A 201,145-nucleotide genomic window follows, 5' to 3' on the forward strand; every position below is an offset into this window, starting at 1 on the left:
GCGGCGCCGGGCAGGTCGAGCCAGGGAGTCAGGAAGCCGGGCGTCTGGGCGCCCTGGCCGGGAGCGACGAGTACGAGCACTCTCACACTCTCTCTTGGGGACGGCCGGAGCCGCCCGTGAGGACAGGGACGAAGAACACAGGGGGCTTTTGTAAGCCTCCGACAAAACCTTATGCCTGGGCTTCACCGTCGGCCAGACGCCCCAGGATGAGCGCGATCCGCAGTGTGAACGCGGATCGTACATCCGACGGCGACCATCCAGTGACATCAGTCACACGTCGGAGCCGGTAGCGCACGGTGTTCGGGTGAACGAAGAGCATGCGGGCCGCGCCTTCCAGGCTGCTCGCCTGCTCCAGGTAGACACTCAGTGTTTCCAGCAGCGCCGAGCCCGCTTCCTCCAGCGGTCTGTAGATCTCCTCCACCAACTGCTCGCGGGCGCCGGGATCTCCCGCGATGGCGCGCTCCGGGAGCAGATCGTCCGCCAGCACCGGGCGCGGTGCGTCCTGCCAGGCGGAACAGGCCTTCAGCCCCGCGGCCGCGGCCTGCGCGGACCGCGTGGCCGCCAGCAGGTCGGACACCACGGGCCCGGCGACGACCGGTCCCGCCGCGAACGGCCCGATCAGCGACTTGGCGACGGCCAGCGGATTGGCGCTGCCCCCCGCGATGACGACGAGCCGGGCCCCGAGGACCCCGGTGAGCACCTGGAGCTTCGCGTGCCGGGCCGCCCGCCGGATCGCCTCCACGGTCAGCTCGCTGTCCCCGTCCGGCGCCGTCCCGAGCACCACGCACACGTGTTCGGGAGAGTTCCAGCCGAGGGCGGCGGCCCGGCTGACGGCGCCCTCGTCCGCCTCCCCGCTGAGCACGGCGTTCACCACCAGCGACTCCAGCCGCGCGTCCCAGGCACCGCGTGCCTCGGCGGCCTGGGCGTACACCTGGGCGGTGGCGAAGGCGATCTCGCGGGCGTACACGAGCAGCGCCTCGCGCAGCACGCTCTCGTCGCCGGGCGCGGCCACCTCGTCGATGGCGCTCTCCATGACCTCGATGGTGGTCCGCACCATCTCCACGGTCTGCCGCAGCGTGATGGCCCGCGTCAGCTCGCGCGGCGCGGTCCCGAAGACGTCCGTGGAGATCGCCTGGGGGGCGTCCGGGTGCCGGAACCACTCGGTGAACGCCGCGATGCCCGCCTGGGCCACGAGCCCGATCCAGGAACGGTTCTCCGGGGGCATGGCCCGGTACCACGGCAGGGTCTCGTCCATGCGCGCGATGGCCTGCGCGGCGAGGCTCCCGGAGAACTTCTCCAGCCGCTTCAGGGTCGCGGAGTGCGCGTGGGCGTCGTGTGCTGCGGGATCGCTGGTGTGGGTCTCGGGTTCGGGCACGGGACAAGACTGCCTTATCGGGACGGGGCAGTGCGCCGCCGGGTCTCACTCGGTGGACGGCCGGGGCGTGCGGGGCGTGCGGCGAGCGCGGCCCTGCGGGCGGGGGAGTCCCGTGACCGGCGGTGCGGTACCCCGCGGCGGCGCGGAATCCTGGCCGGTCGGTCTCGGGGGTGCGGGGGCGTGCACGGCGGTTTCGCGCGGTGTGCGGCCGAGGTGCGCGGCGAGCGCGGCCCTGCGGGCGGGGAGTCCCGTGACCGGGCGTGCGGTACCCCGCGGCGGCGCAGTGTCCTGGCCGGTCCGTCGGGGGTGCGGGGGCTTGGGTCGCCGGGTCTCGCTCGGTGTGCGGGGCGTGCGGCGATCGTGGTCCCAGGGGCGCGGGGAGCCGCGCGACCGGGCACGGCGGACCCGCACCGGCGCAGTGCCCCGGCCGGCCCGGCGGCTACCGTGGTGCCCGTGATCGACGTACGGCGCGCCGGTGAGCGCTACCGCGGCGGGGACCCGCAGGCCGGGATCGACTCCCGCCACGCCTTCTCCTTCGGCCCGCACTACGACCCGGACAACCTGCGCTTCGGCGCGGTGATCGCCTGCAACGAGGAGCGGCTCGCCCCCGGCGCCGGCTTCGACGAACACCCGCACAGCCACACGGAGATCGTGACCTGGGTGGTCGAGGGTGAGCTGACCCACCGCGACTCCACGGGCCGCGCGACGACGGTCCGGGCCGGCGACGTGCAGCACCTCAGCGCGGCGGCGGGCGTCCGGCACACGGAGCGCAACGACGGCGACACCCCGCTGACCTTCGTGCAGACCTGGCTGGCCCCGCTCACCCAGGGCGGCACCCCGTCCTACGAGCTGGTCACCGGCGCCGCCGGCACCACGCCGTACGCCGTCACCGGCGCCGGCGCCCTGCTGCACGTGCGCCGCCTGGCACCGGGGGAGCGCGCCGCCGTGCCGGACGCCCCCTTCGTGTACGCGCACGTGGTGCGCGGGGACGTACGGCTGGCCGGTGAGGAACTGCGGCCCGGCGACTCCGCGAGGATCACCGGGGCGAAGGGCCTGGAGGCGGAGGGGGTCACGCCGGCGGAACTGCTGCTGTGGGAGCTGACGCGCTGAGCGGGGGAGGCCGCCGGACGGCGGTCACCGCCCGCCGCGCGCCTCCCGCAGCACCGCGTCGGTGAGGACCGGCCACGCCTCGACCGCCCAGGGCCCGAACGCCCGGTCCGTCAGCGCGACCGCGGCCAGCCCGGCGGCGGGGTCGATCCACAGGAACGTACCGGACTGCCCGAAGTGGCCGAAGGTGCGCGGGGAGGACGAACCCCCGGTCCAGTGCGGCGACTTGCCGTCGCGGATCTCGAAACCGAGGCCCCAGTCGTTCGGGTTCTGGTGCCCGTACCCCGGAAGCACCCCCTTGGTGCCCGGGTACTGCACGGTCATGGCCTGCGCGACCGTGCGCGGGTCCAGCAGCCGCGGCGCCTGCACCTCGGCCGCGAACCGCAGCAGGTCCGTCACGGTCGAGACGCCGTCCTTGGCCGGCGACCCGTCCAGCGACGTCGCGGTCATCCCCAGCGGGTCCAGCACGGCCTGCCGCAGGTACTCGGCGAACGGGATCTCCGTCGCCTTCGCGATGTGGTCCCCGAGCTGCTCGAACCCGGCGTTGGAGTACAGCCGCCGGTCCCCGGGCGGGGCAGTCGCCCGGTGCTCGTCGAAGGCCAGGCCGGAGGTGTGCGCGAGCAGGTGGCGCACCGTGGACCCGGGAGGTCCGGCCGGCTCGTCCAGCTCGATCGCGCCCTCCTCGTACGCGACGAGCGCCGCGTATGCCGCCAGCGGCTTGGTGACCGAGGCGAGCGGGAAGCGGTGTCCGGCGGGCCCGTGCGTCCCGAGGACGGTCCCGTCGGCTCGCACGACGCCCGCCGCGGCGGTGGTCACGGGCCAGTTCTCGATCAGCGCCAGGCTCTGCAACGACATGCCGGTGAGCCTATGCCGCTCACAGCTCCAGCCGCATCGAGGGGTCGGGCTTGCGCACGAACCCCAGCGAGGCGTACAGCGGCTCGGCCGCGGCGGACGCGTTGAGGTCGACCTGCCGGGCCCCGCGGGTCCGGAACCACTCCAGCAGCTCCTCCATGCACACCCGCGCGTACCCGCAGCGCCGGGCGTCCGGGTCGGTCGCCACGCTGAAGACGTGCCCGACCCGCCCGTGCGGGTTGCCGGCCCGTCCCACCCGGTACTCGAGCGTTCCGACGGCCAGGGCGGCCAGCGCGCCGGGCCGGCCGGGGTGGTCGACGACGAAGGCCGCGAAGTCCCCGTCCTCCTCGGCGAGCCGCCCCCGGAGCGTCGGCAGGGACTCCGCGTGCCAGTCGGTGGGGCCGCCCCCGTGCTCGAACATGGAATCGATCATGACCTGTCGCAGCCGCAGTACCTCGGTTGCGTCCTCGGGCCGGGCCCGCCGTACGAGACTCATGGGCCGCACGCTAGTCACCCGCACCGGACTGCGTCGTGTCGTTTTCCCGGCCGGCCCCGCTTGCCTGGAGTGCACTCGAAGGCCATAGCGTGGGGGCATGACGGTGATGCAGTCCGCGCCGGCGGACACCGCACGGACCACTCCCGCCGACATCTGCGCCGCTCCGCCCCGGCACCCGCGCCCCGACGGCCAGGACAGTTACACGATCAGCGAGGTCGTCGCGTTCACCGGCCTGACCGCGCACACCCTGCGCTGGTACGAGCGGATCGGCCTGATGCCGCACGTCGACCGCTCGCACACCGGCCAGCGCCGCTACACCAACCGCGACCTGGACTGGCTGAACTTCGTGACCAAGCTGCGCCTGACCGGCATGCCGGTGGCGGACATGGTCCGGTACGCGGAGCTGGTGCGGCAGGGCGAGACCACGTACGCGGAGCGGCGGGAGCTGCTGGAGTCGACCCGACGGGACGTCCTGGCGAGGATCGCGGAACTGCACGACACCCTCGGCGTCCTCGACCGGAAGATCGGCTTCTACTCGGCGGAGGCGACGGCACCCTGACCCCCGCCGGCGTCAGAGCTCCGCGAGCAGCTCCGCCTTCTTGGAGGAGAACTCCTCGTCGGTGACCAGCCCCGCCTGGTGCAGCTCCCCGAGGTGCCGGATCCGCTCGGCGATGTCGGCGGGGTCACGGCGCGCCGGCACCGGCACCGCGGGCGCGGGCCGTGTCCGTACCGCCGCGAGCACGGCCGCCGCGAAGGGCAGCGACTCGTGCACCGGTCCGTACCCGAGCCCGAAGATCACCGAGGCCGGGTCCTGGTCGGGCTGCGCCGGCCGGTCCGGACGGGGCGCGCGCGGAAGCAGCCGCAGATGCCCCTCGAAGACCTCCGGCGAGCGCCACTCCACACCGGCGAGTTCGGTGACCGGGAAGCTCTGGTCGCCGGCCTTCCACTTCGCCGAGGACGCCCCGGTCCAGGACCAGCGGAACTGCACGGCCCTGCCGTCGAAGGAGGCCTTGCCGTCGGCGGCCTTGAACTGCAGGGGTGCCTCGGGCGCAGCGATCAGGTGCCGGTCGGCCGGACCGGTCTCGGTCAGCAGCCCCTTCAGCTCGTCGGCGTAGTACTCGGCGAGCGTCTCCCGCTCGGCGGGCAGCACGAGCCGGTACGGGTCGGAGCCCTCCTTGAGCTGACCCGCCGCCGCCTCCAGCAGCGGGTCCGCGCCGGCCCGGGGCACGAGGCGCAGCACGACGGTGCCGCGCCGGCCCCGCGTGAGCGTCACGTCCTCGACCGCGGACAGCGGAACCCGTCGTTCCCCAAGTGCCTGGAAAAGCCTGGGTGTTCGAATCCCCCGTTCGTAACGGATGAGCACGGAGCCGGACTCGAACCCCCAGACGGCATGAAACCCCGCCAGTACGTCACCCATGCGGCTCATCGTATGCGGCACGTGCTCCTGCGTCGCCACCCGCGCGGACCGCACTTCCTGCTGTTTCTACGCGCGTTGGGCCGGTGTGGTGCCTGGCAGGCCCACCTGGCACGCGTCGTTCTCCCGTGCGCAGGTCACCGTCTCGTAGGCGCCGGACCCGACCGCGGCGAGGTTGCGCAGGCTGTCCGTGTCCGGCTGGAAGTAGCCCGCGTGCCCCCGCGCGTCCCGTGCGGAGAGCACCCGCGCGCCGAAGGCGGAGGACACCGGGTCGGCACCGTGCCCGAGGCCGCCCAGCTCCAGGTACGGCACGTCCTGGATCCAGTCGGTGGCGTCCCGCATGGCCCACACCCGGGCCGAGGTGCCCAGGCCGCCGGCCCGGGTGACGCGCATGCCGGGGCTCGCGGCCACGGCTATGTCGGTCACCCGGCGCGGCATGTCGTGCGCGGCGACGCCGCACACCACGGATCCGTAGCTGTGGCAGACCATCGCCACGCGCGAGCTGCCGGGCAGGGCCCGCAGCAGGCCGTTCAGCCGGACGGCGCCCTCCGCGGCGCGCAGGCCGGTGGCCGCGTCCACGCCGAGCCCGTCGGGTGAGGTGTAGTCGGCCCAGGCGATCACGGCGGTGCGGGTCGCGGGGCTCGTCATGCGCTCCTGCGCGTACAGGGCCTTGGCCATGCCGACCGGGGCGGTGTACTTGCGGTCCGTGCGCTGGAAGGTGAGCAGGTCGGTGTCGACGCCGGGGACGACGACCGACACCCGCTGGGCGCGGTCGAGGTCGCCGAAGACCTCGGCGACGCGGCCCGAGCCCTCCGGGTCGAAGGCCAGGATCTGCCGCTTGCCGCTCAGCAGAGCCTCGTAGCGGTGCATGCGGCGGCCGGCGTCCTGCTGTCCGGCCGCGCTGAGCCGGCTGTCGTGCGTGCGCTTCTTCTCCGCCTTGCGCGCGTGGTCCAGCGCGAGGCGGTTGGCCCGGTAGCGCAGGGCGACGGGGGCGCCGTTCATGTTGCCGACCGCGAGCGGGTAGCGGTGGGCGAGCCGGTCGCGGTCGTCGGCGGTGAGCGAGGCGAAGAAGCGGCCGAGCCGCGCCGGGTCGGCCGCGGGGTCCGGCAGGTGGTGGCCGTGGATGCGGCCGTGCTCCCACTTGGTGAGCGAGGCCTGCAGCGCCGTCGCTCCCCGGTGGGTGCGCAGGGCGGTCCAGCCGGTGGTGGCGAGCATCACGAACACCACGGCCAGCGCCAGCAGTGCGCGCCAGACGTTGAGTTGCGGGGAGGAGTCGAAGGAAGTCACTGGGAGGACACACTAGGAGAACGGGAGGGTCTCGCGGTAACCGAGTGACCGGTATCACGTTTCGGCCGGCGCCGGCCTCCGTGCCGGCGGTCCGCCGGACGTCCCGCCGGCCCTGCCCGGGGGCGACTTGTCAACACCCCCGGGCGTCGCCCCAGTTACCGGTCAGTGCGGAGCCCACCTGATCGAGGTAGGACGCGGTGAGCGCGCGGATCGCCTCCAGACTGAAGTCCTCGCCCGTGCTCCACTGCCGCTCGGTGACCCTTATCACCCCGCCGAACACCGCCACGGCCAGCCGCGGCCGCGGATCGGCGTCGACGTCCACGCCCTCCCGCTCGGCCAGCAGCCGCGCGATCGTCTCCTCGGTGGCGGCCGAGCGGCGCAGATGCGCGGCGAGCAGCGAGGGCGTCGACCCGATCGTCCGGTACATACGCAGGTACAGCTCGACGGGTACCGCCGACTCGACCGTCTCGCGGATGGCGTCCCAGCCCTCCAGCACCGCCTGGCGCAGGGCCTCCATCGGCGCCTCGTGCGGCGGGCGCGCCCGGACGGCGGCCACGAAGCGCGCCTCCGTCATCTCCTGGACCGCGAAGGCCGCCTCCTCCTTGCCCGCGAAATAGCGGAAGAAGGTGCGCTGCGAGACGTCGACGGCCTCGGCGATCTCGTCGACGGTCGTGTGCTCGTACCCCTGGGTGGTGAACAGTTCGAGAGCGGCCCGCAGCAGCGCCTGCCGGGTACGCCGCTTCTTGCGCTCGCGCAGCGTCTCCATGACCTCTCCCGTGCGGTGTTCCGGCGTTCCAGCCTATGCGCCGGTGTCGTGTCAGTTACCGACGAGTGAATCCGTTTGTCAACTGTCAGTGGCTGTCATTAGCCTCGAACGTATGACTAGTCAGACCACCATCGACACCACGGGGCCGGGAGACCAGGCGCCGGACGCCACGCCGGGCCCGGTCCCGGCGGGCCTGCGCGGCCATCCGTGGCTCACGCTGCTCACCGTCGCCGTAGGGGTCATGATGGTGGCCCTCGACGGCACCATCGTGGCCATCGCCAACCCCGCGATCGGCAAGGACCTGCACGCCAGCTGGGCCCAGCTGCAGTGGATCACCAACGCCTACTTCCTGGCCCTGGCGGTCTCCCTGATCACCGCCGGCAAGCTCGGCGACCGGTTCGGGCACCGGCAGACCTTCCTCATCGGCGTCACCGGCTTCGCCGCCGCCTCGGGAGCCATCGGCCTGTCCCACAGCATCGGCGCGGTCGTCACGTTCCGCGTCTTCCAGGGCCTGTTCGGCGCACTGCTGATGCCGGCCGCGCTCGGCCTGCTGCGGGCCACGTTCCCGGCCGAGAAGCTCAACATGGCGATCGGCATCTGGGGCATGGTGATCGGCGCCTCCACCGCGGGCGGCCCGATCCTCGGCGGAGTCCTCGTCGAGCACGTCAACTGGCAGTCGGTGTTCTTCGTCAACGTGCCCGTCGGCGCGCTCGCCCTGCTGCTGGGCGCGCTGATCCTGCTCGACCACCGTGCCGAGAACGCCCCCCGCTCCTTCGACCTGCTCGGCATCGCGCTGCTCTCCGGCGCGATGTTCTGCCTGGTCTGGGCGCTGATCAAGGCCCCCACGTGGGGCTGGGGCGACGGCCGGACCTGGCTGTTCATCGGCGTCTCGGTCGTCGGCTTCGCCCTGTTCTCCTACTGGGAGACGCGGGTGAAGGAGCCGCTGATCCCGCTGGCGCTGTTCCGCTCGGTCCCCCTGTCGGCGGGCGTCGTGCTGATGGTCCTCATGGCCATCGCGTTCATGGGCGGCCTGTTCTTCGTCACCTTCTACCTGCAGAACGTGCACGGCATGAGCCCGATCGACGCGGGTCTGCACCTGCTGCCGCTGACCGGCATGATGATCGTGGGTTCCCCGCTGGCGGGCGCCATGATCACCAGGTTCGGCCCGCGGATCCCGCTGGCGGGCGGCATGGCGGCCACCGCGATCGCCATGTACGGGATGTCCACGTTGAAGGAGGGCACCGGCAGCGGGGTGATGTCCGTCTGGTTCGCCCTGCTCGGCCTCGGTCTCGCTCCCGTCATGGTCGGCGCCACCGAGGTCATCGTCGGCAACGCGCCGATGGAGCTGTCCGGTGTGGCCGGCGGCCTCCAGCAGGCGGCGATGCAGATCGGCGGCAGCCTCGGTACGGCCGTCCTCGGCGCGGTCATGGCCTCCAAGGTCGACAGCACCCTCGCGGACAACTGGGCCGGCGCGGGTCTGCCGAAGCTGCCCCCGCAGCAGTTGCACCAGGCTGCCGAGGCCGTCCAGCAGGGCGTCGCACCGGTGACCGACGACACCCCGGCACCGATCGCCGCGAAGATCACCGAGGTGGCCCACCACACCTTCGTCACCGGCATGAGCCTCGCCTCCCTGGTCGCGGCGGGCGTGGCGGCGGTCGCCGTCCTCGTCGCGCTGCTCACCAAGCGGGGTGCGAACGCGGAAGCGGGCGCGGGCGTGGGACACGTCTGACCGGTGGTCCGCCACTCCTCGCGGGCGGATCCCGCGGATTTCGCCCATCAGGGTGACTCCGCCGAAGATCACTCGCTCCGGCGCGCGCCGCAGGTCACAGTGGGTCAAGTCCTCCGCAGGGCATGGGGGGACGGCCGGGCCGCGGTGCGCGCCGCTGGAGGGGGGCGGCGCGCGCAGGTCTGTCCCGGCGGAACGGGGGTACCAGCACACCGAAGCCGAACTGTCCAGGAGAACTCAGGGAGTTGATGATGGCAGGCTTCGGGCACGGAACGCGTGGGTACCCTCGGTCACGTGGCCGGACGTGGCAACGGACCGGGCCGGACCGCGCGACGCTCGGGATCATCGGGACGATCTGCGCGGTGGCGGGCTTCTTCGCACTGGGCATCGTCCTCGGTCCGGTGGCGATGTTCTGCGGCTGGCAGTCCATGGGCCGCAAGTGGTCCAACGACCACAACGTCCCGGCGCTGATCGCCCTGATCCTGGGCGCCATAGACACCCTGCTGGCCATCATCGCCCTGGCGACGGCAGCCACTTGGGGCAACGGCATCCTCTGACCCCGCGTGACTGCGGGCAGTCGTGCCGGGGCGGCACGGGTGGGCGCGGCGGCACCCCGCGAACGCGGGCAGGCGAAGCCCACCCCCGCCCAGCAGCACAGGGCACCGCTCAGGCACCGCTCAGGGCCGCCGCTCACGCTCCGTCAGCCGGGCCACCTCCGCCCGCAGCAACCGCACCTCCTCCGCCAGGGAGGCGATCGCCTCCGTCTGCCGCCGCTCCTCCGCGTCGTCCTTCTCGAACCGGCCGATGAACCACGCGGCGATGTTCGCGGTCACCACACCCAGCAGAGCGATGCCGGACAGCATCAGCCCCACCGCGATCATCCGCCCCAGTCCGGTCGTCGGCGCGTGATCGCCGTACCCCACGGTCGTCATCGTCGTGAACGACCACCACACCGCGTCACCCAGCGTCCGGATGTTCCCGTTCGGCGAGTCCCGTTCCACGGACAGCACCGCCAGCGACCCGAACATCAGCAGCCCGACCACCGACCCCACGACGTACGTCGTCAGCCGGATCTGCGGTGCCATCCGCGCCCGTCGCCCCACCAGCAGCAGCGTCGACACCAGCCGCAGCAGCCGCAACGGCTGCAGGACCGGCAGCACCACGGCGCACAGGTCGGGCCAGTGCCGTCGGACGAACTCCGCACGCCGGGGCGCGAGGGTCAGGCGTACCAGGTAGTCCACCGCGAACGCCCCCCACACGGTCCACTCCACGCCCGTGCACAGAGCCGTCAGCGAGTACCCCGCGGAACCGTCCACGATCGGCACCGCGTACGCGACGGCGAACGCCACCGCGAGCACCAGCAGGGGCCGGTCGGTACGGCGTTCCCACGCGGCCTGCGCCGATTGTCGTTCCATGGCGGCATCGTAAAGAAAGCGTAAGGGCGGCGGAGAATCGCACTCCGCCGCCCCGGCACGTCCCGGACCGCCTCAGCCCGCCTCAGCCGTCAAGGCCGGACGAAGCGGCGCGGCCTCACGCGTCGCCGCCCGCCGCCCCCGGGTCCGCCGCGGACACGTCCAGCAGCTGGTACCGGTCGATGGCCTGCTTCAGCAGGGACCGGTCGACCTTGCCCTCGCGCGCCAGCTCGGTCAGCACGGCGACCACGATCGACTGGGCGTCGATGTGGAAGAAGCGGCGCGCCGCGCCCCGCGTGTCCGCGAAGCCGAAGCCGTCCGCGCCCAGCGACTGGTAGGTGCCCGGCACCCACCGCGCGATCTGGTCCGGGACCGACCGCATCCAGTCGGACACGGCGACGAACGGGCCCTCGGCCCCGCTGAGCTTGCGCGTCACGAACGGGACCCGCTGCTCCTCCTCCGGGTGCAGCAGGTTGTGCCGCTCGCACTCCACGGCCTCGCGGCGCAGCTCGTTCCAGGAGGTCGCGGACCACACGTCCGCCCTGACGTCCCACTCCTCGGCCAGCATCCGCTGCGCCTCGAGCGCCCACGGGACCGCCACGCCCGACGCCATGATCTGCGCCGGGATCGAACCCGCCGTGCCCTCGCCGATCCGGTGCACGCCCTTGACGATGCCCTCCACGTCCACGTCCGCCGGCTCGGCCGGGTGCTGGATGGGCTCGTTGTAGACGGTCAGGTAGTAGAAGACGTCCTCGCCGTGCGGGTGCTCGGCCGAGCTGCCGTACATGCGGCGCAGGCCGTCCTGGACGATGTGCGCGATCTCGTAGGCGTACGCCGGGTCGTAGGCCACGCACGCCGGGTTGGTCGAGGCGAGCAGCTGGGAGTGGCCGTCCGCGTGCTGCAGACCCTCACCGGTCAGGGTCGTGCGGCCGGCGGTCGCACCCAGTACGAAGCCGCGCGCCAGCTGGTCGGCCATCTGCCAGAACTGGTCGCCGGTGCGCTGGAAACCGAACATCGAGTAGAAGACGTAGACCGGGATCAGCGGCTCGCCGTGCGTGGCGTACGCCGATCCGGCCGCGATCAGCGAGGCCGTGCAGCCCGCCTCGGAGATGCCGTCGTGCAGCATCTGGCCGGTCGGCGACTCCTTGTAGGCGAGCAGCAGGTCGCGGTCGACCGCCTCGTACTGCTGGCCGAGCGGGTTGTAGATCTTCGCGCTCGGGAAGAAGGAGTCCATGCCGAACGTGCGGTACTCGTCCGGCGCGATCAGCACGAACCGCTTGCCCAGCTCCTTGTCCCGCATGAGGTCCTTGAGCAGTCGCACGAACGCCATCGTCGTCGCGATGGACTGCTGCCCGGAACCCTTCTTCACACTCGCGTACACCTTGTCGTCCGGCAGTGCCAGCGGCTCGGAGCGCACGACGCGGGTGGGGACGTAACCGCCCAGCCCCTTGCGCCGGTCGTGCATGTACTGGATCTCCTCGGTGTTCCGGCCCGGGTGGTAGTACGGCGGCAGGCCGGACTCCAGCTCCTTGTCGGAGATCGGCAGGTGCAGGCGGTCCCGGAAGCGCTTGAGGTCGTCGACCGTCAGCTTCTTCATCTGGTGGGTGGCGTTGCGGCCCTCGAAGTTCGGACCCAGCGTCCAGCCCTTGATCGTCTTCGCCAGGATGACCGTCGGCTGGCCCTTGTGCTCCTTGGCCGCCTGGAACGCCGCGTAGATCTTGCGGTGGTCGTGGCCGCCGCGGCCGAGGTGCAGGATCTGGTCGTCGGTCATGTTCTCGACCATCGCGCGCAGCCGGTGGTCGTCGCCGAAGAAGTGCTCGCGGATGTACGCGCCGGACTCGGTGGCGTAGGTCTGGAACTGCCCGTCCGGGGTCGTGTTCATCTTGTTGACGAGGACGCCGTCCCGGTCCTGCGCGAGCAGCGGGTCCCAGGAGCGGTCCCAGATCAGCTTGATCACGTTCCAGCCGGCGCCCCGGAAGACCGACTCCAGCTCCTGGATGATCTTGCCGTTGCCGCGCACAGGGCCGTCGAGCCGCTGGAGGTTGCAGTTGACCACGAAGGTCAGGTTGTCCAGGCCCTCGCGGGCGGCGATGGTCAGCTGGCCGAGCGACTCCACCTCGTCCATCTCGCCGTCGCCGAGGAACGCCCACACGTGCGACCTGGAGGTGTCGGCGATGCCGCGCGCCTCCATGTAGCGGTTCATCCGCGCCTGGTAGATCGCGCCGAGGGGGCCGAGGCCCATGGAAACGGTCGGGAACTCCCAGAAGTCCGGCATGGAGCGCGGGTGCGGGTAGCTGGACAGGGCGTTCGGGTACTTCGACTTCTCCTGCCGGAAGCCGTCCAGCTGGTCCTCGGTGAGCCGGTCGAGCAGGTACGCGCGCGCGTAGATGCCGGGGGAGGCGTGGCCCTGGAAGAAGACCTGGTCGCCGCCGTCGCCCTCGTCCTTGCCGCGGAAGAAGTGGTTGAAGCCGACGTCGTACAGCGAGGCGGAGGAGGCGAACGTGGCGATGTGGCCGCCGACGCCGATGCCGGGGCGCTGGGCGCGCGAGACCATCACGGCCGCGTTCCAGCGGGTCGCGTTCAGGATCCGGCGCTCGATCTCCTCGTTGCCCGGGAAGAACGGCTCGCTCTTGGTCGGGATCGTGTTGACGTAGTCCGTGCTGCGCATCTCGGGCACGGCCACGCGCCTCTCGCGGGCCCGCTCGATCAGACGCAGCATGAGATAGCGGGCCCGCTCGCGGCCGCGCTCGTCGACGGCGGCGTCGAGGGAGTCGAGCCACTCCTGGGTCTCTTCTGGATCGAAGTCAGGAACCTGACTCGGAAGGCCGCCAATGATGATCGGATTGCGATCGGATCCGGAAGCCACGCTGTTCCTTACCTGTCGGAGGGCGCTGTTTCTCGTACCTACTACTCGTGCCTACACCGTTCCCCATCGTGTACCTCGGGAAGACGTCCGTCATCTCTACCGTGGGGTAACCGGGGAACACGACCGGTCGGAACGCAACGATACGCCCGGGATGTGACGAGCTTGGCAAAGTTGTTCGAGAGGCGCCGCTACGGATGATTCCGAACGGAGCAAACCGGGCACATCGGTGTGATGTGGGGTGCGGGGATTCGGGATACGGTGCCAGAGGTTGCGGCGACACGGCCGGGAACGTCACCGTTTCGGCGGTCCCGGCGGCCGGGTACTTGCGCGATCCGCCCCGCACGTGTGGACTACGGCCAATGCTTCGCGCACGCGCGTGGCTCAGATATTCACCAAGACATGATCAGGAGGCAACCCGTGAGCGCGACCGCGGACCACGCGGAGGAGCGGACGAACCCTGCCGCCAGGCTGGGGTTCCAGCCCGGGCAGGTGGTCCAGGAGATCGGCTACGACGACGACGTCGATCAGGAGCTCCGCGAGGCCATTGAGGAAGCCGTCGAAGGCGACCTGATGGATGAGGACTTCGACGACGTGGCCGACGCCGTTGTGCTGTGGTTCCGTGACGACGACGGCGACCTGACGGATGCGCTGGTGGATGCCACCACGTACATCGAGGAGGGCGGGGCGATCCTGCTCCTCACGCCGAAGACAGGCCGTTCGGGGTACGTGGAGCCGAGCGACATCCAGGACGCCGCCACCACGGCCGGCCTGACGGCCTCGAAGAGCGTCAGCGTCGGCAAGGACTGGAGCGGCTCGCGGCTCGCGACGCCGAAGGCGGCCAAGTCCAAGAAGTGACCTTCGTCGTCACCTGCCGGACGGGCCGGTTTTCGCCCGGCCCGTCCGCCGTCCGCCGGTGATCGCTGCGTAGGGTGGAACCGAGCGCCTGCCGCGCTCTGACCCGAACAGCCCACCGAAGGGATGTACGACGATGGCGATCCAGGTCGGCGACAAGGCGCCCGACTTCGAGCTCAAGGACAACCACGGCCGGACCGTGAAGCTCTCGGACTTCCACGGCGAGAAGAACGTCGTCCTGCTCTTCTACCCCTTCGCCTTCACCGGCGTGTGCACCGGCGAGCTGTGCGAGCTGCGCGACAACCTGCCGAAGTTCGCCGACCGCGACACCCAGCTGCTCGCCGTCTCCAACGACTCCGTCCACACCCTGCGCGTCTTCGCCGAGCAGGAGGGCCTCGAGTACCCGCTGCTGAGCGACTTCTGGCCGCACGGCGAGGTCTCGCGCGCGTACGGCGTCCTCGACGAGGACAAGGGCTGCGCCGTCCGGGGCACCTTCGTCATCGACAAGGAGGGTGTCGTGCGGTGGACCGTGGTCAACGGCCTGCCGGACGCCCGCGACCTGAACGAATACGTCAAGGCGCTCGACACCCTGTGATCCGGTCCGCGGACCGACACCCGCGATGCGCCGGGTCCACGGTCTGCGGAGGGCGGGAACCCGTCACTAGGATCGGCACGTTGATCCCATATCCGAAGCACGACGGGGCTCCCCGCCCCTGGACACCACATGGAGGACCCGTGGGAGTCAGCCTCAGCAAGGGCGGCAACGTATCGCTGACGAAGGAGGCCCCGGGCCTGACCGCCGTCATCGTCGGTCTGGGCTGGGACGTGCGCACCACGACCGGCACCGACTTCGACCTCGACGCCAGCGCGCTGCTGCTCAACGACACCGGCAAGGTCGCGAGCGACCAGCACTTCGTCTTCTTCAACAACCTCAAGAGCCCCGACGGCTCGGTCGAGCACACCGGTGACAACATCACCGGTGAGGGCGAGGGCGACGACGAGCAGATCAAGGTCGACCTGGCCGGCGTACCGGCCGACATCGGGAAGATCGTGTTCCCGGTGTCGATCTACGACGCCGAGAACCGCCAGCAGTCCTTCGGCCAGGTCCGCAACGCCTTCATCCGCGTCGTGAACCAGGCCAACCAGCAGGAGATCGCCCGCTACGACCTCAGCGAGGACGCCTCCACCGAGACGGCCATGGTCTTCGGCGAGCTGTACCGGCACGGGGCGGAGTGGAAGTTCCGCGCCATCGGCCAGGGCTACGCCTCCGGCCTGCGCGGCATCGCGCAGGACTTCGGCGTCAACGTCTGATCCCGGCAGGGTTCCGACGCCCTCACTGTCCGGCGCCGCACCGTTTACGGGCGGCGCCGGACGCGCAGGACAACCAAAGAGGCACCACAAGGGGAGGACCACCATCATGGGCGTCACGCTCGCCAAGGGAGGCAACGTCTCCCTCTCCAAGGCCGCACCGAACCTCACCAACGTCATGATCGGGCTCGGCTGGGACGCGAGGTCGACCACCGGCGCCCCCTTCGACCTGGACGCCAGCGCGCTGCTGTGCGGCGGCACCAACAGGGTGCTGGGCGACGAGTACTTCGTGTTCTACAACCAGCTCACCAGCCCCGAAGGCTCGGTCGAGCACACGGGCGACAACCTCACCGGTGAGGGCGAGGGCGACGACGAGTCCATCCTGGTGGATCTCGCCAAGGTGCCGCAGCACTGCGAGAAGATCACCTTCCCGGTCTCGATCCACATGGCGGACGAGCGCGGACAGACCTTCGGCCAGGTCTCCAACGCCTTCATCCGCGTGGTCAACCAGGCCGACGGCCAGGAGCTGGCCCGCTACGACCTGAGCGAGGACGCCTCCACCGAGACCGCGATGATCTTCGGCGAGCTGTACCGGTATCAGGGCGAATGGAAGTTCCGGGCCGTCGGACAGGGGTACGCGTCGGGTCTGCGGGGCATCGCCCTCGACTTCGGGGTGAACGTCTCCTAGCCGGCCCCCACAGGGGCCCGCGCACTGTGGCTTTTCCTCGGGGGGTTGCCCTGACCGGTACCGCCGGTAGGGTGCCCGTCTAGACTCGTGGTCAATATTTAGCAAAGCCGAGTACGGCGCGGGGGAGACCCTCCCCCAGACTTCGTCTGGGAGGTGCCCCCAACACACGATTGGGTAGCCAGTGCTTCTGAAAACGTTCGGCTGGTCGTTCGCGGTCACCGCGCTCGGTCTGGTCGCGGCGGCGTTCTACGGGGGGTGGACCGCCTTCGGCATCGTGGCGATCCTCGCCGTCCTGGAGATCTCGCTGTCCTTCGACAACGCGGTCGTGAACGCCGGGATCCTGAAGAAGATGAACGCCTTCTGGCAGAAGATCTTCCTCACGGTCGGCGTCCTGATCGCGGTCTTCGGCATGCGGCTGGTCTTCCCCGTCGTCATCGTCGCCATCAGCGCCAAGATGGGTCCGATCGAGGCCGTCGACCTCGCGCTGAACAACAAGGACCGCTACCAGCAGCTGGTCACCGACGCCCACCCGGCCATCGCCGCCTTCGGTGGCATGTTCCTGCTGATGATCTTCCTCGACTTCATCTTCGAGGACCGGGACATCCAGTGGCTGCGCTGGATCGAGCGGCCCCTGGCCAAGCTCGGCAAGGTCGACATGCTGTCGGTCTGCATCGCCCTGATCGTCCTGCTGATCACCTCCTTCACCTTCGCCACCCACGCCCACCAGCACGGCGGCGCCCACGTCGACAAGGCGCAGACGGTACTGATCGCCGGCATCGCCGGCCTGATCACCTACATGGTCGTCGGCGGTCTGTCCGGCTACTTCGAGGACAAGCTGGAGGAAGAGGAGGAGCGCGAGCACGAGGAGGAGGAAGAGGCCGCCCGCACCGGCAAGAAGCGTTCGCCGGTCGTCCTGGCCGGCCAGGCCGCGTTCTTCATGTTCCTCTACCTGGAGGTCCTGGACGCGTCCTTCTCCTTCGACGGTGTGATCGGCGCCTTCGCCATCACCAACGACATCGTCCTGATGGCCCTCGGCCTCGGCATCGGCGCCATGTACGTCCGGTCGCTCACCGTCTACCTGGTCCGCCAGGGCACCCTCGACGACTACGTCTACCTGGAGCACGGCGCCCACTACGCCATCGGCGCCCTGGCCGTGATCCTCATGGTCACCATCCAGTACGAGATCAACGAGGTCGTCACCGGTCTCGTCGGCGTCGTCCTGATCGCCTGGTCCTTCTGGTCCTCCGTACGGCGCAACCGCGCCCTCGCGGCCGAGGGAGAGGGCACCGGCGAGAAGGCCGAGGTCTCCTCGGGGGTCTGACCCGGTCCGTACCCGGATCCCCCTACGGGACAGATCCGGGGCGTGACGGGGTGTGACACCCTCTCGCTCGAGGAACGCTTCGATCGGGGCGGCCGGCGCGGGCCGGCCGCCCCGACTCGTGAACGATCACCTGGGGGCGGGACATGGGATTCCTCGACGGGCTGCTGGGCGGGCGCGCCGCCGACTTCGACTCGGGCAACGCCTCGACCAACGCCATCGAACTCACCAGGCGGCACCAGGCGGTGTCGCTGACCAAACAGGACGCGGCCACCGGCCATCTGCGCGTCAACCTCACCTGGCGAATGCGGACCTCCGACTTCGGGGCCCGGCGCACCAGCCTGCTGCGGGACCCCTTCAAGGCCCTGAGGCCGCCGGAGGTGCTCGGCCACGGGCAGAGCATGGTCAACGTCGACCTGGACCTGGGTTGTCTGTACGAGCTGACCGACGGCACGAAGGGAGTCGTCCAGCCGCTCGGCGGCTACCTGGGCGACGTCAACGCACCGCCGTACATCAAGCTCAGCGGCGACGACCGCTTCGGCTCCGGTTCGGGCGAGACCATGTACGTCAACCTCGACCACCGGGAGGCCATCAAACGGCTGCTGGTGTTCGTCTACATCTACGACCAGACCCCCGCCTTCGACCGCACCCACGCCATCGTCACGCTCTACCCGAGCAACGGCCCGCGCATCGAGATAGGCCTCGACGAACGCCACCCCCAGGCCCGCTCCTGCGCGGTGGTGATGATCGAGAACGTCAAGGACGAACTGATCGTCCGCCGCGAGGTCAAGTTCGTCTACGGCTTCCAGGGCGAACTGGACCGCCTGTACGGCTGGGGCCTGCAGTGGGGGAGGGGCTACAAGACCAAGGTCGACAGATAGACGCGTCGGAGGCCGGCGCCACGGGGGGAGGGGCGGTCCCGACGCGCCGCCCCGGCTCTCGGGCGAAGGCTCCTACCGTCCGACGAACTGGGGCCCCTGCGGAGGCAGCCTGAAATCCGGGTCGAGCGCCGCGGGCACAGGCACGGGCTGCGGGTACCCGTAGGACGGCTGACCGCCCCCCTGGGGGTACCCGTACGTCGGCTGCTCCGCAGGCAGCGGCTGGGACGCGGCCTCCGGCACCGCCCGCTCCTCCGGCTCCGACTCGTCCACCGAGATGCCGAAGTCCGTGGCGAGGCCCTTCAGGCCGTTGGAGTAGCCCTCGCCCAGCGCCCGGAACTTCCAGGCCTCACCGCGCCGGTACAGCTCACCGCAGATCATCGCCGTCTCTGCCCCGGTCTCCGGCTTGATGTCGAACCGGGCCAGCGGCTCCCCGTCGGCCACGGCGGCGTCGTACAGCACGATGCCCAGCCCCGGCACCCGGTCGAAGGGGAGGCCGTCCGCCGAGGCCACCAGCAGGACGCGGCCGACGCCCTGCTCCAGGCCGGCGAGGTCTGTCTGGATCGTGTCCGTCAGCCCGTCGGCGACGCGCTTCTTGCCCAGCCGCCACACCTTCCCGGTGGGGTGCCGGGGCTGGTTGTAGAAGACGAAGTCCTCGTCGGAGCGCACACGGCCGTCGGAGCCCAGCAACAGCGCCGAGGCGTCCACGTCAGGCACCCCCTGGCCGGGAGTCCAGCGCAGCACGGCCCGCACCGTGGCGGCGTCCAGCGGGACGTTCGACCCCTTCAGCATCGCGTGCGTCATGCGGTCATCCTGCCTTCTCCGTCCTGGTCACGACAATGCGGGGTACGCGTAGCGACAGGGACGGGTCACCGGAAATTCACACCCGCGGGGAACCCCCGACATGCGTCCCTACGTACTATTACCGGCCACCCTTTACCGAATCCACAGGATCGGCCCGCGCACCGAGGGAGTCCTATGCGTCATTTCGGGCACATCGCCCCAGAGGTGCGCCGGCGCCTCTTCCACCAGGAGCCGTGCGCGTTCACCGCCGACTCCCCGCCCCGGCTGCTCGCCGCGGCCCTGGGCGCCACGCTCTACAGCCCGGCCACCCGGCCGCGGCTCGCCGACGACATCGTCAAGCAGGCCGCGAACGGCGTGGTCTCGATGGTGCTGTGCCTGGAGGACTCGATCGACGACGCGGACGTCGCGGCGGGCGAGGAGAACCTCGTCCGCCAGTTCGCCGACCTCGCCGCCCGCCCCGGCCTGGAGCCGCCCCTGCTGTTCGTCCGGGTGCGCGCCCCCGGCCAGATCCCCGACCTCGTACGACGGCTCGGCCCGGCCGTGCGGCTGCTGTCCGGCTTCGTGCTGCCCAAGTTCACCGAGGAACGCGGCATCCCCTTCCTGGAGGCCCTGACCGCCGCCGAGACGGCGAGCGGACGCCGGCTCTTCGCCATGCCGGTGCTCGAGTCCCCGGAGCTGCTCTACCGCGAGAGCCGGGTGGACACCCTGGAGGGCATCTCCCGCGCCGTCGGCAAGTACCGCGACCGGGTCCTCGCCCTGCGCCTGGGCGTCACCGACTTCTGCTCCTCCTACGGCCTGCGCCGCGCCCCCGACATGACCGCCTACGACGTCCAGGTCGTCGCCTCCGTCATCGCCGACGTCGTGAACATGCTCGGCCGGGCCGACGGCACCGGGTTCACCGTCACCGGACCCGTGTGGGAGTACTTCCGCGCCTCCGAGCGCATGTTCAAGCCACAGCTCAGGCAGAGCCCCTTCCTGGAGGTGCAGGCCGCCGAGCTGCGCACACGGCTCATCGAGCACGCCATGGACGGACTGCTGCGGGAGATCTCCCTCGACCAGGCCAACGGCCTGCTCGGCAAGACCTGCATCCACCCGTCCCACGTCCTGCCCGTCCACGCGCTGTCCGTGGTCAGCCACGAGGAGTACAGCGACGCGGCGGACATCCTGAGGCCGGAACGCGGCGGCGGGGGTGTACTCCGGTCGGCCTACACGAACAAGATGAACGAGGTGAAGCCGCACCGCGCCTGGGCCGAGCGGACCCTGCTGCGCGCCGAGCTCTTCGGCGTCGCCAAGGAGGACGTCGGCTTCGTGGAGCTGCTCGCCGCCGGGATACCCGGCTGACGCCGCCGGAACATCCGGCCGACAATCAAGGAACGCATGAAGAACGCAGTGAACGACGGGGTCTGGTCCGGCAGCTGGGTCGCCGAGCGACTCGGTGTCGAACTCGTGGGCGACGACGGGCTGCCGGCCCTGCTCGGGCTCGCGCTGCGCCGCAACCCCAAGCGGGCCCACCTGCTGGTCTCCCACGTGCTCGGCAAGCACGTCCCGCAGTCGCCGTCCGTCGTCTACGGCCACGGATTCCGCCTGGGCCGCCGGGTCGCCGCGCTGCTCGGCGAGGCGGAGACCGGCTCCGCCGTCGTCCTCGGCTACGCCGAGACCGCGACGGGACTGGGCCACGCGGTCGCCGACGGCCTCGGCCGGGCCCCGTACCTGCACTCCACGCGCCGCCCGGTCCCCGGCGTCGCCCCCGCGGGCGGCTTCGAGGAGTCCCACTCCCACGCCACGTCGCACCTGCTGCTGCCGGAAGACCCCGCCCTGCTGGCCGGCGACGGCCCGCTGGTCCTGGTCGACGACGAGTTCTCCACCGGCAACACGGTCCTGAACACCATCCGTGACCTGCACGAACGCCACCCACGCCGACGGTATGCGGTGGTCGCCCTGGTCGACATGCGCTCGCCCGAGGACACTGCCCGCCTGCGACGGTTCGCGGACGGCATCGGCGCACGGGTGGACGTGATCGCCACGGCCTCCGGGACGGTGCGGCTGCCGGACGGCGTCCTGGACAGGGGACAGGAACTGGTCGCGCGGCACACGACCGCCGACCGCGAGCCCGGGCCGGCCGACGAGCGCCCCGAGTCCCCGGCCGCGCTCGCCCCGGGCTCCCGGCCCGGGCACGTCACCCGGGTCGACCTGCACTGGCCCCACGGCCTCCCCGACGGCGGCCGGCACGGCTTCACACCCGCCCACCGGGCCCGCCTGGAGGCCGCCTTGCCGGCCATGGCCGACCGCGTCGCCGACGCCCTGCCCGCCGGCGCCCGCCGCGTCCTCGTCCTCGGCTCCGAGGAGCTGATGTACGCCCCGCTGCGCCTCGCCCACCGGCTGGAGCAGACCACGGACGCCGAGGTGCGCTTCTCCACCACCACCCGCTCACCCGTCCTCGCCGTCGACGATCCCGGCTACGCGATACGCACCCGCCTGGTCTTCCCCGCCCACGACGACCCGGCCGACGGTCCCGGCGAGCGCTACGCCTACAACGTCGCGGGCGCCGGCTTCGACACCGTCGTCGCCGTCGTCGACTCCGCCGGCGACACCCCCGCCCTGCACGCCCCCGACGGCCTGCTGGCCCGCCTCGCGGGCCACGCCCCGCACGTCCTGCTCGCGGTCGTGCCCTCCTACGTCCCCGAGTACCGGCACGCTCCAGAAAGGCAGGCCATGCCGCCCGAGCCCCTCCGCGGTCCCGCATTCTCCTCGTACGCGCCCGAGGAGGTCGGCTGGCTGCTGCAGGACCTCTCCGACGTCACCCTGGAGGCGCCGACCGAGGAACGCGAGGAGGCCATCCAGAGCGGCGGCGCGCACTACGCCGAGTCGCTGCCCGTGGAGTACCAGCCCAGCGAGCAGTACCAGCGGCTGTTCCACTCGGCCCTCGAGACCTCCGCCGCCCGCATCGCCCGGGCCGTCGGCGTCGTCACCGAGACCGTCGTCACCGAGCGGTCACCCCGCCCGGTGCTCGTCTCCCTCGCCCGCGCCGGCACCCCGGTCGGCGTCCTCATGCGCCGCTGGGCCCAGTACCGGCACGGCCTCGAGCTCCCGCACTACGCCGTCTCCATCGTGCGCGGCCGGGGCATCGACGCGACCGCGCTGCGCTGGCTGGCCGCCCACCACGATCCCCGGGACGTCGTCTTCGTCGACGGCTGGACCGGCAAGGGCGCCATCACCCGCGAACTCGCCCAGGCCATCGAGGAGTTCGAGGCAAGGGAGGGCATCACCGGCTTCGACCCGGAGATCGCCGTGCTGGCCGACCCGGGCTCCTGCGTGCGCACCTACGGCACCCGCGAGGACTTCCTCATCCCCTCCGCCTGCCTCAACTCGACCGTCTCCGGGCTGATCTCCCGCACGGTCCTGCGCGCCGACCTGGTCGGCCCGGACGACTTCCACGGCGCCAAGTTCTACCGCGAACTCGCCGGGGCCGACGTCTCCGCGGCCTTCCTCGACGCCGTCTCCGCCCGCTTCCCCGAGGTCGCCGACTCCGTCGACACGGCGGTCAAGGAGCTGATGGCCGGGGACCGCACCCCGACCTGGGCCGGCTGGCGCGCCGTCGAGCGGATCAGCGAGGAGTACGGCATCCACGACGTGAACCTCGTCAAGCCCGGTGTCGGTGAGACCACCCGGGTCCTGCTGCGCCGGGTGCCGTGGAAGATCCTGGCCCGCGCGGGTGCCGGCGCCGACCTGGACCACGTACGCCTGCTCGCCGGGCAGCGGGGCGTGCCGGTCGAGGAGGTCGCGGACCTCCCCTACACCTGTGTCGGGCTGATCCACCCCCGGTACACGCGGGGCGCCACGGGCGCCGACGGCCGGGCGGTGAACGTCTGATGCCGGTGCTGGTGGCGAGCGACCTCGACCGTACGCTGATCTACTCCTCGGCGGCCCTCGCGCTGACCATGCCCGACGCGCGGGCACCCCGGCTGCTGTGCGTGGAGGTGCACGAGGCCAGGCCGCTGTCCTTCCTGACGGAGACCGCGGCCGGGCTGCTGACCGACCTCGGCGACGCGGCCGTGTTCGTACCGACCACGACCCGGACCCGCAAGCAGTACCAGCGCATCAGCCTGCCCGGTCCGCCGCCCAAGTACGCGATCTGCGCCAACGGCGGCCACCTGCTGGTCGACGGGGTCACCGACGCCGGCTGGCACGCGGGCGTGCAGGCGCGGCTCGCCGACGAGTGCGCCCCGCTGGACGAGGTCCGCGAGCACCTGCTCAGATCCGCCGACCCGGTCTGGGTGCGCAAGCACCGGGTCGCCGAGGACCTGTTCGCCTACCTCGTCGTGGAGCGCGAGCTGCTGCCCGAGGAGTGGGTCAAGGAACTGGCGGTGTGGGCGGAGAACCGCGGCTGGACGGTCTCCCTGCAGGGCCGCAAGATCTACGCCGTCCCCAAGCCGCTCACCAAGAGCGCCGCCGTCCGCGAGGTCGCCCGCCGCACCGGCGCGGAGCTGACGCTGGCCGCCGGGGACTCCCTCCTCGACGCCGACCTGCTCCTCGCCGCCGACCGGGGCTGGCGCCCCGGCCACGGCGAACTGGCCGACACCGGCTGGACGGCCCCGGCGATCACCGCGCTCCCGGAACGGGGAGTGCTCGCCGGGGAGCGCATCCTGCGCGAGTTCCTCCGGGCCGCCCGGACACGGGACGCGGGGGCGGACTAGGGTCTTTCTTCCGGATCAGGCCGGCTCCGGTCGACGGCAACTTCCGACCGACCCCGCGACGCCGGCAAGATCCGAAAGAGAGGCCCTAGCCGCAGCAGCCCCCGCCGCAGCACCCGCCGCCTCCGCCGCCGCCCGCGGCGCCGGGGGCCGCGGCCGGGGCGGCGCCGGCACGGCCGCCGACGGCCACCGTCGACAGCAGCTTCACCGTGTCGTCGTGGCCCGCCGGGCAGGCGGCGGGGGCTGCGGACTCCGCCATGGGGCGGCTCAGTTCGAAGGTGTCGCCGCAGGTCCGGCAGCGATACTCATAGCGAGGCATGGGGGTCAGATTAGCCGCCGGGAGCCCGGGACCGGTGGCTCAATGTTTCATGAGTGTTGCAATTCATCCGACGCCTGTGCGGAGGATTCGAAAATATCGCTGATAACTTGTGAACGCCGTTGCGAGGATGCTCAGCTCACCCGCGCGAGCAAGATCGAGTGGGGAGGGAGACGCGTTGACCGATGCGTCGAAGGGGGAGGACGGTCCCGAGAACAGGGACGGTCGTGACGAGGGGGCGTTCGACGCCGACGAGACCCTCTTCCTCAGAGTGGGCGTTCCGAGAGCGGACGAGACCATGCAACTGCGCGTGCCTCCGCCGCCGGCGAAGCCGCAGTCGCCGGAGCCGGGGGAGTCGCAGGCCGGCGTCGGACGGGCCGAGCGGCGGCGCAGCGCGCGCCCCACGGCCAAGGAGCGTGCCGCGGCCCTCCCGGCCGCCCTGCGCGCCCTGTCGGCCCGCCTGCGCCCACTGCTCGCACCCCTGGAGCCGTATGCCCGCAGGGTGGCGCCCTACGCGCGCCGCCTCAAGCCGGTCTACCCGCGCCCGGGCCGCACCGGCTGGCGGCGCTGGATACCGTCCTGGCGGCAGTGGCTCGGCGGCGTCCTGACCTCCTTCGGGCTGCTCTGCGCCTTCCTCTACACCGCCTACGCGCTCACCGACATACCGAGCAACCTGAACACGTACGCCACGCAGCAGGACAACGTCTACTTCTGGTCCGACGGCACACCCATGGCCCGCACCGGCTGGGTCCAGCGGCAGGCGATGCCGCTGGACGAGATACCCGAGGACGTCCGATGGGCGGTGCTCGCCGCGGAGAACGAGAACTTCTACTCGGATCCGGGCATTTCCGTCAAGGGCATCACCCGGGCGCTGTTCCGCACGGTGGGCGAGGGGGACACCGAGGGTGGCTCCACGATCACGCAGCAGTACGTGAAGAACGTTTATCTCACGCAGAACAGAACCATCACCCGCAAATTCACCGAGGCGATGATCTCCCTCAAGCTCGACAACAAGATGAGCAAGGACAAGATCCTCGAGGGTTATCTCAACACCAGCTGGTTCGGCCGCGGCACCTACGGAATCCAGCGCGCCGCCCAGGCCTACTACGGCAAGGACGTCAGCAGGCTCAACGCCTCCGAGGCCGCCATGCTCGCCTCGCTGCTCAAGGGCGCCGGGCTCTACGACCCCACCCTCAACGCCGCCAACCACAAGCGGGCCGTGGAGCGCTGGTCCTGGATCCTCGACCGCATGGTCAAGATCGGCAAGCTGTCGCCCCAGGAACGGGCCCGGTACAAGACCTTCCCGGAGCCGCTGAAGAGCAACCCGCTCTACGACACCGGTGAGCAGAGCGACTACCTGGTCGAACTCGCCTCGCAGTACGCCAAGAAGTCCGCCCACCTGACCGACCAGCAGTTCGACCTGGGCGGCTACCAGATCTACACGACCTTCGACCGCAAGCGGGAGAAGGCCCTCACCCGCGCCGTCGCCGAGGCCCGCAAGCAGGCGAAGCGGGACAACCCGAAGGCCGCGAAGAACGGGCACTACGGAGCCGCGTCCGTCGCCACCGACGGCCGGATCCTCGCCGTCTACGGCGGCCCCGACCACCGCAGACAGGGCTACAACGAATCCAACGCCACCACCGTCCCGGCCGGCAGCGCCTTCCTGCCGTTCGTCTACGCGGCAGGGCTCGAACACGGCGTCCACAAGACGCGCGGCGGCCCCGCCACCCCGGTCACCCCGGACAGCGTCTACAACGGCGACGACGGCGTGCCCGTCACCACCCCGGAAGGCCCCTACTGGGACCGCAGCGGCAAGAAGGTCGCCGCACACAACGACGACGGCAGGTCCTACGGGCAGATCTCCCTGCGCCAGGCGCTCGCCCAGTCGGTGAACACACCGTTCATGCAGCTCGGCATGGACACCGGCCTGGAGAAGGTCCGCCGGACAGCCGAGGCGTCCGGGCTGCTGCCCTCCAGCATCGGCCCCCAGGTGCCCACGCTGTCCCTGGGCAACTCCACGCCCAGCGCCATCCGGATGGCCAGCGGCTACGCCACCTTCGCCGCCGGCGGCACCCACACCGAGCCCTACTCCGTGCGCCGCATCACACGCAACGGCTCCCCGGTCCCGCTGACCACCCCGCACGCCAAGCGCGCCGTCGGCGCCCCGGTCGCCCAGCAGGTCAGCGACGCCCTCGGCGACTCCTTCCGCGCCGGGCACCCGGACACGGCCGCCGCCGAGCCCGGGGCGACCGGGAAGGCGGGCACCAACGAGAAGGACACCGCCGCCTGGTACGCGGGCACGGCCGACTCCGTCTCCACGGCGGTCGTCGTCTACCGGATCGACCTGGCCAAGTCCCTGGAGCCGCTGCCGCTCGACGGACTGGCCGGAACCGCCGCCAACAATGTGCCGTACAACCTCTGGTCGGCCGCGACGGGTCTTGGCTGACAGCCGACCCGAACCCCCCTCACCCCCCGGAGAATGAGCCGCGCATGTCCAGCAAGAAGCCGTCGGGCCGCCGCCGGGCCACCACTCGCCGCCGTGTCCCCACCGCCACCCGCCCACAGGCCCTGACCCTCGCCGCCTTCCTCGTCGTGGCCTCCCTGCTGGCCGGATACCTGGCGCTCAGCCGCCCCGACGACACCACACCGGCGGGCTCCGCCGGCAAGAAGCCCGCCGCCGCCCCGAAACCCGCCCGGACACCCGAGTGGGACGGCAGGACCCGTGTCATCGGCGACGGCTCCACCTCCTACACCGGCCCCCAGAAGGGGCAGTTGAAGCCCGAGCCGCTCAAACCGGGTGAGAAGCCGCCCCAGTTCGTCGTCTTCTCCTGGGACGGCGCGCTGGAGGGCAGCGACCACCTCTTCTCGCACTACCGGGAACTGGCCAAGCAGTACGACGCCCACATGACCTTCTTCCTCACCGGCATCTACCTGCTGCCCAAGACCAAGAAGAGCATGTACCACGGACCGATGCACTCGGCCGGCGACGCCGCCATCGACTACGCCACCGACGACCACATCCGCACCACGCTCCAGCAGCTCACCAAGGCCTACGACGACGGCAACGAGATCGGCACCCACTTCAACGGCCACTTCTGCGACGCCAAGGGTGGCGGCGACTGGAGCGTCGAGCAGTGGAAGAGCGAGATCGACCAGTTCTTCTCCTTCGTGCAGCACTGGAAGACCAACACCGGCTTCAAGGACCTCCCGCCGCTGCCCTTCGACGTCAAGAAGGAGGTCGTCGGCGGCCGCGCGCCCTGCCTGGAGGGCCAGCCCAACCTGCTCAAGGCCATCAAGAGCTACGGATGGCGCTACGACGCCAGTTCCCCGGGCGACTTCCAGATATGGCCCAAGAAGAAGAACGGCATATGGGACTTCCCGCTCCAGATGCTGCCGTACGAGAACGGCAAGTACCAGGGCCTGTCCATGGACTTCAACTTCCTCTACAACCAGTCCGAGGGCGAGACCCAGGGAGACCCGGCCAAGTTCCCCGAATGGGAACAGCAGACCGTCGACTCCTACATGGCCGGCTTCAACCGCGTCTACTACGGCAGCCGCGCACCGCTGTTCGTCGGCAACCACTTCGAGGACTGGAACGGCGGCATCTACATGAAGTCCATCGACCAGGTCGTCAAGAACGTCTGCACCAAGAAGGGCGTGAAGTGCGTGTCCTTCAAGGAACTCACCGACTGGCTCGACGTACAGAAGCCGCAGACCCTGACAGCACTGCGCACCCTCGACCCCGCCCAGTCCCCCGACTGGTCCACCGTCGTCAAGTGACGTTCGCATTCTGAAGGTTCCACTTGTGCAACCCCCTTCACATCCGGTGCACACCGCATGCGAAGATGCGCCCTACCCCCGGTAGGAGTACCGGAGTGAAGGGGAACATCATTGAAATCGAGAAGACTGAGCCGTAAGCGGCGCCGCGCCTCCATAGTCACCGTCGCCGCCGCCTCGGTGGTCGCCGGTGTGGCACTGGTGCCCAACTGGAGTGCGGGCGCCGCGGTGACCGACGACCCGACGGTGGACGCCAAGACCAAGGCGACCTTCCAGCGACTGGCCGACGCCGTGTTCACCGACCGCACCCAGGCCCTGGTGGACGGCGCCGGCAAGACCAGGACCCGCCACACCGCCCGGTTCTCCGGGTCCGTGCGGATGTCCGGCGGGCAGACCGACCAGCAGGACTCCGCCCTCGGGCAGCTGCGCGACCGGCGTGCCGTCCTCGCCAAGCTCGGCGAGAAGTACAGCCAGGGCAGCACCAAGGTCAGCCTGGACGCCACCCAGGTCAACGGCCGGAAGGCCAAGGTCGCGGTCACCGAGACGACCACGCTCACCTACCAGCGCCCGGTGTCCAAGGACCAGAAGACCACCGGCTTCCAGGCGCACCACGAGCTGACCTTCAAGGCGGACCGTACGGGCGACTGGCAGCTGACCGGCATCCGCGACACCGACGACGGCTACCTCGCCGTCAACCAGGTCGCCAAGCCGTCCGTGGCCACCGTCAAGACCGCCGACGACGGCCCGCCCGCCGCCGCCCGCGCGGCCACCAGCTGGCCCGCGCCGGCCAAGCCGAAGAACTTCTCCGGCACCGGCTACGACTACCAGGCCATGGCCACCTACGCGGCCAAGTACTGGAAGAACTACAACCCGGCCTACCCCGACTTCAACGGTCAGGGCGCCGGCGGCGACTGCACCAACTTCGTCAGCCAGGCTCTCAAGGCCGGCGGCTGGAAGCACGTGCCCGGCTACACGTACGACTGGCACAAGTGGTTCGGCACCGCCGACATCCAGTCGGACTCCTTCGTCGGCGTGAACGAGTTCTCCTGGTTCGCCCTGTCCTCCAAGCGGGTCACCAGCCTCGCCAACGTCTACCAGCTCGACGTCGGTGACGTCCTGCAGATGGACTTCAACCGGGACGGGTCCAAGGACCACTCGATGATCGTCACCTACCGCGACCGCTCGGGCGTGCCGTACGTGACGTACCACTCCACCAACACCTACAACAGGTCGGTGGCCAGCCTAGTCGCGTCGTACCCGACCGCGGCGTTCTACGCCTACCGCACCTGACCCGGCCGCCGGTGCGCCCCACGCGCCGGCGACCGACCGCACGACCGGCTCGCCCGGGACGCCGACAACGGTGTCCCGGGCGAGCCGCCCTGCGAGGAGGACCGGGATCACTCCCGTCCGCGCGTGTCCTTCGCGCCCGGCAGCGGCATGGTCACCGGCGGCACACCCGTCCGGTGCTCGTCCCCCGGGGGCTCGGTGCCCGCATCGGGATGACGGGCCCGCCAGTACGGGTTGTCGTGCGGCAGGGTGGAACCGACCCGGCCGTACATGCCGAAGGTCATCAGCAGCAGCCCCACGACGAAGCTGAACAGCACGTTCTGCATCTTGAACGCCAGGAAGTTGTTCGGGGTGTCCAGCAGGGCCAGGAACAGGAAGCCGTTCAGCAGGAACAGCACCCCGAGAACCATGTTCAGCGTCGACGCGATGTTGCCGCCGATCACCATGCCGACCAGCAGCAGCAGACCGATGCAGATCGACAGCACGCTGAGCGTGCCGTTGGTGTTCAGCCCGGTGACGGTGTCACCACCGGTGTCGAAGAAGCCGATGTGGTCGATCAGGCCCAGGATGCCGAAAACGACGAGGAACGCGCCGATCAGGCCCGCACCGATCCGGTAGATCCTGTTCAGCCGGTGGTCGACGGGCAGGTGCTCGTCGAAGTCGATCCGCCGCCGCGGACGCGTGTGCACTGAGTGTGTGGCCATATCCGCCTCCCTCGGGCGCTGGGGGCCCGCCTGCCGGATCCCGACCCTGGAGGCAGACCCGAGCGGAGGCCATCCGTCCACTTCAATATCCGCCCGCCCGCCCACACCCGGCAACACGCGCGGCTCAGTGCCCGGTGCCGCGCTCCTCACGGATCTGCGCCACCACCCGCGCCACCGCCTGACGCACCGCGTCCGTCTCGGTCAGGAAATGCCAGTAGTCGGGGTGACGGCCCTCCAACGTGCCGATCGCCCGCTCCAGCCGGCCCACCGCGTCGTCCAGCGGCCGCGCGTGCCGCGGATCGGGGGTCGTGCGCCCCGTCATGGCCAGCCGCTGGGCGTCCCGGATCGCGAACCGGGTGCGCTCGACCTCCGCCTGTGGATCCTTCTGCACGGCGTTCAGCCGCCGCAGCCGCTCCCCTGCGGCCGACACGGACTCGTCGGTGGCGTTCAGCAGGGCCCGCACGGTCGACAGCAGCGAGGTCGCGTCCGGCCAGTGCTGGGCGTCCCGGGCCGACTGCGCCTCGCGCAGCTTCAGCTCGGCCTGCCGCACGTTCTCCGCGGCCAGCTCCGGCACCTGCTGCAGGTCCTGCCAGCACGCGGCCGCGAACCGGCGCCGCAGCTCGCTGAGCACCGGGTCGACCTGACCGGCCCGGGTGGTCAGCGCCTGCGCCCTGGTCCGCAGGGACACCAACCGGTGGTCGATCTCCGCGGCCTTCTCCGGCAGCCGCTCGGCCTCGGCCCGGATCGCCCCGGCCTCCCGCTGCACCCGCTCGGCCCGCTCCAGCGTCGGCGCGACACCGTGCTGCCCGGCACCCTGGTTCAGCCGGGTCAGCTCCGGCGACAGGGCCGCCAGCCGCGCGGCCAGAGCGTCGGCCCGCAACCCCTTCTCCCGTACGGCGTCCAGGGCGTTGCTCGCGGCCAGCAGCGACTGCCGGGCCCGCTCCACCGCGGGCGCCAGCCGGGCCAGCCGGGTCTCGGCGTCGCCGAGCAGCGGCCCGAGGGAGCCGCCGAAGCGGTCCAGCTCCCGCTTGACCCGCTCCAGCTCGTCCCTGGCCGAGGTCAGCTCCGAACGCGCCCGGGCGGCGGCCGACGCCTCCAGGCCGTCCCGGTCGAGGTCGTGGGCGTCGACGGCCTGGATGTAGCGCCGGCTGGCCTCGTCGATCCGGAGCCCGAGCGCCTCGAAGTCGGCCACGGCGCGCCGGGCGGCGGGGGAGTCGTCGACGGCCGTGATGGTCTCGATGGAGATCCGCAGGTCCCGCTGGGCGGTGTCCAGTTCGTAGAACGCGGCCGCCGCGGCGTCCTTCGCGGCCTGCGCCTCGGCCCGCTGCCCCTCCGACCGCCCCCCGAACCAGCGCCGGGTACCCCCACCGGCGAACGCGGCGGACACCCCGATCGCGGCCAGCACCGGCAGGCTCACGAGGGTGAGGACGTCCCGCAGGCCCGAGGGCCCCCGTGCGGGCGACGACGGCGGGTACGGCTGCTTCACTGGCGTGCCCGGTGTCGCCGTCACATCCCTCTCCCGTGCTGTGCTTCCCCCTGGTGGTGTCATTCTCCCACCGTTCCCTGCACTGTTGGCCAGAGCCGGCCACCTCGGGCGTGATCGCCCCGCCGGTCGCGATTGCGGCACCGCCCCCCGGGCCATGTAGGCTGTCGGCCAGTCGCGGGTGCGTAGCTCAGGGGTAGAGCGCCTGCCTTACAAGCAGGATGTCGGCGGTTCGAAACCGTCCGCGCCCACCGGTCGGCCCCTCGGAGAAGTCTCCGGGGGGCCGTTTTCCGTTCGTGGGGCCGGGGGAGCCGGTCACTGCGGGGTCTGTGTCCGTGCCGGCTCCTCGCGGGCGTGCTTCAGGTCCGAGCGGGCCGCCACGCGGTCCGGTGCCGTGACCTCCGCCCAGAAGCGGTGCGTGCTGACGAACACCGCGAGTTCGTGCTCGCGGCGGCGCAGTTTCTCCACCTCCGCCTGCTCGTCCTCCGTCCAGCCGGGCGACGCGGGGCGCTCCACCTTGCGCCAGCCGGTGTCGTCGCAGAAGCCGTCCATCGGCTCGACCGACCAGGGCAGCCGCTTGAGCAGGGCCGACAGTTCGGCCCGGACCTGATGCAGCTCCTCCTGACCGGCGAGGAGGTCACTGGGGAATTCATAGGTCGTCGCCACGCGGCAATGGTACGCCTGTTCGATTTTGTGTGGCGAGTTCGGCCGGGGGTTGGGCCGGGGGTTCAGCCGAACGGGTGAACGACGGGTGGGGTGGCGGTCCGGTCAGTGGCCGGCGTCCCGCAGCTCCCGTACGAGCCGCGCCGTCACCGGCGCGGGCACCCCGTGCCGTTCGGCCGCGCGCAGCAACGCCCCGCCGATGGCGTCGAGTTCGAGTGGGCGGCCCGCCTCGGCGTCGCGCTGCATGGAGGACTTGGTGGTGGGTGGGAAGGTGTCGTAGCGGGCGAGCGCCCCGGCGGGGTCGACGGGTGCGCCGCAGGCGCGGCTGACGGCGGCGGTCTCGGCGACCAGTGCCCGCAGTTCGTCCCGGTGGCGGGTGCGGGCCTCGCCGAGCGGGAGGCCGTAGCGGGTGGTGAGCAGGGCGAACGGGGCGAGGAACGCCATCTTGGCCCACAGGGCGGCCGTCTCGTCCCCGACCGTGCGGGCGGACGTGCCGGCGGCGGTGAGGGTGGCCGCGAGTGCGTCGAGACGATCGCGCGGGACGGCGTCGCCGGCGAGGTCGACCTCGGTGAAGGGGCTGCCGTGTTCGATCAGGCCCGGCGCGAGGCGGGTGGACTCCACGCGGATCACGGCCGGGGCGACGCGGTCGGGGCGGTAGCGGGCGCGGAGTGCGGCGGGGTGTTCGACGCCGTTGAGGAGCGGTACGACGAGGGCGTCGCCCAGGGCGGCGGGCGGTATCCGGGTGAGCGCGGCGCCGAGCGCGGTGTGCTTGACGGTGATCAGGCAGGCGTCCACCGGTTCGCGCAGCTCGGTGTCCGCCTCGACGGGTGCGGTGAACTCGCCGAACTGCTTGCTGCGGACGGTGATGCCGGTGCGGCGCAGGGTGTCCGCCGTGCGGTCCTGGGCCAGGCAGACGACGCGGTGGCCGGAGCGGGACAGGAGGGCGGCGAGGAGGCCGCCCGTGCCGCCGGGGCCGAGTACGGCAACGGTGTGCTGGATCGCCATGGAGTTGTTCCTTTCGACGGTCGGCCCCGGGAGTCGGTGGCCGCCTTCGCCGTGATCATCGCAGGGACGGGTGGCGAGCGCGAGACTGTTCGCATGTGCCGGAGTATCAAGACGCTGCGACCGCCCGTGCTGCCCGACGAGGCCACGGAAGAGGACATTCACGCCGCCGCACTGCAGTACGTGCGCAAGGTCTCGGGCTTCCGGGCCCCCGCCGCCCACAACCGCGAGGTGTTCGACCGCGCGGTGGCCGCGGTGGCCGAGGCCACGGCTGAGTTGCTGGACGGGCTGGAGGTGCGCGGGCGGGCCGTGCGACCGACGGGGTAGAACGGCCGGATGTCGAACGGCTGGATGTTGAACTTGCAAGCACAGATTAGGTTCGCCTAACCTCTCCTCACTCGGTACCGCCGCCCCCACGGCCGGCCCCCCACCTCCCCGGCCGGTCCGACCGACACCGAAGAGGAGCCCCTCCATGTCCCCCCTCACATCCGTCATGTCAGCCGTGTCCGCACGCCTCGATGCCGCTCGGCCCTACGCCCTCGGCCTGTTCCGGGTCGTCGTGGGCCTGCTCTTCGCGGTGCACGGCGCCGCCTCGCTCTTCGGCGTCCTCGGCGGCGCCGCGGGCACCGACGGCGGCACGATCGACGCCGGCACCTGGCCGGGCTGGTACGCGGCCGTGATCCAGTTCGTCGCCGGCGGTCTGGTGCTGGTCGGCCTCGGCACCCGTGGGGCCGCGCTGATCGCCTCGGGCTCCATGGCGTACGCGTACTTCGACGTCCACCAGCGGGCCGCCCTGTGGCCCATCCAGAACGGCGGCGAGCTGTCCGTCCTGTTCTGCTGGGCGTTCTTCCTGCTGGTCTTCACCGGCTCCGGCGCCTTCGGCCTGGACCGGCTCGTCGCGCGGCGCACGGCGGTGGCCGATGAGCCGGCGGAGGACCGGACACCGACGGCGGCCTGATCACCGCATGATCACCGGCTGATCACACCAGCCCCCAGAGGAACCCGCTGTCACTCCCCCGGCGTACGCTGTATGGCTGTCAACGGGGGAGTAGTGGGGAGCAGTCGTGTTCGAGAGCGTGGGGTCGCTTGCGGCCGGACCGTGGATCTATGCCGTGGTGGCGGTGTCCGTGCTGCTCGACGTGTTCGTGCCGGTGCTGCCGAGCGGTGTGCTCGTCATCACGGCCGCCACGGCCGCGGCTGCGGGTTCGGGTGCGGCGGCGGGCCGGGTCCCGCACGACGTGCCGGACATCGCGGTCCTGATCCTGTCCGCGGCGACCGCCTCGCTCCTCGGCGATCTGGTGGCCTACCGCCTCGCCTGGCGCGGCGGGGAGCGGCTGGACCGGGCGATAGCCCGGTCCCGGCGTCTGACGACCGCGCAGCAGCGCCTGGGCGATGCCCTCGCCCGGGGAGGTGGCGCGCTGGTCGTCCTCGCCCGGTTCGCGCCGGCCGGCCGCTCGGTCGTCTCCTTCTGCGCGGGCGCCGCGCATCGCCGTGCCCGTGACTTCCTGCCCTGGTCCGCGCTGGCCGGGCTGTCCTGGGCCGCCTACAGCGTCGCCCTCGGCTATTACGGCGCGCAGTGGCTGGGTGCGACGTGGCTGGCCACGGGTGTCTCGGTGGCCGCGCTGTTCGCGGCGGGCGGGGCCGCGGGCTACCTCGTGCGCCGCGGCCCGGCCGCCTGAGGCGGCCCGGTCGGCGAACGGGGCCCGGCCGGCGGACGTAGGGCGGCCGGCAGAGGTCAGCCCGGCCGCCTGACTCAGCCCGGCCGCCTGACGCGGCGGGGCCGCGGACGGCCCCGCCCGCCGGTGCTGTCCGGTGCGGAGGGTCAGCAGCCGGCCAGGTAGTTCGTCAGCGCGCTCTTCTCGGCCGAGTCGACGGAGAGGTTGTAGTAGTACTTCACCTGCACCCAGGCGCGGACGTAGGTGCACCGGTAGGCGGTGCGCGACGGCATCCAGGTGGCCGGGTCCTGGTCGCCCTTGGCCTGGTTGACGTTGTCCGTCACGGCGATGAGCTGGGGCCGGGTCAGGTCGTTGGCGAAGGCCTGGCGCTGGGCGGTGGTCCACTTGCTCGCGCCGGAGTCCCAGGCCTCGGCCAGCGGCACGAGGTGGTCGATGTCGAGGTCGGAGGCGGCGGTCCACGTCGCGCCGTCGTACTGGGAGTACCAGCTGCCGCTGGTGGCCGCGCAGGAGGAGTCGGTGACGACGCCCGAGCCGTCGCGCTTGAGGACCGTCTCGCGGGTGTTGCAGGCGCCGCTGACGGTGATCCAGTGCGGGAAGAGGTCGCGGCTGTAGCCGGTGCGGTTCTCGGTGGCCACGGTCAGCTGGGAGAGGTAGCCGCGGGCGGTGGCGGCGCTGACCGGCGTGGGCAGGGCGGCGGAGGCGGTCGGGGAGTTGAACAGGGCGGCGGAGGCTGTCAGGCCGGTGAGGGTCGCGAGTATGCTCAGCCGTCGACGCGCGTAGAACCTGGACATGCGAACTCCCTGGTGGGGTGGGGGGGTTGGGCACGAGCGAGGGAATGCTCGCGAGGCTGCGTTGCCGGCAGGTGAGCGCTCGGTAAGAAGCTAGTGACGTGCTCATGACATGACAAGGTTCACGACGGAACCTTCACATCCCGTACGATGGGGCGCGCAGAAGGGGAGTAGCTCTTCGCCGGACCGTCGACATACTGCTCAGCCAGGCTGAGCCGGCGCCCGGAGGCGGATCCTGTGGTCCGCCAGCGAGACCTTCGGCAAGCAGTGCACGCCCGTGCTTTCCCGGCACGGGCACCCAGTGCGCTGCCGTGCCGAGGTGTCATCGCATGACGTACCGCACTCTCGGTGGGCAGCCCCGACCGATTGAGGAACCTTGATCAGCATCTCCGTGACGGCACTGGTCTTCGGCGTCGTCTTCCTCGCCGAACTGCCGGACAAGACGGCGCTCGCGGGCCTCGTCCTCGGCACCCGATACCGCGCCTCCTACGTCTTCGCGGGCGTGGCCGCCGCCTTCCTGCTGCACGTCGTGCTCGCCGTCGCCGCGGGCAGTGTTCTGACCCTGCTGCCGCAGCAGATCGTGCACGCCGTCACCGGCGTGCTCTTCCTCGGCGGGGCCGCGATGCTGCTGTGGCACAAGGACGAGCACGAGGAGGAGATCAAGAAGCCCGCCGACCAGTCCTTCTGGAAGGTCGCGGGCGCGGGCTTCACGCTCATCCTCGTCGCCGAGTTCGGCGATCTCACCCAGATCATGACCGCCAACCTGGCCGCCCGCTACGACGACCCGCTGTCCGTCGGCCTGGGTGCCGTGCTGGGACTGTGGGCCGTGGCCGGACTCGGCATCGTGGGCGGAAAGGCCCTGATGAAGCGGGTGCCGCTGCGGCTGATCACGCGGATCGCCGCACTGCTGATGCTGGCCCTCGGCGTCTGGAGCCTCTACGAGGCCGTGGCGGGCTGAGCCGCGCACGCGCCGGGCGTGGTGGCGTGACCGCGCCAGGTTTTGTACCGTAGAGAAACAAAGTGGCTCCCGCCCGTTCACCCTGACCGGCGGGCGGGGCCGTTTTGTCCCCCTGTCTCTTTTCTCCGCTTCCCTTTTCCGCCACGGGGAGTCCCTGGGAGCTGCCGATGCCGGCCACCGCCACACCCGCCGTCCTCACCGCCCGCGCCCTCCTGCTCGACATGGACGGCACCCTCGTCGACTCGGACGCCGTCGTGGAACGCATCTGGCGGCGCTGGGCCGGACAGCACGGACTGGACGGCGACGAGGTGATGAAGGTCGTGCACGGGCGGCAGGGGCACGCCTCGATGGCGGTGCTGCTGCCTGGCCGGCCGATGGCGCAGAACCTTGCCGACAACGCGCGCATGCTCGCCGCGGAGACCGCCGACATGGACGGCGTGGTCGAGGTGCCCGGCGCCGCCGCCTTCCTCGCCTCCCTGCGCGGTGTGCCGCACGCCCTCGTGACATCGGCCGACGTCGCCCTGTCCGGCGCCCGCATGGCCGCCGCGGGGCTGACGCCGCCCGAGGTGCGCGTCACCGCCGAGTCGGTGGGCGCGAGCAAGCCCGACCCCGAGGGGTTCCTGAAGGGGGCGGCGGAGCTGGGCGTGGATCCTGAGGACTGCGTCGTCTTCGAGGACTCGCAGGCGGGCATCGCGGCCGGGCGAGCGGCCGGTATGCGGGTCGTGGGAGTGGGGGAGCGGGCCCGCGCGTACGGTCCGGATGTCGTGGTGCGGGACCTGACGCAGGTGCGGGTGGAGCCCGCCGGGGACGGAACGGTACGACTGCACCTGGGCTGAGGCGGCCACCCCGCACTCATGCGCCTCGAAGCCTCGCACGCCTGCCCTTCGCAGTGGCCACCCCGCACGCCCGCCCCCTCGGGAACGCACGGCTACCAGGTCTCCCCTTCCAGGCTCGCCCGTGTCCGGGGGCCGTAGACGCCGAGTGCGTCGCCCTGGATGCCGCGGGCCTGCTGGTAGGTGCGCACCGCGTCCTCCACGGGGCGGGTGTAGGCGCCGTCGATGCGGCCGGTGTAGAGGTTCAGCGCGCTCAGCCGGGCCTGCAGGTCGATGACCTCGAGACCTTCGTCGCCGCGGCGGAGGGTGAGGGCGCTCGCCGACGGACCGGGGGTCCCGGACGCCGTGCGCGAAGGCGCCGGGGCCGACGCACTGGCGGACGTGCTGCCGGGTGCGCTGCGGGACACCGAGGGCGTCGGGTCCGCGGCGGGGGCCCGGGGTGGCGCGGCCGGCGGGGGCACGGGCCGGGACGCCGGCCCGGAGGGGGCGGCAGAGCGGTGCGACGACGCTCGCGTCCCGTCCGGCACGCTCTCCCGTACCTGGGGAGCGGCCCGGCCACGGGCCGGCGGGTGGTAGGAGAACAGCCCGCTCGCGGCGGCGGCAGCCAGCAGGAGGGCCACCCCGGCGCCCGCGACCGCGAGCAGGACGGCACGACGGGCCCCGCGTGAACGACCGCCGGGACCGGCCGGCACCGGTGACGGTCCCGGTGCCGGCTCCGATGACGGTTCGGCGGAGGAGCCGTCCGCCGGCGCTCGTGCCGTGCCGGCGGCGCTCTCCTCACCGACCCCGAACCCGGACCTGGCCCCCGACGCCGACCCGAATCCGATGGGCGGCGAATCCTCCCGCACCGGCGTCCGCGCCTCGCCGTCCCCCGGGGTGGGGCCCGCCGCGGGGTCTCCCTCCGCGCTCCCCACCTCCACATACGGCCGTATGCGCAGCGGGTCGAAGTCCTCCGCCGCTGCCGCCTCCGCCGTACGCGCCTCGGTGTGCGCCTCGGCGGCCCGCCGGGCACAGTCGCATGACGGGGTGCCGTCCGGTCCGCGGGGAGTCCCGCACTCCGGGCACGTGTGGCCCCTCGGTTCCGCCATGTGTTCGTCCCCTCCCCGCACGGGCTCCAGAGATTATGCAGACTCCCTTCACATCGGCGGGACTCAACAGGCCATAAACGGTGACTCCCCCCACGATGGAAGATGCGCACCGAGCCCCGGGAGGTCTCCATGGCCCTGGACACGCACGGCACGGCCGAGGACGTGAACCGCGGCGAACACGTCCCGGGCAGCGTGTTCGTCCCGATCGGCGCCCTGCTGCTCGGGCTGCTGCTCGCCGCGCTCGACCAGACCATAGTGGCGACCGCGCTGCCCACCATCGTCAGCGATCTCGGGGGACTGGAGCACCTGTCCTGGGTCGTCACCGCCTATCTCCTCGCGTCGACCGCCGCGACCCCGCTGTGGGGCAAGCTCGGCGACCAGTACGGACGCAAACGCCTGTTCCAGACCGCGATCGTCATCTTCCTCATCGGCTCCGCGCTGTGCGGCATGGCCCAGGACATGTCGCAGCTCATCGGCTTCCGGGCGCTGCAGGGCCTGGGCGGCGGCGGGCTCATGGTGCTGTCGATGGCGATCGTCGGGGACCTCGTGCCGCCCCGTGAACGCGGCCGCTACCAGGGCCTGTTCGGCGCCGTGTTCGGCGCGACCAGCGTGCTCGGGCCGCTCCTCGGCGGGCTGTTCACCGAGCACCTGAGCTGGCGCTGGGTGTTCTACGTCAACCTGCCCGTCGGCGTCGTCGCGCTCGCCGTCATCGCCGCCGCCCTGCACATCCCGCGCCGCACCGCCCGGCACGTCATCGACTACCTCGGCACCTTCCTGATCGCCTCGGTCGCCACCTGCCTGGTCCTCGTCGCCTCCCTCGGCGGTACGACCTGGGCGTGGGGCTCCCCACAGATCATCGGGCTCGCCGTGCTGGGCGTCGTGCTCGCCGTGGCGTTCGTCGCCGTGGAACGCCTGGCCGCCGAACCGGTGCTGCCGCTGGGGCTCTTCCGCATCCGCACCTTCACGCTCGCCGCCGTCATCAGTTTCATCATCGGTTTCGCCATGTTCGGCGCCATGACCTACCTGCCGACGTTCCTCCAGGTCGTGCACGGCGTCACCCCGACCATGTCCGGCGTGCACATGCTGCCCATGGTGTTCGGTCTGCTGCTGTCCTCCACGGCGTCCGGGCAGATCGTCAGCCGCACCGGCCGCTGGAAGGTCTTCCCGCTGGCCGGCACGGCCGTCACGACCCTCGGCCTGCTCCTGCTGCACCGGCTCGACGAGCACAGCTCCACCACCCAGATGAGCGTCTGCTTCTTCGTCTTCGGCCTCGGTCTGGGCCTGGTCATGCAGGTCCTGATCCTGATCGTGCAGAACGCGGTCTCCTACGAGGACCTCGGCGTCGCCACCTCCGGCGCGACCTTCTTCCGGTCCATCGGCGCCTCCTTCGGCGTCGCCATCTTCGGCACCGTCTTCGCGAGCCGGCTCGGCGACAAGCTCGTCGACGCCTTCCGGGGCGTGCGCCTGCCGCCCGGGGCCGGCGCCGACGCGCTCAAGGCGGACCCGCGGGGCATCGCCGCGCTGCCGCCCGCGCTGCGCCCGGCGGCCCTGCACGCCTACGCCTCCGCCATCACCGACGTCTTCCTCTACGCCGCCCCCGTCGCCGCCCTCGGCTTCGTGCTGGCCTGGTTCCTCAAGGAGGACCGGCTGCGCGGCTCGGTCACCGCGCCCGACGCCTCCGAGACCATCCCGCCCAACCCGGTCGAGCGCTCCTCCTACGAGGAGGTGTGCCGCGCCCTGTCCCTGCTCGGCACCCGGGAGGGCCGCCGGGAGATCTACCGGGAGATCACCGAACGGGCCGGCTACGACCTGCTGCCGGCCGCCAGCTGGCTGCTGCTGCGCATGCGCAGGTACGGCTCCGTCGAGCCGGCCGTGCTCGCCGAGCGCACCTCCGTGCCGCTCCAGGCGGTGATGGCGGCCGCCCGCCAGGTCGAGGAGCGGCGCCTCGCCCAGCGCCGGGGCCTGGACCTGGCGTTGACCGACTCCGGCCGCGAGGTCGCCGAACGGCTCGCCACGGCCCGGGAGGAGTCCCTTGCCGACCTGCTGGGCGACTGGTGGCAGCCGGGCCGCTCGACCGACCTGAGCCGGCTGGTCCGGGAACTCACCGGCGAACTGTGCGGCGCGGAACGGGAACGGCCGCACAACGGGACGGTCCTCAAGGCCGGTTGACGGCCCGCGCCGCCACCGGCTCCAGCTCCTTGCGGAACCAGTGCTCGGCGTACGGGTCGTCGTTGTGCGGACCGGTCTCGGTGTAGCCCAGGCGGGCGTACAGGGCGCGGGCCTCGACGAGGTCGGAGCGGGTGTCCAGGACGATCCGGCGGGCGCCGAGCGCGTGGGCGGCCTCCTCCGCGGCCGCCACGAGGAGCGCGGCCCCGCCCCGGCCGCGCACGCCCTCCACCACGAAGACCCGGGTCAGTTCGGCCGTGTCCGCGTCCAGCAGCCGCACACCCGCCGACCCGGCCGGCTCCCCGTCGTACCGGCCCACGAGCAACCGGCCGCCCGGTGGGGTGAGTTCGGCTCCCGCCTGGGCCGCTATCCCCCGTTCCAGCTCGCCGGGGTCGGTCCGGTGCCCCTCGTGCAGCAGGTACCAGCGGTCGCTGACCTCCGTGTAGTACGCCCGCCACAGTGCGGCGGCGTCCGGGGAGTCGTACGGCTCGGGGGCGATGGTCCACGTCATGCCGGTCATTGTCGGGAGACGCCGCGCGCCCCGCGCAACCGGATATCGCGGGTCCGGGAGACGCCCCGCGCCCCGAGCGAGCGGGCGAGCGGGCCCGGGCGGACGTGCCCCGGCGCACGGACGGCGACAGCGCCGGGAATCCGGCCCCCGGTCCCGGCGTGCGCCCGCCGTTTGTGGGCCGACTTCCGGGTCACCCGAAGGGTGAGCCGGCCAGTGGGGCCGGTCCGATCGGAAGGCAACCATGTCCACAGGACTGATCATCTTGCTGATCGTGATTGCGGCGGTCGTGGTCCTCGGCGCGGGGGCCCTGGCCATCGGCCGCGCACGGCGCGGCGGCGGAGCCGGCCTCAAGCGACGCTTCGGACCCGAGTACGAGCGGACCGTGGCCCTGCACGACGGGGACGCCAAGGCCGCCGAACGGGAACTGGCCGAGCGCGTCGAACGCCACGGCGACCTGCGGGAACGGCCGCTGGACCATGAAGACCGGGAGCGGTACGCGGCCCGCTGGACGGCGGTCCAGGAGCGCTTCGTCGAGTCGCCACGGGAGGCGGTGGCAGAGGCCGACCGGCTGCTCGCCGAGCTGGCGGCCGTCCGCGGCTACCCGGACGACGGGCGCTACGAGGAGCAGCTCGCCGCGCTGTCCGTCCACCACGCCGATCACGTGGAGGGCTACCGGCAGGTGCACCGGGTGGCCAACGACGGGGCGGGCGCCGGGACCGAGGAGATGCGGACCGCCCTGGTGCGAGCCCGTGAGCTCTTCGACGACCTGACCAGCCCCGGCACGCACAACGGCCGGCACCGTCCGGCCGCCGGCACGGCCCGGAAACCGGCCGCCGCGGGCTTCCACCGGAGCCGGCCGAAGGAGAGTCGAGCGTCATGACGGACAGGACGACCGGCTCCGGCGACGAGCGGTATCCCACAGGCCGCTTCACCCGGCCGCCGGAGGACGAGTGGGCGCCGGGCGACCCGGAATCCGGCCACCGGGCGCCGAGAGAGGCCCGGCCCGGGGAACGACTGCCCGGCGAACCGTCGCCGGACGAGGGCGCGGACCGCATGCCGGACGAAGGCGCGGGCCGCGGGCAGGCAGGGCCGGGCCGCATGCCGGACGAGGGTATGGGACGGATGACGGAGGGAACCGGCCGCATGCCGGACGAGGGCGCCGGCCGTGCGCCGGACGAAGGGACGGGTCGCATGCCGGACGAGGGCATGGGCCGGATGCGGGGAGGTGCCGGGCGGATGCCGGACGAGGGAGCGGGCCGGATGCCGGGTGAGGGCGCGGGCCGCATGCACGACGACCCGGGCGAGGGCTCCTCGGGCCTGTTCGGGAAGTCGGACCCGGCCACGGTCCCCGGCTCCGGGGAGGCCCGGGCACGGGGCGCCGAGGCGTACGACCGGCCGCACGGCTCCGAGGGCCTGCGGCCCGGCACGGAGGACCTGGGCGCCGACACGACCCGCGCGCCCGGCGGGGACGCGGCGCCGGCGCCCGGCCAGCGACGGATGCCGGACGACGGGCTCGGCGCCCCGTCCGCCGGCGCAGCGACGGCCCACGGCGGCGCGGCCGGAGACGGCGGCCACGGCAGCGCGCGCGGGACGGCCGCCCCCGCGGCCTCCGGCCAGGCGGCCGGCGCCGGCACCCCGCTGATGTCGTACGACGAGACGGACCGCTGGGAGCAGCGGATGCGGCAGGTGGCCGCCGGGTTCGTCGACGAACCCCGCGGCGCCGTCGTGGAGGCCGACCGGGCGCTGGAGGAGATCGCCGAGCGGTTCACCGATGCCGTGACCCGGCGCCGCCGCACCCTGCGGGCGTCCTGGGAGGGCGGCGAGGAACACGGCCCCGGTGCCGAGACCGACACCGAGCAGCTGAGGCTGGCCCTGCGCGACTACCGGGAACTGGCCGGACGCCTGCTACACGGCTGAGCCTGGCGCGTTCCCCTTGGCGGCAGCCCTGCGCTGCCGCCATTCGCGTGCGACCTCCTCGACGTCGTACGGCTTCTTCCCCAGCGGGGGGCCGGGCGGCGGCTTGAACATCATGTCGCGGATCCGGACGTTGACGTCCTCGATGATCTTCCGCGCGATCCGCTCCGAGGGCGCCGCGTACGCCGCCACGAGCGCGTCCTCGGCCTCCTTGCGCAGGGCCAGGGAGGGAGGCAGCACGGCCAGCCCCTCACGGGCCATCTTCCGTCTGACCCACCACAGTTCGTCGTAGCCGGACTCGAGTTCGGCGGGCAGCGGCTCACCCGCCCCCGGCAGCCGCTCGAACTCGCCGCGCGCGAGCGCGTCGCGGATCTGTTTGTCGGCCCAGGACTCGAACGGCACGCCCGGTGGCTTTCGCTCGGTCATGAACCCATTGTGCCGGACGCGGCCCGGCCGGGCGTTTTATCATGCGGCGGCACCGCATCAGAACTGCTGCAGGGGGATCAGGCGTGCTCGAACTCACCATGGCCACCGTCTCGGACGCCGACGCGGGCGCCACGGCCGGCATGACGATGGCCGACGCGCCCAGCGAGCCCGGCGCCGTGCTGCGGGTCGGCCGCGACGCGTCCGTGTGCCGGCTGGTCACCCCGGAGGACTGGCTGTTCGTCTCCCGCGTCCACCTGGAGTTCCAGTGCGGTCCCGCGGGCGGCTGGCAGGTGTCCTGGCTGCGCGGCTCCCAGGCCGACCCGGCCTCCGAGGTGCGCCTGGTCGTCGGGGAGTACGCGCAGACCGTCGCCTACGGCGGGACCGTGGCGCTGCCGCGCGGCGGGTCCGGCGAGATCATCGTCCGGGACCGCACCGCACCGCGCAGCGTCAACGTGGGTTTCTACCACGAAGGGTGAATCCGGCCCGGGAAGGAACGGACCGGCCGGCACCGGCGCTCAGGCCAGTACCCGGGCCACGGCGAAACCGTCGTAGCCCTTCTGGCCGACCGTCTGGATCGCCGTACCGCTCAGCCTCGGGTGGTTCGCGATCAGGTCGATCGCGTTTCGGGTGCCGACCACGTCCGGCTCCGTGCTGCCCGCGTCGGCGACCCGGCCGCCGCGGACCACGTTGTCCACGACGATCACGCTGCCCGCACGGGTGAGCCGCAGCGCCCACTCCACGTAGTGCGCGTTGTTGGCCTTGTCGGCGTCGATGAAGACCAGGTCGAAGGGGGCCGGGTTCTCGTCGGCGAGCTTGGGCAGCGACTCCAGGGCCGGGCCCACCCGCACCTCCGCGACCCGTTCCAGGCCCGCCCGGGCTAGGTTGCGGACGGCGACCTCGGCGTGCTTGGCGCTGTACTCCAGCGAGATCAGCCTGCCGTCCTCGGGCAGGGCGCGGGCCAGCCAGATCGTGCTGTAACCGGCGAGCGTGCCGATCTCCAGGACGGTGCGCGCGCCCTGCACCTGGGCGAGCAGCTGCAGGAACTTTCCCTGGGCGGCCGTGACGCCGATGGGCGGCAGCCCGGCGGCCTCACTGTCCCGCAGCGCCGCCCGCAGCGCATCGTCGTCGGGGGAGAGCCGGCTGATGAAGTAGTCGTCCACGTCGTCCCAGAGCTGCGACCCGCTCATGCGCTTGCTGCCTTTCCCGAGTGTCTTCCCGAGGCTTCTTCGCCCGTGCCCACTTCGATGATCTCAGCCGACGGGCACGGACGGGGAGAGCGGCGGCGGTGGCTCGACGGGGGGAGGGGGCGGAACCGGCCGCCGCGAGCGCCGTACGACGGCGACGGCGACGGCCGCGACCACCACGAGCAGCCCGCCCGCGGTGGTCAGCAGCCAGGCGGGGATCCCGGCGATCCTGCGCAGCTCGTCGTCGTAGATCACCTGCTGGACCGGGGTGTCGGCGGCGGCCCGGCGCAGTTCGTGGTCGCCGGAGATGCGGCGTGGGTCGGGGAACCGCTGGGTGAACGCCGTCAGGTACGGGGTGCCGGACGCCAGCTCGCCCAGGGCGCCGTCGTGCGTGGTGAGACGGCCGGCGAAGACCACCTCGGGAGGCAGGCCGCCGATCGCCGTGCGGGTCTCCATGCGGTGCGCGGCGAGCACGTACAGGCCGAGCGACTGCGGCAGGCCGGCGAGGCGGGACAGCCGCATCGGGTAGACCGGCCGGTCGGCGGCGAAGGTGAGGTGGAGCGGGTCCAGGGCGCCGTGCAGCATGGCCCCGGACGTGTCCGGGGCGAGGCGTACGGCGACGTACTCCCAGTGCCGGTCGACGTACGGCTGGAGAGCGGTTTTCAGCCGGGCCGGCAGGGCGAAGCCGTGTGCGTGCAGCCAGTCGCCGAGGGCGGCGGGGTCGGTTGCGGTCAGCCGGGCCACGTCGAACGGGCCGAGCCGCTGGCGGCCGACCACCGAGACGGCGCCCGCCGCGGGGGGCGGGGCGGCGTCGCCGACCTCGTCGTGGCCGTCGAAGGGCCACTCGCCGTCGTGCGGCCAGAAGTGGTACCGGGTGCGGTGGACGGGGGCCATGGCGTGGGCGAGCTGGCCGAAGACGGCCGGGTCGCCGAGGCGGACGGTCGCCCGGTGCGGGACCGGCATGATCCAGGCGGCGTGGTGCGCGTCGCCGTCGACGGTGAGCCGCATGACGATGTCCTCGCGCCGGCCGTCCCAGCGGAGTACCGACCGTTCGTCGGAGACGGCGATCCGGGCCGCGGGGTCCGGGACCATCGCGCCGCAGCCGCAGGCGTAAGCGGGGGCGATGAACCAGGTCAGCTGGATGCCGAGCAGTGCGAGGAGCAGGGAGACTATCCGGGCGCGGGTCACAGGCCTACAGACGACCCCACCCCACCCACGGTTCCGTCAACCCCCCAGGGACGCGGGGAACCGCGCGACCAGCCCCACGAGCCCGCACCCGTCGACGCCCCGGAATCCCCGGCTCCGGCGCCTGAACAACGCCGCCGACGTCACCCCCCTGGGGGCGCGGGGAACCGCGCGACCAGCCCCCACGCACCCGCACCGGCGGCGAACCCGCATCCCCGCGGCGCTTACGCCTGCTCGCCCCCGGGACGGAACACGCGGGGAACCGCGCGACCAGCCCCCACGCACCCGCACCGGCGGCGAACCCGCACCCCCGCGGCGCTTACGCCTGCTCCACTGCCGGGGCGGAACCCGGCAGCGGCCGCCCCGCCGACTCCGTCATCCGCCACACCGCGAACCCGCCCACGACGGCCGCGGCCATCATGTAGTACGCGGGCATCATCATGTTTCCCGTCGCCCCGATCAGCGCGGTCACGACCAGCGGGGTCGTCCCGCCGAACAGGGACACGGACACGTTGAAGCCGATGGACAGGGAGCCGTAGCGGACCCGGGTCGGGAACAGCGCGGGCAGCGCGGCCGGCATGGCCGCCGTGAAGCAGACCAGCAGCAGGCCCAGCGCGCCCATGCCCAGGGCCACGGCGAGCAGACTGCCGTCACGGATCAGCAGCAGCGCCGGGACGGACAGGAGCAGGAACCCGGCGCAGCCCGCCGCGATCACGGGACGGCGGCCGATCCGGTCGGTCAGCGCGCCGGCGAACGGCTGGACGATCATCATCAGCGCCATCACACCGAGCACGACCAGCAGTCCGTGCGTCTCGTCGTACTTCAGCTCACTGGTGAGGTAGCTCGGCATGTACGACAGCAGCATGTAGTCGGTGACGTTGAAGACCAGCACCAGACCCATGCACAGCAGCAGCGCCTTCCACTGGCCCGCGACCATCTCGCGCAGCGGCACCTTCGGCCGGGCGGCCTCCGCCTTCTCGACCTCCGCCGCGAACGCCGGGGTCTCCTCCAGGCGCATCCGCAGGTAGAGGCCGATGATGCCCATCGGGCCCGCGATCAGGAACGGGATCCGCCAGCCCCAGGAGAGCAGGTCGTCCGAGGAGAGCAGGGCCGTCATCAGGGTGACCAGACCCGCGCCGCCGATGTAACCGGCGAGCGTGCCGAACTCCAGCCAGCTGCCGAAGAAGCCGCGCTTCTTGTCCGGCGCGTACTCGGCGATGAACGTCGACGCGCCCGCGTACTCACCACCCGTGGAGAAGCCCTGCACCAGCCGGGCGGCCAGCAGGAGCAGCGGCGCGCCCACGCCGATCGTGGCGTACGACGGGATCAGGCCGATCGCGAACGTACCCGCCGCCATCATGATCATCGTGACGGCGAGGACCTTCTGCCGGCCCACACGGTCGCCCAGCGGACCGAAGACCATGCCGCCGAGCGGGCGGACCAGGAAGGCCGCCGCGAAGGCGCCGAACGTGGAGAGCAGCTGTGCGGTCGGGTTGCCGGAGGGGAAGAAGACCTTGCCCAGGGTGACCGCGATGTAGCTGTAGACGCCGAAGTCGAACCACTCCATCGCGTTGCCCAGCGCGGCCGCCTTCACGGCGCGCTTGACGAGTGCGGGGTCGGTGACGGTGACGTCGCGGGCCTTGGAGGCCCGGCGGGTCTTCAGGTGCGGGGTGATGGCTGTAGCGGTCGCCAAAACGAGGCTCGCCTGCCTTTCGACGGGGACAGGGACGCGGCCCGGACGGCGGCGCTGCCGAGAAGGACCGAAAATCGACCATAGGCGGATTCCGGCCGCTTACGACCCGTGTGCGAATCGATGCATAGGGCAGCCAAATGGTGCGTACGCAGGTACGTCTGCCCGCTCACACAGTGCCATTCCGCCTGGTCACTGTGATGCTTCTCGCGTCCGTGGCGTGGAACCGGGGCGCCTGCGGCCTGGGTCATTCAGGACAAAAGGAGGTCAACCTCAGGTGACGCGGGGGCTGCCTCGCGGCCTTCTCCCGCGGCCCGTGAGCCTCGTAGGGTTTCGCGCGAAACCCGGCGCACGGGGCGGCCGGTACGAAAACGGTGCGGAGGCCTACGAGGCGTGGCGAATGCGGATCACGGCGCGCGACCGGCGGACGCGTTAGGACCGGCCGGACCCGGAGCGCGGCTGCTCGCGGTCCGGCTCGCCCTGTGGGCGGTGGCGGCGGTCCTCGCGGCACGGCAGGTGGCCGTCGTCCTCACCACCCCGGACGGGGAGCGGCTCACCGACCTGGAGACCTGGGTCGGCCCCGAGGGCGTCCTGCACGTCAACGGCTCGCTCTACGACTCGACGGAGTTCACCGGCACCCCCTTCGGCGGCTTGGTCCTCAAGCCCCTCACCCGTTCGGCGCAGGCGGCCCTCGGCTGGGGCTGGACCTTCGGCTCCCTGCTGCTGGTGGTCGCCCTCGGCATGATCGCCGCCCGCGCGCTGCCCCAGCCGGTCGGCCGCCGGACGTCCCTGCTGGCCGCGCCGGTCGCGATCAGCCTGCTCATGCTGTCGCTGCCGGTCCGCAACGCCCTGTGGCTCGGCCAGACCAGCATCATCCCGGTGCTCCTCGTCCTGGTCGGTTGCTTCGCCGTCCGCGGCGAGCGCGCCGGCGGGCTGTGCGTGGGCCTCGCGGCCGCCCTCCAGCCGACGGTGCTGCTGTTCGTCCCCCTGCTGTGGTTCACCGGGCGCCGCACGCCCGCCGTCACCGCGGCCGGCACCTTCGCCGCCTGCACCGTGCTCGCCCGGGCGGCGATGCCGCACGACTCGTACACCTACTGGGTGCACCACATGGCGGGCGCGGGCCTCGGCGGGGAGGCGGACGCCAGCGCCAACCAGTCCCTGCACGGCGCCCTGCTCCGGCTCGGCCTCCACGGCCCGCTGGAGATCTGCCTCTTCCTGCTGCTGGGCGCCGTCACGGCCGTCCTCGCCCTGCGCCGGGCCGTCCGCTACGCCCGCGACGGCCAGTTGCTGCTCGCCGTCGCCGTCACCGGCTGCGCCGCGGTCGCCGTCTCACCCACCACCTGGCAGCACCAGCTGCTGTGGGTGCTGCTCGCGGTGGCCGGCCGGGTCGGCAGGCGGGCCTCCGACCGCTGCGTCTGGCCGACGGCCGTCATCCTGGTCACCACGCTCCCGGCCGGGATGATGCTGCCGAACATGTCGCCGCTGTATCCGCTGCGGGACAACCTCGTCCTGCTCGCGGCCCTGGCCGCCGCCACGGCCGTGCCCTTCCTGCCCCGCGCCTCGCCGTACCACCGGACACCGATCGCCACGGAGTACGCCCCGCAGGGCCCCGCACGCCTGCGCAGGACACCGTGGGCGCCGTTCCTGCGGCGGGTCCTCACCCGCCCGAACCTGCTCCTGGAGCTGCTCCTTCTGCGCGTCACCTACGCGGCCTACCAGCAGGTCCGCCTCGCCGCGACCGGCGGCACCAACTCCGGCGGCCGGGCGCGCGCCGAGCGCCACGGACAGAACGTGCTCGACGTGGAGCGCTTCCTGCGCGTCGACATCGAGCGCTGGGCCAACCACGCCGTCGTGCGGACCGGCTGGCTGCGGAACTTCTTCGACTTCTACTACGAGTCCTTCCACTTCCTGGTGCCGCTGACCGTCCTGGGCGTCCTGTACTGGCGCCGGCCGGCCGACTACCGCTGGGCGCGCGCCTCCCTCGGCTTCGCCACCCTGCTCGCCCTGGCCGGCTTCTGGCTCTTCCCGCTGGCTCCGCCGCGCCTGATGCCGGCGCTCGGCGTCATCGACACCGTCCACGGCGTGCAGGACTTCTCCAAGCCGGACTACGGCACCCTGACCGCGCTCACCAACCAGTACGCGGCGATGCCGTCCCTGCACTTCGGATGGTCCCTGTGGTGCGGAATCGTCATCGCCGTCATCGCCGTGCGGTGCTGGATGAAGGCCCTCGGCCTGCTCCATCCCTTCTTCACCGTCTCGGCCATCGTCGCGACCGGCAACCACTGGGTGCTGGACGCGGTCGGCGGAGCGGTGGTCGTCGGCGCGGGCTTCGGACTGTCGTACCTGTTCCAGGGGCCGCGGGCCGTCGCCACCGCCCGCCCCGCGCCCGCACCGGAGCGCCTGCCCGCCGCCGGCTCCCGCTGACGCCGCCGCGGACCCGGCGACTCCCGGCGGTGCGCCGCGCCGCCGGGGGGGAGCCGGACATGCGCGCGCACCCTCGCCGACAGGGCGAGGGTGCGGATGCGGGTGTGCGGCGCGGTGCCGCGGCGCCGCGGGAGGCGGCGCCGGGGAGGCGGCTCAGCGGCGGGCGGCTCAGTACCAGCCGTTGGCCTGCCAGAAGTTCCAGGCCTTGACCGGGCTGCCGTAGCGGTCGTTCATGTAGTCCAGACCCCACTTGATCTGGGTGGCCGGGTTGGTCTTCCAGTCGGAGCCGGCCGAGGACATCTTCGAGGCCGGCAGGGCCTGGACCAGGCCGTAGGCGCCGGAGGAGCTGTTGGTGGCGGAGGGGTTCCAGCCGCTCTCGTGCTCCACGATCTTGCTGAACGCGTTGTACTGCGCGGCGTCCGGGATCATCTTGTGCGCGATCGCCTGGGCGGAGGAGGCCGAGGTGGGGGCCGCGTGGGCGGACACCGACGTCATTGCCATACCCGCGGTGGCGACGGCCACGGCGGCGGTGGTGAGGGCCTTCTTCGGGGAAGCGATGCGGCGGATGAAGGAGACGGACACGGAGAACCTCTTGCGTTGGGGACAGTGGATCGCCCGCACGGGGAGGGCCACGCGCCGTGGCCGCATGCGTCGGCGCCGTGGCCCGTGTGGGCTCGTGGCGCCTGGCGACGTCGTCCAGAGAAGCAGGCCGGAAACACGTCCGCAATGACCCCTTTTACTAGTTGTGGCCGGATCGGCCGGGACCGGGCGCCCTGTGGCGTGGGTCTCGAACCCCAGGTCAGCGGGGGTGCCGGAAGGGGTATAACGGACAAATGGCACTACGGCCCGGCGTCGTAGGTGACGTGGGTCATGTGGGGTGCTTCACCGTCCCGCTCACCCCTCGCGAGCGGCCCCTCACCCAGCGGCGCGGACGGCTGTGCGGCCCGTCACGCGCCGGGCCCCTCGAAGGTGACCGGCGTCTCGAACGCGGCCCGCCTGGTGGCCCGGCGCAGCGCACGCAGCACCGCCGGGCCGAGAGCCAGGGTGAGGAGCGTCGTGCAGACGGCCCGGCCCAGGTCCCAGCCGAGCGAGGTGGCCAGACAGTAGGCGACGAAGCGGGCCAGGTTCGCGGGGACCGGGGCGTGCGGGTCGAAGGAGATGTTCGCGGCCGCCGCGCCGAGGAAGGGCCAGCCGGCCAAATTCATGAGCGTGCCGTAGGCGAAGGCCGCCAGGAAGCCGTACGCGGCGAGCAGCAGCAGCTCCCCCCGGCCGCGCAGCCGGACCGGGCCGGGCAGCAGGCCGGCGCCCATGGTGAACCAGCCCATCGACAGCATCTGGAACGGCAGCCAGGGCCCGACCCCGCCCGTCAGCAGGGCGGACGCGAACATGGTCACGGACCCCAGCGCGAAACCGAACCCGGGCCCGAGCACCCGTCCGCTGAGCACCATCAGGAAGAACATCGGCTCGATCCCGGCCGTGCCCGCGCCGATCGGCCGCAGCGCCGCCCCGGTCGCGGCCAGCACGCCCAGCATGGCCACCGCCTTCGGCCCGAGGTCCGACTCGGAGATCGTCGCCGCCACGACCGCGACCAGCAGCACCAGCACGCCCGCGAAGAGCCAGGGCGCGTCCTGCGCGTGGGCGCTCAGCTGCGCGGTGGGCGGGGCGAGGAAGGGCCAGCAGAAGGCGGCCACGCCGACCGCGCTGGTCAGCACCAGCGCGGCCAGGGCACGTGGGCCGAGACGGACGGCCCGGACGCGGGCGGTGGCAGGCGTACCGGGGCCGGTCATGCCAGCGCCTCCCGCACCTGGGCCACGGTCAGCCACTGCTGCGGGGCCAGGATCTTCGTCACCTGCGGTGCGAAGGACGGGGAGGACACCACTGTCTCGGCCGTCGGGCCGTCGGCGATCACCTCGCCCTCCGCGAGCAGCACCACCCGGTGGGCGATCTCGGCGGCCAGCTCCACGTCGTGCGTGGCCAGCACGATCGCGTGCCCCTGCGCGGCCAGCGCGCTCAGGTGGGCCGCCAGGCGGGCCTTGGCCGCGTAGTCCAGGCCGCGGGTCGGCTCGTCCAGCAGGAGCAGCGGGGGGCGGGCGGTGAGCACGACGGCCAGGGCGAGCGCCAGGCACTGGCCCTCGGACAGGTCGCGGGGATGCGTGTCGTCCGCGACGCCCGGCAGCAGTTCGGACACCAGCGCCCGGCAGGTGCCGGGCTCGGCGCCCGCGTCCCGGTCGGCCGCCGCGCACTCCGCGGCCACCGTGTCGGAACAGAGCAGGTCGCGCGGGTCCTGCGGCACGAGACCGACGCGGCGTACGAGGTCGCGGGGCGTGGTGCGGTGCGGGGTGACTCCGCCCACGTGGACCGTGCCGGAAGTGGGCGGTACCAGCCCGACGAGGGAGGCGAGGAGAGTGGACTTGCCGGCGCCGTTGCGGCCCATGAGGGCGACGGTCTCGCCGGGCGCGACGGCGAGGTCGACGCGGTGCAGGGCGGTGACGCGGTCCCGGCGGACGGTGAGGGCGTGGACCTCGGCGACGTCCTGGTGCGGGGGGCGAGCGGCGGGGGCGGGTCCGGTGATGCGGCGGCGGAAGAGGGAACGGCGGGGGGCCGGGGGCGCGGGGGGGCCCGGTGGTGGCGCCGGCCGGGAGCGGGGTCGCCCGTCGCCCTCGCTCGCGGGCCGCCGCCGCGCCCACCCGTGCCGCCCCGGCGGCACGACTGCCCGCGGCCGGGGCGGCAGGGCTGTCCGCGGATGCGGCTGCGGATGCGGATGCGGCGGTCAGGCGGTCCCGTAGCGGGGCTGCCCGGCGACGGGCGTCTCTCACGGTGAGCGGCAGGGGGGACCAGCCGGCCAGGCGGCCCAGGTCCACCACCGGCGGGTACACCGGGGACACGGCCATCACCTCGGCCGGGGAACCGGTGACCGGCGCCTCGCCGGGGCCGGGCAGCAGGACCACCCGGTCCGCGTACTGGACGACCCGCTCCAGCCGGTGCTCCGCCATCAGGACGGTCGTCCCCAGGTCGTGCACCAGCCGCTGGAGCACGGCCAGTACCTCCTCCGCCGCCGCCGGGTCCAGCGCCGAGGTCGGCTCGTCCAGCACGAGCACCCGGGGGTGCGGGGTGAGCACCGAGCCGATCGCCACCCGCTGGCGCTGGCCGCCGGACAGCGTGGCGATCGGACGGTTCCGCAGCCCGGCCAGGCCCAGCAGGTCCAGGGTCTCCTCCACCCGGCGCCGCATCACCTCCGGGGCGAGCCCCAACGACTCCATGCCGTAGGCGAGTTCCTCCTCCACGGTGTCCGTCACGAAGTGCGCGAGCGGGTCCTGTCCCACCGTGCCGACCACGTCGGCCAGCTCCCGGGGCTTGTGCGTCCGGGTGTCCCGGCCGGCGACCGTGACCCGTCCGCTCAGCGTGCCGCCCGTGAAGTGCGGGACGAGTCCGCTGACCGCGCCGAGCACGGTCGACTTGCCGACCCCGGACGGGCCCACGAGGAGCACCAGTTCGCCCTCCGGCACCTCGAAGCCGACGCCCCGGAGTGTGGGTGCGGCCGCGCCGTCGTACGTCACGCCGACGTTCTCGAAGCGGATCACGACGGCTCCTCGGTGGTGTGGTGCGGCTGGGGGACGACGAAGGCGGGCAGCAGGGCGAGCAGGACGGCGGCGGCGGGCCACAACGGCAGCGTGGGCGCGACCAACGGCACCACTCCCGGGTGCAGCGCGTCCGGATCGCGGGCTGAGGCGAGCGCCAGGAGCGCGGCGACCGCCGTCCCCGAGCCCGCGACCAGCCAGGCCCGCGCACCCCACGGGTCGGGGCGGTACCGGGTACGGAGCAGCCGGCGGCCGCCCAGCCGGAGGCCCGCGAGCGCGGCGGCCACGCCGGCGAGCAGCACCGGCAGCCCGTACGTGCCGCCCTCCGCGGTGAGCAGCCCGTACGTTCCGGCGCACACGCCGAGCAGGCCGCCGAGGGTGAGCGCGGCGGTCGTACGGCGGATGCGGGCGGGGACGTGCGCGGTACGGCCGTAGCCGCGGGACTCCATGGCGGCGGCGAGCGCGACCGAGCGTTCCAGCGCGCCTTCCAGGACCGGCAGCCCGACCTGGAGCAGGCCGCGCAGGCCCCGGTCGGGACGGCCGCGCAGCCGGCGGGCGGCACGCAGGCGCCGGACGTCGGCGATGAGGTGCGGCGCGAAGGTGAGGGCGACGACCACGGCCACGCCGGTCTCGTACAGCGCGCCGGGCAGGGACTTCAGCAGGCGGGACGGACTGGCCAGGGCGTTCGCGGCGCCGACGCAGATGAGCAGGGTGGCCAGCTTCAGGCCGTCGTAGGCGGCGAAGACGAGCGCCTCGGCGTTGACCCTGCCGCCCAGCCGGATGCCCTGCGCCCAGTGGGGGAGCGGGATCTCCGGGAGCGTGAACAGGGTGTGCGTGCCGGGGATGGGGGAGCCGAGGGCCACCGCGAAGAGGAGGCGGATGAGGAGGACGGCGAAGGCGAGTCTGGCGAAGGCGGCGTACGAGCGGGACCAGGGGGCGGGGGTGCGGTGCGTCGCCACGACGTAGGCGGAGGCGGCGATGAGGAGGGCGAGGAGGAGGGGGTTGGTGGTGCGGGTGGCCGCGGTCCCGAGGGAAAGGGCCCAGAGCCACCAGGCACCGGGGTGGAGCGAGGGCCGGGCACGGGTCCCCACGGCCGTCCGCTCCCCAGGGGCGCGGGGAACTGCGCGACCGGCCACGACGGCGCCGCAGTGGCACGCTTTGCCGCACTTGGGGCAGGCACGCGCCGACGCAGGCTGCAACTCCCCAGGGGCGCGGGGAACTGCGCGGCCGGCCACGATGGCGCCGCAGTGGCACGCTTTGCCGCACTCAGGGCAGGCACGCGCCGACGCAGACTCCAACTCCCCAGGGGCGCGGGGAACTGCGCGACCGGCCACGACGGCGCCGCAGTGGCACGCTTTGCCGCACTTGGGGCAGGCACGCGCCGACGCAGACTCCAACTCCCCAGGGGCGCGGGGAACTGCGCGACCGGCCACGATGGCGCCGCAGTCGCACGACACCCCGCACCTACACGGAGTCATCGCGTCGCCGTCGCGCCTGCCAGACCGCCGCTCCCGCCAGCACGGCCACCACCGCCGCGCCGATCGGCAGGCCCAGCGAAGGCCCGCTGTCCGAGCCGCCCTTGCCGTCCGCGTCGCCGTGCGTATCGTCCTGCGCGTCGCGTTCCTTCCCCGAGGTGCTCGACCCCGACCCCGTGGACACCTGCTCCCCGCAGCCCTTCCCCGGATACCCGGCGATGGCGCACAGCAGGGCGTTGGTGTCGTAGCGCAGGGGCTTGGCGACGGCGGCGAGGGCGTCGGCCGTCGTCGCGTCGTCGGACACGCGGGCGCACGCTGTGCGGCGGGCGGGCGGCGTCTCACCGGACGGGGCGTCCGAGGGCGTGCCGAAGTCGAGGACCAGCGCCACCCGCTTCGTACCCGGCTCGGCGGCCGTGTCCCCGCAGATGGCCGTGAAGTCCGCCGCGCCGCGCGGCCGGCTGGCGTCCGCGGAGTCCGCGCTCACCGCGAACCGGAAACCCTGCACCGCGCCGTCGTCCGGGCGGACCGTCGACGGGCCCTGGGTGGCGTACGTCCAGTGGCCGCCGGTGCGCTCCCAGAACGACCAGTAGCGGTAACCGGCGGCGTGCGCCCCGGTGGCCGGGAGCAGCAGGACGAGCGCGGCGAGCAGCAGGGCCACGGCACGGCGGACAGCGGTCACGGCTGCCGCTTCCTGCGGCCGCTGAAGAGGAAACCGATGCCGATGCCCGCGACGAGGCCGACACCGACGATCCACCACACACCGCTGCCGGAGTCGTCGTCGGACGCCTCGGCCTTCTCCTGCCCGGCGGCCTTCTCCGGCTGCGGGGCAGGGCCCTGGGCGTTGAGGGAGCGGACCAGATCGGTGCCGCCGAAGTCGGCGGGCCGCGCGCCGACCGCGTGCGCGGCGAAGACCAGCTGGGCGTACGCGGCCGGGCCGCTCTGCGCCGCCCACTGGGTGGCGTTCTTCTCCAGCCAGGCGTACGCCTTCTTCGCCTGCGCGGTCCGGCCGTCCGCCGCGAGCGCGACGACCGTGTCCGCGGTGTTGCCGAAGTCGGGCTGGTCCTTGGCGCCGGGCAGGGTGGACTTGAGGTGGCCGGTCCCGGCCACGGCCGACGCCAGGTACGCGCCGGCGTTGTCCGCCACCCGGGCCGGGGCCGGGTGCGCGGCCTTGGCGCAGGCGTCCTCGGCGGGCGCCTTGCCGGCCTCCGCCACGAAGCCCTTGCCGAGCGCCCCCAGTACACCGGCCGCCGTCGCGTCCGCGTTGGCGAGCAGCTTGCCCTTCTTGTCCGGCTGGAAGGCGAGCGCGCCGCCGCCGTCCTGGCCGCAGGGTATGGACCAGGCGGGCAGGGCGTCGTAAGGGGACTTGCCCGACTTGCGGACGTCCGCCGGGTCCGTGCCGGCCGCGGCCAGCGCACCGATGACGACGGAGGTGGAGTTGGTGTCGCTGGGGCCGCCCGGGTAGTAGCCCCAGCCGCCGTCCTTGTTCTGCACGGACTTGAGCCAGCCGACCGCCTTGGCGACGGCGCCGCCGCGCCCGCCGACCGCCTTCAGGGCCTGCACGGCCGCGGCCGTGCTGTTGCTGTCCGGCTTGACCGCGCTGTCGCAGGCCTTGCCGGGAGCGGCGCGGAAGGCGGCGAACGCCCCGTTCGCGCACTGCTGCCCGGTGAGCCAGTCCACGGCCCCGGCGGCCGGCCGGTAGCCGAGGGTGCGCTGGGCGAGCAGCGCCAGCGACTGCCGCCAGACACCGTCGTAGGTCGGGTCCGCCTTGCCGTACAGGCCGGACGGGATCGACACCTTGGGGGAGGCGGAGGGCGACGGACCGGCCGCCGTGGCGGGCGCTGCGGCGGCCAGCACGCCTATGACGGCGAGAGCCGCGGCGCTGCGGCGTACGTTCATGATCGGCGATGCCTCTCCTGCGGGGAGCCGGCTGCGCACGGGAGACACCCCGGGCGGCTCGGCCCCGTAAACCTCGACGGTGCCGTGCGCGGCGGGCCGCCGACGCACGCGAGCCGGTCAACGTCCCGTCCGGGGTGGTCCGGCTCACTGCCTCTCGGCGGTTCACGGTTGCGGGTCAGCGCCGGAATTGCACCGGCTTTCCCCCGTACGGGTGTGATGACGACGCCGCCACTTTACCGGCAGCCGCGCGCGGCCCGAGGGGTGGCTGTCGGCACACGCGACGGGTGACTAGGGTCACGCCATGAACACGACGGGGAAACTGCTGGGTTCGGGCCGCTCGGCCGACGTGTACGAGATCGACGACGCGTGGGTGCTGCGCCGGGACCGCGAGGCCTGGGGGGACGCGGCCGCCGAGGGGGCCGTGATGGAGTACGTGCGGGGGCACGGGTATCCGGTGCCCCGGGTGCGGCCCACCGGCTCGCGCACCGACCTGGTACTGGAACGGCTGTCCGGGCCGACGCTGCTGGACGCGCTCACGGACGGCCGGGTCGGCGCCGCGGAGGGCGGTGCGCTCCTCGCCGGGCTGCTGCGCCGACTGCACGCCGTGCCCGGGCGGGACGCGGCCGACCCGGACGCGCGCGTGCTGCACCTCGATCTGCATCCGGACAACGTGATGCTGACCCCGGACGGCCCCCGGGTCATCGACTGGTCCAACGCCGAGGACGGCCGGCCGGGACTGGACTGGGGCATGTCGGCGGTCATCCTCGCCCAGGTCGCCGTCGGCGGCGAGGCGCTCGCCGAGCCGGCCGGCGCGCTGCTCGCGGCACTGCTCGCCGACCCCTCCGGGCTCACCGGGGACGGCCTGGCCGAAGCCCGCCGGCGCCGCGCGGCCAACCCGACGATGACGCGCCGCGAGGTGGAGCTGCTGGGAGCCGCCGAGGAACTGGTCCGGCGGACGGCCGCCGGTGCGGGCGGCTGAGGGGCCCACCGGCAGCCCCGGCGGGGGAGAGGGGGAACACCCCGGATGCCGCTCCCCCATAGACGGCACCCGGGGCGGTCGGATCTTGCTCTCTGTGCCATGATCCTCACCCAACGCGTCGTCAACTGTCAACGATGGCTGCCGACTTGCGAAGGATCAGTTGTCACCCCCTGGTCGGGGGAACGGCCGACCCGGTAGCCTCGCGTCGATCCGAACACCGAACGGAACGACATGCCCAGGGGGGAAGCTCGGTGAGTGACGCGTACGCCTCGCTGGCCGATGTGCTGGGCCGGCTCGGCGAGTTGACCGGCTGCCCGGGCCGGCTGCCGGAGGCCCTCGACGTCGCCGACCTCTCCCACCGCACCGGCGTCCCCGTCCCCGTCGTCGTCGACCTGCTCGCCGGCGGCCGGGCCGCCGAGACCTGCCTCCCCCAACGCGTCCGCCAGCGACTGGACTTCATCCGGCAGACCAGGCGGCGGCCCGACGGGAAGCGGTACTCGCTGGGCGAACTGGCCGAGATCGCCGGAACCAGCCGGCAGTGGTTCAGCGAGTGGCGCAAGAGCGGACTGCCGAGTCTGGCCCACACCGACCGGCTGCGCCGGTTCTTCGGACTGCCCGCGGGCTTCTTCACCGCGGACGAACCGGAAGCCCTGCACCAGGCCCTGCAGCCGGTGCTGCGGGGACTGGAGGCGGAGGCCGACCCGCTGCTGCGGCTGCGCGAGACCGGACTGGTCCGGCTCGCCGCCCGCGCCCCGCAGATGAACGCACGCCAGCTCGCCACCCTCGCCGATCTCGTCGAGCTGATCACCTCCTCGGAGCGGACCGGGAGCTGACGGCACGACACGTCATCCGGACATGCGGTGGACCGCACGGCATCCCCTTTCCGCCGTACATCCCTTTCCTCCCGCCCCGGCCCACGCAGAAGGTGGCCGAAGCCGCCAGGAGTTGGCATATTGGCGATCAGGCGCGACCGTCCGGTCGCACCGGACAGCGGCACGCCGACCTGATCGCCGCTCCCAGCCAGTGTCAGCCGAAGGTCCTCGGGGGAATGGTGCGCACAACCCGGAAGATGCGCCGGTTCGCCAACGCGCTCATCGACCCCCTCAGAGTGCCGATCCCCGCCGACCCCGGCGATCTCCTGGACGCCCTGGTGGAGTCCGCGTCCCGGTGGCGCGGCCGTCCCATCGCCGTCCACCTGACGAACTTCCCGCCGCACACCTGCGCCACCGGACTGTGGATCGAACGCGCCACGCGCGACGACATCGTCATCGAGGCGGACGCCCCGCCCTGGATGAAGCTGGTGATCCTCGGCCACGAGCTGTGGCACATGGCCGAGGACGACCCGGCGCACCAGGCCGCGCACTCCGCGGGCCTACTGGCGCCGGCCGGCGCGGACGGCGCCCAGCCGTCCGCCGCGCGCACCCGCTTCCTGGACGCCGCGGAACAGCGGGCCGACCTGTTCGGCATGCTGATCGGCGACCGGCTGCGCCCCTGGCTGAACGCCGCCCCCGACTCCGTGTACGCGGCGCAGACCTCCCACAACGACGACCTCGCGGGCCGCATCGGGGCGGCCCTCAACTACCGCGGGGCCCAAAGGTGAGCGACCTGATCAACTACGTGAGTTGCGGGCTGCTGTGGCTGGGGATCCTGGCCAAGGCGCCCGACCTCGTCCGCCAGTGGCGCGACCCCTTCCTGCTGGCCATCACCAGCGTCCTGGGGTTCGCCTCCCTGTGCTTCCTCTTCGGCGCCCCGCGGACGGTGGGCTTCGTCAACCACGTCAGCGGCGTACCGAACCTCGCCGCGCCCCTGACTTACGCGGCCATCACGGCCTACGGCGCCGCGTCCCTGGTACTCGTCGTCAGCTGGCGCGGCGGCCCGGGCACCGCCCGCGCCATCCGCCGCTGGGTGCTGGGGTACACGGGCGTGCTCGGCGGCATCGCGTTCACGTTCGCCCTGGGCGACGCCCCGGTGGAACGCCGCACGGACTTCGACACCTACTACGCCACCACGCCGTACATCAGCGAGATGATCGTCCTGTACCTCGTCGCGCACCTCGCGGCCGTCGTCGTGACCGCGTACCGGTCGCTGACCTGGGCCCGGCACCTGCGCGGCTGCCTGCGGGCGGGACTGGTCACCATGGGCACGGGGACCGTCGTCGGCGCCGGTTACAGCGCGTCGAAACTCGTGGCCGTCGCCGCCCGCTGGTGCGGACGCGACTGGTCCGCCCTCGGTACGACGCTCTCGCCGGCCTGCGCCGGACTGGGCGCCGCGCTGACCGTCACGGGCACCGTGATCCCCCTGGTCGGCCCCTTCGTGGCGACCCGGGCCCGGTGCTGGCGGGAGTACGCGCGGCTCGGCCCCCTGGAGCGGGAACTGACGGAGCTGCTCCGCCGCGAGTACCTGAGCGTGCCCCGGCCCTTCTGGCCCTCGCCCACCCGCTGGCTGACCTGGCGCCAGAGCACCATCTACAACGGACTGCACTTCCTCGAGCGGTACTTCGACGCAGGGCTGTACCAGCGGACGTACACCGACCGGATGCGCGTGACGGGCGACCGGCACCAGGCGGAGGCCGCCGCCTGGGCCACGGCCATCACCGCCGCGGCACGGACCGTGAGCGAGAGCGGGCACGGGCTCGTCGTGGCCGGCGAGCCGGAACCGCGGCCGGACCGCCCGGACCTCCCCGCCCTCCTCCGTATCGCCGACGCCCTCGCCGAGAACAGTGGTGAGCATGCCCTGGCCATGTGCTGAACGGAGTTCTCGACCATGAGCCTCGTCGTGTACGCGGCAGCCTCGCTCTTCGCCGTGACCGCCCTGCTCCTCTTCCGCAGACCGCGCGTCGCGCTGCGAGACCCCCTGACGGCCTCCACCTGGGTCTCCATCTTCCTCGGCGGCCTCTGCTTCTTCTGCTCGGCCCCCGTCACCCTGGCCGCGGTCAACGACCTCACCGGCACACCCAACTTCGGCGCGCCGATGACCTACAGCGTCATCTCCGCCTACAGCGCCTCCCTGCTGATCCTGCTGATCAACTGGCGCGGCGGGCCGGCCGAACAGGTCAGGCGCTGGGTCGTACGGGTCGCCACGGTCTACAGCCTGCTGATCGCCGCCATCATCACGCTGTTCACCCTGGCGAGCGCCCCGGTCGAGCGGCTGCGCGACCTCGACACCTACTACGCCAACACGCCGTACATGCGCGAGATGATCGTCCTCTATCTCGTCGGCCACGGCGCCTGCGCGCTGATCACCTGCTACGTGTGCCTGCGCTGGTCCCGCGAGGTGACCGGCACCCTCCGTGTGGGCCTGCGTCTGATCATGGCGGGCCTCTCCGTCGACCTGCTCGGCTTCGCGCTGACGAAGATCACCGCGGTCGTCGCCCGCTGGACGCTGCACGACCTGGACGGTCTGTCCACCGACCTGGCCCCGCCGGCGTCCGCCGTGGGCGCCCTGCTGTGCAGTGCGGGCTTCGCGCTGCCCCGCCTGCTGCCCGCGGTCCTCGACCAGTGGCACAGCATCTGGGACTACCGCGCGCTCGCCCCGCTGTGGGCCGAGCTGGAGACGGTGCCGACCGCGCCCAAGCCCGCGCCGCCGCGCTGGCAACTGCCCCGAGGCCGCCTGTACTACCGCGAGATCCGCATCCTCGACGCGCTGCTCGCCCTGCAGTCCCGCTGCGACGGCAGGGTGCGGGAGACGGCGTACCGGCAGGCCAGGACCCAGGGAAGCGCCCCCGGCGAGGCCCATTTCATCGCCGCCGCGGCCATGGTCGTCGATGCCGCGCACCAGGCCCGGCAACCGCAGTCACCCGCCGGCCAGGAGCCGGCCGGAACGTCCCGTCTGCACACCGCCGTCTTCTCGGACACGGGCGAACTGGTGCAGCTGTCGCGGGCGTTGGCCAAGTCACCCGTCGTCGAAGCAGCTCGCGCGGGCGCGGCGAGAGCCGCCCGGAGCTGAGGGAAGAGAACCGTGAAGTCGACCAGAGCTGTTGTCATAGGCGCCGGTCCGGCCGGCCTGCTCGCCGCCGCGGCGTTGGCGCCGGTCGTGGACCACGTCGTCGTGCTCGACCGCGACGAACTGCCCGACGCCCCCGAGCACCGCCGCGGCGTGCCCCAGGACCGTCACGCCCACCTGCTCATGCCCGGTGGCCTGGAGGCGATCGAGCGGCTGCTGCCGCGGGCCGACGTGCGCAAGGACCTGCTGGCCGCGGGCGCCAGGGAACTGGCGCTGAGTTCCGGCATGCTGGCCCTCACTCCCGACGGATGGTTCCGCCGCTGGCGGCACCACAGCCACGTCACGATCACCTGCAGCAGGCCGCTGCTGGAGTGGGTGGTGCGCAGGGCGGTCCTCGGTACCAACGCCAACGTCGAGGTCCACCGCGCCCGGGTCACCGGGCTGCGGGGCAGCGCACGCCGGGTGCTCGGCGTGACCGTCGAGCCCTGCGCCGACGCCGGCTCCGACGCCCCCTTCCCGGCCGGCCACTGCGGCCACCGCCCGGCCGACGGGCGGCCGGCCGCACTCGACGCCGACTGGGTGGTGGACGCCAGCGGCCGGGGGACACGTGTCGTGCCGTGGCTCGAGGCGCTCGGCATCCACGGCATCGCCGCGAAGGACGTCGACTCCGGTCTGGCCAACGCCACCCGCGTCTACCGCACGCCCTCCGGGGCCCAGGAGTGGCCGCTGACCCTGATCCAGCCCGACCCCTACAGTGGCCGGCCCGGCCGCAGCGGCATGATCGTGCCCATCGAGAACGACCGGTGGATGGTCAGCCTCGGCGGGATGCGCGGCAGCGAACCCCCGAGCGACCCGGACGCCTTCCTCGAGTACGCCCTCGCCCTGCCCAGCCCCCTGGTGGGCCGGCTCATCGCCGCCGCCGAGCCGCTCACGGAGGTCTTCACCAGCCACAGCACCAGCAACTCACGCCGTTACCTGGACAAGGTCCGGCACTGGCCCGACCGCTTCGTCGCGCTCGGCGACGCCGCGGCCACCTTCAACCCGCTCTACGGCCAGGGCATGTCGGTCGCGGCACTCGGGGCCCTGGCGCTGGCGGAGGCCCTCGCGGACGGCGGCCTCGACACACCGGGCCTGGCCCGTGGCGTCCAGCGGGCGGCGGCCCGCTCCGTCGAGGCGGCCTGGACCACGGCGGTCAGCACGGACGTGCTGTACCCCGGCGTGGAAGGCGGCACGCCGACCGCGGCGGACCGCCTCACCGCGGCGTACTCGCGGCGGCTGACGCGGACGGCCACCGGCTCCTACGTGGCGGCGTCCGCCCTGTGGGACGTCACCACCCTGCGCACGGGCCCGGCGCGGCTGATGCGACCGGGCGCGATCCTTGCCGCACTCGCCGGCCCACCGCTGCCCCCGCTCTCGGGACCACCGCTGACGGACCGCGAGCGGGCGATCCTGTCGGCCATCGGCTGACGGACGGTGAGCGGGCGATCCTGTCGCCATCGGCTGACGGGGGCCGCCGCACGACGGCCGTGCACCGCCCGGCGGAGGGGACCGGGACCACTCAGGCCGGCGGCGAACCGGGCGCCCCACCCGGGAGGGGGACCGGCGGAGCCGCGGGGTACGCTCCTGCGGTTCCGGCAGGCCGAGCAGGGTGGAAAGCGTGCACAAGTCCGAGGCGAAGAAACTGGTCAAGCAGGCGTACGAGGCCTGGGACGCCGAGGACTGGACCACCGCCGCCGGACTCCTGGAGCGGGTGCTCGCCCACTTCCCCGACGAGGAGCCGAGCCCGGTGTGGTGGTACGACGCCGCGCTCGGCCACAAGTTCCTGCGCAACTGGGCGAAGGCCTACGAGCTGGGCCGCGAGGCCGCCGCCCGCGCCCCGCGCGGCGAGGGCGACCCGGCCCACTGGAACCTGGGCATCGCGGCCACCATCCAGCGCGACTGGGCGACCGCCAGACAGGCGTGGGCCGGCTTCGGCATCGAACTCCCGCCGGGTGACGGCGTGATCGACGCCCGCCTCGGCGCGGCATGCGTCCGCCTGGACACCGGCGGCGAACGGGAGGTCGTCTGGATCGACCGGCTCTGCCCGACCCGCGGCCGGGTCATGAACGTACCGGTGACGGCGGGCCGCCGCTTCGGCGAGATCGTCGTGCACGACGGCGAACCGAAGGGCCGCCGCGTCGTCGACGGCCGCGAGTACCCGGTCTTCGACGAACTCCTCCTCTTCGAGTCCTCCGACCTGCCCACGTTCACGGTGACCGTGGACGCGGGGGAGGCGGCCGACGTCGACGCCCTGATCGACCTCTTCGGGCAGAACGACTACGGCGCCGAGCCGGCGAGCGGCTTCGAGGTCCTGTGCGCCTGCTGCAGCGAGGGCACGCACGAACAGGAGCGGAAGGTCCACCCGGGCACCCAGCAGGTGTCCCTGGCCGCCCCGGAGGACGAGGCCCGGCGCCTGCTCGACCGGTGGGCGGCCCACACGCCGTCCGCCCGCGGCTGGACCGGCCTGCTGCCCGTCGCCTGACCGCCGGCCCCCCAAGGCGGCGCCGCTCAGGGCCTGTTGCCAATGTGGATCAAGAGCGTGGATGATCGGTGCATCCGACATCGAGGGGGAACACGTGCGGTATTCCGATGGTCCGACAGTGCACTGCGACGTCCGTGTCGAGGCGCCCCCGGCGCGGGTCTGGGCGCTGGTGAGCGACATCGCGCTGCCCGCGCGGCTCAGCCCGGAGCTGCAGCGCGCGGCATGGCTCGACGGCGCGGACCGGCCCGTGGCGGGGGCGCGCTTCGAGGGCCACAACCGGCATCCGCAGGTCGGCGAGTGGCGGACCGTGTCCTACGTGGTCGAGGTGGACGAGGAGCGGGTGTTCGCCTGGGCCGTCACGGACGCCGACGGCCGTTACGGACAGCCGGCCGTCGACCCGGCGAAGCCCCTGGCGACCTGGCGCTACGAGCTCCAGGCCGAGGGCGAGGGCACGCGGCTGCGGCAGTCGGCCTTCCTCGGTCCGGGCCCCAGCGGGGTCACCCAGGCCATCGAGCGGTGGCCGGACCGGGAGGAGGCCATCATCGACTTCCGGCTCGGGGAGCTGCGCGCCGGCATGGAGACCACCCTCCAGGGCATCAAGGCACTCGCGGAACAGACCGGCTGAGGGGCGACACCACGGCTCCGCCCGCCGTGCCTAGCGCGCGGCGGGCGGTGCCGTCAGGTCCATCAGGCGGCACGCCGTCTCTATGTCCGTCCTCACCTGGGCGATGGAGGCGCGGCCGGAGAGCCACGTGATGAGGGCCGAGTGCCAGGTGTGCTCGATGACCCGGACCGCGGAGAGCTGCTCGGGTGTGGGGTGCTCCAGGCCCGTCGCTTCCAGGATGATCGCCGTCGTCTGGCGGGAGACCTGGTCGACCTCCGGGCTCACGCTCCGGTCGGCGAAGGTGAGGGCGCGCACCATCGCGTCGGCCAGCTGCGGCTCGCGCTGCAGCCCGCGGAAGGCCCGCATCAGGGTCTCGGCGACACGCTCGGCAGCCGAGTCACCCGCGGGGGGCCTCCTGCGGAGCGTGCCGTGCATGTGCTCCAGCTGGTCCTGCATGGTCGCCACCAGCAGGTGGACCTTGGACGGGAAGTAGCGGTACAGCGTGCCGAGGGCCACCTGGGAGGACTCGGCGACCTCGCGCATCTGCACGGCGTCGAAACCGCCCCGGCTCGCCAGCTGGGCGCACGCTCGCAGGATCCTGCGGCGGCGGGCCTCCTGCCGCTCGGTGAGCGGGGCCGGGGAGGGCCGGGCCGTACTGGCCGTCACCTTCGATTCCGCAGGCATGGGTCCCACTCCGTGACAGTCGGTGAGGGTGTCTGTAGGGCTCGTGATCAAACAGCATGACAGGGTTGCGCGTCGTGGCGCGAATCACCTGATCCACTGCTCACAGTCCCCCTACCTGCCGGTAGATTCAGTTCCTCTTGAACGATCAAGTCTGAAACTTGTTCTAGATTAGCGTCCCGTCGTAGTGTCGCGGGGCAGTGCAGGCAGAAGGGGGCACGGAGTGACCGCTGAGGCCCGGGAAGCGGGTGCCCAGGAGGATCCCGCGTCTGACGGCGAGCGACCGCTCGACATCGCGCTCCTCACCTACAAAGGGAACCCGTTCTGCGGCGGCCAGGGCGTCTACGTACGGCACCTGTCCCGCGAACTGGCCCGCCTCGGCCACCGCGTGGAGGTCATCGGCTCCCAGCCGTACCCGGTCCTCGACGAGCACGAGGACCATGCCGGCCGGCTGACCCTGACCGAGCTGCCCAGCCTCGACCTCTACCGCCAGCCCGACCCCTTCCGCACCCCCGGGCGGGACGAGTACCGGGACTGGGTCGACGCCCTCGAAGTGGCGACCATGTGGACCGGCGGCTTCCCCGAGCCGCTCACCTTCTCGCTGCGCGCCCGCCGCCACCTGCGCGCCCGCCGCGGCGAGTTCGACGTCGTGCACGACAACCAGACCCTCGGCTACGGCCTGCTCGGCGACATCGGCGCCCCCCTGGTCACCACGATCCACCACCCCATCACCGTCGACCGGCAGCTGGAGCTGGACGCGGCCGGCACCTGGCAGCGCCGCTACTCGGTGCGCCGCTGGTACGCCTTCACCCGGATGCAGAAGCGCGTCGCCCGCCGCCTGCCCTCGGTCCTCACCGTGTCCGGCAGCTCCCGGCAGGAGATCGTGGACCACCTCGGCGTCCGCGACGACCGCGTCCACGTGGTCCACATCGGCGCCGACACCGACCTGTTCGCGCCGAATCCCGCCGTCCCCGAGGTCCCCGGCCGGATCGTCACCACCTCCAGCGCCGATGTGCCCCTCAAGGGCCTGGTGTTCCTCGTGGAGGCGCTGGCGAAGGTGCGCACCGAGCACCCGGCCGCCCACCTCGTCGTCGTCGGCAAGCGCCCGGCGGAGGGCCCCGTCGCCCAGGCCGTCGAGCGCTACGGCCTCGAAGGCGCCGTCGAGTTCGTCAAGGGCATCTCCGACGCCGAGCTGGTCGACCTGATCCGTTCGGCCGAGGTCGCCTGCGTGCCCTCCCTCTACGAGGGGTTCTCGCTGCCCGCCGCCGAGGCCATGGCCACCGGCACCCCGCTGCTCGCCACCACCGGCGGCGCGATCCCCGAGGTCGCCGGACGCGACGGCGAGACCTGCCTGGCCGTACCGCCGGGCGACGCGGGCGCGCTGGCCGCCGGGCTGACCCGGCTGCTGGGCGACCGCGAGCTGCGAGTACGGCTCGGCGCGGCCGGCCGGAACCGGGTGCTGCGGCACTTCACCTGGGCCCGCGCCGCCCAGGGCACGGTGGCCCGCTACCGGGAGGCCATCGCCCGCCACGGCGGCCGCCGGCACACGCCGGCCCGGCCCGCCCCCGCACCCACCGCCGTACGCGAAGAAACACTCGCCTCCGACCGCGAAAGCAGGGCCACGTGCTGACCGTCGACTTCTCCCGGTTCCCGCTCGCCCCCGGCGACCGTGTCCTGGACCTCGGCTGCGGAGCCGGCCGGCACGCCTTCGAGTGCTACCGGCGCGGCGCCCAGGTCGTGGCCCTCGACCAGAACGCCGAGGAGATCCGCGAGGTCGCCAAGTGGTTCGCGGCGATGAAGGAGGCCGGTGAGGCCCCCGAGGGCGCCACCGCGACGGCCATGGAGGGCGACGCGCTGGCCCTGCCCTTCCCCGACGAGTCCTTCGACGTCGTCATCATCTCCGAGGTGATGGAGCACATCCCCGACGACAAGGGCGTGCTCGCCGAGATGGTCCGCGTGCTCAGGCCGGGCGGCCGCATCGCCGTCACCGTGCCCCGGTACGGCCCCGAGAAGGTCTGCTGGGCGCTGTCCGACGCCTACCACGAGGTGGAGGGCGGCCACATCCGCATCTACAAGGCGGACGAGCTGCTCGGCAAGATCCGCGAGGCCGGCCTCAAGCCGTACGGCACCCACCACGCGCACGCCCTGCACTCGCCCTACTGGTGGCTCAAGTGCGCCTTCGGCGTGGACAACGACAAGGCGCTGCCGGTGCGGGCGTACCACAAGCTGCTGGTCTGGGACATCATGAAGAAGCCCCTCGCCACCCGGATCGCCGAGCAGGCGCTGAACCCGGTCATCGGCAAGAGCTTCGTCGTCTACGCGACCAAGCCGCACCTGCCGCGGGTGGACGACAAGTGACCACTCCCCGGACGGAACACCTCGTCCTGCCCGGGGTCCTCACCGCCGAGCAGGCCGCCGCGACCGTCCGCGGCATCCTCGCCGTGCAGCGGGAGGACGGCGCGATCCCGTGGTTCCGCGGGCACCACCTCGACCCGTGGGACCACACCGAGGCCGCCATGGCGCTGGACGCGGCCGGCGAACACGAGGCCGCGGAGCGGGCGTACACCTGGCTCGCCCGGCACCAGAACGCGGACGGCTCCTGGTACGCCGCCTACGCCGACGGCGCCCACGACGACGTCACCGACCGCGCCCGCGAGTCGAACTTCGTCGCCTACATAGCCGTGGGCGTCTGGCACCACTACCTCTCCACCGGCGACGACACGTTCCTGGACCGCATGTGGCCGTGCGTCCGGGCGGCCGTCGAATGGGTGCTGCGGCTGCAGCAGCCCGGCGGGCAGATCGGCTGGCGCCGCGACGACGACGGCACGCCGACGAACGACGCCCTGCTGACCGGCAGTTCCTCCATCCACCACGCCCTGCGCTGCGCCCTGGCGATCGCCGAGCAGCGTGAGGAGCCGCAGCCGGACTGGGAACTGGCGGCCGGGGCCCTCCGGCACGCGATCCGCCGGCACCCCGAGCGCTTCCTCGACAAGAACCGCTACTCGATGGACTGGTACTACCCGGTCCTCGGCGGCGCGCTGACCGGCGCGGAGGCCAAGGCCCGCATCGAGGAGTCCTGGGACAGTTTCGTCGTCCCGGGCCTCGGCGTGCGCTGCGTGGTCCCCAACCCGTGGGTCACGGGCGGGGAGTCCAGCGAACTCGCCCTGGCCCTGTGGGCGGTGGGCGAGTCCGACCGTGCCCTGGAGATACTGCAGTCCATCCAGCACCTGCGCGACCCCGAGTCGGGCCTGTACTGGACGGGCTACGTCTTCGAGGACGCCGCCGTCTGGCCCCGCGAGCTGACCACCTGGACGGCGGGCTCCCTGCTCCTCGCCGTGGCCGCACTGGGCGGCCACGACGCCACCTGCGCGGTCTTCGGGGGCGAACACCTCCCGACCGGCCTCGCCCCCGACTGCTGCGCCTAGCCGACGCGGCGCCGCGCCGCAGGCGGTCAGTGGCGGTGCGGGCGGTTGGCGATGGCGTGGCCGACGAAGAGGTAGACGACGGCGGCGAGTCCGTACCCGGCGACCACCCGGGCCCAGGCCTCGTCGAACGTGCTGTGTTCTCTGGGGGTGCCCCCCAGACCCCCGGGCCGTGCGACCGGTGTGCGGTGGCGGGTTGTCCCGGGGAGTGGGGGGCGTGGCGCGCCGCAGGCGGTCAGTGGCGGTGCAGGCGGTTGGCGATGGCGTGGCCGACGAAGAGGTAGACGACGGCGGCGAGTCCGTACCCGGCGACCACCCGGGCCCAGGTCTCGTCGAACGTGAACAGGTCGTGAGACCAGCCCGCCAGCCAGGAGGCGGTGTCGTGCACGAACTGCACCAGGCTGTTCGCCCGGTTCGCGTCCAGCAGGTACATCAGGATCCACAGGCCGAGGATCAGCGCCATGACGTCGGCGACGACCGCTATGACCGTCCCGGCCTGATTCGCTCCGTTGCGATATCTAGGGGACATGCCTTGCGGATTGCCGGGCGCCGGGCGGTGAAACCCGATCGGCGTCCCCCAAGTGGCGCACACCTCCCCCGCGGGTGAACCTGCCGGAGGAAGAAGACCGCTCGGGGAGACACCGGGAGGACCCGTGCCCGTACCGATACGTCGCCTCTGCGTCGCGCTCACGCTGTGCTGCGCGCTGCTCGCCACTTCGACCGCCTGCGGAAACAGCCAGAAGACCAGCAGCACGAAGGCAACGGCAACGGCAACGTCGGAGGCGGCCGCCCTGGACGCGGCCACACCCAGCCCGAGCACGTCGGCGGAGAAACAGAAGTTCGCCAAGACCCGCTTCGTGGCGAACGCGGCCCTCGCGGCCGGCGCGACCTACCAGTGGATCGTGAAGCCCTGGAAGGCGGGCAAGTTCAAGAAGGGCGCCCACGGCCGCACGCTCGCTCTGGTGAAGGCCGGTCTCGCCGGCGCCTTCACCTACAACCGGCTCAAGGCGGCCCAGAAGAACGCCAAGGGCGACCCCCTGCTGTCCAAGGCCCTCGCGCCGCTCACCGCCGGCATCGAGGCCCTGAAGAAGCTGCCCGCCAAGCTGCGCAAGGGCGACGAGGGCGCGGCCGGGGCCTTCGACGACATCATCAACAAGGTGAAGGACGCGGGCAAGAGCGCCGGCGCCGAGGTCGAGAACAAGGTGCCGTCCACCTCCCAGCTGACCCAGGGCAGTTAGGCGCGACCGGCACTTCCTCCGACGGCCCGCCGACCGCACGTGCGGGTAGCCCGCCGTACGGCAACGGCCCCCCGCCCGGAAGGGCGAGGGGCCGCAGGCGGCAGGGCGCGGGCTCAGCCGCGCTGGATGCCGGAGGTGTCCTGGAGGACGCCGCGGCGGCCGTCCTGGGTCTGGGCGACGAGCGCGGTACCGCGCTGCTCGACGGCCAGGTACCAGGTGCCGGGGGCCAGTTCGGCGATCTGGTTCTGCGAGCCGTCCTCCGCGAACAGCTGGCGGGCCACCGGCACGGCGAACCAGAACGGGGAGAAGTCGCCGGGGGCCGCCGCCTGAGGCGCCGCCGGAGCACCCTGCGGCGCCGGAGCACCCTGCGCGGCCGGCGGCTGCTGCCCGAACGGCTGACCCGGCTGGGGCTGGGCGCCGTAGGGCTGCTGCGGCTGGGCGCCGGGGTAGCCGTAACCACCGGGCGGCTGCGCGCCGTAGGGCTGCGGGGCGACCGGCTTGGGGGCCGGGACCAGGGCGGCCTGGAGGGCGGGGACGAGGGGGGTGGCGATGGCCGCGGCGGACAGAACCAGCAGGGAGATGAACCCGAGGATCAGGCCGGCGCCGGCGTCGAGCCCGTCGTCGAGGTCGATCATGGTCCACAGCAGGGACCACAGGGCCAGGATCGCGAACGCGGTACCGGTCGCACCGAGGTCGAGCCCGGCCACCTTGCGCGGCTGCGGCAGGCACCGGTTGACGACGATGAGAACGGCGCCGATCACCGCGCCCATGTAGATGCCCAGGCCCATGCCCAGGTTGTCCCACGAGTTCCGGCTGATCGAGCCGCCGAATCCGGAGTAGGTGTAGAAGTCGAGGAACGACGCGATGAACAGCACCACCGCTGCTCCGATCACCACGCCGTCGCCTCTAGTGAGGGAGCGGATATTCACTTCAGGTCCTTCGTAGTCGTCTCGTCGTCGGTAGACACTATCGTCCGCAAGATCCGGTTGTCCGTCCGGTTCCGCCCGTCGGTCACGACCGGCGCAGGAAACTCACGATTCCCTCAGAAATCCCCTGCGCGGCCTTCTGCCGCCAGGCGCCGCTGGTCAGCAGTGCCGCGTCCTTGGTATCGCGCATGTTGCCGCACTCGATGAAGACCTTGGGAACCGTTGACAGATTGAGACCGCCCAGGTCCGTACGCGTGACGTAACCGGTACCTCCGCCGAGGTAGTTGGACGGCGGCTCACCGGTCTCGCGCAGGAACTTGCCCGCGACGCGCACCCCGAGGTCGTGCGAGGGGCCGACGATTCCCCGGGTGTCGGCGGCGCCGGCGTGCACGGACCCCGGCAGGATCACGTGGAAGCCGCGGTTGCCGGGCGCCGAGCCGTCGGCGTGCAGGGAGATGGCGGCGTCGGCGTGCGCCTCGTTGCCGATCCGGGCCCGCTCGTCCACGCACGGCCCCCACGCCGGGCCGTCCCCGTCGTGCGTCAACTTCACCGTGGCGCCCTGCTGCTGGAGCAGCGTGCGCAGCCGGTGGGCCAGGTCGAGGGTGAACCGGGCTTCCGTGTAACCGTCGTTGGTGGACGTCCCGGTGGTGTCGCACTCCTTGCGGTTCGTCCCGATGTCCACTGTGCGGTTGATCTCGGCCGCGTGCTGGAAGTTGCCCGGGTTGTGGCCGGGGTCGATGACGACGACCTTGCCCTTGAGCGGCCCGGAACCGGCGGCCGTCGGCGTCCCGGTGGGCCGCTTGCCGTCGGCACCGGTGTCGCCGCCGGAGTGGTCACCGGAGGCGCTGGGCGACGCCGACAGGGCCGACGGGGAGGAGGACGCCCGGGCCGTGCGCGAGGCCGGGGCGGCGGAGCCCGCACGGTCCGGGCCGCCGCCGTCCAGTGCCTCGTACACCACCCAGCCGAGCAGGGCGCCGGGCACCAGCGCGGCCAGGGCCACGGTCAGCGGGCCCCGCCGGGGCCGGCGCGGCTGCGGGGGATCGAAGTCGGGGCCTACGTACGACACGCTGCGACTCTAACCGGGTGCTCAGATCCCCGCGCCCGTTCGCCGCAGGACGCGCAGCGAGCCGGTCACCGAGACCTCCGTGAACGCCCCCGACTCCAGGGCCCGCAGGTACACCCGGTAGGGCGCCTGGCCGGTGAACTCGTCCTCGGGGTGCGGGAAGACGTCGTGGATGACCAGCAGGCCGCCCTCGGCCACGTGCGGTGCCCAGCCCTCGTAGTCGGCGGTGGCGTGCTCGTCGGTGTGGCCGCCGTCGACGAAGACGAGACCGAGCGGGGAGTTCCACACCGCCGCGATCTGCGGGGAACGGCCGACGAGGGCGACCACGTGGTCCTCCAGGCCGGCCCGGAACAGCGTGCGGCGGAACGTCGGCAGCGTGTCCATCAAACCGATCTGGGGATCCACCGTCTCCGGGTCGTGGTAGTCCCAGCCGGGCTGCTGCTCCTCGCTGCCCCGGTGGTGGTCGACGGTCAGCGCCGTGACGCCGGTCTCGCGGGCGGCGTCGGCGAGCAGCACGGTGGAGCGGCCGCAGTAGGTGCCGACCTCCAGCAGCGGCAGTCCCAGCCGGCCGGCCTCCACCGCCGCCGTGTACAGTGCCAGCCCCTCGTCCACGGGCATGAATCCCTTCGCCGCCTCGAACGCGGCCAGGATCTCGGGCTTGGGGGCGGGGGCGGGCATGGGGCGCCTTTCGGTCGTACGACTGTCCGGACGCCCATGCTGCCGTACCCCCGGGTCACTCATCGACCGGGGGTACGCGCAACAGGAGGGGTGCGGGCGCCCGCGTGCGTACCGCGGCGTCGCGGCGCGGGCGCGCCTCACGGACACCGGCAACGTGGCGAGGCGCGGTGCCAGGGCCCGCGAGCCCGGCGTGATCCGAAAGAGAGGCCCTGGCTAGGCGTCGACGGCGGCACCCGGCAGCGACAGGTCCAGGTCGACGGACCGCTCGTCCCCGGAGTGCGTGGCCGAGGACGCGTGCGGTCCGTGCCCCGAGGCCTTCGCCGCCACCACGTACGCCCCCTGCGCCGGCACGGCGAGGGCGTACGTGCCGTCCTCGGCGGAGACCGTCGCGCCCGCCTGCCGGCCGCGCCGGTCGATCAGCGTGACCTTGGCCCGGGCGACCGGCACGCCGTCGGCGTCCAGGACCCGGCCGCTGAAGCCCCGCAGCGCCTGCTCGGCGCGCTGGAGGTTCGCGTCCTCCTCGCTGCTGGCCCGCAGCCGGGTGTGCTGCTCGGCCGGGCGGGGGGCCTTCGGCAGGAAGGCGGCCAGCAGCAGGCCCACCGCCACGGCGGCCGTGGCGATCAGGAAGGAGACGCGGAAGCCGTGCATGGTCGGGACCGCGACGCCGCCCACGTCGTTCGCCGTGTTGGCCAGCACCATGCCGATGACGGCGCTCGACACGGACGTGCCGATCGACCGCATCAGCGTGTTGAGGCCGTTGGCCGCGCCGGTCTCCGAGGCCGGGACCGCGCCGACGATCAGCGCGGGCAGCGAGGAGTAGGCGAGGCCGATGCCGGCGCCGAGGACGACCGAGGTGACGACGGTCTGCCAGGCCGCGTCCATCAGGCCGAGGCCGCCGCCGTATCCGACGGCGATGATCAGCAGACCGGTGATCAGGGTGACCTTGGGGCCGTAGCGGGCCGACAGGCGGGCGTACACCGGGGCCGTGAACATCATCGTCAGGCCCAGCGGGGCCACGCACAGGCCCGCGACGACCATCGAGCGGCCGAGGCCGTACCCGGTGGCGGTGGGCAGCTGGAGCAGCTGGGGCAGGACCAGCGAGACGACGTAGAAGCTGACGCCGACCATGATCGAGGCGAGGTTGGTGAGCAGCACCTCGCGGCGCGCGGTGGTGCGCAGGTCGACCAGGGGCGCGGGGACGCGCAGCTCGAACAGGCCCCACAGGACGAGCACGACGGCGGACGCGCCGAACAGTCCCAGCGTCGTGCCGGAGGACCAGCCCCAGTCGCTGCCCTTGGTGATGGGGAGCAGGAGCAGCACCAGCCCGGTGGACAGGCCGAGGGCGCCCAGGAGGTCGAAGGAGCCCTTGGCGCGCATCGGGGACTCGGGCACGACGAGGCAGGTGAGGGCGATCGCGAGCGCGCCGAGGCCGGCGGCTCCGTAGAACAGGACGTGCCAGTCGCTGTGCTGTGCCACCAGGGCGGCGGCGGGCAGCGCGAGACCGCCGCCGACACCGATCGAGGAGCTCATCAGCGCCATGGCCGAGCCGAGCCGCTCGCGCGGCAGCATGTCCCGCATCAGGCCGATGCCGAGCGGGATCGCGCCCATGGCGAAGCCCTGGAGGGTGCGGCCCACGATCATGGTGAGCAGCTCGCTGGTGACCGCGCTGACCAGGGCGCCGGCCACCATCACGGCCAGGCTCAGGACCAGCATCCGCCGCTTGCCGTACAGGTCGCCGAGGCGCCCCATGATGGGGGTCGCGACGGCGCCGGACAGCAGGGTCGAGGTCAGGACCCAGGTGGCGTTGCTCGGCGCGGTGTCCAGCAGCTGCGGCAGGTCCTTGATGACCGGCACGAGCAGCGTCTGCATCACCGCGACCACGATGCCCGCGAAGGCGAGCACCGGGACCACGGCCGCGCCGGCCCTCGGGCTGGGTTGATCGGTCGTCTGGGTCATTGAGTGGAGGCCTCCCCGTTGAACACAAGTGCTGGGTGAACCTCGTATGCGCAGGCAACTATTCCGTTGCTTCGAGCCTCTAACGATTTCTTGACCGTCCCATGGGTTTCTGATCTGCCGTCAGCGGCCGGCCCGCCGCTGGGAACGTGCCGGTCCGGTGCGCCGCGCGCCGGTCCGGCCCGGGCCGCCGGACCGGCGGCCCCTCGGGCGAAAAGCCGATGCGGGCGCCGTCGGCGCGCTGGGAGGATGACGCCCATGCTGGAAGCCGCCGAAGTCTCCCGACGCACGCCCCGTCCCGCCGCGCCGCCGACCTGGCTGGTGGTCGCGCTGGCCTGCGCCGGGCAGTTCCTGGTGGTGCTCGACGTGTCCGTGGTCAACGTGGCACTGCCGTCGATGCGGACGGACCTCGGGCTGAGCGCCTCCGGCCTGCAGTGGGTGGTGAACGCCTACGCCATCGCCTTCGCCGGCTTCATGCTGCTCGGCGGGCGAGCGGGTGACCTCTACGGCCGCAAGCGGATGTTCCTCGTCGGACTCACCCTGTTCACGCTGGCTTCGCTGGGCGGCGGGCTGGCCCAGGAGGGCTGGCAACTGCTGCTGGCGCGGACCGTGCAGGGGCTGGGCGCGGCGGTACTGGCCCCCTCGACGCTGACGCTGCTGACGGCGGCGGTACCCGAGGGCCCGGCCCGCGCGCGGGCGATAGCGACCTGGACGGCGGTCGGAGCCGGCGGCGGGGCCGCGGGCGGTCTCGTCGGCGGCGCCCTGGTGGACCTGCTGTCCTGGCGCTGGGTGCTGCTGATCAACGTACCGGTCGGCGCGGTCGTGCTGGCCGGTGCCGTGCTCTGGCTGGCCGAGAGCCGGGCCGGGGACGGCCGCCGCCTCGACCTGCCGGGCGCCCTGCTGGCGACCACGGGCCTCGCCACCCTCGCCTACGGCATCGTGCAGACGGAGGCCGAGGGGTGGACGGCCGCCGCCACGCTGGTGCCGCTGCTGGTCGGGCTCGCCCTCATCGCCCTCTTCCTGCTGGTCGAGGCCCGGACGGCGGCCCCGCTCATGCCGCTCGGCCTGCTGCGGCGGCGCTCGGTGGCGTCCGCGAACGCGGCGATGTTCGTCTCCGGCTCGGCGATGTTCTGCATGTGGTACTTCATGACGCTGTACGCCCAGAACGTACTCGGCTACACGCCGCTGGAGGCCGGCCTCGCCCTGGTGCCCAGCTCGCTGTCCGTGGTGGTGGGCTCCAAGCTGGCGCCGCGCCTGATGCGGCCGGCGGGGGCGCGCACGGTGGCGACGCTGGGCACGCTGGTGGCCGCGGCGGGCTTCGCCTGGCAGTCCACGATGAGCGCGCACGGCGCGTACGTCACCGGGATCATGATCCCCGGCATGCTGATGATGCTCGGCGCGGGCCTGGCCGGGACCCCGCTGGCCGCGCTGGCCACCTCGGGTGCGGCGCCGGGCGAGGCCGGGCTGGTGTCAGGCCTGATCAACACCTCGCGGACGATGGGTGGATCGCTCGGGCTCGCCGTCATGTCGACCGTCGCCGCGGCCGGCACGGGCGGTGAGGGCGGCGCGGAGGCGCTGACGGAGGGGTACGCGCTGGCCTTCCGCACGAGCGCCGCGCTGCTGCTGGGCGGGGCGGCGCTGATGCTGGTGTGGCTGCCGCGAAAGACTTCGGCGAGTTCTGCCGGCTGAGGCAACGGTCCGGGCCCCTCATGGACTCCTTTTGACATCTAGGAGGTGCCCATGGGGGACGGGAAGCAGGCTCGGAGCGAGGAGTTCCAGAGCTTCATGGTCGGCCGCTGGCCGCGGCTGATGCGTACGGCATTTCTCCTCACGGGGGAGCAGCACGCCGCCGAGGACCTCGTCCAGTCGACGCTCGAACAGGTCTACGTGGCCTGGCGCAGGGTCGGCTCGGCCGACGATCCGGAGGCGTACGTACGCCGCGTGATGATCAACCTGCACGCGCGCAAGCACAGAAGAAGGCTGAAGGAGTTCCTGGCGCCCCGGGACGACTCCGGCCTGGTGCACGAGGTGGCCGACACGGGGGACCGGATCGCCCAGGCCGACGACCGCAGCGCGCTGCTCGAGGCACTCGCCCAACTGCCCCCGCGGCAGCGGGAGGCGGTGGTCCTGCGCTACTGGGAGGACCTGACGGAGACCCAGACGGCGGAGGCGATGGGCTGCTCGGTCGGCACGGTCAAGAGCAACGCGGCCAAGGGGATCACGAAACTGCGGGCCATACCGGGACTGGCGGGCATGGTGACGCACGGAGGGCGGAAGTGATGAGCGCGGACCGGGAGAAGCACGACATGACGCAGACGGACATCGCCCTCCTCCTCGCGGACGCCGCGGACGAGGTCGAGATCGGCATAGCCCCGGTCCAGGCGGTCATTCGCGGCGGCCGGCGGCGCAGAGCCCGGCGCTGGGCGGTGGCGGCCGCCACGACGATGGTGCTGGCGGGGTCGACGGGCGCGACGCTGGCGGTGACGGGACTGCCGGGCGACGGACAGCAGGACCGCGGGACCAGCGTGGCGGCCGAGGCGCGGCACGTGGACCGGCCGCACCTCACGGAGCTGGCCGGGGGCACCGACCAGGGCCAGCGGTGGCGGGTGGAGCTGTCCGTGTGGGACGCACCGCGCGACAAGGCGGAGGTGACCCGGCAGCTGGAGGCGATGAGGAGGTACGGGATCGATGCGGACGCACTGCCGGAACGCTCACATCTGGTCGGCAAGACGTCGCACTTCGCGAGTCTGTACTACGGCGACCGCGGAGGCAGGGTCCTCCTCTTCGACACGGCCCAGGAGTGGAACCGCATGACGGGCAAGGACATCGAGTTCGGTGCCCTCCCGCTGACGAAGGGAGGCGCCGACCGCGCCGACCGGCTCGTGGTCGGACAGGTGGCCGCGACCGCCCGGCAGGTCGAGTGCACCTGGGAAGGCGGCACGGGCAGCGTCGTCCGGCCCCGGGCGGCCGCGGGCTCTCCGGTGAAGTGGTTCGTGTGCCTGGGGCCGGCCGGGAAGGCGAACAAGTCGGCCTGGGTCATGGACTAGTGGTCGGGGGCAGAGCCCCTCACAGCCACCCCTGCTGCCGTGCCTCGCGCACCGCCTCCGCCCGGTTGCGGGTGCCGGTCTTCCCGATCGCGGAGGACAGGTAGTTGCGGACGGTGGACTCGGACAGATGCAGCCGGCCGGCGATGTCGGCGACCGTCGCCCCGTCCACCGACGCCTTCAGCACCTCGCACTCACGGGCCGTCAGCGGATTGGGCCCGGCGCTGAGCGCGGCCGCGGCCAGCGCCGGGTCGACGACGGTCTCCCCGGCGAGCACCCGCCGGATCGCCGCGGCCAGCTCCTCCACCGGTCCGTCCTTGACCAGGAAACCGGCCGCTCCGGCCTCCATGGCCCGGCGCAGATAGCCGGGCCGGCCGAAGGTGGTCAGGATCAGCACCCGGCAGCCGGGCACCCGCTCACGCAGCTCGGCAGCTGCGTCCAGGCCGCTGATGCCCGGCAGTTCGATGTCCAGCAGGGCCACGTCCGGCCGATGCAGGAGCGCCGAGTCCACGATCGCGTCGCCGGCCGACACCTGGGCGACCACCTCGATGTCGTCCTCCATGCCGAGCAGCAGGGCGAGGGCGCCGCGCATCATGCCCTGGTCCTCGGCGAGCAGGACTCGGATGTCGTTCACGCCCCAAGCCTAGCCAGGAAGGCAATTCGAAAACTCGCCACAGTCCGGCTCCGCAGGGGTTGACGGCACCCCGGTGCACTCAAAACAATCACCTCTGCATTCCCGGTAATTGTCCGGTATTTCGACGGCTGAAGAAGTTCGGTATATCGATCGAACGGCGTCCGAAATACCGGCCATGAGGCCGGGTGTCACGGCTCACCAGCAACGGAACCCGCACTGCCCCCACAACCCAGCGAGGTGCACCCGTGCTCACCAGACTCCCGCGCTCCTTTCCCCGGCCCCTGAGAAAGGCGGCTCTGTCCGTCCTCGCCGTCTGCGCCGCCCTCGCCGCGCTGCTGCTCGGCACCGGCGCACCGCGGGCCACCGCCGCCGGTTCGCTGCCCTGTGACGTCTACGGCGCCGCCGGCACCCCCTGCGTCGCCGCGCACAGCCTCGTCCGGGCGCTGTACTCCTCCTACGACGGCCCGCTGTACCAGGTGCAGCGAGCCAGGGACGGTGCGAAGACGAACATCGGCCTGCTGACCGCAGGCGGATACGCCGACGCGGCCGCGCAGGACTCCTTCTGCTCCGGTACGACCTGCATCGTCACCGAGATCCACGACCAGTCCCCGCGCCACAACGACCTCACGATCGAGGGCGCGGGCGGCGCCGGCGCGGCCGACGTCGGAGCACCCGCGGACGCGCTGCCGGTGACCGTCGGCGGGCACCAGGTCTACGGCCTGGAGATATCCGCCGGCATGGGCTACCGGGACAACTCCACCTCGGGCGTCGCCGTGAACGGACAGGCCGAGGGAATGTACATGGTGACCTCCGGCACCCACGTCAACAACCGCTGCTGCTTCGACTACGGCAACGCCGAGACCAACAACATGGACACCGGCAACGGCCACATGGACGCCATCAACTTCGGTACCGAATGCTGGTTCGCGCCGTGCTACGGACAGGGACCATGGGTTCAGGCCGACCTGGAGAACGGGCTGTTCCAGTCCGACGCCGGGTACAGCAGGAACACCTCCGACACCGGCACCGGACCGCTGCCGTTCGTGACCGCGCTGCTGAAGAACAACGGGCAGAACCATTTCGCGCTGAAATACGGCAACGCGCAGTCCGGCGGGCTGACCACCACCTATTCCGGCGGTGAGCCGACCGCCGGCGGCTACTCGCCCATGCACCAGGAGGGCGCGATCGTCCTCGGCACCGGCGGCGACAACAGCAACGGATCCATCGGCTCCTTCTTCGAGGGCGTCATGACCTCCGGCATACCGACGGACGCCGCCGACAACGCCGTCCAGACCAACATCGTCTCCGCCGGGTACGGCGGCCCGACCGGCAGCACCGGCACCCTGAACCCGGGCTCGGAGATCTCCCTGCGGGCCACGACCTCCTGCTGCGGCACCGACTACGTCCGCCACCAGAAGGACGCCGCCGTCATCTCCCCGGTGACGTCCGGCAGTCCGTCCCTGGACAAGAACGACGCCACCTGGATCGTGCGCCGGGGACTCGCCGACAGCTCCTGCGTCTCCTTCGAGTCGCGCAACTACCCCGGTGACTTCCTGCGCCACTACGACTACCGGATCCACCGGCAGCCGATGGACGGCACCGCCCAGTTCCGGGCCGACGCCACCTTCTGCCCGGGGACCGGCAAGAGCGGCACCGGCACCTCGTTCGCCTCGTACAACTACCCGGCGCGATACCTGCGCCACTACGACCACACGCTCTACATAGCGGGCAACGGCGGCTCCCACGACTTCGACAGCACCACCTCGTGGGCCGCCGACGTCAGCTGGGCGGTCAGCTCTCCCTGGGCGCCGTAACCGCCCCGACGGCGGCCGGTTCCGCCGGCTCCACCGGGAGCTCGGCGGTGACCGCGAAGCCGCCGCGCGGCGACGGGCCGGCCCTGAGGGAGCCGCCCGCCGCCGCGAGACGCTCCGTCAGGCCCGTCAGCCCGGTGCCGCCGATGCCCTCGGCGGGCCGGGTGGCGGCCCGGCCGGTGCCGTTGTCGGTGACGGTGAGCCGCACGTGCTCGGCGGTGCTGCCTATGGTGATCTCGCAGCGGGAGGCGTCGCTGTGCCGGACCACGTTGGTGACCGCCTCGCGCACCACCCAGCCGAGCAACGCCTCGGTGTCCGGGGCGAGCGGCGTACCCGACCGGCGCACCACCGGCTCCACGCTCGCCGCGGACAGCGCCGACCGGGCGCGGGTCAGCTCGGTGGCCAGGCTGCCCTCCCGGTAGCCGGTCACCGCCTCCCGGATCTCGGTCAGCGCCTGCCGGCCCACCGACTCGATGTCGCCGATCTGGGTGAGCGCCGCGTCCATGTCGCGCGGGGCCAGCCGCCGGGCCGCCTCGGACTTCACCACGATCACCGACAGGGTGTGGCCGAGCAGGTCGTGCAGGTCGCGGGAGAAGCGCAGCCGCTCCTTCTCCACCGCCTGCCGGGCCAGCTCCTCCCGGGCGGCGCGCAGTTCCCGCACGGCCTCGGAGAGGCCGAGGATCGCGGCGGTCACCATGCTGGACAGGAAGGTGGCGTAGGCGATGTTCGTGGCGTCCCCCCACTCGTCGCGGACGCCGGAGACGGCGCCCGCGTACACCGCGAGCAGCACGCCGACGCGGCCGAGCCACGGGCCCCGCAGGGTGGCGCCCGCCGCGAGCCCCAGCAGCGGGAAGAACATCAGCCAGCTGCCGCCGTACCCGAGACCCAGGCCCGTGGTCAGCAGCCCCATGAGCAGCAGGGCCACCCGGGTGGACGCCGACTCGCGCTTGCCACGGTCGAAGGAGCGGAAGGTGACGTAGATGTACAGGGAGTTGAAGGTGAACAGGCCCAGCCCGCCGATCCACGGGTTCGGGGTCTCGCCCTGGAGCAGGTTGGAGAAGGACCCCATGCCCATCATCAGCCAGGGCAGCAGGGCGAAGCCGGTGGGCGGCGGCCCCGGGTTGCCGACGGCCGGATCCCCGCCGTTCTTCCGGGCGGCCCGCTGTGCGGCCCGGAAGCGCTCCATGTCCGCACGCCAGCGCGACCGCGCCTCGCGCAGTTCCCGCAGCCGGCCTCTTGTCCGCGCACACCACGACATCTCTCTCGTCCCCCGATCAGATGGTCCCGCCCGACGGCGGTACGACAGCACAGCGTACGAACCGGACGCCCGCCCCCGGCAGGCCCGCGTGTACGGACTCCGGCAGGACGAATGTCACGGGTACCGGCCCGGCGCGTCGTCAGGACGCTTCACAGGCCATGAGCGCTCGGCTATACAGAGGGCACCGGACTGGAACGCGTTCCAGTCCGGCCCGTGACGACTCCGGTGCGGCCGACGGTGCGGACGGCCGCACCGGGGTCTCGAACAACCCGGGTCAGGAGCTCCATGCCCATCGACGCAGCCAAGGCCCTCGCCGCCGGGCCCCGCTCCGGCGAGATCGCCTGGACCGCCACGGACGTGCAGCTGTACCACCTCGGCATCGGCGCCGGTGTCCCCGCCACCGACCCCGGCGAGCTGCGCTACACCCTGGAGTCCCGGCTGCACGTCCTGCCGAGCTTCGCCACCGTCGCCGGCGCCGGCTCACCGGGCGTCATCGGCGCGCTGTCCATGCCGGGCATCGAGGCCGATCTGGCCCGCGTCCTGCACGGCGGCCAGTCGCTGACGGTCCACCGCCCGATCCCGGTGCGGGGCGCCGCCACCGCCACCTCCCGCGTCACCGGCGTGTACGACAAGGGCACGGCGGCCGTCGTCGTGCTGCGCACCGACGTCGCCGACGCCGACGGCCCGCTGTGGACCGACGACGCCCGGATCTTCCTGCGCGGCGAGGGCGGTTGGGGCGGCGACCGCGGCCCCTCCGTCCGCCCCGACCCGCCCCGGGGCGAGCCCGACCGCACCGTCGACCGGCCGACCCGCGAGGACCAGGCCCTCCTCTACCGCCTCACCGGCGACCGGAACCCGCTGCACGCCGATCCCGCGTTCGCCGAGGCCGCCGGGTTCGAACGGCCCGTCCTGCACGGCCTGTGCACCTACGGCATCACGCTCAAGGCGGTCGTGGACACGCTGCTCGGCGGGGACGTGAGCCGGGTGCGGTCGTACACCACGCGGTTCGCGGGCGTCGTGTACCCGGGGGAGACCCTGCGGGTCCGCATGTGGCGGCGGGAAGGCGCCGTCCGGGTGGCCGTGAGCGCCGTCGACCGGGACGAGGCTCCCGTCCTCGCCGACACCGTCGTCGCGCACGCCTGATGCCGCCCGTCACCGGAGGGGACGGCCCCGAGGCGGGACCGGGCCGCGGCGCAACGGCGGAGGGGGTCCCCGTCATGACGACGGGAACCCCCTCTCCTTCCGGACCGTCAGGTCCCCTTTCGGACCATCAGCTCCTCTTCCGAACCGTCAGGCAGCCGCCTCGGCCGTCTCCTCCGCCGGCTTGCGGTGCCGGCCGTGCGGAGCCGTCTCGCTCTCCTGGGCCGCGAGCGGCCCCCGGTGCCGGCCGTGGCCGGTGTCCTCGCGAGAGTCGGCGGACAACTGCTCCATCGTGCTGGTGTCGCTCATCGGACGTACTCACCCCGTCAACATGATCTTTCGTACAGCCGAGCGAGTCTAACCGGCACACCAAGGGCCGAATCCAGGCGCACACGCCGACGGGCGTTACTTCGTTACAAGACCTCCCAGAGGCGCCTGTTGAAGTGGTACGGGACGGGCGGCCACCGGTTCCGGAGGGTCCGTTTCCGTCGCCTGCCGGGACGCGCCGGGCGGCCCGGCGGCCGCGCCGTCCCGGACCGGTCCCTGCGGACCCACCTCCGCCCGGCCCTCCGGACGTGCCGCGTCCGCCGCCTCCAGCTGCCCGGCCCCGGCTCCCCGGCCCCTCGTCCCACTCCGGGGCGCCGTCAGCTCCGCCACGCCGCACGGGACGTCCCCCGTGGCGTACGGCAGCCGCAGCACCCCGTCCCGGGTCAACAGCCCGGCCCCCCGCAACCACCCCTCGGGCGCCGGAAGATGGCACATCAGCCGCTCGGCCGGTCGCCAGACGCCCAGCCAGGTGCCGAACGCCCCGTCGACACGCAGCGCCACCGCACAGCTCTCCGGCATCAGCATCTGCTCCGGCTGGACCGCGAACGGCGTCACCGTGCAGTCCGGCACCCGCAGGCACTCCGGGAAGCGCACCGGCAGCGTGCTGCCGAGCACACCCCAGCCCACCCGCGGCCGCCCCGGCGAAGGCGCGTCGGAGGAGATCAGCAGCAGCCCGCTGTCGCGATCGGCGAGCAGCAACCGGTCGTCGCTGTCCTCGGCGATCTGCAGCAGGGGCGTCACCTCCCCGCGCTCCAGGTCCACCACGACCGTCTTGGTCCGCCCGCCCAGCTCCCGGTCCAGCGCCAGCATCCGCCCGGCGCCGTCCAGCCACACCCCGCCCGAGCAGAGCCCCGGCACCTCGGCCAGCCGCTCCGGACCCGACGCCCCGCCCGCCACCAGCCACACCACGCTGGAGCGCGGGCCGACGGTCAGGGCGTACGCCCGCGCGCCCCCCGGCGCCGGAGGCAGCAGCGTGAGCCGGGTGCCGGGTTCCGGGCACTCCACCGCGCCCAGCGGCAGCTCGCCGGTGCCGGGCCCGGTCGGGTAGAGCAGCGCGAAGGCGTGCCGCCGCTCCACCAGTCGGTGGATCAGCACCCGGCCGTCGCCCATGGGCTGCACCTCGGTGCCGGGCTCCTCCGGCTGGTGGCCGGGCAGCGGCACCGCGTACGGCTCCGGACCGTCCAGCGTCCAGCGCTCGGGGAACCAGGAGTCGCCGTCCAGGGCGAGCCGGGCCGCGTACGCGCCGTCCGCCGTGAGGACACACCCCGCCACCGGCACACAGCCGCCCGCACCGGTCGTACCGCCGGCACCGGGCGTACGGCTCGCACCGGGCGCACCGGATGTGTCGGACGTGCCGGTCGAAGGGGGTTCGATCGCACAGACCGTCATGGTTCGGTCACCTCCGGCGACGAAGCTAGTTTTCGCACGCACAGGCGGGGGACCGGCCCTCGGCCGCTTCACACATACGTGTGGCGCAGAAGCGATTCACCTGAGGAAACCGGGACGTCTGTGCTGACCGGGAAGACAGCGGGCGGATGCGGTACAGCCCCGCCCAACAGCCAGGTAGCCTTTTCCCGTGCCCCGTCTGTCTGAAGTCATCGCCGCGCTGGAGAACCTGTGGCCCGCCGAGCGGGCCGAGTCCTGGGACGCGGTCGGCACGGTCGTGGGCGACCCCGACCAGGACGTCACCCGGGTGCTGTTCGCCGTCGACCCCGTCAAGGAGACCGTCGAGGAGGCGGTGAAGCTCGGCGCCGACCTGCTGGTCACCCACCACCCGCTCTACCTGCGGGGGACGACCACGGTCGCGGCCTCCACCTTCAAGGGCCGCGTCGTGCACACGCTCATCAAGAACGACATCGCGCTGCACGTCGCCCACACCAACGCCGACACCGCCGACCCCGGCGTCTCCGACGCCCTCGCCGGCGCGCTCGACCTGCGCGTCGTGCGTCCCCTGGTGCCGGACCCGACCGACCCCGGCGGCTGCCGGGGCCTGGGCCGGGTCTGCGAACTCGACCACCCCCTCACCGTCCGTGAGCTGGCCGCCCGGGTCGCCGAGCGGCTGCCCGCCACCGCCCAGGGCATCCGCGTGGCCGGCGACCCGGACGCCGTGGTCCGCACCATCGCCGTCAGCGGCGGTTCCGGCGACAGCCTCTTCGACCAGGTCCGCGAGGCCGGCGTCGATGCCTTCCTCACCGCCGACCTGCGCCACCACCCGGCCTCCGAGGCGGTCGCCCACAGTCCGATCGCGCTGCTCGACGCGGCGCACTGGGCCACCGAGTGGCCCTGGTGCGAGCTGGCCGCAGCCCAGCTCGACGAGATCTCCGACCGCCACGGCTGGGACCTCCGGGTCCACGTCTCGAAGACGGTCACCGACCCCTGGACCGCCCACGCGGCGTCCACCGTCACCACTAGCCAATTGGGAGCCCCCAACTGAACGCCGCGCCCGCCGACCAGATCCGACTCCTCGACGTCCAGGCCCTCGACGTCCGCCTGCAGCAGCTCGCGCACAAGCGGAAGTCCCTGCCCGAGCACGCCGAGATCGAGTCGCTGAACAAGGACCTCACGCAGCTGCGCGACCTGCTGGTGGCCGCGCAGACCGAGGAGAGCGACACCGCCCGCGAGCAGACCAAGGCCGAGCAGGACGTGGACCAGGTGCGCCAGCGTGCCGCCCGCGACCAGCAGCGTCTGGACTCCGGCGCGGTCACCTCGCCCAAGGACCTGTCCAACCTCCAGCACGAGATCGCCTCCCTCGCCAAGCGGCAGGGCGACCTGGAGGACGTCGTCCTCGAGGTCATGGAGCGCCGCGAGTCCGCGCAGGAGCGGGTGACCGAGCTGACCGAGCGGGTCTCCTCGGTGCAGTCGAAGATCGACGACGCGACCGGCCGCCGGGACGCCGCGTTCCAGGAGATCGACGGCGAGGCCGCCTCCGTCACCAAGGAGCGGGAGGTCGTCGCCGCCTCCGTCCCCGCCGACCTGCTCAAGCTGTACGACAAGCTGCGCGGGCAGCAGGGCGGCATCGGCGCGGCCAAGCTGCACGCCCGCACCTGCCAGGGCTGCCGTCAGGAACTGGCCATCACCGAGCTGAACGAGATCCGCTCGGCTGCCCCGGACACGGTGGTCCGCTGCGAGAACTGCCGCCGCATCCTGGTGCGCACGGCCGAGTCGGGCCTGTAAGGGCGTCGGGGGCGTCGGGCGTGCGGGAGTTCATCGTCGAGGCCGACGGCGGTTCCCGGGGCAACCCGGGGCCCGCGGGCTACGGGGCCGTGGTCAGCGACGCGGCGACGGGGGAGACCCTGGCGGAGGCCGCCGAGTACATCGGCGTCGCCACGAACAACGTGGCCGAGTACCGCGGCCTCCTCGCCGGCCTGCGCGCCGCCCACACCCTGGACCCCACCGCGGCGGTCCACGTCCGGATGGACTCCAAGCTCGTCATCGAGCAGATGTCGGGCCGCTGGAAGATCAAGCACCCCGACATGAAGCCACTGGCGGCCGAGGCTAGGACGGTCCTCCCCCCGGACCAGGTCACCTACGAGTGGATCCCCCGCGCCCGGAACACCCACGCCGACCGCCTGGCCAACGAGGCGATGGACGCGGGCGCAAAGGGCGAACAATGGACCCCCGCCGCCACCGCGGCTGCGGGCAGCCGTGCCCCCGTAGCTGCGGGCAGTCGTGCCGCTGGGGCGGCACGGGTGGGCGCAGCGGCACCTCCCAGCGAGCAGCGCCCCACCACCCCGGACGAGCAGCGCCCCACCACCCCCGGTGAGGACCACCCTCCCACCCCCAGCGGAACGACCCCGCAGACCCCCAGCGAGCAGCGCCCCGGCTGGGGCGCCGCCCCCGACCTCGGCGCCCCCGCCACCCTCGTCCTCCTCCGCCACGGCGAAACCCCCCTCACCCCCCAGAAACGCTTCTCCGGCAGCGGCGGCACCAACCCCTCCCTCTCCGACGCGGGCCGCGAGCAGGCCCACCGCGTGGCCGAGGCCCTGGCCCGCCGCGGCACCGTCCAGGCCGTCGTCGCCTCCCCCCTCGCCCGCACCCGCGAGACCGCCGGCATCGTCGCCGCCCGCCTGGGCCTGGACGTGTCCGTCGACGACGGCCTCCGGGAGACGGACTTCGGCGCATGGGAGGGCCTGACCTTCGGCGAGGTCCACGACCGCTACCCGGACGACCTCGGCGCCTGGCTCGCCGACCCGGAGGCGCACCCCACCGGCGGCGGCGAGAGCTTCGCGGAGACGGCCATCCGGATCGCCGCCACCCGCGACAAGCTGGTCGCGGCCCACGCGGGCCGCACGGTCCTGCTGGTCACGCACGTCACGCCGATCAAGACCTTCGTCCGCCTCGCCCTCGGAGCCCCGCCCAAGTCGCTGTTCCGTATGGAGCTCGCGGCGGCCTCCCTGTCGGCGGTGGCGTACTACGCGGACGGCAACGCGAGCGTCCGGCTGTTCAACGACACGTCCCACCTGCGCCCCTGAGCCCGGCGGCGGTTCGCGCCAGCTCCTCGACCCGGGCCCAGTCCCCGACGGCCACGGCATCCGCCGGCACCATCCAACTGCCGCCCACGCAGCCGACGTTGGGCAGGGCGAGATACTCCGGCGCGGTCGCCGGGCCGATCCCGCCGGTCGGGCAGAAGCGAGCCTGGGGCAACGGGCCCGCCAGCGACCTCAGGTAGGCGGTGCCGCCCGCCGCCTGAGCCGGGAAGAACTTCATCTCCCGCACCCCGTGCTCCAGCAGCGCGACGACCTCCGAGGCCGTTGACACCCCGGGCAGGAACGGCACCCCGGACCCGCGCATCGCCTCCAGCAGCCCCCCGGTCCACCCCGGGCTGACCAGGAACCGCGCCCCGGCCGCCACGCAGGCCCCCGCCTGTTCCGGCGTGATCACGGTCCCGGCCCCGACCACCGCCCCCGGCACCTCGCCGGCGATCGCCCGGATCGCCTCCAGTGCGGCCGGGGTCCGCAGCGTCACCTCGATAGCGGGCAGCCCGCCCGCCACCAGGGCCCGCGCCAGGGGCACGGCGGCGGCCACGTCGGAGACGACGACCACAGGCACGACGGGCGCGAACTCCAGCACCGACTCGCCGGACCCGCCGGACCCGCCGGACCCGCCGGAACCGGCCGAGGACGAGCGCGGCGGCGAGGACATGCCCTCATCGTGCTCAGCGGCGCCCCACACCGCAACGACCGTTGCACACAGCGCAACGACGGAGATCGGGCTCGGAGCACCGGCCCGACTGACCGCTGGTGCACCTCCCGCTGGTGCACCTCCCGCTGGTGCACCTCCCGCTGGTGCACCTCCCGCTGGTGCACCTCCCGCTGGTGGACCTCCCGCTAGTGGACCTCCTCCACCAGCACGTCGAGAGCCCACCCCTTGCCCGCCCTGCCCGGTGCCTCCGCCTCCACGACGTAACCCAGCTCCCGCAGCACCTCCACCAGCGCGGCCGGGTCCTTCGGCGCGGCTCCCGCGGTCAGCAGGCTCCGCACCATCCGTCCCTTGGTCGCCTTGTTGAAGTGGCTGACGACCTTCCGGGTCGGCGCGTGCAGCACCCGTACGGTCGCCGTGCGCTCCGCGACCTCGCCCTTGGGCTTCCAGGCCGCCGCGTACGCCGCGGACCGCAGATCCAGCACCAGACCGTCCCCGGCCGCCTCGGGCAGCACCTCGGCCATCGGAGCCCGCCAGTGCCCGGCCAGCGCTCCGAGCGCGGGCAGCTTCACGCCCATCGAACAGCGGTAGGAGGGGATCCGGTCCGTCACCCGCACGGCGCCCCACAGCCCCGAGAAGACCAGCAGCGTCCTCGCCGCGCGCCGCCTGGCCGCCGCGTCCAGCGTGGCCAGGTCGAGGGCGTCGTAGAGGACACCGGTGTAGATCTCCCCGGCGGGACGGGCGCCGGCCGTCGGCAGCCCGGCGTTCTTCGCGACCTCGCCGCGCAGCCCCTCGCTCAGCCCGAGCACCTCGCGCGCCTTCTCCTCGTCGCCCGCGCACAGCTCGACCAGCTCGCCGAGCACCGCCTCGCGCGCGGCGGTGAGCCCTGGCAGGGACAGCGACCCGATGTCCAGCGGGGCGCCCCCGCCCGCGCTCGCCTTGCCTTCCGAGGGCGGCAGCAGGACCAGCAACACGTACTCCTCACGTAGACCTCCGCGACAGCGTACGGCGTGCCGCCCACCCGGCCCCGACCTACGCTCGTCACATGCCCCGCCGCAAGATCCGCGTGACCGGCGCCCCTCAGGCCCACCTCCGGGCCGCGCTCGCCGCACTGCGTACCTCGCTCGGCATCCCCGAGGACTTCCCGCCCGAGGTGCGGCAGGAGGCCGAGCGCGCGGCCAGGGGACCCATGCCGCCGTCGTACGACGCCACGGACATCCCCTTCTTCACCCTCGACCCGCCCGCCTCCGCCGACCTCGACCAGGCGATGCACCTGTCCCGGCGGGGCACCGGATACCGGGTCCGCCACGCCGTCGCCGACGTCGCCGCCTTCGTCGTGCCCGGCGGTGCCCTGGACGCGGAGACGCACCGGCGGGTGAGCACGCTCTACTTCCCGGACGGCAGGATCCCGCTGCACCCCACCGTGATCGGCGACGACGCGGCCGGCCTGCTGCCGGGGCGGACCCGCCCGGCCGTGCTGTGGACGATCGACCTGGACGCGGAGGGCCGGACCGTCGACGTCGACGTGCGACGGGCCCTCGTCCGCAGCCGGGCCGGACTCGACCACGCCTCAGTGCAGGAGCACATCGACGCCGGTACGGCCGAGGAACCCGTAGCCCTGCTCAAGGAGATCGGCACGGCACGGGAGCGGCTGGAGCTGGAGCGCGGCGGCATCTCCCTGAACGTTCCCGAACAGGAGATCACCGAGCAGGAGCACGGCTACGTGCTGAGCTACCGCGCCCCGCGGCCCGCCGAGAACTGGAACGCCCAGCTGTCCCTGCTCACCGGCATAGCGGCGGCCGAGCTGATGCTCGCCCACGGCACCGGCATCCTGCGCACCCTGCCCGCCGCCCCCGACGGCGCCGTGGCCCGCCTGCGCCGCACCGCGACCGCCCTGCGCATCGACTGGCCGCACCACGTCTCCTACGCGACCCTGATCCGCACCCTCGACCCGCACGACCCCCGGCACGCGGCCTTCCTCCAGGAGTGCACGACACTCCTGCGCGGAGCCCGCTACACCCCCTTCCGCGCCGGCGTACGGCCCGCGATCACCACGCACGCCGCCGTCGCCGCCCCCTACACCCACTGCACCGCCCCGCTGCGCCGCCTGGCCGACCGCTACGCCTCGGAGATCTGTCTGGCGGCCGTCGCCGACCGGCCCCCGCCCGGCTGGGTCCTGACCGCCCTCGACGCGCTGCCCGGCCAGATGTCCGAAGGGTCCCGGCGCGCGGGCACGGTCGAACGGGAATGCGTCGACATCGTCGAGGCGGCCCTGCTGGCGGACCGGGTCGGGGAGGTCTTCGACGGCTGTGTGGTGGACCTGGACGAGCACCGGCCGACCGCCGGGACCGTGCAGCTGGAGTCCCCGGCGGTCAGCGGCCGGGTCGAGGGCGAGCGGCTGCCGCTCGGCGAACGCCTGCCGGTACGCCTCACCCGGGCGGACCCCGGGGCGGCGAAGATCCTCTTCACCGCGCTCGCCGGCGCCTGACGAAGGCCGTGCCCCTGTGCCACGATCGAGCTGACGGTTCCCGATTTCCAGGACAGGTGATCTTGGGATGTCCCAGTCTGGCGACCGACCGAAGGAGGGGCGTGACATGACCGCCGTGGCGCATGAGCCCACAACGCCGGCCGAGGGCCTGCTGGACATCTTCCTGTCCCTCGACACCCCGGAGGGTTTCCGGGCCGAACTGATCGAGGGGCAGATCGTCGTGACACCGCCGCCGGACGGGGACCACGAGGACTACATCAACCGGATCATGAAGCAGGTGATCCGACGGTCGATGACCGACATGGATTTCTCGGGCAACAAAGGCCTGAAGCTGAGGAGCGGTGGCGCCTGCCCGAAGAACCACGTGATCCCGGACGGCACCTTCGCCCCCGCGGCCGCGCGCCTGTACCGGGGAGCCGACCCGTGGATGCCCTGCGACGGCGTCGCGATGGTGCTGGAGGTGACGTCCAGCAAGCCGGAGGCCGACCGAGAGGCCAAACGCCGCTGCTACGCCCGCGGGGCCATCCCCCTCTACCTGCTGGTCGACCGTGAGACCTCCATGGTGACGCTGTTCAGCGAGCCCGAGAAGGACGACTACCTGAGGCTGGTCCGGCGGTCCTTCGGAGACCCGTTGTCCCTCCCCGAGCCGTTCGCCCTCGACCTGGACACCGCGGACTTCCTCTGACCGCGGGACGACGGGCGGAATCGGGCGCCCCGCGCGCCCGGTACCATGGTCCACACGGCAGACGAGCCGGGCGGGCGGCCGCGTGGAGTCCCTTCGGGGGCTTCCCGAGGAACGTCCGGGCTCCACAGGGCAGGGTGGTGGCTAACGGCCACCCGGGGTGACCCGCGGGACAGTGCCACAGAAAGCAGACCGCCGGGGGCTCCGGCCCTCGGTAAGGGTGAAACGGTGGTGTAAGAGACCACCAGTGCCCAGGGTGACCTGGGCAGCTAGGTAAACCCCACCCGGAGCAAGGTCAAAAGGAGCGCCGTCAAAAGCGCTCTGCGCGGACGTTCGAGGGCTGCCCGCCCGAGTCCGCGGGTAGACCGCACGAGGCCGGTGGCAACACCGGCCCTAGATGGATGGCCGTCGCCCCAGGGCCCGCGAGGACCCCGGGGAACAGAACCCGGCGTACAGCCCGACTCGTCTGCCGCTAACTGCGGCTTTGCCTTGGATAGGGCTTCTGACCTGCGTCGGAGGCCCTGGGGGGCACAGCGACATCCCTCCCGGTCGACAGCATGCTGGGCTTCACCCTCCTGATGATGGCCGGAGATCAACGGCGCGCGTTCATCTCGAAACGAGGCCCCCCGAACCTTCGAAGACTCTTCGCTAGCGCGGGGTGGGGCCGGTGTCCACCGGGGCACCGGCCCCACCCCGTTGTGACGGGCTCGGGCAAACCGCCCGGTCTGGTCAGCGGACGAACTCGACCATGATGGTCGCCGTGCCGGGCCTATGTCGGGCGTCGCCCGCGTAGGTGACCGTGTACTGGGGGTACGGGTTCCAGTCAAGTGGGGTGTCACACCCCGCCCGCCAATGCGAGCCCGCCCAGTGCAGCCTGCAGCATCCTGTACAACGACCGCATCACGTTCTCGGCGATGACCTGCAGCGAACCAGGTGAGCCGATGATCGGAGGCTTTGCCACCTGGCGCAACATACCGATCACCTTCGATCAGGCCGACACCGGCTCCGCGACTGTGCAGGTGGCCAACTACCTGCGGGTCACGCCCAACACCTCGAGTAGCCCAGTTGGGCCCAACATCGAGATCGGCTTATACGCCAAGGAAGACGGGGAGGACCACCCACAGCTACGGGCCGCGCTGGTCAGAGCTGACCACCAGTGGCGGCCGTACGAAGGTCATCACGGCCGGGGTCCACCCGGAACAAGCCGGACAAGCGTAACCACACTTACATGACGGTCCGCCAGGACCATGGCAAACAGTGGGACGTCCTGTACGACTTCAACAAGGTCGGGTCCACCACCAGCCAGCTCAAGGTAGTGGGCGGTGCCACCAACCGCATCGACGTCGGGCTCGAGGTGACCGGCCCCAAGTACGTCCACGTGCCATCGATCGCGGACCGCATGCAGTTCATGACCGGCAACAAGGTCTGGGAGAAGGTAGCCACGCGCAATGTGGCCAAGTCCATCACTCTCCCCGCGTGCAGCACGAGCCACAAGCCGCCCACCTGCTTCACCACCAAGCTGGCTGACAGCTCGAACTTCACGCAGTGGACGGTGAGCAAGCCACGCCGACAGGCCGCCGCCCTCCCCCCGCCGACCATAGCGAGCAGCGGCCAGCCCGGCACCTTCAACGGCGTGGACCAGCAGGCCCTGCAAACCTGCCTGGACGACGACCCCGACGCCTGTCTGACCAGCGTGTCCGGCCTGGCCGAGTGCGTCACTACCGTTCGGATCTGCAACGCCGCCGCCCTGTCTGCCGACGGCAACACCGACGACACCCCTACCGACGCCGACGTATCGACCGCCGACATCCGCGACCAAGCCGCAGCCACCTTCGACGTTCCCGCCGACGCCCTTGCCGTCAATCCGCCGGCCCTGCCGACCGGCCGGCAGATCAGCCGTCCGGCTGCCGACAACAGCGGTGAGGCCGCCTGGACAGTGACCTCCACCCACTCAACCCCCGGGCTGCAGCACACCGACCAGCGCTTCGACGGCTTCACCGCCCGCTACTCCGCACGCACTGGCGAACTGCTGGACGCCTGCTGGGGCGATCTGTGCGACGCCTCATGAGCGCCGTCACCCGCATCTGCCGACGCCCCTCGCCCTCGCCCGCACGCAAGGAGCCTCCAGGTGAACACCCGTAGCCCGCTGGCCCGTCTGGCACGCGGCGCCGTCACAGCCACCGCCCTGGCCCTGCTCACCGCGGCCACCGCTGCCGCTCACCCAGCCCCGGCCGCAGATGCAGTGGACCCAGGTTCGGCCCTGTTCGTCGACGCCGCTGCCGTTCCCGCAGAGCAGCTGCGCGCATTCGATCAGCCCATTCCGCTTGCCGACTACCTGCGCACGCACGGCTCGACCACCCTGGCACGGCCGACGGCCGGCGACCCGAGTCCACCCGACGATGACCTCAAGCAGCAGTGCGCCAGCCATGCCGCCCAGGCCAAGACGACCGTCGGCTGGACCAAATCCCGCTTCGAAAGCTGCCAGAAGCGCCCGTACGATCTGGTCCTACGCGACACCAGAGGCACTACCACCATCGGCCGCCTCTGGTTCGACCAGTGGATCCTGGGCTTCTCCTACGACGGCAGCCGCCGCGTCGACTACATCGCGAGCATCGAGAACATACGCGTCCAGCCCATCCCCACCGAAGACGCCACCAAATGGCGCCTCGGCCAGCACTTCCGCTCCAGCATCAGCGCCTCCACCAGCGACCCGGACCCCCAAGTGACCGAGCCGCAGACCAAGGAACGCGACGAACTGCTAGGCGAGTGGGATCGCAACCCGCAGTGGACTCTCACCTACACCTCCCCAGACAAGGGACCTCTGTTCGATCAGGGCAACCTGCAGCGCGTGAACTCCACCGTGACCATGGACCTGACCGCCAGCTCTCCCAACGCCGCCCCCTTCACCGGAGGGGTCGACAACTACCACTCCAACGTCCGCTACGACTACGCCGGAAAGTCCGCGGGCAAGCACAAGGGCACCGTCTTCACCTCCGCCCGGGTCGAGCTCGTCATGAGTCGGAAAGACCCAGCCGTCAACGAGAGTGCCCTGCACATCTATGACGCCCTACACCGACCCGAGCGCACCTTCCCCTCCTGGCCCGGCAAGACGATCCCAGGAACGAAGGAACCCCTGCACCGCGACTCCAAAAAGGTCGACGACAACCGCAAGAGGTCCATCCAGGAATGCAAAAAGGTCTGGAGAGACTACTCCGGCACCGGCCTACAGTGCGACGAGTATCCTTTCGCCTCCACCAAGGAGGGTTCCACCAAGGGTGACAACCGTTTCTCCGTCCGACTGATCGACGGCACGGACAACCGTAAGGGCGGGGAGCGGCTCAATGAGATGTACACCCTCAACCGTGTGCTGGACGGCGATCCCTTCTACCTGAAGATCACCGACTAGCAGGAAGGCTCTACCGACCATGGCGCTTCTCGCCGAGCACCACGTCACCGCGACCCCCGGCCGCTGCGTCGTGGAGGTCTACGACGCAGACGCCCTCCTCGGCGACGAAGCCGCCCTGGACGCCGCGGAAGTACAGGTGGCAGCAGGAAACGGCTACCACCTGTACTTCGTCAGTCTGCAACCCGACATCCCCGTCCAGGTCACCATCCGCATCTGGGACACGCCTCCCAGCCCGCCAGCTGACGCGGAAGGCCATGTCGACATCAGCATCGAGTCCGAAACGGGAATTCTCGTCGTCGGCCAACTCGACCGTGGGCCCGCCGACGAAGTAACCCTGCCGCGCCCCGGTGTCTACGAGGGGCACACATGGTGGACCAACCGGCAGGCAACCGCCGACTACTACAACACCACCCTCGAGAGGCTCACCGACGACGCTTCCGACGACTGGCTGACCGAGGCCTGGAACAACTGCCCCGTCACAGAACACTACGTTCTGGACCTGGCCTACAGCAGAGAAGCAGAACCCGTTGATGACGAAGACATTCGGGCGTAGCGGAGGGCGGAGAACACCCTGGCGGCGACCGCGGAGCAGAGGATGGTTCCCGCGGCCACCTGCGGGGGGTGCGGTCATGCAGAGCGACGTGTGACCAGCCGCCCCGCGACGGGGGAGTACCCGGCGTACAGCCCGACTCGTCTGCCCCGCAGCTTCGCCGGGCCGGACCGGCATCGGTGATCCGGCGGTCGCGCGCGACGGCGTCCTCGGGGTGTGGCGGGCGATAAAGGAAGTGCGGGCGTTCGAGCCGCTGCGGTACGTTCCTGCCTGTTCGAAGGGGGACCCGAAGTGGCGAAGCTGAACCAGATCATCGCTGTCGAGAAGGGTGTCAAGAGCAAGTCGCTCCAGGACATCACCGCCGCGCACCACAAGGTGCAGAAGCCCGCTCTGCTGGCCGGCATCTCGCGCACGTACCAGCCGAAGGACGAGGAGGGCGAGCAGCTGCCGCCCGAGTCCACGCGGGTGCAGGTGCAGGCCGAGGACGTGCTGCGGGAGATGTCCGCGTCGCTCACCCGGCTCTTCGACGTGACCGCCACCAAGGACTGGGCGAACTGCACGGCCCGTGCGGACGTCACGGTCGACGGCCGCACGATCGTGGCCGACGTCCCGGTCAGCTACCTCCTCTTCCTGGAGAAGCAGCTCACCGACCTGCACACCTTCGTCAGGAAGCTGCCCACGCTCGACGCCGCGGAGTCCTGGTCGCCCGACCCGTCCACGGACTGGTGGAAGACGGACCCGGTCCGCACGATCCGCACCAAGAAGGTCCCGCGCAACCACGTCAAGGCGGAGGCGACCGAGAAGCACCCGGCGCAGGTCGAGGTGTACTACGAGGACGTGCCCATCGGGTACTGGACGACCGTGAAGTTCTCCGGCGCGCTCCCGGCGCGGCGGGTGAACGAGCTGGTGGAGCGGATCGAGAAGCTCCAGCAGGCGGTGAAGTTCGCCCGTGAGGAGGCCAACGGCGCCGAGGTCACCGACCAGCGGGTCGGGGACGCGGTGTTCGGCTACCTGTTCGGCTGACACCGGCCCACAGGCGGCATCCATGATCGCCCCCGCGTGCGAGCGCGGGGGTGCGCGAAGGGCGCGGGCCGGATTGAGGACCGGTTCGCGCGATGAGCGCAAGCTGACACTGAAGTTCAGCCTGAAAAACGCGGTGACAGTGAAGGTTCGAGTCCTTCCCCCGGCACAGCACCATCCACGGGCCGGGGTAGCCCAACATGGCAGAGGCAGCCGCGGTCAATCTCAGACTCTCGCTCCAGTCTCAGCATCGCCGCCGATCGCCGGATCGACCGGGGACGGACGAACGCCGTCGGATGCGAGTTCGACTCTCGCCTGCACCTCTCACGCGGTGCGGTAGTTCAAAGGAAGAACACGACGGCATGATGACTGATCCGTCCTCTTAAACGCCGCCGGCGTGCGCAATTGGGTGGCATCCCCAGGGGCCCGGGAGCTGGATACGACTCCCGGGCTCCGCCACGTCCCGCCGTCCCGGTCGGAGCCCCGCCATGAGTGGATTCGGACCCAGGGCGCCGACCACCCGGCTACTCCTCGAACTCCTCGAACAACGCGCCCTGTTCCCCCTCCTTCTGCGCCCGCAGCCGCTTGTTGCGCAGGCCCACGACCACCGCCGTCGCCGCGGCCGTGACGCCCAGCGCCGTCGGCACCATCCAGCCGCGGTCGAGTACGTGGCCCATGGCGTGGTCCAGGGAGAGACGGCCGGGCCCGGTGATCGCCAGGCCGGCCGCGGCCAGGCCCAGGGACGCCGCGTGCTCGTAGCCGCCCTCCTGGGCGAAGAAGCCGTTGGGCATGTGGACCGCCGACGCTCCGGCCATCGCACCCGCCGCCGCGGCGCCGGCCGCCGGGGTCGCCAGGCCCATCGCCAGCAGGACGCCGCCGCCCGCCTCCGCCAGGCCCGCCGCCGTGGCGCTCGCCTTGCCGGGCGCGTAGCCGACGGACTCCATGAACTGGCCGGTGCCCTCCAGCCCGTGCCCGCCGAACCAGCCGAACAGCTTCTGCGCGCCGTGCGCGGCCAGCACCCCGCCGGTCCCCAGCCGGAGCAGCAGCAGGCCCACATCACGTCGGTCGTAACAGGTCACGGTGACTCCCCAGCAGCAGATGAGCGGTCAGTGGTCAGCACTCAGTGGTCAGCAGGCGGCGGTCCTCCCTTGTGTTTCCACCGTCGCACCCTCCACACCACCGGGCCCGTCCTGGAGGGCGTTCGGGTGGCGGGGGCGGGGGCGCGGTGTGAGCCTGACGCCATGACGATTCAGCCAGCCAAGCTCAGCGACCCGGCCGTCCGGGCCTTCGTCAGCGCCGTGAACTCCCACGACCGCGAGCGTTTCCTGTCGTTGCTCGCGCCGGACGCGACCATGGCCGACGACGGTTCCGACCGCGACCTCGCCGAGTGGATCGACGGGGAGATCTTCTCGTCCCACGGCCACATGGAGGTCGACAACGAGTCGCGCGGAGGCCGCCGCATCCTCGCCCGCTTCCGCAACGACACCTGGGGCGAGATGCGCACCAAGTGGACCTTCACCGTCGAGGACGACGGGCGGATCTCCCGGTTCGAGACCGGGCAGGCCTAGCCGGATCGCGTTCGAGACCGGGCAGGCGTAGCCGGATCGCGGCGGATCGCCCAGGAACGCCTCGCCGGCGGGGTTTCGGGGCCCTTGGTGCGGGATGTGCGAGGGCTGAGAAAGCGGGCCGACTCATCGGATTCTCATAACGCGGCAAATTCCGGCCCGTACCGGCCTCCGGTCGTGAAGTCCCTGTTCGGCGCGGTGTACGGTCCCCGGGTGCGTGAATGTTCCCGGCTCAGCCGGCGTGCCGCCCTCGGGCTGGCCGCCGCCGCTCTTCCCCTGTCCACGGCCACCGAGGCCGCCGCGGCGACCGTCGTCGGCGGTGAGCGTCTGGCCCGCGGCGGCGTCCAGGTGCGCGGTGCCACCGGGCTGCCCAAGAAGCTCGACGCCCGCGCTTGGCTCGTCGCCGACGCCGCGAGCGGGGAGGTGCTCGCCTCGTTCAACGCGCACCGGCGCCTCGCGCCCGCGTCCACGCTGAAGATGCTGTTCGCGGACACCGTGCTGAGCAAGTTCGACAGCGCCCAGCGCTACAAGGTCACCGACGCCGATCTCGCCGACATCCCGGCCGGCTCCAGCCTCGTCGGCATCAAGCCCGGCATCACCTACACCGTCGAGCAGTTGTGGCAGGGCGTGTTCCTGCGCTCGGGCAACGACGCCGTGCACGTGCTCTCCCACATGAACGGCGGCGTCGCCAGGACGGTCGCCGAGATGCAGGCCAGGGCCGAGGACCTGCAGGCCCTGGACACCCATGTGGTCAGCCCCGACGGCTTCGACCACAAGGGGCAGCTCTCCTCGGCGTACGACCTCACGCTGTTCGCCCGCCACGGCCTGAAGGACGACGACTTCCGCCGCTACTGCGGCACGCGGACCGCCGACTTCCCGGCGGGCGGCAAGAAGACCTTCCAGATCCAGAACACCGACCGCCTGCTCACCGGGGCCTGGGGCCTGAAGACGTACGACGGACTCCTCGGCGTCAAGAACGGCTACACCAGCCATGCCGGCAACACGTTCACCGGCGCGGCCACCCGTGGCGGGCGGACCCTGCTGGTCACCGTCATGCACCCCACGGCCGGCGGCAACGCGGTCTACGAGCAGACCGCCGCACTGCTCGACTGGGGCTTCACGCACGGGCGTTCGGCCCAGCCGGTGGGCCTGCTCGTCGACCCGCTCAGCGAGGGCGGCGCGAGCGCGACGCCGGCGCCCCGGCACAAGACGGCCCGTGCGGCGGCCGGCGCCCCCGGCTCCGCGTCCGGCAAGAACTCGCCGTGGCATCTCGCGGAAGGCGCTGCCGGGACCCTCGCGCTGCTGGGGGCGGGGGTCTGGGCACTGCGCAGGCGGCGCGGCGCGGTCGTCGCCGCCCGGGCGGAGCGGCGGGCCGTGGCAAGGGCGGAGACGCGGGCGGACGCGCGGGCGGAGGCCCCGGAGTCCGGGGGCAGGCACCGGCGGTGAATGGTGCGGCGGCCGTTCCACCGGCCGGTGCGCACCCTGCGGTCGCCCGCGAGGTCCACCCCCAATGTCCGGCTCGGTGGAACGGCCGCCGCCTTCCCCCCTCGGGTGTGGCTGCGGAACTTTTGTGCTCCAAGTGTGAAGCTCGTGTGGAGGAAAGTTGAGCACATGAGCCCGATCATCCGCAATAGCGCGGATGTTCAAATTCCGCTTGTGTGAGCGGAGTCGGCCCGTGCGATGTGGGGCGTCGTCGTGCCCATCACCGCCGCCAACTGCACGTTCACCTTCAGCGCCGGCTCGGCCATGTGCCGCACGGGGCGCGCCGCGTCGGCCGCATCCGTCACCGGTTACGGGGTTACCGCCCCGTTCGCGATCACCTGAAGCGCCTCGGTGCGCGTCCGGTCCGTCACGCCGGCCGCCGTTGGTGGTCGCGGTCCCCGGCGAGGGCGCCGGCCCGGCACCCGGAACCGGCCATTCCGACACCCGAACGTCATGAGTCTGGCAAGTCCCGGCCTTGTCAGGGTTGTTCGGCCCCTGTCAACTGCCCCCTGCATCCATCGTGACAGGGGAGGACCGGATGACACCCGCAGCACACCCGTCCCAGCACGCCCCCGAACTGCGCGCGGCCGCCCGCCACTTGAACCGCCGCCGCTTCCTGACCGTCACCGGCGCCGCCGCCGCGCTCGCCTTCGCCGTGAACCTGCCCGCCGCCGGCACCGCGGCCGCCGCCGAGTTCGACGCCCGCAAGATCGCCGACGACCCCTTCACGCTGGGCGTGGCCTCCGGCGACCCGCTGCCCGGCTCCGTCCTGCTGTGGACGCGGCTGGCTCCGCAGCCGTACCAGCCCGACGGCGGACTGCCCGCGCAACGCGTCACCGTGCACTGGGAACTGGCCCACGACGAGGACTTCCGCCGGATCGTCAGACGCGGCACCGCCACCGCCCACCCCGAGTTCCTCCACACCGTCCACGTCGAGGTCCCCCACCTGGGCGCGGACCGCGTCTTCCACTACCGCTTCCGCGCCGGCGACTGGGTCAGCCCCACCGGCCGCACCCGCACCGCCCCGCCGCCCGGCGCCGACCCCGCCGGGCTCACCCTGGCCGCCGTCTCCTGCCAGGCCTACGCCGACGGCTACTACACCGCCTACCGGCACCTCGCCGAGGACGACGTCGACGTCGTCTTCCACCTCGGCGACTACCTCTACGAGTACGCCGTCAACGCCACCGGCAACTCCCGCAACTACACCGACCGCACCCTCCCGGCCCTCTTCAACCACGAGACGGTGACGCTGGAGGACTACCGGCTGCGCTACGCCCTGTTCAAGTCCGACCCGGACCTGATGGCCGCGCACGCCGCACACCCCTTCGTGGTCACCTGGGACGACCACGAGACCGAGAACAACTACGCCGACGACACCCCCTCGGACAACGGCGACCCGGAGGAGTTCCTGCTGCGCCGCGCCTCCGCCTACCGCGCCTACTGGGAGAACCAGCCCCTGCGCCGCCCCCAGCGGCCCGACGGCCCGGACATGCAGCTCTACCGCCGCCTGCACTGGGGCCGGCTCGCCCAGTTCGACGTGCTCGACACCCGCCAGTACCGTTCCGACCAGGCCTACGGCGACGGCGCCCAGCTGCCCGGCCCCGACATCGACGACCCGGCGCGCACCATGACCGGCGCCACGCAGGAGAGGTGGCTGCTCCACGGCTGGCGCACCTCGCGGGCCCTGTGGAACGTCGTGCCGCAGCAGGTCACCTTCTCCCAGCGCAAGCTCGACCTCAACCCGGTCGCCAAGCTGTCGATGGACGCCTGGGACGGCTACCGGGCCTCCCGGCGCCGCATCCTGGACGGCGTGAAGGACACCGGCATCGAGAACCTGGTGATCCTCACCGGTGACGTGCACGTCGGATACGCCTTCGACGTCAAGGACGACTTCGACGACCCCGGCTCCCGCACCCTCGGTACGGAGATCGTCGCCACCTCCGTCACCAGCGGCAAGGACGGCTCCGAGAAGCCGTCCAACTGGAACACCTACATGGCCGCCAACCCGCACCTGAAGTTCTACAACGGCCGGCGCGGCTACACGACCGTCGCGCTCGGCCCCGAGCAGGCGCGGGCCGACTTCAAGACCGTGCCGTACGTGACCCGCACCGGGGCGCCGGTCACCACGGCCGCGTCCTTCGTGACGGAGGCGGGGGAGCCGGGTCTCAAGCCGGCGTGAGCGACGGCTCGCCCGTCTCCCCGGTGAACTCGTCCTCGTCCCCCGGGTAGCGGACGCCGACGCGGTCCCGGATCGCGTCGAGCGTCCGCATCACGGCCAGCGTGCCGTCCAGCGGCACCAGCGGCGACTCCCTCTCGCCCGCGCGCAGCGCCCGCATCACCTCGACGGCCTCGTGCCGCATCGTGGTCCGCGGCCCGTCGGCCGGGTCGGCGGTGAACTCCTCGGGGTCACGGCCGTCGCGGTGCAGCACGAACCGCTCGGGGTGGAAGAAGCCGGACGGCACGTCGATCCGGCCGCGCGAGCCGGTCACCGACGCCGTGCCGCCCGTGCCGCCCATGATCGAGCAGTGCAGCGCGGCGACGGCACCGCGGTCCCAGGACAGCAGGGCGCCCGTCTGGAGGTCGACGCCCTCCGGCGAGAGCACCGCGCTCGCCGTGACGCCGTCCGGCTCACCCAGCAGCAACTGCGCGAACGACACCGGGTACACGCCCAGGTCCAGCAGCGCCCCGCCGCCGAGCGCCGGGTCCCGCAGCCGGTGCGCGGCCGGGAAGGGGCCGGCCAGCCCGAAGTCCGCCTGGACCGTGCGGACTTCACCGATCGCCCCGTCCTCCACCAGTCCCTTGAGCCGCCGGACCAGCGGATTGCAGTACATCCACATCGCCTCCATCAGGAAGCGGTCGTGCTCCCGCGCCAGCGCGACGAGTTCCCCGGCCTCGCGCAGGTTCAGCGTGAACGGCTTCTCGCACAGCACGTGCCGGCCCGCCCGCAGGCACAGCCCGGCCGCCGCCCGGTGCGCCGAGTGCGGCGTGGCGACGTAGACGACGTCGACGTCCCCGTCCGCCGCCAGCGACTCCCAGTCGCCGTACGCCCGCTGAGCCCCGAACCGTTCGGCGAACGCCCGCGCCGGCCCGGACCGCCGCGAGGCCACCGCCACGATCTCCGCGTCCGGCAGGTCGACCAGATCCGCGGCGAACGCCGCCGCGATCCTGCCCGTCGCCAGAATCCCCCACCGCACGCGCTCGACCATCGACCCACCCTCGCTCATGTGTACCCCGGCAGTGTGTACGAGCTGAGAGCATAGGTGCCGACTCGTGTCAGCGCGGGCGATCCAGCGGGGCGCACAGAGGGAGGGCACATGCCGGAGCACACGGCCGCACCGACACCGGAGAGGGAGCACGGACCCACCGGCCAGGCGCCGCCGGCCACCGCGGCGCGCCCCGCCGGCCCGCTCGTCACCCTCCTGCTCGGCGGCCTCACCGCGACGACCCCGCTCGCGATGGACATGTACCTCCCGTCCCTGCCGCAGGTCACCCGCTCCCTGCACGCCCCCGCCGTCACCGTCCAGCTCACCCTCACCGCCTGCATGGCGGGGCTGGCGCTCGGACAGCTGGTCGTGGGGCCCATGAGCGACCGCTGGGGCCGCCGCCGTCCCCTGCTCACCGGCCTCGCCGTCTACCTCGCCGCCACCGCCCTGTGCGCCGTCGCGCCCGACGCCCGGACCCTCATCGCCTTCCGGCTGGTGCAGGGCCTCGCCGGCGCGGCCGGAGTGGTCATAGCCCGGGCCGTCGTACGCGACCTGTACGACGGCGTCGCCATGGCCCGTTTCTTCTCCACCCTCATGCTGATCTCCGGGGCCGCACCCATCGTGGCGCCGCTCATCGGCGGGCAGATCCTGCGGGTGACCGACTGGCGCGGCGTGTTCGTGGTGCTCACCGCGGTCGGCGCCGTCCTCGCCGGCCTCGTCTGGCTGCGGCTGCCGGAGACCCTGCCGCCCGACGAACGGCACGGCGGCGGAGTGGGCCAGGCCCTGCGGTCCATGCGCGGCCTCCTCGCCGACCCGCCCTTCACCGGATACATGCTCGCGGGCGGCTTCGCCTTCTCCGCGCTGTTCGCCTACGTGAGCGCCTCCCCCTTCGTCGTCCAGGAGATCTACGGCGCCTCCCCGCAGACCTTCAGCCTGCTGTTCGGCCTCAACTCCGTCGGCCTGGTCGCCGCCGGGCAGCTCAACGGCAAGGTGCTGGTCGGCCGGGTCAGCCTGGACAAGGTGCTCGCCACCGGCCTGACGGTCATCGTGCTCGCCGCGACCGCCCTGCTGCTGATGTCCGCCGGCGTCTTCGGGAAGACCGGCCTCGTCCCCGTCGCCGCCGCGCTCTTCGTCCTCATGTCCGCGATGGGCATCACCCTGCCCAACGCCCAGACCCTCGCCCTGCTGCGCACCCGGCACGCCGCAGGCTCCGCCTCCGCGCTCCTCGGCACCTCGTCCTTCCTGGTCGGCGCGGTCGCCTCGCCGCTCGTCGGCGTCGCCGGCGAACACACCGCCGTGCCCATGGCCGTCGTCCAACTCACCGGATCACTGGTCGCGGCGGCCTGCTTCGTGGTTATGTGCCGTCCCTGGAACACGCGCGCGACCGCACGTGCGGGGTCGGAGGGAGACGAGAACTGAGCACACCCAGACTGCGCGCGGACACACCGGCACGAGCCGGGCTCGACCCCGTGGAACTCGGGCACATGGCCGACGAGGTGCACGCCCTGACCGCCGGGGTGCGCCCCTGGGCGGCCGGCGCCGTCGTGCTGGCCGGCCGCGGCCCCGTGATCGCCCTCGCCGAGGCCGCCGGCTGGGCGGTGCGCTACGCCTCCTACGACCCCGGGACCGGCGCCGGGGTGGAGCTGCCGCCCGCCGCCCGGGTCCCGGCCACCGTCGGCACACCCTTCGACCTGGCCTCACTCACCAAGCTGTTCACGTCCGTCGCCGCCGTGCAGCAGGTCGAACGCGGCACCCTCGGCATGGACGCCCGGGTCGGCGACTACCTCCCCGACTTCCGCGCCGCCGCCGACCACGGCGTCACGGTACGGCAGCTGTTCACCCACACCTCCGGGCTGCGCCCCGAACTCCCGCTGTACGACTGCCCGGACGACGAGGCCCGGACGGCCATGCTGCGGGCTGAGGCACCGGCCGCGCCACCCGGCACGTACCTGTACTCGGACCTGAACATGCTCCTGCTGCAACGGGTGCTGGAGCGCATCACCGGCCGCGCCCTGGACGTCCTCGTCCAGGACGGCATCACCCGGCCGCTCGGCATGACCGCCACCGCGTTCGGGCCGCTGCCGGGCGCGGCGGCCACCGAGGACCAGCGGCGGCCGTGGGCCAAGGCCGAGCGGGGCATGCTGCGGGGCGTGGTCCACGACGAGAACGCCTGGGCGCTCGGCGGGGTCGCCGGGCACGCGGGCCTGTTCTCCACCGCCCGCGACCTGGCCGTCTTCTGCCGGACCCTGCTCGCCGGCGGCGCCTACGGCCCCGCGCGCATCCTCGGCCCCGACTTCGTGGAGCTGCTGTTCACCCCGCCGGGCCTGGGCTTCGCCCTGGACCAGCCCTGGTTCATGGGCGAACTGGCGGGCCGGGGCGCGGCGGGCCACACGGGCTTCACCGGCACATCGCTGGTCCTGGACCGGGCGACCGACACCTTCCTCGTCCTGCTGGCCAACACGGTGCACCCGCGCCGCCGTGCCCCGGACAGCAGGCCCAGAGCGGACCTGGCCACCCACCTGGCGAGAGCGGTGATCTGACCGGCTCCGCGGGCGGACGGCGCGGGGCCGGTCAGGCCCCACGCCGCGGCCGACCCAGGCCCCGTCGTCGAACGCCCGCCTGCCCCGCGACGCCATGCACGCACTCTCGCCGTACCGGGCCCAGGCCCGAGTACATCCCGTACGAGGACCAGCACCCGGCACGCCGAGAGCACGCACCCGACGCCGCGAGGCCCGCCCTCCGGGCGGACGCCGGGAGTATGACGACAGGGCCTAGAATTCCCGGGTGAACGACCCCCTCCGTACCGCGCTGGCCGAGCTGCTCGACGGGCTGCCGCCCACGGACGTGGCCCGCGCCGTGGACCGGCTGATCGCCAACTACCGCGGAGCCACCCCCACCGACGCGCCGATCCTGCGCGACCGGGCCGACGTGGCCGCCTACGCCGCCTACCGCATGCCCGCCACCTTCGAGGCGGTGCGCTCCGCGCTGGAGGCGTTCGCGGCGGCCGTGCCCCACTGGACGCCCGGCAGCCACACCGACGTCGGCGGCGGCACCGGCGCCGCCACCTGGGCCGTCGCGGCGACCTGGCCCGGCGGGCGTGGCGTCACCGTGCTGGACTGGGCGGAGCCCGCGCTCGCCCTCGGCCGGGAGATCGCCGCCGCCCACCCGGACCTGAGGGACGCCCGCTGGCAGCGCGCCCGGATCGGCGCGGGCCTCACCCTCGCCACCACCGACCTCGTCACGGTGTCGTACGTCCTCAACGAGCTGTCCGAGGCCGACCGCGCGATCCTCGTCGACACCGCCGCCGGCGCCGCGCAGGCCGTCGTCGTCGTCGAGGCCGGCACCCCGGCCGGATACGCCCGCGTCATCGAGGCCCGCGACCGCCTGATCCGGGCCGGGTTCCACGTCGCCGCGCCCTGCCCGCACAGTGCGGCCTGCCCGATCGTGCCCGGCCAGGACTGGTGCCACTTCTCCGCCCGGGTCGGCCGCTCGTCCCTGCACCGCCAGGTCAAGGGCGGCGCGCTCGCCTACGAGGACGAGAAGTTCAGCTACGTCGCCGCCACCCGGCTGCCCGTCGAGCCCGCCCCCTCCCGGGTGGTCCGGCGCCCGCAGATCCGCAAGGGCCAGGTGCTGCTCGACCTGTGCGAGACCGACGAGCGGCTGAGCCGTACCACCGTCACCAAACGCCACGGCGACCTGTACAAGGCGGCCCGGGACGCCGACTGGGGCGACGCCTGGCCGCCGCACGGCGACGCCGCGCCGTAGCCGGGCGCGGCAGCCGCACGTCCGGCCCGCCGTGGGGAAGCGAGCCCCCGCCGTGATCCGCGGCGGCGGAGGTCCCGCCGGGCGGTCCGCGCCGGGTGCACCGCCACCGGTGGACGGTCCGCCCGCCGGCCCCCAGGACGCACCCCGCGGCAGCGCCCCGGGTGTGAGGCGGGTCTCCCCGGCGTCCCACCGTTCCCCCCGCATGCCCCCGAAGCGCATGAAGATGGGACGATAAGGCATGCTGTCCGCACACCAGCGAGGCGAGCACGGGACCGAAGGGGTTAGATGAGCGCGACGTTCGGCGGCCGGAGCGGCCGGCAGGGCAGACTCTCCCAGTGGCTGCGTGGACGCCGCCCGAAGGACACCGCCGACGACGGCGGCCGTGAGGCCCTGCTGCTCGCCGCCGCCGGAGCGGGCCTGCCGCTCGCCCCCGCCGCGCACCCCGCACCCGGCTACGGCTGCTCCTGCGACCGCGTCGGCTGCCCCACCCCGGGCCGGCACCCGGTGTCGTTCGCCTGGCAGACCCAGTCGACCACCGACCGCGCCCAGATCGAGCGCTGGGCCCGCCACCAGCCGCAGGCCAACTTCGTCACCGCGACCGGCATGGTCCACGACGTCCTCGACGTGCCCCTGGAGGCCGGCCGAGAGGCCCTGGAGCGGCTGCTCGACGCCGGTGTCGAGGTCGGCCCGGTCGCCGAGAGCGACGACGGCCGCATGGCGTTCTTCACCCTCACCCGCGGCACCCCCGAGGACGAGGACGAGTGGTGGCCCTGTGAGCTGGACTGCCACCCGGAGACCATGGACGAGCACCCCGGCCTGCGCTGGCACTGCCGCGGCTCCTACGTCCTCGTACCGCCCGCACGGCTGCCCGGCGACGACAGGTGGGTGCGCTGGGCGCGCGGCCCGGAGCATCCGCTGCCGGACCCGCTGACCCTGCTGGAGGCGCTCACCGACGCCTGTGCCCGGTACGCGGGATCCGGCCACCCGGGCACTCCCTGGCCGCTGCGCCACTGACGCCGGGACCGCCGCCTCAGCCGCCCTGCGCGGACGTCAGCCCCTGCACCCGCCCCAGCAGCCGCACCGGACCGCTGCCGGCCGGCACGAGCGCGGACTCGTTGGCGATCGACTCCAGCGTGAGGGACTGCTTCACCTCGCCCTTCGTCAGGGCCAGCACGTCCTTGTTGGGCACCGGCACCGAGGTGCCCGCGGCGGCGGTCTGCTTCTCGTAGTGGTGCGTGGTGAAGAACACCAGCGCCCCGCCGTCCGCCGTGCGCAGCGCGAGCGGCGCGTAGTCGCCGTGGGTGAGTGGCTCGTCGATGAACTGCCGGACCAGGCCCGGCCGCTTGGCGGCCTTGGCGCGGTCCGCGCGCAGACCGCTGGTGTTCCGGCCGTCCGCGAAGGCCTCCCCGCCGTCCTTCAGGTACGTCACGTACTTCCGGCTCAGCTCCTCGGGCCGCACCGCCAGCCGAGCGGAGCCGGCCGGCACGGCCTCGGCCCAGCCGTCCCCGTCCGTTTTGAACGCCGGTACGGTGCCGGGCACCGCGAGCGTCAGGTAGGACACCTGCCAGCGCTCGTTCAGGCCGTAGCGGGTGAACACCAGCAGCCAGCGGAAGTCGCCGCCCTTGTTGCCCTTGGCGTCGGCGACGAACCAGCGGGGCCAGCCGGCCTTCTTGGGGATCGTGAACTTCGGGTCCGTCAGCTTGAGCGCGGTGTGGTCGGCGTTGCCCGCGGGGCTGTTGGCGTGGCCCGCCTTCAGCCGTGCGGCGTCGATGTCGGAGAGCGCGCCGGTGACGTAGGGGGCGTCCAGGGAACTGTCGTAGGCCTCGTCGGCCTTGTTGTACGCCTGGGTGAACGCGGCGAGCGCCTTGGCAGCCTCGGCGCGTGTGGTGGCGGGCAGCTCCACGCGCTCCCCGTGCACCACCACGCATCCGCTCGCGGTCAGCGACATAGCGGTCAGCGAGGCCGCTATGAGTGCGTTACGGTCACGCCGGCGAAGCCGTCGACGGCTGCTTTCCCTGGTCATCGGGCTCCTTCACCTTCCCCTTCCCGGAGGCGAACCCTACCGGGGCGAGGAAGATCGCGAGCGTCGGGACCAGGTACAGCAGCCACACCGTGATCTGCACGACCGTCGGGTCCGGCTGGAAGTTGAATACGCCCTTGAGCAGGGTGCCGTACCAGCTGTCCGGCGGGATGGCGCCGCTGATGTCGAAGGCCAGGTGGTTGATGCCCGGGATCCAGTCGGCCTCCTGCAGGTCGTGGAAGCCGTACGCCAGCACGCCCGCCGCGACCACGACCAGCATGCCGCCGGTCCAGGTGAAGAACTTCGCCAGGTTGATCCGCAGGGCGCCGCGGTAGAACAGCCAGCCGAGCAGGACCGCGGTCGCGAGGCCGAGGGCGACGCCGACCAGCGGGCGCGGGGTGCCGTCGGAGGCCGCGTGCACCGACGCCCACACGAACAGCGCGGTCTCCAGGCCCTCCCGGCCGACGGCGAGGAACGCGGTGGCGACCAGCGCGCCCGTGCCCATGGCGAGGGCGGCGTCCAGCTTGCCGTGCAGCTCCGACTTCAGGTGCCGGGCGGTGCGCCGCATCCAGAACACCATCCACGTCACCAGGACGACGGCGACGACGGACAGCGAGCCGCCGAGCGCCTCCTGCGCCTGGAACGTCAGCTCCTGCGAGCCGAACTCCAGGGCGCAGCCGAAGCCCATCGCGATGGCGACCGCGATGCCGATGCCGATCCAGATCGGCCGCAGGGCGTCCCGGCGGCCGGTCTTGACCAGGTAGGCGATCAGGATGCAGACGACGAGCGACGCCTCCAGGCCCTCGCGCAGGCCGATCAGGTAGTTGGAGAACACGGGCTACGCCTCCTTCGAGAACAGCGCGCGGCCCCACCAGTCGCCGGAGTCCCGGACGCCGGGGGGAACCGCGAAGACCGCCGAACCCACGTGCTGGATGTACTCGTTGAGCGCGTCGTGCGCGGACAGCCGGCGCTGCAGCGGGATGAACCCCTCGCGCACGTCGCGCTGGTAGGCCAGGAAGAACAGGCCCGCGTCGAGACGGCCGAGGCCGTCGGTGCCGTCCGTGAAGGAGTAGCCGCGGCGCAGGATGGTGATGCCGCCGTTGGAGTCGGGGTGCGCGAGCCGCACGTGCGCGTCCGGCTTCATCGCCTTCAGGAACGGCTTGTCGTGCTCCTTGGCCTTGCCGACCGGTGCGCCCTCGCCCTTGTCCCGTCCGAAGATGTCCTCCTGCTCCTGCAGGGGGGTGCGGTCCCACGTCTCGATGTTCATGCGGATGCGACGGGCGACGAGGTAGGAGCCGCCCGTCATCCAGGCGTCGCCGTCGCCGCCGTCCCCGTCGCCGACCCACACGTGCTTCTTCAGGCGGTCGCTCTCCGTCCCCGCGATGTTGCGGGTGCCGTCCTTGAAGCCGAACAGGTTGCGCGGGGTCTGCGCCCCCGGGGTGGTGGAGGAGGTCTTGCCGAAGCCGAGCTGGGACCAGCGCACGGCGACCTTTCCGAAGCCGATGCGGGCCAGGTTGCGGATGGCGTGCACGGCGACCTGCGGGTCGTCGGCGCAGGCCTGGACGCACAGGTCGCCGCCGGTGCGGGCCCTGTCCAGGTTGTCCCCGGGGAACGCGGGCAGGTCGGCCAGGGCCGCGGGCCGCCTGCCGTGCAGTCCGAACTTGTCGAACAGCGACGGCCCGAAGCCGATCGTGAGCGTCAGCCGGGACGGCTTGAGGCCCAGCGCCTCACCGGTGTCGTCCGGAGGGGCCTCGGCGAGTCCGCCGTAGGCGCCCTCGCCGACCGGCCTGCCCGCGGTCATCCGCCGGGCCGCCTCCGTCCAGTCCTTGAGCATCTGCACGAACTCGGCGCGGTCGTCGGTCTTCACGTCGAACGCGGCGAAGTGCAGCCGGTCCTGCACCGGGGTGGCGATGCCGGCCTGGTGGGCGCCGTGGAACTCCACCGCGCCGCCCATGTCGGCGGCGGCCGGGTCCACGTCGTTGCCGACCTCGGCCATCGCCATCGCGCCACCGGCCGCCGCGGCGCCCAGGGCGAGCCCGGCACCGCCCCAGCCGATCAGCGCCCGGCGCGACGGACTGCCGCCCTTGGTCTCCTGCGTCTCGGTCATCGCCCTGCCCCTGTCCCGCGCTTACTTCACGACCGTGGCGGCGAGCTTGGACAGCGGCTCGGCGAGCGCGTTCACCGCGTCCGACAGCTCCTTCTGCTGCTCCTTGCCGACCTTGTCGTAGGTGACGAAGTCGTAGGAGTCCTTGTCGGAGCGGTACTTGTCCAGCAGCGTGCCGAGCGCCGCGAACTGCTTGTCCAGCTCCTTGGCCAGTGCCGGGTCGTTCTTCGCGGCGACGGGCCTGAGCAGCTCGTAGGCCTTCTGCGCGCCCTCGACGTTGCCCTTGAAGTCGACCAGGTCGGTGTGCGAGTAGAACTCCTCCTCGCCGGTGACCTTGCCCTTGGCGACCTCGTCCAGCAGCTCCTTGGCGCCGTTGGCCATGGAGGTCGGGGTGATCTCGGCCTTGCCGACCCGCTTCTGCCAGTCCTTCAGGTCGGCGAGGAGCCGGTCGGCGAGGGTCTTCTCCTCGGCGCCCACCTTCTTGTCCTCCCACAGCGCCTGCTCCAGGCGGTGCCAGCCGGTCCACTTCTGCCCGGCCTCCAGGTCGGGCTTGCGGATGTCGACCTTGGGGTCGATGTCACCGAAGGACTCGGCGACCGGCTCGGTGCGCTCCCAGCCGAGACGGGAGGGCGCGTAGGCCTTCTTGGCGGCGTCGACGTCGCCGTCCTTGACGGCCTTCACGAAGGTCTCGGCCAGCGGCAGCGTGGCGTCGGCCTGGTCCTGCACGTACTGCCGGTAGTCGGCGACGGCCTTGTCCAGCTTCGGGTCGCGCTCGGCGGACGTGCCGCCGCCGGTCACGGTGAGCTTCTGCCGCACGCCGTGGCCCTTCATGCCCGGCCGGCAGGCGATCTCGTACGCCCCGGCCTTCACCTCGGCGGTCAGCGTGTACTTGGTGCCCGGCCCGATGTTCTCCTTCTCGGAGACGATCCGGTCGTCGGGGAAGAGGATCTCGACCTCGGTGGCCCTGGAGCCCGTGTTCTCGATCTTCAGCGTGACCTGGCCCGCCGGTACGGACTTGGTGGAGGTCTTGCACGTGGAGTCGGCGGCGGTGACCCGGATGGCGTCGCCGTCCTTGGCATCGCTCTTCGCGGTGCAGGCCGGCAGGGCGGTCAGAGCGGCCGCGGTCGCGGCGGCGGTGACGGTCAGTCGGACGGCTCGCATGCAGGCTCCAAGCGGATCTGATCTGGGGGCGCTCTGGTGAGGCTCACCTAACTTACATGAGGCTTACCTCACCCATACCCGTGCGGGTCGTGATTCAGCTCTCACGCGAAAGCGGTGGACGAGCGATGTTTCAATTCCGTAGTGACTGACTACGACGTACTGCGCGTCTTCTGCGGGCCGGGCGGAGGCTACGGCAACGAGCTCGGCGTCGTCCGGGACGGCTCCGTGCTGCCCGAGCCGGGCGAGCGGCAGGAGCTGGCAGCCAAGCTCGGCTTCAGCGAGACCGTGTTCGTGGACGATCCCGAGCGCGGCGTGATCGACATCTACACCCCCACCCTGCGGCTGCCGTTCGCCGGTCACCCCTGCGTCGGCACCGCCTGGCTGCTGGACGTACCCGAGCTGGTCACCCCGGCCGGGCTCGTCGGGACCCGGCTGGACGGGGAGTTCAGCTGGATCGAGGCCCGCGCGGAGTGGGTCCCGCCGCGCACCCTGCGCCAGTACGCGAGCGCCGCCGAGGTGGACGCGCTCGACGTGCCGCCGAAGGGGGAGTGGATCTACGCCTGGGCGTGGGAGGACGAGGCGGCCGGCCGCGTCCGCGCCCGCGCCTTCCCGGGCCGCGACGACGGCATCGACGAGGACGAGGCGACCGGCGCGGCCGCGCTGCTGCTGACCGACCGGCTGGGCCGCGCCCTGAACATCGCCCAGGGCGCGGGGTCCCAGATCCTCACGGCGCCCCAGCCGCACGGCTGGACCGAGGTCGGCGGACGGGTCCTCCTGGAGCGCTGACGCGCCGGACGCGGCCCAGGGCCTACGGCAGGGTGAGGATGTCCGCGCCGGTCTCCGTGACGACCAGCGTGTGCTCGAACTGGGCGGTCCGCCTGCGGTCCTTCGTCACGACCGTCCAGCCGTCCTCCCACATGTCGTACTCGTGGGTGCCCAGCGTCAGCATCGGCTCGATGGTGAAGGTCATGCCCGGCTGCATGACCGTCGTGGCGTGCGGGCTGTCGTAGTGCGGGATGATCAGCCCCGAGTGGAACGACGAGTTGATGCCGTGACCGGTGAAGTCACGGACGACCCCGTAGCCGAAGCGCTTGGCGTACGACTCGATGACCCGGCCGATGATGTTGATCTGCCGGCCGGGCTTCACGGCCTTGATCGCGCGGTTGAGGGACTCGCGGGTGCGCTCCACCAGCAGCCGCGACTCCTCGTCCACCTCGCCGACGAGGTAGGTGGCGTTGTTGTCGCCGTGCACCCCGCCGATGTACGCCGTCACGTCCAGGTTGACGATGTCGCCGTCCCTGAGCACGGTCGAGTCCGGGATGCCGTGGCAGATGACCTCGTTGACGCTGGTGCACAGCGACTTGGGGAAGCCCCGGTAGCCCAGCGTCGACGGATAGGCGCCGTGGTCGCACATGTAGTCGTGGGCGACCTTGTCCAGCTGGTCCGTGGTGACTCCGGGCGCGATGATCCTCGCGGCCTCCTCCATCGCCCGCGCGGCGATGCGGCCGGCGACGCGCATCGCCTCGACGGTCTCCGGCGTCTGCACCTCGGGCCCGGTGTACGGCGCCGGCGCGGGCTTGCCGACGTACTCGGGACGGCGGATGTTGCCGGGGACGGAACGGGTGGGAGACAGCTCCCCTGGTACGAGCAGCGACTGGCCAGACATACCGGCGAGTCTATCCAGCGGACATGGGGGAACATGTCGGTGGCGAGAGGAGCTGCCCATGGCCCTGTTCAAGAAGCGCACCGCCGGCAAGCCGGGCGAGTGGTACTACTGCCTGGAGCACAAGAAGGTCGAGGAGGGCCCGGACTGCCCGGGCCGGGACCGTTTCGGCCCGTACGCCTCCCGGGAGGAGGCGCAGCGCGCGATGGACACCGCCCGCGAGCGCAACCTGGAGTGGGAGAACGACCCGCGCTGGCACGACGCCCCCGCCGCCGGCCCGGCCGACGAGGAGTGATCAGCCCCCGGTTCACACCCGCGCCGCGGCGCGCCGCTCGCGCATCCGCACCGCGTGCTCGTTGGTCCGGGCGTCGTACGTCATGAGTCCCGGCAGGCACAGCGCGAGCAGCCCCACGGCGCCCGCGCACGCCAGCCCGCCGGACCAGACCGAGGCCCGTACCCCGGCCCACGCGGCGAGGCCGCCGGCCCTGACCTGGCCGAGCGTCGGTCCGACCGAGTAGGACAGCAGCTCGATCCCGGCGAGCCGCCCGCGCAGCTCGTCCGGGATCGTCTGGTTCCACATCGCGGCCCGGAAGACCCCGCTGACCATGTCGAACCCGCCGCCGACGGTGAGGAACAGCAGGACGAGCCACACGTTCCCGCAGACGCCGGCCGCCGCTACCGCGAGACCCCAGCCGGCGGCCGCCAGCACCACCATCAGCCCGTGCCGCCGCACCCGCGAGGTCCAGCCGCTGGTCAGACTCACCAGCAGGGCTCCGGCCGGCAGGCTCGCGTACATCAGCCCGAGCGACCACTCGGCGTGCAGCTCGTCGGCGAGGAACGGCAGCACCGCGAGCGGCATGGCCAGGAACATCGCCGCGAGGTCCACCGCGTACGTGCCGAGCAGTTCCTTGCGGCTCCAGGCGTAGCGGGCCCCCTCGGCGACGGCCCGCAGCGACGGCTTCGCGGCCTCGTGGGAGGCGGGGGAGGGGGCGATCCGCACGATGTACGCCAGCGAGACGGCGAACGTCAGCAGGTCGGCGGCGTACGCCCAGCCCAGCCCCGCGTAGGCGACGACCACGCCCGCGAGCGCCGGCCCCGCGACGCCGCCGACGGTCCAGCGCAGCGAGTTCAGCGAGGCCGCGGCCGGCATGTCGTCGTGGGCGACGAGCCGCGGCCACAGGGAGTCGAGGGCCGGGCGCTGGACGGAGGCCAGCGCGGAGGAGAGCGCGGCGACGGCGTACAGCGGCCACACAGCCGGGTGCGGCAGCAGGGCGTTGACCAGCAGAGCCGCGCTGAGCAGGCCCTGCCCTCCTTCCGTCCACACGATGAGCCCGCGCTTGTCGAGGGCGTCGGCGAGGGCGCCGCCGTAGAGACCGCACAGGATGAGCGGCAGCAGCTCCACGGCGCCGATCGCGCCGACCGCCGCCGCTGAGCCGGTCAGGTCCTTCAGCTGGACGGGGAGCGCGACGAAGGTCAGGAAGCTGCCGAAGTTGCTGATCAGGCCGGACTTCCACAGACGGCGGAAGTCGTGGGAGGCCTTCCAGGGGGCCAGGTCGGGAAGGAGGTCACGAAGCACAAGGGGTCATGCTCGGCCCGCGATCCGACCCTGGGCAACCGCTTTTCGGTCGCCGTCCGGCACGTCACCAGGGTGCCGGCGGCGGTGCCGTGAGGATGTCCGCCAGGCGCGACAGGCGGTCCCGGAAGCGCCGGCCGCCTCTCGGAGTGCCCCCGTTCTCCCCGGCCGCCGCGCTGACCAGGTGCTGCACGCTGTCCAGGTCCAGCTCCGCGCCCTCCGGCACGGCCAGCGTGTCATGGGCCAGCCCGGCCAGCTCGCCCCCGCCCGCGCCCAGCGCCAGCACCGTCACCCCGGCCCGCCGGGCGTCGTGCACCCGCTCCAGCAGCGGCGCGGGCTCGTCGGGCGCCACGACCAGCAGGGTCTCGCCGCGCCGCGCCGCCGCGATCCGGCCCGGGCCGACGGCCAGGTGCGCGGGGTCGGACGGGCACGCGTGGTGCCGTACCAGCGTCGGCGCCAGCTCGGGCGTGCCCGACCAGGCCGCCTCGTCCACCAGGTGCGCGGCCAGGTGCCACGGCTCGTACGCGGGCGTGCCGACCAGCAGCAGCCCGCCGCCGCGCGCCACCACCGACCCGCGCAGCACCCCCGCGAACCTCCGGGTGGCATCCACCCACTCGGTCCCGGCGAGCACCTCCCGCAGCAACGCGACCCGTACGGCGTCCATGCGCCCGCATCCTGCCGCAACAGGTGACTCGTGATGCGGAGTTCACCTCGAATTCGCCCGAACCGGGGATGGGTGACGGACCGTGCCCGTCCGCGTGAGGAGCCGCCCGATGACCGATGTGACCGTCCCCTTCCGCGCGGGCCACGAGGGGTACGCCGGTTTCCGGATCCCCGCCGTCGTCGCCACCCGCGCCGGGACCCTCCTCGCGTTCTGCGAGGGCCGGGTCGCCTCCGCCGCCGACCACGGGCACATCGACATCGTGTGCAAACGGTCCACCGACGGCGGCCGCACCTGGGGCCCGCTGCGCGTCGCCGCGGACAACGGCACGGACCTCGCCGGCAACCCCGCCCCCGTCGTCCTCGACACCGGCCGCGTCCTGCTCGTGCACGTGCGGGCGGCGGCCGGCGCCACCGAGGCCGCCATCCTGCGCGGACAGGTGAAGGACGCCGACGGGCGGCGCGTGTGGGTGCGGCACAGCGACGACGACGGAGTCACCTGGTCCCGGCCGAAGGAGATCACCGCGCAGGTGAAGAAGCCCGGCTGGCGCTGGTACGCCACCACCCCCGGGCACGCCCTCCAGCTGCGCGGCGGACGCGTCCTCGTCCCCGCCAACCACACGCTGCCGCCCACCGGCTCCGACACCGGCGCCGAACCGAAGTACAACAGCGGCCACTGCCTGCTCAGCGACGACCGGGGCGAGCACTGGTACCTCGGCTACCTCGACGAGAACACCGACGGCTACGTGAACGTCAACGAGACCACCGCCGCCGAACTCCTGGACGGCCGCGTCTACTTCAACACGCGCAACGACGCCCCGTCCCCCGGCAACCGCGCCGACGCCCACTCCAGGGACGGCGGGAGGACCCTCGTCAAGCCCTTCCGGCCGCAGGCGGGGCTCACCGCCCCGGTCTGCGAGGCCGCCGTCCTCCAGCTCCGCGACCCCGACCTGCTCCTGTTCTCCGCCCCGGCCGACCCCGCGGCCCGCGCCCTGATGACCCTGCGGGCCTCCACCGACGGCGGCACCACCTGGCGCACGGCGTACACCGCCGACGGACTGCCCGCCGCCTACTCCGACCTGGTCCGCGTCGACCGGGACACCGTCGGACTGCTCTACGAGACGGGCGACTTCGGCCCGTACGAGACGATCACCTTCCGCCGGGTGCCCGTGCACCGGCTGGTCTGAGCCGATGCGGGCACGGCGGCGGACGTAGAGTCGGCCCATGACCTCTACCGACAGCGCACAGACCCCCGCGAAGGCCCCCGCCAAGGACCCCTGGGACCTGCCCGACGTCTCCGGGTACGTCGTCGGCGTGCTCGGCGGCACCGGCCCGCAGGGCAAGGGCCTCGCCCTCCGCCTCGCCCGGGCCGGCCAGAAGGTGATCATCGGCTCCCGCGCCGCGGAGCGCGCCCGGGCCGCCGCGGAGGAACTCGGCCACGGCGTCGAGGGCGCCGACAACGCCGAGACCGCGCGCCGCAGCGACATCGTGATCGTCGCCGTCCCGTGGGAAGGCCACGGCGACACGCTGAAGTCCCTGCGCGAGGAACTCGCCGGCAAGCTCGTCGTGGACTGCGTCAACCCGCTCGGCTTCGACAAGAAGGGCGCCTACGCGCTGAAGCCGGAGGAGGGCAGCGCCGCCGAGCAGGCCGCCGCCCTGCTGCCGGACTCCCGGGTCACCGCCGCCTTCCACCACCTGTCGGCCGTCCTGCTCCAGGACCCGGAGACCGAGCGGATCGACACCGACGTGATGGTGCTCGGCGAGGAGCGCGCCGACGTGGAGACCGTGCAGGCGCTGGCCGGGCGCATCCCCGGCATGCGCGGCGTCTTCGCGGGCCGGCTGCGCAACGCCCACCAGGTGGAGTCGCTGGTCGCGAACCTGATCTCCGTCAACCGCCGGTACAAGGCACACGCCGGGCTCCGCGTCACGGACGTATGAGCCCATGGGGGACACTGGTCGGCGTAGCAGTGTCCCCCGACAGGAGCCGAGCCCCATGCCCCGCATCGCCCTCTACACGCTCGTCGTCTGCGTCCTCGCCGTGGCCGCGGCGGTCGTCTCGTTCGTCCAGGGCAGCTGGCTCGGGATCGTCTGGGTGCTGCTGGCGGGCCTGACGTCCAACATGACCTTCTACTACGTCAAGCGCGGCCGCACCGGCGGCGGACCGGGCAAGTCCGTCACGGGCTGACCAGGCAGCCCTCGGGCGTGCCCTCCCAGAACCGGTACAGCCAGTAGCCGCAGTCCGAGGAGAGGACGTCGACGCCCAGCCCGCGCAGGATCGCGTCGACGGCGTCGAAGAACGCGTGGTTGACCGCCGGCAGGTACAGCAGCGCGAACACGAACAGCAGGCCGAACGGCGCGAACGGCTCCACCTGCCGCTTCACCCGGTACGACAGCCACGGCTCGATCACGCCGTAGCCGTCCAGGCCCGGCACCGGCAGGAAGTTCAGGATCGCCGCCGTCACCTGCAGCAGCGCGAGGAACGCCAGCGCGTACCGGAACCCGCGCGGGACGCCGTCCAGCGCGTGCAGCCAGAACGGGGCGGTGCACACCGCGGCGAACAGGGCGTTCGTCAGCGGGCCCGCCGCCGAGATCAGACTGTGCCGCCAGCGGCCCCGGATGCGGCCGCGCTCGATGAACACCGCGCCGCCGGGCAGACCGATCCCGCCCATGATCACGAACAGCACCGGGAGCACGACGCTCAGCAGCGCGTGCGTGTACTTCAGCGGGTTCAGCGTGAGGTAGCCCTTCGCCCCGACCGTGATGTCCCCGCCGTGCAGGGCCGTGCGCGCGTGCGCGTACTCGTGCAGGCACAGGGAGACGATCCAGGCGGCGGTCACGAACAGGAACACCGCGACGCCCGGCTGCGCCGCGAACCCCGTCCACGTCGCCCAGCCGGTCACCGCCGTCACGGTCACTATTCCGACGAACACGGGACTGACCCGGCGATCGCCGTGGCGGGTGGTGGCGGTGGTCATGGGCGGGCTCCTGTGCGGCCGGGAACGGGTCGGGACTGCGACCGTACCGGCCGCGCACCTGCGGGGAAACTGCGACCGTACCGGCCGCGCACCCGCCGGGAAAACGTCTCGCGGCGGCCGCCCGGTTCCTGGAAGGCTGGAGCGATGCCGCGGATGAGGGTGTTGTACGAGGACTGGCAGATGGGGTGCTGCGGCACACCGTTCACGGTGGGCGACGAGGTGGCCTGGAAGCTGGTCGCCGTCGACCGCCCGGACCGGCAGGGCGACCACCACGGCGCCGACGCGTGGGTGGAGAACCACGGCGGCCCGGACCGGCCCACCACCGGCCGCGTCCACGCCATCGAGCTGGTGCACCAGGAGTACACCGCCCACCACGACCCGCTCACCGTCGAACCGGCCGAGCCGCGGTCCGGGGGCCTGGTCTTCCGCTCGACCGGGCGAGCCCTGGAACCGGTGCCCGGCGCACGGACCCTGGAGCCGGTCGAGCGCTGCCCGAAGTGGTTCGACGAGTTCGAGGAGGAGGAGCAGCCGCCCCGGCGGGTCCCGTTCCGCGTCCGCCGCGCCGTCGGCGCCCTCGTCACCCTGGACGTCCGGGACCTCACACACGTCCTGCACGTCCCGGACGACCCCGACGCCGAGGACGACGGGGACGACGGGGACGCCGACGGCGAACCGGACGGCGCGCCGCCGCAACCCGGTGACCCCCGCTGACCGCACCGGAGACAATGGACCCCGTGCGCTATCGGCTGCTCGGCCCCACCCAGGCAATACGCCCCGACGGCACGGCCGTCCCGGTCGGCGGGGCGCGGCTGCGCGCCCTGCTGAGCGTGCTCGCCCTGCGGGCCGGCCGCACCGTGCCGGTCGGCGTGCTCGTCGACGAGGTGTGGGACGGCGACCCGCCCGCCGACGCCGGCGGCGCGCTCCAGGCGCTCGTCGGCCGGCTGCGGCGCCTCCTCGGCGCGGACGCCGTCGCCTCTGCGGAGGGCGGCTACCGGCTCACCGCCGCACCCGACGACGTCGACCTCGCCCGCTTCGACCGGCTCACCGGCGACGGCCTGAGCGCCCTCGCCGACGGCGACCCGGCCAAGGCCGCCGCCGTCCTCGACGACGCCCTCGCCCTGTGGCAGGGCCCCGCCCTCGCCGACCTGCCCGGCCACACCGCCGAGGCGGCCCGCTGGGAGACCCGCCGCCTCGACGCCCTGCGCGCCCGGCACACCGCCGCCCTCGCCCTCGGGCAGGCCGATCGGTCACTGCCCGAGCTGACCGCCCTGTGCGACAGCCATCCCCTCGACGAGCCGCTGCAGGCGCTGCGGCTGCGCGCCCTGCGCGACGCAGGCCGCCCCGCCCAGGCGCTCGCCGGATACGAGGACGTACGCCGGCTGCTCGCCGACCGGCTCGGCTCCGACCCCGGCCCCGAACTGCGCGCACTGCACGCCGAGCTGCTGAGCCAGCCGCCCCCGGACACCCGGCCCGAGCCACGCCCCGGCAACCTGCCGGCCCGGCTCACCTCCTTCGTCGGCCGGGAGACCGACATCGATGCCATCGGCGCCGACCTCGCCGCGGCCCGTCTCGTCACCCTGCTCGGGCCCGGCGGAGCCGGGAAGACCCGGCTGTCGCAGGAGGCCGCCGAGGCGGTACGGCACACCGTCCGGGACGGGGTGTGGCTGGCCGAACTGGCCCCCGTGGACGACCCGGATGCCGTGCCGCAGGCCGTGCTCACCGCGATCGGCGCCCGCGAGACCGTGCTGCACGGCGCCGGCGTCGACAGCATGCGCGCGGTCACCGACCGGCACGACCCCGTCGACCGGCTCGTCGAGCACTGCGCCCGGCGCCGCATGCTGATCATTCTCGACAACTGCGAGCACGTCGTCGAGGCCGCCGCCCGGCTGGCCGAGCGGCTCCTGGCCCGCTGCCCCGGCCTGACCGTCCTCGCGACCAGCCGCGAACCGCTCGCGGTGCCCGGGGAGCTGGTGCGGCCGGTGGAACCACTGCCCGAACCGGTCGCGCTGCGGCTGCTCGCCGAGCGCGGCGCGGCGGCCCGCCCCGGCTTCCGGGTCCAGGACGACCCCGAGGCGTGCGCCGAGATCTGCCGGCGGCTCGACGGACTGCCCCTCGCCATCGAACTCGCCGCGGCCCGCCTGCGCATGCTCACGCCCCGCCAGATAGCGGACCGCCTGGACGACCGCTTCCGGCTGCTCACCTCGGGCAGCCGCACCCTGCTGCCCCGCCAGCAGACCCTCAGAGCCGTCGTGGACTGGTCCTGGGAACTGCTGGACACCGAGGAGCGGGACGTCCTCGCCCGGCTGTCCGTCTTCGCCGGCGGCTGCGACCTGGCCGCCGCCGAGGCGGTGTGCGGCCCCGTCGCCCTGGACGCGCTCGGCTCCCTGGTCGACAAGTCCCTGGTGGTGGCCACCCCCGGCGCGGACGGCGGGATGCGCTACCGGCTGCTGGAGACCGTCGCCGAGTACGCCGCCGAACGGCTCGACGAGGCCGGCGGCCGCGCCGCGGCCGAGCGCGCCCACCTCACGCACTACCGCGAACTCGCCCGCACCACCGAGCCGCTGCTGCGCGGCCCCGAACAGCGTGCCGCCATCGACCGGATGCAGCGGGAGTACGAGAACCTGCGCACCGCCCTGCGGCACGCCGTCGCCCTGCGCGACGAACAGGAGGCGCTGTGCCTGGTGCTGTCCCTGCAGTGGTTCTGGCAGATGCGCGACCAGCGCGTCGAGGTCCGCGGCTGGTGCCTGGAGGTCATGGCGCTCGGACCCGACCCGTTCACCGAACCGGTCCGCCGCGCCCTCCCGGTGTGGCGGCGGCCGACCGACAGCCCGCCCCCGTACACCGGCGAGGTGCTGCTGGAGGCCCGGCGCGGCGTCCACCTGAGTCATCTCGCCACGATGGACACCGAGATGGAGGCCTGGCAGACCCCCGAGGCCCAGGCCAAGCTGCGCGTCATCACCCAGGTCTACGAGCCCGGTCTGCCGCAGACCTGCCGCGCCCCGGGCATGCTGTGGTTCTTCGCCGAGATGCTGACCAGCGGCGTGGACCGGCTGCGCACCATCGTCGACGCCGCCGTGCGGACCTGCCGGGAGACCCCCGGCTACGAGTGGGAGCTGGCCGGCGCCCTCCAGCTGCGCGCCAACCTCCTCGCCAACCGCACCGCCTGGGCCGGCAGCGCCACCCGTGACGCCGACGAGGCGCTGGAGATCTACCGCCGCCTCGGCGACGGCTGGGGCACGGCCGAGGCGCTGTCCGCGCGCGGCGAGGCCCGCGAGCGCAAGGGCGCCTACGCGGAGGCCGCCGCCGACTACCAGTCCGCCGTCGAGTACGCCGAACGCCTGGGCGCCCGCGTCCAGGCCGCCGCCCTCCGCGCCCGCCTGGGCAACGTGCTCCTGGAGGCGGGCGAGCCCGAACGCGGGGAGCGGCTGCTCCGGGACGTCATCGCCAGCCAGGAGGGCGCCCACAACGAGGCCATGCCCACCGCACGGCTCTACCTCGCCTACTGGCTCGGCCTGACCGGCCGCACCGCCGAGGCACGCGGGCAACTGACGACCCTGCGCGAGGAGTTCAAGATCGCCCACTTCGCCGTCTTCGACGCCCTCATCCTCAGCCAGGAGGCCTGGGTGGACGCGCTCGACGACCGGATCGAGGAGGCGCTGACCCGGGTGCGCAAGGCACTGCGCCACGCCGCGGACCCGCTGTCCCAGGCGATCACCCCGCACCTGCACTGCCTGTGCCTCGCCATCGCCGCCATGGCCCTGGCCCACGCCGGCGGCGGTGACCGCGCCGCCGACGCCGCCCGCTGCCTGGCCGCCGCCGACGCCCTGCTGCCGCCCGGCCACATCCCCTCGGGCCTGGAGCGCCGGATGCGCGACATGACCGAGGCCCGGACGAGGGCGGCGCTCGACGAGCGGTCGTACGAGGCGGCGTACGCCGAGGGCGGTGGCCTCTCCCTCGCGGAGGCCACCGCCCTGGTCTGACGGCACGGCGGGCGTCAGCTCTTCGTGCGGAACTTGTGGATGGCGACCGGCGCCATGATCGCGGTGAGTCCCACCGACCAGATCAGGGTCACCCACAGGTCGTGGGCGATCGGGCCGCCCTCCATCAGGCCGCGCGCCGTGTCGGCCAGCGTGGACAGCGGGTTGTAGTCGGTGAACGCCTGCAGCCAGCCAGGCATGGAGGCGGGCGGGGCGAAGATCGACGAGCCGAACTGCAGCGGCATCAGCACCAGGAAGCCCATGGCCTGCACCGACTGGGCGTTCTTCATCACCACGCCGAGGGTCAGGAACACCCACATCAGCGCCGAGCCGAACACCGCGGACAGCCCGATCGAGGCCAGCAGCCCCGGCCAGTGCTTGATGTCGTAGCCCACGAGGACCGCGACCACCATCAGCACCACGGACGCGAACAGCATCCGCATCAGCTCCACCGCGATCTTCGCGAAGAGCACGGAGCCGCGCCCGATGGGCAGTGACCGGAAGCGGTCCATGACACCGGAGTTGAAGTCCTGGTTGAAGCCGGTGCCGACGCCCTGGGCCATGTTCATGCCCATCATGGCCAGCAGGCCGGGGATGACGTACTGGACGTACCGGTCCTGGCCGCCGCCCAGAGACTGCCCGATGGAGCCGCCGAAGACGTACACGAACAGCAGGGTGAAGATGACCGGGAACAGGACGGCGTCGAACATCGACTCCGGGTCCTGGCGGATCCACAGCAGGTTGCGGCGGATCAGCGCGCCGGTGTGCCGCAGGTGGGCGCGCAGCGGGATCGGCGTGTCCGCCTTCGCTGCGGCCGGGGAAAGGGTGGCGGTGCTCATACGGCGACCTCCTGGCGGTCGTCGGCGGGCGCGGCGTCCTGCGGGGCACTGGCGCGGTGGCCGGTGAGGGACAGGAAGACCTCGTCCAGGCTGGGCAGTTCGGTGGTGATGGCGGAGATCGTGATGCCCCGCGCGGTGACGGCGCCGACCACCGCGGTCAGCTGCTCGTCGCTGAGGATCGGCACCAGCAGGGTCGAGGTCTCGGTGTCCAGGGTGGTGGACGCGAGCCCGGTGATGCCCAGTTCGTCCAGCATGTGCGCCAGCGGCCGCAGCTGCAGCGGGTCCAGCGGGCGGACCCGCAGCGTGCGCCCGCCGACCTTGGCCTTCAGCTCCTCGATGCCGCCCTTCGCGATGACCTGGCCCCGGTCCACGACGGTCAGCTCGGAGGCGAGCTGCTCGGCCTCCTCCATGTACTGGGTGGTGAGCAGCACGGTCACGCCGTCGCCGACCATCGCCTTCACCTCGTCCCACACCTCGTTGCGGGTGCGGGGGTCGAGTCCGGTGGTCGGCTCGTCCAGGTACAGCACGGCGGGCCGGCCGATCATCGAGGCGGCGAGGTCCAGCCGCCGCCGCATGCCGCCCGAGTAGGTGCCGGCCGGCCGCCTGGCGGCCTCCGTCAGGGAGAAGCGTTCCAGCAGCTCGTCGGCGCGGGCGCGGGCCTCCTTGCGGGACAGGTCCAGCAGGCGGCCGATCAGGTACAGGTTCTCCCAGCCGGGCAGCTTCTCGTCCACCGAGGCGTACTGGCCGGTGAGTCCTATCACCCGGCGCAGCTGCCGCGGTTGCCGTACGACGTCGTAGCCGGCCACGGTGGCCTGCCCGGCGTCCGGGGCGATCAGGGTGGACAGGATGCGGACGAGGGTGGTCTTGCCGGCGCCGTTCGGCCCGAGCACGCCCATCACGGTGCCCTCGCGCACGTCCAGGTCGACACCGTCCAGTGCCTTGGTCTCGCCGTAGTGCTTGACCAGCCCCCGTACGGTCACGGCGTGCCCCACGCCGGTGGGGTTGTCGTCGATGCGTGTCATGTGGACGACAGTGTCAGGGCCCACCGACAAGACGCCGACAAGCCACCGACAAGGCCGCCGACAAGCCGCCGACAGCCCCCCGGCCGGCGTCGGCGGGGGAGCCGCGGCTCGTCGGCCGTCAGGACACCTGCTGTATGTCGGCGCCCACGATCTCGCCGTCCTGCACGGTGTAGGTGCCCGTGTACACGCGGACGCTGCCGTCGGTCTGGCTCGCCCGGATGTCGACGCGCACATCGCCGTAGCCGTCGTCGGTGGCGGTGACCTCGACGTGCGCCGTCGAGTCGAAGCCCGCCACCCACTGCGAGTAGGAGCCCTTGAAGAGGTTGCGGCCGCCCATGTCCCAGGCCGCCGAGTAGTTCCCGGCGTTGAGACGGTCGTAGTACGTCGTGACGACCGTGCTCGCGTCCTGGGTGTCCTGCGACGGTTCCGCGGTGTCGGTGTCCGAGCCGTCCTCGTATCCGCCGCCGCCGCCGTCGTCGGACGAGCCGCCGTCGTCGGGGTAGGTCGGCGTAGTGCCGTACCCGTCGCCGGTGGACGGGGTGGCGCCCTCGTCGCCGTACGTGGTCCCGGGGGACACCGCGCCTACGGGCAGGCCGCCCGCCGAGGACGTGTCGGAGCGGTGCGTGACGGCGATGGCGATCGTCACGCCGCCGGCCGCCAGGACGGCCACCAGGGCCCAGGGCAGCCAGACCGGCAGGCGCGTGGCGCCCACGCGCACGTACCCGCCCGGGCCGGCGGCCCCGGCCGGTTCCCCGGCGCGCGGTGCACCGCAGTTCGGGCAGACCGGCTGCGCGGCGTCCTCGACGCGCACGCCGCAGTGAACGCAGAAGTGCATGGCCCCGCCTCCGCCTACAGCCCCCGGACGGCTTCCTCGATCGTCACCGCCAGCGAGGCCAGCGCGGCGAAGCCGGGCACGGCCTCCACGAGCGCCTTCGCGACCCGGCGCAGCTTCCCCGTCCGGGGTTCCGGCGCGGCCAGTTCCTCGCGCGCGTCCTGCGCGAACTCGGCCAGGTCCTCCCGTTCCGGGTGATCGGACCGGCGCAGGTCCTCGATGAACCGGGCCAGCAGGTCGCTGATCTCCTGCGGGGTGAGCGTACGGCCGTCGGCGGCGTCGTCCGCCTCCCGTTCCGTGACGCGGAAGTCGACGCGCGCGTTGCTGCCGCTCGCGACCACCGCGTTCCTGACCTGGGCGTTTCCCGTAGCGATGACGCCGTCGTTGCTGCGTCCGTTCATACCGGTCCCCGTTCGTCCGTTCCGTTGCCGTCCGTCAGTCCGTGTTGGGCCGCGGGATCTTCTTGAGGATGGTCGAGATGCGGGACCTGTCGCCCGAGGCGACCGCGCTCGACTCGACGCTCGCCCCCGCGGTGGCGATGATGCCGTTGTTGATGATGGTCTCCTGACGCCGGATCAGGTCACCCGCGTCGATGTCGTGGTCCTCGGCGAACTCCACCAGCGCGTCCAGGATGCGCCGCTCGACGGTCTTGAGGACCATGCCGGAGTCGACCTTCTGGAAGTAGCGCCGGTGGTCCGTGGCGGAGGCGAGCTGCCGCACGCTCTTGCGCGCTCCGTAGTCGAACATCCCGAGCCGCGTGATCTGCCGGTGCTGCCTCTTCAGCCGCTTCCGCATCCCGAAGTCGGGGAAGAAGCCCGTGACCGCGCGCCCCGGCGAGGCGAGCAGCACGAACGGCGCGCTGAAGAGGTTCTGCAGCACCATCGCGAGGAACTCGCGCGGCGAGGGGCGCGGCATGAGGGTGTCGATGGTCCGGTACCGGTCCAGCAGCGGGCACAGCACGGTCGGCAGGGCCTCCACGAACAGATTGGAGTCCGAGCGCACCAGCCGCAGGAAGACCGAGGTGACCAGTTCCCCGCCCCAGCCCGAGGAGTGGGCGACGAGATAGGCGCGGGCGGTCTCCTCCGGGGCCCGCTTCAGCGCGTCCACCAGGTCGGGGCCGGCCTGGGCGAGGGGGCGGCCGAGGGGTTCCGGCAGGAAGCGGGCGTCGCCCAGCACCGCCGACCCCTCCACGAAGACCCGTTCCTCCAGCTCCAGGCAGGGCAGCGACAGCTCGCCGATCCGCCGGGCGATGTGGGCGTACAGGTCCGTGACGTCGAAGTCCCGCGGCGCCACGCCCTCGCGCCCCGAGGCGGTCACGTCGAAGACCAGCGACCACGAGTCGAGTTCCTGGCCGTACCCGGTGAAGGGGGAGAAGCCGCTGTAGACGGTGAGGTTCCCGTGCGCGTACCCGTCGATCTGGCGCAGGCGCTGGGCGACGGCCTCGTTGGGCGGCGGCGGCGCCCCGGCCGGGTCGAACCGGTCCGGCCGCAGGCGCTGGAGGCGCTCGCCGTACTGGGTGGAGAGCGCGAACAGCAGGGTCGTCGCCCAGGCGGCCAGGAACATGAGCCACACGGCCAGGAAGCTGCCCATCAGCAGTGCGACGGCCATCACCAGGAACTCGGCCGCCAGGAGCAGGTCCCTGGCGTGCCGCCGTGCGTTCGCCTCGTAGGCGTACCGCAGCACCACGGGCACGTCGCACCCGGGCGCCGGCGCCACGCCCAGGTGCGGCTCGGCGGCGACGTCCCTGATGAGGGAGTCGGCGTAACTGCGGTCCAGGAAGACGGCCGCGCACATGTACCGGGTCAGGTCCCGGCCGCCGTCCCAGCGGGGCACGGCCAGGCCGCGTGCCGTGCGCGCCCCGTCGGCGGCGGCCAGGGCGGTACCGCACGCGCCGCAGAAGGCGGCTCCCGGCACGGTGGCGGCGGAGCAGTCGCGGCAGGTGGTGTCCGTCTGGGTCATCGTCCCTCCCCCCGGACGTAGAACGTCCCACACGCCAGTGCACCACCGGCGCAGGCCCCAGGGAGGCCTCAAGGCTCTTTCGACGCCACTCCGTTACAAGAAGTGCACTCCAACTGCCCTTTACCCCGGCCGAGTTGAGGCCAAAGCTTCGACGCACAGCCACGGAGTCACAGGCGGGTCGCGGACAAAGGGACAGCCCGCCGACGGGGGACGATCGGCGGGCTGTCCGGGTGTTGCCGCAGTGGCTAGTGGACGGAGTGCTCCTCCAGCGGGAACGTCCCGCCGACGACGTCCTGCGCGAACTCCCTCACCGCGTCGCCCATGACCTCACGCAGGTTCGCGTACTTCTTGACGAACTTCGGCACCCGGCCGGACGTCAGCCCCAGCATGTCGGTCCACACCAGCACCTGGGCGTCCGTCTCCGGGCCGGCGCCGATGCCCACCGTCGGGATGTGCAGCACCCGCGTCACCTCGGCCGCCAGCTCCGCCGGGACCAGCTCCAGCACGACCGCGAACGCGCCCGCGTCCTGCACGGCCTTCGCGTCCCGCAGCAGCTGCTGCGCCGCCTCCTCGCCCCGCCCCTGCACGCGGTAGCCCATCGCGTTGACGGACTGGGGGGTCAGGCCGATGTGGGCCATCACCGGGATGCCGGACTCCACCAGCAGCCGGATCTGCTCGTGCGAGCGCTCGCCGCCCTCCAGCTTCACCGCGCCGACCCCGGCCTCCTTCACCAGCCGGGTCGCCGAGCGCAGGGCCTGCACCGGACCCTCCTGGTAGGAGCCGAAGGGCAGGTCGCCGACGATCAGCGGGCGGGTGGTGCCGCGTACGACGGCCGCCGACAGCATGGTCATCTCGTCGAGCGTGACGGGCACGGTGGTCTCGTACCCGAGGTGACAGTTGCCCGCCGAGTCGCCGACGAGGATCACCGGGATGCCGGCCTCGTCGAAGACGGACGCGGTCATCGCGTCGTAGGCGGTGAGCATGGGCCACTTCTCGCCCCGCTCCTTGGCGAGGGCGATGTCGCGGACGGTGATGCGGCGGGTGCCCTTCCCTCCGTACAGCGCCTTGCTGCCGTCGGAAGGCTGTTTCTGGGCAGCCGAAAGCTGCGTCATGGCAACGGCTCCTTCAGTCGTCTCGAGGCGCCCTGACGGCGTCCCCGGATCGCCCTCCATGGTGGCACCTCGTGCCGGTGGGGGCCAGGGGGGCCGACTGTGATCCCCGCCGGCTCCCGGCGCGTAAGGCCTTGGTAAAAAGAATAAGATACGAGACGGTTCCGTATCGGAATGGTCGTAGGCTCGAACGCATGACAAGTACCGTCCCTGCCCCCCGGATACCGGAAGCGGTGCACCGGCGCCGTTGGGCGATTCTCGGCGTGCTGATGCTCAGCCTGCTGATCGTCGTGCTCGACAACTCGATCCTGAACGTCGCCATCAAGACCATCTCCACCCCGGCGCCCACCGGCCTCGGCGCCACCCAGAGCGAGATCGAGTGGGCGATCAACGCCTACACCCTCGTCTTCGCCGGCCTGCTGTTCACCGCCGGCCTCGTGGGCGACCGGATCGGCCGCAAGAAGGTGCTGCTCGGCGGCATCGCGGTGTTCGGCATCGGCTCCGCGCTCGCCGCCGAGTCCGGCACCCCGAACCAGCTGATCGCCTACCGCGCCGTGATGGCCCTCGGCGCCGCCTTCGTCATGCCCGCCACCCTCGCCGTGCTGATGAACGTCTTCGAGCGCGAGGAGCAGCCGAAGGCCATCGGCATCTGGGCGGGCGGCGTCGGCCTCGCCATCGCCATCGGCCCGATCACCGGCGGCGCCCTCCTGGACCACTTCTGGTGGGGCTCGGTCTTCCTCATCAACGTGCCGATCGTGATCCTCGCGCTCGTCCTGATGACCTGGCTGGTGCCCGACTCCCGCGATCCCAGCCCAGGCCGCCTGGACCCCGTCGGCGTGGTCCTGTCCGTCGTCGGCCTGGTGCTGCTGGTCTACGGCATCATCAAGGGCGGCGAGCTGGCCGACTTCACCGACGCCAAGGTGCTGGCGACCATCGCGGCGGGCGTCGCCGTGCTCGCCGCCTTCGTGATCTTCGAGAAGCGCAGCGACCACCCCTCGCTCGACGTCTCCTACTTCAGGAACAAGGTCTTCTCGGCCGCCATGAGCGCCATCGCGCTGGTCTTCTTCGCGCTGATGGGCGTCACGTTCTTCAGCGTCTTCTACACCCAGAGCGTGCGCGGCTACACGCCGCTGCAGTCCGGCCTGCTGATGCTGCCGCTCGCCGTCGCGCAGCTGATCTTCGCCCCGCGGGCCCGGCTCGTCGTCGACCGGTTCGGCAACAAGGCCACCACCACCGCGGGCCTCGTGGTGATCGCGGCGACCCTCGGCGCCTTCGCCACCTTCGAGGCCGACACGCCGATCTGGCTGCTGGAGGTCGTGTTCTTCCTCATGGGCGCCGGCATGGCGCACATCATGACGCCGACCTCCGTCGTGATCATGCAGGCGCTGCCCCGCGAGAAGGCCGGGTCGGCCTCCGCGCTCAGCAACACCTTCCGCCAGGTCGGCGGCGCCCTCGGCATCGCCGTCCTCGGCTCGGTGCTCGCCACCTCCTACCGCAACGGCATCGAGGACAAGCTCGGCCTGCTGCCGGCCGGCCTCAGGAAGACGGCCGGCGAGTCCATCGAGGCCACCCTCGGCGTCGCCGGCAAGCTCGGCCCGCGCGGCAAGGCCCTGGTCGACCCCGCCAACGACGCGTTCCTGCACGCCATGCACGTCACCGCCCTGTGCGGAGTCGGCGTCGCGCTGATCGGCGCCGTGGTGACGGCCCTGTTCCTGCCGGGCAGGCCGCCGGCCGGGCGGAAGGACGAGAAGGAAACGGAGTTGGTCGCCGCGGCGGACTGAGTTTCCGAACATGGTTCCACGGGGGAGGGAGGCCGCTGCGGGACAATTCCCGCAGCACAGTGAGAGGACGGGACGACGTGAGCCTTGTCGGCAGCCGGCCGCGACCCGGCGGACCCGCGCGGGGACGACCGCGCAGCGAAGCCGTGGAACGCGCCATTCTGGAAGGCGTGATGAAGCTCCTGGAGGACGGCGTACCGCTCGCCGAGCTCTCCATCGAGCGGGTCGCGCGCACGGCCGGGGTCGGCAAGGCCACCATCTACCGCCGCTGGAGCGGCAAGGAGGAACTGTTCGTCGACGTCGTGCGCGCCGCCGAACCCCCCGACCCCGAACTGCCCGGCACCAGCCTGCGCGACGACCTCGTCGTCCTGCTGGAGTCCCTGCGCCGGCGCGGACTCGCCACCCGCTCCTCCGCGCTCCTGCACAACGTGTACGCCCAGATGAAGTCCAGCCCGAAGATCTGGGCCGCGTACCACACGGCCGTCATAGAGCCCCGGCGCGTGCTGACCATGGAGGTGCTGCGCCGCGCGCAGCGCGACGGCGAACTCCGGCCGGACGTCGACCTGGAACTGGCCAACGACATGTTCGTCGGCCCCATGCTCGTCCGCGCGGTGATGCGCCCCGACGCCGATCTGCCCGAGCATCTGCCGGAACACATCGTCGACACGGTGCTTCAGGGCCTACGCCCCGTCAGCCCGGCGGCGGCGTAACCGCAATGTGCGCGTTTCGTCACAGACTCCACCGGTACCGGGTCTGAACGGAACTCCCGGCACCGCTTCGTTCGTCCTCGTCTTCCGTACGGCCGCCACGGGACGGCGGGAAGACGGCCGATCATCCCCTAGGGTCGGAAGAGCACGGGGGCGAACGGTGTGCACGGCAGGCAGTGAGGCAGACGGTATGACGCAGCAGGCGTACATGACGGAGACGGCGGACGGCGGCTCGGAGCCCGAGCGACCTGGCTCCCGGCTCCGGCGCCTGACACACCGCCTGCTCGACGGCTGGCGCGGGGACCCGCGCGTCTGGCGCCGCGGCATCGTCCTCGCCGTCCTGGCCCTGCTGCTCGCCCTGGTGATGCTGGTGCACTCCCGCATCCCCAACCGGGTGGGCAACCTGGGCAGCCTCACCGAGACCTTCCTGCCCTGGATGGGCCTGGCCATCCCGGTGCTGCTGCTCCTCGGCCTGGTCCGCAAGTCGGCGACCGCCCTGATCGCGCTCCTGCTCCCGACGGTCATGTGGCTGAACCTCTTCGGCGGGCTGCTCAGCGACAAGTCGGCCGGCGGCGGCGACTTCACGGTGGCGACCCACAACGTCAACGCCGACAACCCGGACCCGGCCACGACCGCCACCGACGTCGCCGCGTCCGGCGCCGACGTCCTGGCCCTCGAGGAACTGCCCGCCTCCGCCGCGCCCGTCTACGAGAAGGCGCTCGCGCCGGCGTACAAGTACCACGCGGTCGTCGGCACGGTCGGCCTGTGGAGCAAGTACCCGATGACCGACGTGCGGGCCGTGGACATCAAGCTCGGCTGGAAGCGCGCGATGCGTGCCACCGTCGCCACCCCGAAGGGCCCCCTCGCTGTCTACGTCGCCCACCTGCCCTCGGTGCGGGTGAAGATGCAGGCCGGGTTCACGGCCCGCCAGCGCGACAAGAGCGCCGACGCGCTCGGCGAGGCCATCGCCGACGAGACCGTCCGGCGCGTCGTCCTGCTCGGCGACCTCAACGGCACGATGAACGACCGCGCCCTGAACGCCGTCACCTCCCAGATGCGCTCCACGCAGGGCGCGGCGGGCAGCGGCTTCGGCTTCAGCTGGCCGGCCTCGTTCCCGATGGCGCGCATCGACCAGATCATGGTCAAGGGTGTCGAGCCGGAGCGCTCCTGGACCCTTCCGCGCACGAACAGCGACCACCTGCCGGTGGCGGCCCGTGTGAGCCTGGACACGTCCTCGTAACCCGCGGGAACAGGGGGCGGGGGAGACTTTGTTCCGCAGTTGAACTTAAGCTGTACGGAACTCCGCTCTCCCCTTGGAAAGGCACAGGTCCCCTCATGCCCCTGGCCCTGCTCGCCCTCGCCGTGGGCGCCTTCGGCATCGGTACGACCGAGTTCGTGATGATGGGCCTCCTGCCCGACGTCGCGAACGACCTGCACATCTCGATCCCCGCCGCCGGACACCTGGTGTCCGCGTACGCGCTGGGCGTCGTCATCGGCGCCCCGCTGCTCGCCGCGGCGACGGCCCGCATGCCCCGCCGCACCGTCCTCATCGCCCTGATGGCCCTGTTCGTCGTGGGCAACGCGCTCTCCGCGTTCGCCCCCGGCAACGGCTCCCTGCTGGCCGCCCGCTTCGTCAGCGGCCTGCCGCACGGCGCCTTCTTCGGTGTCGGCGCGGTCGTCGCCACGGCGATGGTCCCCCCGGAGCGCAAGGCCCGCTCGGTGTCCCTGATGTTCCTCGGTCTGACCGTCGCCAACATCGCGGGCGTCCCCGCCGCCACGCTGACGGGCCAGCACTTCGGCTGGCGGGCGACCTTCCTCGGGGTGAGCGCGATCGGCCTCGCGGCGATAGCGTCGCTGGCCCTGCTGATCCCGCACGACCGCGTCCAGGCCCCCACGACCGGCCTGCGCGGCGAACTCGCCGCGCTGAGGTCGCTGCCGGTCTGGCTGGCCCTCGGCACGACGGTGGCGGGCTTCGGCGCGCTCTTCGCCGCCTACAGCTACGTCACCCCGATGCTGACGGACGCCGCGGGCTTCGCGAAGGCCGACGTGACGCTGCTCCTCGCGCTCTTCGGCGTGGGCGCCACCGCCGGCAACCTCCTGGGCGGCCGCCTCGCGGACCACTCGCTGCGCGGCACGCTCTTCGGCGGCCTCGCGTCGCTCGTGGCGGTCCTGCTCCTCTTCCCGCTGCTGATGCGGGCGCCGTGGAGCGCGGCCCTGGCCGTGGCCCTCCTCGGCATGGCGGCCTTCGTCACCGGTTCCCCGCTCCAGCTGATGGTGATGGAGAAGGCCTCCTCCGCGCCGTCCCTGGCCTCCTCGGCCAACCAGGCGGCCTTCAACCTGGCGAACGCCGGCGGCGCCTGGATCGGCGGCCTGGCCCTCGCGGCGGGCTTCGGCGTGACGTCACCCGCGCCGGCCGGTGCGGCACTGGCGGTACTGGGCCTGGGCGTGGCCGGCGCGGCCTACGCGGTGGACCGGCGCCGCGAGGTCACCCCCGCGGGCCGCGTGGTCGCCACCCACCTGCCCGAACAGCCGAGCGCCCTGCGGTCCTGAGCCCTCCTGCGCTGCGGTCCTGAGCCCTCGCTGCTGGCTACCGGGCGATGCGGTCGAGCCACTCCTCCATCAGGCCGCGTTCGCCGGCGCTCAGCGCGGAGGTCTGCGGAAGGACCGCGCGCAGGGCGACCGCCGCACCGGCCGGCCCCGGGGCGGCCTCGACGGGGGCGGCGGTCGTGACGGCGGCGATGACGGCTTCACGGGCCATCTCGGACACGGTGAGGTCGCGCTGCTCCTCGGGCAGGGCGATCAGTGCCAGAGCGGTGCCGCTGCCCGCGGCGTGGATCAGGCGTGCGGCGCGTTCCTCGGTGACGCGCAGGCGGCCGGCCTCGGCGATGCGGTGCACGTAGGAGCCGAGGTGCTCGAAGGCGGCCTCGGCGGCGGGTGAGGCCGCGCCGGGCCGGGGCTCGCCGTACATGAGGCAGTACAGGGCCGGATTGGCCAGGGCGAACTCCATGTTCAGCGCCCAGCCGGCACGCAGGTCCTCGACGGGGTCGCCGCTGGGCCGGACGTGGCTCTTGGCTTCCAGGTGCGCGGCGAAGCCGTGGGCCGCCACCGCGTCGAGAAGCCCCTGCTTGTCCCCGAAGATCCGGTAGATGGTCGGCGCCTGCACGCCCGCCGCCGCGCTGACCGCCCGCGTGGACAGTGCCTCACGGCCCCCCTCGGCGAGAAGCCGCGCCGCCGCGGCGATGATCCGGTCCCGATTGCTGTCCGCGGCTGCGGAATGCTCCGACTGCATGTTTCCAACGATAACAAGTGAGTGTTATCGAACTTGCCAGTTACGTCGTTAACGTGCTTTCGTTATCACTGGAAACAGGGCGACGGTCGGTGGTGCCTGCCGCTGCCGCTGCCGCCACGGCCGTCATTGGGCCGCCTCGCGCCGCACCTGCCGAACCGCTCCCACATGGAGGACTCCGTGATCGTCATCACCGCTCCCACCGGCCAGATCGGTCATCAGGTCCTCGACCGCCTCCTCGACGCCGGCCGTCCCGTCCGCGTCATCGCACGTGACCCCTCCCGACTGTCCGCACGGGCACGCGGCGGCGCCGAAGTCGTCCAGGGGTCGCACCGGGACCCCGACATGGTCATGGAGGCGTTCGCGGGAGCCGACAGCCTGCTCTGGCTGGTGCCGCCGAACCCCCGCGCCGAGGACATCGAGGATCACTACCTGGGCTTCACCCGGCCGGCGTGCGAAGCCCTCAGGACCCACGGCGTCCGGCGGGTGGTCGGCGTCACCAGCCTCGGCCGGGCGTACGCCGGGCATGCGGGACTGCTGTCGCCCGCGTTCGCCATGGACGCCATGATCGAGAGCACCGGCGTGAGCTACCGCGCCCTGGCCATGCCCTACTTCATGGAGAACCTCCTCAACCAGCTGGAGGCGATCAGGAGTCAGGGGGTCTTCCGCACGGCGAACTCGGCGGACCGCCCGCTCGCGACCGTCGCCACCCGCGACATCGCCGCGGCCGCCGCCGACCTGCTCCTCGACGGCTCCTGGACCGGGCACGGCACCGTACCGGTCATCGGCCCCGACGAACTGTCCCCCGAAGCCATGGCCGAGGTCCTGTCCGAGGAACTGGGCCGACCGGTCCGCTGCGAGCAGATGAGCCTGGACGCGTACAAGGCCACGATGAAGCGGTACGGCATGACCGAGGCATGGGCACAGGGCCTGGCGGACATGGCCGCGGCCCAGAACGACGGCATCTACGACGCCGAACGGAACGCCCTGCCGAACCCCGCCCCCACCGGATTCCGCCAGTGGTGCCAGGAGGTGCTCAGGCCTGCCGTCCTGGCGGGCTGAACCGTGAATCGGCCGGCGATCACTCGTGGAGCGAGCGGGCTCCCGTGCTGCCGCCGTGGCTCCCCACCTCGCACCACACCGTCTTGCGGCCCGGTTCCTGGTCCACGCCCCACCGTTCGGCGAGCGCGTCGATGAGGGCCATGCCTCGCCCGCACTCCCACGTCTCCGTCGCCGCCAGCAGGGCGGGCACGGCGCGCGGCTCGGGGTCGGTCACCTCGATGCGCGTACAGCCCCGGTCCGCCCCGGCCACCACGCGGACGGTCACCGGTGTGCCCTCGCCCACGTGGTCGATGACGTTCGTCAGCAGTTCCGTCGCGCACAGGCGGACGTCGTGGTCGTGCTCGCGGAGCCGGTGACGCAGCTCCGGTGCGGCTCTCGGCGTCGCCAGCAACTTGAGCTCGAACGGCGCCCTCACCGGTCCGCCGTCTTCCTCAGCGCCGCGGCGAGCGCCCGCGCCGTGGCCGTGCCGCAGTTCCCGAGTGCGACCAGCCCGGCGGGCGGGGCGTACGAACCGGCGAAGCTCGGCAGGTCCACACGGAGGGACGGCAGCGTGATGTCGTGCAGGGCGAGAGCGGTGCGGAGTTCCTCGACGCAGAGCGTGACGTCGTAGGCCGTGGGGGAGTGGTCGGGCATGGCGCGCCGGCAGCCTTTCGTGCGGTGTGTGACGAACTGCTCACAGAATGTCGAGCCGCTCGCTACCGTGGAAGACCCTTCGCGTCCGCGACGCGAACAGCGAAAAGGGCACGGTGAGTTACGGCGGTGGCGCGTGGCACAGCGTAAGGACATCGACGGGTCGATCAGCGTCCCGACCTTCTACGGCAAGGAGTTGCGGTGGAAGCGGGAGGCGGCGGGGATGTCACTGGAGGCGTTGCTCAAGGGCAGCTTCTACGGCAAGACCTACCTCAGCGACATCGAGCGCGGGGAGCGGAGGATGCCGCTGGATCTGGCGCGGCATGCGGATCAGGTACTGGGGACCGACGGCTTCTTCGAGCGGCATTGCGAGGATGTGCGGAGGGCGCGGAGGGCTGGACATGCCGCGTACTTCGAGAAGGTCCTGGAGGCCGAGAAGCACGCCCTGACCATCGAGGAATGGTGTCCGACGCTCTTCCCGGGGCTACTTCAGACTCCGGCATACGCGCGGGCCGTCATCCTGGCGGGTCTCCCGCTGTCGCTCGATGCCGATGTGGAGGAGAAGGTCCGGGGCCGGATGGCGCGAGCCGACCTCTTCGAGGCGGACCACGGCAAGCCTGAATACTGGGTGATCCTGCACGAGTCGCTGATCGCCGACCCGCTTCTTCCGAACCACGACATGGCGGAACAGCTCGATCGGCTGGCGCAGTTGTCGGATCGGCGCCGGATCACTGCGCAGATCGTGCCGCGGAAGCGGGGAGCGTACCCGCTGATGGCCGCCTCCCTCATGAGTATGACCTTCGCCGAGGCTCCACCCTTGATCTACACCGAGGCGTCCTACTGCGGAGACACCGTCGATGATCCTGCCCTCGTGATGCAGTACCGCAAGGCATACGATCGGCTCAGGGCCGTCGCGCTGTCACCAGACACGTCCCTCGCCATGATCAAGGCCGCGGCAGAGGATTATCGAAATGGGAAGCAACCCGATCGACTTGAGTGACGCTCGCTGGAACAAGAGCAGCTATAGCAACGAAAGCGGCGGCAACTGCGTAGAGGTAGCCGACAACATCCCCGGCCTCATCCCCGTACGCGACTCCAAGCTCCCCCACGGCCCCGTCCTCCTCCTCCCCGCCACCGCCTGGGCCCCCTTCATCGCCGCCCTCAAGTCCCAGTAGCGGCAAAGCAGACGGGGCGTGGGGTCCAAGGACCCCACGCCCCTCAGCCGATGCCGATCCGCAGGATCAACTCACCGACGCCGGTACGACTGCACGTAGCCGTTCGCCGGGGATCCGACGCCCGTGACGTCGTCGTAGCCCTTCACCGCGGACAGCGAGCTGTCCTTGCCCAGGCTGCGGACCGAGGTCAGCAGGCCGTCGGCGGCGTTCAGGCCGTTGGCGAAGTCCACGCGGACGACCGCCAGGCCGGAGCCCGTCGGGTTGTCCGTGACGTCGTGGAAGACGCCCTTCTTGCCGTACTTCGCGTAGATCGACGGGTTGGCGAAGCCGATCGCCTTGCCGCCGCGCGCCTCCTGGGCCAGGGCCTGGACCGCCGCGATCACCGGAGCGGCCAGCGAGGTGCCGCCGATGCGGTACTCGCTGTACTTCTCCGAGCCGTCGGGGAAGGTCTGGGTCTGGCCGACGAGGAAGCCGGTGTTCGGGTCGGCGATGGCCGCGATGTCCGGGACGACGCGGTTGCCGGCGGCGTTGTTGGCCGTGGCGAGCGCCTTTGGGACGACGTTCTTCTGGTAGTACGGCTGCGGCACGGTCTTGCTGGTGCCGCCGCCCGCGCCCGAGGTGTACGCGCCCGGGAAGCCAGTCCAGCTCTTGCCGTCGGCCGACAGGCTCGCCTTCTCGGTGCCCCAGCCGGTCTCCCACTGGTACTTGTCACCCTTGCCGACGGCCAGCGAGGTGCCGCCGACCGCGGTCACCCACGCCGAGTTGGCCGGGGTGTCGACCTGCTTCACACCGGTGTTGGCGACCTCGTCGCCGTTGTCGCCGGAGGAGAAGTAGAAGCCGATGCCCTGGACCGCGCCCAGCTGGAAGACCTGGTCGTAGGCGGCCGCGAGGTCCGGCGTCTGGTTGGCCTCGATGTCGCCCCAGGAGTTGGAGACGATGTCGGCCAGGTGGTTGTCGACGATCTTGCTGAGCGAGTCCAGCAGGTCGTCGTCGTAGCAGGACGCGGCGCCCACGTAGGTGACGTCGGCGGCCGGCGCGACCGCGTGCACGGCCTGGACGTCGAGGGTCTCCTCGCCGTACCAGCCGGCCGCGCCGCACTCCTCGGTCTTCGTGTAGTTCTTCGGCAGCACCTGGTGCAGCTGGCCGGTCTTCCAGGCCGCGTCACCGTGCTTCAGCGCGTAGTTGGCCGCGTCGTAGGCGATCGTCGGCGAGGCGTACGCGTCCGTGATGGCGATGCGGACGTGCTTGCCGGTGTACGTGCCGGCGCCGTAGGCGGCGCGCAGCTGCTTGCCGGTGTAACCCTTGATCGCGTACGGGACCTTCTGGCCGTACGCGTCCGGCAGCGTGCTCGCGATCTTGGAGCCGTAGTACGAGGAGAACGGCCCGGAGTTCTTGAACACGGCGTCCGGCGGCGGCAGCTGGTCGTCGTGGGTCGACTTGTGCGGCGCGGTGTCCAGGCCGGTGACGGTCAGGACGGCGCCCTTCAGGGCGGCCGGCACGGTCGCGGCCTTCGCCGGGGCGCGGTACGTCTTGGATCCCTTGGCGAAGTTGTGCAGCTGGGTGCCGAAGGCCTTCTCGGCGGCGGACACGTCACCGGAGACGGTGACGTAGTGCGCGGTGACCCCGGTGACCGTCAGACCGGCCGACTTCAGCCAGGACTTGACGGCGGCCACCTGGGCCTTGGTGGCCCCGAAGCGGGCCTGCGCCTTCTTGGCGCTCAGGAACTTGCCGTAGAGCGGCGAGCTGGGGTCGGACACGGCCCTGGCGTAGGCGGCGAGTCCGGCCTGGTCCCGGCCGGCGAGGTAGACCCGGGCCTTGACCTGGGCGCTGTTCGCGGTGGCGCCCTTGTCCGCCTTGGCCGTGGCCCACGTGGGCTGGGTGCCCTTGAGGGTGGTGCGGGCCGGCGAGTCCGCGGCGTGCGCCGCGGGTATGCCGAGCGCCAGCGCACCGGCGATCATGGGCAGTGTCGCTGCCATGCTCACGCCGGCGCGCACCGTGGCGCGATTGGATCTCATAGAACCCCCTGCGATGCGGTTCGCATGCACGTAGTGGCTGGTACGTCGCGATCCCGCGCGCCGGCCCGCGGCGGCGTCGGCCGGCGGATGGATCACACGACGCAGGCCACTCTTGCGATGAACCGTTCATGCCAGGGGAACGTGAGGGTCAAGAGAAGCTCAAGTGCCCGTCATGTGGGGCGAATTGCGCCTTTCGTTCCTCACGGTTGGGTAACGGAACGACTGGTCCGCTGTTCAGGAGGGCGGCTGCGCTCCACGCGCCTTCAGCATCCCGGCCATCAGCTCGATCTCGGACTTCTGCGCTTCGACCATGCCCTGGGCCAGCCGCTTCTCCACGCCGACGGTGCACTTGGCCACGCAGCCCCCGGCCATGTGGACACCGCCCTTGTGGTGGGCCGTCATCAGCTGCAGGTAGAGGATCTCCGCCTGCTTCCCGCTGAGCGACTGGAGCTTCTTCAGCTCGGTGTTGGTCGCCATGCCCGGCATCAACGCGCCGTCTTTGCCGGAGGCCATGTCACCCATGCCCATCCACGTCATCGGCGGGTCGGCCGACACCTTAGGCAGCCCCCACAGGTCCAGCCAGCCCAGCAGCATGCCGCGCTGGTTGGCCTGTGTCTGCGCGATGTCGTAGGCGAGCCGCCGCACCTCCTCGTTCTTCGTGCGGTCGCGCACGATGTACGACATCTCGACGGCCTGCTGGTGGTGCACGGCCATGTCCCGGGCGAACCCGGCGTCCGCCGAGTCCGCGCTCGGCGTCTTCGGACCCGATCCGCCGCCGTTGTCCTCGGCGACCGCGTAGGTGATCGCGCCGGCGGCGACGAGGACCGCCGCCGCCGGACCCGCGATCCAGCCGATGTGCCGCCGGCTCACTTCATGACCCCGCCGGTGCAGGAGGCACCCGGCTCGGGCGTCTGCTGCCCCTGCACGTAGGTGGCGAAGAACTTGTTCACCTCGGGGTCCTTCGCGCTCTTCACGGCCACCTGGTGGCCCCACGCCGACAGGATCAGCGGCGCTTCCTGGTTCTCGTACGGGCTCATCAGCGAGTACGGCGTCTTCTTCACCTTGGCCGCGAGCGCGTCGACGTCCGCCTTCCGCGCCTTGGCGGTGTACGTCACCCAGACCGCGCCGTGCTCCAGGGCGTGCACGGCGTTCTCGTCCGGCACCGCCTTGGTGTAGACGTCGCCGTTGCAGTTGAGCCACACCGGGTTGTGGTTGCCGCCGACCGGCGGGTGCATCGGGTACGACACCTTGCTGGTGACGTGGGTGCGCGCCAGCTTGCCGGACCAGGTCTTCACCCCGTCCTTGCCGGTGGTGAAGTGCCCCGAGTCCCCGGAGTTCTTGGCGTCGCCGCTCGGCGTCGAGTCGTTGTCGCGGGACTGCTTGTTCACGAGGACCACACCGCCGACGACGAGACCGGCGACGACCACCGCGCTGGCGGCGATGGTGAGCACCCGGCCGCGGCGCTCACGGGCACGCTCGGCGCGCCGCATCTCCTCGATGCGCGCCTTGCGCGCCGCGCTGCTGCTGTTCTTGGCGGAACCCATGAGGCGTGTCCTTCTGGGGAAAAGAGACGGACTGGAGGGAGTGTGGCTTGCTGATCGTAATGCGGAAGGGGGGTCGTTCCGTAGGGAGGGCGCGTAAAAGGCGCCCGCGCGGACGCGCGGCGCGAGGCGGCCGGGGCGGTGGCGGGGGTGGGCGCAGGCCGCCGGCCGGGAGAAATTTGAACCGCCGATTCGTATTACCTACCCTCGTGATATGCGGTTGCTGCGCTCCACCGATCTCGCCCTGCGTGTCCTGATGCGGCTCACCGTCGCCGGCGAGACCAACCCCACGACCCGGCAGGTCGCGGGGGACATGGACGTGCCCTACACCCACGCCGCCAAGGTCGTCGCCGAACTCCAGCACATGGGCCTGGTCGACGCCCGCCGGGGCAGGGGCGGCGGACTGAGCCTGACCGAGAAGGGGCGCACGGCGTCGGTGGGATCCGTGGTGCGCGCCTTCGAGGGCGACGGGGACGTCGTCGACTGCGAGGGCGCCGGCCAGGGAGCCACGCCCTGCCCGCTCAGCTCCGGCTGCCGCCTGCGGGGCGCGCTGCGCCGGGCCCAGGAGGCGTTCTACGCGGCGCTGGACCCGGTGACGGTGCAGGACATCGTCGTGGACCCGACCGCTCCGCTGCTGCTGGGGATCGGCAGGGCGCCGCAGCCGCGGTAGGGCGGAGGACACACCCGGTGACGCGTGAGGGGCGCCCCGCCGGACCCGGTGAGGTCCGGCGGGGCGCCCCTTCGCGCGCCGGCTGCCGTCAGGCGTCCGGTGTCAGGCGGCCTGGGCGAGCCAGAGGTCCGGGCCGAACACCTCGTAGTGGATGTCGGCGGGGGCCACGCCCTTCTCGATCAGCTGGGCGCGCACCGCGCGCATGAAGGGCAGCGGGCCGCACAGGTAGGCGTGCGTGCCGGCCGGTACGTCGACGTCCGCGAGGTCGGCCAGGCCGGGCCGGCCGGCGCCCTCGGCGTCCTGCTCGTAGAAGAAGACCGGCTTCCCGTCGGGCAGCTTGGCCGTGTACGCCTCGTGGTCGGAGCGCAGCGCGTGCGCGGCGGGGGAGCGGTCGGCGTGCACGACGGTCACCGGCGCGCTGTGGCCGGTGAGGGCCAGCTGCTCCAGCATGGCGATCATCGGGGTGACGCCGATGCCCGCGGAGGCGAGCAGCAGCGGCGCCTCGGTGTCCTCCAGGACGAGGTCGCCGTAGGGGGCGGACAGCTGCAGCACGTCACCCTCGCGCACGTGGGCGTGCAGGTGGTTGGAGACCTCGCCGTCGGGCGCGGCGCCGTCGCCGGCCACCCGCTTGACGGCGAACTGCCGCTCCGGGGAGCCGGGGGCCGCGGTCAGGCTGTACTGGCGGATCTGCCGGGCGCCGTCCGCGAGCGTGACGCCGACCGAGACGTACTGGCCGGCGCGGTAGCCGGGCACCGGGCCGCCGTCCACGGGGCGCAGCCGGAAGCTCGCGACGTCGGCGGTCTCGTCGATCCGCTCGACGACCTCCCACTCGCGCCAGCCGGCCTGCTCGCTCTCCTGGTACAGCCGCTTCTCGATGGCGATCAGGGCGTTGGCCATCAGCCAGTAGACGTCGGTCCAGGCGGCGGCGACCTCGGGGGTGACCGCCTCGCCCAGGATCTCGGCTATGGCGGCGAACAGGTGCTCGTGGACGATCGGGTACTGCTCCGGCGTGATGCCGAGGGAGGCGTGCTTGTGGGCGATGCGCTCCAGCATCGCGTCGGGCCGCTGCTCGGGGTTGTTCACCAGGTACGTGGCGAAGGCGGCGATGGAGCCGGCCAGGGCCTGCTTCTGGATGCCGGCGGCCTGGTTGCCGCGGTTGAACAGATCACGGAGCAGCTCGGGGTGGGCCTCGAACAGCCGGGCGTAGAAGCGCTCGGTGATCTCGCCGATGGCCGCGCCGACGGCGGGCAGGGTGGCGCGGACGGTGGCTGCTGACTGCTCGGACAGCATCAGGACTCCTCGATGGCTCGATCGCTGCGACTCGCTCGATCGCTCGGCTGATCGAAACGGTAGAGAAACTTGCATCTGAGATGCAAATTAAAACGGCGTGGTCTCGGTCACGCCCGAAGCGGACCGGCCATTACGGATGTCGCGCCGAGCAGGCAAGATGGGCCACAGAGCGGTACACCTGCCGTATGTGAGGCGTTCAGGTCGAGGACGCCCGGGCGATCAAGGTCCGCAACGCGCGTGAAACGGTGTTGTGGTGTGATGCTCAGGTGCCCGACCGCCTGTCCCCGCGCCACGGGAACACGGGCGGCCTGACCAGCAAGGATGGGGAAGCGGAAGATGGACAAGCAGCAGGAGTTCGTGCTCCGGACGTTGGAGGAGCGCGACATCCGGTTCGTACGCCTGTGGTTCACGGACGTGCTGGGCTTCCTCAAGTCCGTCGCCGTGGCCCCCGCCGAGCTGGAGCAGGCCTTCGACGAGGGCATCGGCTTCGACGGCTCCGCCATCGAGGGCTTCGCCCGGGTCTACGAGTCCGACATGATCGCCAAGCCTGACCCCTCCACCTTCCAGGTCCTGCCGTGGCGCGCCGAGGCCCCCGGCACCGCCCGCATGTTCTGCGACATCCTGATGCCCGACGGCTCCCCGTCCTTCGCCGACCCGCGCTACGTCCTCAAGCGCGCCCTGGCCAAGACCTCCGACCTCGGCTTCACCTTCTACACCCACCCCGAGATCGAGTTCTTCCTGCTGAAGAACAAGCCCGTCGACGGCTCCCGCCCCACCCCGGCCGACAACTCGGGCTACTTCGACCACACCCCGCAGAACGTGGGCATGGACTTCCGCCGCCAGGCGATCACCATGCTGGAGTCGATGGGCATCTCGGTGGAGTTCTCCCACCACGAGGGCGCCCCCGGCCAGCAGGAGATCGACCTGCGCTACGCCGACGCGCTGTCCACGGCGGACAACATCATGACGTTCCGCCTGGTCATGAAGCAGGTCGCGCTGGAGCAGGGCGTGCAGGCGACCTTCATGCCGAAGCCGTTCTCGGAGTTCCCCGGCTCCGGCATGCACACCCACCTGTCCCTCTTCGAGGGCGACCGCAACGCGTTCTACGAGTCCGGCGCCGAGTACCAGCTCTCCAAGGTCGGCCGCTCCTTCATCGCCGGCCTGCTGCGGCACGCCGCGGAGATCTCCGCGGTCACCAACCAGTGGGTCAACTCCTACAAGCGCATCTGGGGCGGCTCGGAGCGCACGGCGGGCGCCGGCGGCGAGGCCCCCTCCTACATCTGCTGGGGCCACAACAACCGCTCGGCCCTGGTCCGCGTGCCCATGTACAAGCCCGGCAAGACCGGGTCCGCCCGCGTGGAGGTCCGCTCCATCGACTCCGGCGCGAACCCGTACCTCACCTACGCCGTCCTCCTGGCCGCCGGCCTCAAGGGCATCGAGGAGGGCTACGAGCTCCCGCCCGGCGCCGAGGACGACGTCTGGGCCCTCTCCAACGCCGAGCGCCGCGCGATGGGCATCGAGCCCCTCCCGCAGAACCTCGGCGAGGCCCTCACCCTGATGGAGAACAGCGACCTGGTCGCGGAGACCCTCGGCGAGCACGTCTTCGACTTCTTCCTCCGCAACAAGAAGCAGGAGTGGGAGGAGTACCGCTCCGAGGTGACGGCGTTCGAGCTGCGCAAGAACCTGCCGGTGTTGTAGGGCGGGTCGAGACGTTCTCTGCTGAATGCAATGAGTGGGGCCGACGGTCACGGACCGCCGGCCCCACCGCGTCTCACGAGCCTTATGCCGTCTACGGGCCGGCGGAACGGATGCTCGTCGCGTCGACGGGCGGGGTCACCGGAGCACCGTGAAGAACGCCAGCCCCTGCCGGTCCGAGTCCTGTGCCTGTCCGCTGGCCGCGACGATCGCGAGTTGCCGTATGCCGACTCGGCTGATCCAGTCATCCTGCGGGATGCGAATCTCGCCGGCGAACGACCCGTCGTCTGCCGCGCGAAACTGACCGAGCTGCGGGCTCACAGGGTCCTGGCATATGACTTGTACGGCGTTCCCCGGCTCGAAGCCGGTACCGGAAATGTGCACTTGCGTCCCCGGGGGGCCAGAGCTTGGACCAATGGTGATCTCCGTGCGCGCGGGGACCGCGTCCGGCGTACCTCCGTCGTCGGTCACGCGCATGACGAGCCACGCGACGGAAAGGATCGCGACAATGGCGAGCCCGGCGAGCATCACCAGAGGGAACGGGCCCATCTGCTTGGAGATCAGTTTGGTGCGCGATCTGTTCACGGTCATGTCACCGCGCGACGCGTACGCTCTGCCGTGACCGTGCGCCGAGGTGTACATCTCGGCTTGATCGGGCTCCTCCCGAGGAGACGAGGGCGGTACGTGGGTCATGACGGGCCCTCGTTGATCGTCATGTCACGGGCCGACATGTACGCCCTGCCTCGACCGGAAACCCGGGCGTTCATCCTGATGCTGGTGACCCGGGCGACCTCGGCCGCCGGCAGCAGTGGTGTCAGTTCCTGGTCGAGGACGCGCTGCAACTCGGCGCGCAGTGAAGGGTCCGTCGAAAGCAGCCGACGAAGTTTTCGCTGCCAGTCGCCGATCAGTTCCTCTTCCACCGAAGAGTCCCCGACCGACCGCGCCTCGATCACCTGGGTACGCCCGTGCGCCAACTCCGCGATCACAGCCGGGACCTCTTCGGGATGACGCTGCTGCCAGAACCCCACTACTGCCTGGCGCGCTTGCTCCCAGGCCTGCGTAGCCATGGTTCCCACCACCGCGGACGCCGCGGCAAGCGTCAAAGCGTCCATGCCCGTTCCCCCATCGCACCCCGACCCGGAACTTCAGGGTAGCCGGAGAGTGACGGTCCGTGTACGCATCTGTGCGAAGGTACTGACTGATTGAGCGATGTTGAGATGGTTCGCCTGACAGCGGCCCGCTTTTGTCGTATTTCCGCGTCAGCCTGGCTGCTGAGCCGGCTCGCCGGATGTCATGGCTCGCAGCCTGTGATGGTCGTCAGCCGGTGGCCTTGGCGATGATGCGTCCCATCTCCTCTCGGCCGAAGGCCCGCAGTGTCGTGGAACGGATGTTGCCGACCCCGCCGAGCTGGAGGAGCGCTGCCGTGGCCGTCTCCTCGTCCTGCGCCTCGATGACGGCCACGAGGTCGTACGGACCGACGGTCCAGTAGACGCTCAGGAGCTTCGCACCGAGCTTCTGTACCGCCGAGCCGAAGGCCTCGGCGCGTTTCGCAGTGTCCTTGTAGTTGCGGATTCCCTGGTCGGTCCAGCTCAGCAACGCGACGTACGTCGGCATGTTCTACCACCTTCACGAGGAGACACATCGCGAGGTCAAGCCTGGGAGACCGGTCCGGAGCCCGCACGAGATACGCGTCCGAACGAGGAACGCGTCTCGACGGCGGTCAAGAGCCGGCCGCGGCGACGGCCTCCGCTGCCGCCCCTCGCAGGGCGCCGGACGTGAGCCAGCTGTTCCTTCCGCCGGCCAGGTGTGCCACGGCACGGGCAACCCATCGCGGGTCGCCGAGGAGCTGCGGCCTTCCCTCGTCGACGAGCTGCCGCAGCAGGTGCTCCAGCCGGAGGACGTCCACCGCCCGGTACGGGCGCGCGTGCTGGTCGAAGCGGAGTCGGTCGTCCTCGTAAGGGTGGCGCAGGGTCATGCGCAGCCAGCCGCCGTCGCGCCCGGCGACCATGCCCCTCAGGGTGTAGGCGCCCCGGCCGTTCGTGCTCCAGGCGTGCTTGCCCCAGGTGATCGAGACGCCGGTCATGATCCTGTGCCACGGGACCAGCCGTCCCCCGGAGTCCGGCCCGTGCTGCCGGAGCCCGTCCGGGCGGAGCTCCACCCAGTGGGTGTCCGGCCGCGTGGCGTCCCCGAGCGCCCAGTGGCCGCCGGCCGGTTCCAACGGTCCCAGGATCGTGTTTTCCCCCGTCATACGGCCATTGAATCACCCGTGGTACCGCGCGGCTGAAGGGCGAGAACTCGTCGGATAGGCTGCCGCCTCATTTGAGGATCATTACGAAGAGGTGTGAATGAAGACAGGCAGACGAACCGTCGCGGTGGCCACGTTCGTGGGCGCGCTGGGGCTCTCGGCGCTGAGCGCGCCGGCGGCCCAGGCGGCGGACACCGGCATCACCGTGTCGGACATCGTCATCAACAAGGGCAAGCCGATCGTCGTCGGCACGTCCCAGGTGGTGGAGCCGCCCATCAGCTTCCGCATCGCGCTGCCGTCCGGGTACAGCACCGCCGACCCCTCCCGCTACGACGCGTACCCCTTCCTCTACCGCGGCAGCATCGCGACGGCGGCCGACACCGGGGAGAACTACATCGGCCCGGGCAGCTACACCTGCTACGAGACCGACTCCAAGCACGCTCGCTGCGAGGGCGACCTCTACATCGACCCGCACCCGAGCCGGGACCACGTCGACTCCAACAGCGACGCCACGACCTGGAAGGTCGGCGTCTCGCTGAGGCTGTGGAAGGCCGACGGCGGCCTCAAGACCGGGGAACTGGAGACGCGGTCCACCACCGCCCAGCTCAAGCGCGCGGCCAAGGCCACCACCGACGCATCGCCGGAGCCGGTCACCAAGGGCAGGACGATCACCGTCACGGGCAGGCTGACCCGGGCCAACTGGAGCACGAAGAAGTACGACGCCTACAGCGGCCGTACGGTCAGCCTCCAGTACCGCGCCAAGGGCGCCGACAGCTACAAGACGCTCAAGAAGGCCACCACCAGCAGCACCGGGGGGCTGAAGGCCACGGTCACCGCCTCGGCCGACGGTTACTACCGCTGGGTGTACTACGGCAACTCCACGACCGGCGTCGCCACCAGCGCGGCCGACTACGTCGACGTGCGCTGACGCGCGCTCACGGAGCCGGCGGTCGTGGGCCGTCGGCCCCGTGAACGCAATCTCGGTTTTCGCCGTCCCGGCAGATGCTCGACGCGAGACCATAGGCTCTCTCGCACACGCACGCGCCAGGCAATTCCGGGGGGTCAACGGTGACCGACACGACGTTACGAGGAACCGGCACCGCGCAACGGTTGTTCGTCAGTTACGCGGGACCGGACCGGGCCTGGGCCGAGTGGGTCGGCTCGCAGCTCAGGCAGGCCGGGCACCGTGTCGAGCTGGACCGGTGGGACTGGAAGACCGGGGACGACTTCATCGAGAAGATGAACCTCGCCCTCGCCGCCGCCGACGCGGTGGTGGCCCTGTTCTCCAGGAACTACTTCGACCCCGAGCGGTGGACCCGTGAGGAGTGGACGGCCACCGTGGCCGTGCGGGGGAGGCTCGTGCCGGTGGCGATCGAGCCGCTGACCAAGGACGACGTTCCTCCCCTCCTCGCCCCGAGGCTCCGCAAGGACCTCCACGGGCTGGACGAGACCGGCGCCACGGCCGCCCTGCTGGAAGCGGTCCACGGACCGGCCGCGCCGAACGGCCCGGTCGCCTTCCCCGGCGCGGCGACGGCCCCGGCTCCGGCCCAACCAGCCGCGGAAGCGGACCCGCAGCGGCCCCGGCTGCCCGGCAGCGCCGACTCGCAGCGGGTCTCCAACATCCGCCGCCGCAACCCCGACTTCTCGGGACGCGAGGACGAGATGGTCCGGCTGCGTACCGGGTTGCTCAACGGGCGCCAGGCCGTCGTCCAGGCGTTGCACGGCATGGGCGGCATCGGTAAGACCCAGATCGCCCTGGAGTACGCCCACCGCTTCGCCAGCCAGTACGACGTGGTGTGGTGGGTCGACGCCGAGCAGGCCGACCAGATCCCCGTCCGCTACACCGAACTCGCCGACCGTCTCGGCATCGCCAAGTCCGACGCCGGGCCCGATGCCAACGCCCACGCTCTGCTCGGGCACCTGCGTGAGCAGCACCGCTGGCTGCTCGTCCTCGACAACGCCGAACAGCCCGATCAGATCGAGCCCTGGCTGCCCGACGGTCCCGGCCACGTCCTGATCACCTCCCGCAACCCCGACTGGCACGGGATCGCCCACCAGAGCGACCTGGACGTGTTCACCCGCGCCGACTCCGTGGCCTACTTCCAGGCCCGCATCCCCCGCATCACCGGGGAGCAGGCGGACGCGCTGGCACAGGACCTAGGAGACCTTCCCCTCGCCGTGGCCCAGGCCGCGGGTGTCCTGTGCCGTGGCGGCATGTCCCTGGACCGATACCGCGAGCTTCTGGCGACCAACATCGCCCGCCTCCTGCAGGAGAGCAACGTCCGCGACTACCCGGTGCCGCTGGCCGCCACCGTCAACCTCGCCGCGGACCGCCTGACGGACGACGGCCACCTCGACGCCGCCGCGCTGCTGCGTCTCGGGGCCTTCCTCGGCCCCGAGCCCATCCCCGCCGCCTGGCTGGAGAAGGCACGGCCCCGCCTGACCACCCTGCCCGGCGACCCGGACGACCCGATGTGGCTGCGCGACGCGCTCCAGCCCCTCGGCCGCTTCGGGCTGGCCCGCGTCGACTTCGACACCTTCCAGATCCACCGCCTCACTCAGGCCATCATCCGCGCCCAGACCAGCGTCGAACTGGCCGGGGCAGTCCGCGACGACGTCACGACGGTCCTCGTGGCGGTCGACCCCGGCGACCCGCAGTCCCCGGCCGACTGGCCGGCCTGGGCCTCACTATCGGCGCATCTCACGACCGCCGTCGCAGGCCGGCGGCCTGAGCTGCGCCCCGTACTGCTGAACGCGGTTCACTTCCTTCTGCGCAGCGGTCAGCCCGGAGCCGCCCATGAGCTGAGCAGGGAACTGCACCAGGCGTGGAGCGCCGAACTGGGCCCGGACCATCCCGACACCCTTACGTGCGCGCAGTATCTGGGGCACGCCGGCGCCGACCTCGGCGAGTACGCTCTGGTCCGTCCCATCATGGAGGACACTGACGCCCGTCGTCGCCGGGTGCTGGGCGAGGATCATCCCGACACCTTGCAATCCGCCAACGACCTGGCCAGCGTCCTGCGCGACCTCCGGGAGCACGCCGATGCCCACCGGATGATGGAGGAGGTGCTTGCCCGTCGTCGCCGGGTGCTGGGCGAGGATCACCCTGACACCTTGCAATCCGCCAACAACCTCGCCGGCATCCTGCGAGAGATGGGGGAGTACGCGGATGCCCACCGGATGTTGGAGCAGGTGCTCGCCCGTTATCGTCGGGTCCTGGGCCCGGATCATCCCGACACCTTGCACGCCACCAACAATTTCGCCAGCACCCTGCGTGACCTTGGAGAGGTTGCGGACGCTCGGCGGATTCTTGAGGAGGTGCTTGCTCGCTACCGTCGTGTGCTGGGCGAGGACCATCCTGGCACCCTCACAGTTGCCAACAACCTTGCCAGTGCGCTGGGGGAACTTCGGCGTCACGCCGAGGCGGTCGATCTCTTGAGGGACACCCATGCCCGTTGTATCCGAGTCCTTGGCCCGGAACATCCCCGCACCGCGAGTATCACCCGCAACTTAGCCGCCATGCTCAGCGCGGTGGGACGGGCGTTCGAGGCCCAGCATCTGACTGGAGGAAAGTCCGGCGGCAAGGGCAAACGCAAGGGGGACAAGGGCAAAGGCAAGGCGGGCAAAGCCAGGCGGCGTTCCGGCGGCAAGCGCCGCTGACCGGGCCGGTGCCCGCGCCGATCAGCGCGCGGGCATCCGCCCCTCACCCCACGTACGCCGGGGACACCGCCGCCGCACTGATCCGCCGTACCGCCCCCGAGCCGTCCGCCGGGACCTCGTACAGGTCCGCACCGTAGTCCCCGGGCAGCGCGTACACGACCGTCCGGTCGTCGCGCCACACCGCCTGGTCGTCCACGCTCCGGGTCTCCGCCAGCGGTGTCTCGCGCATCGTGCGCAGGTTCAGGACGTACAGGCGCCAAGGGGCGTCCTTCGGCGCGCCCTTGACTCGTTTCTTGTAGGCGACGCGGGTGCCGTCGGGGGAGAGGGACGGGCACTCGACGTTGGTGTGCAGGGCGGTGACCGTGCGGGTGCGCAGGTCGCCGCGTACCAGGTAGGTGCTGCCCCCGGTCGCCAGCGTCGCGTAGAACGTGCGGTCGTCCGCGGCGAACGTCACGCCCCAGAAGTTGGCGTCCGCCGCGCGGTAGGGGTGCCCGTCCTTGACGATGCGGAAGGACTCCAGGGTGGGGATCAGGCGGCCGGTGCGGGTGTCGGCGATCGCCGCCCGGGTGGAGAAGTTCGTGCCCGCGTACGAGTCGCCGCCCACGAACGCCGTCCAGGCCGCGTAGTGGCCGGTGGGGGAGACCCGGGCACGGGAGGGGATGCCGGGGACGTCGTAGCGCGCCCGTTCCCTCAGGCGCGCGTCCAGGATCAGGGCACGGTAGGTGTCCGAGACCGGGCCGTGCACGGCCTGCAGGCACACGCCCGTGCCCGAAGCGGCGTAGAAGCGCAGGCACTTGACGCCCGAGGCGGTGCGGGCGGCGGAGGGGTCGGCGGCCGGGACCGAGGTCAGCTCGTCCCGGTGCGGGCCCCACGCCATGTTGCGGAACACCATCCGGCCGTGCCCGGTCAGCGTCACGGTTCCCGGCGTGACCCGCGGCCCGCCGGCCTGGGTGTGGTCACGGCGTTCCGCGCGCGCCGAGGCGTGCAGCACGGAGGCCAGTCCGACCGCCGCGAGCACGGCGACGGCCGAGACCAGGACCAGGATGCGGGTACGTACGGTCATGCGGTCACCGTCTCCTTCGGGCGCAGGGTGAGCGAGAACGCGGCGCACAGGGCCAGGGCGACCGCCGCCCCGGACAGCGCCGCCCGGTCGCCCCACACCGTCCAGGCCGCGCCGAACAGCAGCGAGCAGGCGAACCGGGCCAGCGCCTGTCCTGTCTGCACCACGGCGAGTCCGGAGGAGCGCAGGGACTCCGGGACACCGTCCGAGGCGACGGCCATCAGCACCCCGTCGGTGGCCGCGTAGAAGCCGCCGTGCAGGACGAGGACGGCGTACGGCAGGGCGGTGCCGTGCCATGAGGTGAGCAGCAGCCCGTACGCGAGGAGCAGGCCGCCGTGGCCGGCCAGGAACACCGTCCACCGGCCCACCCGGTCCGCGAGCCGGCCCAGCGGCACAGCAAGCAGCAGGAAAGCGCCCGCCGTGCCGAGAGGCAGCAGCGCGAACCAGCGGTCGGGGACGCCGAGCCGGCGCTGGAGGAGGAGGTAGACGAAGGAGTCGCTGACCGTGGCGAGGCCCAGCAGCAGGGCGCAGACGGTGACCCGGCGCAGGTCACGCCGGCGCAGCAGCCGTACGGCGGCGCGCAGGGTCGGCCGCTCGGCCGGGGAAGCCGGGGAAGCCGGGGCTGCCGGGCTGTCGCCGGTGCCGGACCTGCCGTCCGGTTCGCCGTGCGGTCTGCCGTGCGGTCCGCCGTCCGGCCCGCCGCCAGGTCCGCCGCTCCGTCCGCCGCCCGGAACGAAGAGGACCAGCACCAGCACGCCCAGTACGGCCACGCAGAAGCTGACGGTGAACACCGCGTCGTAGCCGTCCACGGTGGCCCGCAGGATCAGGAACGCCGCCAGCGGGCCCAGCAGGGCGCCCGCGGTGTCCATCGCACGGTGCACCCCGAAGGCGCGCCCACGGGACTCGGGCGTGCTCGCGAGCGAGATCAGCGCGTCCCGGGGAGCGGTCCGCAGTCCCTTCCCGGTGCGGTCGGCGGCGAGGACCAGGCCGATCGCGGTCAGCGAGTGGGCCAGCAGCAACAGCGGCTTGCACACCGCCGACACGGCGTACCCGAACCCGGCGACCCACTTGTGCCGCCCGCCGCCCCGGTCCGCCAGGTGCCCGCCCACGAGGCGGACGAGCGCCGAGAACCCGTTGTAGACGCCGTCCAGCAGCCCGAAGCCCAGCGGGGACAGGCCGAGTCCGGTCACCAGGTACAACGGCAGCACCGCCGTGACCATCTCGGACGACACGTCGGTGACCAGGCTGACCGTGCCGAGGGCGAGGACGGTGGGCGCGACCGCGGCGCGGCGCCGCCCGGCCGTGGGCCGGACGACGCCCTCCGCGGACGCCGGCGCCGTCGCGCGGCTGTCCGCTACGTACACGTCAGGACGCCCAGATGCCGGTGATGTCCTGGGCGGAGGCCGCGTTGCCCGCGTGGGTGCTCAGCCCCTGGGTGTCCTCCAGGGTGCGCAGCAGGTCGTAATGGTTGTAGGTGGTGGCGGACGACGAACCGGCCGTGACCGGCTGGCCGTACAGGACCGTGGGGATCCGGTTGCCGCTGAGGCGGTTGTCCTCGTCGAAGGTGACGACGAGCAGGCTGTTGTGGGTCTTGGCCCAGGTCGCGTAGGCGCCCAGGTTGTTCTGCAGCCAGGTGTCACCGGTGGACACCGAGCAGTCGTGCATGTCGCTGCACAGGTTGGGGACCACGAACGACATCTTCGGCAGCGTCGAGTAGTCCGTCGGGAACTGGGCGAAGGTCTTGGCGGTCGACGTCGGCACGTTGCCGAAGCCGAACCAGGGGTTGTGCTTGCGCGCGTACTTGCCGCTGCTGCACGTCGTCGAACCCTGGCTGGGCAGCGTCTCGTTGTAGCTGGCCCAGCTGCGGCCGGCGGCGATCAGCTCGGAGGCCAGGTTGGGCGCGGACGAGAAGCCCGGGGTGTAACAGCTGTCGTCGGTGACGCCCTGCGTCGAACCGGAGAACAGGGCGAAGTAGTTGGGCTGGCTGGGATGGGTGATGCCGTAGGACTGGGTGAGGTTGGCGCCGCCGGCCTTCAGGGAGTTGAGGTACGGGGCGCTGGAGGAGCCGATGACCTGGCTGTAGGCGTGGTTCTCGAAGACCACGACGACCACGTGGTCGGGGCTGGGCACGGAGCCCGCGGCGTGCGCGGACTCGCCGCCGAGGCCGGTCCACAGCCCGGCCGCGGCCGCGGCGAGGGCCGCGGCGGACGCCGCGACGGTACGGGCACGGCGCAACAGGGAACTGCCGGACACATCAACCTCCGGGGTGGGGAACGGGGCTGGCGGTGCGGTCAGAGCATGCACACGCCAACATTCCCGTGGCCCACGCGGGCCAACCTCACGGGTGAAGACCGGATGAACGGCGGGTACCCGCGCCCGCATGACGCGGATCCTCGTGGGCACATGCGGCTGGACCGACCCGTCACTGCTCAGGAGCGGCTGGTACCCGCCCGGTCACCGCGACCCCGACAAACGCCTGCGCCACTACACGACCCGCTTCCCCGTCGTCGAGGCCGACTCCCCCTACTACGCCCTCCCCGCCCCCCGCACCACCCGCCTGTGGGCGGACCGCACGCCCCCGGGCTTCCGCTTCGACGTCAAGGCGTTCGCCCTGCTCACCGGCCACCCCACCCGCTCGTCCGCCCTCCCGGCCGACCTGCGCGGCCGGCCCCGGGACGAGGGCCTGCTCGCGGAGGTCTGGGACCGCTACGCCGAAGCGCTCGCGCCCCTGCGCGACTCCGGCCGCCTCGGCACCCTCCTCTTCCAGTACCCGCCCCACCTCGTCCCCGGCCCCGAGGCGGAGGCCTTCGTGCGCGCCGCCCGCGAACGCGCCCGCGACTGGCCGTTCGCCGTGGAGTTCCGGCACCCCGCCTGGTGGCTGACCGACCGTACGGCCGCCTTCCTGGCGGACCTGGACGCCACCGCCGTCGCCGTGGACGCACCCCAGGGCCTGCCCACCTCCATCCCCCCGGTCACCCCCGTCACCACGCCCCGCCTGTCCGTGGTCCGCTTCCACGGCCGCAGCCCCCACTGGGGCACCGGCAGCAAGGAGGACCGCTTCCGGCACGCCTACACCGCCGCGGAACTCGCGGACTGGCTCCCGCGCGTGCGCGCCCTGGCCGCGCGCACGGAAGAGGTCCACGTCCTCTTCAACAACTGCTGCGCGGACGCGGCGGTGACGGCGGCCGAGACCATGCGGAACCTGCTCACCGCCCGCCTGCCCCACCAGGCCCCGGCCGCCGACACCCCGGCCCCGGCCGCCGACACCTCGCCCCGCTGACACCCGGCTCCGCCGGGCTGTCCACGCCCTGCCGGGCATCGCGGCCGGGTGAGTGATGCCTGCCCGCGCCTGCGGGGTGCCTCCCCCAGAGGGGGTACCCCGGCGCCCATCCGTGCCGCCCCAGCGGCACGACTGCCCGCAGCGGCGGCCGGTGACCGCAGTTCCTGAGGGGCGCGGGGAACTGCGCGACCGGCCACGGGCGGGCCGCGGCTGGACCGGCCAGGGGGGTGGCCGCCCGCGCGGGTGGGGTGCCGCTGTCTTCAGGGGCGCGGGGAACTGCGCGATCCGCCGCGACGGGTGGCGGTGGCGGACCGGGCGGTCGGGCCTTCCGTGGCCGGGGGCGGCGGCGGTGCCGTCTCGGAGGCCGGTGACCGCAGTTCCTGAGGGGCGCGGGGAACTGCGCGACCGGCCACGGGCGGGCCGCGGCTGGATCGGCCAGGGGGGTGGCCGCCCGCGCGGGTGGGGTGCCGCTGTCTTCAGGGGCGCGGGGAACTGCGCGACCGGCCACGGGCGGGCCGCGGCTGGATCGGCCAGGGGGGCGGCCGCCCGGGCGGGGCAGGGGTGCCTTCCCCAGAGGGGGACCCCAGCGCCCACCCGGCTACGGGCGGGTGCCCGGCAGGGCGCGGGCGGCCCGGGATGGTTAGGCTCTGGCCAGGACGGCCTTGATCCGAGACGCGGCCGGGACACCAGGGGAGGCCAAGGATGACGCCGGGGCGCAGAAGCAGCACCTTTTCCCGTCTGCTCCGGCACGGCTTCACCGACCCCTCCGCCGCCGAGCGGCTGCTGGACGCCCCCGAGCTGATCCCCGTGCGCGACGACCCGGTGCTCCTGGAGGCCCTGGGCGCCACCGCCGACCCGGACCTCGCCCTGCACGGCCTGGTCCGCCTCCTGGAGGCGCAGAGCGGCCCCGCCTCCCCCCGCGACCAGCGCGCCCTGCTGGACACCCTGATCGCGGCCAAGCCGCTGCGCGACCGCCTGCTGGGCGTCCTCGGCGCCTCCACGGCCCTCGCCGACCACCTGGCCCGCCACCCGCACGACTGGCAGGCCCTGGTCACCTACGAGCCCCGCGACCTCCACCCCGGCGTGGCGGAGTTCGAACGCGGCCTGGCCGGCGCCGCCGACCCCGTCTCCCTGCGCGTCGCCTACCGCCGCTGCCTGCTGTCCATCGCGGCCCGGGACGTCTGCGGCACCACGGACGTCGCCGAGACGGCGGCCGAACTCGCCGACCTGGCCACCGCCACCCTCCGCGCGGCCCTGGCGATGGCGCGGGCCGCGGCCCCCGAGGACGCGGCGGCCTGCCGCCTCGCGGTGATCGCGATGGGCAAGTGCGGCGGCCACGAGCTGAACTACGTCTCCGACGTCGACGTGATCTTCGTGGCCGAGGCGGCCGAGGGCGCCACCGAGGCCGCGGCCCTGAAGTCCGCGACGCAGCTCGCGTCCCACCTCATGCGGATCTGCTCCGAGACGACCGTCGAGGGCTCCATCTGGCCGGTGGACGCGAACCTCCGCCCCGAGGGCCGCAACGGCCCCCTCGTGCGCACCCTCAGCAGCCACCTCGCCTACTACCAACGCTGGGCCAAGACCTGGGAGTTCCAGGCCCTCCTCAAGGCCCGCCCGGTCGCCGGCGACGCCGACCTGGGCCAGGCCTACCTGGACGCGCTCGAACCCCTCGTCTGGCAGGCCGCCGAACGCGACAACTTCGTGGCCGACGTGCAGAAGATGCGCCGCCGGGTCGTCGAGAACATCCCCGCCGCCGAGATCGACCGGGAACTCAAGCTCGGTCCCGGCGGCCTGCGCGACGTCGAGTTCGCCGTCCAGCTCCTGCAGCTGGTGCACGGCCGCACCGACGCCTCCCTGCGCAGCGGCACCACCCTCGACGCCCTGCAGGCCCTGGCCGCCGGCGGCTACGTCGGCCGCGAGGACGCCGCCCGCCTGGACGAGGCCTACCGCTTCCTGCGCTCCCTGGAGCACCGCATCCAGCTCTACCGCCTGCGCCGCACCCACCTCGTCCCCGAGGCGGAGGAGGACCTGCGCCGCCTCGGCCGCTCCCTCGGCCTGCGCACCGACCCGGTGTCCGGACTGAACCGCGAGTGGCGGCGGCACACCGGGGTCGTACGGCGCCTGCACGAGAAGCTCTTCTACCGCCCCCTGCTCGACGCAGTGGCCCAACTCGCCCCCGGCGAGGCCCGGCTGCGCCCCGAGGCGGCCCGCGAACGCCTGGTCGCCCTCGGCTACGCCGACCCGGCCGCGGCCCTGCGCCACATCGAGGCGCTGGCCTCCGGCGTGACCCGCAAGGCCGCCATCCAGCGCACCCTGCTCCCCGTCCTCCTCGGCTGGTTCGCCGACTCCGCCGACCCCGACGCCGGCCTGCTCAACTTCCGCAAGGTCTCCGACGCGCTCGGCAAGACCCCCTGGTACCTGCGGCTGCTGCGCGACGAGGGCGCGGCGGCCGAGAACCTGGCCCGCGTCCTGTCGGCGGGCCGCCTCGCCCCCGACCTGCTCATGCGCGCCCCCGAGGCGGTGGCCCTGCTCGGCGACGGGGACGGCGGCGGCCTGGCACCCCGCGACCGCGCCCAGCTGGAGCCGGAGATCCTCGCCGCCGTGGGCCGCGCGGAGAACGCCGAGCAGGGCGTCACAGCGGCCCGCGGCGTCCGCCGCCGCGAGCTGTTCCGCACCGCCGCCGCCGACATCGTCGGCTCCTACGGCACCGAGACCAGCCCCGCCGAGGCCGACCAGGGCGCCCTGGTCGACCGGGTCGGCGCCGCCGTCTCCGATCTCACCGCCGCCACCCTCGCGGGCACCCTGCGCGCGGTCGTGCGCGCCGGCTGGGGGGACACCCTCCCCACCCGGTTCGCGATCATCGGCATGGGCCGCTTCGGCGGGCACGAGCTGGGCTACGGCTCCGACGCGGACGTGCTGTTCGTGCACGAACCGCGGGACGGCGTGGACGAGCACGAGGCGGCCGCCGCCGCGGCCAGGGTCGTCGCCGAGATGCGGCGCCTGCTGCAGCTGCCCAGCGCCGATCCGCCCCTGCTCATCGACGCGGACCTGCGCCCCGAGGGCAAGTCGGGGCCCCTGGTGCGCACCCTGAAGTCGTACGAGGCGTACTACCGCCGCTGGTCACTGGTGTGGGAGTCGCAGGCGCTGCTGCGGGCCGAGCCGGTCGCCGGCGACCAGGACCTCGGCCGCCGCTTCACCGAGCTGATCGACCCGCTGCGCTACCCGGCGCGCGGCCTCGACGAGGACGCCGTGCGCGAGATCCGCAGGCTGAAGGCCCGCATGGAGTCCGAGCGCCTGCCGCGCGGCGCCGACCCCAAGCTGCACACCAAGCTCGGCCCCGGCGGCCTGTCCGACGTCGAGTGGACCGTCCAGCTGCTCCAGATGCGCCACGGCGGGCACGAGCCCGCGCTGCGCACCACGCGCACCCGCGAGGCGCTGTCCGCCGCCCGCGCGGCCGGGCTGCTGTCCGACGAGGACGCGGAGACCCTGGACGAGGCGTGGGTGCTGGCCACCCGGGTGCGCAACGCCGTCATGCTGGTCCGCGGCCGGGCCGGGGACACCTTCCCCACCGAGCCACGCGAGCTGGCCGCGGTCGGCCGCTACCTGGGCTACGGCGCGGGGCACGCCGGGGACATGCTGGACGTCTACCGCCGTACCACCCGCAGGGCCCGCGCGGTCGTGGAGGAGCTGTTCTACGGCGACGGGGCCTGAGCGGCCGCCGGAGCCGGCTCGGGCGCCGGGGCCGGCACCCGCCGGGGCAGCGCGTGCGGCAGGGCGCCGTACCAGACCCGGGCCGCGCTGAGACCGAAGGCCAGGCAGAGCACGCCGCCCACCGCGTCCAGCCAGAAGTGGTTGGCCGTGGCGACGATCACCAGCAGGGTGAGGGCCGGATACAGCAGGGCCAGCACCCGTACCCACGGCACCGTCGCCAGCGCGAAGACGGTCAGCCCGCACCACAGCGACCAGCCGATGTGCATCGACGGCATCGCCGCGTACTGGTTGGACATGTGCTTGAGGTCGCCGGAGGCCATCGAGCCCCACGTGTGGTGCACCATGACGGTGTCCACGAAGTGCCCGCCGCGCATCAACCGGGGCGGCGCGAGCGGAAACAGATAGTAACCGACCAGGGCCACACCGGTGGTCGCGAACAGCACCAGACGGGTCGCCGCGTACCGGCCGGGATGCCACCGGTACAGCCACACCAGAACACCCAGCGTGATGACGAAGTGCAGCGTGGCGTAGTAGTAGTTCATGCCGACGATCAGCCAAGTCACCGAGTTCACGGCATGGTTGACGGACTGCTCCACGGCGACGCCCGCACCGTGCTCCACCCGCCAGATCCAGTCGGCGTTGCGCAGGGCCGCGCCCCGCTGCTCCGGGACGGCGTTGCGGATGAGCGAGTACGTCCAGTAACTCACCGCGATCAGAAGGATCTCGAACCACAACCGCGGCCGCCGCGGACCGCGCAGCCGGCCGAGCGGGCCCCGTGCGGCCTCGCCCGTGACGGGCCGCGGAACGGCCGCCTTCTCGCGACCTTCCGGCTCTGTGACGGTCGAGTCACTCATAGGCATCAAGTCTGCCAGACAGGGCTTCCTCGCCCGATCATCCCAAGGTCGGGTCCGGAACGCACCTTCTACACCGTACGGACGACATGCGGCGCCGAGGCGGTCGAGCCGCGCACCACCAGCTCCGGCATGAACACGAACTCGCTGTGCGGCGCGGGCGTGCCGCCGATCTCCTCCAGCAGCGTGCGCACCGCCGCCTGCCCCATCGCCGGGACCGGCTTGCGGACCGTCGTGAGCGGCGGGTCGGTGAAGGCGATCAGCGTCGAGTCGTCGAAGCCCACCACCGAGATGTCCCGCGGCACCTGCAGACCCAGCTGCCGGGCGGCCCGTATCGCGCCCAGCGCCATCATGTCGCTGGCGCAGACCACCGCGGTGCAGTCCCGGTCGATGAGCGCCTTGGCGGCCGCCTGGCCGCCCTCCAGCGTGTACAGCGAGTGCTGGACCAGCTGGGACTCGGTCTCCTCGGCGCTCAGCCCCAACTGGTCCTGCACCGCCCGGACGAAGCCCTCGATCTTGCGCTGGACCGGGACGTAGCGCTTCGGCCCGAGGGCCAGGCCTATGCGGGTGTGCCCGAGCGAGACCAGGTGGGTCACCGCCAGGCTCATCGCCGCCCGGTCGTCGGGCGAGATGAACGGCGCCTGCACCTTCGGCGAGAAGCCGTCGACGAGGACGAAGGGCACGCCCTGCGCCCGCAGCCGCTCGTAGCGCTCCATGTCCGCGGTGGTGTCGGCGTGCAGCCCGGAGACGTAGATGATGCCCGCGACGCCCCGGTCGACGAGCATCTCGGTCAGCTCGTCCTCCGTCGACCCGCCGGGGGTCTGGGTGGCGAGGATCGGGGTGTAGCCCTGCCGGGTCAGCGCCTGTCCGATGACCTGTGCCAGAGCCGGGAATATCGGGTTCTCCAGCTCCGGAGTTATCAGGCCCACCAACCCCTCACTGCGTTGGCGCAGCCGCACCGGACGCTCGTAACCGAGGACGTCCAGTGCGGCGAGCACGGAATGGCGGGTGGTGGCGGCGACGCCTGGCTTCCCGTTGAGGACGCGGCTGACGGTCGCTTCGCTCACCCCCGCTTGCGCAGCGATGTCGGCAAGCCGTGTGGTCACAGGATTGGACTGTACCGGCCGCATGTCAGACTTCCCACCAGATGGCGGAATCAGCCGGGAGCACGGTGGTGCCGGCGGCGGGCTCGACGTCGGTGCTGGCGAGCAGAACGGTGCCGGGAGTGGCCAGGGGGACCGGCGCGGTGGTGAGGTTCACCGTGCAGACGAAGGAGCCCTCGCTCGTGTCGCGGCGGAACGCCAGCACCCCCTCGGGGGTGTCCAGCCAGGTGATCTGGCGGCCGGCGCCCAGCGCCGGGTGCTCGCGGCGCACGGCCAGCGCGCTGCGGTAGAACTCCAGCGTGGAGGTGGGGTCGCCCTGCTGTGCCTCGACGGTCAGGTGCTTCCAGTCCGCCGGCTGCGGCAGCCAGCTGGGGCCGCCCGCGACGGGACCGAAGCCGAACGGCGCCTCCTGGCCCGACCACGGGAGCGGCACCCGGCAGCCGTCGCGCGTGCCGTCCTGGCCCGAGCTGCGGAAGAACGCCGGGTCCTGGCGGACCTCGTCGGGCAGGTCGACGACCTCGGGCAGGCCCAGCTCCTCGCCCTGGTACAGGTACGCCGAGCCGGGCAGCGCCAGCATCAGCAGGGTCGCGGCCCGGGCGCGGCGCAGACCGAGCTCCTCGTCACCCTCCGCGAGGCGGGTGGAGTGGCGGACCACGTCGTGGTTGGACAGCACCCAGGTGGCGGGGGCGTGCACGGCGTTCATGGCCTGCAGCGAGCGGTCGATGACGTCGCGCAGGTCGTCCGCGTTCCAGGCGGTGGTCAGGTAGGAGAAGTTGAAGGCCTGGTGCAGCTCGTCGGGCCGGATGTAGAGCGCGCTGCGCTCCACGGTGGGCGTCCACGCCTCGGCGACGGCGATGCGCTCGCCCTGGTACTCGTCGAGGATGCGCCGCCAGCCGCGGTAGATGTCGTGCACGCCGTCCTGGTCGAAGTAGGGCACGGCCTCGGTACCGAGCAGCTTGACCTGCTCCTCGTGGCCGATGTCCGGCAGGCCAGGCGCCTTGACCAGGCCGTGGGCGACGTCGATGCGGAAGCCGTCGATGCCGAGGTCGAGCCAGAACCGCAGGATGGAGCGGAACTCGTCGTGCACCGCGGGGTGGTCCCAGTTGAAGTCGGGCTGCTCCGGCGCGAACAGGTGCAGGTACCACTCGCCGTCCCCGACCCGGGTCCAGGCCGGGCCGCCGAAGATCGACTCCCAGTCGTTGGGCGGCAGTTCCCCGTTCGCGCCCTTGCCGGGCCGGAAGTGGAAACGCTCCCTGAGCGGCGAGCCGGGGCCCTCGCGCAGCGCCTGCTTGAACCACTCGTGCTGGTCGGAGCAGTGGTTGGGCACGACGTCGACGATCACCCGCAGGCCCAGGGCGTGGGCCTCGCGGACCAGGTCGTCGGCGTCCGTGAGCGTGCCGAACATCGGGTCGACGGCCCGGTAGTCGGCGACGTCGTAGCCGGCGTCCGCCTGCGGGGAGGCGTAGAAGGGCGACAGCCAGACGGCGTCGACACCCAGCTCCTTCAGGTAGGGCAGGCGGGCGCGGATGCCGGGCAGGTCGCCCATGCCGTCGCCGTTGCCGTCGGCGAAACTGCGCGGGTAGACCTGGTAGATGACCGCGTCGCGCCACCACTCCCGGCGCCCGGAGGCGGCGGAGGAGGCGTCGGTGGGGATTGCGTCGGTGACGTTCTGGGTCATGGATTCCCTTAGGGATGCGGGGGGAACGACGGAGGCGCTTGCTGACGAGCGTGGGCCGGGCGGGGTCTCCGCCCGGCCGGGGCCGGTGGTCAGGACTTGGTGCCGCCGGCTGTCAGCCCGGAGACCAGGCTGCGCTGGACGAGCATGAACACGAGGGCCGCGGGGATGGTGATGATGATCGCCGTGGCCGAGGTCCACGCCCAGTCGGGCCGCTGGTCCTGGGCGAAGGTGCGGATGCCGACCGCGAGCGTGTAGTGGTCGGACTGCATGAACTGCGTGGCGTAGGCGACCTCGCCCCAGGCGGTGAGGAAGCTGTAGAACGCGGTCACCGCGAGGCCGGGCTTGGCCAGGGGCACGATCAGCCGCCAGAAGGTGCCGAACGGGGTGAGGCCGTCCACGCGGCCCGCCTCGTCGATCTCCTTGGGGATCGTGTCGAAGTAGCCCTTCATCATCCAGGCGCAGAACGGGACCGCGGTGGTCGCGTACGCCAGGATCAGGCCGAGGTAGTTGTCCAGCAGGTTCAGGTCGGACATCAGCAGGTACAGCGGCACGATCAGCACGATGCTCGGGAACATCTGGGTGACCAGGAAGGTCCACATCAGCTGCCTGCTGCCGGGGAACTTCATCCGGGACACCGCGTAGCCGGCGGTCGCCGCGAGGAAGACGCCGAGCGCGGTGGTGCCGCCCGCCACGATGACGGTGTTCAGGAACCACTTGGGCAGGTCCGAGTGGGACAGCACGTCGGTGTAGTTGTGCAGGCTGAAGTCGTCCAGCACCTTGCCGGGCTGCTGCCAGGCGTCCTTCGGGCCGAGCGAGATGAAGAAGATCCAGGCCACCGGGAAGGCCGCGATCAGCGTGGCGAGGATCAGCGTGCCGTGCAGGGCGAGCGAGGCCCCGAGACCGCGCTCCTCACGGCCGCGCACCTTGCGGGCCTGGGGGGCGGGGGCGGGCTGGGCGGCGGAGCGGGCGGGCGCGGCGCTCTCGTGCGTTGCTGCGGTCATGACGATGGCTCCTTACGCCTGCTCGGACTTCAGGGTGCTGCGGCGGTAGAACGTCGAGAAGGCCATCAGGAGGGCGAGGATGATGATGCCGTAGGTCGCCGCTCCCGCGTAGTCCGAAATGCCGGTGAAGGCCTTGCGGAAGGCGAAGGTGACCAGGATGTCGGTGTCGCCGGTCGTGTTGTTGCCCAGCAGCAGGTAGATGACGTTGAACATGTTGAACGTCCAGATGCAGCCCAGCAGGATCACGGTGTTCGTCACCGGGCGCAGGCCGGGCAGGGTGACGTTGACGAAGCGCTGCCAGGGCGAGGCGCCGTCCATCTCGGCCGCCTCGTACAGCTCCTTCGGGATCGACTGCAGACCGCCGAGGACGGCGACCATGTTGAAGGGGATGCCGATCCAGACGTTCACCATGATGACGGCGATCTTCTGGGCCATCGGGGTGCCGAGCCAGTTCTGCTCGGGCAGGCCGAAGGCCGTGATGATCTCGTTGAAGACGCCGTACTGGGAGTTGAGCATCAGCCGCCAGGCGAAGACGCCGATGAACGACGGGACGGCCCAGGGCAGGATCAGCATCGCCCGGTAGAAGCCGCGCAGGCGCATCTCGCGGTTGAGGAGCACCGCGAGCCCCATGCCGAGGCCGACCTGGAGGGCGACGCAGGAGACGGTCCACAGGATCGTCCAGACCAGGCGGGGGTAGAAGTCGCTGTCAGCGCCCGACAGCACGTGCCAGTAGTTGTCGAGACCGACGAAGCGGTAGGTCGCCGGTCGGTGGAAGGCGCCGATCGTGGAGGCGACGTTCGACTCGTTGGCGTCGGTGAGGGACTGGTAGATGCCGTAGCCCAGGGGGTACAGGACCAGTACGGCGATGACGACGGCGACCGGGGTCACCATCGCCCAGGCGTACCAGTGCTTCTCCCACGACCGCCTGAGCGCCGAAACGCGTGCGGGGCGCGGGGACTTCTCGCCTCGCGCTGTCTTGTCGGTCTGTCCGGGGCTCGCTGCGGTCGTCATGGTCATCGGCTCTTTCGCGGCAGAAGTCTGGTGGTTCCCGCAGCCCCGGGGAGCCCCGTTCGGGGCGGCAGCGGGGAAACGTGTTTCCCCGGGGCTGCGTGTCCTTCGGTTACCGTGCGGCTACTGACGGTCTGGTCAGCCGATGGAGTAGCCGGGCAGGAGCTTCTGGAACTCCTTGGCGGTGGCGTCCAGGCCGGACTTGACCGACGTGTCGCCCTGGAGGATCTTCACGTAGTTCTGGGCGAGCGGCGTGAAGAGGGAACCGACCTGCGGGAGCGCGACGCGCGGGCGGGCGGTCTGCTCCAGGATGGGCTTGAAGCCGGCGATCTTGGCGTCCGACGTGACCTTGTCGGTGTACGCCGACTTGCGGGTCGGCAGGGTGCCGGTCTTCTCCGCGATGGTGACCTGGCTCTTGGTGGACGTCATGAACTGCGTGAACAGGTAGCTGGCGTCCAGGTTGCCCGAGCCCTGGTAGACGGCGAGGTTGTGACCGCCGGTCGGGGCCTGGGCCTTGCCGCCCTCACCGGCCGGGACGGGGGCGTAGCCGAGGTTGCTCTCCTTGCCCTTGAACGCCTTGCCGGTCAGGTCGTCGCCGACCGACCAGGGGCCCTGGACCAGCATGGCGACCTTGCCGTTCTTGAAGGCGGTCTGCATGTTCTGGTAGGCGTTCGCGAAGTCGACCTTCATCGAGGCCTCGTCGTTGATCTGCTTCGCGGTGGTGAGCGCCTTCACGGCGGCGGCGTCGCTGATCGTGATCTTCTTCTCGGACGGCTGGGCCATGTCCGCGCCGTTGCTGTAGAGCAGCGGGAGCAGGAAGTAGGCGTCGGGGTTCAGGTAGGTGCCGTAGGCCCCGGTCTTCTTCTTGATGGTCTTGGAGTCGGCGATGAACTCGTCCCAGGTGGCCGGCGGCTTCGAGATGCCGGCCTTCTTCAGCAGGTCCTTGTTGTACAGCAGCGCGAGGGTGTCGGTGACCGACGGCACGCCGTAGGTCTTGCCGTTGTACTTGGCCGTGTTCATCGGGCCGGTGTTGAAGTCCGAGGTGTCCTTCAGCGCCGCGGTGCCGTCGAGCGGGGCGATGTAGCCGAGCGAGGCGTACTCCGCCATCAGGCCGACGTCGGTGCGGACGACGTCCGGAGCACCCTTGCCGCTCTTGGCGGCCGACTTGAACTTCTGCTCGACGTCGGTGAAGGGGACGTTCTGGTAGTTCACCTTGATCTTCGGGTACTTGGCCTCGAACTCCGAGATCAGGGCCTTGTACGCCGGGGCCTCGTTCGCCGCGTCGGAGGTGTCCCAGTACGTGATCGTGCCGGAGACGTCCTTGGGGTCCTTGGGCTTGCTGGACGCGTTGTCGTCCGAGCCGCCACAGGCGGTGGCGGAGAGGGCGATCACGGTGACCGCGGCGGCGATCGATATGCCACGTCGCATATGAGCTCCTAGAAGTGGGGTGCCCGGATCATCCCTTGGGAGGACCGCGGGTGCCGTCTGTCCCAATCGACGGCCGCCGGGCGCGGGAGGAACGTAGCAAGCGTGCAAGTCCTTGCGAAAGATGTTGCAAGAAGATTTCTGCAACATCCGGCAAGCGTGACGTTTCCGTTACCGGCATGCTCCGTTCGCCTTCGCGGGCCGTCACCGCGCGGACCGGCGGGGTGCGCGCCGGTGGGTGCGCAGCGCGACCCCCACCACGCGCTCCACGGGGAAGTAGCCGATCTGGCGCGAGTCCACACTCTCCTCCGCGTTGTCCCCCAGCACCACCACCGAGCCGGGCGGAACCGGCCCGGAGCCCAGCCGCCCGGCCGCGGCGGCGGGCACCGGGTCGCCGGGCAGGGCCGCCAGCCGCTTGATCATGAGGTGTCCCCGCCGGTCCGGCCAGCTCCAGGACGAGAAGCGGGCGTCCGGGTCCGGCTTCTCCACCACGACGACCTGTCCGGCCCGCAGCCGCGCCGCCCGCACCCGTCGCCCGATCAGCACGTCCCCGGCCTCCAGCGTGGGCCGCATGCTCACCCCTCTCACGGTGATCACGACGGTGCGACGCCGGACCCACAGCAGACAGGCGCCGACGACGGCGAGGACACCGAGGACACCGAGGACGGCGGCGGTCACCGCGTGTACCCCGCGGCCTGGCGGTGGAACAGCCGTGCGTAGCGGCCGTTCGCGGCGACCAGCTCGGCGTGGCCGCCGTGCTCCACGACCCTCCCGCGGCGCAGCACCACGATCAGGTCCGCCTCGCGGGCCGCGCCGAGGCGGTGGGAGATCAGCAGGCTCGTCCGCCCCCGCCGGTGCCGCCGGACGGCCTCGGCCACCTCGTGCTCCGCCTCCGGGTCCAGCCCCGAGGCGGGTTCGTCCAGGATCAGCAGGTCGGGATCGTCGCGCAGGAAGGCCCGCGCCAGCGCGACCCGCTGCCACTGGCCCCCGGACAGCTCGACGCCCTCCTCGTCACCGTCGCCGAAGGAACGGGACAGCAGGGTGTCGTAGCCGCGGGGCAGCGCCGCCAGCGTGTCGTGGACGCCGACGGCCGTGGCGGCCGAGGCGACCTTCCCGGCCCGGTCCAGCTGCCCGAGCGCGATGTTCTCGGCGGCCGTCAGGTCGTAGCGCACGAAGTCCTGGAACACCGCCCCGATCCGGCGGCGCAGCTGATCGGGGTCGACGTGCCGGATGTCGGTGCCGTCCCACAGGATGCTGCCGCGCGTCGGGTCGTAGAACCGGCACAGCAGCTTCACCAGCGTGCTCTTGCCGGCGCCGTTGTCCCCGACGAGGGCCAGCGTGCCCCCGTACGGGATGGTCAGGCTCACCCCGCGCAGCACCCAGTCGTGCTGCTCGGAGTAGCGGAACCAGACGTCCCGCAGCTCGATGCCGCGCCGCAGCCGCGGCAGCGGCGCGGGCTGCGGCGGCACCGGCAGGTCCGGCGGCGCGGTCGTCACGTCGAGGTAGTGCTCGAACAGCAGCAGGTGCTGGTGCGTCACGGCGGCGGACGCCGCGATGCCGGCGAGACCGCCCTGCACGGCGGCGATCGCCGAGGTGAGCACCACGAGGTCGCCGACGGTGAGGTCGCCGCGGGCCGCCGCGCGCACGGCCCAGACCAGGCCGGCCGCCGCGATCCCCGCCGAGACCACCGCGGGCAGGGCCTGGAGGGCCGTCGTCCGCAGCTCCATCCGCCGCCGGACGGCGTTGATCGCCTCCCGGTCCCGCCGCATCCGCCGGCGCAGGTGGCCGCCGATGCCGAACAGCCTGATCTCCTTGGCCGCCTCCACGCTGCCCAGCAGGTGCGCGTAGAAGGACTCCCGCCGCTCCAGCGACGTGGTGCGCAGGGTGGCCCGGGACCAGGCGCGGGCCAGCCGCAGCTCCGCGGCGAGGGCCGGCAGCGCGCCGAGCAGCACCACGCCCGCGAGGTGAGGGTTGATCACCCACAGGGACACCACGAACCCGCTCACCGTCACCCCCGCGTGGGCGAGCGCCACGGCCGCCGTCACGATCTGGACCGGCGTGTCCTGGCCGCACTGCTCGGCCAGCCTGAGCCGGTCCAGCGCGGCGGGGTCCTCGAAGCGGGCCAGCCCGGAGAAGCCGTTCACCCGGGCGTAGAGCCGGTCCTGGGCCGCCAGCCCCACCGAGCGGGCCAGCTCGCCGCTCAGCAGCCGCTCCAGGTGCGGCAGCAGCGCCGCCGCGACGCCGGTGCCGGCCAGCGCGGCGGCCGGGCCCGCCACCCGCGGCGCCGTCCCGTGCCCCGCCCCGGCCAGCAGGTCCAGCACGTCCCGGGTGAGCCACGCGGCCAGCACGGGCAGCGCGGCGCCCAGCAGCGTGGCGAGCACGATGCCCAGCAGCGCGAGGGGCGCGGCCCGGACGGCGAGCAGCAGCACCGCCCGCGCCCCGGCCACCCGCCCGCGGGAGCGCCCGGTCGCGGGGCCGGGCACCGCCCCGTCACCGCTCGTCACAGCGTCACCAGGAGTCACCGGGTCACCGGCCGCCACTGCTTCACCGGCGGTCACACCGTCACCGGCGGAACCAGTTCGTGCAGGTCGCGGGCGAGGGCCGTCAGCCGTCCGCCGGACTCCACCCGGCACACCACCGGGTAGGCGTTCACCCCGAACGCGGCCTCCACGGCCCGCGCCCCCTCACCGGTGACGACCGTGGCGACCGGGGACAGCAGCGACGCGTACTCCCGTTCCTGCTCCTCGGCGTCCCCTCGGCCGGGGACGACCACGGCGAGCACCTCGGCGGCGGACCGTCCGGAACGGCCGACCGTCTCCACGAATCGCGGGAGCAACTCCGCGCAGGGCCCGCAGCCGGGCGCGAAGAACGCGGCGAGCGCGCCGTCCGGAATCGTCCGCGCGGTGATGTCCCGGCCGTCGGGCAGGCGCGCGGTGAAATCCTCCAGCACCGTTCCCACGCTCTCCGCGTCCGTCACCGGAAAAGCGGGCGGGGCGTCACGGTTTCCCGCGCGGAGTCTGCGGATGATTCCGTAGGCCAGCAGCAGGTTCAGCAGACCCAGAGCAGTGGAGAACACCACGGCGGCGGCGAGCAGCGACACTTGTCTCTCCCATGCGGACAGTACTAGTCGGACAGTGCGAAAAGGGCGAGGATGTCGTCGAGGAGGACGACCAGACCGGCCAGGACCGCGCCGGTGAGCACGGCCAGCAGCAGCCCGGCCAACCGGCCCGGGCCGGCCCCCGCGGTCGACAGACCCACCGCCGCGACGGCCGTCAGTACGGTGTTGCGCGCGACGTGCCGGGCCCCGAAGGGCGCCCCCGACGCCCCGAAGCAGGGGCACGACGCAGCCGTCCCACGCCGCAGCACGACCACCACCGCCAGCGTGAACGCGCCGAGCAGCAGGAGCGCCAGCGCCAGCCCGGCCCGTGCCGTGGCCGGCCCAAGGAGCAGCGGGGGTACCACGGCCTCCGCACCGGCCACCGCCGCCGCGACCACGCGGACGAGGCGTGCGGGCACCACCCGCAGGTCCGAGAGCCCGTCGGCGAACGCCCCGAACGCGCCGCGCCCGCGCAGTTTGCCGAACGCCGACGCCCCGAAGACGAAACCGAGGAAAGCCCGGCACACCACCGCTGTGTACAGCACTTCCTTTTACTCCCTCCCTCGGCGATTCCCGGACGGGCGAGTGAAAGCGGGTCCGGGAACGCGGAACGCGTGACGCGGCGGCCCAGGCTAGGAGAAGCGCATACACGCGGCATACAGATGAGACGGAAGGCGCCGTGTATGCCGGATGCTTAGCCTGCCCGGGAATTCGGCCGCACACGGTGGCCGAACCGAAAAGGGGGTTTTCCCTTGCTCCAGCGATTCGCGGACGCACTGGTGAACCGGCTCGCGCCGAAGGTCACCGCCGACGCCACCTGGTGGACCCAGACCAAGTGCACGGGCGGCTGTTCGTCCTACCCGGCCTACCAGGCGAAGTACACCCGCCAGTGCTGGGACTCCACCGGCACCTGCACGAGCTGGACCAACACCGGCACCTGCTGCAGCTCCTGAGACGGTGCGGCGCGCTGCCCCGGTCGCTCACGCGCTCCGGGGCAGCGCGCCCGTCAGCTCCGCGTACAGGGAGCGCAGCTCCCCGCCCGGGGCGATGCCCAGTTCGTCCCGGAAGACCGCGCACGCGGCGCGGTACGACTCGCTGACACCGCCCAGTTCCCCGATGCGGTGATGCGCGCGCATCCGCAGCGCCCAGCTCCGGGAGCGCAGCGGCGCCGAGGCCAGCAGACCGGTCAGATCACGCAGCGCCGCCCGCGGTTCACCGACCCACAGGTGGGCCTCGGCCAGGTCCTCCACCGCCCGCATCCGCTCCTCGTCGAGGTGGTCGAGCGCACCGGCCAGCGGGCCGAGGCGGGGCACTCCCACCGCCGCGCGGTCGCCGTCCCACAGACCGAGGGCCGGCCCGAGCAGCCGGGTCGCGCGTGCCGCGTCGCCGGCGAGCAGGGCGGCCCGGCCCGCCGCCGACGACTCCAGGAACCGCAGGTGGTCGCAGTCCCCGGGCTCCGCGTGCAGCGTGTAGCCGCCGTCACCGCCGGCGAGGGCACCGGCCCGGGACGCAGCGCCGGACGCGGCGCCGGCGCAGAGGGCGGTGCGCAGGGCGCTGGCGTGCGTGCGGATGTTGGCCACCGCGGAGCGTGGCGGCTCGCCGTCCCACAGCGCCTCCTGGATCGCGTCGAGGGAGACGCGGCGGCCCGCCCGTAACAGCAGGACCACCAGCAGGGCGCGGGGCTTGACGCCCCGGACGCCGACCGGGTCCGGGCCGATCCCCACCCGGCCGAGTACGCGGAAACGTGCGGGTTCCGTTGCCGGGAAAAACCCTGGTCCCGCCATCGTGGTGCGGCTCCTTTCCGGACCCGGCCGCGTGGGCCGGGACGCGAGGGAAGTGACGACGTGGAGCCTGTGCCGGGCGAACTGGCGCAGTCAAGACGCGAGTTGGAAATATTTTCAGCATCTTGCTGAAACATCACGGCGGGGGATACGGTCCGCCACACGTCCGAGTGGTTGAGCGGGCGACAGTTGCACCCAGGACGATCGTGCGGTCCCCGTGCCCCCACGCCCGCCGTCCGTTCCGCCCCCGCACCCGGCACACCCCCCACCCGCACGACGAAGTGCAGGAGTACACACACATGGCCAGGAGAACCCTGGCCGCCACCGCCGCCCTCGCGGCCGGCCTGGCGGCCTCGCTGACCGTTCCCACCGGCACCGCCCATGCCTCCCCACCGGGCACCAAGGACGTCACCGCCGTCCTCTTCGAGTGGAAGTACGCCTCGGTGGCCCGCGAGTGCACCAGCACCCTCGGCCCCGCCGGCTACGGCTACGTCCAGGTCTCCCCGCCCGCCGAGCACATACAGGGCTCGCAGTGGTGGACGTCGTACCAGCCGGTCAGCTACAAGATCGCCGGCCGTCTCGGTGACCGCGCCGCCTTCCAGAGCATGGTGAACACCTGCCACTCGGCGGGCGTGAAGGTCGTCGTCGACACGGTGGTCAACCACATGTCGGCGGGCAGCGGCACCGGAACCGGCGGCTCGTCGTACACGAAGTACGACTACCCGGGCCTGTACTCGTCCCACGACTTCGACGACTGCACCTCCCAGGTCGGCGACTACGCCGACCGCTGGAACGTCCAGCACTGCGAACTCGTCGGCCTGGCCGACCTGGACACCGGCGAGGACTACGTCCGCAGGACCGTCGCGGGCTACATGAACGACCTCCTGACCCTGGGCGTCGACGGCTTCCGCATCGACGCCGCCAAACACATCCCGGCCGCCGACCTCGCCGACATCAAGAGCCGCCTGACCAACCCTTCCGTCTACTGGAAGCAGGAGGTCATCCACGGCGCGAACGAGGCCGTCCAGCCGTCCGAGTACACCGGCAACGGCGACGTCCAGGAGTTCCGCTACGCCTACGACCTCAAGCGGGTCTTCACCAGCGAGAAGCTGGCCTACCTCACCAACTACGGCGAGGGCTGGGGCTACCTGAGCAGGTCGGTGGCCGGCGTCTTCGTCGACAACCACGACACCGAGCGCAACGGTTCGACCCTCAACTACAAGAGCGGCGCCGACTACACCCTGGCCAACGTCTTCATGCTCGCCTGGCCCTACGGAGCCCCGGACGTGAACTCCGGCTACGAGTGGTCGGACGCGGACGCCGGGCCGCCGAACGGCGGCCAGGTGAACGCCTGCTGGCAGGACGGCTGGAAGTGCCAGCACGCCTGGCCGGAGATCAGGTCCATGGTCGGCTTCCGCAACGCGACCCGCGGACAGCCGGTCACCAACTGGTGGGACAACGGCAACGACGCGATCGCCTTCGGGCGGGGCGGCAAGGGCTACGTGGCCATCAACCACGAGTCGTCGTCCCTCAGCCGGACCTACCAGACCTCGCTGCCGGCGGGCACGTACTGCAACGTGCAGAACAACACGACGGTGACCGTTGACTCCGGCGGGCAGTTCACCGCCACCCTCGGCGCGAACACGGCGCTGGCGATCCACGCCGGCAAGTCGAGCTGCTGAATCCCGCCCGACCGGAGCAACCGCGCGTGCGCGGTCCCCGCTCCGGTCCGAGGCTTGCTCCATGAGCATCCGTCCCTGGGTCGTCGTCGAGGCACCCGACGGCCGGGGTCTGCGCCGGGTCACCGTCGGCAGCGACGCTGCCGGCGGTGTCTGGTCGCTGCGCGAACTGCGGAAGCTGCTGGCCCGCCGCGGGCACCCCGACGTGGACGTGAACGACCCGGCGTGCGTGTACTGGCGCGGAGGGGGCAGTGACACGTGGCCCGACCGGGCCTGGCGGCGGCGGACGGTAGGCGTCCTGATGGTGGCGGGGCTGCTCGCCTCCGCGGCGCTCAACGGAAAGATCGGCTGGCCGGACGCCTTCAACGCACTGACCTTCGCGCAACGGATAACCGGCGCCCTCTTCGTCCTGTCCGGGTTCATCCTGGTCGCGGCGGCGATAGCAGTGCTCGACCACTGGGGTAAACGGCATTCCAGGATCTCCGGTGCGATCGCCCTGCTCGGCGTCCTCATCGCACTGGCCACCGACAGTCTGCTCGTCCTGATGTGGCTGGACGAGAGGGAGTACACGCCCTACATGCTGGTCTTCATGCCGCTCTGGTGCTGGTCGGTGTGGGCGCTGTGCCTGCTGCTGCGGGAGAAATCGTGGCAGGGCCTGCCGCACCCCAGGAAATTCGCGGCCGGAGTGGTCGTATCGGGTCTCTTCACCGCACTGAGCCTGGCGTACTCCACCTTGTACGAACCCACGGTGGCCCCTATGCGTTTCGCTCTGAAGGCGGAGTTCGGCAGAGTGCGGGCGGACAGCCGGCATCCGTTCCTCCAGGTCCCGCTCAAGCTCTCCGTCAAGAACACCGGATCGTTTCCGGTGTACGTCATCGTCGACGACTTCACGGTGTACGGCAGAACCGCGCGGTACACCGAGCAGGGAACCTCGCTGGCGGAGACGTGGGAGCAGAGCCTCACCCCCGACAAGGGCAAAGAGGATGCGGAAACCTATGTCGACCGGTTCGAGTACGCGACCCTGAGCAGTGGACGGCTCCATGTTCCGGGGGACCCCATCGAAAGCGGACAGGAGGACACCCAGGAGCACGTGCTCCAGATTCCCAGGACCGTCGGCTACGACCTGCTCCGCGTCGACTTCCAGCTCACCTTCATGAGGAAGGACCGCGGGCGGATCGACGTGAGGCAGTTCCACACGAAGCATCTGTCGTGGAACGAAAGGGACAGTCGTTTCTTCTGCCTGGTGAGGTGGTGTGCGGAACGCATCCTGTACCTCGGCCGGGTCCGCCACAACAACAACCTGGTCAACGTGACGCACGGTCCCCGGTATGTGCTGGCCGGCTGGGATCCGGAGCGTCCCCCGCTCTACTCCATCTCCTCCTACCACTTCGAGACCCCGCCGCTGCACACTCCCTCCAAAGAGGAGCGGGAGGTGGAGAGGTTCGGCATCTCCGCCGTCGAGACCAGTACCGAGATCTCCCTGGCGGAGCTCACGAGTTCCCTTCCTGCGCATCGGCCATCTTGACCCAGGTCCCCGACTTAATGCCCGACTCCTGGTCGAGATCCAGAGCGGCCCGCAGGCAGTGGAGCGCCTTGTCTCCGAGGGTGCTGAACAGTTCCTTGGCCGGTACCGAGTCCGCGAGCGTGGGAACGAGCTTCTTGATGACCATCGGGGCGTCGGCGATGTGGTCGTTCCGCAGCCGGGCGAGGACGTCCAGGGAGGTGTTCCCCGCTTCCTGGGACTTCCAGAAGTCCTTGACGTCGTCCGGATTCATGTTGCCGGGAAGCAATCCCACGAGATCAGTGGTGATGCCCTGCGGGGCGGCCAGGAGAACCGAGTTGGTGCAGACCTCGGCCGCCTTGCCCAGCTGTACGTCCGGCAGGGGCTGGGTGGAGAGGAAGGCCTCGTGTTCCTTCTTCACCCGGTCGACCTGTTCCGCCGTTTCCCTGGACAACCCGGAATCATCGGATTCGTCCACCGACGAACTGGCCTCGTGCGCCGTCTCCGCCAAGGACTTCCGCCCACCGTCGGGCGAATGCCGCTCGCTGATGGTGGACGCCACTGTCGCCAGCAGCCACAGGGCCCGCGTGGTCTCCTGGCCGCGAGCGCCCGGCATCCCCCTCCCGGACTTCTCGGCGTGATCCGCTTCCGTCCGGCGGGCTGCGGAGTTCAGGTCCGCGATGATGCCGGCCAGATCCTCCCGTACCCCGGGTGGCGTCTTCGGGTCGCCGACCGCGTCGAGAGCGGATGCCGACTTCCACGCGACATAGAAGGCGGTGCGCCGCACCTCGGGGGGCAGCCCCGTGCGGCTCGCCGTGTCCAGGGTGGAGACCACCTCCTTCGCCAGCCCCGTCAGCTGCTTCCGCACCGCACGCGGCGTCCCTGGATCATTGATCACCTTCAGGGCGGAGTCCACCGCCTGGGCGGTCCGGATGGCCGTGTCACGGTCCTGGGGCGGGGTCCCCGGGTCGTCCACCGTGTGCAGGGTCGTGGTCAGTTGGCCGACGCTCGGGGCCAGCTCCTCAGGAGCCTCCTGCTTCGCCTGATCCAGGACTGTCGTTGTCTCTTCAAGCTCCTTCTCCTGCTGCTTCGGGGCCTGGGAAGCCGGCGTGGCGCTTTCCGTGGGGCTGGACGGCTCACCCGACCCACCCGAACCCGACGTGTCCGTCGGGCTCGACGTCCCGCTCGTTTCGGTCGAGTCCGGCGTCTTGCTCGTGTCGGCCGGGCTCGACGTATCGCTCGTCCCGGTCGAGGAGGGCGGTTCCGACGAGGAGGGGGTGGCCGGCGACGACTGGCCCGGTGAGGTGCCCGGCGTCGAGGAGCCGGGCGACGGCGGGGACGAAAGCCCGGGTGAGGGAGGTGGAGGTGATGACGCCGCCGGGGTCATGGGGAGTGCGAGGGCTGCCGCCGCGGCGGACGCGCCGGTCAGGTACAGGATCTGTCGCCGGGGGAGTCTGGCCATGGGGAATCCAGGTGCGGACCGGAAGTCGCCGGGTGCGGCGCTTCGTTCATTCCGGGCAGACATTCGCCACACAAGCCACTCTTCACCCGTTCGGCGCATCCGGCAAGTTGGGTGAAAGATCTTGCCGATACTTTCACGCCTCTTGCTGTAATCCTTTCGGCAGCGGTACGGTCGCGCGGTCGCCCGGCGGGGAAGCCGCGCCCGCGGCGTCGGGGTCGGACCCAAGAGAGCCGTAATCGCAAGGAGTTACCGCCTGTGATACCCAGATGGCCGGCGCCCCGGCGGCGCCGTACGCCCCTAGCGAGACGGGCCGCGGCCGTCACCGCCGCCGCCCTCGCAGCCGCCCTGATCCAGCCACTGGCGGCCCGTGCCGCCACCCCGCCGGCACCGCCCTCCGACGCGGCCCTCGCCGCTCAGCCGGCCCGGCACGACGACACCCGCGAGCAGTTCTACTTCGTCCTGCCGGATCGTTTCGCCAACGGGGACCGGTCGAACGACAAGGGCGGTCTGACCGGCTCGCGCCTGGCCACCGGCTACGACCCCACCGACAAGGGCTTCTACCAGGGCGGCGACCTCAAGGGTCTGACCAGCAGGCTCGACTACATCAAGGGCCTCGGCACCACCGCCATCTGGATGGCCCCCATCTTCAAGAACCGGCCCGTGCAGGGGACCGGCGCCAACGCCTCCGCCGGCTACCACGGGTACTGGATCACCGACTTCACCCAGGTCGACCCGCACTTCGGCACCAACAAGGACCTGAAGACCCTCATCTCCAAGGCGCACGCCAAGGGCATGAAGGTGTTCTTCGACGTCATCACCAACCACACCGCCGACGTCGTGGACTACGACGAGAAGTCCTACGGCTACCTCTCCAAGGGCGCCTTCCCGTACCTGACGAAGGACGGCGTGCCGTTCGACGACGGCGACTACGCGGACGGCACCAGGAAGTTCCCGGCCACGGACGCCGGCTCCTTCCCGTACACGCCGAGGGTCACCAGCCGGAGCAAGGTCCCGGCCTGGCTAAACGACCCGGCGATGTACCACAACCGGGGCGACTCCACGTACGCCGGGGAGTCCACCACGTACGGCGACTTCTCCGGGCTCGACGACCTGTGGACCGAGCGTCCCGAGGTCGTGCACGGCATGGAGAAGATCTACCAGCGGTGGGTGAAGGACTTCGCCGTCGACGGCTTCCGCATCGACACCGTCAAGCACGTGAACCTGGACTTCTGGACCCAGTGGGCGACCGCGCTGGACAGGTACGCGGCGGCGCACGGGCGGAAGAACTTCTTCATGTTCGGCGAGGTCTACTCCGCCGACACCTCCGTCACGTCCCCGTACGTCACCCGGGGCCGCCTCGACGCCACCCTCGACTTCCCGTTCCAGGACGCGGCCCGCGCCTACGCCTCCCAGGGCGGCAGCGCCCAGCGGCTCGCGAACGTCTTCGGTGACGACTACAAGTACACGACCGACAAGGCCAACGCGTACGAGCAGGTCAGCTTCCTCGGCAACCACGACATGGGGCGCTTCGGGTACTTCCTGAAGCAGGACGACCCCAAGGCCACCGACGCCGAGATCCTCGCCAAGGACCGGCTCGCCAACGAGCTGATGTTCCTCAGCCGCGGCAACCCGGTCGTCTACTACGGCGACGAGCAGGGCTTCACCGGCTCCGGCGGCGACAAGGACGCCCGCCAGACCATGTTCGCCTCCAAGGTCGCCGACTACCTCGACGACGACGAGATCGGCACCGACCGCACCCACGCCGACGCCGCCTACGACACGGGCGCCCCGCTGTACCGGCGGATCGCGGCGCTCTCGAAGCTCCGCAAGGCCAACCCGGCCCTGACCGACGGCGTGCAGACCGAGCGGTACGCGGCCGACGGCGCCGGCGTCTACGCCTTCACCCGTACCGACGCGAAGACCGGCCAGGAGTACGTCGTCGCGTTCAACAACGCGGGCGAGGCGAAGACCGCCACCTTCACGACCGGCTCGGCCGGCATGTCGTACCGGGGTGTCTACGGCACCACCGACTCCGCGAAGTCCGACGGCGACCGCAGGCTCACCGTCACCGTCCCGGCCGGCTCCGCCGTCGTCTACAAGGCGTCCGGCGCCCTGGCGAAGCCCGCCACCGAGCCCACGCTCACCCTGAAGGCCCCGGCCGCCGGAGCCACCGGCACCGTGGACGTCAGCGCCGACGTGGAAGGCGGCCGGCTCGACCGCGTCGTGTTCGCCGCCCAGGTCGGGAACGCCAAGTGGCGGGTCCTCGGCTCCGCCGACCACGCCCCTTACAAGGTCACCCAGGCCGTCGGCAAGGACGTGCCCACCGGGACCGCCCTGCGCTACAAGGCCGTCGTGATCGACTCCGCCGGACACACCGCGAGCGCCACCGCCGAGAGCACCACCGGCACCCCGCCCGCCGCGGAAACCCCGACCGCCTCCTCCCGCGACTACGCCGTCGTCCACTACAAGCGCACCGACGGCGACTACGGCGACTGGGGCCTGTACGCCTGGGGCGACCTCGCCGACGGCGAGGCCACGAACTGGCCCGCCAGCCACCCCTTCACCGGCCGGGACGCCTACGGCGCCTTCGCCTACGTCAAGCTCAAGCCCGGCGCCTCCAACGTCGGCTTCCTGGTCATCGACAAGGACGGCGACAAGGACGTCTCCGCCGACCGCTCGATCGACGTCACCAAGACGGGTGAGGTGTGGATCGAGCAGGGGAAGACGGACGTCCGGACCGAGAAGCCCGACTACCCGGCGCAGGACGAGAGCAAGGCCGTCATCCACTACCACCGTGCCGACGGCGACTACGCCGGCTGGGGCCTGCACGTCTGGACGGGTGCCGCCACCCCCACCGACTGGTCGAAGCCGCTGGATCCGGTGAAGACTGATGCCTATGGCGCGGTCTTCGAGGTGCCGCTCACCGAGGGTGCCACCAGTCTCAGCTACATCGTCCACAAGGGCGACGACAAGGACCTCCCGACCGACCGGTCCCTGGACCTCAAGGCGGACGGCCACGAGGTGTGGCTGTTGAACGGCCAGGAGAACCACCTGCTGCCGCAGTCCGCGGGCAGCGCCGCCGCGCTCGACCTGACCACCTCCAAGGCCATCTGGATCGACCGGGACACCGTCGCCTGGAACGGCGCCGAGGGGGCCGCCTCCACCCAGCTGCTGTACTCCCACGGCGGCTCGATCGCCGTCAAGGACGGGACGCTGACCAGCGACGACGAGCGCTGGCTGCGGCTGACGAAGACCAAGCTCACCGACGCCCAGAAGGCGAAGTACCCGCACCTGAAGGACTACACCGCCTGGTCCGTGGACCCGCGTGACCGGGACCGGGTGCGCACGGTGCTGAACGGCCAGCTCGTCGCCTCGCAGCGGTCCGCCACCGGCGCCGTCCTGGCCGCGACCGGCGTGCAGATCGCCGGCGCGCTGGACGACCTGTACCCCGGGGCCCGCAAGGCCGCGCTCGGGCCGGTCTTCCACGACGGGAAGCCGACCCTCTCGGTGTGGGCGCCGACCGCCCAGTCCGTCCGCCTCGACCTCGACGGCCGCGGCGTGACGATGCACCGGGACGACGCCACCGGCGTCTGGTCCGTCACCGGCCCGAAGTCCTGGAAGGGCAAGCCCTACCGGTACGTCGTCAAGGTCTGGGCGCCCAGCGTCCGCAAGATGGTCACCAACAAGGTCACCGACCCGTACTCGGTCGCCCTCACCGCGGACTCCGGGCGCAGCCTCGTCGTCGACCTGGACGACGGGTCGCTCGCGCCGGGCGGCTGGTCGGGCCTGCACAAGCCGAAGGCCGTGCCGCTGAAGGACGCGCAGATCCAGGAGCTGCACATCCGCGACTTCTCCGTCGGGGACAGCACCTCCCGGCACCCGGGGACCTACCTGGCCTTCACCGACCGGAACAGCGACGGCGCCAAGCACCTCAGGGAGCTGGCGAAGTCCGGGACCTCCTACGTCCACCTCCTGCCCGCCTTCGACATCGCCACCGTCCCGGAGAAGAAGGCCGACCAGGCCACCACCGACTGCGACCTGGCCTCCTACGCCGCGGACTCCGACAAGCAGCAGGAGTGCGTGTCGAAGATCGCCGCGAAGGACGCCTACAACTGGGGCTACGACCCGTACCACTACACGGTGCCCGAGGGGTCGTACGCCACCGACCCGGACGGCACGGCCCGTACCGTCCAGTTCCGCAAGATGGTCCAGGCGCTCAACCAGGACGGCCTCAGGGTCGTCATGGACGTCGTCTACAACCACACCGCGGCCAGCGGCCAGGCGGACACCTCCGTGCTGGACAGGATCGTGCCCGGCTACTACCAGCGGCTCCTCGCCGACGGTTCGGTGGCCAACAGCACCTGCTGCGCCAACACCGCGACCGAGAACGCGATGATGGGCAAGCTGGTCGTGGACTCGATCGTCACCTGGGCCAAGGAGTACAAGGTCGACGGGTTCCGCTTCGACCTCATGGGCCACCACCCGAAGGCCAACATCCTGGCCGTCCGCAAGGCCCTCGACGCGCTGACCCCGGAGAAGGACGGCGTCGACGGCAAGAAGATCATCCTGTACGGCGAGGGCTGGAACTTCGGAGAGGTCGCCGACGACGCCCGCTTCGTGCAGGCCACGCAGAAGAACATGGCCGGCACCGGGATCGGCACCTTCTCCGACCGGGCCCGTGACGCCGTGCGCGGCGGCAGCCCCTTCGACTCCGACCCCGGGGTCCAGGGCTTCGCGTCCGGCCTGTACACCGACCCCAACTCGTCCACGGCGAACGGCACGAAGGAGGAGCAGAAGGCCAGGCTGCTGCACTACCAGGACCTGATCAAGGTCGGCCTGACCGGCAACCTCGCCAAGTACCGCTTCACGGACACGGACGGCAAGGAGGTCACCGGCGCCGGGATCGACTACAACGGCGCGCCCGCCGGCTACGCCGACGCACCCGGTGACGCCGTCGCCTACATGGACGCGCACGACAACGAGTCGCTGTTCGACGCGCTGACCTACAAGCTGCCGAAGGACACCTCCGCGTCCGACCGGGGCCGCATGCAGGTCCTCGCGATGGCCACGGCCGCCCTGTCGCAGGGCCCGGCGCTCTCCCAGGCGGGCACCGACCTGCTGCGCTCGAAGTCGCTGGACCGCAACTCCTTCGACAGCGGTGACTGGTTCAACGCCATCCACTGGAACTGCGCCGACGGCAACGGCTTCGGGCGCGGCCTGCCCCCGGCGGCCGACAACAAGTCCAAGTGGGACTACGCCAGGCCGCTGCTCGGCACGGTCAAGGTGGGCTGCCCGCAGATCACCGGCGCCTCGGCCGCCTACCAGGAACTGCTGAGGATCCGCACGACCGAGAAGGCGTTCTCGCTCGGTACGGCCGCGCGGGTGCAGGACCAGCTGTCCTTCCCGCTGTCCGGCAAGGACGAGACGCCCGGCGTGATCACCATGAAGCTCGGTGACCTCGTCGTCGTCTTCAACGCCACGCCGGAACAGCAGGAGCAGCGGGTCGGCTCCCTCGCCGGCGCCCACTACCGGCTGCACCCGGTGCAGGCCTCGGGCGCGGACGCGGTGGTGAAGACCTCCGCCTACGCGGAAGGGCCGGGAACCTTCACCGTGCCGGCGCGGACCGTCGCGGTGTTCACCCGGTCGGCGGACTAGGGTGAGGCCGTTGCCCTAGAACAGGAGTGCGCATGCCGCAGATCACCGTCGACTACTCCGACACCATGGAGAACGCCTTCGACCGCGCGGGGTTCGCGCGGGCGTTGCACGAGGCGGCCGTGGAGATCGCGGCGGCGAGGCCGGAGGGCTGCAAGACGCAGTTCCGGCCGAGCGCGTACACGGTGTTCGGGTACGAGGATCCCGAGGCGCGCGGGCACGCCGTGGTGCACGTGACGATCGGGCTCCTCGCCGGACGCGGCGACGAGACGAAGGCGAGGCTGGCCGAGGCCGCGGTGGAACTGCTCCGCGAGCACGTGGCGGACGCGCCGCTCACGCTGCACGCCTCCGCCGAGATCCGCGACCTGGATCCGTCGTACCGCAAGTTCGAGCGCTAGGTCCTGCGCGGGTCCCGCGTTCAGGCGCCCAGGGCGATCAGCCGGCCGACCAGCTCCGCGAAGGGGCCGTCGGCCGGCTCTTCCTTGGCCATCGTGCGCAGCAGCGCGGCCATGCCCTCGTCGTGGGCGGCGCTGACGGCGGCCAGCGCGGCGAAGTCGTGCACGAGCTGGACCTCCAGGTCGGCGCGCGGGATGCGCCGGCCGTCCAGCCAGATGAGCGCCGTGGACTCGGCGAGCGAGATCCACGAGCGGACGACCAGCTCCAGCCGCGGGGAGGCCTCGGTGACGCCCAGGTGCGACAGCATCTGGTCGTAGGCCGCCTGCCGCACGGAGTCGATGAGCGCGTTGGTGGCCGAGACATGGCTCATCGAGTGGGGTTCGCCGGCGGAGACGGCCGGTCCGCCGCGCATCAGCGCCGAGAAACCGGGCCCGTGCTCGTCCACGAAGTCGAAGAAGCGACGCATCACGCGCAGCAGCCGGGCGCCGAGCGGGCCCTCGTGCGGTTCCTCGAAGCGGCCCGCGAGATCCTCCGCGGCGCGCTTCAAAGCGGCCTGGTACAGGCTGAGTTTGCCGGGGAAGTAGTGGTACACGAGCGGGCGCGATATGCCCGCCGCCGACGCTATCTCGTCGATGGAGACCTCATCCGGCGAGCGCTGGCTGAACAGTTCGAGGGCGACGCCGATCAACTGCTGCCGCCGCTCCTCGACGCCCATCCTGCGGCGAACCCCGGTACTCATGCGAACAGCTTAACGATCGATTCCGGCCGTCGGTGTGCGCAGGACGAGCACCGGGTGATCACGTCCGGACCCGCGGCGGTCGCCGGCCGGGAACAGGCGGGGCTGGACCGGTTCACTTTCCGGCCGGCCGGCGGAGCCCGCCGATCGGCCGGCCGTCCACCAGGGTGCCCGTCAGCTCGGCCCGCGCCCCCCGCTCGGCCTTCGCCGTCAGCAGCGGCCCCTCGCCCGACGCGGTGACCCCTCCGGTGGCCCGGATCGTCTCCGTGTCCCGGCTGCCCGCCGCCAGCAGGTACCAGTTCCCGCCGCCCGACTTCCACAGCACGCCGGCCAGCACGTGGGGGTCGCGCGGTCCGCACGCGAGGACGTCCGTGGCCCTGGCGACCACCGTCCCGGCCGCCTTGTCCGGGGTGCGGAACTGGGCCAGCGCCGCGGTGCCGTCGCCGCGCCAGGTCTCGGCCCGGGTGCACACCCAGTCACCGTCCCCGCTGCCGTCGGGCAGCGGCTGCGACGCGTAGGTCCAGGCGTTGACGCTGCGGACGCCGGCCGAGCGCCCGGCCGTCAGCGAGCAGGCGAACGGGCCCCACGCCCGCAGCCCCTCCGTGCCGGACGCCTCGCCGGCCGAGCCGGGGCGGCCGGCGGTGAGGTGGGCGGGGACGAGCTCGCCGAGGTCGGTGGAGAGCTGGGTGGCGGAGCCGTCGCTGAGCTGCAGCACGGTCCACGAGGTGCAGCGGCCGGTGCGCACCACGGGGCTGGCCAGCGGTGCGGTGATGCCGTCGGTGAGGGGCAGCGGCGTCGCCTCCGAGTCCGGCTTCGTCAGGTCCCGCGTGGCCGCCGTCCGCACCCAGGGCGCGGTCAGGTAGCGGACGTTGCCGTCGGAGCGGCCCAGCACCATCGCGCTCGCCTCGGCGGCGGTCGCGCCGTCGACGCGGGCGAAGTCGAGCGCCGCACCCGGTGTGCCGTTCCTGGGCTCGGCGTAGCGGGCGATGCGCAGACCGTCGTAGAAGATCACCACGCGGGCGTTGTCCACCTCGCCCGCGTACAGCAGCTGGGGCGGTCCGGCCGGGCCACCGGGCAGAGTGCCGGGGGTCGCCGAGACGCGCACCGTCTCCCCGGGGCGGGCCCACACGGCCAGCGCGCGGCGCAGCAGGGCGCGGTCGCCGGTGAGCGTGCCGCGGGCCGGCCACACGGAGAAGTCCGTGCGCGCCGCGGACTTCCAGGCGGTGGGGGAGACGCGGGTCAGCCTGCCGGGGTCGAGGGCGGCCTCGGCGGCCGGGTTGCGCGCGTAGACGGGCGCGGCGGCGCCGTCGGGGCCCCAGCCCCCACCGGGCAGGGCGACCAGCGCCCCGCACACCGCGAGCGCGGCGGCCGCGGCGAGGGCGGCCCTGGTGTGCCGGCGGCGGCGCCTCAGGTCGGTGGGCCGGACCTGCAGCGAGCAGGGGTCGAACTCGGGGGAGGCCAGCAGCGCGGGCTGCGCGGGCACGCTGTTCGCGGCGGCCAGCGCGCCTCCCGGGTCGTCGACGCCGGCGCCCTGGAGGATCGCGCGGACGTCCGCGTCCGGCAGTCCTTCCAGACCGCGCAGCACGTACGCGGCACGGGCCGGGCCGGACAGTGCGGACAGCCGCTTGTCCAGGGAGAGTTCGTCGGCACCGCCCGCGCGGGGGAACAGCCGCAGGCCCCACACCTGGGGCAGCGGCGGGGAGAGCCGGGGCAGGCCCTTGCGGGGGCGGGCCGCCTCCAGGGCCGCACGCAGGACGCGCTCGCGGAGGAAGGCGTAGCCGGGGTCGCCCTCCCGGCCGGAGGCCTGGACCGGGATGGCGGACTGCTCCCTGCGCCCCCGGGGCAGGGAGCGCTGGGCGAGGGCGTGTGCGGTCAGCACCCGGCGGCGGCTCGGCGGCAGCACCAGGTAGGCGAGCCGGACCAGTCGTGCGTAGTGCTCGACGAGCGCGGCCTCGGCCTGCTCGACGTCGGCCGGTCCGGGGGCGGTGGCTGCGTGACGCGGGGCTACATCCTGTGACTGCACGTCCGTAAGAACGAGCGAACCGGGGGTTGGTCACCGCCCGGTCACCGGCCGGGGAGCGGTTACGCCCGGTCCGCCTCCGGCTCGACCAGTGCGCGCGCGTAGTTGGCCATCGACCGCTGGTAGCGCGGCAGGTGCGGGGCCAGGGCGCCGAGCACGAGGGAGAGGCCCTCGCGGTCGCGGCCGAGGCTGGACAGGCACAGCGCGAGGCACGCGCGTACCGCGTCGTCCAGCTCGTCGGACGGGCCGTCGAGTTCGGGAGTGAGCAGCTCGACCCCCTCCTCGGCCTGCCCGACGTTGCGCAGCGAGCTCGCCAGCTGGATCTTCGTCCGCCGGCCCCGGTAGCCGTCGAGCCCCCGCGCGAGCGCCTCCCGGTACAGCGGCGCCGCCTTGTCCGAGTGCCCGGTCGAGTCCCAGGCGCAGGCCTGCTCGAACGGGCCCAGCGGGCTGTCGTCGGGCAGTTCGGCGACGAGCGCGTCGATCAGCGCGCGGAACTCCTCCGCGCGCTCCTCCGGATACTCGTCGAACGAGGCCCAGGCGGCGGCCACGCGATCTTCCCAGTTGCTGTTCATCGGGCCACCTTCGCACATTCGTGCGCGTGTGGTCGGCGGATTTGAGCGCAGCGCGCACGGGAGCCGTATCCGTTGGACGGGGTCCCGCGCCGGGGCTCCGCGCGGCATGCTTGGCTGGCCCACAGGACCGGAGGAACAGATGAGGTTGACGCGACCGATGCTCGCCGTGACGGGCGCCGTCGCGGCCGTGGTGGCGCTGGGCGGCTGCGGCTCCGGCGGACGGAGCGGGAGCGAGAAGGTGCCGGCCACCGCGACCGGGAGCCTGGAGAGCCTGGCCGCCGAGGTGAAGTGCAAGCCGAACATCCAGACGGACGCCGACGAGATCCGCCAGGCCATCTGCCGCAACGGCGACGGGAAGTTCATCCTCGCCACCTTCGCGACCGACCGCGGCCAGCGCGAGTGGATCAACGACGCGAAGGACTACGGCGGTTACTACCTCGTCGGCCGCAAGTGGGTCGCCGTCGGCGACGACGGGGTGGTCAAGGCGCTGCGCGGCACACTCGGCGGCGACCTGGAGATCGGCACCGATCACCACGCGCACAGCGGCTGACGCGGTCCGCGGGCACGGCGAAGGCCGGTGACGGGAGGGGGGTCCGTCACCGGCCTTCTGTCATGAGGGCCCGCGCCCTGCCCCGTTACGGGGGTCAGGCGCAGTTCTGCCCGCGGTTGAGGCAGCTGGCGATCCTGTTGGCCAGACCGTTTTTCGTGACGCTGATGAAGTCGTCGTGGTCGGTGGCCGCCTTGTGCAGCTGCTCCGGGAAGCCGTCCACCGCGAACGCGTTCTTCACCTGGCCGTTCTGCACGGTCGGCGGGTTGATGTTGTACACCAGGCGCATCGTCAGCTGCGGAATGGCCTTGAAGCCGTTCTGGCAGTTGCCGTTGGCGTCGGCGAACGCGACGTGCGTGCGGTGGTTGGCACTGTCGGCGTTCTTGCCGTCCCAGCAGCTCTGGAAGGCGAACGACCGCACCACCTTGCTGCCCTGCGGGCAGATCGGGTACTGCGTGGTCAGCTGCACCTTGTTCTCGAAGCCGGTGCAGCTCCAGTGCGCGTTGGCGTTGGCCAGACCATTGGTGGTGGTCTTGGCGTCACCGGTGATGATCCGCAGGAACTGCGGCATCGCGACGACCTTGCTGGTGGGGCTGCCGACGTACTTGATCTGCGCCTGTACGGGCGTCAGGATCTTGCCGACGTTGCCCTCCTTGCCGCCGCCGTCCTTGTTCTGGTCGAAGTCCTGCGTGCCGTCCTGGATGCGGACCACGGGCCAGTAGTACGACGACAGGTCGCTGCTGTTCTGGCAGCTGGTGCCGCCCTGCAGGAACGTGTTGTTGCTGGAGAAGGCGTTGACCTTCTGGTTGCCGACGTAGTCGTGCAGGTGGTGGGCGCCGTTGGTCACGCCGGGCGCCACGATCACGTTGTCGGTGTTGAAGTTCTTGTTGGCGTTCACACCGCAGCGCGTGGTGAACGTGCCGGTCGAGGCGTTGCCGTTCTTGCGGGGCTTGGCCGGCACGTTCGGCTGGACCTTGGTGATGTCCACGAAGTCGGCCGCGACCGGACCGTTGCCGGCCTGCCCGCCGATGTTCTGCCCGCCGCCCTGCTGCTGGCCGCCTTGCTGCTGGCCGCCGTTCTGCTGCTGGCCGCCCTGCTGCTGCCCGCCTTGCTGCTGGCCTCCGTCCTGCTGCTGGCCGCCCTGCTGCTGGCCGCCCTGCTGCTGACCGCCGTTCTGCTGCTGCCCGGCGTTGGTCTGGTTGGCGTTCTGCGCCGTACAGGTGGCCAGGGTGTCCAGGTCGGTCGGCGCGGTGCCGCCGGCGCGGGTGATCTCCAGCCTGATGCGGTCGAGGATCGCCTTCCGCCGGTCCTTGAGCGGCTGCAGGATGGAGTTCTGCACGAAACTCGCGTCCCTGGCCTGCGCGTCCCGCGTGGTCGCCAGACGCTGGTAGGCGTCCGTGATCTGGCGGTCGAGGTTCGACAGCTCACCGGCGACCTCGGTGCGGGCCTGGTTCGGCACGTTCGTCAGCTTCTGGCCGACGTCCGGGCAGGAGATCGTCGCGACCTGCGCCGTCGACGCCTTGGTCTGATTGCCTCCCCACGTCTGGTGGTTCGACTCGTGCGCCGAGGCGTAGAAGTTCGCCCAGATCAGCCCGCCCCCACCGAGCGCTAGGGCCGCCGATGCGGCTATGGCCTTGTTGGCCAGCGGCGTACGGCGTTTTCGTGTGTTGCGTCCCATGGAACTCCTCTGACTTCCTTGCGGGGCAGCATCGAGGCGCCCGACAGGAGTGAAGCGGCGTCCTTCCATACGGACGCCGCCACGGAGGTGTTCAGCCGTCTCACGAAATCGGCACGGGTTCGTTACGTCACGGGGACACCAACAGCCCCCTGAGCAGCGGAGGTTCGCGGAAAATCAGCGATCGCCGTCGAGGTGCGCGAGGACCGCGAGAACGCGCCGGTTGTCATCGTCCGACACCTCAAGACCCAGTTTGGCGAAGATGTTGGAGGTGTGTTTCGCGATGGCCCGTTCCGTCACCACCAGCTGGGCCGCGATGCCCGCGTTGGACCGGCCCTGCGCCATCAGTTCGAGCACTTCGCGCTCGCGCGGGGTGAGCCGGCCGAGCGGCCGGTCCCCGGCGTCCCGCCGCGACAGCAGCTGCTGGATCACCTGCGGGTCCATCGCGGTGCCGCCCGCCGCCACCCGCCGCACGGCGTCCACGAACCCGTCCGCGTCGAACACCCGGTCCTTCAGCAGGTAGCCGACCCCGCCGTTGCCGTCGGCGAGCAGCTCGCGCGCGTACAGCTGCTCCACGTGCTGGGAGAGGACCAGCACCGGCAGCCCCGGCCGCTCGCGCCGGGCCGTGAGCGCGCACTGCAGGCCCTCGTCGGTGTGGGTCGGCGGCAGGCGCACGTCGACCACGGCGACGTCGGGCTCCAGCTCCGCCAGCGCGCGGGCGAGTTCGGGGCCGGACTCGACGGCCGCCGCTATCTCGAAGCCGTAGGCCTGGAGCATCCGGACCAGCCCGTCGCGCAGCAGGAAGAGGTCCTCGGCTAGGACAACACGCACGGAATCTCCATGGTCACCATGGTGGGGCCGCCCGCGGGGCTGCTGACGGCCAGGACGCCGTCGAATGTACCGAGCCGCCGCTCGACCCCGGCAAGCCCGGACCCGGCCCCGATCACCGCGCCGCCCTTGCCGTTGTCGGTGACCGCTATCCGCAGCATCCCGTCGGCGTCGTGCAGGTCCACCCAGATCCGGTCGGCCCCGGAGTGCTTGACGGCGTTGGTGAGCACCTCGCTGGCCGCGAAGTAGGCGGCCGACTCCACCGGCGCGTCGGCCCGGCCGGACAGCTCCACGGTCACCTCCGCGGGCAGCGGCAGCCGCAGTGCCAGCGCCCGTACCGCGTCGCCGAGTCCGCGTTCGGCCAGCACCGGGGGGTGGATGCCGCGCACCAGGTCGCGCAGTTCCTCCAGGGCCTCCGCGGAGTTGCGGCGGGCCTGGGAGAGCAGGGCCTTCGCCCGCTCCGGGTCCTTCTCGAGCAGCATCTCGATCGTCCCGAGGTCCATGCCCATCGCGACCAGCCGGGCCTGCGCGCCGTCGTGCAGGTCCCGCTCGATGCGGCGCAGTTCGGCGGCGGAGGTGTCCACCGCGTCCCGCCGGGTCTCGGTCAGCACCCGGACCCGCTCGGCCAGCTCTCCCTGGTCGCCGCCGAGGACGGCCCGGGTGAGGCGGAAGTGGACCGTCAGCAGGCGCGGGGTGAGGCGGTAGGCGGCGACCAGCAGCACCACGGCGGTGGCGCCGGCGCCGAGCGCGGTCGGCTGGTCGGTGACCGGCACGAACCCGTACCAGTAGGTGTGGCCGTCCGCCAGCACCCGCCACCATCCGGCGGCCACCGCGAACCCCTCGACGGGGTAGAGGAGCAGCACCGCCGGCAGCAGCGCCGTGAAGAAGCCCGCCGTCATGTCGACCGGCAGCCACCGCAGGTCCCGCCAGGTCGCGGGATCACCCAGCATCCGGAAGGTGCGCGTCCACGGGTTCGCGTCCTCGGGCACCGGCCGGTACGCGGACGGGATCCGCACCCCGCACCACTCGGCCGCGAGCCTGCGCCGGATGTCCGCCACGTCCCGCACCCCGCCGAGGATCCAGGGGGTGGTGACGATGCCGATGCCGATCGGGACGAGGGCGAGGGAGAGGAGGGTCAGCGTGAGGCACAGCACCGTCACGGGCAGCATCGCCACGGCCAGCACGAACCCCCGTACGGCGGCGAGTACGGCCTCCCGTGCCTGCGCACGGACCTCGTCGCCCTTCGTGTCGGTAGTCATGCGGCCAGTCTGGCCGACCCGTGCACGGCGGTCACTGGCCCGAGGCCCCCGGCCGGGGGGTGGTGCCAGGTACACCCCCCGCTCCCGTCAGCACCCTCGCCTCCAGCTCCGGGTCCAGGCCCGGGGCGGCGCGGTCCGGCCGCTGCGGCGCGGTGCCGCCGATGCGCGTGAGCCACCGCCAGGTGTCCGCCACGGTCTCGCCGGCCGGGCGGCACACCAGCCCCGCGGCCAGCGCCCGCGAGACGTCCGTGCGGTGCACGGAGTCGTAGAGCTCGCCGCCCGGCGGCACCCACACCGGCAGCTGGGTCCACGGTTCGATGCCCGCTTGGGCGACGACCTCGGGGGCGGTCCAGCGCAGCTCGGCGTCCGCGCCGGTGACCCGGACGCAGGCCTCCAGCAGTTCCCCCATGGTGGTGTGGCCGGGCGGGCCCGTCAGGTCGTAGGGGCCGCCCGAGTGCCGCTCCACCGCCCCGAGGATCCACGCGGCCAGGTCGCGCACGTCGATGAACTGCACCGCCAGGTCGCGCGGCCCGGGGGCCAGCACCGGTCCGCCGCGGGCGATCCGGGTGAGCCACCAGGGCAGCCGGCCGACGTTCTCGTAGGGGCCGAGGATCAGCCCGGCCCGCACCAGCAGCGCGTCCCGCTCGCCGAACGCCTCCACGGCGGCCAGCTCGCCGCCCCGCTTGTCCCGCGGGTAGTCCGTCCCACCGGCGTCGGCGGCGGCGCCCTCGACCAGCGGGCCGTCCTCGCCGGCCCCGCCCGCCGACGGCCGGGGCCAGGCGTACACGGACCGGCTGGAGAGGTACACGTACCGTCCGGTGCGGCCCCGCAGCAGCCGGGCCGCCTCCAGCACCGCGCGCGGCGCCGCCGACCAGGTGTCGACCGCGGCGTCCCAGGTGCCGGCGTCCGCGGCGAGCGCGCCCAGGCCGCCGGGAGCGGTGCGGTCGCCGTGCAACGCCCGCACGCCCGGCGGGGGCCGGTGCCGTCCCCGGTGGAGGACGGTCACCTCCCAGCCGCGCTCCAGCGCGGCCTCCACCACGGCCCGCCCCGCGAACTCCGTACCGCCCAGCACGAGAAGTCTCATGCCGTGATCGTGCCCGGCCGGGGCCCGGACCGGTACGGGGCTCTGCCGAGGGCAGAGCGGGTCAGTCGGCGGTCGGCGGGATGTACTTGTAGCCGACCCGGCGCACGGTCTGGATCGCCTGGCGGTGCTGTGCGCCCAGCTTGCGGCGCAGCCGGGCGACGTGCACGTCGACGGTGCGGCCGTCGCCGACGTGGCCGTAGCCCCACACCGTGGTGACGAGCTGGTCCCGGGTGTGCACCCGGTGCGGGTGCGCCACCAGGTGCGCGAGCAGCTCGAACTCCAGGTACGTCAGGTCGAGTTCACGGCCGTCTACGGCGGCGGTGCGGCGCACGGGGTCGATCCGCACCAGGGAGTCGCCGCCCGCCGCCGGACCTGCCTGCGCGGTCTCCGCGGTCTCCGGCCGGTCCGGCACAGCGACCGGCGCGAACGGCGGCCGCTGGTCGGCCGGGACCAGCACCAGGTAGCCGACCATCGGCGGCCGGCCCGGCAGGGCGGGCAGGGCGTGCTGCGGCGCGGGCAGCCAGGTGGCGCCCGGCGGCAGGAAGTCCGCCACGTCGACCACCTCGTCCCGGTCGACGGCGCGCAGCCGGTGCCGGGCGCCGTTCGCGGCGGGGGAGGTCAGGGGGGCGGCGGGAAGAGAACGAGTGGTCGCCATGAGAGGTCAGCTCTTTCGCGCGAGGAGTCCGTCAGGGGATGCTGCGGCCGCGATTCGTGGTCGGGCGCGCCGGGGGACGTACGTCGTTCCGCGCTGGCCGAAGGCCGGGGTGTACGGCTTTAGAGGGCCCGCGCGTTCCTCGCGCGGCGACACACCCGGTCGAAGTCGTGGTGCTGACGGGAAGGCCAGAACGGCTCGAGGTCATGGCGACCCGTCGCGATGCTGTTCTGGAAGCCGGTCATGGACCCATTGAAGCAGACGCGGGCCCCGGGCAGGAGTCTCCTTCCACCTCTTGGACGCCTGCCCGGCACGGAGTTGGCGCCGTCGGCGGCCCGGACACGCCGGAGGGGCGCCCGCCGTCCTGGCGGGCGCCCCTCCGGGCGAGCGGTGCGGATCAGGCCTGGCCGGCCTTCTCCAGCGCGGAGCAGCAGGTGTCCACCAGCAGGCGGGTCACCACGTACGGGTCGACGTTGGCGTTCGGACGGCGGTCCTCGATGTAGCCCTTGCCGTCCTTCTCGACCTGCCACGGGATGCGGACCGAGGCGCCGCGGTCGGAGACGCCGTAGGAGTACTCGTTCCACGGGGCGGTCTCGTGCAGGCCGGTCAGGCGGTCGTCGATGCCGGCGCCGTAGTTCTTCACGTGGTCCAGCGGCTTGGAGCCCTCACCGAGCGACTCGCAGGCGGTGATGATCGCGTCGTAGCCCTCGCGCATCGCCTTGGTGGAGAAGTTGGTGTGCGCGCCGGCGCCGTTCCAGTCGCCCTTGACCGGCTTGGGGTCGAGGGTCGCGGAGACGCCGAAGTCCTCGGCGGTGCGGTAGAGCAGCCAGCGGGCCACCCACAGCTGGTCGGAGACCTCCAGCGGGGCGAGCGGGCCGACCTGGAACTCCCACTGGCCCGGCATGACCTCGGCGTTGATGCCGGAGATGCCCAGGCCCGCCTTCAGGCAGTTGTCCAGGTGGGCCTCGACGACGTCACGGCCGAAGATCTCGTCGGAGCCGACACCGCAGTAGTAGCCGCCCTGCGGGGCCGGGAAGCCGTTCTCGGGGAAGCCCAGCGGACGGGCGCCGTCGAAGAAGGTGTACTCCTGCTCGATGCCGAAGATCGGCTCCTGGGCGGCGAACCGCTCGGCGACCTCGGCCAGCGCGGCACGGGTGTTGGACCGGTGCGGGGTCATGTCGATGTCGAGGACCTCGCACAGCACGAGGATGTCGTCGCCGCCGCGGATCGGGTCCGGGCAGGTGAAGACCGGCTTGAGCACGCGGTCCGAGGCGTGGCCCTCGGCCTGGTTGGTGGAGGAGCCGTCGAAGCCCCAGATGGGAAGCGCGTCGAGACCGGCCGGACCACCCGTGATGATCTTCGTCTTGGAACGGAGCTTGGCCGTCGGCTCGGTGCCGTCGATCCAGATGTACTCAGCCTTGAAGGTCACGGGGCCACATCCTTCGGGGGTGGGTCGGGCGCACTTGCGGGTGCTGCGGCGCTGCGGCACTGGGGCGCCGCTCGATCTGCCGGGCAGCCTGTCAACAGGCCGTTTCCCGTCGATTGCTCGAATGTGAACCCCGTGTTACCTGGTGGTTCTGTGGCGCGTCTCACCTTGTGAGGCGGGGTCGGCCGGAGTATGGGCCGCGGCGGCCTCGCGCACTTCCTCCAGGAAGCCCCGGATCGCGGCCCGCTGCCGGTCGTCGTAACCCCGCAGCAGTTCCACCGAGCGCTCGATCAGCGGCCCGAAGAACGACCGGCCGAGCTCCACCGCGCGGTCCTCCACCTCCACGACGACCTTCCGGCGGTCCCGGGCGCCGCGCACCCGCCGCACGTGCCCGGCCCGCTCCAGCCGGTCGACGAGCGCGGTCGTGCCCGCCGAGTTGAGTCCCAGCTCGGCCCCGAGGCGTCCCGTCGTCGTCTCCTCGCCCGCCCGCCGGGCGTCCATCAGCGCGATCAGGGCGCGCACGTCCGTCGGGTGCATGCCGTGGCGCTGGGCGAACCGGGCGCTGTGCAGGCTCAGATCGACGGTGGCGGCCCGCAGCAGATGGACGATCTCCAGCTCGGGCCCCGGTGCGGGGCCGGACGGGGTGGACATGAGCGCCTCCCGGACTACTATCTCGCTCAGCGAATATCTTGCTGGTCGAGATAATAAGGGGGCGGTGCCGTGACCGGCTACGACGACGAGGCGTTCCGGGTCGCATACGACAAGGTCATGGCGAAGTGGCCCCCGGACCGGGAGGCCCTGACCGTTCCCACGCCCTTCGGCGAGACCCACGTCAACGCCTGCGGACCGCGCGACGCGCCCCCGCTGCTGCTGCTCCCGGGCGGCGGCACGGCGACCTCCGCCTCCTGGTACGCCCAGGCCGCGGACCTCTCCCGGATCCGCCGGGTGTACGCCGTCGACCTGGTCGGCGCCCCGGGGCTGAGCGCGCGGGCCGGCGACCGCCACCCCCGTACGGTCGCCGACCTGGCCCACTGGCTGGACGCCGTCCTGGACGGTCTCGGCGTGCCGGTGGCCGACGTGGGCGGGCACTCCTACGGCGCCTGGATCGCCCTGCACCACGCCCTGCTCAGCCCCGCCCGGGTGCGCCGCCTGTTCCTCCTGGACCCGACCCAGTGCTTCGCCGGGTACAAGGCGGCGTACCTGCTCCACGCCCTGCCGATGCTGCTGCGGCCCGCACCGCACCGGGTGCGCGCCTTCCTGGAGTGGGAGACCGGGCGGGCCGCCCTGGACCCCGACTGGCTCCGGCTGCAGGAGGCGGGCGCCCGTTTTCCGGCCGTGCGTCCGGTGACGAGCCCGCGTCCGGCGCCGGACGCGCTGCGCGCCCTCGAGAAGCCGGTCCTGCTGCTCGTGGCCGCGAGCAGCAGGACCCATGACCCCACCGAGGTGGTGGCCAGGGCCGGTGCGCTGCTGCCGCACGTGCGGACCGCCGTACTGCCGGAGGTCTCCCATCACGCGCTGCCGCACGCGGCACCGGACGCCCTGGTCCGTCACCTCATCGAATTCCTGTCCGGCTGAGCCTCACCCCACCTTCTCGATCACGGCGCGGCGGATCAGGAACTTGCCCGGCTCCCGCACCTGTTCGAAGGCCGCGTTGTTCAGCAGCACGCAGCTGCCGGACACGGAGGTGACCTTCACCGTCGTGGACTTGTTGTTGTCCAGGTTGGTGACCTTCAGGGTCGTCCCCGCCGGGAACTGGTTGCTGGACGCGGCCGGGGCGCCGCCCTCACCGGAGAGCGTGACCGTGGAGCCCTTGCACACCTGCTGGCCCGCGGCCGCGGCGCCGCCGCCGTTGTCCCCTGCGGCCTGCGAGGGCTGCGCGCCCTGTCCGGCCCCGGCGGCCTGCCCGCCGCCCGCCTGCTGGCCGTTGCCCTGCTGGCCGTTGCCGTTGCCCTGCTGGCCGTTGCCGTTCTGCGCCCCCGGAGAGTCCTGAGCCGACTCCCCGACGGTGCATCCGGCAGCCTTCTGCTGGACCTCGATCTGCTTGATGACCGCCTCGCGGTTGGCGATCCGGGCCGCCGACTGGGCGTCCGGTTTCGCCTTCTGGTCCGCGATGAACCTGTCGTTGTTGCCGTGGGCCGTGGCCAGCCCCTGACAGACGGTCGAGTCCCCGGCGGACAGCGTCTTGGCGTTGTGCGGGCTCTGTGCTGCGTTCGAGGTGGACGCCAGCGCGAAGGCTCCGCCGCCCGCCACCGCCGCGGCGCTGACGAACAGCGCGAGCTTCTTCTTCGTGCTGAGGGTTCTCCTGCGCGACATCCGCGCCTCCTGAAGAGGTAGGGGAGCGTACGCCGCTATGTACGAGATCCCGAACGAGGTTACTCAGCGGTTGCCCAGGTTCTTCCAAGTAACCTGTGTCACAGGCAAGTTGAACGTCGCTCAGCTCTTGCCGCGGGAGATCGCCTCGGTCACCGCCTCCTCGGTGCGGCCCACCAGGGCGGTTCCGTCGTCGGCCGTGATGATCGGGCGCTGGATGAGCCTGGGGTGCCCGGCGAGCGCCGCGATCCACCGGTCCCGCGCGGAGGCGTCCCGGGGCCAGTCCTTCAGGCCCAGTTCCTTGGCCTCGGTCTCCTGGGTGCGGGTGATGTCCCACGGTTCGAGGCCGAGACGGCCGAGCACGGCCCTGATCTCGTCCTCGCTCGGCACGTCCTCCAGGTACCGGCGGACGGTGTAGTCGGCCCCCTCGGCATCGAGCAGGCTGATGGCGCTGCGGCACTTCGAACAGGCCGGGTTGATCCAGATCTCCATGCGGCCCACGGTACGCGAAACCCGTCCTCCACCTGCGTCACTGCCACCCCGAAAGCCGCCTTGGCCAGGGGCTTTTGTCAGTGGCGGACCGTAGAATAGAAGCAGTGTTCGAGGGCGTCGCCGGGCTTTCCGGCGGTGTCCTGACCGCGACAGGAGGATGCCCGTGCCCGCTGCCGCCCTGAAGCCCAAGCCGTTGCCGACCCAGTCCACCGCCGAGCGACCCGTGCTGTTCGACTCTCCCTACGAGCCCGCGGTGAAGCGGCCGCTGCCGGCCGGACGGCCGCGTCAGTGGTACGTGACGCACAACCGCCGTCTGAAGGCCATGCGTCTGGCCATAGCCCTGCTCGACTCGGGCGTCTACCTGCCGGCCCAGGCGGACGACGAGACGATCCGCGGCACGGCGCTGGAGATCGGGATGCGCCCGCCGTCCGACACGACGTGCCGCATGGTGCGGGCGCTGATGCGCTACAGCCGGTGACGCCGGCGCCGGGTGCCCCGGGCAGGCGTGGGGCACCCGGTCCGCCGGGCCGGCACCGCCGGCGGCCGGCGCCCGGCGTCCGCGGTTCAGCCGTACCGCTCCAGCAGCCCGCCCACGTACGCCGACAGCCGCTCGCCCAGCACCCCGGGCGTCAGGTCCGTGCGGCCCAGCTCACCCCACGGCCCGGCCAGCTTCGCCGCGTCGGGGGAGTAGGCCAGCGCGTCGAGCAGCCGCCAGTACAGGTGGTCCGGCCCGTCCGCCAGGCCGTGGCCGCCCTGCTGTTCGTACCGGTTCCGGAAGGCGAGCCCGTGCGCGGGGCCGTGCAGCAGGGCCAGCGCCGTCGAGCAGTGGGCGACGTCGAGGTCGGCGGGCCCCCAGGAGGTCTCCACCCAGTCGACGACGCCGCTCACCCGCAGCCCCTCCCCGTCCCCGGTGAACAGCACGTTGCCGGGGTGGTAGTCCCGGTGCAGGAACCGGCCGCGGTACGGCGGCGGGTCGCGCCGGATCACGTCCACCGCCCGCTCCCACGACGAACCCGCCGGCGTACGGACCCGGTGGGGTGAGGTCCACGCCTCGTACGGCCGCGGACGTTCCTCCGGCTCGACCGCGTGGATGCGGACCAGCTGGGCGGCGAGCAGGTCCAGCCGCCGGTCCAGCGCCTCCCCGTCCTCGTCGTCCACCCGCACCCGGCCAGGCAGCCGGGACATCAGCAGGCTGGGGTGGTCGCAGTGCTCGGCGGTGGCGTCGACGGCGACCAGGGCCGGCGCCGGAACGCCCCGCTGCCCGGCGAGCAGCCCGAGCACCGACGCCTCCCGGGACAGCAGCCCCGGGGCGTGGCGCCGGAAGAAGGGCTTCACGAACGTGCGCAGCACCAGCTCCCGCCCGTCGTCGAGCGTCAGCCCCCGCATCTGCGCGGACCACCCCCCGGACAGCGGACGGGCACGGGTGACCTCGCGGCCCGGAGGCAGCCGATCCGCCACCCAGCCGCGGGTGGCCGCCCAGCCCCGGTCCTCCAGGCCGCTCAGCAGGGCGCCCGCCAGCTCCCGCCTGTCCCCGGCGTGGTCACGGAACCACGGACCCAACCGGTGCCCGGCGTCCGGGAGTTCCAGCCGGGTGTACTGGGCCCGCGCCGACAGCGCGTCCTGCACGGCCTCCGTCACCTCCGGCGGGATCACCGCGTCCGTGCCCGGCACCGCCAGCACCGCCCGTCCCTCGAACGCCCGCAGCACCTCGAGCGCCGGCGAGGTCCGCCAGCCGCCGGGAGTGCGGATGATCGTGCTGAACCGCCCGCTGCCGTCGTCGAAAGGCTCGGCCCAGGCCTGTGGCGCGTACACGGCGGGCGCGCACAGGCCCACCGCGGCCACCCGGCTCCCGTAGTGCCGGACCAGGTCCGCGACCGTCTGCCCGCTCATGCTGAACCCGACCAGCACCAGCGGATCGTCCGCCGGGGCGTGCGCGTCGATCACCGCGACCGCCTGCCCGTACCGCCGCCGCAGGCTCGACTCCGCGAGCGTGCCGCTGCTGTCGCCGTGCCCGGAGAAGTCGAAGGCCAGGGCGTGCGCACCGTGGGCGGCGAACTCGGCGAGCAGCGGCAGCAGCCGCTCCTTGCTGCCGTTCCCCGCGCCGTGCAGGAGCACGACCGTCGCCCGTCCGGGCGGACCGGCGCTCACCCCGCTGATCCGTTCACCGTCGCAGGCGCACACGAACCCGTCGTACTCGCAGGTGATTCCGGGGAGTTCACTCATGCGGATCATTCACTCACAGCCGTTCGGCCGCCCGGAAAACGAGGTGCGCACCGGCAACCGGCCTCCCTACCCTGAACAAACGCCGCGAACCCGGCACCCCGCCCCCGCTCACCTCACGGAGGAGGTCCGTCATGCGTGGCATCGTCAGCACCGGGGCCGTCGTCCTGGTGATCCTCGGATTCGGCAACCACGCCTGGTGGCTCGCCGCCGGCGCGCTGCTGTACCTGTACGCGAGGCACGGCCGGGGCGCTCCCGCCCCGCCCCCGCCGGCCGGCACGGGCGCCGTGCCCGACTCCTACCGGGCCTACCGCGAGCGCCGCGACCGGCAGGCCCGGTGGGAACGCCGCTACCGCCGCGAACGTCCCCTGGAGAGCCGCCGCCAGGAACGCGAGAAGAGCGGGTGAACCAGGGGGCGCCCCCCGTCACAGCCCGGGGGCGCCCCACACCGGGAACCACCGGCTCAGGTCCGGCTCGATCCTGAGGTCGTCCGTGAGCGCCGCCCTCACCTGCAGCTCCAGCGCGCTGTCCCGGCGCTCGGCGGCGCCGGGCAGCGGGGAGAACGGGTAGTAGGTGCCGCGCTTGTACAGATAGACCAGCGCCAGCCTGCGGCCGGTGTCGTCCGCGAAGCCGGCCAGTGAGCACAGCAGCTGGGGGCCGAAGCCGTTGGACTCCAGGGAGCTGTTCACCGCGTGCAGGTCGTTGACCAGTTGCGGCAGCTGGTCCGGGCTGCGCCGGGACACCAGCCAGCTGTAGCCGTAGGTGTCCTGGAGCAGCTCCACCGGCGGACCGGTGCGGTCGGTGTCCGCGTCGAGCAGGGCCTGCACCTCCCGGTGCGTCTGCTCGAAGGCCGCGCCCTCCACCGTGGCGAAGCACACCGCCCCGTGCCCGGTCGCGGTGAAACCGGTCGCCGCCTGGAGCGTGACGGCCGCCGACGGAAGGGCGAACAACCGGTCGAGATCGGGAGTGACCGGCTTCGTACGCCCCAGCAGGATGTCCAGCAGCCCCAACGCTCAGCCCGCCGTTCCGGGGGTGGCGGCCTCGCCCAGCTCGGCCGAGATCCGGCCCAGCTGCTCGAGCCGCTGCTGCAGCGTCGGGTGGGTGGAGAAGAACCGCTCGATGCCGGGCTCCCGGCCGGCCGCGGGCGTGAAGTAGAACGCGTTGAACGCCTGGGCCGTGCGCAGGTCCTCGGTCGGGATCCGGGCGATGTCCCCGGTGACCTTGGTGAGCGCCGACGCCAGCGCCGAGGGCCGGCCGGTCAGGTGCGCTGCGGCCCGGTCGGCCGCCAGCTCCCGGTACCGGGACAGCGCCCTGATCAGCAGGAAGCTGATCGCGTACACCGCCGCGGAGACGCCCATGACGGCGGCGAAGACGACGGCGGTGTTCTGGTCCCTGCGGCCCCCGAAGAGCTGCGAGTAGAAGGCGAACCGCACGATCAGTCCCGCGATCACCCCGAGGAACGACGCGATCGTGATGACGGCGACGTCCTTGTGCGCCACGTGCGACAGCTCGTGCGCGAGCACGCCCTCCAGCTCGGCCGGCTCCAGCCTGCGCAGCAGTCCCGTGGTCACGCAGACCACGGCGTGGTCGGGACTGCGCCCGGTCGCGAACGCGTTCGGCATGCCCATCTCGGACACGGCGACCACCGGCTTGGGCATGTCGGCGATCGCGCACAGCCGGTCGACCACCGCGTGCAGCTCCGGATACTCCTCCCGCTCGACCACCCGCCCACGCATCGCGAACATGGCGATCCGGTCGGAGAACCAGAACTGCGCCACGAACATCGCCCCGATCAGGACGACGACCAGCAGCCAGGACTTCAGCAGCACGATCAGCGCGGCGACGAAGCCCACGTACAGCAACCCGAGCAGGAACAGCGTGAGACCCATGCGCGCGGTAAGGCGCCGGTCGCTCCGGAAGCGGCTCTGCATCTCGCATCACCCCGCAGTCAGGCACTCGTCCCGCTGTCCAGTGTGCACCTGCGGCCGCCGTACGGCGCCGCCTAGTACGAAGCGCTCAGCTGCACGAACCCGATCAGGACCATCACCGCGGCGACGCAGCCGATCACGATCGCCGTCGACACCCAGGACGACCGGCGCGGACCCACCGGGTCCGGGTCGGCGCGGAACGGCGCCGGATCCGGCGGGTTCTCCCGCCAGCGCGCGGCGAGCATCCGGGCCCGCGCCGAAGGCTCCTTGTGTTCCGCCGAGTTCGCCCAGACATGATCGAACTCGCGCTCCCAGTCGTCCTGTTCCGCCATCCCCGTTCAACCTCTCTCGTGCGACAGAGCCAGGAGGGATGATCCCCCGACAATAGGAAGGCTGGGAAGCGGGAAAGGTTGCACGACGGATTCGCCACGTTCGCCGGGGCCGAAAAACACCTCCCGGCCCCGGAAGGGAGGGTCTTAGCCCTGTCCTAGCCCAGCGCGGCGGCGGACGGTACGACGACGCCGTACAGGTCGGAGATCATCGCGAGCGCGCCCCGGTGGACCTGCTCGGCGGGCACGTCGGCGACGGCGGTCCGCAGCGGCCGGGTCGCGCTGGCGTCGGCGACCACGGTGGGGCGGTGGCCGGCCAGGAAGGCGCCCTGGGCGGTGGCGGCGACGCACATGTGGGTCATGAACCCGGCGATCACCAGGTCCTTGTGCCCGGCGGCCTCGACGTGCGCGGCCAGGTCGGTGTCGAGGAAGGCGTTCGGCAGGTGCTTGACGACCACGGTCTCGTCGTCGGCCGGCGCCACCTTGGGGTGGATCCGGCCGATCTCCGCGCGGATGTCGTACGGCGTGCCCTCGCCGCCGTCGTTGATGACGTGGATGACCTTGGCGCCCGCGCCGCGGGCCCGGGCCAGCAGCGCGGCGCCCGCGTCGAGCGCGGCCTCCCAGCCCTCCAGCTCCAGAACGCCCTGGGTGTAGGTGTTCTGGTAGTCGATCATGATCAGGGTCGAGTCCGCGAGCGAGGCCGGGGTCTGGTCGAAGCCGTTGAGTTCACGCAGCGTTGTCGATGTCATGGCGCAACGTTACGAGCGCCCCTCGTGTGGCGGCAATGTCATGTAACTTGCAGATCCGGACATCGGACATCGTCGGCAGGGGGCCAGGGTGGGTGGCGTGCAGCGGTTCATCGTGGTCCTCCTCTTCGAGGGCGTCGACCTGCTCGACGTCACCGGTCCGCCCGAGGTCTTCGCGGGACTGCGCCGGGAGACGGACGACGCGAGCGGCTACCACGTCGTCCTCGCCGCCGAGACCCTGGACCCCGTCACCACCGCGGCCGGGGTACGCGTACTGCCCGACCTCACCTTCGAGCAGGCCGCCGCGCGCCGCATCGACACACTGCTGGTCCCCGGCGCGGTGCAGATCGACGACCAGCGCCGGGTCCGGGCCCTCACCGACGCCGGCCTGGTCGGATGGGTGAGGACCCTCGCCGGCCGTTCCCGGCGGGTCGCGTCCGTGTGCGTCGGGGCCCACCTGCTCGCCGCCGCCGGACTGCTCGACGGCAAGCGGGCCACCACCCACTGGTCGACCGCGCAGCAACTGGCCGCCGACCACCCCTCGGTCGAGGTCGACCCCGACCCGATCTTCATCCGTGACGGCAGCGTGTGGACCGGCGCGGGCATCACCGCCTGTCTGGACCTCTCGCTCGCCCTCGTCGCCGAGGACTTCGGCGAGGCCGCCGCGCTGCGCGTCGCCCGGCAGCTCGTGATGTACCTGAAGCGGCCGAGCGGCCAGAGCCAGTTCAGCGTCCCGATCGAGCCCGTCTCGACCACCCGGCGCATGGACGAGCTGCGCCGCCACGTCACGCAGAACGTCACCGCACCGCTCACGGTCGCCGACCTCGCCGCCCACGCCCATGTCAGCGAGCGCCAGCTGACCCGCCTGTTCAAGACGGAACTCGGCACCACGCCGGCGTCGTACATCGAGTCGGCCCGGGTCGAATCGGCCCGCAACCGGCTGGAGTCCACGGACGACACCCTGGAGCGCGTGGCGTCCGCCTGCGGCTTCAACACGGTCGACACCCTCATCCGCGCCTTCCGCCGCAAGCTCGGCACGACACCGACGGAGTACCGCAATCGCTTCCGGCGCACGGGATAGGCGGCCTGCCGGGGCCCGGCGGACGCCCCTGCGGCCGAGGCCGGCCCCGAACCGGAGCCGGCCTCGACGCGCGAAGGGAGGTCAATAGGCGCACAGACGGGACACCTGGCTAGGCACCGGCTCCCGCACCGGCTCCGGCTCCTGCGCCTGCTCCGGCACCTGCGCCGCCGCCGGCTCCCGCACCGGCTCCGGCTCCTGCGCCCGCTCCGGCTCCGGCACCTGCGCCGCCGCCGGCTCCCGCTCCGGCTCCGGCTCCGGCGCCCGCTCCGGCTCCGGCACCTGCGCCGCCGCCGGCTCCCGCTCCGGCTCCGGCGCCCGCTCCGGCTCCGGCTCCGGCACCTGCGCCGCCGCCGGCTCCTGCACCGGCTCCGGCTCCGGCGCCCGCTCCGGCTCCGGCTCCGGCACCTGCGCCGCCGCCGGCTCCTGCACCGGCTCCGGCACCTGCGCCGCCGCCGGCTCCTGCACCGGCTCCGGCTCCGGCGCCCGCTCCGGCTCCGGCACCTGCGCCGCCGCCGGCACCCG

Annotated in this window: 191 protein-coding genes, 1 tRNA gene, 1 other RNA gene and 1 pseudogene (1 of these 194 running past the window's edge); 93 read left to right on the forward strand and 101 right to left on the reverse strand. The window is 72.3% G+C overall.

Going from position 1 to position 201,145, the window contains the following annotated elements:
* Both IE177_RS06960 and fasR read right to left on the reverse strand, forming a co-directional pair.
* Positions 1-80 carry the start of an ACP S-malonyltransferase gene (locus IE177_RS06960; protein WP_190013854.1) on the reverse strand. It extends 847 nt beyond the left edge of the window, so the window shows 80 of its 927 coding nt (coding positions 1-80); its start codon is at positions 78-80; its stop codon lies beyond the left edge, outside the window.
* An 89-nt stretch (positions 81-169) separates the two neighbouring features.
* Positions 170-1,375 carry a fatty acid biosynthesis transcriptional regulator FasR gene (gene fasR / locus IE177_RS06965; RefSeq protein WP_190013855.1) on the reverse strand — a complete coding sequence of 402 codons (1,206 nt, stop codon included), beginning with the start codon at positions 1,373-1,375 and terminating at the stop codon, positions 170-172.
* A 453-nt stretch (positions 1,376-1,828) separates the two neighbouring features.
* On the opposite strand from fasR, the gene IE177_RS06970 reads away from it, so the two are divergent.
* Positions 1,829-2,485 (forward strand): pirin family protein, encoded by a 657-nt coding sequence (locus IE177_RS06970; protein WP_190013856.1) that lies wholly within the window; start codon positions 1,829-1,831, stop codon positions 2,483-2,485.
* A gap of 24 nt (positions 2,486-2,509) precedes the next feature.
* Here the strand turns inward: IE177_RS06970 and IE177_RS06975 are convergent, their stop codons facing one another.
* Both IE177_RS06975 and IE177_RS06980 read right to left on the reverse strand, forming a co-directional pair.
* Positions 2,510-3,337: a serine hydrolase domain-containing protein gene (locus IE177_RS06975; protein WP_190013857.1), complete on the reverse strand. Its 828-nt coding sequence runs from the start codon at positions 3,335-3,337 to the stop codon at positions 2,510-2,512.
* 19 nt (positions 3,338-3,356) lie between these two features.
* On the reverse strand, positions 3,357-3,830 hold the full coding sequence (locus IE177_RS06980; RefSeq protein WP_229815917.1) for a GNAT family N-acetyltransferase: 474 nt from the start codon (positions 3,828-3,830) through the stop codon (positions 3,357-3,359).
* Positions 3,831-3,927: 97 nt separating this feature from the next.
* Here IE177_RS06980 and IE177_RS06985 point away from each other — a divergent pair, with 97 nt between their 5' ends.
* On the forward strand, positions 3,928-4,389 hold the full coding sequence (locus IE177_RS06985) for a MerR family transcriptional regulator (RefSeq protein ID WP_190013859.1): 462 nt from the start codon (positions 3,928-3,930) through the stop codon (positions 4,387-4,389).
* A 12-nt stretch (positions 4,390-4,401) separates the two neighbouring features.
* Here IE177_RS06985 and IE177_RS06990 read toward each other — a convergent pair whose 3' ends face one another.
* The 3 genes from IE177_RS06990 to IE177_RS07000 all read right to left on the reverse strand — a co-directional run bounded on the left by IE177_RS06990 (position 4,402) and on the right by IE177_RS07000 (position 7,297).
* Positions 4,402-5,247 carry a DUF4429 domain-containing protein gene (locus tag IE177_RS06990; RefSeq protein WP_190013860.1) on the reverse strand — a complete coding sequence of 282 codons (846 nt, stop codon included), beginning with the start codon at positions 5,245-5,247 and terminating at the stop codon, positions 4,402-4,404.
* Positions 5,248-5,313: 66 nt separating this feature from the next.
* Positions 5,314-6,531, reverse strand: coding sequence for an alpha/beta hydrolase (locus tag IE177_RS06995; RefSeq protein WP_190013861.1), 1,218 nt, complete (start codon positions 6,529-6,531; stop codon positions 5,314-5,316).
* A gap of 130 nt (positions 6,532-6,661) precedes the next feature.
* Complete coding sequence (locus tag IE177_RS07000) at positions 6,662-7,297, reverse strand: TetR family transcriptional regulator (protein WP_190013862.1); 636 nt, start codon at positions 7,295-7,297, stop codon at positions 6,662-6,664.
* A 112-nt stretch (positions 7,298-7,409) separates the two neighbouring features.
* Between IE177_RS07000 and IE177_RS07005 the strand changes: the two genes are divergently transcribed.
* Complete coding sequence (locus IE177_RS07005) at positions 7,410-9,026, forward strand: MFS transporter (protein ID WP_190013863.1); 1,617 nt, start codon at positions 7,410-7,412, stop codon at positions 9,024-9,026.
* Between the two features lie 248 nt (positions 9,027-9,274).
* Positions 9,275-9,580 (forward strand): small hydrophobic protein, encoded by a 306-nt coding sequence (locus IE177_RS07010; RefSeq protein WP_190013864.1) that lies wholly within the window; start codon positions 9,275-9,277, stop codon positions 9,578-9,580.
* 120 nt (positions 9,581-9,700) lie between these two features.
* Here the strand turns inward: IE177_RS07010 and IE177_RS07015 are convergent, their stop codons facing one another.
* Positions 9,701-10,438, reverse strand: coding sequence for a potassium channel family protein (locus IE177_RS07015; protein ID WP_190013865.1), 738 nt, complete (start codon positions 10,436-10,438; stop codon positions 9,701-9,703).
* A gap of 115 nt (positions 10,439-10,553) precedes the next feature.
* Positions 10,554-13,301: a pyruvate dehydrogenase (acetyl-transferring), homodimeric type gene (gene aceE, locus IE177_RS07020; RefSeq protein WP_190013866.1), complete on the reverse strand. Its 2,748-nt coding sequence runs from the start codon at positions 13,299-13,301 to the stop codon at positions 10,554-10,556.
* Positions 13,302-13,718: 417 nt separating this feature from the next.
* Between aceE and IE177_RS07025 the strand changes: the two genes are divergently transcribed.
* The 6 genes from IE177_RS07025 (at position 13,719) to IE177_RS07050 (ending at position 18,348) form a co-directional block, all read left to right on the forward strand.
* Positions 13,719-14,156, forward strand: a complete 438-nt coding sequence (locus IE177_RS07025) for a DUF3052 domain-containing protein (RefSeq protein ID WP_190013867.1) — start codon at positions 13,719-13,721, stop codon at positions 14,154-14,156.
* Between the two features lie 133 nt (positions 14,157-14,289).
* Positions 14,290-14,748: a peroxiredoxin gene (locus tag IE177_RS07030; RefSeq protein WP_190013868.1), complete on the forward strand. Its 459-nt coding sequence runs from the start codon at positions 14,290-14,292 to the stop codon at positions 14,746-14,748.
* A gap of 140 nt (positions 14,749-14,888) precedes the next feature.
* On the forward strand, positions 14,889-15,464 hold the full coding sequence (locus IE177_RS07035; RefSeq protein ID WP_190013869.1) for a TerD family protein: 576 nt from the start codon (positions 14,889-14,891) through the stop codon (positions 15,462-15,464).
* A 106-nt stretch (positions 15,465-15,570) separates the two neighbouring features.
* Complete coding sequence (locus IE177_RS07040; protein WP_190013870.1) at positions 15,571-16,149, forward strand: TerD family protein; 579 nt, start codon at positions 15,571-15,573, stop codon at positions 16,147-16,149.
* Between the two features lie 181 nt (positions 16,150-16,330).
* Positions 16,331-17,470, forward strand: a complete 1,140-nt coding sequence (locus IE177_RS07045; protein WP_190013871.1) for a DUF475 domain-containing protein — start codon at positions 16,331-16,333, stop codon at positions 17,468-17,470.
* A gap of 143 nt (positions 17,471-17,613) precedes the next feature.
* Entirely contained in the window at positions 17,614-18,348 is a 735-nt protein-coding gene (locus tag IE177_RS07050) for a TerD family protein (protein WP_190013872.1), read from the forward strand.
* Positions 18,349-18,420: 72 nt separating this feature from the next.
* Here the strand turns inward: IE177_RS07050 and IE177_RS07055 are convergent, their stop codons facing one another.
* On the reverse strand, positions 18,421-19,149 hold the full coding sequence (locus IE177_RS07055; RefSeq protein WP_190013873.1) for a TerD family protein: 729 nt from the start codon (positions 19,147-19,149) through the stop codon (positions 18,421-18,423).
* Between the two features lie 174 nt (positions 19,150-19,323).
* Between IE177_RS07055 and IE177_RS07060 the strand changes: the two genes are divergently transcribed.
* From IE177_RS07060 to IE177_RS07070, 3 genes are read left to right on the forward strand one after another with little or no spacing between them, the layout of a single operon-like run.
* On the forward strand, positions 19,324-20,490 hold the full coding sequence (locus IE177_RS07060) for an HpcH/HpaI aldolase/citrate lyase family protein (RefSeq protein ID WP_190013874.1): 1,167 nt from the start codon (positions 19,324-19,326) through the stop codon (positions 20,488-20,490).
* Between the two features lie 36 nt (positions 20,491-20,526).
* Complete coding sequence (locus IE177_RS07065; protein ID WP_190013875.1) at positions 20,527-23,019, forward strand: phosphoribosyltransferase; 2,493 nt, start codon at positions 20,527-20,529, stop codon at positions 23,017-23,019.
* A complete protein-coding gene (locus IE177_RS07070) occupies positions 23,019-23,843 on the forward strand; it encodes an HAD family hydrolase (protein ID WP_190013876.1) in 825 nt (274 codons plus the stop codon). The genes IE177_RS07065 and IE177_RS07070 overlap by 1 nt, the downstream gene beginning before the upstream one ends.
* 85 nt (positions 23,844-23,928) lie before the next feature.
* Here IE177_RS07070 and IE177_RS07075 read toward each other — a convergent pair whose 3' ends face one another.
* Complete coding sequence (locus IE177_RS07075; protein WP_190013877.1) at positions 23,929-24,159, reverse strand: FmdB family zinc ribbon protein; 231 nt, start codon at positions 24,157-24,159, stop codon at positions 23,929-23,931.
* 175 nt (positions 24,160-24,334) lie between these two features.
* On the opposite strand from IE177_RS07075, the gene IE177_RS07080 reads away from it, so the two are divergent.
* The 3 genes from IE177_RS07080 to IE177_RS07090 all read left to right on the forward strand — a co-directional run bounded on the left by IE177_RS07080 (position 24,335) and on the right by IE177_RS07090 (position 29,223).
* Positions 24,335-26,602: a transglycosylase domain-containing protein gene (locus IE177_RS07080; RefSeq protein WP_373305040.1), complete on the forward strand. Its 2,268-nt coding sequence runs from the start codon at positions 24,335-24,337 to the stop codon at positions 26,600-26,602.
* A 44-nt stretch (positions 26,603-26,646) separates the two neighbouring features.
* Positions 26,647-27,936, forward strand: a complete 1,290-nt coding sequence (locus IE177_RS07085) for a polysaccharide deacetylase family protein (RefSeq protein ID WP_190013878.1) — start codon at positions 26,647-26,649, stop codon at positions 27,934-27,936.
* Positions 27,937-28,113: 177 nt separating this feature from the next.
* Entirely contained in the window at positions 28,114-29,223 is a 1,110-nt protein-coding gene (locus IE177_RS07090) for an amidase domain-containing protein (RefSeq protein ID WP_229815942.1), read from the forward strand.
* Between the two features lie 107 nt (positions 29,224-29,330).
* Here the strand turns inward: IE177_RS07090 and IE177_RS07095 are convergent, their stop codons facing one another.
* Both IE177_RS07095 and IE177_RS07100 read right to left on the reverse strand, forming a co-directional pair.
* A complete protein-coding gene (locus IE177_RS07095; RefSeq protein WP_190013880.1) occupies positions 29,331-29,924 on the reverse strand; it encodes a DUF4383 domain-containing protein in 594 nt (197 codons plus the stop codon).
* Positions 29,925-30,048: 124 nt separating this feature from the next.
* Positions 30,049-31,434, reverse strand: a complete 1,386-nt coding sequence (locus IE177_RS07100; protein ID WP_190013881.1) for a coiled-coil domain-containing protein — start codon at positions 31,432-31,434, stop codon at positions 30,049-30,051.
* Between the two features lie 152 nt (positions 31,435-31,586).
* Here IE177_RS07100 and IE177_RS07105 point away from each other — a divergent pair.
* Positions 31,587-31,658 (forward strand) — tRNA-Val (locus IE177_RS07105).
* A 64-nt stretch (positions 31,659-31,722) separates the two neighbouring features.
* On the opposite strand, the gene IE177_RS07110 is transcribed toward IE177_RS07105, so the two are convergent.
* Both IE177_RS07110 and IE177_RS07115 read right to left on the reverse strand, forming a co-directional pair.
* The gene (locus IE177_RS07110; RefSeq protein ID WP_190013882.1) at positions 31,723-32,073 is read right to left on the reverse strand and encodes a DUF8825 domain-containing protein; all 351 of its coding nucleotides are present in this window, start codon (positions 32,071-32,073) and stop codon (positions 31,723-31,725) included.
* A gap of 102 nt (positions 32,074-32,175) precedes the next feature.
* The gene (locus IE177_RS07115; RefSeq protein WP_190013883.1) at positions 32,176-33,075 is read right to left on the reverse strand and encodes a ketopantoate reductase family protein; all 900 of its coding nucleotides are present in this window, start codon (positions 33,073-33,075) and stop codon (positions 32,176-32,178) included.
* 93 nt (positions 33,076-33,168) lie between these two features.
* Between IE177_RS07115 and IE177_RS07120 the strand changes: the two genes are divergently transcribed.
* The 3 genes from IE177_RS07120 (at position 33,169) to IE177_RS07130 (ending at position 34,751) form a co-directional block, all read left to right on the forward strand.
* Positions 33,169-33,399 (forward strand): DUF2277 domain-containing protein, encoded by a 231-nt coding sequence (locus tag IE177_RS07120; RefSeq protein ID WP_190013884.1) that lies wholly within the window; start codon positions 33,169-33,171, stop codon positions 33,397-33,399.
* 175 nt (positions 33,400-33,574) lie between these two features.
* Positions 33,575-34,030: a DoxX family protein gene (locus IE177_RS07125; protein WP_190014129.1), complete on the forward strand. Its 456-nt coding sequence runs from the start codon at positions 33,575-33,577 to the stop codon at positions 34,028-34,030.
* A 106-nt stretch (positions 34,031-34,136) separates the two neighbouring features.
* Positions 34,137-34,751, forward strand: a complete 615-nt coding sequence (locus IE177_RS07130) for a DedA family protein (RefSeq protein WP_190013885.1) — start codon at positions 34,137-34,139, stop codon at positions 34,749-34,751.
* Between the two features lie 143 nt (positions 34,752-34,894).
* Here the strand turns inward: IE177_RS07130 and IE177_RS07135 are convergent, their stop codons facing one another.
* Positions 34,895-35,539 (reverse strand): HNH endonuclease family protein, encoded by a 645-nt coding sequence (locus IE177_RS07135; protein WP_190013886.1) that lies wholly within the window; start codon positions 35,537-35,539, stop codon positions 34,895-34,897.
* Positions 35,540-35,912: 373 nt separating this feature from the next.
* Between IE177_RS07135 and IE177_RS07140 the strand changes: the two genes are divergently transcribed.
* Together IE177_RS07140 and IE177_RS07145 are read left to right on the forward strand one after the other, a co-directional pair.
* Positions 35,913-36,494 (forward strand): TMEM165/GDT1 family protein, encoded by a 582-nt coding sequence (locus IE177_RS07140; protein ID WP_190013887.1) that lies wholly within the window; start codon positions 35,913-35,915, stop codon positions 36,492-36,494.
* A 167-nt stretch (positions 36,495-36,661) separates the two neighbouring features.
* Positions 36,662-37,330: an HAD-IA family hydrolase gene (locus tag IE177_RS07145; RefSeq protein WP_190013888.1), complete on the forward strand. Its 669-nt coding sequence runs from the start codon at positions 36,662-36,664 to the stop codon at positions 37,328-37,330.
* A 92-nt stretch (positions 37,331-37,422) separates the two neighbouring features.
* Here IE177_RS07145 and IE177_RS07150 read toward each other — a convergent pair whose 3' ends face one another.
* Positions 37,423-38,415 (reverse strand): peptidoglycan-binding domain-containing protein, encoded by a 993-nt coding sequence (locus tag IE177_RS07150; protein ID WP_190013889.1) that lies wholly within the window; start codon positions 38,413-38,415, stop codon positions 37,423-37,425.
* 129 nt (positions 38,416-38,544) lie between these two features.
* Here IE177_RS07150 and IE177_RS07155 point away from each other — a divergent pair, with 129 nt between their 5' ends.
* Positions 38,545-40,584 carry an MDR family MFS transporter gene (locus IE177_RS07155; protein ID WP_190014131.1) on the forward strand — a complete coding sequence of 680 codons (2,040 nt, stop codon included), beginning with the start codon at positions 38,545-38,547 and terminating at the stop codon, positions 40,582-40,584.
* Here the strand turns inward: IE177_RS07155 and IE177_RS07160 are convergent.
* Positions 40,571-41,101 (reverse strand): GNAT family N-acetyltransferase, encoded by a 531-nt coding sequence (locus tag IE177_RS07160; protein ID WP_190013890.1) that lies wholly within the window; start codon positions 41,099-41,101, stop codon positions 40,571-40,573. The genes IE177_RS07155 and IE177_RS07160 overlap by 14 nt on opposite strands.
* A 232-nt stretch (positions 41,102-41,333) precedes the next feature.
* Here IE177_RS07160 and IE177_RS07165 point away from each other — a divergent pair, with 232 nt between their 5' ends.
* Together IE177_RS07165 and IE177_RS35545 are read left to right on the forward strand one after the other, a co-directional pair.
* On the forward strand, positions 41,334-41,972 hold the full coding sequence (locus IE177_RS07165; protein ID WP_190013891.1) for a hypothetical protein: 639 nt from the start codon (positions 41,334-41,336) through the stop codon (positions 41,970-41,972).
* Positions 41,969-43,009: a hypothetical protein gene (locus IE177_RS35545; RefSeq protein ID WP_308431540.1), complete on the forward strand. Its 1,041-nt coding sequence runs from the start codon at positions 41,969-41,971 to the stop codon at positions 43,007-43,009. Before IE177_RS07165 ends, IE177_RS35545 begins: the two co-directional genes overlap by 4 nt.
* Here IE177_RS35545 and IE177_RS07175 read toward each other — a convergent pair.
* Positions 42,998-43,432: a DnaJ family domain-containing protein gene (locus tag IE177_RS07175; protein ID WP_190013892.1), complete on the reverse strand. Its 435-nt coding sequence runs from the start codon at positions 43,430-43,432 to the stop codon at positions 42,998-43,000. The two genes, IE177_RS35545 and IE177_RS07175, sit on opposite strands and share 12 nt — an antisense overlap.
* Positions 43,433-43,515: 83 nt before the next feature.
* On the opposite strand from IE177_RS07175, the gene IE177_RS07180 reads away from it, so the two are divergent.
* Positions 43,516-43,908 (forward strand): hypothetical protein, encoded by a 393-nt coding sequence (locus IE177_RS07180; protein ID WP_190013893.1) that lies wholly within the window; start codon positions 43,516-43,518, stop codon positions 43,906-43,908.
* 39 nt (positions 43,909-43,947) lie between these two features.
* Here IE177_RS07180 and IE177_RS07185 read toward each other — a convergent pair whose 3' ends face one another.
* From IE177_RS07185 to proP, 3 genes are all read right to left on the reverse strand, one after another.
* Complete coding sequence (locus IE177_RS07185) at positions 43,948-44,619, reverse strand: O-methyltransferase (RefSeq protein ID WP_190013894.1); 672 nt, start codon at positions 44,617-44,619, stop codon at positions 43,948-43,950.
* Between the two features lie 63 nt (positions 44,620-44,682).
* Positions 44,683-45,804, reverse strand: coding sequence for a DUF2330 domain-containing protein (locus IE177_RS07190; protein WP_229815918.1), 1,122 nt, complete (start codon positions 45,802-45,804; stop codon positions 44,683-44,685).
* Between the two features lie 316 nt (positions 45,805-46,120).
* Positions 46,121-47,494: a glycine betaine/L-proline transporter ProP gene (proP, locus tag IE177_RS07195; protein WP_190013895.1), complete on the reverse strand. Its 1,374-nt coding sequence runs from the start codon at positions 47,492-47,494 to the stop codon at positions 46,121-46,123.
* Positions 47,495-47,884: 390 nt separating this feature from the next.
* Here proP and IE177_RS07200 point away from each other — a divergent pair, with 390 nt between their 5' ends.
* The gene (locus IE177_RS07200; RefSeq protein ID WP_190013896.1) at positions 47,885-49,915 is read left to right on the forward strand and encodes a bifunctional glycosyltransferase 87/phosphatase PAP2 family protein; all 2,031 of its coding nucleotides are present in this window, start codon (positions 47,885-47,887) and stop codon (positions 49,913-49,915) included.
* Positions 49,916-50,083: 168 nt separating this feature from the next.
* On the opposite strand, the gene IE177_RS07205 is transcribed toward IE177_RS07200, so the two are convergent.
* The 6 genes and pseudogenes from IE177_RS07205 to IE177_RS07230 form a co-directional block, all read right to left on the reverse strand.
* Positions 50,084-50,497, reverse strand: a complete 414-nt coding sequence (locus IE177_RS07205; RefSeq protein ID WP_190013897.1) for an aggregation-promoting factor C-terminal-like domain-containing protein — start codon at positions 50,495-50,497, stop codon at positions 50,084-50,086.
* 365 nt (positions 50,498-50,862) lie between these two features.
* Positions 50,863-51,702: an ECF transporter S component gene (locus IE177_RS07210; RefSeq protein ID WP_190013898.1), complete on the reverse strand. Its 840-nt coding sequence runs from the start codon at positions 51,700-51,702 to the stop codon at positions 50,863-50,865.
* Positions 51,699-53,496: pseudogene (locus IE177_RS07215) on the reverse strand (ABC transporter ATP-binding protein). The gene IE177_RS07210 and the pseudogene IE177_RS07215 overlap by 4 nt, the downstream one beginning before the upstream one ends.
* On the reverse strand, positions 53,493-54,584 hold the full coding sequence (locus IE177_RS07220) for an energy-coupling factor transporter transmembrane component T (RefSeq protein WP_190013899.1): 1,092 nt from the start codon (positions 54,582-54,584) through the stop codon (positions 53,493-53,495). The pseudogene IE177_RS07215 and the gene IE177_RS07220 overlap by 4 nt, the downstream one beginning before the upstream one ends.
* Positions 54,585-54,957: 373 nt before the next feature.
* Positions 54,958-55,647: an SCO2322 family protein gene (locus tag IE177_RS07225; protein WP_190013900.1), complete on the reverse strand. Its 690-nt coding sequence runs from the start codon at positions 55,645-55,647 to the stop codon at positions 54,958-54,960.
* Positions 55,644-56,864 (reverse strand): SCO2321 family membrane protein, encoded by a 1,221-nt coding sequence (locus tag IE177_RS07230; RefSeq protein WP_190013901.1) that lies wholly within the window; start codon positions 56,862-56,864, stop codon positions 55,644-55,646. Before IE177_RS07230 ends, IE177_RS07225 begins: the two co-directional genes overlap by 4 nt.
* Before the next feature lie 301 nt (positions 56,865-57,165).
* On the opposite strand from IE177_RS07230, the gene IE177_RS07235 reads away from it, so the two are divergent.
* From IE177_RS07235 to IE177_RS07270, 8 genes are all read left to right on the forward strand, one after another.
* On the forward strand, positions 57,166-57,843 hold the full coding sequence (locus IE177_RS07235; RefSeq protein ID WP_190013902.1) for a phosphotransferase: 678 nt from the start codon (positions 57,166-57,168) through the stop codon (positions 57,841-57,843).
* 251 nt (positions 57,844-58,094) lie between these two features.
* Positions 58,095-58,676: a helix-turn-helix transcriptional regulator gene (locus IE177_RS07240; RefSeq protein WP_190013903.1), complete on the forward strand. Its 582-nt coding sequence runs from the start codon at positions 58,095-58,097 to the stop codon at positions 58,674-58,676.
* A gap of 218 nt (positions 58,677-58,894) precedes the next feature.
* Positions 58,895-59,443: a toxin gene (locus tag IE177_RS07245; protein WP_190014136.1), complete on the forward strand. Its 549-nt coding sequence runs from the start codon at positions 58,895-58,897 to the stop codon at positions 59,441-59,443.
* Entirely contained in the window at positions 59,440-60,591 is a 1,152-nt protein-coding gene (locus IE177_RS07250) for an MAB_1171c family putative transporter (protein ID WP_190013904.1), read from the forward strand. The genes IE177_RS07245 and IE177_RS07250 overlap by 4 nt, the downstream gene beginning before the upstream one ends.
* Positions 60,592-60,606: 15 nt before the next feature.
* Positions 60,607-61,788 carry an MAB_1171c family putative transporter gene (locus tag IE177_RS07255; protein ID WP_190013905.1) on the forward strand — a complete coding sequence of 394 codons (1,182 nt, stop codon included), beginning with the start codon at positions 60,607-60,609 and terminating at the stop codon, positions 61,786-61,788.
* A 12-nt stretch (positions 61,789-61,800) separates the two neighbouring features.
* A complete protein-coding gene (locus IE177_RS07260) occupies positions 61,801-63,252 on the forward strand; it encodes an NAD(P)/FAD-dependent oxidoreductase (RefSeq protein ID WP_229815919.1) in 1,452 nt (483 codons plus the stop codon).
* 190 nt (positions 63,253-63,442) lie between these two features.
* Complete coding sequence (locus IE177_RS07265; protein ID WP_190013906.1) at positions 63,443-64,306, forward strand: tetratricopeptide repeat protein; 864 nt, start codon at positions 63,443-63,445, stop codon at positions 64,304-64,306.
* A 61-nt stretch (positions 64,307-64,367) separates the two neighbouring features.
* Positions 64,368-64,931, forward strand: a complete 564-nt coding sequence (locus IE177_RS07270) for an SRPBCC family protein (RefSeq protein ID WP_229815920.1) — start codon at positions 64,368-64,370, stop codon at positions 64,929-64,931.
* Between the two features lie 30 nt (positions 64,932-64,961).
* Here IE177_RS07270 and IE177_RS07275 read toward each other — a convergent pair whose 3' ends face one another.
* Positions 64,962-65,594, reverse strand: coding sequence for a TetR family transcriptional regulator (locus tag IE177_RS07275; RefSeq protein ID WP_190013907.1), 633 nt, complete (start codon positions 65,592-65,594; stop codon positions 64,962-64,964).
* A gap of 220 nt (positions 65,595-65,814) precedes the next feature.
* Here IE177_RS07275 and IE177_RS07280 point away from each other — a divergent pair, with 220 nt between their 5' ends.
* Genes IE177_RS07280 through IE177_RS07290 form a run of 3 tightly spaced genes read left to right on the forward strand, consistent with a single transcriptional unit; the run spans position 65,815 to position 69,016 of the window.
* Complete coding sequence (locus IE177_RS07280) at positions 65,815-67,221, forward strand: glycosyltransferase family 4 protein (protein WP_229815921.1); 1,407 nt, start codon at positions 65,815-65,817, stop codon at positions 67,219-67,221.
* Positions 67,215-67,949, forward strand: a complete 735-nt coding sequence (locus tag IE177_RS07285; RefSeq protein WP_190013908.1) for a class I SAM-dependent methyltransferase — start codon at positions 67,215-67,217, stop codon at positions 67,947-67,949. The genes IE177_RS07280 and IE177_RS07285 overlap by 7 nt, the downstream gene beginning before the upstream one ends.
* Positions 67,946-69,016, forward strand: a complete 1,071-nt coding sequence (locus IE177_RS07290) for a prenyltransferase/squalene oxidase repeat-containing protein (RefSeq protein ID WP_190013909.1) — start codon at positions 67,946-67,948, stop codon at positions 69,014-69,016. The genes IE177_RS07285 and IE177_RS07290 overlap by 4 nt, the downstream gene beginning before the upstream one ends.
* 232 nt (positions 69,017-69,248) lie before the next feature.
* On the opposite strand, the gene IE177_RS07295 is transcribed toward IE177_RS07290, so the two are convergent.
* Complete coding sequence (locus tag IE177_RS07295; protein ID WP_190013910.1) at positions 69,249-69,542, reverse strand: hypothetical protein; 294 nt, start codon at positions 69,540-69,542, stop codon at positions 69,249-69,251.
* 124 nt (positions 69,543-69,666) lie between these two features.
* Here IE177_RS07295 and IE177_RS07300 point away from each other — a divergent pair, with 124 nt between their 5' ends.
* Positions 69,667-70,251, forward strand: a complete 585-nt coding sequence (locus IE177_RS07300) for a hypothetical protein (protein ID WP_190013911.1) — start codon at positions 69,667-69,669, stop codon at positions 70,249-70,251.
* Positions 70,252-70,364: 113 nt separating this feature from the next.
* Here IE177_RS07300 and IE177_RS07305 read toward each other — a convergent pair whose 3' ends face one another.
* From IE177_RS07305 to IE177_RS07320, 4 genes are all read right to left on the reverse strand, one after another.
* Positions 70,365-71,147, reverse strand: coding sequence for a DUF5336 domain-containing protein (locus IE177_RS07305; RefSeq protein ID WP_229815922.1), 783 nt, complete (start codon positions 71,145-71,147; stop codon positions 70,365-70,367).
* A gap of 115 nt (positions 71,148-71,262) precedes the next feature.
* Positions 71,263-72,243, reverse strand: a complete 981-nt coding sequence (locus IE177_RS07310; protein ID WP_190013913.1) for an N-acetylmuramoyl-L-alanine amidase — start codon at positions 72,241-72,243, stop codon at positions 71,263-71,265.
* Positions 72,244-72,264: 21 nt separating this feature from the next.
* Complete coding sequence (locus tag IE177_RS07315) at positions 72,265-72,918, reverse strand: class I SAM-dependent methyltransferase (RefSeq protein ID WP_190013914.1); 654 nt, start codon at positions 72,916-72,918, stop codon at positions 72,265-72,267.
* A 213-nt stretch (positions 72,919-73,131) separates the two neighbouring features.
* Positions 73,132-74,874: an MFS transporter gene (locus IE177_RS07320; RefSeq protein ID WP_190013915.1), complete on the reverse strand. Its 1,743-nt coding sequence runs from the start codon at positions 74,872-74,874 to the stop codon at positions 73,132-73,134.
* A 246-nt stretch (positions 74,875-75,120) separates the two neighbouring features.
* Between IE177_RS07320 and IE177_RS07325 the strand changes: the two genes are divergently transcribed.
* The 3 genes from IE177_RS07325 to IE177_RS07335 are packed head-to-tail and all read left to right on the forward strand — an operon-like array spanning position 75,121 to position 77,918.
* Positions 75,121-76,560 (forward strand): DHA2 family efflux MFS transporter permease subunit, encoded by a 1,440-nt coding sequence (locus tag IE177_RS07325; RefSeq protein WP_190013916.1) that lies wholly within the window; start codon positions 75,121-75,123, stop codon positions 76,558-76,560.
* A 51-nt stretch (positions 76,561-76,611) separates the two neighbouring features.
* The gene (locus IE177_RS07330; RefSeq protein ID WP_190013917.1) at positions 76,612-77,151 is read left to right on the forward strand and encodes a SigE family RNA polymerase sigma factor; all 540 of its coding nucleotides are present in this window, start codon (positions 76,612-76,614) and stop codon (positions 77,149-77,151) included.
* Positions 77,151-77,918 (forward strand): hypothetical protein, encoded by a 768-nt coding sequence (locus IE177_RS07335; protein WP_190013918.1) that lies wholly within the window; start codon positions 77,151-77,153, stop codon positions 77,916-77,918. Before IE177_RS07330 ends, IE177_RS07335 begins: the two co-directional genes overlap by 1 nt.
* Positions 77,919-77,937: 19 nt before the next feature.
* Here the strand turns inward: IE177_RS07335 and IE177_RS07340 are convergent, their stop codons facing one another.
* Positions 77,938-78,549 carry a response regulator transcription factor gene (locus IE177_RS07340; protein ID WP_190013919.1) on the reverse strand — a complete coding sequence of 204 codons (612 nt, stop codon included), beginning with the start codon at positions 78,547-78,549 and terminating at the stop codon, positions 77,938-77,940.
* A gap of 245 nt (positions 78,550-78,794) precedes the next feature.
* Between IE177_RS07340 and IE177_RS07345 the strand changes: the two genes are divergently transcribed.
* Positions 78,795-80,363, forward strand: coding sequence for an alpha-L-arabinofuranosidase B (locus IE177_RS07345; protein ID WP_190013920.1), 1,569 nt, complete (start codon positions 78,795-78,797; stop codon positions 80,361-80,363).
* Here IE177_RS07345 and IE177_RS07350 read toward each other — a convergent pair.
* A complete protein-coding gene (locus tag IE177_RS07350; protein ID WP_190013921.1) occupies positions 80,341-81,618 on the reverse strand; it encodes a sensor histidine kinase in 1,278 nt (425 codons plus the stop codon). The genes IE177_RS07345 and IE177_RS07350 overlap by 23 nt on opposite strands.
* 285 nt (positions 81,619-81,903) lie before the next feature.
* Between IE177_RS07350 and chsH3 the strand changes: the two genes are divergently transcribed.
* On the forward strand, positions 81,904-82,761 hold the full coding sequence (gene chsH3 / locus IE177_RS07355) for an enoyl-CoA hydratase ChsH3 (protein WP_190013922.1): 858 nt from the start codon (positions 81,904-81,906) through the stop codon (positions 82,759-82,761).
* Between the two features lie 147 nt (positions 82,762-82,908).
* Here the strand turns inward: chsH3 and IE177_RS07360 are convergent, their stop codons facing one another.
* Entirely contained in the window at positions 82,909-83,067 is a 159-nt protein-coding gene (locus IE177_RS07360) for a hypothetical protein (protein WP_190013923.1), read from the reverse strand.
* 96 nt (positions 83,068-83,163) lie between these two features.
* Positions 83,164-84,474, reverse strand: a complete 1,311-nt coding sequence (locus IE177_RS07365; RefSeq protein WP_190013924.1) for a hypothetical protein — start codon at positions 84,472-84,474, stop codon at positions 83,164-83,166.
* A 187-nt stretch (positions 84,475-84,661) separates the two neighbouring features.
* Here IE177_RS07365 and IE177_RS07370 point away from each other — a divergent pair, with 187 nt between their 5' ends.
* From IE177_RS07370 to IE177_RS07380, 3 genes are read left to right on the forward strand one after another with little or no spacing between them, the layout of a single operon-like run.
* A complete protein-coding gene (locus IE177_RS07370) occupies positions 84,662-85,519 on the forward strand; it encodes a Nif3-like dinuclear metal center hexameric protein (RefSeq protein WP_190013925.1) in 858 nt (285 codons plus the stop codon).
* Positions 85,516-86,259: a zinc ribbon domain-containing protein gene (locus tag IE177_RS07375; RefSeq protein WP_190014142.1), complete on the forward strand. Its 744-nt coding sequence runs from the start codon at positions 85,516-85,518 to the stop codon at positions 86,257-86,259. Before IE177_RS07370 ends, IE177_RS07375 begins: the two co-directional genes overlap by 4 nt.
* 20 nt (positions 86,260-86,279) lie before the next feature.
* On the forward strand, positions 86,280-87,557 hold the full coding sequence (locus IE177_RS07380) for a bifunctional RNase H/acid phosphatase (protein WP_190013926.1): 1,278 nt from the start codon (positions 86,280-86,282) through the stop codon (positions 87,555-87,557).
* Here the strand turns inward: IE177_RS07380 and eda are convergent.
* Together eda and yaaA are read right to left on the reverse strand one after the other, a co-directional pair.
* On the reverse strand, positions 87,529-88,227 hold the full coding sequence (eda, locus tag IE177_RS07385; RefSeq protein WP_190013927.1) for a bifunctional 4-hydroxy-2-oxoglutarate aldolase/2-dehydro-3-deoxy-phosphogluconate aldolase: 699 nt from the start codon (positions 88,225-88,227) through the stop codon (positions 87,529-87,531). The two genes, IE177_RS07380 and eda, sit on opposite strands and share 29 nt — an antisense overlap.
* Positions 88,228-88,412: 185 nt before the next feature.
* Complete coding sequence (gene yaaA / locus IE177_RS07390) at positions 88,413-89,195, reverse strand: peroxide stress protein YaaA (protein ID WP_190013928.1); 783 nt, start codon at positions 89,193-89,195, stop codon at positions 88,413-88,415.
* Between the two features lie 74 nt (positions 89,196-89,269).
* Between yaaA and IE177_RS07395 the strand changes: the two genes are divergently transcribed.
* The 3 genes from IE177_RS07395 (at position 89,270) to rnpB (ending at position 91,863) form a co-directional block, all read left to right on the forward strand.
* Positions 89,270-90,712 (forward strand): RNB domain-containing ribonuclease, encoded by a 1,443-nt coding sequence (locus IE177_RS07395; RefSeq protein WP_190013929.1) that lies wholly within the window; start codon positions 89,270-89,272, stop codon positions 90,710-90,712.
* A 106-nt stretch (positions 90,713-90,818) separates the two neighbouring features.
* Positions 90,819-91,397, forward strand: a complete 579-nt coding sequence (locus IE177_RS07400) for a Uma2 family endonuclease (RefSeq protein WP_190013930.1) — start codon at positions 90,819-90,821, stop codon at positions 91,395-91,397.
* Positions 91,398-91,459: 62 nt separating this feature from the next.
* Positions 91,460-91,863: RNase P RNA component class A (gene rnpB / locus IE177_RS07405), an RNA gene on the forward strand.
* A gap of 366 nt (positions 91,864-92,229) precedes the next feature.
* Here the strand turns inward: rnpB and IE177_RS07410 are convergent.
* The gene (locus IE177_RS07410) at positions 92,230-92,367 is read right to left on the reverse strand and encodes a hypothetical protein (RefSeq protein WP_190014157.1); all 138 of its coding nucleotides are present in this window, start codon (positions 92,365-92,367) and stop codon (positions 92,230-92,232) included.
* Between the two features lie 255 nt (positions 92,368-92,622).
* On the opposite strand from IE177_RS07410, the gene IE177_RS07415 reads away from it, so the two are divergent.
* The 4 genes from IE177_RS07415 to IE177_RS07430 all read left to right on the forward strand — a co-directional run bounded on the left by IE177_RS07415 (position 92,623) and on the right by IE177_RS07430 (position 96,373).
* Positions 92,623-93,462, forward strand: a complete 840-nt coding sequence (locus tag IE177_RS07415) for a hypothetical protein (protein WP_229815924.1) — start codon at positions 92,623-92,625, stop codon at positions 93,460-93,462.
* Positions 93,463-93,522: 60 nt separating this feature from the next.
* Entirely contained in the window at positions 93,523-94,800 is a 1,278-nt protein-coding gene (locus tag IE177_RS07420; protein ID WP_190013931.1) for a NucA/NucB deoxyribonuclease domain-containing protein, read from the forward strand.
* A 19-nt stretch (positions 94,801-94,819) separates the two neighbouring features.
* Positions 94,820-95,353, forward strand: a complete 534-nt coding sequence (locus IE177_RS07425; RefSeq protein ID WP_190013932.1) for a hypothetical protein — start codon at positions 94,820-94,822, stop codon at positions 95,351-95,353.
* 288 nt (positions 95,354-95,641) lie between these two features.
* A complete protein-coding gene (locus IE177_RS07430) occupies positions 95,642-96,373 on the forward strand; it encodes a DUF7873 family protein (protein ID WP_190013933.1) in 732 nt (243 codons plus the stop codon).
* 521 nt (positions 96,374-96,894) lie between these two features.
* Here IE177_RS07430 and IE177_RS07435 read toward each other — a convergent pair.
* The gene (locus IE177_RS07435; RefSeq protein WP_190013934.1) at positions 96,895-97,449 is read right to left on the reverse strand and encodes a DoxX family membrane protein; all 555 of its coding nucleotides are present in this window, start codon (positions 97,447-97,449) and stop codon (positions 96,895-96,897) included.
* A gap of 162 nt (positions 97,450-97,611) precedes the next feature.
* On the opposite strand from IE177_RS07435, the gene IE177_RS07440 reads away from it, so the two are divergent.
* The 4 genes from IE177_RS07440 (at position 97,612) to IE177_RS07450 (ending at position 101,596) form a co-directional block, all read left to right on the forward strand.
* Positions 97,612-97,938, forward strand: a complete 327-nt coding sequence (locus IE177_RS07440) for a nuclear transport factor 2 family protein (RefSeq protein ID WP_190013935.1) — start codon at positions 97,612-97,614, stop codon at positions 97,936-97,938.
* A 210-nt stretch (positions 97,939-98,148) separates the two neighbouring features.
* Entirely contained in the window at positions 98,149-99,381 is a 1,233-nt protein-coding gene (locus IE177_RS07445; RefSeq protein WP_229815925.1) for a D-alanyl-D-alanine carboxypeptidase family protein, read from the forward strand.
* Between the two features lie 249 nt (positions 99,382-99,630).
* The gene (locus tag IE177_RS35360) at positions 99,631-99,759 is read left to right on the forward strand and encodes a hypothetical protein (RefSeq protein WP_268253155.1); all 129 of its coding nucleotides are present in this window, start codon (positions 99,631-99,633) and stop codon (positions 99,757-99,759) included.
* Between the two features lie 196 nt (positions 99,760-99,955).
* A complete protein-coding gene (locus IE177_RS07450) occupies positions 99,956-101,596 on the forward strand; it encodes an alkaline phosphatase D family protein (protein WP_190013937.1) in 1,641 nt (546 codons plus the stop codon).
* On the opposite strand, the gene IE177_RS07455 is transcribed toward IE177_RS07450, so the two are convergent.
* Positions 101,583-102,641 carry a Gfo/Idh/MocA family protein gene (locus IE177_RS07455; protein ID WP_229815926.1) on the reverse strand — a complete coding sequence of 353 codons (1,059 nt, stop codon included), beginning with the start codon at positions 102,639-102,641 and terminating at the stop codon, positions 101,583-101,585. The genes IE177_RS07450 and IE177_RS07455 overlap by 14 nt on opposite strands.
* 90 nt (positions 102,642-102,731) lie before the next feature.
* On the opposite strand from IE177_RS07455, the gene IE177_RS07460 reads away from it, so the two are divergent.
* From IE177_RS07460 to IE177_RS07475, 4 genes are all read left to right on the forward strand, one after another.
* A complete protein-coding gene (locus tag IE177_RS07460) occupies positions 102,732-104,039 on the forward strand; it encodes a multidrug effflux MFS transporter (RefSeq protein ID WP_190013938.1) in 1,308 nt (435 codons plus the stop codon).
* Positions 103,979-105,160 carry a serine hydrolase domain-containing protein gene (locus tag IE177_RS07465; protein ID WP_190013939.1) on the forward strand — a complete coding sequence of 394 codons (1,182 nt, stop codon included), beginning with the start codon at positions 103,979-103,981 and terminating at the stop codon, positions 105,158-105,160. Before IE177_RS07460 ends, IE177_RS07465 begins: the two co-directional genes overlap by 61 nt.
* Before the next feature lie 244 nt (positions 105,161-105,404).
* On the forward strand, positions 105,405-106,385 hold the full coding sequence (locus tag IE177_RS07470; protein ID WP_190013940.1) for a small ribosomal subunit Rsm22 family protein: 981 nt from the start codon (positions 105,405-105,407) through the stop codon (positions 106,383-106,385).
* Positions 106,386-106,670: 285 nt separating this feature from the next.
* A complete protein-coding gene (locus IE177_RS07475) occupies positions 106,671-107,399 on the forward strand; it encodes a bifunctional DNA primase/polymerase (protein WP_190013941.1) in 729 nt (242 codons plus the stop codon).
* Positions 107,400-107,415: 16 nt separating this feature from the next.
* On the opposite strand, the gene IE177_RS07480 is transcribed toward IE177_RS07475, so the two are convergent.
* The 4 genes from IE177_RS07480 to efeO are packed head-to-tail and all read right to left on the reverse strand — an operon-like array spanning position 107,416 to position 111,670.
* Positions 107,416-108,408 (reverse strand): SCO2278 family lipoprotein, encoded by a 993-nt coding sequence (locus IE177_RS07480; RefSeq protein ID WP_190013942.1) that lies wholly within the window; start codon positions 108,406-108,408, stop codon positions 107,416-107,418.
* Positions 108,368-109,240 (reverse strand): iron uptake transporter permease EfeU, encoded by an 873-nt coding sequence (gene efeU, locus IE177_RS07485; RefSeq protein ID WP_190013943.1) that lies wholly within the window; start codon positions 109,238-109,240, stop codon positions 108,368-108,370. The genes IE177_RS07480 and efeU overlap by 41 nt, the downstream gene beginning before the upstream one ends.
* Positions 109,241-109,243: 3 nt before the next feature.
* Positions 109,244-110,512: an iron uptake transporter deferrochelatase/peroxidase subunit gene (efeB, locus tag IE177_RS07490; protein WP_190013944.1), complete on the reverse strand. Its 1,269-nt coding sequence runs from the start codon at positions 110,510-110,512 to the stop codon at positions 109,244-109,246.
* A 21-nt stretch (positions 110,513-110,533) separates the two neighbouring features.
* A complete protein-coding gene (gene efeO, locus IE177_RS07495) occupies positions 110,534-111,670 on the reverse strand; it encodes an iron uptake system protein EfeO (RefSeq protein ID WP_190013945.1) in 1,137 nt (378 codons plus the stop codon).
* A 141-nt stretch (positions 111,671-111,811) separates the two neighbouring features.
* Here efeO and IE177_RS07500 point away from each other — a divergent pair, with 141 nt between their 5' ends.
* Complete coding sequence (locus IE177_RS07500) at positions 111,812-112,456, forward strand: PhzF family phenazine biosynthesis protein (RefSeq protein WP_190013946.1); 645 nt, start codon at positions 111,812-111,814, stop codon at positions 112,454-112,456.
* 22 nt (positions 112,457-112,478) lie between these two features.
* Here the strand turns inward: IE177_RS07500 and map are convergent, their stop codons facing one another.
* Complete coding sequence (gene map, locus IE177_RS07505; RefSeq protein WP_190013947.1) at positions 112,479-113,336, reverse strand: type I methionyl aminopeptidase; 858 nt, start codon at positions 113,334-113,336, stop codon at positions 112,479-112,481.
* Positions 113,337-113,394: 58 nt separating this feature from the next.
* Here map and IE177_RS07510 point away from each other — a divergent pair, with 58 nt between their 5' ends.
* A complete protein-coding gene (locus IE177_RS07510; RefSeq protein ID WP_190013948.1) occupies positions 113,395-113,628 on the forward strand; it encodes a hypothetical protein in 234 nt (77 codons plus the stop codon).
* 12 nt (positions 113,629-113,640) lie between these two features.
* Here the strand turns inward: IE177_RS07510 and IE177_RS07515 are convergent, their stop codons facing one another.
* Both IE177_RS07515 and IE177_RS07520 read right to left on the reverse strand, forming a co-directional pair.
* Positions 113,641-114,909, reverse strand: coding sequence for an MFS transporter (locus IE177_RS07515; protein WP_190013949.1), 1,269 nt, complete (start codon positions 114,907-114,909; stop codon positions 113,641-113,643).
* A gap of 64 nt (positions 114,910-114,973) precedes the next feature.
* Complete coding sequence (locus IE177_RS07520) at positions 114,974-115,570, reverse strand: hypothetical protein (RefSeq protein WP_190013950.1); 597 nt, start codon at positions 115,568-115,570, stop codon at positions 114,974-114,976.
* 109 nt (positions 115,571-115,679) lie between these two features.
* Here IE177_RS07520 and IE177_RS07525 point away from each other — a divergent pair, with 109 nt between their 5' ends.
* Genes IE177_RS07525 through IE177_RS07535 form a run of 3 tightly spaced genes read left to right on the forward strand, consistent with a single transcriptional unit; the run spans position 115,680 to position 117,751 of the window.
* The gene (locus IE177_RS07525) at positions 115,680-116,753 is read left to right on the forward strand and encodes a sialidase family protein (RefSeq protein WP_190013951.1); all 1,074 of its coding nucleotides are present in this window, start codon (positions 115,680-115,682) and stop codon (positions 116,751-116,753) included.
* A gap of 37 nt (positions 116,754-116,790) precedes the next feature.
* Positions 116,791-117,504, forward strand: coding sequence for an NADPH-dependent F420 reductase (npdG, locus tag IE177_RS07530; protein ID WP_190013952.1), 714 nt, complete (start codon positions 116,791-116,793; stop codon positions 117,502-117,504).
* A gap of 4 nt (positions 117,505-117,508) precedes the next feature.
* Positions 117,509-117,751, forward strand: a complete 243-nt coding sequence (locus IE177_RS07535) for a hypothetical protein (RefSeq protein ID WP_190013953.1) — start codon at positions 117,509-117,511, stop codon at positions 117,749-117,751.
* On the opposite strand, the gene IE177_RS07540 is transcribed toward IE177_RS07535, so the two are convergent.
* Positions 117,741-118,541, reverse strand: coding sequence for a site-2 protease family protein (locus IE177_RS07540; RefSeq protein ID WP_190013954.1), 801 nt, complete (start codon positions 118,539-118,541; stop codon positions 117,741-117,743). The genes IE177_RS07535 and IE177_RS07540 overlap by 11 nt on opposite strands.
* A gap of 153 nt (positions 118,542-118,694) precedes the next feature.
* Here IE177_RS07540 and IE177_RS07545 point away from each other — a divergent pair, with 153 nt between their 5' ends.
* Together IE177_RS07545 and IE177_RS07550 are read left to right on the forward strand one after the other, a co-directional pair.
* Complete coding sequence (locus IE177_RS07545) at positions 118,695-119,252, forward strand: DUF6578 domain-containing protein (RefSeq protein WP_190013955.1); 558 nt, start codon at positions 118,695-118,697, stop codon at positions 119,250-119,252.
* A gap of 14 nt (positions 119,253-119,266) precedes the next feature.
* Positions 119,267-122,521 (forward strand): AfsR/SARP family transcriptional regulator, encoded by a 3,255-nt coding sequence (locus IE177_RS07550; RefSeq protein ID WP_190013956.1) that lies wholly within the window; start codon positions 119,267-119,269, stop codon positions 122,519-122,521.
* A 14-nt stretch (positions 122,522-122,535) separates the two neighbouring features.
* On the opposite strand, the gene IE177_RS07555 is transcribed toward IE177_RS07550, so the two are convergent.
* The 6 genes from IE177_RS07555 to panB form a co-directional block, all read right to left on the reverse strand.
* Positions 122,536-123,357, reverse strand: coding sequence for an ABC transporter permease (locus IE177_RS07555; RefSeq protein ID WP_190013957.1), 822 nt, complete (start codon positions 123,355-123,357; stop codon positions 122,536-122,538).
* Positions 123,354-124,379, reverse strand: coding sequence for an ATP-binding cassette domain-containing protein (locus IE177_RS07560; RefSeq protein ID WP_190013958.1), 1,026 nt, complete (start codon positions 124,377-124,379; stop codon positions 123,354-123,356). The genes IE177_RS07555 and IE177_RS07560 overlap by 4 nt, the downstream gene beginning before the upstream one ends.
* Positions 124,380-124,497: 118 nt before the next feature.
* Positions 124,498-125,214: a zinc ribbon domain-containing protein gene (locus IE177_RS07565; RefSeq protein WP_190013959.1), complete on the reverse strand. Its 717-nt coding sequence runs from the start codon at positions 125,212-125,214 to the stop codon at positions 124,498-124,500.
* 14 nt (positions 125,215-125,228) lie between these two features.
* A complete protein-coding gene (locus tag IE177_RS07570; RefSeq protein ID WP_190013960.1) occupies positions 125,229-125,612 on the reverse strand; it encodes a hypothetical protein in 384 nt (127 codons plus the stop codon).
* A gap of 34 nt (positions 125,613-125,646) precedes the next feature.
* A complete protein-coding gene (locus IE177_RS07575) occupies positions 125,647-127,170 on the reverse strand; it encodes a zinc ribbon domain-containing protein (protein ID WP_190013961.1) in 1,524 nt (507 codons plus the stop codon).
* A gap of 245 nt (positions 127,171-127,415) precedes the next feature.
* Complete coding sequence (gene panB / locus IE177_RS07580) at positions 127,416-128,282, reverse strand: 3-methyl-2-oxobutanoate hydroxymethyltransferase (RefSeq protein ID WP_190013962.1); 867 nt, start codon at positions 128,280-128,282, stop codon at positions 127,416-127,418.
* 191 nt (positions 128,283-128,473) lie between these two features.
* On the opposite strand from panB, the gene IE177_RS07585 reads away from it, so the two are divergent.
* From IE177_RS07585 to IE177_RS07600, 4 genes are all read left to right on the forward strand, one after another.
* Entirely contained in the window at positions 128,474-130,060 is a 1,587-nt protein-coding gene (locus tag IE177_RS07585) for an MFS transporter (protein ID WP_190013963.1), read from the forward strand.
* Positions 130,061-130,137: 77 nt separating this feature from the next.
* A complete protein-coding gene (locus tag IE177_RS07590) occupies positions 130,138-130,767 on the forward strand; it encodes a TetR/AcrR family transcriptional regulator (protein ID WP_190013964.1) in 630 nt (209 codons plus the stop codon).
* A gap of 187 nt (positions 130,768-130,954) precedes the next feature.
* Entirely contained in the window at positions 130,955-132,004 is a 1,050-nt protein-coding gene (locus IE177_RS07595; RefSeq protein WP_190013965.1) for an endonuclease/exonuclease/phosphatase family protein, read from the forward strand.
* A gap of 95 nt (positions 132,005-132,099) precedes the next feature.
* Positions 132,100-133,314 (forward strand): MFS transporter, encoded by a 1,215-nt coding sequence (locus IE177_RS07600; RefSeq protein WP_190013966.1) that lies wholly within the window; start codon positions 132,100-132,102, stop codon positions 133,312-133,314.
* 37 nt (positions 133,315-133,351) lie between these two features.
* Here IE177_RS07600 and IE177_RS07605 read toward each other — a convergent pair whose 3' ends face one another.
* Positions 133,352-134,053 (reverse strand): TetR/AcrR family transcriptional regulator, encoded by a 702-nt coding sequence (locus IE177_RS07605; protein WP_190013967.1) that lies wholly within the window; start codon positions 134,051-134,053, stop codon positions 133,352-133,354.
* A gap of 177 nt (positions 134,054-134,230) precedes the next feature.
* On the opposite strand from IE177_RS07605, the gene IE177_RS07610 reads away from it, so the two are divergent.
* Positions 134,231-135,112, forward strand: a complete 882-nt coding sequence (locus IE177_RS07610; RefSeq protein WP_190014145.1) for an NAD(P)H-binding protein — start codon at positions 134,231-134,233, stop codon at positions 135,110-135,112.
* Positions 135,113-135,131: 19 nt separating this feature from the next.
* On the opposite strand, the gene IE177_RS07615 is transcribed toward IE177_RS07610, so the two are convergent.
* Complete coding sequence (locus tag IE177_RS07615; protein ID WP_190013968.1) at positions 135,132-135,527, reverse strand: ATP-binding protein; 396 nt, start codon at positions 135,525-135,527, stop codon at positions 135,132-135,134.
* Positions 135,524-135,745 (reverse strand): hypothetical protein, encoded by a 222-nt coding sequence (locus tag IE177_RS07620; protein ID WP_190013969.1) that lies wholly within the window; start codon positions 135,743-135,745, stop codon positions 135,524-135,526. The genes IE177_RS07615 and IE177_RS07620 overlap by 4 nt, the downstream gene beginning before the upstream one ends.
* Positions 135,746-135,878: 133 nt before the next feature.
* Here IE177_RS07620 and IE177_RS07625 point away from each other — a divergent pair, with 133 nt between their 5' ends.
* Together IE177_RS07625 and IE177_RS07630 are read left to right on the forward strand one after the other, a co-directional pair.
* Complete coding sequence (locus IE177_RS07625) at positions 135,879-136,742, forward strand: helix-turn-helix domain-containing protein (protein WP_190013970.1); 864 nt, start codon at positions 135,879-135,881, stop codon at positions 136,740-136,742.
* Entirely contained in the window at positions 136,714-136,917 is a 204-nt protein-coding gene (locus IE177_RS07630) for a DUF397 domain-containing protein (RefSeq protein ID WP_190013971.1), read from the forward strand. The genes IE177_RS07625 and IE177_RS07630 overlap by 29 nt, the downstream gene beginning before the upstream one ends.
* Positions 136,918-136,988: 71 nt before the next feature.
* Here the strand turns inward: IE177_RS07630 and IE177_RS07635 are convergent, their stop codons facing one another.
* From IE177_RS07635 to IE177_RS07645, 3 genes are all read right to left on the reverse strand, one after another.
* Positions 136,989-138,932 (reverse strand): S53 family peptidase, encoded by a 1,944-nt coding sequence (locus IE177_RS07635; RefSeq protein ID WP_190013972.1) that lies wholly within the window; start codon positions 138,930-138,932, stop codon positions 136,989-136,991.
* A gap of 234 nt (positions 138,933-139,166) precedes the next feature.
* A complete protein-coding gene (locus IE177_RS07640) occupies positions 139,167-139,802 on the reverse strand; it encodes a DUF305 domain-containing protein (RefSeq protein WP_190013973.1) in 636 nt (211 codons plus the stop codon).
* The gene (locus IE177_RS07645) at positions 139,799-140,476 is read right to left on the reverse strand and encodes a thioredoxin-like domain-containing protein (RefSeq protein WP_190013974.1); all 678 of its coding nucleotides are present in this window, start codon (positions 140,474-140,476) and stop codon (positions 139,799-139,801) included. The genes IE177_RS07640 and IE177_RS07645 overlap by 4 nt, the downstream gene beginning before the upstream one ends.
* Before the next feature lie 211 nt (positions 140,477-140,687).
* Between IE177_RS07645 and IE177_RS07650 the strand changes: the two genes are divergently transcribed.
* The gene (locus IE177_RS07650; protein ID WP_190013975.1) at positions 140,688-141,143 is read left to right on the forward strand and encodes an RrF2 family transcriptional regulator; all 456 of its coding nucleotides are present in this window, start codon (positions 140,688-140,690) and stop codon (positions 141,141-141,143) included.
* Positions 141,144-141,245: 102 nt separating this feature from the next.
* Here the strand turns inward: IE177_RS07650 and IE177_RS07655 are convergent, their stop codons facing one another.
* Positions 141,246-142,433: a globin domain-containing protein gene (locus tag IE177_RS07655; protein ID WP_190013976.1), complete on the reverse strand. Its 1,188-nt coding sequence runs from the start codon at positions 142,431-142,433 to the stop codon at positions 141,246-141,248.
* A 336-nt stretch (positions 142,434-142,769) separates the two neighbouring features.
* Between IE177_RS07655 and glnA2 the strand changes: the two genes are divergently transcribed.
* Positions 142,770-144,131: a gamma-glutamylpolyamine synthetase GlnA2 gene (gene glnA2 / locus IE177_RS07660; protein WP_190013977.1), complete on the forward strand. Its 1,362-nt coding sequence runs from the start codon at positions 142,770-142,772 to the stop codon at positions 144,129-144,131.
* Between the two features lie 135 nt (positions 144,132-144,266).
* Here the strand turns inward: glnA2 and IE177_RS07665 are convergent, their stop codons facing one another.
* The 4 genes from IE177_RS07665 to IE177_RS07680 form a co-directional block, all read right to left on the reverse strand.
* Positions 144,267-144,719: a hypothetical protein gene (locus IE177_RS07665; protein WP_229815928.1), complete on the reverse strand. Its 453-nt coding sequence runs from the start codon at positions 144,717-144,719 to the stop codon at positions 144,267-144,269.
* Positions 144,720-144,817: 98 nt separating this feature from the next.
* Positions 144,818-145,240 (reverse strand): hypothetical protein, encoded by a 423-nt coding sequence (locus IE177_RS07670; protein ID WP_190013979.1) that lies wholly within the window; start codon positions 145,238-145,240, stop codon positions 144,818-144,820.
* Between the two features lie 205 nt (positions 145,241-145,445).
* Complete coding sequence (locus IE177_RS07675; protein ID WP_190013980.1) at positions 145,446-145,742, reverse strand: GYD domain-containing protein; 297 nt, start codon at positions 145,740-145,742, stop codon at positions 145,446-145,448.
* A 106-nt stretch (positions 145,743-145,848) separates the two neighbouring features.
* Complete coding sequence (locus IE177_RS07680; RefSeq protein WP_190013981.1) at positions 145,849-146,376, reverse strand: LYR motif-containing protein; 528 nt, start codon at positions 146,374-146,376, stop codon at positions 145,849-145,851.
* 97 nt (positions 146,377-146,473) lie between these two features.
* Here IE177_RS07680 and IE177_RS07685 point away from each other — a divergent pair, with 97 nt between their 5' ends.
* Positions 146,474-147,301, forward strand: coding sequence for a hypothetical protein (locus tag IE177_RS07685; protein WP_190013982.1), 828 nt, complete (start codon positions 146,474-146,476; stop codon positions 147,299-147,301).
* A gap of 140 nt (positions 147,302-147,441) precedes the next feature.
* Positions 147,442-150,033, forward strand: coding sequence for an FxSxx-COOH system tetratricopeptide repeat protein (gene fxsT / locus IE177_RS07690; protein WP_190013983.1), 2,592 nt, complete (start codon positions 147,442-147,444; stop codon positions 150,031-150,033).
* Between the two features lie 43 nt (positions 150,034-150,076).
* Here fxsT and IE177_RS07695 read toward each other — a convergent pair whose 3' ends face one another.
* Genes IE177_RS07695 through IE177_RS07705 form a run of 3 tightly spaced genes read right to left on the reverse strand, consistent with a single transcriptional unit; the run spans position 150,077 to position 153,346 of the window.
* A complete protein-coding gene (locus IE177_RS07695; RefSeq protein WP_190013984.1) occupies positions 150,077-151,096 on the reverse strand; it encodes a TolB family protein in 1,020 nt (339 codons plus the stop codon).
* The gene (locus IE177_RS07700) at positions 151,093-152,457 is read right to left on the reverse strand and encodes an MFS transporter (RefSeq protein ID WP_190013985.1); all 1,365 of its coding nucleotides are present in this window, start codon (positions 152,455-152,457) and stop codon (positions 151,093-151,095) included. The genes IE177_RS07695 and IE177_RS07700 overlap by 4 nt, the downstream gene beginning before the upstream one ends.
* 1 nt (position 152,458) lies before the next feature.
* On the reverse strand, positions 152,459-153,346 hold the full coding sequence (locus tag IE177_RS07705) for an alkaline phosphatase family protein (RefSeq protein ID WP_190013987.1): 888 nt from the start codon (positions 153,344-153,346) through the stop codon (positions 152,459-152,461).
* 127 nt (positions 153,347-153,473) lie between these two features.
* Here IE177_RS07705 and IE177_RS07710 point away from each other — a divergent pair, with 127 nt between their 5' ends.
* A complete protein-coding gene (locus IE177_RS07710; protein ID WP_190013989.1) occupies positions 153,474-154,373 on the forward strand; it encodes a DUF72 domain-containing protein in 900 nt (299 codons plus the stop codon).
* A 702-nt stretch (positions 154,374-155,075) separates the two neighbouring features.
* Entirely contained in the window at positions 155,076-158,084 is a 3,009-nt protein-coding gene (locus IE177_RS07715; RefSeq protein WP_190013992.1) for a bifunctional [glutamine synthetase] adenylyltransferase/[glutamine synthetase]-adenylyl-L-tyrosine phosphorylase, read from the forward strand.
* Here IE177_RS07715 and IE177_RS07720 read toward each other — a convergent pair.
* From IE177_RS07720 to IE177_RS07765, 10 genes are all read right to left on the reverse strand, one after another.
* Positions 158,066-158,938, reverse strand: coding sequence for a phosphatase PAP2 family protein (locus tag IE177_RS07720; RefSeq protein WP_190013994.1), 873 nt, complete (start codon positions 158,936-158,938; stop codon positions 158,066-158,068). The genes IE177_RS07715 and IE177_RS07720 overlap by 19 nt on opposite strands.
* Before the next feature lie 68 nt (positions 158,939-159,006).
* The gene (locus IE177_RS07725) at positions 159,007-160,041 is read right to left on the reverse strand and encodes a LacI family DNA-binding transcriptional regulator (protein WP_190013996.1); all 1,035 of its coding nucleotides are present in this window, start codon (positions 160,039-160,041) and stop codon (positions 159,007-159,009) included.
* A gap of 25 nt (positions 160,042-160,066) precedes the next feature.
* The gene (locus IE177_RS07730; RefSeq protein WP_190013997.1) at positions 160,067-161,716 is read right to left on the reverse strand and encodes a glycoside hydrolase family 13 protein; all 1,650 of its coding nucleotides are present in this window, start codon (positions 161,714-161,716) and stop codon (positions 160,067-160,069) included.
* 89 nt (positions 161,717-161,805) lie between these two features.
* Positions 161,806-162,717 carry a sugar ABC transporter permease gene (locus tag IE177_RS07735; protein WP_190013999.1) on the reverse strand — a complete coding sequence of 304 codons (912 nt, stop codon included), beginning with the start codon at positions 162,715-162,717 and terminating at the stop codon, positions 161,806-161,808.
* A gap of 12 nt (positions 162,718-162,729) precedes the next feature.
* On the reverse strand, positions 162,730-163,728 hold the full coding sequence (locus IE177_RS07740; RefSeq protein WP_373305041.1) for a carbohydrate ABC transporter permease: 999 nt from the start codon (positions 163,726-163,728) through the stop codon (positions 162,730-162,732).
* A 135-nt stretch (positions 163,729-163,863) separates the two neighbouring features.
* The gene (locus IE177_RS07745; protein WP_190014003.1) at positions 163,864-165,153 is read right to left on the reverse strand and encodes an extracellular solute-binding protein; all 1,290 of its coding nucleotides are present in this window, start codon (positions 165,151-165,153) and stop codon (positions 163,864-163,866) included.
* Positions 165,154-165,354: 201 nt separating this feature from the next.
* Positions 165,355-165,828, reverse strand: coding sequence for a S26 family signal peptidase (locus tag IE177_RS07750; RefSeq protein ID WP_190014005.1), 474 nt, complete (start codon positions 165,826-165,828; stop codon positions 165,355-165,357).
* Complete coding sequence (locus tag IE177_RS07755; RefSeq protein WP_229815930.1) at positions 165,825-167,654, reverse strand: ABC transporter ATP-binding protein; 1,830 nt, start codon at positions 167,652-167,654, stop codon at positions 165,825-165,827. Before IE177_RS07755 ends, IE177_RS07750 begins: the two co-directional genes overlap by 4 nt.
* Positions 167,655-167,704: 50 nt before the next feature.
* Positions 167,705-168,250, reverse strand: coding sequence for a thioredoxin domain-containing protein (locus IE177_RS07760; protein ID WP_190014007.1), 546 nt, complete (start codon positions 168,248-168,250; stop codon positions 167,705-167,707).
* A 23-nt stretch (positions 168,251-168,273) separates the two neighbouring features.
* On the reverse strand, positions 168,274-168,792 hold the full coding sequence (locus IE177_RS07765) for a MauE/DoxX family redox-associated membrane protein (protein WP_190014009.1): 519 nt from the start codon (positions 168,790-168,792) through the stop codon (positions 168,274-168,276).
* A gap of 207 nt (positions 168,793-168,999) precedes the next feature.
* Between IE177_RS07765 and IE177_RS07770 the strand changes: the two genes are divergently transcribed.
* The gene (locus IE177_RS07770; protein ID WP_190014011.1) at positions 169,000-169,200 is read left to right on the forward strand and encodes a hypothetical protein; all 201 of its coding nucleotides are present in this window, start codon (positions 169,000-169,002) and stop codon (positions 169,198-169,200) included.
* Positions 169,201-169,227: 27 nt separating this feature from the next.
* Here the strand turns inward: IE177_RS07770 and IE177_RS07775 are convergent, their stop codons facing one another.
* Complete coding sequence (locus tag IE177_RS07775; protein WP_190014013.1) at positions 169,228-169,971, reverse strand: AfsR/SARP family transcriptional regulator; 744 nt, start codon at positions 169,969-169,971, stop codon at positions 169,228-169,230.
* A 356-nt stretch (positions 169,972-170,327) separates the two neighbouring features.
* On the opposite strand from IE177_RS07775, the gene IE177_RS07780 reads away from it, so the two are divergent.
* Positions 170,328-171,710, forward strand: coding sequence for an alpha-amylase (locus IE177_RS07780; RefSeq protein WP_190014014.1), 1,383 nt, complete (start codon positions 170,328-170,330; stop codon positions 171,708-171,710).
* Positions 171,711-171,771: 61 nt separating this feature from the next.
* Positions 171,772-173,232: a Yip1 family protein gene (locus IE177_RS07785; protein WP_190014016.1), complete on the forward strand. Its 1,461-nt coding sequence runs from the start codon at positions 171,772-171,774 to the stop codon at positions 173,230-173,232.
* Here the strand turns inward: IE177_RS07785 and IE177_RS07790 are convergent.
* A complete protein-coding gene (locus IE177_RS07790) occupies positions 173,198-174,184 on the reverse strand; it encodes a hypothetical protein (protein WP_190014018.1) in 987 nt (328 codons plus the stop codon). The genes IE177_RS07785 and IE177_RS07790 overlap by 35 nt on opposite strands.
* A 133-nt stretch (positions 174,185-174,317) precedes the next feature.
* Here IE177_RS07790 and IE177_RS07795 point away from each other — a divergent pair, with 133 nt between their 5' ends.
* The 3 genes from IE177_RS07795 to IE177_RS07805 all read left to right on the forward strand — a co-directional run bounded on the left by IE177_RS07795 (position 174,318) and on the right by IE177_RS07805 (position 180,720).
* Complete coding sequence (locus tag IE177_RS07795; RefSeq protein WP_190014019.1) at positions 174,318-174,785, forward strand: hypothetical protein; 468 nt, start codon at positions 174,318-174,320, stop codon at positions 174,783-174,785.
* Positions 174,786-174,925: 140 nt separating this feature from the next.
* Positions 174,926-180,325 carry a pullulanase-type alpha-1,6-glucosidase gene (gene pulA, locus IE177_RS07800; protein ID WP_190014026.1) on the forward strand — a complete coding sequence of 1,800 codons (5,400 nt, stop codon included), beginning with the start codon at positions 174,926-174,928 and terminating at the stop codon, positions 180,323-180,325.
* 32 nt (positions 180,326-180,357) lie between these two features.
* Positions 180,358-180,720, forward strand: coding sequence for a 5-carboxymethyl-2-hydroxymuconate Delta-isomerase (locus IE177_RS07805; RefSeq protein ID WP_190014028.1), 363 nt, complete (start codon positions 180,358-180,360; stop codon positions 180,718-180,720).
* Positions 180,721-180,740: 20 nt separating this feature from the next.
* On the opposite strand, the gene IE177_RS07810 is transcribed toward IE177_RS07805, so the two are convergent.
* The 3 genes from IE177_RS07810 to IE177_RS07820 all read right to left on the reverse strand — a co-directional run bounded on the left by IE177_RS07810 (position 180,741) and on the right by IE177_RS07820 (position 184,064).
* Complete coding sequence (locus IE177_RS07810; RefSeq protein WP_190014149.1) at positions 180,741-181,433, reverse strand: TetR/AcrR family transcriptional regulator; 693 nt, start codon at positions 181,431-181,433, stop codon at positions 180,741-180,743.
* 136 nt (positions 181,434-181,569) lie between these two features.
* Positions 181,570-183,477: a hypothetical protein gene (locus tag IE177_RS07815; protein WP_190014030.1), complete on the reverse strand. Its 1,908-nt coding sequence runs from the start codon at positions 183,475-183,477 to the stop codon at positions 181,570-181,572.
* Positions 183,478-183,536: 59 nt separating this feature from the next.
* Positions 183,537-184,064: a tetratricopeptide repeat protein gene (locus tag IE177_RS07820; RefSeq protein WP_190014032.1), complete on the reverse strand. Its 528-nt coding sequence runs from the start codon at positions 184,062-184,064 to the stop codon at positions 183,537-183,539.
* 121 nt (positions 184,065-184,185) lie between these two features.
* Between IE177_RS07820 and IE177_RS07825 the strand changes: the two genes are divergently transcribed.
* Positions 184,186-184,596, forward strand: coding sequence for a hypothetical protein (locus IE177_RS07825; protein WP_190014034.1), 411 nt, complete (start codon positions 184,186-184,188; stop codon positions 184,594-184,596).
* Between the two features lie 94 nt (positions 184,597-184,690).
* On the opposite strand, the gene IE177_RS07830 is transcribed toward IE177_RS07825, so the two are convergent.
* The 7 genes from IE177_RS07830 to IE177_RS07860 form a co-directional block, all read right to left on the reverse strand.
* Positions 184,691-186,271, reverse strand: a complete 1,581-nt coding sequence (locus IE177_RS07830; RefSeq protein ID WP_190014036.1) for a DUF1996 domain-containing protein — start codon at positions 186,269-186,271, stop codon at positions 184,691-184,693.
* 174 nt (positions 186,272-186,445) lie between these two features.
* Positions 186,446-187,099, reverse strand: coding sequence for a LuxR C-terminal-related transcriptional regulator (locus tag IE177_RS07835; RefSeq protein ID WP_190014037.1), 654 nt, complete (start codon positions 187,097-187,099; stop codon positions 186,446-186,448).
* Positions 187,084-188,355, reverse strand: a complete 1,272-nt coding sequence (locus IE177_RS07840; RefSeq protein ID WP_190014039.1) for a sensor histidine kinase — start codon at positions 188,353-188,355, stop codon at positions 187,084-187,086. The genes IE177_RS07835 and IE177_RS07840 overlap by 16 nt, the downstream gene beginning before the upstream one ends.
* 31 nt (positions 188,356-188,386) lie before the next feature.
* Entirely contained in the window at positions 188,387-189,439 is a 1,053-nt protein-coding gene (locus IE177_RS07845; RefSeq protein WP_190014041.1) for an NAD-dependent epimerase/dehydratase family protein, read from the reverse strand.
* Positions 189,440-189,500: 61 nt separating this feature from the next.
* Positions 189,501-190,094 carry a winged helix-turn-helix domain-containing protein gene (locus tag IE177_RS07850; protein ID WP_190014043.1) on the reverse strand — a complete coding sequence of 198 codons (594 nt, stop codon included), beginning with the start codon at positions 190,092-190,094 and terminating at the stop codon, positions 189,501-189,503.
* 394 nt (positions 190,095-190,488) lie between these two features.
* On the reverse strand, positions 190,489-191,520 hold the full coding sequence (gene glnII / locus IE177_RS07855; protein WP_190014045.1) for a glutamine synthetase: 1,032 nt from the start codon (positions 191,518-191,520) through the stop codon (positions 190,489-190,491).
* Positions 191,521-191,655: 135 nt separating this feature from the next.
* Positions 191,656-192,168 carry a MarR family winged helix-turn-helix transcriptional regulator gene (locus tag IE177_RS07860; protein WP_190014046.1) on the reverse strand — a complete coding sequence of 171 codons (513 nt, stop codon included), beginning with the start codon at positions 192,166-192,168 and terminating at the stop codon, positions 191,656-191,658.
* 117 nt (positions 192,169-192,285) lie between these two features.
* On the opposite strand from IE177_RS07860, the gene IE177_RS07865 reads away from it, so the two are divergent.
* Positions 192,286-193,092: an alpha/beta fold hydrolase gene (locus IE177_RS07865; RefSeq protein ID WP_190014151.1), complete on the forward strand. Its 807-nt coding sequence runs from the start codon at positions 192,286-192,288 to the stop codon at positions 193,090-193,092.
* 3 nt (positions 193,093-193,095) lie between these two features.
* Here IE177_RS07865 and IE177_RS07870 read toward each other — a convergent pair whose 3' ends face one another.
* Entirely contained in the window at positions 193,096-193,830 is a 735-nt protein-coding gene (locus IE177_RS07870; protein ID WP_190014048.1) for an SCO2207 family protein, read from the reverse strand.
* A 120-nt stretch (positions 193,831-193,950) separates the two neighbouring features.
* On the reverse strand, positions 193,951-194,319 hold the full coding sequence (locus tag IE177_RS07875) for an arsenate reductase family protein (RefSeq protein WP_190014050.1): 369 nt from the start codon (positions 194,317-194,319) through the stop codon (positions 193,951-193,953).
* Between the two features lie 163 nt (positions 194,320-194,482).
* On the opposite strand from IE177_RS07875, the gene IE177_RS07880 reads away from it, so the two are divergent.
* A complete protein-coding gene (locus IE177_RS07880; protein ID WP_190014051.1) occupies positions 194,483-194,797 on the forward strand; it encodes a hypothetical protein in 315 nt (104 codons plus the stop codon).
* A gap of 86 nt (positions 194,798-194,883) precedes the next feature.
* Here IE177_RS07880 and IE177_RS07885 read toward each other — a convergent pair whose 3' ends face one another.
* Positions 194,884-196,542 carry an alpha/beta fold hydrolase gene (locus IE177_RS07885; RefSeq protein ID WP_229815931.1) on the reverse strand — a complete coding sequence of 553 codons (1,659 nt, stop codon included), beginning with the start codon at positions 196,540-196,542 and terminating at the stop codon, positions 194,884-194,886.
* Between the two features lie 131 nt (positions 196,543-196,673).
* On the opposite strand from IE177_RS07885, the gene IE177_RS07890 reads away from it, so the two are divergent.
* Entirely contained in the window at positions 196,674-196,946 is a 273-nt protein-coding gene (locus IE177_RS07890; RefSeq protein WP_190014055.1) for a hypothetical protein, read from the forward strand.
* 18 nt (positions 196,947-196,964) lie between these two features.
* Here IE177_RS07890 and pspAB read toward each other — a convergent pair whose 3' ends face one another.
* The 4 genes from pspAB to IE177_RS07910 form a co-directional block, all read right to left on the reverse strand.
* Complete coding sequence (gene pspAB / locus IE177_RS07895; RefSeq protein ID WP_190014057.1) at positions 196,965-197,549, reverse strand: PspA-associated protein PspAB; 585 nt, start codon at positions 197,547-197,549, stop codon at positions 196,965-196,967.
* A 3-nt stretch (positions 197,550-197,552) separates the two neighbouring features.
* A complete protein-coding gene (gene htpX / locus IE177_RS07900) occupies positions 197,553-198,470 on the reverse strand; it encodes a zinc metalloprotease HtpX (RefSeq protein ID WP_190014059.1) in 918 nt (305 codons plus the stop codon).
* A gap of 71 nt (positions 198,471-198,541) precedes the next feature.
* Positions 198,542-198,799 carry an SCO2583/SCO2584 N-terminal domain-containing protein gene (locus tag IE177_RS07905; RefSeq protein ID WP_190014061.1) on the reverse strand — a complete coding sequence of 86 codons (258 nt, stop codon included), beginning with the start codon at positions 198,797-198,799 and terminating at the stop codon, positions 198,542-198,544.
* A gap of 155 nt (positions 198,800-198,954) precedes the next feature.
* On the reverse strand, positions 198,955-199,545 hold the full coding sequence (locus tag IE177_RS07910) for an isochorismatase family protein (protein ID WP_190014063.1): 591 nt from the start codon (positions 199,543-199,545) through the stop codon (positions 198,955-198,957).
* An 88-nt stretch (positions 199,546-199,633) separates the two neighbouring features.
* On the opposite strand from IE177_RS07910, the gene IE177_RS07915 reads away from it, so the two are divergent.
* Complete coding sequence (locus IE177_RS07915) at positions 199,634-200,623, forward strand: GlxA family transcriptional regulator (protein ID WP_190014065.1); 990 nt, start codon at positions 199,634-199,636, stop codon at positions 200,621-200,623.
* A gap of 81 nt (positions 200,624-200,704) precedes the next feature.
* On the opposite strand, the gene IE177_RS07920 is transcribed toward IE177_RS07915, so the two are convergent.
* A partial coding sequence (locus tag IE177_RS07920) for a hypothetical protein (RefSeq protein ID WP_190014067.1) occupies positions 200,705-201,145 on the reverse strand: 441 nt, incomplete at its 5' end.

It is taken from the genome of Streptomyces lucensis JCM 4490 (genome assembly GCF_014650035.1).
Lineage (GTDB): Bacteria > Actinomycetota > Actinomycetes > Streptomycetales > Streptomycetaceae > Streptomyces > Streptomyces lucensis.

What these genes read in the sequence shown, in the direction of transcription:
- IE177_RS06975 (WP_190013857.1), bottom strand. Translation starts at nt 3,337, where the DNA reads ATGTCGTTGCAGAGCCTGGCGCTGATCGAGAACTGGCCCGTGACCACC.
- IE177_RS06980 (WP_229815917.1), bottom strand. Translation starts at nt 3,830, where the DNA reads ATGAGTCTCGTACGGCGGGCCCGGCCCGAGGACGCAACCGAGGTACTG.
- IE177_RS06985 (WP_190013859.1), top strand. Translation starts at nt 3,928, where the DNA reads ATGACGGTGATGCAGTCCGCGCCGGCGGACACCGCACGGACCACTCCC.
- IE177_RS06990 (WP_190013860.1), bottom strand. Translation starts at nt 5,247, where the DNA reads ATGGGTGACGTACTGGCGGGGTTTCATGCCGTCTGGGGGTTCGAGTCC.
- IE177_RS07000 (WP_190013862.1), bottom strand. Translation starts at nt 7,297, where the DNA reads ATGGAGACGCTGCGCGAGCGCAAGAAGCGGCGTACCCGGCAGGCGCTG.
- IE177_RS07005 (WP_190013863.1), top strand. Translation starts at nt 7,410, where the DNA reads ATGACTAGTCAGACCACCATCGACACCACGGGGCCGGGAGACCAGGCG.
- IE177_RS07010 (WP_190013864.1), top strand. Translation starts at nt 9,275, where the DNA reads ATGGCAGGCTTCGGGCACGGAACGCGTGGGTACCCTCGGTCACGTGGC.
- IE177_RS07015 (WP_190013865.1), bottom strand. Translation starts at nt 10,438, where the DNA reads ATGGAACGACAATCGGCGCAGGCCGCGTGGGAACGCCGTACCGACCGG.
- IE177_RS07030 (WP_190013868.1), top strand. Translation starts at nt 14,290, where the DNA reads ATGGCGATCCAGGTCGGCGACAAGGCGCCCGACTTCGAGCTCAAGGAC.
- IE177_RS07040 (WP_190013870.1), top strand. Translation starts at nt 15,571, where the DNA reads ATGGGCGTCACGCTCGCCAAGGGAGGCAACGTCTCCCTCTCCAAGGCC.
- IE177_RS07050 (WP_190013872.1), top strand. Translation starts at nt 17,614, where the DNA reads ATGGGATTCCTCGACGGGCTGCTGGGCGGGCGCGCCGCCGACTTCGAC.
- IE177_RS07055 (WP_190013873.1), bottom strand. Translation starts at nt 19,149, where the DNA reads ATGACGCACGCGATGCTGAAGGGGTCGAACGTCCCGCTGGACGCCGCC.
- IE177_RS07060 (WP_190013874.1), top strand. Translation starts at nt 19,324, where the DNA reads ATGCGTCATTTCGGGCACATCGCCCCAGAGGTGCGCCGGCGCCTCTTC.
- IE177_RS07065 (WP_190013875.1), top strand. Translation starts at nt 20,527, where the DNA reads ATGAAGAACGCAGTGAACGACGGGGTCTGGTCCGGCAGCTGGGTCGCC.
- IE177_RS07070 (WP_190013876.1), top strand. Translation starts at nt 23,019, where the DNA reads ATGCCGGTGCTGGTGGCGAGCGACCTCGACCGTACGCTGATCTACTCC.
- IE177_RS07075 (WP_190013877.1), bottom strand. Translation starts at nt 24,159, where the DNA reads ATGCCTCGCTATGAGTATCGCTGCCGGACCTGCGGCGACACCTTCGAA.
- IE177_RS07085 (WP_190013878.1), top strand. Translation starts at nt 26,647, where the DNA reads ATGTCCAGCAAGAAGCCGTCGGGCCGCCGCCGGGCCACCACTCGCCGC.
- IE177_RS07095 (WP_190013880.1), bottom strand. Translation starts at nt 29,924, where the DNA reads ATGGCCACACACTCAGTGCACACGCGTCCGCGGCGGCGGATCGACTTC.
- IE177_RS07115 (WP_190013883.1), bottom strand. Translation starts at nt 33,075, where the DNA reads ATGGCGATCCAGCACACCGTTGCCGTACTCGGCCCCGGCGGCACGGGC.
- IE177_RS07120 (WP_190013884.1), top strand. Translation starts at nt 33,169, where the DNA reads ATGTGCCGGAGTATCAAGACGCTGCGACCGCCCGTGCTGCCCGACGAG.
- IE177_RS07135 (WP_190013886.1), bottom strand. Translation starts at nt 35,539, where the DNA reads ATGTCCAGGTTCTACGCGCGTCGACGGCTGAGCATACTCGCGACCCTC.
- IE177_RS07145 (WP_190013888.1), top strand. Translation starts at nt 36,662, where the DNA reads ATGCCGGCCACCGCCACACCCGCCGTCCTCACCGCCCGCGCCCTCCTG.
- IE177_RS07150 (WP_190013889.1), bottom strand. Translation starts at nt 38,415, where the DNA reads ATGGCGGAACCGAGGGGCCACACGTGCCCGGAGTGCGGGACTCCCCGC.
- IE177_RS07155 (WP_190014131.1), top strand. Translation starts at nt 38,545, where the DNA reads ATGGCCCTGGACACGCACGGCACGGCCGAGGACGTGAACCGCGGCGAA.
- IE177_RS07160 (WP_190013890.1), bottom strand. Translation starts at nt 41,101, where the DNA reads ATGACCGGCATGACGTGGACCATCGCCCCCGAGCCGTACGACTCCCCG.
- IE177_RS07165 (WP_190013891.1), top strand. Translation starts at nt 41,334, where the DNA reads ATGTCCACAGGACTGATCATCTTGCTGATCGTGATTGCGGCGGTCGTG.
- IE177_RS35545 (WP_308431540.1), top strand. Translation starts at nt 41,969, where the DNA reads ATGACGGACAGGACGACCGGCTCCGGCGACGAGCGGTATCCCACAGGC.
- IE177_RS07175 (WP_190013892.1), bottom strand. Translation starts at nt 43,432, where the DNA reads ATGACCGAGCGAAAGCCACCGGGCGTGCCGTTCGAGTCCTGGGCCGAC.
- IE177_RS07185 (WP_190013894.1), bottom strand. Translation starts at nt 44,619, where the DNA reads ATGAGCGGGTCGCAGCTCTGGGACGACGTGGACGACTACTTCATCAGC.
- IE177_RS07210 (WP_190013898.1), bottom strand. Translation starts at nt 51,702, where the DNA reads ATGACCGGCCCCGGTACGCCTGCCACCGCCCGCGTCCGGGCCGTCCGT.
- IE177_RS07230 (WP_190013901.1), bottom strand. Translation starts at nt 56,864, where the DNA reads ATGAACGTACGCCGCAGCGCCGCGGCTCTCGCCGTCATAGGCGTGCTG.
- IE177_RS07235 (WP_190013902.1), top strand. Translation starts at nt 57,166, where the DNA reads ATGAACACGACGGGGAAACTGCTGGGTTCGGGCCGCTCGGCCGACGTG.
- IE177_RS07255 (WP_190013905.1), top strand. Translation starts at nt 60,607, where the DNA reads ATGAGCCTCGTCGTGTACGCGGCAGCCTCGCTCTTCGCCGTGACCGCC.
- IE177_RS07270 (WP_229815920.1), top strand. Translation starts at nt 64,368, where the DNA reads ATGATCGGTGCATCCGACATCGAGGGGGAACACGTGCGGTATTCCGAT.
- IE177_RS07275 (WP_190013907.1), bottom strand. Translation starts at nt 65,594, where the DNA reads ATGCCTGCGGAATCGAAGGTGACGGCCAGTACGGCCCGGCCCTCCCCG.
- IE177_RS07295 (WP_190013910.1), bottom strand. Translation starts at nt 69,542, where the DNA reads ATGTCCCCTAGATATCGCAACGGAGCGAATCAGGCCGGGACGGTCATA.
- IE177_RS07315 (WP_190013914.1), bottom strand. Translation starts at nt 72,918, where the DNA reads ATGCCCGCCCCCGCCCCCAAGCCCGAGATCCTGGCCGCGTTCGAGGCG.
- IE177_RS07320 (WP_190013915.1), bottom strand. Translation starts at nt 74,874, where the DNA reads ATGACCCAGACGACCGATCAACCCAGCCCGAGGGCCGGCGCGGCCGTG.
- IE177_RS07325 (WP_190013916.1), top strand. Translation starts at nt 75,121, where the DNA reads ATGACGCCCATGCTGGAAGCCGCCGAAGTCTCCCGACGCACGCCCCGT.
- IE177_RS07330 (WP_190013917.1), top strand. Translation starts at nt 76,612, where the DNA reads ATGGGGGACGGGAAGCAGGCTCGGAGCGAGGAGTTCCAGAGCTTCATG.
- IE177_RS07335 (WP_190013918.1), top strand. Translation starts at nt 77,151, where the DNA reads ATGAGCGCGGACCGGGAGAAGCACGACATGACGCAGACGGACATCGCC.
- IE177_RS07350 (WP_190013921.1), bottom strand. Translation starts at nt 81,618, where the DNA reads ATGTCGTGGTGTGCGCGGACAAGAGGCCGGCTGCGGGAACTGCGCGAG.
- chsH3 (WP_190013922.1), top strand. Translation starts at nt 81,904, where the DNA reads ATGCCCATCGACGCAGCCAAGGCCCTCGCCGCCGGGCCCCGCTCCGGC.
- IE177_RS07360 (WP_190013923.1), bottom strand. Translation starts at nt 83,067, where the DNA reads ATGAGCGACACCAGCACGATGGAGCAGTTGTCCGCCGACTCTCGCGAG.
- IE177_RS07365 (WP_190013924.1), bottom strand. Translation starts at nt 84,474, where the DNA reads ATGACGGTCTGTGCGATCGAACCCCCTTCGACCGGCACGTCCGACACA.
- eda (WP_190013927.1), bottom strand. Translation starts at nt 88,227, where the DNA reads ATGTCCTCGCCGCCGCGCTCGTCCTCGGCCGGTTCCGGCGGGTCCGGC.
- IE177_RS07395 (WP_190013929.1), top strand. Translation starts at nt 89,270, where the DNA reads ATGCCCCGCCGCAAGATCCGCGTGACCGGCGCCCCTCAGGCCCACCTC.
- IE177_RS07400 (WP_190013930.1), top strand. Translation starts at nt 90,819, where the DNA reads ATGACCGCCGTGGCGCATGAGCCCACAACGCCGGCCGAGGGCCTGCTG.
- IE177_RS07410 (WP_190014157.1), bottom strand. Translation starts at nt 92,367, where the DNA reads ATGTTGCGCCAGGTGGCAAAGCCTCCGATCATCGGCTCACCTGGTTCG.
- IE177_RS07415 (WP_229815924.1), top strand. Translation starts at nt 92,623, where the DNA reads ATGACGGTCCGCCAGGACCATGGCAAACAGTGGGACGTCCTGTACGAC.
- IE177_RS07425 (WP_190013932.1), top strand. Translation starts at nt 94,820, where the DNA reads ATGGCGCTTCTCGCCGAGCACCACGTCACCGCGACCCCCGGCCGCTGC.
- IE177_RS07440 (WP_190013935.1), top strand. Translation starts at nt 97,612, where the DNA reads ATGACGATTCAGCCAGCCAAGCTCAGCGACCCGGCCGTCCGGGCCTTC.
- IE177_RS07450 (WP_190013937.1), top strand. Translation starts at nt 99,956, where the DNA reads ATGACACCCGCAGCACACCCGTCCCAGCACGCCCCCGAACTGCGCGCG.
- IE177_RS07455 (WP_229815926.1), bottom strand. Translation starts at nt 102,641, where the DNA reads ATGAGCGAGGGTGGGTCGATGGTCGAGCGCGTGCGGTGGGGGATTCTG.
- IE177_RS07460 (WP_190013938.1), top strand. Translation starts at nt 102,732, where the DNA reads ATGCCGGAGCACACGGCCGCACCGACACCGGAGAGGGAGCACGGACCC.
- IE177_RS07475 (WP_190013941.1), top strand. Translation starts at nt 106,671, where the DNA reads ATGAGCGCGACGTTCGGCGGCCGGAGCGGCCGGCAGGGCAGACTCTCC.
- IE177_RS07480 (WP_190013942.1), bottom strand. Translation starts at nt 108,408, where the DNA reads ATGACCAGGGAAAGCAGCCGTCGACGGCTTCGCCGGCGTGACCGTAAC.
- efeB (WP_190013944.1), bottom strand. Translation starts at nt 110,512, where the DNA reads ATGACCGAGACGCAGGAGACCAAGGGCGGCAGTCCGTCGCGCCGGGCG.
- efeO (WP_190013945.1), bottom strand. Translation starts at nt 111,670, where the DNA reads ATGCGAGCCGTCCGACTGACCGTCACCGCCGCCGCGACCGCGGCCGCT.
- map (WP_190013947.1), bottom strand. Translation starts at nt 113,336, where the DNA reads ATGTCTGGCCAGTCGCTGCTCGTACCAGGGGAGCTGTCTCCCACCCGT.
- IE177_RS07510 (WP_190013948.1), top strand. Translation starts at nt 113,395, where the DNA reads ATGGCCCTGTTCAAGAAGCGCACCGCCGGCAAGCCGGGCGAGTGGTAC.
- IE177_RS07520 (WP_190013950.1), bottom strand. Translation starts at nt 115,570, where the DNA reads ATGGACGCCGTACGGGTCGCGTTGCTGCGGGAGGTGCTCGCCGGGACC.
- IE177_RS07525 (WP_190013951.1), top strand. Translation starts at nt 115,680, where the DNA reads ATGACCGATGTGACCGTCCCCTTCCGCGCGGGCCACGAGGGGTACGCC.
- npdG (WP_190013952.1), top strand. Translation starts at nt 116,791, where the DNA reads ATGACCTCTACCGACAGCGCACAGACCCCCGCGAAGGCCCCCGCCAAG.
- IE177_RS07535 (WP_190013953.1), top strand. Translation starts at nt 117,509, where the DNA reads ATGGGGGACACTGGTCGGCGTAGCAGTGTCCCCCGACAGGAGCCGAGC.
- IE177_RS07540 (WP_190013954.1), bottom strand. Translation starts at nt 118,541, where the DNA reads ATGACCACCGCCACCACCCGCCACGGCGATCGCCGGGTCAGTCCCGTG.
- IE177_RS07545 (WP_190013955.1), top strand. Translation starts at nt 118,695, where the DNA reads ATGAGGGTGTTGTACGAGGACTGGCAGATGGGGTGCTGCGGCACACCG.
- IE177_RS07550 (WP_190013956.1), top strand. Translation starts at nt 119,267, where the DNA reads ATGGACCCCGTGCGCTATCGGCTGCTCGGCCCCACCCAGGCAATACGC.
- IE177_RS07555 (WP_190013957.1), bottom strand. Translation starts at nt 123,357, where the DNA reads ATGAGCACCGCCACCCTTTCCCCGGCCGCAGCGAAGGCGGACACGCCG.
- IE177_RS07560 (WP_190013958.1), bottom strand. Translation starts at nt 124,379, where the DNA reads ATGACACGCATCGACGACAACCCCACCGGCGTGGGGCACGCCGTGACC.
- IE177_RS07565 (WP_190013959.1), bottom strand. Translation starts at nt 125,214, where the DNA reads ATGCACTTCTGCGTTCACTGCGGCGTGCGCGTCGAGGACGCCGCGCAG.
- IE177_RS07570 (WP_190013960.1), bottom strand. Translation starts at nt 125,612, where the DNA reads ATGAACGGACGCAGCAACGACGGCGTCATCGCTACGGGAAACGCCCAG.
- IE177_RS07575 (WP_190013961.1), bottom strand. Translation starts at nt 127,170, where the DNA reads ATGACCCAGACGGACACCACCTGCCGCGACTGCTCCGCCGCCACCGTG.
- panB (WP_190013962.1), bottom strand. Translation starts at nt 128,282, where the DNA reads ATGACGCAGCTTTCGGCTGCCCAGAAACAGCCTTCCGACGGCAGCAAG.
- IE177_RS07585 (WP_190013963.1), top strand. Translation starts at nt 128,474, where the DNA reads ATGACAAGTACCGTCCCTGCCCCCCGGATACCGGAAGCGGTGCACCGG.
- IE177_RS07595 (WP_190013965.1), top strand. Translation starts at nt 130,955, where the DNA reads ATGACGCAGCAGGCGTACATGACGGAGACGGCGGACGGCGGCTCGGAG.
- IE177_RS07600 (WP_190013966.1), top strand. Translation starts at nt 132,100, where the DNA reads ATGCCCCTGGCCCTGCTCGCCCTCGCCGTGGGCGCCTTCGGCATCGGT.
- IE177_RS07605 (WP_190013967.1), bottom strand. Translation starts at nt 134,053, where the DNA reads ATGCAGTCGGAGCATTCCGCAGCCGCGGACAGCAATCGGGACCGGATC.
- IE177_RS07620 (WP_190013969.1), bottom strand. Translation starts at nt 135,745, where the DNA reads ATGCCCGACCACTCCCCCACGGCCTACGACGTCACGCTCTGCGTCGAG.
- IE177_RS07630 (WP_190013971.1), top strand. Translation starts at nt 136,714, where the DNA reads ATGGGAAGCAACCCGATCGACTTGAGTGACGCTCGCTGGAACAAGAGC.
- IE177_RS07635 (WP_190013972.1), bottom strand. Translation starts at nt 138,932, where the DNA reads ATGAGATCCAATCGCGCCACGGTGCGCGCCGGCGTGAGCATGGCAGCG.
- IE177_RS07645 (WP_190013974.1), bottom strand. Translation starts at nt 140,476, where the DNA reads ATGGGTTCCGCCAAGAACAGCAGCAGCGCGGCGCGCAAGGCGCGCATC.
- IE177_RS07650 (WP_190013975.1), top strand. Translation starts at nt 140,688, where the DNA reads ATGCGGTTGCTGCGCTCCACCGATCTCGCCCTGCGTGTCCTGATGCGG.
- IE177_RS07655 (WP_190013976.1), bottom strand. Translation starts at nt 142,433, where the DNA reads ATGCTGTCCGAGCAGTCAGCAGCCACCGTCCGCGCCACCCTGCCCGCC.
- glnA2 (WP_190013977.1), top strand. Translation starts at nt 142,770, where the DNA reads ATGGACAAGCAGCAGGAGTTCGTGCTCCGGACGTTGGAGGAGCGCGAC.
- IE177_RS07665 (WP_229815928.1), bottom strand. Translation starts at nt 144,719, where the DNA reads ATGACCGTGAACAGATCGCGCACCAAACTGATCTCCAAGCAGATGGGC.
- IE177_RS07670 (WP_190013979.1), bottom strand. Translation starts at nt 145,240, where the DNA reads ATGGACGCTTTGACGCTTGCCGCGGCGTCCGCGGTGGTGGGAACCATG.
- IE177_RS07675 (WP_190013980.1), bottom strand. Translation starts at nt 145,742, where the DNA reads ATGCCGACGTACGTCGCGTTGCTGAGCTGGACCGACCAGGGAATCCGC.
- IE177_RS07680 (WP_190013981.1), bottom strand. Translation starts at nt 146,376, where the DNA reads ATGACGGGGGAAAACACGATCCTGGGACCGTTGGAACCGGCCGGCGGC.
- IE177_RS07685 (WP_190013982.1), top strand. Translation starts at nt 146,474, where the DNA reads ATGAAGACAGGCAGACGAACCGTCGCGGTGGCCACGTTCGTGGGCGCG.
- IE177_RS07695 (WP_190013984.1), bottom strand. Translation starts at nt 151,096, where the DNA reads ATGACCGTACGTACCCGCATCCTGGTCCTGGTCTCGGCCGTCGCCGTG.
- IE177_RS07710 (WP_190013989.1), top strand. Translation starts at nt 153,474, where the DNA reads ATGACGCGGATCCTCGTGGGCACATGCGGCTGGACCGACCCGTCACTG.
- IE177_RS07715 (WP_190013992.1), top strand. Translation starts at nt 155,076, where the DNA reads ATGACGCCGGGGCGCAGAAGCAGCACCTTTTCCCGTCTGCTCCGGCAC.
- IE177_RS07720 (WP_190013994.1), bottom strand. Translation starts at nt 158,938, where the DNA reads ATGAGTGACTCGACCGTCACAGAGCCGGAAGGTCGCGAGAAGGCGGCC.
- IE177_RS07730 (WP_190013997.1), bottom strand. Translation starts at nt 161,716, where the DNA reads ATGACCCAGAACGTCACCGACGCAATCCCCACCGACGCCTCCTCCGCC.
- IE177_RS07735 (WP_190013999.1), bottom strand. Translation starts at nt 162,717, where the DNA reads ATGACCGCAGCAACGCACGAGAGCGCCGCGCCCGCCCGCTCCGCCGCC.
- IE177_RS07740 (WP_373305041.1), bottom strand. Translation starts at nt 163,728, where the DNA reads ATGACGACCGCAGCGAGCCCCGGACAGACCGACAAGACAGCGCGAGGC.
- IE177_RS07745 (WP_190014003.1), bottom strand. Translation starts at nt 165,153, where the DNA reads ATGCGACGTGGCATATCGATCGCCGCCGCGGTCACCGTGATCGCCCTC.
- IE177_RS07780 (WP_190014014.1), top strand. Translation starts at nt 170,328, where the DNA reads ATGGCCAGGAGAACCCTGGCCGCCACCGCCGCCCTCGCGGCCGGCCTG.
- IE177_RS07785 (WP_190014016.1), top strand. Translation starts at nt 171,772, where the DNA reads ATGAGCATCCGTCCCTGGGTCGTCGTCGAGGCACCCGACGGCCGGGGT.
- IE177_RS07805 (WP_190014028.1), top strand. Translation starts at nt 180,358, where the DNA reads ATGCCGCAGATCACCGTCGACTACTCCGACACCATGGAGAACGCCTTC.
- IE177_RS07810 (WP_190014149.1), bottom strand. Translation starts at nt 181,433, where the DNA reads ATGGGCGTCGAGGAGCGGCGGCAGCAGTTGATCGGCGTCGCCCTCGAA.
- IE177_RS07820 (WP_190014032.1), bottom strand. Translation starts at nt 184,064, where the DNA reads ATGTGCGAAGGTGGCCCGATGAACAGCAACTGGGAAGATCGCGTGGCC.
- IE177_RS07825 (WP_190014034.1), top strand. Translation starts at nt 184,186, where the DNA reads ATGAGGTTGACGCGACCGATGCTCGCCGTGACGGGCGCCGTCGCGGCC.
- IE177_RS07830 (WP_190014036.1), bottom strand. Translation starts at nt 186,271, where the DNA reads ATGGGACGCAACACACGAAAACGCCGTACGCCGCTGGCCAACAAGGCC.
- IE177_RS07840 (WP_190014039.1), bottom strand. Translation starts at nt 188,355, where the DNA reads ATGACTACCGACACGAAGGGCGACGAGGTCCGTGCGCAGGCACGGGAG.
- IE177_RS07845 (WP_190014041.1), bottom strand. Translation starts at nt 189,439, where the DNA reads ATGAGACTTCTCGTGCTGGGCGGTACGGAGTTCGCGGGGCGGGCCGTG.
- IE177_RS07850 (WP_190014043.1), bottom strand. Translation starts at nt 190,094, where the DNA reads ATGGCGACCACTCGTTCTCTTCCCGCCGCCCCCCTGACCTCCCCCGCC.
- IE177_RS07860 (WP_190014046.1), bottom strand. Translation starts at nt 192,168, where the DNA reads ATGTCCACCCCGTCCGGCCCCGCACCGGGGCCCGAGCTGGAGATCGTC.
- IE177_RS07865 (WP_190014151.1), top strand. Translation starts at nt 192,286, where the DNA reads ATGGCGAAGTGGCCCCCGGACCGGGAGGCCCTGACCGTTCCCACGCCC.
- IE177_RS07870 (WP_190014048.1), bottom strand. Translation starts at nt 193,830, where the DNA reads ATGTCGCGCAGGAGAACCCTCAGCACGAAGAAGAAGCTCGCGCTGTTC.
- IE177_RS07875 (WP_190014050.1), bottom strand. Translation starts at nt 194,319, where the DNA reads ATGGAGATCTGGATCAACCCGGCCTGTTCGAAGTGCCGCAGCGCCATC.
- IE177_RS07885 (WP_229815931.1), bottom strand. Translation starts at nt 196,542, where the DNA reads ATGAGTGAACTCCCCGGAATCACCTGCGAGTACGACGGGTTCGTGTGC.
- IE177_RS07890 (WP_190014055.1), top strand. Translation starts at nt 196,674, where the DNA reads ATGCGTGGCATCGTCAGCACCGGGGCCGTCGTCCTGGTGATCCTCGGA.
- htpX (WP_190014059.1), bottom strand. Translation starts at nt 198,470, where the DNA reads ATGCAGAGCCGCTTCCGGAGCGACCGGCGCCTTACCGCGCGCATGGGT.
- IE177_RS07905 (WP_190014061.1), bottom strand. Translation starts at nt 198,799, where the DNA reads ATGGCGGAACAGGACGACTGGGAGCGCGAGTTCGATCATGTCTGGGCG.
- IE177_RS07910 (WP_190014063.1), bottom strand. Translation starts at nt 199,545, where the DNA reads ATGACATCGACAACGCTGCGTGAACTCAACGGCTTCGACCAGACCCCG.